We start from the raw sequence: 230138 nt of genomic DNA, 5'->3' as shown, positions 1-230138 counted from the left end.
CGCCGTAGCATACATGACCCCACTCTATCGAGGGAAACCCTGATTGCGCAGGCAGGGCCGTCTGTCGCAGCGCCAGACGTGCGCAGCCACGGGGACTACGCTGTTTATTGGGGAGCAAGTCTTTCTTCAATGAGGTGAGGGGATGGTTGAATCGCAGCGAATCGCAACGAAACCGGATATCTACGAAGGACTGATCGACCGATTGGGTCGTGCATTGGACGCAGCAAGAACCGCAGGCCGATTGCGTGATGAACGGCCTGTCGAGTTGGAACTGCGCGGCTTGAGCCGTGCGGAGCTGGAACTGATCAAGGCTTACCTGGAACGCAATGGGCGCGATGCGCCTCCCTGGGTGGCAACCCCGCCAGCCAAGGGGCCTACGCATTCCGCCAAAGTGGTGTGGCTCAAGGACTTGTCGGCCGGTCGTGGCCCGGAAAAGCTCCGGTCCGCCCGCTACACGTAATTCACTCCCCCAAAGCAACACCATGTCACCGTAGAGATTGTCGTTAAACCCCGTTACACCTTAGGCTTCGGGCATCTTTGGAGATGCCCGATGCCTATTCGTTACTTCCTCAAACAACTACTCCTGCCCCCGGGCGTGTTCCTGCTGCTGCTGGCACTTGCCTGGTGGTTGCGTCGACGCCACCCGCGCCTGGCGAGTGGCTGCTTTGTGCTGGGGTTTGGCGGCATGTGGCTGATCAGCCTGCCCGCCGTGGTTGCAGGGGGCGCGCAGTTGTTGCAGACCGAGCCGCCACTGGCGCTTGAGGAGTGGGCGACCCTGGCCCAGCGTGCCGATGCCATCGTGGTACTGGGCTCGGGACGCGAGCGCGCAGACCCGGCCTGGGGCAGCGACCAGCCCACCGGCGTAGGCCTGGAACGCCAGCGATATGCGGCGCGGCTGGCCAAGGCTTCCGGGCTGCCGGTACTCACCAGTGGCGGCTTGCATTACGGCACACCGCCGAGTGAGGCCGAGCTGATGGCGGTGTCGATGCGGGAGGATTTCGGCGTCGCCGTTCGTTGGAAGGAGGAGGGCAGCCGGACCACTTGGGAAAACGCGCAGATGAGCGCCGCCATTCTGCTGCCCCAAGGCATCAAGCGTGTGGCAGTGGTGACCCAGGCCTGGCATATGCCGCGAGCCGTGTGGAGCTTTGAGCAGGCGGGCTTTGAGGTGGTGCCTGCGCCGGTGGGCTTCCTGGTGGCGGACAATGCCCGACCACTGGGCGGTTGGATGCCGGAGTTCAAGTCAGTGTGGCAGAGCGGACAATTGATCAATGAAGCGGTGGGGCAGGTGGGGTATCGACTATTTTATAAATAGCATCGCAGGGCAAATGTGAGAGGGGGCAAGGCCCCTCCCACATTTGGTTTTGTGTTGGTCTGTTAGACAGTCTTGGACATGCGGGATGCGAGCAGCGCCCAGCCAAACAACAGCACACACACGATAATCAACGGCCACGACCGCCACTGCAGATACGGCGTGAGGTTGTGCATCGGCACTACTTCACCGTAAAGAATGCCGCGTTCGAACTGTGGGATCTGCGCGGTGATCTGCCCAAACGGGTTGATCAAGCCAGTGACGCCATTGTTGGTGGCCCGAATCATCCAGCGGCCGGCCTCCAATGCACGCATCTGCGCCATTTGCAGGTGTTGCAGCGGGCCGATGGAGCGGCCGAACCAGGTGTCGTTGCTGATGGTCAGCAGCAAGTCGCTCTGGGCTGACAGGCCGGCGGCGAATTCCGGGTAGACCACTTCGTAGCAGATGAACGGCGCAATCTGGTAACCCTTGGCCTGGAGCATGGCCTGGTCGGCGGGGCCGCGGGCGAAATCGGACATGGGCAGGTCGAAGAAGGCGATCAGCCCGCGCAGCATGTCCTGCAGCGGCACGTACTCGCCGAAGGGTACGAGTTTTTGCTTGAGGTAGGTGCCGTCGCCTTCGCCCACCACGGTGATACCGTTGAAGTAGCGTTTCTGGTGGTGCACTTCCTGACGGATCGGCACGCCGGTGATCAGCGCGGTGTGCCGGTCGGCGGCGAACTTGCCCATCATGCCCAGGTAGCCTTCCACCGACTCCTTGAGCACCGGCACGGCGGTTTCCGGCCATACCAGCAAATCGACGCGCTTGGAGGTGAAACTCATGTCGCGGTACAGCGCCAACTGGGCGTTGAGCTGCTCCGGGTCCCACTTCATGCTTTGTTCGATATTGCCCTGGATGGCGGCCACGCTCAGTGGGTCGCCGGACGGTGCGGTCCAGGCATGCTGCTTGAGCGCCAGGCCGATGGCCCATGGCGCTACCAGCAGCACCAGGCCGGCGCCGATAAAGGCGTTGCGTTTGCCGGCCAGCAGGCGCGGTACGTTGCACAGCAGGGCGGCGGTGAGGGCCAGGGCAAAGGAAATCAGCCACATGCCGCCCAATGGCGCGAGGCCGGAAAGTGGGCCGTCGAGTTGGCTGTAGCCAGAGTACAGCCATGGGAAACCGGTGAGGAACCAGCCGCGAAACGCTTCCTGGCCCACCCACAGCGCGGCAAACGTCAGCGCATCCGCCAGTGGTGCCTCATTGCGCCGCAGCCAGCGCGCCCACAACCACGCCGGCAGGGCGAAGAACCAGGCGATGGCGGCGGTAAACAGCAGCATCAGGAAACCCGCCAGCAGCACCGAAGCGCCGCCGAAGTGGTGGATGCTGTAGTAGATCCAACTGGTGCCGGCGCCGAACAGGCCGAAACCGAAACACCAGCCACGGCCCAAGGCCTGGCGTGGTGTCAGCTCCCGCAGCCCGACATAGAACAATCCTACCGCCAGCAGCGCAAACGGCCACAGGTCGAACGGCGCCAACGCCAGGGTGGTGATGGCGCCGGCCACCACGGCCAGCAAATTACCGGGCCAGCCGGGGCGGGTTAGGCGCTGCATGTCATTCCTTAGCGAGCAATAGGGGTCAGGCGGATCAGGTGGATACGACGGCTGTCCGCATTCAGGATGCGGAAACGGTAGGCGCCAATCTCGGTGGTTTCGTTACGCTTGGGCAGGTGCCCGAACGCACTCATCACCAGGCCGCCGACGGTGTCGAATTCGTCGTCGGAGAACTCGCTGTCGAAGAACTCGTTGAAGTTCTCGATCGGCGTCAGGGCCTTGACCAGGAAGTCACCGCTTGGCAGCGGCTTGATGTAGCTGTCTTCTTCGACGTCGTGCTCGTCTTCGATGTCGCCGACGATCTGTTCCAGTACGTCTTCGATGGTCACCAGGCCCGCCACGCCGCCGTATTCGTCGATCACGATGGCCATGTGATTGTGGTTGGCGCGGAATTCACGCAGCAGCACGTTCAGGCGCTTGGATTCGGGCACGAAGGTGGCCGGACGCAGCAGGTCCTTGATGTTGAAACTGTCGCCGTTCTCTTTAAGGATCAGCGGCAGCAGGTCCTTGGCCAGCAGGACGCCCATGACGTCGTCATGGCTTTCACCGATGACCGGGTAGCGCGAATGCGCCGAGTCGATCACGGCCGGGAGGAATTCCCGTGGGGTCTGGGTCGCCTTGATGCTGATCATCTGCGAGCGCGGGACCATGATATCGCGCACTTGCAGGTCAGCCACCTGGATGGCGCCTTCGACGATGGCCAGCGCTTCGCTGTCCAGCAACTTGTTCTGATGGGCCTCGCGCAGCAGCTCCAGCAGCTCCTGGCGGTTTTTCGGCTCGTGGGCAAAAGCCTGGGTCAATTTACCCAGCCATGACTTCTGCCCGTTGCTCGATCGGTCTTCGCTCATAGCGATTACTCTGAATCCTTTGTTGTTACAGTTGAGTGTTTTTAAGCTTCGTCGTCGGCGTAGGGGTCCGGATGACCCAATTCTGCAAGCAACGTTTGTTCCAGTGTTTCCATTTCCTCGGCTTCGTCATCGTCTATATGGTCGTAACCCAAGAGATGCAAGCAGCCGTGGATGACTAGATGGGCCCAGTGGGCTTCTAGTTCCTTGCCTTGTTCCTTCGCCTCGCGCTCGACCACCTCGACGCAGATGACCAGGTCACCCAGCAACGGGATATCCAGCAGCTCGTCCGGTACGTCGGCGGGGAAGGACAGCACATTGGTCGCGTAGTCTTTCTGGCGCCAGGTGTGGTTCAGTTCACGGCCTTCGGCTTCGTCCACCAGACGAATGGTCAGTTCCGAGTCGGCGGTGCGCTGGCGCAGGGCCAGGGCACACCATTGGCGGAACTGTTCTTCACTGGGGGCGGGCGCTTCGGTGGCCAGTTGCAGGTCAAGCTCAAGCATCGCGGCGAACGTCCTTGGAGAGGCCATCGTCGCGGTGTTCGAAACGCTCGTAGGCTTCGACAATGCGCTGCACCAGCGGGTGGCGCACCACGTCCTTGGGCGAGAAGTGCGTGAAGCTGATCCCCGGCACATCCTTGAGCACTTCAATCACATGGCCCAAGCCCGACTTGGTGCCCTTGGGCAGGTCAACCTGGGTAATGTCGCCGGTGATAATGGCCGTGGAGCCGAACCCGATGCGGGTCAGGAACATCTTCATCTGCTCGACCGTCGTGTTCTGGCTCTCGTCGAGGATGATGAAACTGTTGCTCAAGGTGCGGCCGCGCATGTAGGCCAGCGGGGCGATCTCGATCACTTGGCGCTCGATCAGCTTGGCCACGTATTCAAAGCCAAGCATCTCGTACAGTGCGTCGTAGAGCGGGCGCAGGTACGGGTCGATCTTCTGTGCCAGGTCGCCGGGCAGGAAGCCGAGCTTTTCGCCCGCTTCGACTGCCGGGCGGACCAGCAGGATGCGGCGCACTTGCTCGCGCTCAAGGGCATCCACTGCACAGGCCACGGCCAGGTAGGTCTTGCCGGTACCGGCGGGGCCGATGCCAAAATTGATATCGTTACCGAGGATGGCCTTGACGTACTTCTGCTGATTCAAGCCCTTTGGACGAATCATGCCTTTTTTGGTGCGCAGGGCCACGCTGGCTTCGGCGACAGGGTTGTTGGCCAAGTCTTCCACAGCCGATTCCTGCAAATACAGGTGCACGGTTTCTGGCGTCAGCTCGCTACCCTTGGTTTCGCGGTAGAGACGGCGCAGCAGGTTTTCTGCAGATTTTGTGTGCGGGGCCTCACCAATGAGCTCGAACTGATTGCCGCGGTTGCGAATCTCGATGCCCAGGCGTTGTTCGATCAGGCGCAAGTGCTCGTCGAACTGTCCGCACAGGTTGGCGAAACGGGGAGCCTCAAACGGCTCGAGGATAAAACGATGGGGTTCTACGATGGGTGCGTTCAAGGTCGCTTTTAGCCGCCCTTTGGCTGTTTAAGTGAAATAGAGAATAACGCCAGTGGCCGGTGTGCGAAAGCACTTAAATGGGCTGGCATCACTCTCCAGACCAATGAAGAACCCCTGTGGGAGCTGGCTTGCCTGCGATAGGGCCGGCACATCCTGAATAGATGCTGGCTGTTACACCGCTATCGCAGGCAAGCCAGCCCCACCTGTTGATCTTCATTTGTCCACAGGGATCAGTTGATCAACGAGCCCCGTAGCGAGTGCGGTTGCGCCGCGTCGATGTGCACCTCGGCAAACTGGCCGATCAGCGTCGGATTATCGCAACGGAAGTTGACGATTCTGTTGTTCTCGGTACGGCCTTGCAGTTCGCCGGGGTCTTTCTTCGAATAGTCGGTGACCAGGATGCGCTGGATCGACCCGACCATTTGTCGGCTGATCTCAAAACCTTGCTGGTTCAGGCGGTGCTGCAGCGCATTGAGGCGCTCTTTTTTCAGCGCTTCCGGGGTTTCGTCCAGCAGGTCGGCCGCCGGGGTGCCGGGGCGCTGGCTGTAGACGAACGAGTATGAGAAGTCGAAACCGACGTCTTCGATCAACTTCATGGTCTGCTGGAAGTCTTTCTCGGTCTCGCCGGGGAAACCGACGATAAAGTCCGAGCTGATGCAGATACCCGGCACTGCCGCGCGCAGTTTGCGCAGCTTGGACTTGTACTCCAGGGCCGTGTGATTGCGCTTCATCGCCGCGAGGATGCGGTCCGAACCCGACTGCACCGGCAAGTGCAGGTGCTTGACCAGCTCCGGCACGTCGGCGTGGGCCTGGATCAGGCTGTCGGAGAACTCCAGCGGGTGCGAGGTGGTGTAGCGAATGCGCTCGATACCGTCCACGGCCGCGACCACGCGGATCAGCTCCGCCAAATCGGCCAGGCGGCCGTCGTCGGTCAAGCCGCGATAGCCGTTGACGTTCTGGCCCAGCAGGGTGACTTCACGCACGCCGTTTTCGGCCAGGTGAATGATTTCCGCCAGCACGTCGTCAAACGGCCGGCTGACTTCTTCGCCGCGGGTGTAGGGCACCACGCAGAAGGTGCAGTATTTGCTGCAACCTTCCATCACCGACACATAGGCGCTCGGACCGTCGATGCGCGGCTCGGGCAAGTGGTCGAATTTTTCGATTTCGGGGAACGACACGTCCACCTGTGGCAACTTGGTGATGCGCGCGGCGTCGATCATCTCCGGCAGGCGGTGCAGGGTCTGCGGGCCGAAGACCACGTCGACATAGGGCGCGCGATCGCGGATCGCCGCGCCTTCCTGGCTGGCCACGCAACCCCCGACGGCGATGACCATGTCCGGGTTGGCCAGTTTCAATTCGCGCCAGCGGCCCAGCTGGGAGTACACACGGTCCTGGGCCCGCTCGCGGATCGAGCAGGTATTGAGCAGGATCACGTCGGCATCTTCGGCGCGGGCGGTGACTTCCAGGGCCTGGTGTTCGCCCAGCAGGTCGACCATGCGCGAGCTGTCGTACTCGTTCATCTGGCAACCGTGGGTTTCGATGTAAAGCTTCTTGGCCATGGGAATCGTCAACTGGTGGTAAAGAACCGCGCATTATAGGGGGCATGCCCATTGGTTCCTAGCGTTGTGCATCGGGTGCCATGCTATAGTTCGCGCCCTCTTTTATATCCCCAATGTGTTATTCGCCCACCATGACCAAACGTGAAGCTCCAATCTACAAGGTGATTTTCCTCAACCAGGGCCAGGTGTTCGAGATGTACGCCAAGCAGATCTATCAAAGTGATCTGTGGGGGTTTCTGGAAGTCGAGGAATTCGTCTTTGGCGAGCGCACCCAATTGGTCGTCGATCCGGGCGAAGAGAAACTCAAGGCCCAGTTCGAAGGCGTGGTGCGCAGCTTTGTGCCCATGCATTCGATTGTGCGCATCGACGAAGTCGAGCGTCTGGGGACGCCGAAGATCAGCGAGGCGCGGGGCACCAGCAATGTGATGCCATTCCCGATGCCGATGCCTGAGAAGTAGGGCTTCAGACCGCGTCGCGTCCATCGCAGGCAAGCCAGCTCCGACACCTGTATGTATTCACACATCAGATTGTAGGAGCTGGCATGCCTGCGATAACGAAAGAAGGGTTTAGATAAATTCAGGGCAGGGGTGAAAACGGCGAGCGCCCATCGGCACTCTGCAATTCCTGCAGGTAATTGCGGAAGATCTGGCCCAGTACCTGGGTCGCCACTTCCAATTCATCCCGCTGCATGTGTTCGGCGACTTCGTCGGCCGTGTCCAGCGCATCCTCGGCACCGTTGACCGCCGCCATTTTCAGCACGATGTAGGCCTGGACGTTATTGGCCGGTACGCCTTCACCCTGGAAGAACATGGTGCCCAGTTTGAATTGGGCTTCAGCGTGGCCCTGCAACGAGGCTTTCTCGAAGTAGCTCAAGGCTTTGTTGAGGTCGCGGGCGGGGTTCTTGCTGTCGTGGAAGTACTCGCCCAACTCGTATTGCGCCTGCGCATCCCCGCCGTCCGCCTGTTTCTGGCACGCGCTCAAGGCTTCGGCCTGACTGTCTGGCTGGGTATTGAGGGTGCAACGACCCATCGCTGGGATTAACAACGAGTTGCCGCCTGCTTGTGCATGTGCCAGCAGCGGCTGAAGGAGCAACAGGCAGCCCAGAACCAGGGTGCGGCCGGTGCGTTTCATGGGAATCGACTTACCTCTGACGGGGCACGCGGACCCTCGTGGGATCCAATAAGCGCGCATTATGAAATAAGCAGGCCTCTGCTTACAAAGTCTTTACTCGTTTTTCTGCTGGTTGGGCAAGTTATCTGCCCGATTGCAGGTAAATTCTCGAAAAAAGTCGGAAATCTCTGTAGGCAAAGTAGCAAAACAGACACCGCGGCGGCAGTGTCTGTTTTTTGCGACCGATTATTTCAGCGCGGCGAAAGCACGCTCGGCAGCGTCCAGGGTCAGTTTCAACTCGGCCTCGCCATGGGCGATCGAGGTGAAGCCGGCTTCGAATGCACTGGGCGCCAGGTACACGCCGCCTTCCAGCATCAAGTGGAAGAAGCGCTTGAACAGATCGGCATCGCTGCCCATCACGTCATCGAACGTCACGATGTCGTCGGCGCCGCTGAAGTACAGGCCGAACATGCCGCCCGCTTGCGTGGTCACAAACGGGATGCCGGCCGCATCGGCGCGCTCTTGCAGACCGTCCAGCAGGCGTGTGGTGTAGTCGGTCAGCTCGGCGTGGAAACCCGGGCGGCTGATCAGGCGCAGGGTCGTGAGGCCGGCGGCCATGGCCAGCGGGTTGCCGGACAAGGTGCCGGCCTGGTACACCGGGCCCAGTGGCGCGATGTGCTGCATGATTGCGCGCTTGCCGCCGAAGCAGCCCACCGGCATGCCGCCACCGATGATCTTGCCGAAGGTGCTCAGGTCCGGCGTGACGCCGTAGTACGCCTGGGCGCCGCCCAGGGCGACACGGAAACCGGTCATCACTTCGTCGAAAATCAGCACCACGCCGTGTTTGTCGCACTGTTCGCGCAGGCCTTCGAGGAAGCCTGGCGCCGGCGGTACGCAGTTCATGTTGCCAGCTACCGGCTCGACGATGATGCAGGCCACGTCCTGGCCCACTTCATTGAGCATCTGCTCGACGGCGGCAATGTCGTTGAACGGCAGGGTCAGGGTGTGCTTGGCGAACGCCGCCGGTACACCGGCCGAGCTTGGCACGCCTTGGGTCAGCAGGCCGGACCCCGCCTTCACCAACAGGCTGTCGGAGTGGCCGTGGTAGCAGCCTTCGAACTTGATGATGCTGTCGCGGCCGGTGAAACCACGGGCCAGGCGAATCGCGCTCATGGTGGCTTCGGTGCCGGAGCTGACCATGCGCACCATTTCCATCGACGGCACGATGCTGCACACCAGGTCAGCCATCTCGGTTTCCATGGCGGTCGGTGCGCCGTAGGACAGGCCGTGTTCCAACTGCTTGCGCACTGCGTCCAGCACGTCCGGGTGGCTGTGGCCGAGGATCATCGGACCCCAGGAGCCGACGTAGTCCACGTAGCGTTTGTCATCTTCGTCGGTGACGTAGGCGCCTTCGGCATGCTTGAAGAACAACGGCGTGCCACCGACGCTCTTGAACGCACGCACGGGGGAGTTCACACCGCCGGGGATGTGTTTCTGGGCATTGGCAAACAGCGTTTCGGAACGGGACATGTTGGGGCTCTCTGAAATCAAATTTTAAGAAGGTCGTTGAAGGCGCGGGCGCGGCGCGTCACTTCTTGCGTGGTGTCGGCACCAAACAGGCCGTGGACCACGGCCAGCAGGTCGGCGCCGTGGGCCACCAGCGGCTCGGCGTTTTCCAGGGTCACGCCGCCGATCACGCAGATGGGCAGGTGCAGGCGCGTGCGCGCCTCGGCCAGCATCTCGAGCGTGGCCGCCGGTGCGCCAGGCTTGGTGGTGGAGTTGAAGAAGCGGCCGAAGGCGACGTAGCTCGCGCCCTCACGCGCGGCCTGCTCAGCCAGTTCGATCTGGCTGTGGCAGGTGGCGCCGATGATCGCCTTCGAACCGAGCAGCGCACGGGCCGGGGTCAGCGGGCCGTCGGTCTGGCCCAGGTGGACGCCGACGCCCAGGCGCGCAGCCAATTCGGCGTCGTCGTTGATGATCAACTGGGTGGTGTAGCGCGAGCACAGCTCCCGCAGTTTTTCGGCTTCACGCAGGCGCCGGGCGTCGTCGCTGCTTTTGTCGCGGTACTGCAACAGGGTTACGCCACCGTCCAGCGCCGCTTCGACATAGGCGAGGAATTTGCCGGCCAACAGTTGGCTGTCGGTGATGGCGTAAAGGCCACGTAGTTTCATCGGGCAGGCCTCTTGGTCTTAAGAGCAGAAATCCAGCGGCAACCGGCGCGGCACGAACTGGCCCTGGCCGAGTTGTTCAGCGTCACGCAGGGTGCGCCAAGTGTAGTTGAGGGCCGATTGCACGGCGCTCACCAAGGCTTCGCCCTGGGCAATCCGACCGGACAACGCACTCGCCAGCGTACAGCCCGAACCGTGATAGCTGCCGGGCAGGCGCTGACAGGTAAAGGTCTGGCGCGTGCCGTTGCGGCTGTAGAAACGGTTGTGCACTTCATGCTCGTCGCCATGGCCGCCGGTGATCAGCAGGTGCTTGATAAACGGCAGCAGTTTGTCGGCGCATTCGTCTGCGGTGCCTTCGGGCAACTCTGCGAGAATGCGTGCTTCAGGCAGGTTCGGCGTGGCGATCAGCGACAGCGGGAACAAGCGTTCACGCATCGCAAAGCCGACTTCGTCCTTGCCCAGGCTACCGCCGCCGCCGGCGCGCAGTACCGGGTCGCACACCACTGGCAGGTGCGGGTGCGCCTGCAGCAGTTCGACCACAGTGTCCACCATGGCGGTGGAGCCGAGCATGCCCAGCTTGACCGCCGCCACCTCGGAGTCGCCGAGTACGGCATTGGCCTGGGCCAGTACCCACTCGCGGTCGAGCACGCGGAAATCGCTGACGTTGACGGTGTTCTGCACGGTCAGGGCGGTGACGGCGGGGGCCGCATGACAGCCTTGGGCGAGCAGGGCTTCGATATCTGCCTGCAGGCCGGCGCCACCACTGGGGTCGTGGCCGGAGAGACAGAGGACAACAGGGCGTGAGCTGTAGATATTCATGGTGCGCGAGCTTACCACCAAACGCTTTTGGCGTGGCTGTTGGGCGCAGCCGGATTTTGCTCGGTGCTTGAAGGTTTCAGCATTCCAAAAGAGCGCGTGGAAATCGCTGAAAACCGCGTTCTAGAGCCTTTCAAAAAATTATTTCAATGGTGTCCAATGGCCTTTACCGGCTATGCTAAAGTGGATCCAAACCACTTATGTATTGCCGGTGTACGTCTTCTCAAAAGGAATGGGGGGCTTTTTGACATTAACCGGGCAGGCGACGCTGGGGCTTTATGCGCTATTTGCTGATTTTATTGTTGTGCGGGCTACCGATGTTCGCCAGCGCCATCGAGTTCGACCAGGACACCCGCAGCTTGCCGCTGGGCCGAGCCATGCAGGTGCTCGAAGACCCGACCGACGCCCTGACCATCGCCGATGTCAGCGCGCCTTCCGCCGCCGTGCAGTTCAAGCCCCACGACAAAGACACCCTCAATGCCGGCTATTCACGCTCGGTATTCTGGCTCAAGGTCAACTTGCAGTACCTGCCCAGCAATGCCCAGGCCCAACGCACCTGGTTGCTGGAACTGGCGTATCCGCCCCTCGATCACCTTGACCTGTACCTGCCTGACAGCGCCGGCGTCTATCGCCTGGCCGGGCGCACCGGGGACGCCCTGCCGTTTTCCGCGCGTGAGATCCGACAGAACAACTATCTTTTCAAGGTCGATTTCTCCCCAGGCGAGGCGAAGACCGTCTACCTGCGCCTGCAAAGCGAGGGCTCGATCCAGGCCCCGCTGACGTTATGGTCCAGCACCGAATACCTTGAGCAACAGCCGTTGCGCCTCTATGTATTGGGCCTGATTTATGGCGTGCTGCTGGGGATGCTGGTCTACAACCTGTTCATCTACCTCAGCGTGCGCGACACCAGTTACCTCTATTACATCTTTTATATCGCCTCGTTCGGCATGTACCAGTTGTCGGTCAACGGCGCGGCGGTGGAGTATTTCTGGCCGGACAACCCGTGGTGGGCGAATGCCGCGACGCCGTTCCTGATCGGTGCGGCGGCGTTGTTCGGCAGCCTGTTTGCGCGCAGCTTCCTGAACACCGCCGAGCACAGCCGCTGGATCAATCGCCTGTTGCTGGCGCTGGTGGCGTGCGGCGGCGTGGTGATGCTTCTGTCGCTGATGACCAGCTACGCCCTGGCGCTGCGTCTGGCCACCGGCCTGGCGCTGGTGTTTACCGTGACCATCTTCGTCGCCGCTATCAAGGCCTGGTACTGCGGCCAGCGGGTGGCCCGCTATTTCATCATTGCCTGGTCGGCGTTCCTGCTGGGTGGGGTGGTGAACACGCTGATGGTGCTGGGTTACCTGCCCAACGTGTTCCTGACCATGTACGCCAGCCAGATCGGCTCGGCGATTGAGGTGGCGCTGCTGTCCCTGGCCCTGGCTGACCGTATCAATGCCATGCGCGAGCAACAGGCGCAGATCCTGTTCGACGCCAGCCAGAAACTCGAAGTGCTCAACCAGCAGCTGGCCCGCAGTAACCGGCTCAAGGATGAATTCCTCGCCACGCTGACCCATGAATTGCGCACCCCCATGAACGGCGTCATCGGTTCCCTGGAACTGATGCAGACCGTGCCCCTGAATGCCGACCTGGCGCATTACCAGCAAACGGCCGCCGGTTCGGCGCGGGACATGATGCGCATGGTCAACGGCATCCTCACCCTCACCGAACTGCAGGCCGGGCGCCTGAGTGCCCAGCCCCAGGCGTTCAGCCTGCGCGGTACCCTGGACGTGCTGCGCCAACAGTTCAGCGCCAGCGCCCAGGCCAAGGGCCTGGCGTTTTCCATGGACGTCGCGCACGAGTTGCCGGACCGCGTGGTGGGGGATGTCGACAAGTTGCTCCAATGCCTGGATTGCCTGCTGGACAACGCGCTGAAGTTCACCCATGAAGGCTCGGTGCGCCTGCGGGTGATGGGCGTGTCACGCAGTGACGGTCGCCTGCACCTGAGTTTTATCGTCGATGACACCGGCATTGGCTTCGCTTTCCTGGACGAGGCCACGCTCTACCAGCGTTTCTTCCAGCTCGACGGCTCGACGACCCGTGAATACGGCGGCCTGGGCATCGGCTTGGCAATCTGCCGGCAGTTGATCGAGTTGCTGGGGGGGCACCTCACCCATCATTCCGAGCCGCGCAAAGGCAGCCGTTTCCAATTGGACGTTGATGTCACTCCGGCCTTGCCTGAGCCGAACCCGGGCAGCGATCGGCATCGCACGCCCCGAGACTGCACGGTGTTGCTGGTGGAAAACAGTGGCCAGTTGGTGGTGCGCGGCATGTTGCTCAAGCTCGGTTACCGGGTGAGAGCCGTCGACAGCGCACCGAACGCCTTGGCGGCGCTGCAGGGCGAGCATTTCGATGCGGTAGTGCTGGATATTCTGGAAGGCGGTTTCTCGTTGTGCTGTCAGATGCGTGCGCTGCCGGACTGCGGCGAATTGCCGGTGATCGCCTTGAGTGCGTCGATGCATGTCTCGGATCGCGAGCACTGCCACGGTATCGGCGTCACGGATCGACTGGCCAAGCCTGTGCGGTTCGAGGCCTTGCAGGCGGTGCTCGAACGCCGTTTGCTGTGTCCGCTTGAGGGTGAAAGCGCCGGACATTAGGCGGGTATGTCGCTTTTTTAAGCGGTGAGGCGGTGCTTAACTGAAAAAACCGGCCTCAATGGATGTGGGCCTTTTTTCTGGAGGCCCGTCATGAACCTGCATCAGTTTGCCGAAACCCACGACGTCACCAACCAGCCTCCCTCCCTGGACGGCGTCAACTTGTACCGTGTCGACTTGCCCCTGCAAGACTGGTCGCGCCGCTTCGGCGCCGGCTGGGCCGAGGCGCGCATCGATGCCTACGGTGGACTGGCCGGGGGGCCGTTGATGGCGGCGGGGTTCCTGGCGAACCAGAACAAGCCGGTGTTCAACAGCCATGATCGCTACGGCCATCGCATCGACCTGGTGGAGTTTCATCCGGCCTATCACGAACTGATGCGCGCGGCGGTTGAACACGGCTTGCCGTCGCTGCCCTGGGCTCATCCGCAACCGGGCGCTCACGTGGCTCGCGCGGCCATGACCTATTTGCACAGCCAGGCCGAGGCCGGCACCGGTTGCCCGCTTACAATGACGTTCGCCTGTGTGCCGGCCCTGCGGTTGCAGCCGGATCTGGCCAAGACCTGGCTGCCGAAAATCCTCAGCACTGAATACGACCCACGCAACGTCGGCATCGCCCACAAGGCCGGGGCCACCATCGGCATGGCCATGACCGAAAAACAGGGCGGCACCGACGTGCGCGCCAACACCACCCGCGCCTACCCGGTGGGCGCCGGCGGCCCTGGCCAGGCGTATGAACTGGTGGGCCACAAATGGTTCTGCTCGGCGCCGATGTGCGACGCGTTCCTGACCCTGGCCCAGACCGACAAGGGCCTGAGCTGTTTCCTGCTGCCCCGGCATCGTCCGGATGACACGCGCAACGAGTTCTACATCCAGCGCCTGAAAAACAAACTCGGCAATTGCTCCAACGCCTCCAGCGAAGTCGAGTTCCGGGGCGCCCTGGCCTGGATGATCGGCGAGGAAGGCCGGGGCGTGCCGACCATCATCGAGATGGTCGCCATGACCCGTTTCGATTGCATGGTCGGCTCCAGCGCCCTGATGCGTCAGGCATTGACCCAGGCCAGCCATCATTGCGCCCACCGTACGGTCGGCGGCCGCGTTCTCAGCGAGCAACCGCTGATGCAAAACGTGCTCGCCGACCTGGCCCTGGAAAGCGAAGCCGCGCTGGCCTTGAGCATGCGCATGGGCCGCGCGCTGGACCACCTGGGCGATGAGCGTGAAGCCAAGTTCGCCCGGCTGGTGACGGCGGTGGGCAAGTATTGGATCTGCAAGCGCGCGCCGGCGATGATCAATGAAGCAGCCGAATGCATGGGCGGTGCGGGGTATGTCGAGGACAGCATCCTGCCGCGCCTGTACCGTGAGGCACCGGTGAATTCAACGTGGGAAGGTTCCGGCAACGTGCAGTGCCTGGATGTGCTGCGGGCCTTGTCGAAAGAGCCGGGGGTGCTGGAAGCGTTGTTCGTGGAGTTGGGGGATGGGCATGGGGACACACGACTGGCACGGCATATCGAGCAGTTGAAGTCGGCGTTCATGGACACTCAGGACATCCAGTACCGCGCGCGGCAGCTCACCGAAGACATTGCCGTGGCGTTGCAGGCCAAGCTGTTGCTGGAAGCCGGCCATGCGGCGGTCAGCGATGGGTTTATCGCCAGCCGGTTGGGCGAATCGTCTGGGCGGGTATATGGCACCTTGCCACGCGGGGTGGATGTGGAGGCTATCGTCGCTCGCTCCACCCCCACTGTGTCTATGTAAATGTGGTCCAACTGTGGGAGGGGGCTTGCATTCCAACTCGGGTGTTTATGTGAGCCCGGGATACAGGCAAGATAAAGGCCTGCACGTCAGAACACAGGATGCTTACCGTGACCGAAGCTTTTGTTGTCGTTCAAACCGCCGAGGAAGCCGTGGACCGGCTGGCGGCCCTGCATGAGCGGGCCACCGGCGCGCTCAATCAGGCCCTCAAGCAATACCTCAAGGACCGCGTCGAACCCGACGCCGAACAACGCGCGCTGTTTCGCTACCCGGAACTGCGCCTGACCTACCATTGCCACGGCGAAGTCCCACAGACGACCCGGGCGTATGCCAAGGTCCAGTTGCCGGGGACCTACAGCGTCACCGTCACCCATCCCGCCGCTTTCCGTAAGTACCTGCTGGAGCAACTGGTGCCGCTGATGCACGACTTCACCGTGACGGTGGAGGTCGGCGTCAGCCAGCAGAACATTCCCTACCCCTACGTGGTGGAGCAGGGCGACGAACTGGCCGGCTCCGGCGTGACCGCCGCGACCCTGGCCCGTGTGTTCCCGAGCACCGACCTGTCGGCTGCCACCGATGGCATTGCCGACGGCCTTTACGACTGGGAAAACACCGACCCGCTGCCTTTGGCGCTGTTCGATGCGGCGCGCGTGGACTTTTCCCTGCGGCGCCTGGTGCATTACACCGGCAGCGACTGGCGTCACGTGCAGCCGTGGATTCTGCTGACGAACTACCACCGCTATGTCGACCAGTTCATCCTGCACGGGCTGGAGCAACTGCGCAGCGACCCGCGCTTTATCCGCATGGTGCTGCCGGGCAACGTGGTGATCGACAAGAACATGGACCACGGCGAAGCCTCGGCCATCGCCGCCGGCGTGGTGTGGCATCGCTACCAGATGCCGGCCTATCACTTGCAGGCCACGGACGGCCACGGCGTGACCCTGGTGAACATCGGTGTCGGCCCGTCCAACGCCAAGAACATCACCGACCACCTCGCCGTGCTGCGTCCGCATTGCTGGCTGATGATCGGCCACTGCGGTGGCCTGCGCCAATCGCAGACCATCGGCGACTACGTGTTGGCCCACGCCTACATGCGCCGCGACGGGATTCTCGACCGCGTGGTGCCGCCGAACATTCCGATCCCGGCCTTGGCCGAAGTGCAGTTGGCGTTGCAGCAAGCGGCGGCCAATGTCACCGGCGAAAAAGGCGAAGAGCTGAAAAAGCGCCTGCGCACCGGCACCGTGCTGACCTACGACGACCGCAACTGGGAACTGCGCTGGGCCCAGGAACGGCCACTGATCAACTTGTCTCGCGCCGTGGCAGTGGACATGGAAAGCGGCACGATTGCCGCCCAGGGTTACCGCTTGCGGGTGCCTTACGGCACGTTGCTGTGTGTGTCGGACAAGCCGCTGCACAGTGAAATCAAGCTGCCAGGTTCCGCCAACGCGTTCTATGAGCGTGCGGTGAGCCAGCACTTGAAGATCGGCATCGAGGCGGTGGATTTACTGCGCACCGAACTCAACTCGCTGCATTCGCGCAAACTGCGCAGCTTCGACGAGCCGCCGTTCCGCTAAGCGGTTGGGATGGTCATTTAGCGGTCAGGCCACTAGCATTGTGGGTCCTGACCGTTAGATGTTTCTTAGCCATGTCCCGTCCCACTCGTCCCGATTCTCGCCGCCCTGGCGTGAAACCTCCGTATTCCGCTGCGCGCCGCGTTGCCAAGGCACCGCCGGCCGAGCCGAAGTTGATCCTGTTCAATAAGCCCTTCGATGTGCTGACCCAGTTCAGCGACGAAGGCGGGCGCGCGACCCTCAAGGATTTCATCGACATCCCCGGCATCTACCCGGCCGGCCGCCTGGACCGTGACAGTGAGGGCCTGCTGCTGCTGACCAACGATGGTCAACTGCAGGCGCGGATTGCCGACCCCAAGCACAAACTGGCGAAAACCTATTGGGTGCAGGTCGAGGGCGAACCCAGCGAAGAACAACTGCAACGCCTGCGTGACGGCGTTGAGCTCAATGACGGCATGACCTTGCCCGCCGAGGCCCGCCAATTGGACGAACCGGCGTTATGGCCGCGCAACCCGCCGGTGCGGTTTCGCAAGAGCGTGCCCACGTCCTGGCTGGAACTGGTGATTCGTGAAGGGCGAAATCGGCAGGTTCGGCGTATGACGGCGGCAGTGGGGTTGCCCACCTTGCGCCTGGTGCGTGTGCGAATTGGCGATTGGTCAATCGACGGCCTGGACCAGGGCCAGTGGCAGGAAGTGCCGGCGCGCCTATAGGGCGCCGGACTCGATCAGGCCGATCACCACGCTCTTGATGATGAACGCAGCCACGCCCAGGCCCAGCACGAAAAACAGGATCAACGAGCCAAAGCGCCCGGCCTTGGACTTCTTCGCCAGGTCCCAGACGATAAAGCCCATGAAAATGATCAGGATGCTGACCAGGCCGGTCATCATCCATTCTTCGAAGAGGGCGGGGTCGATGTTGTTCATGGGGGGCTTCCGACGGGGCAGGCGGGCAAGTATAAGGCAGCTTGGCAGGCACAACATTGACCTGAGTCGAAGTGCAGCCCCCTCCCACATTGGATGTTCATTGATTTCAAGTGCGCAGGTGGGTCAGGGGCAGTTCAGTGCTGTTCAATACTTGGTTGAGCACAAAACTCGACCGCACACTGGTCACGCCGTCGATGCGGGTCAAATGCCCCAGCAGCAATTTCTGGTAGTGATCCATGTCCGGCACCACCACTTTCAACTGGTAGTCGGCGTCCATCCCGGTCACCAGGCTGCATTCAAGCACCTGGGGCAGGGTGCGGATCGCCGCCTCGAAGTTCTCGAAACGCTCCGGTGTGTGCCGGTCCATGCCGATCAGCACATAGGCGGTCAGGCTCAGGCCGAGCATCTTGCGGTCGAGCAGGGCCACCTGACGGGAGATGTAGCCGTCGTCCTCCAATTGCTTGACCCGGCGCGAGCACGGCGAAGGCGACAGGCCGATGCGTTCGGCCAGCTCCTGGTTGGAGATCCTCGCGTCGCGCTGCAATTCCGCCAAAATACTCAGGTCGTATCGGTCAAGCTTGCTCATTGGGTTGGCCTTTGTCGTAACTATTGCGATGAATTATCCATGAAGGGTTAAAAATTGCGCAAGCACTGTTTATTGACGCAATCTTCGCAATCATCTGTCGGGCGTGGGCGGGTATCGTTATCAACAGAATCACCGCCTGGACAACAGTCCACAGCAGCGCGCCCAATCAGGCCCGTTGCGGCCGCCACCCCAGCAGGGTTGAGCCGGCCTCCAGGCTGCACACTGCCCAGAAGGCGGCGTGAGGTGAGCCAACGCCACAAGCGTTGAGCCAGGACGAAGTTCTCAAGGGGTGGCCGACGGGTCACCCCTTTTCTTTTGCCTGCGTTTTTCTGCTGCAAAAATTGTTCTCGTGACTGATAACCTGTCTCAGAACCGGGCGAGGCTTTTCCAGTCTCATTGATAAGCCCTAATCCGCAGTGAGGAATAGCATGAAGCGCATCTGGCGTTTGGCAGGTGTAGGTTTGCTGATGGTCACCGTTGGCGCCCAGGCAGTGGCCGACGAGCGTGATAACGCGCCGCGCCCTGAAGGCGGTGGTCAGCATGAGCGGGGGCAGGGCGGCGGGCGCCAGCCGGGCAATGAGGCGCCGCGCCAGCAGAATAATGCGCCGCGGCCGGACAACAATCAGCCTCGCCAGCAGAACCAGCACTTCGAGCAGCGCAGCGGCCAGAACGGCCAGTGGCAAGGCCGGCCGCTGGGCAATGAGCAAAACCGACCGGTGCAGCCGCTGCAGCCGTCGAACAACCTGCCGATCCAGGGCCGCCCCGATACCGTGCGCCAGACCCAGGAACCGCGCCAGGGCAACTACCGTGACATCCCGCGCCGTAACGACGGCAACCCGCATTGGGACGGCGGGTCTCGGCCCGGCAACAACGGCGGGGGCTTCAACACCAACCGTCCTGGCGACAACCGCTGGCCCGGTCGCCCCGACGGCCATGGCAACGGCTGGGGTCCTGGCCCGCAGCATCGCCCAGGTTATGTGATCGACCGTTTCCCCGACCGCAATTACCGCGTGCCCTACCGTGGCCAGGATTACTTCTATTCCGGCGGTTATTGGTATCGCCCGCAGGGTCCGCGCTATGTGGTGGTCAGGCCGCCTTACGGCATTCGTGTGCATTACCTGCCGGACTACGCGCGTGAAGTGTGGATCGGCAGCGCGCTGTTCTTCCTCGCGGCGGGCTCTTATTACACCTACGAAAGCAGTTCCCAGCAGTACGTGGTCGTGCAACCGCCAGCCGCCGTGCCTGCGCCGCAACCCGCGCCGCAGGGCAACGGCTATGACGTGGTGGCCTATCCCGCCAACGGCCAGTCACCGGCCCAGGTGCAGCAGGACGGCTATGACTGTTATCGCTGGGCGGTTCAGCAAAGCGGCTTCGACCCGCAGCAAGTCACCTACGCACCGGCCCCGGCGGTGGTGCAAACCTACCGCCAGGCCCAGGGCAACTGCTTGAGCAGTCGCGGGTATCAGGTGCAGTACTAGGCCTTGTTGCCCGTGACCACTTCCCGCGGGTCGGCGTGCACCAGCACTTCGGCACGCGGGTAGGCTTTATGGATGGCATCGGCGGCTTGATCGCTGATGCCGTGGGCCACCGATAAGGTCAACTCTCCCGGCAACTCCAGGTGCAGTTGCACAAACCAGTGGCTGCCGGAAATGCGCGTGCGCAAATCGTGCGCGCCCAACACCCCCGGCACGCTTCGAGCCAGTTCCAGCATGTGCTGGCTGACGTCTGGCGGCAGCTCTTCATCCATCAGTACCGCAAAGCTTTCCCGGGCGATCTGGACCGCGCTCCACAGGATGTAGGCCGCGATGCCCAGGCCGAACCATGCGTCCACCTGATGAAAGCCAAACCCCGCCACGACGAGCGCGACCAGAATGCTGCCATTGAGCATCAGGTCCGAGCGGTAGTGCAGTGAGTCGGCGCGCACGGCGTTGGAGCCGGTCTCGCGGATCACCCGGTGTTGCAGCACCAGCAACGCGACGGTCAGTGCCAGGGAAAAGATGATCACGCCGACGCTCAACCATGGCGCGCCTACCGGTTCAGGATGCTGAAGCCGTTCGTAAGCCTGGTACGCGATCAACACCGCACTGCCCCCGATAAACAATGCCTGGGCCATGCCCGCCAGGGATTCCGCCTTGCCATGGCCGTAACGGTGATCGTCATCGGCCGGACGCAGGGCGTAGTGCACCGCGAGCAAGTTGAGCAACGACGTGACGCCGTCGAGCAAGGAATCGGTCAACCCGGCAAGCATGCTCACCGAACCGCTGAACCACCAGGCGATGGCCTTGGTGACGATCAGCGCACAGGCCACGCCCACTGACGCGCGCGTGGCCAGGCGCAGGAGCCTGGCATGTTCGGGACTGCTGGTCATAAGCGGCTCAAATCCTTAAGCAGCGGGTTGCAGGCCCAAGGACGCCAATTGTTGCACGCTGCCCTTGAACTGGATCATGCGTGGGTCGTCCAGCGGCAAGGTGCGGCCGGTCTCTTTCTCGATGATCGATTGCAGTTTGGCATTGTCGACCTTGCCGTCGGCGCCGATGGCTTGCTGGAGTTTTTCTGGCGCGACCTGGGCAGTCTTGCCCGGCTCGAAGTAGATGGCACCGGTGGCGAAGTCCACCCCGAAGGCGATCAGGCCGGGAATGACATAGAACAGCAGGCCGATGGCATCGAGCACGGCGATGGTCGGGTCGATCTTGCCGTCGATCTGGCCACGGCGGTCCGGGTAGAAGATCGAACCGCAGGCGGTCAATTGGCTCAGCAGGGTGACGGCGAGGACACCGCCGATGACACGGGAAGCGATACGCATGGGGGGAATCTCCTGAACATATTTGGGGTGACTATAAGCCAGATCTACCAGGCGACACTGAACCAATGTGGGAAGGGGCAAGCCTCCTCCCACATTGAATAATGTTCACAGCCCGGCTCAGCGTTGTTTCTATGACCAGCGTCGGCACTCAGCCGTTCGCCGTTATACTCGCCGCTCTGCTTTGGAGCCAGTATGAATTCGTTGCCCATCGATGATGTTTTACCCGCCCTGCGTGACGCCTTGGCGACGCGCCATGAGGCCGTGCTGGAAGCCCCCCCCGGTGCCGGTAAAACCACCCGCGTGCCCTTGGCGTTGTTGAACGAGCCGTGGCTGGCCGGGCAAACCATCCTGATGCTCGAACCGCGCCGTCTCGCCGCGCGCGCAGCGGCTGAACGCCTGGCCAGCGAGCTGGGGGAAAAGGTCGGCGAAACCGTGGGCTACCGCATCCGACTTGAAAGCAAGGTAGGCCCGCGCACCCAGATTGAAGTGGTCACTGAAGGTATTCTGGCTCGTCGCCTTCAGGATGATCCTGCTTTAGACGGTGTGGGCGTGGTCATCTTCGATGAGTACCACCTGCGAAATCTGGACTCTGATCTTGCATTGGCCCTGTGCGTCAGTGCTCGTGAGCTACTGCGTGATGAGCCGCCACTTAAGTTGCTGCTGATGTCTGCAACTTTGGAGGGCGCTCGGCTTTCAAAACTGCTGAATGACGCACCGGTGATCACAAGTGAAGGGCGGATGTATCCGGTCTCAACAGTTTGGGGTAGCCCATTTCAGCCGGGCGAGCGAATCGATTCGCGAGTCACGGACACCTGCTTGGCCGCCATAAACGAACAGCCGGGAAGCGTTCTGGTTTTCCTCCCAGGGCAGGCAGAGATTCGGCGGGTAGCTGAGGTGCTCAAGGAGCAGTTGAGCAGTCGTCCAGAGGTGATCGTATGCCCGCTGTACGGCGACCTCGACCTGAATGCACAGCGAGCCGCGATAGACCCGGCACCCAAAGGCTCCCGGAAGATCGTACTGGCCACGAACATCGCCGAGACCAGCTTGACCATCGAAGGCGTCAGGGTGGTGGTGGACAGTGGGCTCGAGCGAGTGCCGAAGTTTGATCCTCGCAGCGGGATGACTCGGCTCGACACACAGCGTATCTCGAAGGCCAGCGCTACTCAGCGAGCGGGGCGAGCAGGTCGATTGGAGCCAGGTGTCTGCTATCGCCTTTGGTCTGAGTCGCAGCACGAGCAAATGGCCGGCTACAGCACCCCTGAAATCCTGCAGGCAGATCTTGCAGCTTTGGCACTCCAGTTGGCCCGGTGGGGAATGACACCAGAGGAGATGACCTGGCTCGACCACCCTCCCTCAGCTCCCTTCGCACAAGCCAGAGACCTGCTGAAGCGCCTAGACGCACTTGATGCTGCTGGGCAGCTCACACCGCACGGAGCGGCGATGAGCGCGCTTCCAGCGCATCCACGGATCGCTCACCTTCTCATCAAAGGTAACGCGATGGGGCTTGATGACTTGGCTTGCAATATCGCCGCGCTGCTGGGTGAAAAGGACATCCTGCGTGGAGCAGGTGCCGACCTTCACACCAGGCTGAGTGCATTGTCAGGAGAGCACCATTCACGCCGAGGTGGTAGCTCTTTTCAGCGAGTCAAGCAGTCTGCCCGGCAGTATCGATCCCTGCTGCGCGCAAGGGCCTCCAGTACCGTCAACGAGCCTGATCATCCACGATGGGTAGGTTGCCTACTGGCATTTGCCTACCCTGATCGAATCGGTCGCCAGAGGCGTGCGAGTGCATCTGAATACCGTCTCTCCAACGGGCGGGCTGCTGTGTTCTCAGAGCCCGATGCCCTCACCAAGCATGAGTGGCTGGTAGTGGCAGATCTGGGGAGCCGGCAAGGTCAGCGTGAGGAGCGAATTTACCTGGCGAGTGACCTGGATCAGGCCCTCTTCGATGATGTGCTGTACGACCATGTAAGGTCAGTCGATGAGGTTGAATGGGATGAGAAGGAGGGGGTGCTTAAGGCTGAGCGGCAGCTGAAGGTGGGGCAGTTGGTGTTGTCCACAGCGCCTTTGCCAGGTCTTGATGATCAAGCCCGTTCGCTCGCCTTGGTCAACCTGGTGAGGCGCAAGGGCATCGAACTCCTGCCTTGGAACCCTGAGTTGCGGCAGTGGCAAGCACGGGTCGATCTGCTCCGTCAGTTGGATATCCAGAGTGGCCAGTCCGCTAGCAAATGGCCTGATCTCAGTGATCCCAATCTCTTGGACACACTGGAAGAGTGGCTGACACCATACTTGGGCAAAGTCACCAGGCTCAGTCATTTCAGCCAGTTGGATCTGTCTTCGATAGTCAGAAATCTCCTGCCTTGGCCGCTTCCACAGGCGTTAGAGGTTCAAGCACCGCAGACGATTCAGGTGCCTTCTGGTTCGAACATCCGCATCGACTATTCAGAGTACCCGCCAATCCTTGCTGTGCGACTACAGGAGTTGTTCGGGCTGACCGAAACGCCTCGGATTGCTCAGGGGAAGCAGCCCCTGACACTGCATTTGTTGTCGCCGGCTCGGAGGCCTGTACAGGTCACCCAAGATCTTGCCAACTTCTGGCGCAGTACCTATGTGGAGGTCAAGAAAGACCTCAAAGGTAGGTATCCAAAGCATTTTTGGCCCGACAATCCTTTGATCGCAGAAGCGACAGCTAGAGCCAAGCCCAGAAAGCCATGAGTGTGCAAGTAATCCCCAGCCTTTTCGGCGGCTGGGGTAATTACCAGAAGGTTTAGAACCGCAGTAGGCTCATTCTCTGGGGCAGAGCTATCTCTACAGGCGCCTCACCGTCCTTGTACCCCATAAGGTAAAAGACTTATCCGACCGGTTGTGGCTGATGCTTCGGATCTGATTCATCTCTAGACACCCACATGCTACGGACAAGTGGCTTTGTCACCGAGTACGGCGACGGTTTTGCCGCCACTGCTGGTGGCGTCGCCTAAACAAATGGGTTGTTTCATTGCGTGACTCCCGGCGCACCAAAGAGGAAGGGATCGGCCCAGCGGGTTTTGGCGTTTTGGGCTTTGGTGGCTTCGTCCGGTGGGCGGACCATTTGTACGGTGGTGCTGCCATCGCTGCCGTTGTAGACCACGGCGCTGGTGCCGCCGTCGAGGTAGCTGGCCATGCTGGCGAGGTTGATGGCGACCAGTGCGCTGCTGACGCCGGTATTGCCCAGGCGACGGCCCAGGTCGTAGCCTTCTTCGACGTTGCCCAGTTCGATGCCGGTGCCGTCGGTGTTCAGGCCGTGCAGGGCGTTGTTGAGGGCGATCAGGCCGTCGATGTTGTCGGTGCTGTCGTAGAACACTCGCACTGGGGCGGCGCCTTCGGGCAAAGTGTTCATGGCTTTGAGCCAGGCGCCTTGCAGCGCTTTGACCTGGAGGGCGGGCTTGAGGATTTTGCCGCTTTCGTCGTTCATCGACACTTTTATCGGGCGGTGCAGGTAACCGAGCATGGGCGCGGCGTCGAATTCCTTGACCTGATGTTCGGCCCAGCGCACGGGTAGCCAAGGTGTGGGTTCGAAACGGCCGGGGCCGCGATTGCTGAGGGTTTGCCAGAGTTCGGGGAGTTGGGCGTGCCAGTAGGCGCTGGACATGGTGCCGGGGCCATTGGGGGCTTTGAATCCTTCGGCACGTTTTTCTGCTTCGTAGGCTTTGCGAAACAACGGGGAGTGTTTCCAGTAAAACGCCCATAACTTGCCCATGTCGGTGCGCTTGTTCTGGTTGTCCTCTTCCTCATTGGTGGCGAATGGGCGCAGGTATTGATCGACCCGATCCGAGCGCGAGACCAGTAAACCGGTCATGGCCTCATAGACTTTGGGTACCGCATAGCCATCCTGCATCCCTGGTGTTCCGGTAACCCGAAGACCGTTGCGCGTCGTATCGCCATCTTCGCTAACGATCTAAAAAATCCCGCGATCAACGCGGGATTTTCAAGTAGGCCATCAGTTCAGGTGAGCCTTCAATTCACCCGCCGCCTGGCGCATGGCTGCTTTGACTTCAGGAATATTGCTCAGTGGGTTGAGCAAGCCGTAGTCATGGATCATCCCGTTGTAGCGCACGGTCGTGACTTCCACACCGGCGGCATCCAGCTTGCGGGCGTAGGCCTCGCCTTCATCGCGCAGTACGTCCAGGCCAGCGGTTTGTACCAGGGCCGGTGGCAGGCCGGTCAGTTGGGCATTCGTGGCCCGCAGTGGCGACGCGTAGATCTCGGCGCGTTGCTTGGCGTCGGTGGTGTAGCTGTCCCAGAACCAATTCATCATGTTCTTGGTGAGGAAGTGGCCTTCGGCATATTGCTTGTAGGACGGGGTGTCGAAGTTAGCATCGGTCACTGGCCACAGCAGCAACTGGAAGCGCAGTTTCGGTGTGTTCTGTTCCTTGGCTTTCAGCGCCACCACTGCCGCCATGTTGCCGCCGACGCTGTTGCCGGCTACCGCCAGACGGGTGCTGTCGACGTTGATGTCCTTGCCATGTTCAGCCACCCAGCGGGTGGCGGCGTAGGCCTGGTTGATCGCGGTCGGGTAGTGCGCTTCTGGCGAGGGGGTGTAATCCACGTACACCGCGACGGCGCCGGAGCCTACCACCAGGTCACGGATCAGACGGGCGTGGGTCGGATAGTCGCCCAGTACCCAGCCGCCGCCGTGGAAGTACATGAACACCGGCAGCTCACCCTTGACGTTGGCGGGGCGCACGATGGTCAGCTTGAGGTTCTGGCCGTCGACCTTGATGGTCTTGTCGCTGACTTCAATACCGGACATGTCCACTTTCACCGAGTTCTGCGCACCGGTCAGCACTGCACGGGCGTCCTTGGGGCTCAGTTGCTCCAGTGGACGACCACCGCCGGCGGCCAAGGCGTTGAGAAACGCTTGAGTCTGATGCTCGGGCACGGCGTTGTCAGCGGCGTAGGCGCTGCCGATGGACAGGGCGAGGAGGGTAGTGGTCAGTGCTTTTTTGAAAGTGTTCATGTCGTTCGGGCTCACATTAAGTAGTGGAATGGGGGTGGCCGCTTCAGCGCCTCTGGCTGTCTGCGTGCTGGCTTGGGAGTGAATTTACGGCCTAATCGAGTGAGCGACAATTAGGCTGGATTGAGATTCATTGTCCCCTTTGCGGGGACAATTTTCAGCTACTGCGCGGCGGGCAAAAGGAAGCGCGCAGTCACCGGCAAATGGTTGGAGATGCGCAAGGTATCGTCCTGGCGAACCCTGGCGTCCACGCGCTTGATGCGCGGACTGTAGAACAGGTAGTCGAGGGTGCGGTCCGGGCCATCCGCGCGGGGGGCATTGGGGAAGTGGGTCAGCCATTTTTCACGGTCGATGCCGCTGGACTGGCTGTTGCTCGGGATCATCGGGTACTTGTCCCACAGCAGGTGCAGCTCGCTGTCCGGCGAATACTGCCCGCGCTTGCCCGCCTCCAGGCGCAGGTATTGGCCGAGGGGCAGCAGGTTGAAATCACCGCCGATCAACCAGGGCGTACCACGGCCCTCGAATTTATCCAGCAACCGCGCGGTGGTCTTGATCTGTTCTTGCACGGCGCCGCGTCCGGGGCCGTCGCCGTCCAGGCGGGTGTTGAGCACCGCCAGTTGGCCGCCGTCGCTCAGCGGCAGGTAGGTCAAGAGCAACGCCGGCTTGGGCTGGAACTGGCGGCTGAGGATATTGGCGGGCGGCACCGGCAGTTGCAGGCGCTCGGCGTGCTCGATCTGGTAGCGACTGAGGGTCACCAGCTTGCGCCCGACGCTGCCGAAGATGTGCAGGTCGGGCACGAAGTCGGCTTTCCAGTCGAAGGTCTGGACGCTGCACGGGTAAAGGTCGGCAACGCGCTCCTGCAACAGCGCGAACTGATCCTGGTAGTGGGACGGCTTGGCGTTTTCGTCGAGTTCCTGCAGCAGCAGGATGTCGGGTTGTTCGTCGCGGATCACCCGCGCCACTTCGTCGAGGCTGGCGGCCATGTCTTCCACGGTGGGGCGCTTGTCCGGGCCGCTGCCATCGGTGGTGTCGTACCAGAACACGTAGTTCTTGCCGGCCAGGTATTGCACGTTCCAGGTCATGACCTTGAGCGCCTGCCCCGGTAGCAGCGTGGGCGCACGGGGCGCGACACAGCGCACGGGCAGGATCTCTTTGGCGGCGGGGCGCCAGGTCAGGCTGTAGATCAGGGCGGCGAGCAGGCCTGCGACGATCAGCAGGCCCAGCAGGGTGATGCGCAATAAACGGGTCATCGGCTCGGCTTATGGCGTTTCGGGAGTGGCACGGAGCATATCACCGCGCGTCGGCGTCGCCACCGATCAGCATGAATAAACGGAACAGCACCACGCTGGTAAACAGCTGCAGGAAACTGTGGGCGCTGTCCATGATCAGCCCCAGGAGCGGCGCCGGCTCCGGGTAGGCCGCGACGCTGGCACCCTTGAGCAGCCACAGCGGCGTCATCACACACAGCAGGCACACCAGGATCCGCCAGAAATGCCCACGGCTCAGGCGCAGGCTTTCCTTCATCGCCTCTAGCGCCGTCATCCCGCGCAACACCAGCAGGTACTCGGCAAACGCCAGCACCACCATCAGGAACAGGCCGGGCAGGAAATACAGCGACAGCCCCAGCAGGATCAGCAGCGTACTCATTGCCGTCAGCAGTGCGAAGCGCGGCCACAGGGTCAGCGCCATGGCCCACACATCCTTGGTGCGCGGCGACTCGCCACGGGTGCGGGCGTCGAGGAACAGAATCAACGCGCCGGTGTACAGCGGGTACACCAGCAAGCCCACCACCACGCTGTAGCCGGGGAATGCATCCGGGCCGACGCTGTGGTTGAGCACTTGTTGCAGCAGGGCTTCAAGAATCACCAACGGCAAGCACAGCTGGACGATGGCGCCCAGGTTGTGGAGGGTGAAACGGAAGGAGTCGCGCAGTACGTCTAACGGATTCATCAAGTTCATCGCAGGCCTGGAAGCAAGGGCAACACTTTAACCGATCATGACCGTAGGTGAGCAAACGTAAACCTTGAGTAAAGACCATTGAAACAACTCGTAACACCCCAATAACTGTCGGTACCCAGACCTGCATCGCAGGCGGGCCCATGATTTTTACCGGCAATCTAACGAGGTCGCCATGAACAGCGAAGAGCAAACCCTGATCGATGGACTGTTTTCACGGTTGCAACAAGCCGAAACGGACTCAGCCCCCCGCGACGCTCAGGCCGAAGCGCGGATCAAGGACCACCTGACTCGCCAGCCGGCCGCCGGGTATTACATGACCCAATCGATCCTGGTGCAGGAACACGCGCTCCAGAGCCTCGACGCGCAGAACAAGCAGCAGGCGCAGCAGATCCAGCAGTTGCAGGATGAACTGCAGCGCGCCAAATCCGCCGCGCAACCTGCGCCCTCGAGCGGCGGTGGGTTTTTGTCGGGCCTCTTTGGCGGTGGCGGCTCCCGTGAGCAACCGCCCACCCAGAGTGCACCGCCGTCGTCTGGCGGTTGGCGCGAGCCGGCGCGGCCTTCGTTCGGCCAGCAGCCTGCGCCGCAACAGAATTATCAACAGCCCCCGGCGGCCCCGGCGGGCAGCGGCTTCCTTGGCGGCGCGATGAAAACCGCCGCTGGCGTGGCCGGTGGTGTGCTGCTGGCCGAAGGCATCAGCAGCCTGTTCCATCACAACCAGCAGCCGCAGGTCGTCGAAGAGATCATCGAGCAACCGGCACCGGCCAGCGATGCAGGCGGCTGGGGCAATGACGACCAGAAGTACGCCGGCAATGACAGCTGGGGCAGCAACAACGCCGACAGCTTTGCCGACAGCGATTATGCCGACGATACCTCTTCCTTCGGCGACGACGATTCCTTCGTCTGACACACCCTGGCCGGGGCGCTCAATCGCCCCGGTCTGATTTTTTCCGGAAACTTTCTCGCGGCTGGCATACTGGCACCCTTTCCGGGCGCTGGCGCCTGGCAGTCATGGGGAAATGCGGTGAAGAAAATTGCAGTGTTCGCCGATGTGCAAAACCTCTATTACACCGTCCGCCAGGCCTATGGTTGCCACTTCAACTACGCTGCGCTGTGGGCTGATATCAGCGCGCGCGGGCAGATCGTCGAGGCATACGCCTACGCCATCGACCGTGGCGACAGCAAGCAGCAGCAGTTCCAGCAGATCCTGCGCAACCTGGGCTTCACGGTAAAACTCAAGCCCTACATCCAGCGCAGCGACGGCTCGGCCAAGGGTGACTGGGACGTGGGCATCACCATCGACATCATGGACGCCGCCGACCACGTCGACGAAATCGTCCTGGCCTCCGGCGACGGTGATTTCGATATGTTGCTCGACCGCGTTATCCACAAGCATGGCGTTGAAGCCGTGGCCTACGGCGTGCCGGGGCTGACGGCCAACTCGTTGATACGCGCCGCCAGCCGCTACGTGCCGATCGAAGGCGCGCTGCTGCTCAAATAAATTGTTGGACGGAGTTGGAACAGGTTTGGAACGTATAGCGGTCATCGACTTTGAAACCACCGGCATCACCCCGAGCAGTCGCTGCCGGGCCACGGAAATCGCGGTGGTCATCCTCGAGCGCGGCCAGATCGTGGACCGCTACCAGAGCCTGATGAAAACCGGCGTGCACGTGCCCGCGTTCATCGAACAACTCACGGGCATCAGCAATGCCATGCTGCGCGCCGCGCCGCCGGCAGAGCGGGTGATGAACGAGGTTAACGAGTTCGTCGGCACCACGCCGCTGCTGGCGCATAACGCCGCGTTCGACCAGAAGTTCTGGGATTTCGAACTGGGCCTGATCCGCCGCACCCGCCTGCAGAAATTCGCCTGCTCGCTGCTGCTGGCGCGGCGCTTGATGCCGTCGGCGCCGAACCACAAGCTCGGCACCTTGAACACTTACGCCCAGCTGCCCCATACCGGCAAGGCTCACCGGGCGATGGCGGATGCGGAGATGGCCGCCAACCTGACGGCCCACCTGGCCCAGGAACTGCGCGGGACGCATGGCTTGCGCGAACTGTCCCACGACCTGCTGTGCACCTTGCAGAAAGTGCCGGCGGCGAAGATCAACGAGCACCTCAAGAAACATCGAGGGTTCTGAGCCCGAGCCCGATTTTCAAACTCAATGAAATTCAAATGTGGTGCTCATCGAGACTGTGTGCAATCCAACGCCTGATCCACCACCACCTTTGCCATCTCCACCAGATGCATCACTGCCCGTTGCTGCACATTCGGTGTTTCTCCCGATGAGTGCGCCGTCTCGATCGCGCAATGCAGCAAGTCCGCCGCACGGGCCAGGGCATCTTCGAAGCTCAGGTTGTCATTCAGGATCAAGGTGGGCGCATCCGGCGCGGATGCTTTGAGGTAGTAGTCGATGGCTCGGCGGTTGAGCAGGGCGTCTTCGCTGAGGAGCTCTTTGTTGGAACGGGGTCGATCGGGTGTGACTTTGACCCTGTTGTAACTTCTCCGTCAGGTTAAGAAGCTGCAACCGTTCGCTTGCCCGCGCTAGCGGAGGTTCAGCCGCCACTTTTCCCATTGCCCTCCAACTGCCCCAACGGCACCCGCCGCTCTATCGCACTCGACAAAATAATCGAGGTCTTGCTGAAGCCAAACTTGGCCACCCGGTTGATCAAGTCTTCCAACTGCGGCATCGACCCCACTGCCGCCTGCATGATCACGCACGGATCGCCCGTGACACGATGGCATTCGGTCAGTTCGGGGATTTTGCTCAGTTCGTCGTAGACCTTCTGGCTGCCATGGTTGGTCAGGCGCAGTTCGATCACGCACTGGATCGGCAAATCGACTTTGGACAAGTCAACCTTGGCTTGATACCCGGTGATCACCCCACTGGCCTCCAACTTCGCCACCCGCTCCGCCACAGCCGGGGCGGAGAGATTCACCTTGCGCGCCAATTGCGCGTAGGACGCGCGCCCGTCTTCGAGCAGGGCACTGAGGAGCATGCGGTCGTATTTGTCCATGATAAGGCTCCTGTTGCGTGTGGCTTTCGAAAGCATGGTTTATAGCCCTCACAACCATGCTTTGAAAAGTGTATGGGCGGTTTAAACAGGTTTTGTAACTTATGTTTAATGACCTGCCTTTTTAGAATAAGCATCCTTTCTCCTGCCATAGAGCCACCCAATGCCTGGCCCACGTCGTTTTCCCTTACCGTTGATCGCCGCTTTTTTTGCGTTGTATGTGATTTGGGGTTCCACCTACCTGGTAATCCGCATCGGCGTGGAGTACTGGCCGCCGCTGATGCTGGGCGGGATTCGCTTTCTGGCGGCGGGCGCGGTGATGTATGGCTTCCTGCGCTGGCGTGGGGCGCCGGCGCCGACGTGGGAGCAATGGAAGGCCGCCGCCAAGATCGGCATTTTGCTGCTGACCTTCGGCAATGGCGCAGTGAGCGTGGCCGAGCACACCGGTGTGTCTTCCGGCGTAGCTGCGTTGGCGGTGGCGACGGTGCCGTTGTTCACGTTGCTGTGCGGTTATTTCTGGGGCGCGCGCAATACGCGGCTGGAGTGGGCGGGCGTGATCCTCGGGATGATCGGCATCGCCATGCTCAACATGGGCAGCACCTTGCAGTCGAGCCCGATGGGTGCGGCGCTGTTGCTGTTTGCCGCGGCGTCGTGGGCGTTCGGTTCGGTGTGGAGCCGGCGCCTGCCGTTGCCGCCCGGCGCGATGGCCAGCGCAGCGGAAATGCTGGTGGCCGGCGTCACGCTGCTGATCGCCAGCGCACTCACCGGCGAGCACCTGCAGGCCATGCCTCCGGTTGAAGGCTGGCTGGCCCTGGCCTACCTGGCCGTGTTCGGTTCGATCATCGCCTTCAATGCCTACATGTACCTGCTCAAGCACGTGCGTCCGGCGGCGGCGACCAGTTATGCCTACGTCAACCCGGCGGTGGCGGTGTTGTTGGGGATTGTGTTCGTCGGCGAGACCATCGGCCTGGAGGAAGCCCTGGCGATGCTGGTGATCATCAGTGCCGTGCTGCTGATCAGCCTGCCCCAGTGGCGCAAGCCGAAGCCGGAAATAAGGTAAACTGCGGCCCATTGCGTTCCTTGCGCTGAATTTTCCTACGGTAAACACATGACTTTCGCCTCCCTTGGCCTGATCGAACCCTTGCAGCGCGCCCTTGAGACGCTTGGCTACCAGACCCCGACGCCGGTGCAGGCGCAAGCCATTCCGGCGGTGCTGGCCGGTCGTGACCTGATGGCTGCGGCCCAGACCGGCACCGGCAAGACTGCCGGTTTCGCATTGCCACTGCTGCAATTGCTGACGATGGAAGGGCCGAAAGTCGCCGCCAACTCGGCGCGCGCGCTGATCCTGTGCCCCACCCGTGAACTGGCCGAGCAGGTGCACGCCAGCGTTGCCGAGTACGCGCAAAACCTGCCGCTGACCACGTATGCGGTGTATGGCGGCGTGAGCATCAACCCGCAAATGATGAAGCTGCGCAAAGGTGTGGATATCCTGGTCGCCACGCCGGGCCGGCTGATCGACCTGTTCCGCCAGAACGCGCTGAAACTTAACCAGTTGCAAACCCTGGTGCTGGACGAAGCCGACCGCATGCTCGACCTGGGCTTTTCCGAAGAGCTGGCGAACATCTACCGCATGCTGCCGAAAAAGCGCCAGACCTTGTTGTTCTCCGCGACCTTCTCCGATGACATCCGCCTGCTGGCCGGGCAGATGCTCAACGACCCGCTGAGCATCGAAGTCAGCCCGCGCAACGTCGCTGCCAACACCGTCAAGCAGTGGATCGTGCCGGTGGACAAGAAGCGCAAGCCGGAACTGTTTGTGCACCTGATGCGCAAAGGCCGCTGGAAGCAGGTGCTGGTGTTCGCCAAGACCCGCAACGGCGTGGATGCGCTGGTGGACAAGCTGCAGGGCCTGGGCATCAATGCCGATGGTATTCACGGCGACAAACCTCAAGCCACGCGCCAACGCGCGCTGGACCGCTTCAAATCCAGCGATGTGCAAATTCTGGTCGCTACCGACGTGGCCGCCCGTGGCCTGGACATCGAGGACCTGCCGCTGGTGGTCAACTTCGACCTGCCGATCGTGGCCGAGGACTACATCCACCGTATCGGCCGGACCGGCCGTGCGGGCAACACCGGTGAGGCGATCTCCCTGGTGTGTGCCGATGAAGTGAACATGCTGTCGGCCATCGAGATGCTCACGCGTCAGACCTTGGCTCGCCATATGGAACAGGATTTCGAGCCGGAGCACCGTGTGCCGGACACCGATGCCAGCGGGCAGGTGGTGAAGAAGCCGAAAAAACCGAAAAAGCCTAAGGCGTCCGGCGGTGGCGGTAAGCGCAACCTGGGCAAGTGGGTGGACAGCGGGGACGTTGCACCGGCAGAGCCTTCGATCAAACCGGTGCGCAAGGTGCCGGTGTTTAATACCGGGCCGCGCAAGAAGAAGTGATTTTGTGGTGTGGCTGATGGCCTCATCGGGGGCTTGCCCCCGATGGCTGCCTTGAATCCAACAACGATCTCAGCCCTTAAGCCACTCCAACATCCCCCGCCCAGCCGCCCGTCCGCTGGCAAAACACCCGGTCAGCAGGTAGCCCCCCGTCGGCGCCTCCCAGTCCAACATCTCCCCCGCACAGAAAACGCCCGGCAGTTGCTTGAGCATCAAGCGCTCATCCAGCGCCTCGAACGGCACGCCGCCCGCGGTGCTGATTGCTTCGTCCATCGGTCGGGTCTTCACGAGTGTCAACGGCAGCGCCTTGATATCCACCGCCAACTGCGCCGGATCGTTGAAGTGATCCGCGGGTGCCAATTCGCGCAACAGCGCGGCCTTTACGCCGTCCAATCCCAATTGGCTGTGCAGATGTTTGCTCATCGAGCGCGAGCCACGTGGCTTGGCGAGGGCGGCGTGGACCTTGTCCACAGGCTTGCTCGGCAACAGGTCGATATGCACGGTGGCCGAACCGTCACGGTTGATCGTTTCGCGGATCGGCGCCGACAGGGCATAGATCAAACTGCCTTCGATACCGGTGGCGGTAATCACGCATTCGCCCAGGCGGGGTTTGTCATCGCCCAAACCGATGGCGACGTTTTTCAGCGGCGCGCCCGCGAATTTGCTGACCATCAATGCGCTCCAGGCTGACACCTCGAAACCGCAATTGCTCGGTTGCAGCGGGGCGTAAGGCACGCCTTGGTCTTCCAGCAGCTTGAGCCAGGCGCCGTCGGAACCCAGGCGCGACCAACTGCCGCCGCCGAGGGCCAGCAGCGTTGCATCGCTGTGCACGGATGTTTCGCCGTCCGGGCTGTGGATAAGTAAATCGCGTTGCGCATTCCAGCCGACCCAGCGATGGCGGGTGTGGATAACCACGCCCTGATCCCGCAAGCGCTTGAGCCAGGCGCGCAGCAACGGGGCGGCCTTCATGTCGGTAGGAAACACCCGGCCTGAGGTGCCGACAAAGGTTTCGATCCCCAGCCCGTGTATCCATTCGCACAAGGCTTCGGCGCCAAAACCGCGCAGCAGCGGCGCCAGGTGCGGTGCGCGTTCGGCGTAGCGCGAGAGGAACGCCGGGTACGCTTCGGAATGGGTGATGTTCATGCCGCCCACGCCCGCCAGCAGGAATTTGCGCCCCACTGAAGGCATCCCGTCGTACAGGTCCACGCGCACGCCCGCCTGGCTCAGGACTTCGGCGGCCATCAGCCCGGCTGGGCCGCCGCCGATGATGGTGACGTGTGGGGGAGTGGTCTGGGGCATGGCAAGGACTACGGTCGGTTAAACAGGTCGAGCATTCTACCCGACGATCGCGCAAACGCCTGATCAAAAACTGTACAGCTTCCTACAAGCCATGCAGATATTGGCTCTCCGACGCTTACGCTCAAGTTATCCACAGGCGGTTCCACAGGCATTGTGGGTAACGCCCAGCATTCAATGACAACCTGATGACGACCACACCCTTTGCGCACTGTGATGCAGGATGCCGTGGCGGCGGGCCAGGGCCGGGCGGTCTTTGCTGTAGCCGCCGCCGATCACGCCCATTACCGGGATATCGCGGCCCAGGCAGTGACGCATCACGCTTTCGTCGCGGGCAGCCACACCCTGGTCGGTCAGCTTGAGGTAACCGAGGGCGTCGTCCTTGTGCACATCGACGCCGGCGTCGTACAGCACCAAGTCCGGCTGATAGAGCGGCAACAGGTAGTTGAGCGCGTCGTCCACCACCTTGAGGTAGTCGGCGTCGCCCATGCCCATCGGTAGCGGAATGTCCCAATCGCTCTGGGCCTTGCGCGCGGGGAAGTTTTTTTCGCAGTGCAGCGACACGGTGATGGCATCCGGGGTGTCGTGGAGGATGCGCGCGGTGCCGTCACCTTGGTGCACGTCGCAGTCGAAGATCAGCACGCGGTTGACCCGGCCGCTGGCCAGCAGGTAATGGCTGATCACCGCCAGGTCGTTGAAGATGCAGAAGCCCGCCGGGTAATCGTAGTGGGCATGGTGGGTGCCGCCGGCCAGATGACAGGCCAGGCCGTGCTCGAGGGCCTGTTCGGCGGCGAGGATCGAGCCGCCCACCGCGCGCACGGTGCGTCGGGCCAGGGCTTCGTTCCACGGCAGGCCGAGGCGGCGCTGGTCTTCGCGGGACAATTCGCCGCCCATGTAGCGTTCGATGTAGCCGGGGTCGTGGGCTAGGGCCAGGATCTCCGGCGGGCACAGCTGCGGGCGCAGCAGTTGGCTGTCCTCGGTCAGCCCGCTGGACACCAAGTGGTCACGCAACAGGCGGAACTTGTCCATGGGAAACCGGTGCTCCGCCGGGAACGCCGGACTGTAGTCGTCGTGGTAGATCAGTGGCAAAGGCATGGGATTTTCTGACGGGAACCTGCGACGGATCTTACCAGCGCTGTACACTCACGCACATGCCAAGGGGAGGGGACCCATGGAGCCGATACTCGAACTGGAAAGTGCACGCCTGATACTGCGCCAATGGCGCGACACTGACCTGCCGGAATTTGCGCGCATGTGCGCGGATCCGCAGGTGATGCGCTATTTCCCGGCCAAATTGAGCCACCTGGAAAGCGCTGCCATGATTGGCCGCATTCGCGGGCACTTTGCCGAATACGGCTTTGGCCTGTGGGCGTTGCAACGCAAGGACAGCGGTGAGTTCATCGGCCTGACCGGGTTGCAGCATGTCAGCTTCGAGGCCGACTTCACCCCGGCGGTGGAAATCGGCTGGCGCCTGGCCCGTGAACATTGGGGCCTGGGGTACGCCAGTGAGGCGGCGTGGACCGCGCTTCGCTGCGGTTTCGACCGCGTGCAACGGGATGAAATCGTCGCCTTCACCACCGAAGCCAACATGCCCTCACAAAAAGTCATGCAGGCCATCGGCATGCATTACGATCCCCAGGCAGATTTTGCACGCCCCAAGGTCGCAGCCGATGACCCGCTGCGCCATCATGTGCTGTACCGCATCACCCGTGCCCAATGGTTGGACACGCTGCATGGATGAGCAGTCCGGAATGCCCCATAGATTGTAGGAGTTGCTCAATGAGCCAAGTTTTGGAAGATCTGGTGGACTTGCTGACCCTGGAGCCGATCGAGGAAAACCTCTTTCGCGGCCGCAGCCAGGACCTGGGTTTTCGCCAATTGTTCGGCGGCCAGGTGCTCGGCCAGTCGCTGTCGGCTGCCAGCCAGACCGTAGAAGACGCGCGCCACGTGCATTCGCTGCACGGGTACTTCCTGCGCCCCGGCGACGCGGCTTTGCCGGTGGTGTATTCGGTGGACCGCGTGCGCGACGGCGGCAGCTTCAGCACGCGCCGTGTCACTGCGATCCAGAAGGGCCACCCGATTTTTACCTGCACCACGTCGTTCCAGTACGACGAAGAGGGCTTCGATCACCAGAGCACCATGCCCGTGGTGGTCGGTCCGGAAAACCTGCCGTCGGAGCTGGAGCTGACCAAACAGCGCGCGCACCTGATCCCCGAGCACATGCGCGACAAGTTGCTGTGCCCCAAGCCCATCGAAGTGCGCCCGGTCACCGAAAAAGACCCGTTCAACCCGCAGCCGTCCGACCCGGTCAAGTACGTATGGTTTCGTGCCGACGGTGCCTTGGCCGACACGCCTGCGCTGCACAAATACCTGCTGGCCTACGCCTCTGACTTTGGCTTGCTGACCACCTCGCTGCTGCCCCATGGCAAGACGGTGTGGCAGAAAGACATGCAGGTCGCCAGCCTCGACCACGCGCTGTGGTTCCACGCCGACCTGCGTGCCGACGACTGGCTGCTGTACGCCATGGACAGCCCATGGGCCGGCAATTCCCGTGGGTTTTCCCGTGGCAGCGTGTACAACCGCGCCGGCCAACTGGTGGCCTCGGTGACCCAGGAAGGCTTGATCCGCCATCGCAAGGACTGGGCATGAGCCTGAACGAGGTCAAGCATTGGGTGTTCGACATGGACGGCACCCTCACGGTGGCTGTGCACGACTTTGCGGCGATTCGCGAGGCGCTGGAGATTCCGCCGGAGGATGACATCCTCACCCACCTGGCGGCGTTGCCGGCGCAGGTGGCGGCGGCCAAGCATGCGTGGTTGCTGGAACACGAGCGTGAGTTGGCGCTGGGGTCGGTCGCTGCTGAAGGCGCGGTGGAACTGGTGCGCGAACTGGCCGCCCGGGGTTATCGCCTGGGCATCCTGACCCGCAATGCGCGGGAGCTGGCGCACATCACCCTGCAGGCAATCGGCCTGGCGGACTGCTTTGCCGTCGAGGACGTATTGGGGCGTGATGATGCTCAACCCAAGCCGGATCCGGATGGGTTGTTGAAGCTCGCAGCGGCGTGGGCTGTGGCGCCGAGCGAGATGGTGATGGTGGGGGATTACCGCTTTGACCTGGACTGCGGACGTGCGGCCGGGACGCGCACGGTGTTGGTCAACCTGCCGGAGAACCCGTGGCCGGAGTTGGCGGATTGGCATGCAGCAGACTGCGCGGTTCTGCGCCGGATGATCTGACCTGAACAATGAAGATCAACAGTGGAAGCTGGCAAGCCAGCGCCCACATGTTGATTGGATTTCTTCATTCACTACTCTGGGAACAACACCTTCTGCCCCTGCGGCGACGTAAACATCCCATCCCCGTTATGCCCCACCCCCGGCACCTCCACCAACTGATGCCGCAACTGCGGATGGCGTTGCTTGAGGTAGTCAAAATAGTGGTGCCCGCGAATCAACCGATACGCGCCCTGGGTCTCGGCTTCACAGCCTTTATCCAGCGCGTGGTGGTTCGGGTCGATGTCTTGTTGGCCGAGCAGGTAAGTCACGTCGCGGGACACATAGGCCTGCTCCAGCTGCGCCGGGCTCCGGCCCTTGGCGTAGGCGGTCAGGTTGTCCAGGCCATATTTCCAGTCGTTGAAGCCAGGGCATGTGGCCGCGTCGAACTGCACCGGGCGTTGCGCGGTGAGGTACGCATAGGACGATGGATTAGCCACCACATAGCGCAGGGCGATGCCTTCGGTTTGCAGTTTCGGATGGTCGTGGCTCGTGAGGGCAAACCGCTGCACCACTTGGCCACCGCCGGAATGCCCGGCCACCACGATCTCTTTCAGCGCCGGGAATAACCGGCGGTTGCCCAAGTGCTTGATGATCTGGTCGAGCGCGCCGTAGGAGCTGACGTGGCCCGGGCCGGTGGAGGGCTCGCCGGCCATCCAGCCATTGTCGGTCCAGCGCAGCAACTGGTCGTCCACGTGCTCGTGGCGTGCATCCGCCTCGATCAGAAAGCGCGGCGCGATCACCAGGGTGCTGGCGCCTTGACCTGCATTTTCGGCAGCTTTTTCGCCGCTTTCCAAGTAGGTCTGCGCATCGCGCAGGCGGCCATGCACGATGATCAACGCGCGTGTGACCCGGGGCAGCGGCTGGCGCCAATCCTGGCTCAAACCGAGGCTGAGATCGCCGGCTGTCAGGGGGAACCGATCGAGGCCGGCGCCCCAGGTTGAACAACTGACCAACAGACCCAGCAGCACCCCCCATCGTTTAAACATTTACAGGCTCTTGGCGGCGAACGTATCGCATTGGGTGATCTGGCCCTGGGCGAAGCCGGTCTTGAACCAGCGCACGCGCTGTGCCGAGGTGCCGTGGGTGAACGAGTCCGGCACAACGCGGCCTTGGCCCTGTTGCTGCAAGCGGTCGTCGCCGATGGCGTTGGCGGCGTTGAGGGCTTCTTCGATATCCCCCGGTTCCAGCCAGTTCAGGCGTTTTTGCGCACGGTAGGCCCACACGCCGGCGAAGCAGTCGGCTTGCAGCTCCTGGCGCACCAGTAAACCGCCATCACCTTGCATCTGCCGGCCCTGCTGGCGCGCGGCCTGGATTTTGGAGGAGATGCCCAGCAGCGTCTGCACATGGTGGCCGACCTCATGGGCGATCACATAGGCCTGGGCGAAGTCGCCGGCCGCCTGGAAGCGTTGGGACATTTCGCGGAAGAAATCCAGGTCGAGGTAGACCTGTTGGTCCGCCGGGCAATAGAACGGGCCGCTCGCCGAGGTGGCGCCCCCGCAGGCAGAATTCACCCGGCCTCGGAACAGGATCAGCTTGGGGTTCTGATAGGCCAGGCCGTTTTCCTTGAACACCTGGGCCCAAGTGTCTTCAGTATCGCCGAGCACTGCGCGGACAAAATCTGCCTGCTCGTCGTTGGCCGGCGGCGCCTGGCGCGTCTGGGGGCTGACCGACGGTGCCTGTTCCATCTGGCCGGTGAGCTGGCCGAGGATCTGCAACGGGTCCTGGCCGGTGATCCAGCCGATGCCGACGATCAGCAAAATCGCTCCCAGGCTCAGGCCCTTGCCGCCACCAAAGCGCATGCCGCCGCCGCCACTGTTATCGCGGGCATCCACCACGTTGTCGCTGCGTCGGCCTTTTTTCCATAGCATGGGGGCAATCCTCTGTGTGCTAACCGTGGTTGATTATGGTCGTTATTTACGGCAATAGCCTTCGCCAGTCGCAACAATCAGGCAGTCGGTTTTGTCCGCCAGCCATTTCAACCCCGTGGCCGCACCGTCACCGGCGCGCAGCAATTGCGGGCCGTCCGGGCGGTTGAAGGCGATGCCGTCTTCGGCCGCCTCACCTTTGAAGGTGCCCGAGTCGTCGGCGTCGAGGCCGTATTGCATGGTGAGGATGTAATGCCCACGGCCCACGGCGTCGTCCTTGGCGATGGTCAGGTTCAGGCCCTCGACCCCAATCCACTTGCCGACCCACTGGTCGGTGGGCGGTGTTTCGGGTACCAGGGTCGCTTGCACGGAGGCGGGCGCTGGCTTGGGAGTGTCCTTGGCTTCCTGGTTGCAGGCAGTGAGCAGGGCAACGGCGGACAGGATAAACAGTATTTTCTTCATAGCGGCAGGCCTTGGTTGGCGGTTCAAACGTGGGAGGTTTGACCGGGTTCCCGTGATTTAGTGCGCTGTTCGCACGGTGTTTGGTTATGCTTTGAGGGCAGACGCAGGCCCGGCTGCTAGATTACCCGGTTGAATACCTTCTCGTTCAGCCCGCCCAGCAAGAGAACTCAATGACCGTCAGCACCCCCCTCTCCGGCGTCAACCATCCCTTCAAAGGCATACTGCTGATTGTCGTGGCGACGTTCCTGTTTTCCAGCCACGACGCCCTGTCCAAATACCTGGCCGGCTTCTACCCGATCGTGATGGTGGTGTGGGCGCGCTACCTGGTACACACCTTGTTGATGGCCGGGATTTTCCTGCCGCAGTCGGGCTTGCGCGTACTGCGCAGCAAGCGCCCGGGCATGCAGGTGGTGCGGGCCTTGTGCCTGTTGGGCACGAGTCTGTTCTTTACGGCGGCGCTGCATTACATCCCGCTGGCGGAAGCCACGGCGGTGAACTTCCTCGCGCCGATCCTGGTGACGGCACTGTCGGTGCCATTGCTGGGCGAGCACGTCACACGTGGCCAATGGCTGGCGGTGATCTGCGGGTTCGTCGGCGTGCTGATCATCATCCATCCCGGCGGCGAACTGTTCACCCCGGCGGTGCTGCTGCCGCTGTGCTCGGCGCTGTTCTTCTGCTTCTACCAACTGCTCACGCGCATCCTCAGTCAATACGACACACCCACCACCAGCAACTTCTTCGCGGGCCTGTGCAATACCCTGGTGATGAGCGCGATGGTGCCGTTCTTCTGGCAGGTCCCGACGCTGTGGCACGGCGTGCTGATGTTGGCGCTGGGCACATGTGGGATGACTGCGCACCTGCTGCTGACCCAGGCGTTCCGCTTCGCGGCGCCGGCCTTGCTGGCGCCGTTTGGCTATTGCCAGATCGTGTTTGCGGGGCTGTTGGGCTGGCTGGTGTTCAACCACACCCCCGACGTGACCACGGCGGTCGGCATCGGGGTGATCTGCATGAGCGGGCTGGCCGCTGCCTGGCAGCAGCGGCGCCGCTAGCTCAGACCTCTACGGTAGGAATCTTGCGCGGGGCCATGAAGTACATCCAGGTCAGCGCAATGAAGTACATCGCCGGGATCAGGGTGAACAGCACGGTGTAGTTGTTGTTGGTCACGGTGAGGATGTGGCCGACGATCTGGGTCATGAACATGCCACCGATGGCTGCGCACATGCCGCCGAAGCCGAACACCGTGCTCATCATGTGCTTGGGTGTGTAGTCCATCACCAGGCTCCAGATGTTGGCGGTCCAGGCCTGGTGTGCGCCAATCGCCAGGGAGATGGCAAACACCGCGACCCACAGCTGGCTGGAACCGGCCGCCATGACCACGCCGACGATGCAGCAGGCGAACAACAGCATCGACAGCAACCGCGCCTTGATCGAGTTCATGCCACGGCCGATCAGGAACGACGACAGGATCCCGCCCCCCACGCTGCCGAAGTCGGCCGTCAGGTAGATGATGATCAGCGGGATACCCATCTGCGTCACGTTGATGCCCAGGTTGTATTGCTGGTTCAGGAACGGCGGCAGCCAATACAGGTAAAACCAGAACACCGGCGCGGTCATCGAGTAGGCGAGGGCGAAGGCCCAAGTGCCGCGCATGCGCAGGATGCGGCTGAACGGTACGCGCGGTTGTTCCGGTTCGACTTCCTGTTGCACGTAGTCCAATTCGGATTGTTTGACGGTAGGGTGATCTTCCGGGTTGTAATACTTCAAACCCCAGAACACCAGCCAGATCAAACCCAGCGCCGCCATGCACAGGAACGCCGCTTGCCAGCCCCAGACGTGCAGGATCAACGGCAACAGCATTGGCGTCATCATCGCGCCGACGTTGGTGCCAGCGTTGAAGATACCGGTGGCGACCGCGCGTTCACCGGCGGGGAACCACAACCGCGTGGTCTTGACGCAAGCGGGGTAGTTGGCGGCTTCGGTGAGCCCGAGGATAAAGCGGCAGACCATAAAGCCCATTGCCGAGGTGGCCAGGCCGTGGGCGCCGGTGGCCAGGCTCCACAGCAGGACGGCGCAGAAGAACACGCGCTTCACGCCCACGCGGTCGATCAAGCGGCCTTGCAGCACAAAACCGATGGCGTAACCCACCTGGAACCAGAAGTTGATGTTGGCGTAGTCCATCGCCGTCCAGCTCATTTCCTTGGCCAGGATCGGTTGCATCACGCCCAGGGCGGCGCGGTCGATGTAGTTCAGGGTGGTGGCGAAAAACACCAGGGCCAGCATGCCCCAGCGGGTTTTGCCCACGGCCAGGGCACCACGGATCTTGTCGCCGATGCCGGCGTGCGGGGTGCCGGGGGGCGTGGCCAGGGCGGAGTTTTGCAGAGGCATGAGGTCGTACCCGTTTTTTGAAATTTTTATGGTGTGTTCTGGGTCTGTTACGGAATCGATGGTGCGCAGTGGCTAAAAAATCGTCAATTCGGTAAACGGGCATAGTGTTCGATAATCGCACCAAAAACTAACTGCTTCGTACATTTTAATTGCTGTGTGTAGGCGGGCGGCGAATAATTTGGTGCAAACAATAATTGCCGGGAGTCGCCCCATGCAACGTTCCATTGCCACCGTTTCCTTGAGCGGCACCCTGCCGGAAAAACTCGAAGCCATTGCGGCCGCCGGGTTTGATGGCGTAGAGATCTTCGAAAACGACCTGTTGTATTACGACGGCAGCCCCCGGGAAGTCAGGCAGATGTGCGCCGACCTCGGCATCGCCATCACCTTGTTCCAGCCGTTTCGCGACTTTGAAGGCTGCCGCCGCGATCGCCTGGCGCGCAACCTGGAGCGCGCCGAACGCAAGTTCGACCTGATGCAGGAGCTGGGCACCGACCTCGTATTGGTGTGCAGCAACGCAGCGGCCGACTCGGTCGGTGACGAGCGCATCCTGCTCGATGACCTCAGCCTGCTGGCCGAGCACGCCGGCCGCCGTGGCCTGCGCATCGGCTATGAAGCGCTGGCCTGGGGCAAGCACGTGAACACCTGGCAGCAGGTGTGGAACCTGGTTCGCCAGGTCGACCACCCGGCCCTCGGCGTGTTGCTCGACAGCTTCCACACCCTGTCCCTCAAAGGCGACCCGAGCGGCATCGCGCAGATCCCCGGCGACAAGATCTTCTTTGTGCAAATGGCCGACGCGCCGATCCTGGCCATGGACGTGCTGGAGTGGAGTCGGCATTTCCGCTGCTTCCCCGGCCAGGGCGAGTTCGACCTGGCGGGGTTCCTCGCGCCGATCATCCAGAGTGGCTACACCGGGCCATTGTCCCTGGAGATTTTCAACGATGGTTTCCGCGCCGCACCGACCCGCGCGAATGCGGCGGACGGTTTGCGCTCGTTGCTGTACCTGGAGGAGAAAACCCGCGAGCGCCTGCAACAGCAAGCACCGGCGCAACCGGTGGAGATCCTGTTCGATACACCGGCCGCCAGCGAATACGACGGCATCGAGTTCCTCGAGTTCGCCGTGGACGAAAGCCTCGGCGCCAAGCTGACCCTCTGGCTGGAACGCCTGGGGTTCGTCAAGGCCGGCCAGCACCGCTCCAAGAGCGTGAGCCTGTTGCGCCAGGGCGACATCAACCTGATCCTCAATTGCGAACCCTATTCCTTCGCACACAACTTCTTCGAAGCCCACGGGCCGTCGCTGTGTGCCACGGCTATTCGGGTGAAGGACAGCGCCAAGGCCCTGGAGCGGGCGGTGGCCTACAAGGGCCAGCCGTATCGCGGCCTGGTCGGGCCGAACGAGCTGGAGCTGGCGGCCGTGCGTGCGCCGGACGGCAGCCTGATTTACCTGGTGGACCCTAGCGAAGGCACGCTGTACGACACTGATTTCAACCTGCAACCGGGGTCTGCTTCCAGCGGCGGCCTGCTGCGCATCGATCACATGGCGATGGCCTTGCCTGCCGACAGCCTCGACAGTTGGGTGCTGTTCTACAAGAGCTTGCTGGACTTCGAAGCCGATGACGAAGTGGTCTTGCCCGACCCTTACGGCCTGGTGAAAAGCCGCGCGTTGCGCAGCCGCTGCAGCTCGATCCGCCTGCCGCTGAACATTTCCGAGAACCGCAACACCGCGATTTCCCACGCGCTGTCGAGCTATCGCGGCTCGGGCGTGCACCACATTGCCTTCGACTGCGCGGACATTTTCGCCGAGGTGCGTCGCGCCAAAGAGGCCGGCGTGCCGCTGCTGGATATCCCGCTCAACTATTACGACGACCTGGCGGCACGCTTCGATTTCGACGACGAATTCCTCAGCGAGCTCGCGTATTACAACGTGCTGTACGACCGTGATGCCCAGGGCGGCGAGCTGTTTCACGTGTACACCGAGCCGTTCGAAGGGCGGTTCTTCTTCGAGATCATCCAGCGCAAGAATGGCTATGCCGGCTACGGCGCGGCCAACGTGGCAGTGCGGTTGGCGGCGATGGCCAAGTCCCGCAGCGGTGCGGTGCGCCAGGCACGGTTATAAGCGTGGCCGGGGTGCTTCCTTCGGGAAGCATCGCGGCCCATAATCAGCGCCTGCACAACACTGGCCGTGAGCGCACCATGACCTCCGAGGCACCCCGCAAGAGTCGTAAGAACAATCCGGAAAAGACCCGCGAAAACATCCTCCAGGAAGCCGTGGTCGAGTTTGTCCAGCAGGGCCTGTCCGGCGCGCGCGTGGATGCGATCGCCGAGCGTATCCACACCTCCAAGCGCATGATCTATTACTACTTCGGCAGCAAGGAACAGCTGTACGTCGAGGTGCTGGAAAAGCTCTACGGTGACATCCGCAACACCGAAACCCGGATGAACCTCACCGCCCTGGAACCGCGTGAAGCGATCCGCCGGCTGGTGGAATTCACCTTTGATCACCACGACCAGAACGTGGACTTCGTGCGCATTGTCAGCATCGAAAATATTCACAATGCCGAATACGTGAAGCGCACTGAAACCATCAAGGCCATGAACAGCAAGATCCTTGAAGGGCTGGGGGAAACCCTGCGCCGTGGTGCTGAACTGGGCCAGTTCCGGGAAGGGCTGGAGCCCTTGGACGTGCACCTGCTGATCAACTCGTTCAGCTTTTACCGGGTGTCCAACCGCCATACCTTCAGTGAGATTTTTCAGATCGACCTGTCGGATGAGGTAGTCAAACAGCGGCATCGGGACATGATTTGTGAATCGGTGATGCGTTACCTGCAGGCCTGAAGTCTCAGGCTGGAATGCATTCAAAATGTGGGAGGTGGCTTGCCCGCTCCCACATTTGGATTTTTATTCCAACCTAGTCAGGTATTCATGCTTTGGAAATGCGCCAGCATCCTATTGGCATCCGGCACTTCCCCACTGAACAGCTCAAACGCCTTCACCGCCTGAAACACCGCCATGTTGCCGCCATCCAGGGTACGGCAACCCAGGGCGCGGGCGTTGCGCAGCAGTTCGGTTTCCAGTGGGAAGTAGACGATTTCCGCCACCCACAATTGAGGGCGCAGCAACGCGGGTGGAACGGGCGTGCCCGGCAACTTGGCCATGCCCATCGGCGTGGTGTTCACCAAGCCATCCGCCTCGGCCATGCCATTTTCCAGGTCGCCGCCCACCTGCGCACGACCGGTGCCGAAGCGCTGCGCCAAGTTATCCACAAGCTCGCGGGCGCGGCTTGGGTCTACGTCGAAAATACACAACTGTTCAACACCTTCGGCCAGCAGCGCATGGGCGACTGCCGCCCCGGCGCCGCCCGCGCCCATCTGCACGACGCGCTGGCGAGCCACATCATTGAGATTGCGCCGAAACCCTTCGGCAAAACCCAGGCAGTCGGTGTTGTGGCCGATACGTTTACCGTCCTTGAACACCACGGTATTGACGGCACCAATGCCCCGGGCCTCGTCGGATAATTCATCCAGCAACGGCAGGATGGCCTGCTTGCACGGGTAGGTAATGTTCAGCCCGGTGAAGTGCATCTGCTGCGCAGCCTGCAGCAGGTCGGGCAGGGCGTTGACGTCCAGGTGCAAGGGCTCCAGGTCGATCAGTCGATACAGGTAGCGCAGGCCTTGGGCGTCACCTTCCTGTTCATGCAGCGCCGGCGTGCGGGACGCCTGGATGCCGGCGCCGATCAGGCCGGCAAGGATGCGCGGTTTCATCGGGCCGTCCCTTTCAGCAGGTGGCTGAAATGTTCCAGTGCAAGGTGATAACCATGGCTGCCAAACCCGGCCAGCACGGCCTTGGCGATGGGCGACACGAACGAGTGGTGACGGAATGCTTCGCGGGCATGCACGTTAGATAAATGCACCTCGATCACCGGCACTTCACTGGCCACCAGTGCGTCGCGAATGGCCACCGAGGTATGGGTCCAGGCCGCCGGGTTGATCACGATGCCGGCGCAGCGCGCGCGGGCGGCGTGGATCCAGTCCAGCAGTTCACCTTCGTGGTTGGTCTGGCGAAATTCGATCTTCAGCCCCAGCTGTTCGGCACTGCGACCGCACAGGGCCGCGACGTCGGCCAGGGTTTCGTGACCGTAGGTGGCGGGCTCACGGGTGCCGAGCAGGTTGAGGTTGGGGCCGTTGAGCACCAGCACGATAGGCAGCATAGGAGGGTCTCCGCAATTCTTGTTAGTTGTGGGGCTAAAATGTACTGAACGGTTAATTTGGTCAATGGGCGGAAGAAGATGCGTTCGATTACCGAACGCTTCTCCAGAAGAGATCGGATTAGATATCAATTGAAAATCATTCTCGACAACGCTTAAGATGCCCGCCTGTTTCCATCACATTCCAGGGAGTCGGTTTGTCGGACGTGGATCTCAAAGGCCTGTTTCTCAAGCACGCCGATACCCTGCGCGGGTATCTGGCCCGCAAGGTACGGGACCCGCAGTTGGCCGCAGACCTGGTGCAGGAGAGCTTCTTGCGCCTGGCGGAAAAACCGGCCGGCGAACGCATCGACAACTCCCAGGGCTATCTGTATCGAACGGCAAGCAATCTGCTGATCGACCATATTCGCCAGGAAGCGCGGCGCAAGACAGACTCCGTGCCCCATGAGGCGCTGGCCGAGATCGAAGATGAAGTGGCCGGGTTGGAGGCTCAGGCAATGGCGCAGCAACAGCGACAGGCATTGAAGCAGGCACTGGCGGAATTGCCGGAACGCACCCAGCAGATTTTCCGTTTGAACCGTATCGAAGGCATGACCCACGCCCAGGTCGCCCGGCACCTGGACATTTCTGACAGTTCCGTGCAAAAGCATCTGGCCAAGGCGCTGGCGTATGTGATGCAACGCTTGCAGGAAGGCGAGGCGGAACCCGGCGACGAATGAATTACCGAAAATCGCCAGGTCAGACGTCACAGCGTTATATAACGAAAAATTCGAGATTCACACGTGAATAGCCAGGGTCCGCAACAGCACAGCATTACCGAGGCGGCCGCCGACTGGGCGGTGCGCCTGCACGCCGGTGCCCTGAGCGATCAGGAGCAGGCCGAGCTGCGGCATTGGATCGCCCGCGACAGCCGTCATGAAGGGGCTTTGCGCTTTGCCGAGCAGACCTGGGCGGCCTTGGGCGAGGTGCACCGGGATGAGCCGGCGCACCGCCAGCGCCCGGTGGCGGCTTCGTTGCCCGTGCGCCGGTCCGCGCGCAGACGGCGGTGGCAGCGCGTGGCCGCGGTGGCGTTGGTCGTGGTGGTGGCGGGGATTGGCTGGGTGCGTGGGCCGCAGGCGTTATTGCGCATGCAGGCTGACTATGTCACGGCGAAGGGCGAAATTCGTACCGTTGAACTGGCCGACGGCAGCAAGGTGGAGTTGGATTCCGCCAGTGCCATCCGCGTGGAGTACGACGGCGTGCAGCGGCGCATCAGCTTGCTGCAAGGCTCGGCGGTGTTTGACGTGGCGCCCAGGGTGGGCCAGGAAAGCCGGCCGTTCGTGGTGCAGAGCGCCGGCGGGCAGACCCGGGCGCTGGGTACGCGGTTTGTGGTGGAGCGCGAGGACGACAGCCAGGCCTGGGTCGGCGTGCTGGAGCATAGCGTCGCCGTTTCCCTGCAAGCACCGCCGAAAAGAGGTGCGGCCGACAGGGTGGTCAAGGAAGGCCAGGCGGCGCGCTACAGTGCCCACGACGGCGTGTTGCCGCTGGATCAGTTCGATGTGGACCGCGCCACCAGTTGGCGGCGTGGCGTGTTGATCTTTGATCGCCAGCCTCTGGCCAAAGTGATCGAGCAGCTCAACCGCTATCGTCCCGGGCGCGTGGTGTTGACCGATGCCGGGCTGGGCGAGCGTGAGGTCAGCGGCGTATTCCGCCTCGACATGCTCGACACCGCCCTCGGCACGCTGACTCAGGAACTCCAGGTGCAACGCCTGGACCTGGCGGGCCTCAGCCTGATCTATTGATGAGCCGGTGGGAGGCCTTCTCCCACCCGCAAAAACCCTTTTCCGAAAAAACTTTCAAAAAGTCTTACTGACTTCCTGCGCGTCGGGCGTCTTGCTAGGTGAGAAGCATTCGCATAAACAAAAACGACCAGCGCAGGGAAGCACGAGACATGTCAGCACTCACCAAGGGGCGTATCACCGGCAGCCGGTTGGCCCTGGCCATCCACCTGGGCCTGTTCGCCGCCACGGCTCCCGTGTATGCGGCACAACCCCAGGCCGGTACCGCCCAGCCCGCCGTGCTGACATTTGATATTCCTGCGCAAGCCCTGGGCAGCGCCGTGCTGGCGTTCGCCGACCAGGCCGGCCTGCAAGTGCTGTTCGACAGCCAGCGCCTGCAAGGCCTGAGCAGCACCGCGCTCAAGGGCAGCTTCAGTGTGCAGGAAGGCCTGGGGCGCTTGCTCGGTGCCGCGCCGGTGGAATACCGCTTCACCAGCGAGCGCCAGGTCACGCTCAACCGTGTCAGCGATGAACACGACGGCGCGATGACCGTGGGCACCACCACTATCACGGGCAATACCAACGGACAGGCCAGCGATTGGGTGTATCAGACCCCAAAGTCGGTGGCGGTGATCAGCCGTGACATGATCGACAAACGCCCGCCCCGTCACGCCGCCGACATGCTTGAAGAGACCGCTGGCGTCTACACCGCCGTCAACCAGCGCGACCCCGGGCTCTCGGTAAACATCCGCGGTGTGCAGGACTATGGGCGCGTCAACATGAACATCGACGGCATGCGCCAGAACTTCAACGTCAATGGTCACCAGCAGCGCAACGGCACCATGATGATCGACCCGGAGTTCATCTCCAGCATTCAGATCGACAAGGGCAGCCAGTCAGGGCAGGGCGGCGCGGCGGTGTTGGGCGGGATTGCCTCGTTCAAGACTCTGGAGGCCAGTGAGTTTCTCAAGGATGGCAAGCAATACGGCGGGCGCCTGCGCGCCGGCAGCGGCATTGGTGAGTTGGGCAACGGCACCAACTTCAATGGCAGCGGCGTGTTCGTCTTTGGCGATGAGCGTGGCGACGTGCTGCTGGGCTATAGCGAACGGCATTTTGGCGACTACCGCGCCGGTACCCACAATGACCATAAATTGGGCACCAACCTGCGCGCCCGCAAGTCCATGCCCGGCGCGTTCGATGATTGGTTGAACAGCGAAGTCGGTGACATGGGCAGCGTCACCCGCTCGCAGATCGTCAAGCTGGGCCTCAACCTGCCTGATGATCAGCGTGTGCAATTGAGCTACCTGGAAAGCGACAGCGACAGCAACGATGCCTGGGCCTATACCAGCGGCGATGAACAAAGCGTCTACTACCAGCGTGTCAGCAAGAACAACCTCAACGCCAAGAACGTTGCGTTGGACTACAGCTACACGCCGGATAACGCGCTGATCGACTTCAAGGCCAAGCTGTATTTCGTCACCACCCAACTGGACCGCAAGAACTCACCGAACGGTGCATCGCTCACCAGCGGCAACTACGTCGGCACCTACACCGACCACTTCCAGACCGATACCTGGGGCCTGCAGGGCGACAACACCTCGCGTTTTGATTTTGGCGAGTGGGGGCATGTGAGTTGGAACTATGGCCTGGAGATGTACCAGGACGAGTTCAAGCCACGCACCAACAAGGTCGAAGCCGTCAACAGCCTGGGCCTGTTGCCCTATGCCGAAGGTGGCACGCCGGGCGGCAAGCGCACCATCGCCAGCCTGTTCAACAACGTGCAATATGAATACGGCGACTGGCTGACCCTGGATGGCGGCCTGCGATACGACCGTTATCGCCTGGAAGGCGAAACCGGCATGACCCTCTACCGGCGTGATCGTTTCTACAGCAGCCTGGTGGGTGCCAAGCGCGTCTCCGAGGTGATCGACATCGACCGTGAGGAAGGCAAGTTTTCGCCTACCTTCGGCATCGCCATCAAGCCCGGCGTGGACTGGCTGCAACTGTACACGCGCTGGGGCAAGGGCTGGCGCCCGCCGGCCGTCACCGAAACGTTCATGACCGGTCGCCCCCATGGTGGCAACTCGGCAGAGCGCGTGTTCCCCAACCCTTACCTCAAGCCTGAGGAGTCCAAGGACTGGGAAATGGGTGTGAATGTGTTCAAGGAAGGGCTGGTGTTCGGTGGCGACCGCCTGGGTATGAAGGTGGCTTACTTTGATACCAGGATTGAAAACTTCTCGTTCCTCAACACCAGCGTCAGCCTGCCGGAAACCACCGCGGGTGGCTTTCTGGGCAACATGGCCTACGTCAACAACCTCAACACCACGCGTTTTCGCGGCCTGGAGTACCAGCTCAACTACGACATGGGGCGTGCTTACGCCAACCTCAGCTACACCCACATGATCGGTAGCAATGAGTTCTGTTCGAAGAACTATTACCTGGGCGGCGCCAAGAAAAACGGGCCGAGCACATCACGTATCGAGACCTTTACCCGGCCAGACGGCACCACCGGGATTCGGTTCGTGACGAGCTATGAAGTGCTGGACGATAACGTCGCCAACAACAAGGAAAGCTGTGGCCGGATCATGGGCAACGCCACGTACATGCCGGCCGACCGTGGCTCGCTGACCTTGGGCGCGCGCTTTCTCGACAAGCGCCTGGATACCGGTGTGCGAGTGCGCTACAGCGCGGGCAATGGCGAGAACCTCAACGAGCAGGGGTATGAATTCATCGACCAGGCGCTCTGGCCTCAATACACCCTCTATGACTTGTACGCCAGTTACTGGGTGACCGACCAGTTGAACATCGCGCTGGCGCTGGAAAACGCCACCGACGAAGCCTATTTCGTCGCCATGGGCGATGCCAACAACCTCAGCCTGGCCCGCGGCCGGACATTGAGCGGGATGTTGGAATACAAATTCTGATCCACGTACATCGGTACGCGATCAACGGTTTTACCCAAGGGTGGGTAAAAAAGTGCGCCACCTGTGCGTGCTCATCAATAGCGTTGTTTAACGAGGTTTAGTGATGACTATTTCTGTTAGCTACGATTCTGGCCTGGGCTCTTTCTCTGTCGCGCAGTACCTGAGCGCTTGGGCGACTGGCTTTGCCACCGCCGGCCACGGCTCCAGCAACACCGGCGGATTCAGCAATGGCTCGCTCAGCGGCGACCAGTACGCGACCCACGGCGCCAACGGTTCGGACTACGCATTCATCGCTGACAGTGACACCAGCAATGGCCTGCACTATGTGTTCAACCCTTTGCTGGCGGCCAGCGACAACAAGAACCACTTCCTGTGGGGCGAGCTGGATAACGTTGAACTGGGCACTGGCCTGGGCGGCGGTGGCGGCAGCGACTTCAGCCTCACCGACTTCAAGGTTGCCTTCAATGGCCTCGACCTGAGCGCTGCTTCGGATGCCGGCCGCGTCGGTAACGAAGTTCAGGGTGTGATCTACGGCCTGATGCAGGGCAACACCGCTGCGCTGGCGACCGTCCTCACTGAACTGCTGGGCGAAATCGGCGAAGACCTCAACAGCTCCTTCGACGACATCGCGGCTGCCGTCGCCAGCCACGCGGCGTCCACAGCCACCACCGACGTTGCACTGGTGGGTGTGCAAGACGTGTCGCAGGACTGGGCAATCGCTGCCTGACACCCTGGCTGCATGAAAAAAGCGAATGGAAGATCGCTCTCCCATTCGCCGTGTCACACCGCCGTCGCCCAAGCCTTCTAATTCTTCGGGCGGCGGCGGTGCCGAATTCTGCGCAGCGTCGTATCGCCTGTCAACGCGGCGACGCTGCGCGCTCAACCCTTCGAGATTCCCCGCATGCGCCACGCCGGCAACGAAACCCTGGCCGCCCTCACGGCCTATAAAAGTGGCTTCTTCAACATTGGCCTGTTCTCGGCAGTGATCAACCTGCTGATGCTGGCCCCGGCGCTTTACATGCTGCAGGTGTACGACCGAGTGCTCGCGTCGGGCAATCAGATGACCCTGCTGATGCTGACGCTGATGATCCTCGGCCTGTTCGGCCTGATGGGCGCATTGGAGTGGGTGCGCAGCCAGGTGGTGATCCGCCTCGGCACGCAAATGGACATGCGTTTGAACCAGCGGGTCTACGACGCCGCGTTCGAAGCGCAACTCAAGGGCGGCACCCAGACGGCCGGCCAGGCGCTGCATGACTTGACCACCTTGCGCCAGTTCGCAACGGGCCAGGCGTTATTCGCGTTTTTCGATGCGCCGTGGTTTCCGGTGTACCTGCTGGTGATCTTTCTGTTCCACCCGTGGCTGGGTCTGTTGGCGTTGAGCGGCGCGGTGATATTGATCGCGCTGGCGTGGATCAACCACCGCGTCAGCCAGGCGCCGATGGCGCTGGCCAGCCAGCTGTCCATCGCCGCCAGCCAGCAGGCCACCAGCCACCTGCGCAATGCCGACACCATCGAGGCCATGGGCATGCTCGCCACGCTGCGTGCGCGCTGGTTCGGCCAGCACCAGGCGTTCCTCGCCCAGCAAAACCTGGCCAGCGAAAAGACTGCCGCCGTGACCGCCTGGTCCAAGGGCGTTCGCCTGGCCTTGCAATCGTTGGTGCTGGGGCTCGGCGCCCTGCTGGCGGTGCAGGGAGATATCACCCCGGGGATGATGATTGCCGGTTCGATCTTGATGGGCCGGGTGCTGACGCCCATCGACCAACTGATCGGCGTGTGGAAACAGTGGGGCTCGGCGCGCCTGGCTTACGAGCGTTTGTCGCAATTGCTCGACGCGAACCCGGCCCGCGCGGCACACATGAGCCTGCCGGCGCCCAAGGGCCAATTAAGCATCGAGCACGTCAGCGCCTGCGCTCCCGGCAGTCGCCGGCCCGCGCTGGCCAACCTGGCATTTACGCTGCCAGCGGGGGACGTGCTGGGGGTGATCGGCCCGTCGGGCTGCGGTAAATCCACCCTGGCCCGGGTGCTGGTGGGTGCCTGGGCGCCGCTGACCGGCAAGGTGCGGCTGGACGGTGCCGACTTGGTCCAGTGGGACAAACGCCAACTGGGTCCGCACATCGGCTACCTGCCCCAGGACATTCAAATGTTCGCCGGCAGCATCGCCGAAAATATCGCGCGGTTTGCCGAGGTGGACGCTGACAAGGTCCTGGCGGCCGCACAAATGGCCGGTGTACATGACTTGATCCTGCAACTGCCCCACGGCTACGACACCCCGCTGGGCGAGGGCGGTGCCGGTTTGTCCGGGGGGCAAAAGCAGCGCGTCGCCCTGGCCCGTGCACTCTACGGCCTGCCGGCGCTGATCGTGCTTGACGAGCCCAATTCCAACCTCGACGAAGTGGGCGAGCAGGCCTTGCTCCAAGCCATCACTCAGCTCAAGCAGCAGCGCCGGACCGTGATCCTGATCACCCACAAAGCCAACGTGCTGAGCCTGACCGATCAACTGCTGATCCTCAAGGACGGCCAGTTGCAAGCCTTCGGCCCCACTGCGCGGGTGTTGGAGGCGCGGCAGAAGCCTGCCACCGCCAAACCCGTGTCGACCCTGAGCATGAGTTACCGCCTCGGTGAAGGAAAACAGGCATGAGCAAACCGGTACTGGTCAGCGACACGCCCAACAACGTGCTGGCGCTGGATGACAAGAAATATTCGCGCCTGGGGTGGCTGCTGGTGCTCGGCGGCTTTGCCGGGTTCCTCGGCTGGGCGGCGCTGGCGCCGTTGGACAAGGGCGTGGCGGTGTCGGGCAAAGTCATGGTCTCGGGCCATCGCAAGACCGTGCAGCACCCTGCCGGGGGCATTGTCGAGCGGATCGAGGTACGGGACGGTGAGGTGGTCAAGGCCGGTCAGATACTGCTGCGCTTGAAGGAAACGCCGTTGCGGGGCCAGATGCAGTCCCTGCGCAGCCAGTACCTCGCGTCCCTCGCCAGCGAAGCGCGCTTGCGTGCGGAAAGCGAAGGGCTGTCGGCTATCACTTTCGGGTCCGAACTGCTCGACGACCCGGAGGCGGCCGCCACCCTGAACCTGCAACGGCAGCTGTTCGCCAGCCGTGCACAGTCCCTGGCCACCGAGCAACAGGGCCTGCGCGAAACCATCGCCGGGGCGGAGGCGCAGGTGCGTGGCACGCGCGACTCCCAAGCCAGCAAGCTGCAGCAACGCGCTGCCCTGAACGAGCAATTGCAGGGCCTGCGGGAGCTGGCGCGTGACGGCTACATCCCGCGCAATCGCCTGCTCGACAGTGAGCGCCTGTATTCACAGATCAACGGCAGCATCGCCGAGGATTACGGCCGCATCGGCCAGTTGCAACGCCAGGTGCTGGAGCTGCGCCTGCGCATCCGTCAGCTCGGCGAGGATTTCCAGAAAGACCTGCGCGGCCAATTGGCCGAGACCCGCACTCGCAGCGATGACCTGCGTAATCGCCTGGCCTCGGCCGAGTTCGAGTTGGCCAACAGCCTCGTGCGTGCGCCGGCGTCCGGCGTCGTGGTGGGCTTGGAGGTGTACACCGAAGGCGGTGTGATCAAACCCGGCCAGGCGCTGATGGACATCGTGCCCCAAGGCGAGCCGCTGCTGGTGGAAGCACGGGTGCCGGTGCAGATGGTCGACAAGGTGCACCCAGGCCTGCCGGTGGAGCTGATTTTCTCGGCGTTCAACCAGGCCACCACCCCGAGGGTGGCCGGTGAGGTGTCACTGGTGTCCGCCGACCGGCAGGTCGATGAGCGTACCGACGAGCCGTATTACACCGTGCGTGCCCAGGTCAGCGAGGCCGGCATGCAACAACTGGACGGCGCACAGATCCGCCCGGGCATGCCGGTGGAAACCTTCATCAAGACTGGCGAGCGCTCGATGCTCAACTACCTGTTCAAACCCTTGCTGGATCGTACCCACATGGCCCTGGTGGAAGAATGAAGGCGCTGCTGCTGACCCTGTTGTTGAGCACCGTCCCGACGGCTCAAGCCCTGGGCTTGCTGGACGCCTACGACCTGGCCCTGCGCAATGATCCGACCTTTCAGGCAGCGATCCAGGAACGCGAGGCTGGCGAGGAAAATCGCGTGATCGGCCGCGCGGCGCTGCTGCCTACGCTGTCGTGGAACTACAACAATTCGCGCAACGAATCCGAAGTGACGGCGGGCGATGTCAGCACTGATCGCGACTACCGCAGTTACGCCTCGACCCTGACCTTGCAGCAGCCGCTGCTGGATTACGAAGCCTACGCACGCTTTCGCCAAGGCACGGCCCAGGCACTGATGGCCGATGAACGTTTTCGCGGCAAGAGCCAGGAACTGGCGGTGCGTGTACTCAGTGCCTACAGCCAGGCGTTGCTGGCCCAGGAGCGCATCGAACTGAGCCGCGCGCAGAAACGCGCTTTTGTCGAGCGCCTGCACCTCAATGACCGGCTGCTCAAAGGCGGCGAGGGCACACGCACCGATGTGCTGGAAACCCAGGCGCGCCTGAGCCTGGCCCAGGCCGAGGAAATCGAAGCGCTGGATGCCCAGGACAGCGCCTTGCGTGAACTGGAAGCCATTGTCGGTCAGCCGCTGCAGATCGAAGCGCTGGCGCCGCTGACCCGCGCGTTCACTATTGCGCCGTTGGAGCCCAGCCGCTTCGATACTTGGCGCGAAATGGCGATGGCCAACAACCCGGAGCTCAAGTCCCAGCACCACGCCCTGGACGTGGCGTCCTATGAAGTGGAACGCAAGCGCGCCGGGCATCTGCCCAAGGTCAGCCTGTACGCCAGCAGTCGCCAGACCCAATCGGAATCCGAAAGTACCTACAACCAGAAGTACGACACCAACAGCGTCGGCATCCAGGTCAGCCTGCCGCTGTTTGCAGGAGGGTCGGTGTCGGCGTCCACGCGCCAGGCGGCGAACCAACTGTCTCAGGCCCAATATGAACTGGATGCCCACACCTCCGCCACCCTGGTGGAGTTGCGCAAGCAGTTCAACCTCAACACCAGCGGTGCAGCGAAAGTGCGTGCCTATGAGATGGCCGTGAGCGCTGCCACGGCGCTGGTGGATGCGACCAAAAAGAGCGTCACGGGCGGTGAGCGGGTCAACCTCGATGTGCTCGACGCCGAACAACAACTCTTCACCGCCCGCCGCGACCTGGCAGGTGCTCGGCATGCTTACCTGCTGGCGAGGATTCAGCTGAAATATTACGCGGGGTTACTGAACGAACAGGACTTGCGGGCCTTGGCGGGGTATTTCCAACCCTCGGCATGAGCGGTTACAACCCGGCATTCGCCGGGTTTTTTATGCTTACTAATCTGTGAAACAGCTTCGAGGAAACGGAGCCGGTTGTCGGGTGACACGGAAAAATTGTTACCTGGCGGAAAATAACCTAACGGATGGGTTACGATGAGAGTAGGCGCTTACAAGGGATATGTGATTTCGGTGTTTATCAGGGATGAGCACTGCCCGCCCCACGTGCACGTGAGGGGAAAGGAGTGGGATGCGCGTTTTCGTTTCAGTTTCCTGGATGGGGAAGTTGAGCTGTGGGACGTGGAGCCTGAGCGGAGGCAGCCGCCCATGGCGGTATTGAAGGAAATACGCGGGGCGATCATGCAGCGGCATTACTTGGCGCGGGCTCGCAGGATCTGGTGGGAATACCTGCAAACGGTCTGCCTGGAGAATCATTCCTGGGATTGGGAGGCCGGTGAATTGGTGCCTGGGTTGGTTATTCGACGTGGAGTCCATGTTATCGCGAGCGCCCGGCACGATGTCGTGGCGCAACGGACAATTTTGACACTGGTGAGAGCACCAGACTTCGTGGGGATTGATTTATGAAAATCGTAAAAGCCAAAACGGGCCCCTATAAACCGCTCACTGAAGCCGACGTCGAAAAGGCGATCGCCCGCGGGCGCAAGACACGGCACCTGTATGCGCGCGCCAGCTCTGTGCGCTACGAGGACAACTGCATTTCCATCGGTTTCAGCGACGGCAGTCGCGTTGTACTGCCGGTGGCGGGCTTGCCCGAGTTCGAGGGGTTTTCCTTGAAGGACTTTGAGCAACTGGAAGTCGGCTTTGGCGGCAAGGCACTGTGCTGTGAGGCCCGGGACCTGGATGTTTCGGTCACGGGCCTGATCGCCACCAGCAAACCGCTGATGGACCTGGCCACCAGCCTGGTGGCCTCGCGCAATGGTCGCAAAAGCAGCGCCGCCAAGGCCGCCGCCGCCCGAGCCAATGGCAAGAAGGGTGGGAGGCCACGCAAGAAGCCTGCGGAGGACGTTGATTTACCGCCGAGTCAATAACACCCCGGATTCCATGTGGTGGGTCCACGGGAACTGGTCGAACATCGCGCACTGGGTAATCTTGTGCGTGTCGTGCAATTGCGCAATGTTCGCCGCCAGCGTCTCCGGGTTGCAGGAGATGTAGAGGATGTTGTCGAAGCGGCGGGTCAGCTCGCAGGTGTCCGGGTCCATGCCGGCGCGAGGCGGGTCGACGAAGACGCTGCCGAATTCGTAGCTTTTCAGGTCGATGCCTTGCAGGCGGCGGAACGGGCGCACGTCGTTGAGGGCTTCGGTAAGTTCTTCGGCAGAGAGGCGCACCAGGGTGACATTGTTCACCGCGTTTTCATCGAGGTTGCTCAGCGCCGCATTCACCGATGTCTTGCTGATTTCGGTGGCCAGTACGTTGCGCACGCGGGTCGCCAGCGGCAGGGTGAAGTTGCCGTTGCCGCAGTACAGCTCCAGCAGATCATCCGGGCGGTCGCCCAGCGCTTCATAGGCCCAGTTCAGCATCTTCTGGTTCACCGTGCCGTTGGGCTGGGTGAAGGCGCCTTCGGGTTGGCGGTAGCTGAAGGTGCGTCCGCCGACATCGAGTTTTTCCACCACGTAATCGTGGCCGATCACATCGCGTTTGCCCTTGGAGCGGCCGATGATGCTCACGTTCAAGTCAGCCGCCAGCTTGTTGGCGGCGGTGTGCCAATGCTCGTCCAGGGGGCGGTGATAACACAGGGTGATCATCGCATCGCCGGCCAGGGTGGTAAGGAACTCCACCTGGAACAGCTTGTGGCTCAGGGCAGCGCTGGCTTGCCAGGCGGCCTTGAGCTGGGGCATCAGTTGGTTGATGCGCAGGCTGGCGATGGGGAACGCTTCGATCAGGATCGGCGTGCGCTTGTCGTCCTGGGAGAACATCGCGTAGTGGCGCTCACCGCCTTCGCGCCACAGGCGGAACTCCGCCCGCAGGCGGAAGTTCTGCAGCGGCGAATCGAAGACCTGTGGCTGCGGTGCATCGAATGGTGCGAGCAGGTCACGCAAGCGCGTGACCTTGTCTTGCAGTTGAGCGGTGTAGCTTGCGGCGTCGAAAGTCATGCGTTGAACCAGCCCAGCTTGATCACGAACAGGATCGACAGGATCACCAGCGCCGGGTTCAGCTCACGGTAGCGGCCCGAAAGCAGCTTGATGGCGGTCCACGCGATGAAGCCGAAGGCGATGCCGTTGGCGATGGAGTAAGTGAAAGGCATCGCCAGGGCGGTGACCACCACCGGCGCTGCAACGGTAATGTCGTCCCAGTCGATTTCGGCCAGGCCCTGGGTCATCAGCACGGCCACGAACAGCAGCGCCGGCGCAGTGGCGAAGGCGGGTACGCTGGCGGCCAGCGGCGAGAAGAACAGGGCCAGCAGGAACAGGATCGCGACCACGATGGCCGTGAGGCCGGTACGGCCACCGGCGCTCACGCCTGCGGCCGATTCGATGTAGCTGGTGGTGGTCGAGGTGCCCAGCAGGGAACCGGCCATGGCGGCGGTGCTGTCGGCAATCAGCGCACGGCCCATTTTCGGCATGTGGCCATCCTTGCCCATCAGGCCGGCGCGCTTGGCGACGCCGATCAGGGTGCCGGAGTTGTCGAACAGGTCGACGAACAGGAAGGCGAAGATCACGCTGACCAGGCCGATGTCCAGTGCGCCCTTGATGTCCAACTGCAGGAAGGTCGGGGCCAGTGACGGAGGCATCGAGACCACGCCGCCGAACGGGGTGACGCTCAAGGCGATGGAGGCGATGGTGACTGCCAGAATGCCGATCAGCACCGCGCCGCGAACGGCCAGGGCTTCCAGCGCGACGATCAGCGCGAAACCGATGGTCGCCAGGATCGGCGCCGGTTTGGTCAGGTCGCCCAGGCCCACCATGGTCGCCGGGTTGCTCACCACGATCCCGGCGTTGTGCAGCGCGATCAACGCCAGGAACAGGCCGATACCGGCGGCAATCGCCGAGCGCAGGGGCAGGGGGATGGCGTTGATGATCCACTCACGAATGCGGAAGATCGACAGCAGGAAAAACAGCACTGCCGAAATGAATACCGCGCCCAGTGCCACCTGCCAGGTGTGGCCCATGTGCAGCACCACGGTGTAGGTAAAGAAGGCGTTGAGGCCCATGCCCGGCGCGAGCGCGATCGGGTAGTTGGCGATCAGGCCCATCACGGTCGAACCGATGGCCGCTGCCAGGCACGTCGCGACGAACACCGCGCCCTTGTCCATGCCCGTTTCGCCGAGAATGCTCGGGTTCACGAACAGGATGTAGGCCATGGCCAGGAATGTCGTGATGCCCGCGAGGATCTCGGTGCGCACGTTGGTGTTGTGTGCCTTGAGTTGAAACAGCTTTTCCAGCATGCCTGCTCCCTGTGACGCGCTCTTGCGTCGTGATTTGTTGACCTCTAAGTCAAAGCACAAACTGCGCCAAGCGCCTTTGGTTTCAGAGAGGATCGGAAAAAGCGGCGCATCATACCAGCAGCCGGGGCCTTGAGGCATACTGCGCCGACGTTTAAACAAAGGTCGCCCGCAGCATGAAAAACGCCCGCCCGTGGAGTCTAGCCCTGATCCCCTGTCTCAGCCTGTGGCTGGGCGCAGCACCGGCGTGGGGCGCGCCTGCACCGGCGTTGAGCGAGGTCCGGGTATTCAAGGTCGAGTCGGCGCGCTGCGTCGAAACCATCCCCGAGCGCGCGCAGAGCACACAGATGTGCACGCACCGAGGACCTACCCAGGTGTCGGTGATGGAAGTCGGGCTGGGCAACAACCCCGTTGGCCGCTTCGACGGCGCCGAATTGAACGGTAAACGTACACCGGTGTGCCAGGTCGGCAGCGTCAGTCAGGCGTGCAACGGCGCGGGCACACTGATGGGCTACATCTATGTGTTCGACCTGAACGTCGAAGCCTCCGGCTGGTTTCAATACAGCAACTCGTCGATCAACGGCCCGCAGAACACCCTGAAGACCCTGCTCAATATCCGCTGATCAATCATCTTGAACGCTCAAAACCCCGGGAAGTCGTACCCCTGAGACGGCGATTTTCCTGAACGCCGCGGACGTACACCAACCCGTGAGGTGTTTATGAGCGCAACTCCCCATGGCGCGACGGCCCAGCCGTTCGTCAGCCATTCGATCCGCCTGCGCCTCAATGGCCAGGAACGTCAGCTGGATGTGTTGCCTTGGAGCACCCTGCTTGATCTGCTGCGCGAGCAGCTTGACCTGGTCGGCAGCAAAAAAGGCTGTGACCATGGCCAATGTGGCGCCTGCACGGTGTTGCGCGATGGCAAGCGCGTCAACGCCTGCCTGACCCTGGCGGTGATGTGCGACGGCGCGGAGCTGACCACCATTGAAGGTCTGGCGAGCGGCGATGTGCTGCACCCGATGCAACAGGCGTTCATCAAGCATGACGCCTTCCAGTGTGGCTACTGCACCCCTGGCCAGATCTGCTCCGCCGTGGGCCTGATCAATGAAGGCCGCGCCCACGACAGCGCGCAGATTCAGGAGCTGATGAGCGGCAACCTGTGCCGCTGCGGGGCCTACAGCAATATTCGCGACGCCATTGAAGATGTCGTGGGAGGTGAGCGATGAACCCTTTCCACTACAGCAAACCTGCCGATGTCCGCGAAGCGGTGAACCTGAGCAGTGCCACCTCGCGTTTTATCGCCGGCGGCACCAACCTGCTTGACCTGATGAAAGAAAACATCAGCCGCCCCGAGCACCTCATCGATATCACCGGGCTTGCGTTGCGCGAGGTGGAAGAAACCGTCGCGGGCGGCGTGCGCATCGGCGCCCTGGTGAGCAATGCCGACCTGGCCTGGCACCCGCTGATCGAAGCGCGTTACCCGCTGCTGTCCCAGGCGATCCTGGCGGGCGCCTCGCCGCAGCTGCGCAATATGGCCAGTACCGGCGGCAATCTGCTGCAACGTACCCGCTGCTATTACTTTTATGACACCGGCGTGCCGTGCAATAAGCGTGAACCTGGCAGCGGCTGCCCGGCGCGCACCGGCCTGAACCGTATCCACGCGATCCTGGGCGCCAGCGATGCGTGCGTGGCCACTCACCCGTCGGACATGTGCGTCGCGCTGGCGGCACTGGCGGCGCGTGTGCATGTCGAAGGCCGCGGCGGCGCGCGGGTCATCGAGTTTGCCGACTTCCACCGCCTGCCCGGCGACACGCCGCAGCGTGACAACTTGTTGGCCGACGACGAGCTGATCACCGCCATCGAGCTGCCCGCCGATAATCTGGCCAGCCACAGCAACTACCTGAAAGTACGTGACCGTGCGTCCTACGCGTTTGCGCTGGTGTCCGTCGCCGCCGCATTGGAACTGGACGGTGACCAGATTATCGATGCGCGCCTGGCCCTGGGCGGCGTGGCCCACAAACCCTGGCGTGATCGCGCCGTGGAAGCGTTGCTGATCGGCCAGACAGTCAGCCGCGAGACGTTCAGCGCCGCGGCTGACGCGCTGTTGCTCAATGCCGAGCCGCTGGCGCACAACGGGTTCAAGATCAAGCTGGCGCGCCGCGCAATCATCCGTGCCCTGAGCGACGCCGCTGTCGCGGGAGAACCATCATGAGTGCTATCGGCAAGCCGCTGGACCGAGTTGACGGCCTGCTCAAGGTCACCGGTCAGGCGCGGTATGCGGGTGAGTTTCCCGAGGCCGGCCTGCTTCACGGCAGCGTTGTCTCCAGCACGGTCGCCAAGGGGCGAATCGTCAGGATCGATGCCTCCAAAGCCTTGGCGCTGCCGGGCGTGATCAGCGTGATCGACCACCTCAACCGTCCGAACATCGCCAGTTACGACGAGGCCTTTGCTGATGCCGATGCCGCGGATGGCTCGCCCTTCCGACCGCTGTACAACGACCGAGTGCTGTACAGCGGCCAGCCGCTGGCCCTGGTCATCGCCGACAACCTGGAGCTGGCGCGGCATGCCGGTTCGCTGGTGGAGATCGAGTACGCGAGCGAGGCCTTCGACACCGACCTGATCGCCCAGCAGCACCAGGTGCACGCATCGCCCCAGACTCCGCCCGCGCCGCGCGGTGACTTCCAGGCTCACTGGAGCACCGCCGCCGTGAGCCTGGACGTGCACTACAGCACCCCCGTCGAGCATCACAACCCCATGGAACCCCATGCCAGCACGGTGCTGTACCAGCCCGATGGCACCCTGCACATCCATGACAAGACCCAGGGGCCGCAGAACTGCCAGGCCTATGTACAGGCAGTATTTGGCCTGGATAAAAGCCAGGTGCGGATCTTCGCGGCGTTCGTCGGCGGCGCGTTCGGCTCCGGCTTGCGTCCGCAGTACCAACTGCCGCTGGCCGTGATGGCGTCCCTGGCGCTCAAGCGTTCAGTGCGTGTCACCCTCACGCGCCAGCAGATGTTTACCTTCGGCTATCGCCCGCGCACCTTGCAGCGCTTGCAGCTGGGCGCTGCGGCTGATGGCAGGCTGGTCGCCCTCGGTCATACCGCGACGGGCCAGACCTCTCGTTTCGAGGATTTCAGCGAGCACGTCGTGGAGTGGAGCGGCATGCTCTATCACTGCGACAACGTGCAATTGACCTACAACCTGGTGCCGCTGGATGTCTTCACCCCGCTGGACATGCGTGCGCCCGGCGCCGCTCTGGGGGTAATCGGCCTGGAGTGCGCGATGGACGAACTGGCGTGCGCGTTGGGTATCGACCCGGTGCAACTGCGCTTGATCAACTACGCCGAGCGCAACCAGAACGAGGACAAACCTTGGTCCAGCAAGGCCTTGCGCGAATGCTACAGCGAAGGCGCCGAGCGTTTTGGCTGGCACCAGCGCAACCCGGAACCGCGCAGTATGCGTGACGGGCGGCAGTTGATCGGCTGGGGCATGGCGGGCGGCGTGTGGGAAGCCATGCAAATGAAGGCCAGCGCCAAGGCGCGCATCGATGCGCAGGGCAAGTTGACCGTCAGCAGCGCCACCACCGATATCGGCACTGGCACCTATACGGTGATGACCCAAATTGCAGCGCAGGCCAGCGGTGTAGCGGTCGAAGACGTGGTGTTTCTGCTGGGCGATTCATCACTGCCCACTGCGCCGTTGCAGGGCGGTTCATTCACGGTGTCCTCCGTCGGCACCGCCGTGCAGCAAGCCTGCGAGGCCTTGAATGCCCAGTTGCTGGACATCGCCCGCCAGACTTACCCAGTGTTCAAGGACGCCGAGGCGGTGCGCTTTGACGACGGCCATTTGCATACCGGCGATGTGAGTGTGTCGCTGGCGCAGTTGGTCAAGGATGCTGGCAAAGACGCGCTGGAGGTGCAGGTCGACAGTGAACCGGACAAGCAGCGCGAAGGTTATGCCACGGCCACGCATTCGGCGGTGTTTGTGGAGGTTCGGGTCGATGAAGACCTGGGCACCGTCAAGGTCAGCCGGGTGGTCAGCGCGATTGCAGCAGGGCGTGTGGTCAATCCGAAAATGGCCCGCAGCCAGATCCTCGGCGGTGTGGTGTGGGGCATCGGCATGGCGCTGCATGAAGAAACCCAGACTGACCATCAGCTGGGGCGCTTCATGAACCACAGCCTGGCCGAGTATCACATCCCGGTGAATGCGGACATTGGCGAGGTCGACGTGGTGTTTGTCGAGGAACACGACGAGATCGTCAACGCGCTGGGGTCCAAGGGCGTGGGTGAAATCGGCATTGTCGGGGTGGCGGCGGCGGTGGCGAATGCGGTGTATCACGCGACCGGCAAGCGGGTGCGGGCGTTTCCGATCACCCTGGATAAGGTGCTGTAACGCCCATCTTCACGCCAGTGATGAGCCGCTGTGGGAGAGGGCAATCTCCCACAGTGGCCCTGTTTCAACACCAGGTCAGGTTGCAGGTTGGGCCGCGGGCTCTTCCACCGGCACATGCATGCGGTCGCGGTTGGCCAGGGTCGGGAACAGTTTTATCCACACCCCGGTCACCACCAGCGTACCGATTCCGCCCATGACCACGGCTGGCACCGTGCCAAACCAGTGCGCGGTAATCCCCGATTCAAACTCGCCCAACTGGTTGGACGCGCCGATAAACAGGCCGTTGACCGCACTCACGCGTCCGCGCATTTCATCCGGCGTTTCCAACTGCACGAACGAGGCGCGGATCACCATGCTGATCATGTCCGCCGCGCCCAGCACCACCAGCACCGCCAATGAGAACCAGAACGAGGTGGACAGGCCGAAGGCGATGGTCGCCACGCCGAACACGCCGACGGCGGTGAACATCACGCGGCCGACATGGCGGTCTACCGAGAAGCGCGCCAGCCACAATGACATCAACAGCGCGCCTACCGCCGGCGCCGAGCGCAGGAGGCCCAGGCCCCAGGCGCCGGTGAGCAGGATGTCCTTGGCGAACACTGGCAGCAGTGCAGTGGCACCGCCGAGCAGCACGGCGAACAGGTCCAGGGAAATCGCGCCGAGGATGTCCGGGCGGCTGCGGATGAAACGGATCCCGGCCAGCAGCGAATCCAGGGTGGCCTTGCCTTTGTTGAGCGGGGTCTGGCGGGCGGGCAGGTTGAGGGTCAGCACGCAGGCAATCAAGTACAGCACCACGGTGGGACCGTAGACCCACACGCTGCCGAACGCATAGAGCAAACCGCCGAGGGCCGGCGCGACAATGGTTGCCAGTTGCTGGGCCGACTGCGATGACGCCACGGCACGCGGGAACAGTGCGCTGGGCACGATGCTCGGCAACATCGCCTGGGTGGTGGGCATTTCGAAGGAGCGTGCGGCGCCCAGCAGGAAGGCAAGGATGAAGATCATCTCGCGGGTCACGTTGCCGGTCAGGCCGCCGATGGCCAGGGACAGCGCAATCAAAGCCTGCAAGGTCTGGCAGATGGCCGCCACCTTGCGTCGCTCGTAGCGGTCGGCCACATGCCCGGTGTGCAACATGAACAGGACGCGCGGCACGAACTCCACCAGGCCGACCAAACCCAGGTCCAGCACGTTGCCGGTCAACTGGTAGAGGTTCCAGCCAATGGCGACGGTGAGCATCTGGAAGCCGCTGGCGGTGAAAATCCGCGCCAGCCAGAACGCGATGAAAGGGCGGTGGTGACGCAACAGCAACACGGGTTCACTAGGCATCGGGAATTCAGGTCAGAGCCGGAGGAAGTGCCGAGATTATCACTAAGTTGTAACAGATAGTTGCAAGAACTGAGCTGAGGCAGTCTGTCACGCGGCAAAAGACCACGCCGTCCTACAGCCAAATCCGGACTACTCTTTCAGCAATGCTTGATCCAGATCAAAACCCGTTCGGGAATTGATCCGGTGGCCTTAGGGCCGGATTCCCGACGTGGTTGGTTAAAAAAGAAACGAATTGAAATTCGACACACTCCATATCCGTGGGGGCAGTGGGTGCAGGCTCCCGCCAGCAGCCGGTATTACCTGACAGAGGAAGACATATGTTCGGTTTGGAGGCGCTAGATCTCGCCCGAATTCAATTTGCATTCACCATCTCGTTCCACATCCTGTTCCCGGCGATCACCATCGGCCTGGCCAGTTACCTTGCGGTGCTGGAAGGCTTGTGGCTCAAGACCCATAACGACACCTACCGTGACCTCTACCATTTCTGGTCGAAGATCTTTGCCGTCAACTTCGGCATGGGCGTGGTCTCCGGGTTGGTCATGGCCTATCAGTTTGGCACCAACTGGAGCCGCTTCTCGGACTTCGCCGGCGCCGTCACCGGGCCGCTGCTGACATACGAAGTGCTCACGGCCTTCTTCCTCGAGGCCGGTTTCCTTGGTGTGATGCTGTTCGGCTGGAACAAGGTCGGGCGCAACCTGCACTTCTTCTCCACCGTGATGGTGGCCATCGGTACGTTGATCTCGACGTTCTGGATCCTCTCGTCCAACAGCTGGATGCAGACGCCCCAGGGCTTTGAAATCATCGACGGGCGTGTAATTCCCACCGATTGGTTTGCCGTGGTGTTCAACCCGTCGTTCCCGTATCGCCTGGCACACATGGCCACGGCGGCGTTCGTGGCCACGGCGTTCTTCGTCGGCTCCTCGGCGGCGTGGCACCTGCTGCGTGGCAAGGACAGCCCGGCGATCCGCAAGATGCTCTCGATGGCGATGTGGATGGCGTTGATCGTTGCGCCTATCCAGGCGGTGATCGGTGACTTCCATGGTCTCAACACCCTGAAGCACCAGCCGGCGAAAATCGCCGCGATCGAAGGCCACTGGGAGAATGTCGGCAACGAGCCGACCCCGTTGATCCTGTTCGGCTGGCCGGACATGAAGGCAGAAAAAACCAAGTACGCGGTGGAAATTCCGTACCTGGGCAGCCTGATTCTCACCCACTCCCTGGACAAACAGGTGCCGGCGCTCAAGGAGTTCCCGCCTGAGGACCGTCCCAACTCGACCATCGTGTTCTGGTCGTTCCGGGTCATGGTCGGGCTGGGTTTCCTGATGATCTTCACGGGTCTGTTCAGCCTCTGGCTGCGCAAGGGCGATCGGTTGTATACGTCCAAGCCGTTCCTGTACCTGGCGTTGTGGATGGGGCCATCCGGCCTGATCGCGATTCTTGCCGGCTGGTTCACCACCGAAATCGGCCGCCAGCCGTGGGTGGTCTACGGCTTGATGCGCACGGCGGATGCGTCCTCCGGGCATAGCCTGGCGCAGATGACTATCACCCTGGTGTTGTTCGTGGTGGTGTACTTCGCGCTGTTCGGCGCGGGCCTGGGCTACATGATGCGCCTGGTGCGCAAAGGCCCTGTGAGCCACGACACCACCGAGCCAACCCATGGCGGGCCTGGCCAGAAACGCACCCCAGCGCGTCCGTTGTCCGCTGCCGATGATGGCACCGACAACGACCATGACGACATCCAGCACAAGGGGCATTGAGATGGGTATTGATCTTCCGCTGATCTGGGCCGTGATCATCATCTTCGGCATCATGATGTACGTGGTGATGGACGGCTTCGACCTGGGTATCGGCATCCTCTTTCCGTTTATTCCCGGCAAAGTCGACCGTGACGTGATGATGAACACCGTCGCCCCCGTGTGGGACGGTAACGAGACCTGGCTGGTATTGGGGGGCGCGGCGTTGTTCGGCGCATTCCCGCTGGCTTATTCGGTGGTGTTGTCGGCGTTGTACCTGCCGCTGATCCTGATGCTGATCGGGCTGATCTTCCGCGGTGTGGCCTTCGAGTTCCGTTTCAAGGCCAAGGACCACAAGCGTCACCTGTGGGACAAGGCGTTCATCGGTGGCTCGCTGGCGGCGACGTTCTTCCAGGGCGTGGCGTTGGGGGCGTTCATTGATGGCATTCCGGTGGTGGATCGCCAGTTTGCCGGTGGTTCGCTGGATTGGGCCACGCCGTTCACGATGTTCTGCGGCGTGGCGCTGATCGTGGCATACGCCTTGCTGGGCTGCACCTGGCTGATCATGAAGACTGAAGGCCCGTTGCAGGAAAAGATGCACAACCTGGGGCGGCCATTGGCTTACGCGTTGCTGGCCGTGATAGGTATCGTCAGCATCTGGACCCCGCTGACTCACCCGGAAATCGCCTCGCGCTGGTTTACCTTGCCGAATCTGTTCTGGTTCCTGCCCGTGCCGATCCTGGTGCTGGTGACCTTGTACGGGCTGATCCGCGCCGTGGCGCGTAATGCGCACTACACGCCGTTCCTGCTGACGCTGGTGCTGATCTTCCTTGGCTACAGCGGGTTGGGCATCAGCTTGTGGCCGAACATCATTCCACCCTCCGTGTCGATCTGGGACGCTGCCGCACCGCCGCAGAGCCAGGGCTTCATGCTGGTGGGCACGTTGTTCATCATCCCGTTCATCCTGGGCTACACGTTCTGGAGCTACTACGTGTTCCGCGGCAAGGTCACCCACGAAGACGGTTATCACTAGGAGGGTCGCAGCATGTCCGGCAAACCTACGTTGCACGAAATTGAACAGGCCGAGAAACAGCCGTTGTGGCGGCGCCTGGGGTGGCTGGCGATGATCTGGACCGGCAGCGTGCTGGCCCTGTTTGTCGTGGCCAGCCTGATGCGCATGTTCATGAATGCGGCCGGCCTGACCACCCACTGACATCCCATCCGGGCTTTGCGGCCCGGCTTTTCAGCCCTGCTTTTCGCGAGAGAAGCAGGGTTTTTTTATTTGCGCGCCTTGAGGATGACGAATTTGGGCGTGGCGGCGACTTGCTCGACGCCTCTGAACAGGCGCGCCAATTTGGCGTGATAGCCCAAGTGACGGTTGCCGACTATATACAGTGCGCCGCCCACCACCAGGGCTTCGCGGGCCTGCTGGAACATACGCCAGGAGAGGAAATCGCCGACCACTTGCTGCTGATGGAACGGCGGGTTGCACAGCACCACATCGAGGGAGTCGGCTTCCTGGCCGGCCAAACCATCGGCAGCGCGGACCGTAACGTCGCGCTCGCCCACGGCCGCCTGCCAGTTCTCCTGCGCCGATTGAACGGCCATGTAGGACTCGTCCACCAAGGTGTAGTGGGCATCGGGGTTTTGCAGCGCGCTGGCGATCGCCAACACGCCGTTGCCGCATCCCAGGTCCGCCACGCGGGCGCTGCCCAGGTTTTTCGGCAGGTGCGGCAAGAAGGCGCGGGTGCCGATGTCCAGGCCTTCGCGGCAGAACACGTTGGCGTGGTTGAGCAATGCGATGGCCGGTGTGTCGAGGGTATAGCGGGTCGGGTAGGGCGACACGGCGGTCGGGCGGTCCTCGACGGTCGCGATCAGCAGGCGCGCCTTTTTCACCGCCAGCGAAGCCTGCATCGGCCCGATGTAGCGCTCCAGCAAGTCGCCCGCCGCCCGTGGCAGGTGCTTGATCATCGCGCCGGCGATCACTTCGGCGCCTGGAGCGAGTTGGCCTTGCAGGCGAATCAACTGCTCTTCCAGCAGGGCGAGGGTTTTGGGCACGCGGATCAGCACGCGGTCGAACGGCCCTTCCGGGTGTTGGCTGGCAGGAAGGAATGGCACAGCGTCAAAGGCCTTGCCGTTGCGCACCAGATTTTTCTCCAGCCCTTGGGCCGCCAGGAACGAGTCGCCGCTGGAAGTCACCTGCACCTGGCCTTGAAGACTGGCTGCCAGTGCGCCGAAGCTGTCATTGAGGACCAGCACGCGGGTGGCAGCGCTGGGCTGCTGTTGGGCCAGATGGCTGAGCAGGTACTCGTCGGCGGCGTCGAAGGCTTGCAGCGGATCGTTGTGCTGTTCAGGCTGGCGAATCAGATCGAGCTGGGCGAAGGGGCTTTCGAGCAGGGGCATGGCGGGGGAGGCTCTGGGTCATCGATGGGTGTTCGGCGGTTGCCGGGCAAACCGCCTGAGTGAACTGCGAAGCGACCCAGGGGGCGGCGACATCACTCAGAATTGGCCGTAAATGTTACGTTTTTTCCGGGGGGATTACATGCGGTGTTTGCACATCGGTCAAAACAGCCCCGCTTTGGAGGCGCACAGCACAGCGGCTATCTTGTTGTTGACTCCCAATTTGTTGAACGTACTTTTGATGTGAAACCCCACCGTGCGCTCTGACAAACACAGGATTGTCGCGATATCGCCGGCGGTCTTGCCCATGGCTGACCACTTGAGGATTTCGGTTTCCCGCGGCGTCAGTTTGCAGGCCGGCAGGGGCGCGCGCTCGCCTGCGTATTTCTGTGCCACTACCGCGTGCATCGCATGGCACAACCACAGCACCTGCCCGGCTTTTTCATACAACTCTTGCGGGCTGATCTCGCCGGTGCCACGCCCCAGGGTCAGCATGCTGTAGACCCCTTGAAAATCATGCACCGGTTGGGTCCATGCCAGGTGCACACCCTGCGATTCGGCCAGGGACCACAAACCCGGTGTGCCGGTGAATGCTTTTTCCGCCCAGAGAACAGGCAGTACAGAACGTTTGCATTGGGCAACAATGGGGTCTACATCGAAGAAGTGCGACTGCTGATAAGCGTTATTCCAATCATCGGGATAGTTGTTGATCTGGATCGGTTTGGTTGCATGGTTGGGTAATTGAGAACTCATTGTAAAGGAACAGTAGGGGAAGCCGAGTTCAAAGGTGTGATGGGTAACCATCTCGAATGCACTTGTGATCTCGTTTTTATCTTCCAGTTTGGGGAGCCGAGTATTACGCCAGTTCACCATCGGTCAATCTCCATGAATTTGTACGTGGCGTGGGTACGTCCTCATCCCTACGCTGCACGGAAACCAGTGTAGGACATTGCCCACATGGTGGAATAAAAAAAACGTTATAGGCCTCGCGCTTTTTCGGCTTATGTATGCTGTACATTTTTTTTCTTTTGCATAAGTTGTCAAAGGGCACGCAACTTTTAGAGCAGAAATAAGGGGTTGTAGCTGGTGTCAGATTGATATTGCATTCACCGCGTTACTTCGAGGGGTTAAGTGTGACCAATAAGCTAATAGCTAAATAGTTTGTCTGACGAGTGCCTGTGGGGTTTGGACTTATGTCTTGCCGCTGTAACACTTCATTGCACCCTGTGGCTGGCAATCGCGCGGGTCTTGGTCAATTCCAGTACAAATCAGCGGTGTTTGCGCGCCGCTCTTTGAGGGACACTAGGCGTCTGTGCAAAACGGAGTTCCCCATGACGGCCAGTGCTGAGAAATTTACCCGGCAGACCCTGCTCGATGTGCAATCGCTGACCCCCAGCCTCTTCACGCTGCGCACCACTCGCGATCCCGGCTTTCGGTTCACCGCCGGCCAATTCGTGCGCCTGGGTGTGACCAAGGCGGATGGCAGTACCGTGTGGCGCGCCTATTCCATCGTGTCATCACCGTTTGACGAGCACCTGGACTTTTTTTCCATCGTGGTTCCGGGTGGTGAGTTCACCAGCGAACTGAGCCGCTTGCAGGTGGGCGACACCTTGCTGGTGGAACGTCAGGCCACGGGGTACCTGACCTTGAACCGGTTTGTCGACGGGCGTGACTTGTGGCTGTTGGGCACGGGCACCGGGGTGGCGCCGTTCCTGTCGATCCTGCAGGACTTCGAGGTCTGGGAGAAATTCGAGCGCATCGTGCTGGTCTACAGCGCCCGGGAGGCCAAGGAACTGGCTTACCAATCGCTGATCACGGCGCTGGGCGAGCGAGAATACCTGGCCGAGTACGCCCATAAGCTCACGTACATCCCCATCGTGACCCGCGAGCAACAGCCGGGTGCGCTGAATGGGCGCATCACCACCCTGATTGAAAATGGCGAGCTGGAACGTGCGGCCGGCGTCGAACTCACCCCGGAACACTCCCGTGTGCTGATCTGCGGCAACCCGCAGATGGTCGATGACACACGGCAACTGCTCAAGCAGCGCGAGATGAACTTGAGCCTGAGCCGGCGTCCTGGACAGGTCGCGGTGGAGAATTACTGGTAATAAAAAAGGCGCCCCAACCGGGCGCCTTTGTCATGCCGGCCTTGGTTAAAGCGGCTTGTCGTTCTGTGCCTTGAGCAGATCGCGGATCTCACCCAGCAACACTTCTTCCTTGGTCGGTACCGGTGGCAGCTTCGGCGCGACAGCTTCTTCACGTTTCAGGCGGTTGATCGCCTTCACGCCCATGAAGATCGCAAACGCGACGATCAGGAAGTCCACCACGCTCTGGATGAACTTGCCGTACGCCAGCACCACGGCCGGCACATCGCCTTGCGCGGCCTTGAGGGTTACCGCCAGGTCACCGAAGTCCACACCGCCGATCAACAGACCGAGGGGTGGCATTACCACGTCGCCTACAAACGAGGAAACAATTTTGCCGAAGGCGGCGCCGATGATGATACCGACGGCCATGTCGACCACATTACCTTTGACCGCGAAGGCCTTGAACTCACTGATCACGCCCATAGGTTATTCCTTGTTACAGATGAGAAGGGTGGTGCTCAGTGTAAGTCAGTCGTAGCGGGCTTGCGCGACACAACCCCTTACACTGTTAGTTTTTATCGACACATTAAATCGCAAATAGTTTGCAAAGTGCCACCAATCGCGCGCGAAATACGCCTGATATCAGTGGCTTACAAGGTTATTTTATTAATCGAGTGGGTACTGCTTTTCTATTTATCTTCTACGTCCCGGGTCACTAGCCTCTGGCAAGCACAACTGAATGTGCATTGAAAAAACCAGAGGAAACCTCGATGAAGAACCCAATAAAACGCGGGTCTGCAGCGGCGCGATCTGCGCTGGTGCTGATGACCGTCAGCCTGCTTTCCCTGTCCGTTCACGCTGCCGACCTGACCCGCGACAACGGTGCCGCCGTTGGTGATAACCAGAACTCGCAAACCGCCGGTGCTACTGGCCCGGTGCTGCTGCAAGACGTGCAGTTGATCCAGAAGCTGCAACGTTTCGACCGTGAACGCATCCCGGAGCGCGTCGTCCATGCCCGCGGTACCGGCGCCCACGGCACGTTCACCGTGACCGACGGCCTCAGCGATTTGACCAAGGCCAAGGTGTTTGCTGCCGGTGAAGCCACTCCTGTATTCGTGCGTTTCTCCGCCGTGGTCCATGGCAACCACTCCCCGGAAACCCTGCGTGATCCGCGCGGTTTCGCGACCAAGTTCTACACCGCCGAGGGCAACTGGGACCTGGTAGGCAACAACTTCCCGACCTTCTTTATCCGCGACGCCATCAAGTTCCCGGACATGGTCCACGCCTTCAAGCCAGACCCACGCACCAACCTGGATGACGACTCGCGTCGCTTCGATTTCTTCTCCCATGTACCGGAAGCCACCCGCACGCTGACCGAGCTGTACTCCGACGCCGGCACCCCGGCCAGCTACCGCGAGATGGACGGCAACGGCGTACACGCCTACAAGCTGATCAACGCCAAGGGGCAGGTGCACTACGTCAAGTTCCACTGGAAGAGCCTGCAAGGCATCAAGAACCTCGATCCCAAGCAAGTCACCGAGGTTCAGGGGCGCGACTACAGCCACATGACCAGCGACTTGGTGGCCCACATTAACAAAGGCGATTTCCCCAAGTGGGACCTGTACGTGCAGGTGCTCAAGCCTGACGAGTTGGCCACGTTCGACTTCGACCCACTGGACGCCACCAAGATCTGGCCGAATGTGCCAGAGCGCAAGGTCGGGCAGATGGTGCTCAACCGCAACCCGGCGAATGTGTTCCAGGAGACCGAACAAGTCGCCATGGCCCCGGCCAACCTGGTGCCGGGTATCGAGCCGTCGGAAGACCGCCTGCTCCAGGGCCGGGTGTTCTCCTACGCCGATACACAGATGTACCGCCTCGGCGCCAATGCCTTGCAGCTGCCGATCAATGCTCCACGGGTGACCGTCAACAACGGTAACCAGGACGGTGCGATGAACCTCGGCAAGACCACCAGCGGCGTGAACTACCAGCCCAGCCGTCTTGAACCTCGCGAAGAACCGCAGGCCGCGCGCTACAGCCAGTCGGCGCTGAGCGGCAGCACCCAGCAGGCGAAGATCCAGCGTGAGCAGAACTTCAAGCAGGCCGGTGATCTGTACCGTTCCTACAGTCAGAAAGAACGTCAGGATTTGATCGAAAACTTCGGCGGCTCGCTGGCGACCACCGATGACGAGAGCAAGCACATCATCCTGTCGTTCCTCTACAAGGCGGACCCGGAATACGGCGCCGGCGTCGCCAACGTCGCCAAGGGCGACTTGACGCGCGTGAAGGCGCTGGCCGCGAAACTGACTGACTGATCCGTAAAGTGTGGTCGGCGTTCTTGAAAGGGCGTCGACCTTTGGCAGGAGAATACCCATGCGCATTTCGATCGGTTTACTGATGGCGATGCTGGCCTTTGTCGCCCATGCCGAGTCCCCTGGGCCGGTGGCGCTCAAGGCGCAGTTGCAGGACTACTACTTCGACGCCGCCCGCCGCGGCGACCTGAACATGCTCGACGCCTTCATCGACGCCGGCTACAGCCTCAACACCCAGGATGACAAAGGCTACACCGCATTGATCCTTGCGACTTATCACGGCCAAGCGCCGTTTGTGGACCGTCTGCTCGGCGCCGGGGCCGACGCCTGTGTGCAGGACAAACGCGGTAACACCGCGCTGATGGGCGCGATCTTCAAGGGCGAGCTGAAAATCGCCCAACGCCTGTTGGCGACCGGCTGCAACCCCGACCAGCGCAACGGCGCCGGGCAGACAGCCGCCATGTACGCCGGGCTGTTCAAGCGCGTCGAATTGCTGGACGCACTCAAGGCCAGAGGCGCTGACCTCAATGCCGAGGACCCTGTCGGCAACAGTGCTTCACGATTGGCCAGCGGTGAAATCCGGACCCCGGCGTCGCGCTGAGCTATCATCGCGGTTTTTCGGTTGGAGGTTCTCAAATGGCAAAGGCCAAGCGCATGTACGGCTGCACGGAGTGCGGCGCGACCTTTCCCAAGTGGGCCGGCCAGTGCGGCGAGTGCGGGGCGTGGAACACTCTCACCGAGACCATGATCGAAAGCGGCGGCGCCGCGGCCCCCACCGGCCGTGCCGGCTGGACCGGGCAGCAGGCGCAGATCAAGACCCTGGCCGAAGTCAGCGTCGAAGAAATTCCGCGTTTTTCCACCGCGTCCGGCGAGTTGGACCGCGTGCTGGGCGGTGGCTTGGTCGATGGCTCGGTGGTGCTCATCGGTGGCGACCCCGGCATTGGCAAATCCACCATCCTGCTGCAAACCCTGTGCAGCATCGCCAGCCGCATGCCGGCGCTGTATGTCACCGGCGAGGAGTCCCAGCAGCAAGTGGCCATGCGCGCCCGTCGCCTGGGTTTGCCCCAGGACCAACTGCGGGTCATGACCGAAACCTGCATCGAAAGCATCATCGCCACGGCGCGTATCGAAAAGCCGAAGGTGATGGTGATCGACTCGATCCAGACGATTTTCACCGAACAACTGCAATCGGCACCGGGCGGCGTGTCCCAGGTGCGCGAGAGTGCGGCGCTGCTGGTGCGTTACGCCAAGCAGAGCGGCACGGCGATTTTCCTGGTCGGCCATGTGACCAAGGAGGGCGCGCTGGCGGGGCCGCGGGTGTTGGAACACATGGTCGACACCGTGCTGTATTTCGAGGGCGAGTCCGATGGCCGCCTGCGTTTGCTGCGGGCGGTGAAGAACCGTTTCGGCGCAGTGAATGAACTGGGCGTGTTCGCCATGACCGACCGAGGGTTGAAAGAAGTCTCCAACCCATCGGCGATTTTTCTGACCCGTGCCCAGGAAGAAGTCCCAGGCAGTGTGGTGATGGCGACGTGGGAAGGCACCCGCCCGATGCTGGTGGAAGTGCAGGCGCTGGTGGATGACAGCCATCTGGCCAACCCGCGCCGGGTCACCCTGGGCCTGGACCAGAACCGGTTGGCCATGCTGCTGGCGGTATTGCACCGTCACGGCGGTATCCCCACTCATGACCAGGACGTGTTCCTCAACGTGGTGGGCGGGGTCAAGGTGCTGGAGACCGCGTCCGACCTGGCGCTGATGGCGGCGGTGATGTCCAGCCTGCGCAACCGGCCACTGCCCCATGACCTGCTGGTGTTTGGCGAGGTCGGCCTGTCCGGTGAAGTGCGCCCGGTGCCGAGCGGCCAGGAGCGTCTCAAGGAAGCCGCCAAGCACGGTTTCAAACGGGCAATCGTGCCCAAGGGCAACGCGCCGAAGGAATCGCCACCGGGGATAAAGATCATTGGCGTGACGCGGTTGGAACAGGCGCTGGATGCGTTGTTCGAGTAATCAGCACCACATGTGATGTGTGCTGCCCGCTATAGCGCCAGCAATGCTGCCAGCTCCCGGTGCAGTTCATCCTCGTCACCCAGGTTCAACTCGATCAGCCGTCGCAAATGGCTGATGGAGTCCAGGTCGATGTGCTGGCACACAAAGCCCAATTGGCCATGATCCTGATGCGTCAGCCGCACCTGCATTTTGATGTGAGCCTTCGGGTCCAGCCGGATATCCACGTCAAACGGCAGCGCCTTGTTTCCCTTCCAGTCCTCTGGCTGGTGCACCAGCAGGCCCTTCAACGACAAGTCCACCAGTTTTACTGGCCATTCCCGGCCGTTTTGCCGAAGTTCGGCCTTGGCGTCAAAAGCAATCCGGCGGAACCGGCGGCGGTCGGACGGTTGTTCGGTCATGGTGAAACCCTCTGTGGGATAAGGGGAGTGTAGCGCTGGGCCATCATTGGGCATTTATTTCGGTTTTTTTGCCCGCTAAAGGCTCTAGACCAACGTAGGGGGGTGGTCTTTAAGGCCAACAGCGCTAAACTCGGAGCGGCTGTCCTTTCTGTCCACCCTGGCTGGAATATAAAAATGAAAAATAATAATAGCCTGCTACGCCACCTACCCTGGCTGGTGCTGGCAATCGTAGGAGCGTGCGCCCTGGGCGTAGTGGCCTTGCGCCGAGGCGAGGCGATCAACGCCTTGTGGATTGTGGTCGCTGCGGTGGCCATCTATCTGGTCGCTTACCGCTACTACAGCCTGTTCATCGCTAACAATGTGATGCAACTCGATCCACGGCGGGCCACCCCCGCAGTGCTCAACAATGATGGTCTGGACTATGTGCCGACCAACAAACACATCCTGTTCGGTCACCACTTTGCGGCCATTGCCGGTGCAGGCCCGCTGGTCGGCCCGGTATTGGCAGCGCAAATGGGTTACTTGCCCGGCACGCTCTGGCTGATTGCCGGCGTGGTGCTGGCCGGTGCGGTGCAGGACTTCATGGTCCTGTTCCTGTCCACGCGTCGCAATGGCCGTTCCCTGGGGGATATGGTTCGCGAAGAAATGGGCCGTATTCCGGGGACCATCGCGCTGTTCGGCTGCTTCCTGATCATGATCATCATCCTCGCGGTGCTGTCGCTGATCGTGGTGAAGGCGCTGGCCGAAAGCCCATGGGGCATCTTCACGGTGATGGCGACCATCCCGATCGCGATGTTCATGGGCGTTTACATGCGCTACATCCGCCCGGGCCGTATCGGTGAAATTTCGATTATCGGCGTGCTGTTGCTGCTGGGCTCGATCTGGCTGGGCGGGCAGATTGCTGCGGATCCAGTCTGGGCCAAGGCGTTCACCTTCACGGGCATTCAAATTACCTGGATGCTGGTCGGCTACGGGTTTGTGGCGGCGGTGCTGCCGGTGTGGCTGATCCTGGCGCCGCGTGACTACCTGTCGACCTTCCTGAAAATCGGCACCATCATCGCCCTGGCGATCGGCATCCTGGTCACCATGCCTGACCTGAAAATGCCGGCCCTGACCCAGTTTGTCGATGGCACTGGCCCGGTGTGGAAGGGCGGCCTGTTCCCGTTCCTGTTCATCACCATCGCCTGTGGCGCGGTATCGGGTTTCCACGCGCTGATTTCCTCGGGCACCACGCCCAAGCTGCTGGATAACGAAACCAACGCCCGCTACATCGGCTACGGCGGCATGTTGATGGAATCCTTCGTCGCCATCATGGCCATGGTTGCCGCATCGGTGATTGAGCCAGGCGTGTACTTCGCCATGAACAGCCCGGCTGCAGTCGTGGGCAGTGACGTGGTAACCGTGGCCCAGACGGTCAGCAGCTGGGGCTTTGCGATTACGCCTGAGGCGCTGCAAGCCGTGGCCAACGACATCGGTGAAACCACCATCCTGGCGCGTGCCGGCGGTGCGCCGACGTTGGCGGTGGGTATCGCGCAGATCTTGCACAGTGTGCTGCCGGGTGAAAACACCATGGCGTTCTGGTACCACTTTGCAATCCTGTTCGAAGCGCTGTTCATCTTGACCGCAGTCGACGCCGGTACCCGTGCCGGCCGCTTCATGCTGCAAGACTTGCTGGGCTCTTTCGTGCCGGCGCTCAAGCGTACTGAATCCTGGACCGCCAACCTAATCGCAACCGCGGGCTGCGTGGCGATGTGGGGTTACCTGCTGTACCAAGGCGTGATCGACCCGTTGGGGGGTATCAACACCTTGTGGCCGCTGTTCGGTATTTCCAACCAGATGCTGGCCGGTATTGCGCTGATGCTGGCGACGGTCGTGCTGATCAAGATGAAGCGCCAGCGCTACATCTGGGTGACCATGCTGCCGGCGGTCTGGCTGCTGATCTGCACCACCACCGCAGGCTTCATCAAGCTGTTCGACGCCAACCCGGCGATCGGTTTCCTGTCGCTGGCGAAGAAGTACAGCGATGCGCTGGCCAACGGGCAGATCCTCGCCCCGGCCAAGAACATCGAGCAGATGCAGCACGTGATCTGGAACGCCTACACCAACGCAACGCTGACGGTGCTGTTCCTGTTCGTGGTGTTCAGTATCCTGTTCTATGCACTCAAGGTCGGCGTCGCCGCCTGGGGTACCAAAGAGCGCACGGATAAGGAAGCACCGTTCCAAGCCATGCCGGACGCGTGATAGAGGGTTGCAGCCATGTTCAATGACATCAGTCGCCTCGGTAAATACCTCGGTCAGGCCGCGCGCCTGATGGTCGGCATGCCCGACTACGACACGTACGTCGAGCATATGCAGACCAAGCACCCGGACAAGCCGATGATGGACTACAAGGCGTTCTTCCGGGAACGCCAAGAGGCCCGTTACGGCGGCAAGGGTGGGCCCAAGTGCTGTTGAGTTAACGCAATATCCCTGTGGGAGGGGGGTTGTGTGGGAGCTGGTTTGAACTGCGATAGCATCGCCTCGGTGTCACTGAAGCACCGAGTCGCCTGTATCGCGGGCAAGCCCGGCTCCCACACAAGCCCTCTCCCACATTTGTTTCTGTGTTCCTTCAGGAGAATTTATTTTGTCCTCTCCCATTCCGGTAACTATCCTCAGCGGCTTCCTCGGCGCCGGCAAAACCACCTTGCTGCGCCATTTGCTCAAGGCCGAGCACGGCTTGAAAATCGCCGTGATCGAAAACGAATTCAGTGACGCCGGTATCGACACCCAACTGCTGGGTGATGAGCCGGTGCAAGTCATGACCCTGTCCAACGGCTGTGTGTGCTGCACCATCCACACCGACCTGACCAAGGCCCTCTACCTGCTCCTTGAACGCCTGGACAACGGCGAAATTGCCTTCGACCGTCTGGTGATCGAGACCACCGGACTGGCCGACCCGGCGCCGGTGGCCCAGACCTTTTTCATCGACGAGGAACTGCGCGAGCGCTACATCCTCGACGGCATCATCACCCTGGTGGACGCCGCTCACGCCGAACACCACCTGACCCAGACCATCGCCCAGGCCCAGATCGGCTTTGCCGACCGCCTGCTGGTGAGCAAGCGCGACCTGGTGGACGACGCCACGTTCGAGGCACTCAGCGAGCGACTGACCCGTATCAACCGCCGCGCGCCGATCCGCGTGGTGGACCACGGCAACATCGACCTGGCCGAACTGCTGGATGTACGCGGCTTCAACCTCAACGCCGGCATGAGCCTGCGCCCGGTGAGCGCGGCGCCGTCCATCGACCGTATCTCCAGCCTGGTGCTGCGCACCGACCAGCCGCTGGATATCGACCGCCTCAGCGAGTTCATGAACGTGCTGCTGGAAGATCATGGCAAGCAGCTGCTGCGTTACAAGGGCGTGCTGAACATTGTCGGGGAAGACCGGCGCATGGTGTTTCAGGGCGTACTGAAACTCTATGGTTTTGATTGGGACACAGAGTGGGAAGAGGGCGAAGCGCGGGAGAGTGTGATCGTGTTTATTGCCGATGAGTTGCCGGAAGACAAGATTCGCGAAGGCTTCCAGCGCGTCTATCAATCCTGACTTGAAATGCAATAAAAAAGCAGTGTTTTCAGGCATAAAAAAGCCCGGCTCTTCAGCCGGGCTTTTCAGTCACGCTACTGCAATCAAGCGCCGTACACCGGCAACTTCTTGCAGATGGCCTTGACCTTCTCACGTACCGCGTCGATCACGGCTTCGTTGTTCAGGTCTGCCAGGATGTCGCAGATCCAGCCAGCCAGTTCCTTGCACTCTGCTTCCTTGAAGCCACGAGTGGTCACAGCCGGAGTGCCGAAGCGCAGGCCGGAGGTGACGAACGGCGAACGTGGGTCGTTCGGCACGGAGTTCTTGTTCACGGTGATGAAGGCTTTGCCCAAGGCAGCGTCAGCATCTTTACCGGAGATGTCCTGTTTGATCAGGGACAGCAGGAACAGGTGGTTCTCGGTACCGCCAGACACCACGTCAAAGCCGCGTTCGATGAACACGCTGGCCATGGTCTGGGCGTTCTTGACCACTTGTTGCTGGTAGGTCTTGAACTCAGGCTGCAGCGCTTCCTTGAAGCAGATCGCCTTGGCCGCGATCACGTGCTCCAGCGGGCCGCCCTGGGCGCCTGGGAATACCGCGGAGTTCAGCTTCTTCTCGATGTCGGCGTTGGCGCGAGCCAGGATCAGGCCGCCACGTGGACCGCGCAGGGTCTTGTGGGTAGTGGTGGTCACGACGTCAGCGAAAGGCACCGGGTTCGGGTAGACACCTGCGGCGACCAGACCGGCCACGTGGGCCATGTCGACGAACAGGTAGGCGCCAACCTTGTCAGCGATGGCGCGGAAGCGTGGGAAGTCCAGGATCTGCGAGTAGGCAGAGAAACCGGCCACGATCATTTTTGGCTTGTGCTCGACTGCCAGGCGCTCGACTTCGTCGTAGTCGATCAGGCCGTTGGCATCGATACCGTATTGAACGGCGTTGTACAGCTTGCCGGAGGACGAAACGCTGGCGCCGTGGGTCAGGTGACCGCCGTGGGCCAGGCTCATGCCCAGGATGGTGTCGCCGCCTTGCAGCAGGGCCAGGTACACGGCGCTGTTGGCTTGGGAGCCGGCGTGCGGCTGGACGTTGGCGTAATCGGCGCCGAACAGCTCTTTGGCGCGATCAATAGCCAGTTGCTCAACCACGTCGACATACTCGCAACCGCCGTAGTAGCGCTTGCCTGGGTAGCCTTCGGCGTACTTGTTGGTCAGAACCGAACCTTGAGCCTCCATGACGGCTGGGCTGGTGTAGTTTTCCGAAGCGATCAGTTCAATGTGCTCTTCCTGGCGCACGGCTTCTTGCTGCATGGCAGCGAAGAGATCGGCGTCGTACTTGGCAATAGTCAAATCACGGCTGAACATGGCGGTCCTCAAGGATCGGGGGCAGAAAAGGAGGGCATTCTAACCCAATGGGTTTTAGATGGCATATGAAAGGACATCATGTCGCGGACAAGTGGGATTCACTTGGGGATGAGCGGTGCCTGTGCAGGCCTCATCGGGGGCAAGCACCCTCCCACATTCGACCGCATTTCAAAGATGGACCTCGGTCAAGTGTGTGAGGGGGCTTGACCCCGATGAGGCCAGTAGCCTCACCACAAACTGTCAGTCGAACATGAACAGCGCATCGTTGCTGAATTGCCCTTCAAACCGGTTTGCCGGCATCGGCCGCCCGAACAGGTAGCCCTGCACCTCGTCACACCCATGCTCACGCAGGAAGTCGAGTTGCTCATGGGTCTCCACACCTTCGGCGATCACCGCCAGGTTCAGGCTGTGGGCCATGGCGATAATGGCGCGGGCGATCTGCGCATCCTGCTCGCCAGACGGCAGGCCGTCGACGAAGGTGCGGTCGATCTTCAGCACGTCGATGGGGAATTGCTTGAGGTAGTTGAGCGACGAATAACCGGTGCCGAAGTCGTCTACCGCAATACTCAGGCCGAGGTTTTTCAGGCTGTCGAGGATGTGCATGGCCTCGTTGACCTCGCGCATCAGGATACTTTCGGTCAACTCCAGCTCCAGGCACGCCGGTGGCAGCCCGGTGTCCTTGAGGATGGTGGCGATGCGCGTGCCCAGTTGACCGTCGGAGAACTGCCGCGCGGAGATGTTCACCGAGACCTTCGGCACACGCACCTTGTTCTGGTGCCAGGTCTTGAGCTGGCGGCAGGCTTCGCTGATCACCCAGTCGCCCACATCTACCACCAGGCCCAACTCTTCGAGCACCGGGATAAAGTCCCCCGGCGGCACCAGGCCGCGACGCGGGTGGCGCCAGCGCAGCAGGGCTTCGGCGCCGGTCAGGCGTTTGCCGTCGCCGCTGAACTGCGGTTGGTAATAGAGCACGAATTCGTTCTGGTCGAGGGCGTGGCGCAGGTCGCTTTCCAGCTCCAGGCGTTCCAGGGCGCTGGCGTTCATGTCCGACTGGTAGAACTGGAAGTTGTTCTTGCCGCGCTCCTTGGCGTGGTACATCGCGGTGTCGGCGTTTTTCATCAACTGGCTCAGCTCGTTGCCGTCCTGCGGGCTCAAGGCGATGCCGATACTGGCGGTCACGAAAAACTCTCGACCCTCCAGTACAAACGGCTTCACCAGGCTGGCGAGGATCTGCTCGGCCACGTGGATCGCGCGGTTCAGCGCCATTTCGCGACTGACCCGCGGTTGCAGGAGCAAGGTGAATTCGTCGCCACCCATGCGCGCCACGGTGTCGTCTTCGGCCACGCACCCCAGCAGGCGCGTGGCCATTTCCTTGAGCATGCGGTCGCCTGCGGCGTGGCCCAGGGAGTCGTTGATCGGCTTGAAGCGGTCGAGGTCGAGGAACATCAGCACCACCCACGACTTCTGCCGCTCGGCCGCCTGCAACGCGGTGTGCAGGCGATCCTGGAACAGCGTGCGGTTGGGCAGGTGGGTCAGGGCGTCGTAATAGGCCAGGCGGTGGATGCGTTGCTCGCTGGCCTTGCGCTCGCTGATATCGCTGAAGAAACACACGTAGCTGGCCAGGTCGCCTTCGTCGTCGAGCACGGCAGTAATGCCGACCCAGGCCGGGTAGTGCTCGCCGTTGCGGCGCTTGAGCCACACTTCGCCTTCCCAAGTGCTGTGCTGGTTCAGCTGCTTGAGCACGTAACGCAGGTGGGCTTCCTGCTGTTCGTCGACGGTGAGCATGTTCGGCAGTTGGTCCAGCACATCGCTCACGGCATAGCCGCTGACCCGGCTGAACGCTTCGTTGGCCTGCACGATGTAGCCCGCCGGGTCGGTGATCAGGATCGCGGAGGTGGAGTGCTCGAAAACCGTGGCCGCCATACGCAGGTCTTTCTCGGCGCGGCGTTGCTGGCTGATGTCGCGGCCCACGCCAAGGATGCCTTCAAAGGCGCCGTGCTCGTCCCACACCAATACCAGGCGCAACTCGATCGGCACCTTGCGGCCGTCGGCACGCAAGCAGTCGAACAGGAACAGTTGGGTCTGCACTTCGTCACGCAGCCGGTTCAGCGCCTCGGCGTCCCCGAGTGCGCGGCTGACCTGTTCCACCAGGCTATAAATGCCGCTCAATTGCTGCGGATTGGCGATGATCGACTGCCATCCGTTCTTGAACACCCAGTCCACGTCATAGCCCAGTACCGCGTTGACCGACGGGCTGATGTAGTTGAGGGCCAGTTGGCTGTCGGTGGAGCAGATCACGTCACTGATGCTTTCAGCGAGCATGCGGTAGCGTTGTTCGCTGTCTCGCAGCGATTCGCTGGCTTCGATCTGGTCGGTGATGTCCTTGGCCACACCGATGATGCGTGTGACCTGGGCGGTCTTGTCCCGGGCCAGGGCCTGTTCGCGGATATCGAAGCAGCGCCATTGGTTGTTGCGGTGACGGAAGCGCAACTGGCACTGCAACTGGGTGCTGTAGCCCACCTGGCGCTGCTGCTGGCGCAGGTCGTGGTAGTGCTCGGCGTCTTCGGGGTGCAGGAGGATTTCCCAGAAATACTCACCCATTTGCTGCAGTTCGGCCTTGTTGTAGCCGAGGGTGTGGCCCAGGTGATGGTTGCTGAAGATCATGCGCTGGCTGATCACGTCCTGCACGTACAGGTGGTCGGGCACGGTGCGCACCACGTCCGACCAGAAACTCTCGCGCTCCACCAGCGACAGCTCGATCAGCTTGCGGCTGGTGATGTCGCTGATGCTGAGGATCACGGCCTTGAAATCGTCCTGCTGTTCCGGCAGGCGCATGACCAGCCACAGGTATTGCTCGTTGCCGCTGGCGTCCTTGTGCTGGATCTCCAGTTCAAGTTGGCTCTGTTTGGTGAGGACGGCGTCAAGCACCTGGTAGCCAATGGCCGTGGCGTTGCGCGGGTCGTCATTGATCAAGCGCTCCCAGGCTTCCTCGCAGGAGCCCACGTTCAAGAGGCGCACTGCGACCTGGTTGACTTCGGTGATGCGCAGCTCCTTGAGCAGTTGCTGGCGTTCCATCGGATTTTCCGGCAGCCAGGCGCGCAATTGTTCGCGGGTCTGCAGGTGGGCCTTGGCAAAAAAGCCGTTGAGGCCCGACAGGTCGAGCACGCACAAGGCCACGCCGGTGCCTTCGAAAATATCCTGGTAGCGCCGGCGGCCTTCATGCACCTGGCGCTGACGGCGGCGCATGTTCAGCAGCACGATCACCGGGATCAGCGAAAACGCCAGGCCCAGCAGGCATTTGCCGATAAACGCCGGCAGCAGTTCTTCCAGCACGGCGGTGCGGTCGAACAGCCCGCGCAGTTGCCAGTCGCTCTTGCTCAGGGGCGTGACCAGCACGCTTTTGTTCATTTCGTCGGGGGTGAGGGCGCTGGCCCATTGTGCCGGCATGCCGCTGTCGCGACTGACGACGCGGTGGTTGAGACGGTTTTCGATCGCCCACATGGGGCGCTGGCCCTGGCCGTCCTGGCGGGTGAGGTTGGCCAGGTAGCCGGGAGCCAGGCGCAGGGCCCAGTACATTTTCGAGCCGCCGCTGGGCTGGTGCAGCAACAGATAGATGAGGGTGCCGTCAGCGTTATTGCTCAGGTAATAGGACTGGGAGTGGCTGCGTTGCACCAGCTCTTCAAGCCATGCGGCGTCCTGGCTGTCGCTGGCGCTGTCACTGATGATCGCGCCGCTGGGGGCGAGCAGGGCGATGCTGCGCAGTTCCGGCATCGAGCGCTGCAGGGTGCGGATCAAGGCTTGCTGTTGTTCGGCGTCGCGCGGGGGTTCGACCATCGGCAGCAGGTTCAGGGCGATTTTCGCGCTCAGGGCCATGTTCAGGCTGATCTGCTCGGCGAGGTCTGCACTGTAGTCGATGGTGTATTGCTGCTGGTTTTTCTGGTTTTGTTGCAATTGGTCCAGCAGTTGCCAGAACAAAATCGCGAGCAGCATGAGGACAAGCGTCGCCAATGCGCCTTTGAGGGTGCCGTGCAGGGGCGCTCCCGGCGCTATATGAGCGGCGCGCAGGGGAGTGGGCGGCGTGACTTTGGACAAGCTGTGATCCTGCGGTTTGGCTGGACTGGCGTGCGACACGCACTATAAGCCGGACGCCGAAGGGCGGCTAGCATGCCTTGAGTTGTGGCAAAGTGCCAGCCCCGCCTGGCTGGACTGACCAACAGCATTCAGGTAGCTTTGCCGGTTACGCGGGGCGTTCCAGCTCCAGACATTCAGGCTTTTTCCCCACGCAGGCATTGATGAGAGTCAACGGCCCGCGCGGCGCATGGCCTGGCACGGGCTTCGCCCGCTCAATTCATCAGTCACTGACGCTAGGTTCACCATGGCTCAATACGTCTTCACCATGCATCGGCTGGGAAAAGTTGTTCCACCGAAGCGGGAAATCCTGAAAAACATTTCGCTGTCCTTTTTCCCCGGCGCCAAGATCGGCGTGCTCGGCCTCAACGGTTCGGGTAAGTCCACGCTGCTGAAAATCATGGCCGGCGTCGACACCGAGTTCGAAGGCGAAGCCCGCCCGATGCCGGAGCTGAACATCGGCTACCTGCCGCAAGAGCCGCAGCTGGATCCGTCCAAGACCGTGCGCGAAGTGGTTGAAGAAGCCGTCGCCGTGATCAAGAACGCCCAGGCGCGCCTGGACGAGGTCTACGCGGCCTACGCCGAACCGGATGCCGACTTCGACAAGCTGGCCGCCGAGCAGGCCAAACTCGAAGCCATCCTGCAGGCTGGCGACGGTCACAACCTGGAGCGCCAGCTGGAAGTTGCCGCCGACGCGCTGCGCCTGCCGGCGTGGGACGCCAAGGTCGAACACCTGTCCGGTGGCGAGAAGCGTCGTGTGGCCCTGTGCCGCTTGCTGCTGTCGGCCCCCGACATGCTGCTGCTCGACGAACCGACCAACCACTTGGACGCCGATTCCGTCGCCTGGCTGGAGCATTTCCTACACGACTTCCCGGGCACCGTGGTTGCGATCACGCACGACCGTTACTTCCTGGACAACGTGGCCGGCTGGATCCTCGAGCTCGACCGTGGCGCCGGTATCCCTTACGAGGGCAACTATTCCGGTTGGCTGGAAGCCAAGTCCGACCGTCTGGCCGCCGAATCCAAGCAGCAATCGGCCCACGAAAAAGCCATGAAGGAAGAGCTGGAGTGGGTGCGCAAAGGCGCCAAGGCCCGCCAGTCCAAATCCAAGGCACGTCTGCAACGCTTCGAAGAAATGCAGTCGCAGGAATTCCAGAAGCGTTCGGAAACTAACGAGATCTACATCCCGGCCGGTCCGCGCCTGGGTGACAAGGTCATCGAGTTCAAGAACGTTTCCAAAGGCTATGGCGACCGCGTGTTGATCGACAACCTGTCGTTTGCCATGCCAAAAGGCGCAATCGTCGGCGTTATCGGTGGTAACGGTGCGGGTAAATCCACCCTGTTCCGCATGCTGATGGGCAAGGAAACCCCGGACTCCGGCAGCATCGAGATCGGCGAAACCGTGCAGTTGGCGTGCGTGGACCAGAGCCGCGACGACCTTGACGGCAGCAAGACCGTGTTCCAGCAGATTTCCGACGGTTCCGACCAGATCCGCATCGGCAACTATGAAATCCCGTCGCGCACCTATGTGGGCCGTTTCAACTTCAAGGGCGGCGACCAGCAGAAGTTCGTCAAGGACCTGTCCGGTGGTGAGCGCGGTCGCTTGCACCTGGCCCTGACCTTGAAAGAGGGCGGCAACGTCCTGCTGCTCGACGAACCGTCCAACGACCTCGACGTAGAAACCCTGCGTTCCCTGGAAGAAGCCCTGCTGGACTTCCCGGGCGCTGCCATTGTGATCTCTCACGATCGGTGGTTCCTTGACCGTGTCGCGACCCACATCCTGGCATACGAAGACGACTCGCAAGCGGTGTTCTTCGAAGGCAACTACACCGAATACGAAGCGGACCGCAAGAAGCGTCTGGGTGATGCTGCCGCCCAGCCGCACCGTGTGCGTCACAAGAAACTCGCCTGATTCGGGTGGGTGGTGTGAAAGAGCGGAGCCTTCGGGCTCCGTTTTTTTTTGCGTGTTTTCAGGGCGACCTGATCGTCACCGAAGACGGTCTACACGTTGGTGCATGCACAGGGTAGGGATTCCCTTTTCAGGTGCACAAAACCCCTGCTTTTTCGGTTTATTTATATCCAATGCACCATTTAAATTCACAAAGGCGACATTTTGCCCTGTCGCAGTGCGAAACGAATTGATAAAGTCCGGCTCAATCTCCGTTAAAAACTAAAAATCTGCCGAGACTTTTCCATGATCGAATCCGTCGAATCCTTCCTCGCTCGCCTCAAGAAACGCGACCCGGACCAGCCTGAATTCCACCAGGCTGTAGAAGAAGTCCTCCGCAGTCTGTGGCCGTTTCTGGAAGCCAATCCTCACTACCTGAACTCGGGGATTCTGGAGCGCATCTGTGAGCCGGAGCGTGCAATCACCTTCCGGGTGTCGTGGGTGGACGATCATGGCAAGGTCCAGGTCAATCGCGGCTTCCGCATCCAGATGAACAGCGCTATCGGCCCGTACAAGGGCGGCTTGCGTTTCCACCCGTCGGTGAACCTGGGCGTGTTGAAATTCCTCGCGTTCGAGCAGACCTTCAAGAACTCCCTGACGTCGTTGCCCATGGGCGGCGGCAAAGGCGGCTCGGATTTCGACCCCAAGGGCAAGAGCGACGCCGAGGTCATGCGCTTCTGCCAAGCCTTCATGAGCGAGCTCTACCGCCACATCGGCGCCGACGTGGACGTGCCGGCCGGTGATATCGGCGTGGGTGCCCGGGAAATCGGCTTTATGTTCGGCCAGTACAAGCGCCTGAGCAACCAGTTCACCTCCGTACTGACCGGCAAGGGCATGACCTACGGCGGCAGCCTCATCCGCCCGGAAGCCACCGGTTTCGGTTGCGTCTACTTTGCTGAAGAAATGCTCAAGCGTGGCGGCCAGCGGGTTGAAGGCAAGCGCGTAGCGGTGTCGGGTTCCGGCAACGTGGCGCAATACGCGGCGCGCAAGGTCATGGACCTGGGCGGCAAGGTGATCTCGCTGTCCGACTCCGAAGGCACCCTGTATGCCGAAAGCGGCTTGACCGAAGCGCAATGGGCGGCCCTGCTGGAGCTGAAAAACGTACAACGCGGCCGCATTAGCGAACTGGCCGAGCGTTTTGGCCTGGAGTTTCGCAAGGGCAAGACGCCGTGGGAGCTGGCCTGCGATATCGCGCTGCCATGCGCCACCCAGAACGAACTCGATGCCGATGCCGCCCGCACGCTGCTGCGCAACGGCTGTGTCTGTGTGGCCGAAGGCGCCAACATGCCGACCACCCTTGAGGCGGTGGATATCTTTATCGAGGCGGGTATCTTGTTCGCGCCGGGCAAGGCGTCCAATGCCGGCGGCGTGGCCGTGAGTGGCCTGGAAATGTCGCAGAACGCGATGCGCCTGCTGTGGACCGCCGGCGAAGTGGACAGCAAACTGCACAACATCATGCAGTCCATCCACCATGCCTGCGTGCACTACGGCGAAGAAAACGGCCGGATCAACTATGTGAAGGGCGCGAACATCGCCGGTTTCGTCAAGGTTGCCGACGCGATGCTGGCTCAAGGCATCGTTTAAACTTCAGGCTCGATGCGCAGCACCTCGATCAACTGATCGCCGGCGGGGCGTTTCCACAGCACCTCGTCACCCACCTGGGCGCCCAACAATGCGCGACCCAGCGGCGACGCCCAGTTGATCAGGCCCGCGCCGGCATCGGCCTGGTCTTCGCCCACCAGTTGAATGCGCTGCTGTTCATCCTGCTCATTGGCGAAGGTCACCCAGCTGCCGATCTGCACCTTGTCGGCGGACAAGGCCGGCGCCACCACCTGGGCGCTCTGCACCCGTTGATTGAAGTAGCGCAGGTCGCGCTCAATATCGGCCTGGCGCTGTTTATCGTCTCCGGCGGATGCGAGGCCATATGCCTGCTGCAACTGCGCAACCTTGGCCTGCAACTGCGCCAGCCCTTGGGCGGTGACCCGGTTGGGCTGCTCACTGACCTGACGCTCCACCGGCTGATCAGCCTGGGCGGCGGCGTTGTCCTCATTCACAAATGCTCGACTCATGACGTTCTCCCTCAATAGAGTTAGGGCCCTGTTCGCCGCGCATTAGTTTCGGTGGATATCTGAAAGCGAGCTACTGCGAACGATAGGCCCTGGCGGCATCGCGGGTTTTCTCCTGCTGCCAGTCGCGCTCGCGGTCATCCCAGTGGTTGTCCTTATAGTCACGCAACTCTTCGTTCTCACGCATGGCCTTGCATTGGCGAAAGCCATCCTCCCAGCCTTCGGCGTACTGCCGGTCTTTCAGATACCGCGGGACGTTCTTGCGAAACTCGCCGGTAATCACCCCCGCCGCCTGACGACCGCTGCTGCAGCCGTCATCAAAGCCATCGGCAAAGGCCGGAGGGTAGCCCTTGGCCAATAAATCCTGATGAGTGGATTGGCAACCCGCCAGCCACAACGCCGCATACAGCATTAACGCATACCGCCACATGGCGTACTCCCTGGCCGTTTCACGGCTGATGGGGAGAGTCTAGAAGGGGATTTGTCTGGGAGGTGTGAAAGGGAGGTGAGAAAGGTGTTGGGCGGCGATGAGTGTCTGGATACACGCAGACCCAATGTGGGAGGGGCAAGCCCCTCCCACCTGTTGATCCCGGCCAGGCTTTGGTCAGTAGTGATACCACTTCACTTCAAGCATCACTTCATTCACCGGCGTCGACAGGTGGCTGTACTCACGCTGGGCACTCAGGCGCAAGCCCAGGTTGCGCGACAGCTCCCATTGCTGGTTCAGGCTGATGCTGCGGCGCACTTCGCCATTGGTGAAGAAGTCGCCCTTGGCTTCCAGGCTCAGGTTGCCCAGCGGGTTTTTCCACAGCACGCCGGTGTTGAAGCCGGCAGCGGGGGAGATGGCTTCGCTGAAGTCGTTGTTGTGTTCCACGCGCACGGTGCCAAGGGCGAAGCCGAGCATGTCGTCGCGCAGTTGCCAGGTGCCGCCGGCGCCGCCGTTGACGTGGGCGACGAGGGTTTCATCGTCGTGTTTGCCCGGTACGCGTTCAAGGCCACCGGTGACTTGCCACGACCACGGCTGCAGCAATGCATTACGCGGGGTCAGGGAGCGGATGGTCGCCAGGTCCAGTTGCTGCAGTTGCCACTGGTTGCCTTCGTACTGGCGCAATTTCATTTGCAGGATTTCGATCTGCGCGCCGAGGGGGAAACCTTCGGCGTTGTCGTTAAGGTCGTGGTAGGCCATGCGCAGGCCGTACTCGCCAAACGCCTTGTCGCCACGGGTGCCGATGCCGGCTTGCCAGGTGCGTGATTCATGGCCGTTTTCCGGCAGGCCGGGCGGTGTGATCTTGAGGTCGGGCGCAGGGTTCTGGTTGATTGCACGCAGCAGTTCGAAGCTGCGTTGGGAGCGGGCAGTGTCGCGCTCCAGGCCATTGGCGCGGTAGCGGCCGAGGCGGTAGGCCGCGTCGATGATCAGGGCCTGGCGCTCGCGGGGCAGGGCTTTGAAGGCCGGCTCCTGCAATTGCTTCTGGTCGTCGCTGACCTTGAGTACCCACTGTTGTTCGTCACTGTCCAGGGGCTTGGCGCGTTCCAGCAACTCGCGTTCACGGGATGGCCTGTAGTCGATCTTCTCCACCAGGCCCGCGTCTTTCACCGCCTTGACGGTGTCGGTGGGAATGGCGGTCAGCGGGAACTGTTCGGTCAGGCGCAAGCCGGGACGCGCCACCTGGAGCAATTCCAGCAGGCGGTAGGAGCAGTTTTCGTCGAAGAAGAAATAGTCGAACTGGATCTGCTTGAGTTCCCACACGTGCTCGACCATGCGCTCGGTCTCGACCTGCGTGAGGTTGAGGCGGTATTCCCACAGGTCGCGGTTTTCGAGGCTGCGGTATTCCGAGAGCTTCTCCTGATAAGGCACCAGCGCAAACAGGCCGGGGTACCCGCCCATCAAACCTTTCCAGGCGTAGAGGATGCTGTTGTCCGAGCCCTCGATGTAGGCGCCGAAGTTGATCGCGTAGCTGAGCAGTGCGGTGTTGTTGCTTTGCACGTCGGCCTGATCGATGCGCAGCAGGGTGTGGCCGAACATCGACGACGGGCTGTTGAGGTAGGCCGCCGGGAAGATCATCACCGCGCTGTGGGGGGCGACGTCCTTGAACCATTGCTTGAATTCGGTGCAGTCCACAGCCGGCAGGTCAGTGAGGTGCAACTGATCCTTGAGCCAGCGGGTACGTGCGGGGTAGACGCATTGGGCGTGTTTCTCGCCAAGGCTGGCGTTCGCATAGAGGGCGTCAACGGTGGCCTTGAGTTCGGCATCCGGATGGTGAGCGCCTTCGGGTGCGAGGAAGAACTTCTGGTCGCTGACGTAACTGCGCCAGCCACTGATCTTGCCGGCTTCGTAATGGCCCAGGGACAGCCAGAACGGATCATTGGCCAATTGCTGCAAACGTTGATCATCAAGGTGCGGGGCCGCGTACAGCGGGGCGCAGGCGAAGAGTGCCATCCAGGCAAAGCGTTTGAGCATAGGGGCAACTTAAGTCGGAAAAAGTGAGACCCAAAGGGGAGGCGGGTCCAAAAAAAGAGCCCGCGCCTTGAGGGCGCGGGCGGGTCGAGCTTAAGCCTGGGTGACGTATTTCGCCAGACGGGCATCGCTTTTCAGTACAGCCACGGTGTTGTTGTGTACGTCGTCAGCGGTCACGTCAGCTTTGCTGAAGATCTGCTGGAAGTGTTCGTGGGTCACGGCCGCGAAGTGATCGCGATCTTCCGGAGCCACACCCAGTACCACCGCGTAGGTGGTCAGTGCTTCGCCATTACCCTTGGCCATGTCTTCGGAGAGCTCGTTCATCATGCCGTTCATGGCAATCCAGGACTTGCCGCCGTAAGTCAGGGCGCTGTTGGTGCTGCAACCGTTGGTGCCCGAGGTCATGCCGAAGGTGGCGTTGCCCGAAGTACCGTTGGTAGTGGAAGCCAGGAAGTGAGCCGGAGTACCGCGCTGGCCTTCGAACAACATGTTGCCCCAACCGCAGTTCGGGCCACCTGGTGCTTCTGCCATTGCATTGAGGGAGACGACGGTGAAGAGAGTACCGAGAAGGATCCGTTTCATAGCTTTGTTCTCTTTGTGTGCAAACCAATGGACAAGGGTTCAGGCGCATCGCAGCGCCCTGAGGGATCGGTTATTAGTCCAACCCGCGCAGTTTGGAGTTTAGGCACGTTCTCGGGGTTCCGTGTTTTTTTATAAAACAATCAGTGTTACCGCGATTTTTTTGTAGGACCTGTTGCGCGCTCGCGCTTTCCCCATTTCGCGCCTTGCCATTGCGCGCAAGGGGGAGCCAGAATGCCGACATCTGCCCCGCCTGATGTAAGGAAGCCCGATGCCTGATCCTGTAGCTGCCAGCTTGCGTCTAGCGCCCGAAGCGCTGACTCGCCCTTTCTCCGCTGAACAGTTCAGCTTCTCGACCACCAATGATTTGGAGCCCTTTCGCGGTGTGCTTGGCCAGGAACGCGCAGTAGAAGCGTTGCAGTTCGGGGTGGCGATGCCACGTCCCGGTTACAACGTGTTTGTCATGGGCGAGCCGGGTACCGGCCGCTTTTCGTTCGTCAAACGCTACCTGAAAGCTGAAGGCAAACGTCTGCAGACCCCGGCGGACTGGGTCTATGTGAACAATTTCGATGACCCGCGTGAGCCCCGTGCCCTGGAATTGCCAGGCGGTGCTGCGGCGGCGTTCATTGCCGATATCAATGGGTTGGTCGATAACTTGGTGGCCACCTTTCCGGCGGTCTTCGAGCACCCGACGTATCAACAGCGCAAAAGCGCCATCGACCGCGCTTTCAACCAGCGCTACGACAAGGCCCTGGACGTGATCGAACGCCTGGCCCTGGAAAAGGACGTGGCGCTGTACCGCGACAGTACCAACATCGCCTTTACCCCGATGCTCGACGGCAAGGCGCTGGACGAGGCTGAGTTCTCGCAGCTGCCGGAAGCCGATCGCGAACGCTTCCATACGGACATTTCCGAGCTGGAAGAACGCCTCAACGAAGAACTGGCCAGCCTGCCGCAGTGGAAGCGCGAGTCCAACAACCAACTGCGTCAGTTCAACGAAGAAACCATCACCCTGGCCCTGCAGCCTTTGCTCGCACCGCTGTCGGAAAAGTACGCCGAGAACGCCGCCGTGTGCGGTTACCTGCAAGCCATGCAGGTGTACTTGCTCAAGACCGTGGTCGAGCAGTTGGTGGACGACGCCAAGACCGACGCCCAGGCGCGCAAGCTGCTTGAGGAGCAGTACTGCCCGAGCCTGGTGGTGGGCCATGCGGTCAACGGTGGCGCACCGGTGGTGTTCGAACCGCACCCGACCTACGACAATCTGTTCGGCCGTATCGAATACAGCACCGACCAAGGCGCGCTCTACACCACTTATCGCCAGTTGCGCCCGGGTGCCTTGCACCGCGCCAATGGCGGCTTCCTGATCCTGGAAGCCGAAAAAATGCTCGGCGAGCCGTTCGTGTGGGACGCTCTCAAGCGTTCCCTGCAATCGCGCAAGCTGAAGATGGAATCACCTTTGGGCGAGCTGGGCCGCCTGGCCACCGTGACCCTCAACCCGCAGATGATCCCGTTGCAGGTCAAGGTGATCATCATCGGTTCGCGCCAGCTGTACTACGCGTTGCAGGACGCCGATCCGGACTTCCAGGAGATGTTCCGCGTGCTGGTGGACTTCGACGAAGACATCCCGATGGTGGACGAGAGCCTGGAGCAGTTCGCCCAGTTGCTCAAGACCCGTACTTCGGAAGAAGGCATGGCGCCGCTGACCTCGGATGCGGTGGCGCGGTTGGCCACGTACAGCGCACGGTTGGCGGAGCACCAGGGGCGCTTGTCGGCGCGTATTGGTGACTTGTTCCAGCTGGTCAGCGAGGCGGATTTCATCCGTCACCTGGCAGGCGACGAGATGACCGACGCCGGGCACATCGAGCGCGCGCTCAAGGCCAAGGCCACGCGCACCGGGCGCGTGTCGGCGCGGATTCTCGACGACATGCTCGCCGGGGTCATTCTGATCGACACCGCCGGTGCGGCGGTGGGCAAGTGCAACGGCCTGACGGTGCTGGAAGTCGGGGACTCGGCCTTCGGCGTGCCGGCGCGGATTTCTGCCACGGTGTACCCGGGCGGCAGCGGCATTGTCGACATCGAACGTGAGGTCAACCTCGGCCAGCCGATCCACTCCAAGGGCGTGATGATTCTGACCGGTTACCTAGGCAGCCGTTATGCCCAGGAATTCCCGTTGGCGATCTCGGCCAGTATCGCGCTGGAACAGTCCTACGGTTACGTGGACGGCGACAGCGCGTCGCTGGGCGAGGCGTGCACCTTGATCTCGGCCCTGTCGAAGACGCCGCTCAAGCAGTGCTTTGCAATCACCGGCTCGATCAACCAGTTTGGTGAAGTGCAGGCGGTGGGTGGGGTCAACGAGAAGATCGAAGGTTTCTTCCGCCTCTGCGAAGCCCGCGGTTTGACCGGCGAGCAAGGGGCAATCATTCCCCAGGCCAACGTCGCCACGCTGATGCTCGACGAGAAAGTGCTGCAGGCCGTGCGCGCCGGGCAGTTCCACGTTTACGCTGTGCGCCAGGCAGACGAAGCGCTGAGCCTGCTGGTGGGCGAAGACGCCGGTGAGCCGGACGCGGAAGGGCAGTTCCGGGAAGGTACGGTCAATGCGCGGGTGGTCGAGCGGTTGCGCGCGATTGCCGAGATGATCAGCGAGGAGGACCTCAAGGAAGCGGAGAAGGAGTTGGCGCAGCAGGCGCTGGCCGAAGCCAAGCCCACCTGATTCCCATCACGTTGCGGTCAGTGTGGGAAGGGAGCAAGCCCCCTTCCTGCATCAGCCCAGCGCTGAGGTTTGATGTGTTGGGATGCATGTCATGAAATTGACTGAGGGTTGAGAGGCCAACGCCCGTTGGTCTCTACAACCTTGGTTTGTCGCGGTTTTCTTCTATTCTCTGCTCAAGGGATATCCATACCAGTCGCTGGATAGAAACAGCCTACGCCCCGAGCGGAGGTTGAACGCCGATCTACCGAGGGTCGCCGCCATGTCGCGCAACCTCTGCCTCACCCGCCAGTGCTTTGGCCTGGTCACCCGTATCGAATGCTCCATTCGGCCTCTCGCCGGGGATAACGGGATGTGGACCTTGTTGTTTGCCGCCGGCATGACCGGTGAACAGCCCTCCACCATCAAGTCCCAGGGGCCGTTCCCTGGGCCTTTCGTGGCACAAACCATTCTGGAATCCATCGTCGACAGCCTGACCCTGCACGGGTATGAACTGGCGGGCGACCCGCAGATCTGGTGCCTGCACATGCAGGCCCATCTGCGTCAGCTCAACGGCGGGCGAGGCCAAAGTGTCAGTGACACCCACCACTGACGGTTATTTGGCCTCGGGCTTGTCCAGTTTGACCTCGAAACCGTATTGCACGGTACTCAGGTCGGTGCGTTGGTAGCTTTCCAGAGCGCTCGGCTGTCCGTAAAAATAATGCACATCAAACATCGCCGTGCCATATTCCTCGGCCCGGTGACTCACACCCAGAATCTCCTTGAGATACTTGCCGCTGGCGTCCTTGGCGAAGAAGCGCCAGCTGTCGGCGGGGAATGCCTGCTGGTCGACGATCAGCGCGTTGTCCTTGAGCGACAAGCCCTTGGGCAGCTTGGCCACGTCGATCTCACCTTTATCGATAGTCGCCAGGAACAGCGGGATCGACCCCACCACGAAGGCCGGGGTTTCCGGAAACAGGTTGAGGTCGTAGGTGAGAGTACCGCGCGTCGGGTTCAGCTCAAACGCCTCGGTGGGCAACTCGATGGGCTCGCCGCGTTCACCCTTGTCGTTGGCGGTGAAGAAGGTCACGGGAGATTCGCTGCTGTTGCGCTCGCTGCCGACGAGGTCGTCGTTGAAGGTGAAGGGGTGGTCGAACAGGATATGCGCCGCGCTGGCGTCTTCGACGGACTGGCTGAGGGTGACGCTGTTTTTCAGTTGATCCTCGGTCAATGTCGCGCCCTTGAGCCAGTTGGCGGCGCTGTCGTCGTACACGGTGACTGGCATTGGCAGGGCCTGCACGGTCTGTTGCAGGCTGTTCTTGTCGAAGCGCAGCACCGGTAAGTCAAGGTCCTTGCGGGTCAGTGAGGCTGTGGAAAAGTCCAGCACGTTGACCTGCAGCGTGTCGATCATCCCATTGAAATACACCTTGGCGTAATGGCTGGCCTGTTGGTGCTCGAAGGCTTTCTGTTGGTCGGAGAGCTTCTTTTCGAACGCCTCGGACCAGGCGTCCTGCTTTTGCATCTCGGCCAGTTGTTTCTCGTAGAACGCCACTTGCGCCGTGCTTTCATTGATCGACCCGGCACGCGTGAGAAATTGCCCGGTGCTGTCGCGGGCCTGCAACAGCAGCGGATTGGGGGCGTCGTCACCGACCTCCGGGGCCAGGGGCGCGGTGTTGGTCAGCTCGATCTCGGCGTAGTTTTTTTCCAGGAGCAGCAGGTGGACGGTGATATTGCCTTCGGTGCGTTTATGGCCCACGTCCTGTTTCGATAAATCAAAGGTCAGCACGTTGCCCGGCGCGATCACTTCCACCGCGCCCTTGAGGCTGACGGGCTGGGGCTGGCTTTTGTTTTCCGTTTCGATGCCGTCGAAGAACGGGTAGGTCACCGTCAGGTCATCGGGGTTGGTCAGGTTGGAACTGCTGGGGCTGAGCTGGATACCGGGATCGGTTTCCGACCATTCCGGCTGGAAGGGCACCACTTTGTTGTTGCTCAGGGTGACTGACTGCCATTCCACGCCGTGGGGAAACGGGAAGGTGTCGAATGGAAAAACCGGCTGCAAATCGGTGAGGTAGTCGGAGTGCGAGGTCTTGCGCAGCACGAACAGGCCATTGATGTAGGTGTCCACCAGCGCCTGGGGCGTGGGGTAGTGCTTGATCAGGGCGACATTGTCTTCGCCATACTCGGCTTCGATGGGCTTGGTGGCGAGCTTGAACCGTGCCCGTTCGAGCAACAGCAGCGAACCGCCAAGGTCGGCGATGGCATCGCGAAGTTTTGGATCCCGGATGCTGTCGAGGGATTGTTCGAACGTGTCGGCTTTCTCTTCGAGGGAGGCCTGCTTCTGCTCATCGCCGGGGGAGCAACCACCCACCAGCAGCAACACCGCGCACAGGCCAATGCTGGCCACAGTGGATCGCATTTCCATCATCTGAGTTTTCCTGTCCGACGTCATCGAGCCGTGTGTATGGGCTCGACACTATCAGAAAAATTCTCTTACAGATGCTGCCCGGGTCAGTTTTGTCGTGGTGACAGGTGACTTGTAGCGGCTGGTATACTCGCCGCCATTTCTAGCCAAGCTGTGTGAGATCCCATGGAACGCTTTATCGAAAATACTATGTACGCTTCACGCTGGCTGTTGGCGCCAATCTACCTGGGCCTGTCCCTGGGCCTGCTGATCCTGGCGCTGAAGTTCTTCCAGGAAATCATCCACGTGATTCCCAACATCTTCACCATGCTGGAAGCAGAAGTGATCCTGCTGCTGCTGTCGCTGATCGACATGGCACTGGTGGGCGGTTTGCTGGTGATGGTGATGATTTCGGGCTACGAGAACTTCGTCTCGCAGCTGGATATCGATGAAAACAAAGAAAAGCTCAACTGGCTCGGCACCATGGACTCTTCATCGCTGAAGATGAAAGTGGCCGCCTCCATCGTGGCGATCTCGTCGATCCACTTGCTGCGCATTTTCATGGATGCCAAGAACGTCGATCCCGATCACTTGATGTGGTACGTGATTATCCACATGACCTTTGTGGTTTCGGCGTTTGCGATGGGTTACCTCGACAAGCTGACCAAACACTGATGCCCTGCGCCTGATCACCTTCACGGTGCCTTCAGGCTCGGCAGCGCCGCTTTGCCCTCGGCCGTCAACACGGGCTCCAACTGCTCCCAGGTAAAGCTCAGCTCGTTATCGCAACCGTCGCCCTGGGCGGGCGTTGATAGCTGCATGCCTTGGGTGTTGAAGCTCAGGTCAAACGACGAATAGCTGGTCACGGCCGGGCAGCCTTCATCGACGCTGGTCTGCTTGGCCAGCCAAGCGCTGAACGTGGCGGGCAACTTGACTTGCCCCGCGTAGGGATTGTCCCATTCCTGCTGGCCACCGAGCCAGGTCCACGGATCAACGCTTTGGCCAGTCTGCAGGTTCCAACTGTGCAGGCCCCAGCTGATCCCGCCACGACCGTAGCCCGCCGTCCACTGATAGAAGCGCACCGTAATCCACTGCGACGACCAGTAAAACGGCTCCACCGAAATCTCGCTGGTGGTGGTGCCGCCACTCTGGTCCAGCGCATTGCGACGCTCGCGGTAGAAGTCGGCCTGGCCTTGCGTGCCGACGGCCATGCGCGCGAGGTCACGGTTGATCATGTCGATGCCAGGCGCGTTGCCTTCGAGTCTCAGGCTGACGTGCCCGCCCTGGGTTTTCACCTGATAGGCATGCGCGTTGAAGGTTCTTTTCTCGACAGTGACTGGCGGTGCAGCGGCTTCAAGAGCGTTGTTATAGGCATCGCTGGCACAACTGTCCGTGTCCACCCGTTTCAGGCTAAGCGCCAGATTTTTCCCACCCAAGGCTTTGCTCCAGATACCCGTCAGCGTATCGCCTTGCGGTTCGTCCAACTGCCAAAACCCGGTGTGCCCTTCCTCCGCCCACGGCTCGCTGGTGTTGGCCTGCGTCAACTGAATGGGAGTGAGAAAGCGTTGGTAGTAATAACTGCCATTCGCACCGTGGGCACCGTTGAAACAGACTGTGATGGCGGACTTGCCCAGCGTGCCCGTCCACACACCGGCCAGCTCGGAGGCAGATGAAAGCAAGGGGAGACAGGCGAGGGTGAGGGCTGCGAGGGGCTTGAGCACGGGTATCGGACTTCCGGGTGTCTGATAGAAGGGGGCGCGCAATGTGATGTGTCCACGCGCTGGAGTTTCTAAGGCGCAGGGTAGTGAAAGGCTGAGCCGCTGGAAAGCGTCTCGACCTTTTTTGTTAGCGGGTGGTTTGGGTGAGCGTTAGCACCCGTTCGACCAGCAGGGTTTCGGGGGAGATGTCAGGGGCGATGGTAAAGAGGGGAGTTGAGGGCGGATTAGGGGTGATTTTTTCATGGCTGAAACTCCTTGATTGATGGCGTCGCCACACATCGCTGCTAAACGTATAGCGTGGCGACTGTGCGCGGGTTAGCAGACCAGGAATCACGGAGCCCGGCGCCACACGAAAGTGCCCCACGCCCAGCCACCATCATACGAACCAGCAGATGCTTGAAGCGTCGCTCGAACGGAGGGTGGCTCTGCAAGCCTTGAGAGTAAACGCGCTGCTAAACCCGTTCGCTGATTTTGTAGCGACTGGGGAAGGCTATCTGTGTAGGAGGCGTTGCACCCGTTCACCGATGGCGCGACATCTTGAGGGAAAATTCCGAAAGCCCTTGGGCGGGGCTTTTCCAAACGCTAGAAACAGCAAAACCCGCACTAGGCGGGTTTTGCTGATGCTTTGAATTGGTGGGCCGGGGTAATTTGAACAGGTGTCATAATTTGTTGATTTTAAAGCAAAAAAACAAATTGATATTCTTTGTGGAATACTATTTGGAATACCGCTCTTAAGGACATTGATAACCCAGGGCGGCTGTGAAAGGTGACTTAGGCGCGGCCCCACCGACAAGCTCCTCTCAGCTAACAGCTGTTTCTTTTCCACAGGGCTCGAACACCGGCGAGGTCCGTTGAACAAATTTTAACCTGAGCCTTGGGGAAGGTTGTCAGCGCCACCTCCAGTCCAGAGGTCGGCTCCCCAGGTCAGTACCGGGTGTCTGCGAATCAGTTGTTCAGAATCGCTGTGCGCAGTAGTGCGATTTTAAGTACGCCTTAATTGATAGTGCTGAGGCACTTAGGCTTGTGAATTACATATCGAAGTGGATCTTCATCTAACAGTAATGATGAGTCGTTCACGCTCTAGAATACAGCGCTCAAACTGCCAGATACAGATGATCTAGAAACTTTGAAGTATTGCGAAGCATTGGTTTTTCAAGGACGCTCCTCATGCGGTAGGTACGATCTTACTTAGCACACCTACGAATAGCTTTTCGCAGTTGCCGGGCTGGTCACTTCGATACTCAAAAAATACTCTTCAAGCCTGCAGAGTCCAAGAAGGATTTAGTCCTCATTTACCGTTATCTGGAATTGTTCCTGCCGGTACAAGCGACCAAGGGTGGGTACCCCACTAGACCTAACCAGCCTGTATGAAAAGCAGGTTCGGAAATTATGATCGAAACTCAGTTGTACATGATTCTTATGGTGAATAATATATAAATTGCCCTTGAGTTCATGGAGCTCATCCGCAAGTGGATCGCATAAGTAGCCCCGTACTGAAGGAGTTTCCTGCAGCAGCATCTGAAGTTGGCGCAAATCGACGCACCGATGAACTTGACTACCTATTCCAGGGCAGTAGGGTTAAGGCAGAAATGCTGCCCCTTCATGGGTATCAAGTTGTAATCAATGGTCAGCCTTAGGAGTGGCGTCTGGAGGTGCTGGGTGACGTAATAAATCTTGGCCTTAGTGTATCCCAGTTCTCCGAGTCCTATCGTCAGGAGTGGGGTGCTGGCTAGCACGATAGACTGTTGAAAATGGCCAACATGATTTCGATATTTTTCCGAAAAACTAAACGCTCACCGGTGTACTACAGACGGAAGTTCGAGAGCGGGGAGTTGAACTGTTCCTATCCTCACGATCAGCACTATGGGACCTGTCTGAACTACCAGCCTTTCACTTTTCCTCGTGCCTTAGATCAAATACCAAATCTCGCCATGATCCTGGTATTTTGAAGGTTGCTATGATCTAAATCTCCGCAGTACTTCGTTTAACTTTCGCGCCATGGACTGCTTCATTTTGAGTGCAAAATTGTTAGCTCGGCTAGTTGTCCGGTTGCTGTTTAATGCTTTTCAGGTTTGCTTCTAGTATGTAATCATGCATCTGCATCTATAGTTCTATCTCTTGCAGCTTTATATAGCCATTCCTGGAGTTGGATTCATAATGATCGCGAAGTTATTCAGGTTGCTATGGAGGTTGTGATATTTCTCTGAAAGGGGATTTTATATTTTTTCTGAATGATCTTCTGGTTTGGTGTGGGGCGGCTGATGAGATGTCGTCGCGGATTCTTGTTGGCGTTTTTTTGTTAATTCAGGTATTGAGGAGATGATGTCTATAATCTCTTCATCACTCTTGTCCTTGTCCTTGTCCTTGTCCTTGTCCTTGTCCTGTATCTGGCTCTGGATTTTTGGTTTTATTAGTTTTCTATATTTTCTTATGTCTTCGGCGTCAAAAATGGAGTTTGTGCTTAGTAATGTTGTTTTTCTTATATTAAAAAGTTCTTCTATTTTTTCTTTTGGTGGGGTTGGAAGTGTGTGATGGTCAGGCGCCAAGGTTTCAATCTGAAGTTTTAGTTTGCAAATTTCGGTTAGGGTTTCGCTTAGTTTTGAAGCGAGTATGGATGCTGCGTTCCGCTCATTTCTTAGACTTTTAAGGTTGTCCTCGTTCAGAGTCCTTGCTTGACTCTTGTATTGCTCTTTTAGTTCGAATTCGCTCTGAATTAACCATTCCAGGGTTTCAGTAATAGTGGCTTTTCTTGATGATGCCAAGCTTTTCAGCTTTCGCTTTGCTAGAAGTGAAATTATAAAATTGTTCGCTTGTCGCCCGTCTTTGCTTTCTCGGAGTTTTTTCTGGCGCCAAGCACCTTTCATGTTCTTTAGAAGCTCTCGTTTTTCGCTATTCTCAGGCCAGTTCTCAGACCATCTTACAAGTTCGTCGTAGGTGGTTTGTTTGGATATGTCTGCCCCCTTACCATTCAAGTATCGAATGGCCCATTGCTGCATGTCTGGGTTGTTCCTTTCAATCCATTCAAGTCTTTTTTTTGGCTTTTCCAAGGCATTCCCCGCTAATGAGTTTATTACAGTAAAAGTTATTTTTATATAGGTCGTTACGGAGTGACGTTACGGAGTAGCATACGCTTCTCTGATTGTGCTTGAAATAGGGTGTTTTTCTGCGATTTAATGGCTGCTTTTCTAGAGGGGTGGAGGGTAGTGGTGCACTGCGTTCTGTTGGGTCTTGGATTGGCTGGGATTAGCCCAGAAGCGAAGTTTGTCCTCGTAAGGCTCGTGCAGCTGTACGGGGTGGGCGAGTCGATCACGATCGGGGTTAAGGAGTTAGCCAAGGTTTCAGGTGCCACGGATCGTGTGGTATCTAGCGCTCTGTCTGAATTAGTGGCGGAAGATCTTTTGATCTGCACCCCTATCTTCATCGGGCGGGGACGTCCTAAGAGCGAGTATCGAGCTTCGAGTAAGTTAGCCAGATTGCTGGAAAACTGGAACGAAACGTCTAATGTGATAAATCGATCGAGAATCGATCATTTGCTGCATGCTGCGGAAGAGCGTAAGGGCAGTCTTAGTGTTTGTAATCGATTGCTACTATCCACCCTGCTTCTTTACGCCGATCAATTTGGGATTGTACGAGAAGTCGGAGTATCCAAGCTATCCAAGGTAACCGGCCTAAATCGAGAGAGAATAAAGGCACAGGTTCACAAGCTTATCGCTTTGAGGGTAATGAGAGGGGTGATTCCTGGGGTTACAATGTCTGTTGTATTGGGTGTTTCAAAGTCGGTTTATTTTATTGATTTTAATCATGAAGTTTTCCCAGAAGGCAGTTCGGGAACGGTTGTGCTGACTGCCATTTCGAACGCCAGTGTGGGTGTCGGGGAGTGTAATGAGGTCGGAGCTCTCATTGAGTCGGCTAAAATAGGTAAGTGGCTTAGGTTTGAGAGGTACAAGAAATTTTTTGGAATGCTGCCGGATAGCGATCGATTTAATGCTTTGGCAAGATTGTTTTCTTCTTTCGCCAAGAATGGCGAATCCCCAAGAGTGCTCCAAGTTAGATTGGAGGAATACGCGTCGATGCTGCTGTCCAAGCATTGGAAAGCTTTTGAGGTAGGTGAGTTTAGGTCTGATGATGAATTGCTGATGCGTATTAAGAAGGGTTTCAGTCAGGGGGTGGGGTCAGGGCAAGATCCGGAAATTGACAACCTGCTAGGTGAGCTGTTTTTTGAGTTCATTTATGAAATTGTTGTTCTGATGGCTCGTCGCGTCCAAGGTGTGATATTAAGTGCTAAGGGATTTCCGTACGAAATTGCTGGGCTGCAGATTCTGCCGAGTTTTGACCTCGGTGGATATTTTGGTCTGTTCTCTTTTGGTCGGTCGTTGTTAATTGTTCCCCATCAAGAGTTTCTAGCGGGGGAGTGTTATGTCATGAATAGGAACATCCATGGCGAGCCTGTGTGTGAGAGATTTTCTGACGAGGTGGAACTCTCCGAAGAAGATCGTTATCGTTTTGGTCTGCTTACTAAGGTTCATACTCCAACACGCTATCGATATCGAGGGTAAGACATTAGGAAGATTGGTGGTGGGCAGTAAAACTTTATCGGCTTCCCAGATCCTGTGTACGGATTTGAGGAGTTGGTCATGCGCATACTACGAATGAAAATGGTTGTTGAGATAACAGGTCTGGCCCGGTCGACGGTGTATAAGTACATTGCTGAAGGGATATTCCCTAAGCCCATTACGCTGGGTGGGCGAAGTGTCGGATGGGTAGAGTCTGAAGTTTTTGCGTGGATTCAGGCTAGGTTAGCAGAACGCAATTAGGGTTGACTAGCATGCTTGCGATATCTGGTCTTGCTTTTTAGATTTCATTTGCTTTCAATGAAAACATCGTGCTCGGTTGATTTCCGGGCATGATGTTTTTTTGCCGGACCTTTTTGGTTGTGTTGGTTTCCTTGGTCCTGAACAGGAATGTTTAACTTCCCCTTGTGTTTCAAGTGATGAGTTTTTCGGTGCGGGTAATATGCTTTAGTGTTTGCATTGTTACCTTCTAATAACGCAAGTCTATCATGTATGTAGAGTATTAAGCATATTGAGTCGTTAGGTTAAGGGCATAGATACCCCTTCAAAGGGTATCTGTGATGGTTGTCTCATCAATGCCTAGTAAATGGCAGTATGGCATAGGTAAACGTCATTGGTGTTGTTAGATGTATGAGCGACTCATTGAAGTCTGGCTCAATGGGCTATGTTGAACGTGTAAATAACTACCGAGCTGACTGAAGATATGATCTTCAGTAAAGTAGGTAGTAACCATGCTTCGTTTCTCCGAAAATCGTAATCTTCGTTTGTACTCAGCAGCTACGTTTCAAGGCCTGCCGATAATGGTTGAAAAAGGACCTTTTATACTTGGGTACCTTGAAGCGCTGAATCGCACCATTAACCTTGCCCTTGATCAGTATCCTAGGGTGATTGCATTCAGGGTGGACCTTCGTCTTTCGCGTCTGATGGGGTTTCCAGATGACGCTTTGTCAAATCGTGTGATCAGTAGGTTCATCGAGTCGTTCAAAGCAAAAATTGAGCATAACCGTGATAAGGCGCGTGAGCAGAACAAGTACGCCCATGACTGCAGGGTGCGTTACGTCTGGGCGAGGGAGGTGGGCTGTGGAGGGCGACCGCATTACCACCTGTTGATTCTGCTGAACAGAGACGCCTACTACACAGTAGGGCGATTGCAGCCACAGAGGCCCAACATGATCAGCCGTATGCAAGAAGCTTGGGCCAGTGCACTGAAGTGCGAGGTTGAGCAAGTGCGGGGCTTGGTACATATCCCGCCTAACGCAGAATTCCGAGTAGATCGGAATGTCCGGCCAGGGAATGTGGATCAGTTGCCTGAACTGTTTCGACGCGCGAGCTACCTCTGCAAAGCTGCGACAAAGCGTTATGGCGATGGATCCCATGGCTTCGGATGCAGCCGGGGGTAAGCTAATGGTTTAGCTGATCATCACCATGGTGGCGTTCGATCCAGTGTTGTTTGTTTTCCTCACGGCCCCGGCGTCAGTGAAAGCAGGCGCGCGTTGTTAGTGTGTCCAGAATGGCGACATATCCTGAAGATATATCCACTTGATGTGGTCAGGCGCGGAGCCAGCCGGTCACGGATGACCAACCTGACGGGCCTCGGATCGACGTCGGACAAAGGAGCATCGAAATGGAACTCACCGGCACACGCAGTGCAGCGTCGCATCCGTATGCAGCAGATCGAATGGCTGATCGCCTATGGGGGCCACACTTATAGCCAAGGCGCGGGGGTGTACTTCTTCGACTGGGGGCATTTCCAGCAGATGCTGCTCGACCTGACGGCCATGGAGCAGCAATTGGTCGACTAGGAACGGAATAGCTACGTGGTGGTGAAGGATAATCAAAATCTTCACCGTAAGGTATCGCTAGGGGGCGATACCACCATTTCAGTTAGGGAACCATCCTAATTGGTGATGTGGTTGAAACCCTCAGCCAACATTACATCAAATCTGTGGCCAGGCAATTAATCGCTAGCGTATACACTCGCTGCGCGACGAAGAGTATCGCGCACGTGCGCTCGGATTAACGGGGGCTTGAGCACTTCAATATCCCCAGCATTGCTGAGCAGGAACAGGCGTAGGCCTTGGGTGTCGTGGAGAGTGCAACTCAAGTCCCACTTGTCATCGGCGTATTGCACTACGACCTGGTCTTCAGCCAACGGGTTCTCGGTAAGCCGATTTTGCAGGTTGGGGCCAAGACGTAGTTTGAGTTGTACGGGGTCATCGCCGTGTATTGTCATGAGGTGCTTTTGGGCTTCAAGCGAATTGACGTCGTAGTTTTCCGGGTCAGCTATTTTTAGCCAACTCGCTTTGACCTCTACCATTCGATGCAGCATGAGGGCGCACATCGTCTTGGGACCGTTGCTGCTGTACTTGCCGCGGCGGGTGTTTGGTGAAGGCGTATGCCCCTCCGGCCATTGCTCCTCGAGCACGTATGCCGACAGATAGACGTTTGAATCCTGATATGAGAGGGCCAAGGGTTTGAGTAAGTAGATGCATTCGACGCCGCTGGCGTCTCTTGGCAGGTAGGTCACCTCAAGCGAAGCATCGTCCAGAATGGCCTGTTGGATGCTGGTTAGGTGTGCAGGATCATATTTACCTGGCCTGAGCAGCGTAAATCGGGTCCCAGTAGTGATTCGCTTTGTCCACACATGTGTTCGCGTGGAGCGCTTCGTCATTTCCGTGGTTGCGTATTCGCGTAAATCGACAAGTTGTTCTGTGTGGGCCTTGAAGCCGAAGCGCTCTGCGTGGTCGAAAATAGCTGCCAACGTCATTGCCTCTGTGGGGGAAAGCGTCAAGTCGAAGCCGCCACGACCGGATTTCCAGTATTTTGATTTTTTATCCGAGCCAGCGTCTCCTTTGGCTACAAACTCGGCTGCGGTCAGAGCCTGGAGGTCACGCAGTGTGGTTTTTATATGGAGACTGGAGTCATCGAACCACCGACATAGTTCACTGTGGATATCCGCCGTCGACATAGACTTGCCATAGCGTTGGAGGATTTTGCGCAAAGTGGTGCGGCGTCGGTGATGATTGATCATGGCAGAAGCTCAGGGACAAAAAGTGGGTTTATCTGCTGGGACTATGTTCTGGCTGGCAAGCAATCCTGCGACTACAAGCGCCAGCCCACAGGAGCATTTCATGAACAGCCAAACCTATCTAGCCCTTCCCCACGTTTCTGGATTCATCCGCTGGCTGGCCTCTGAGCTCACTTCTGAGTCGTGTTTCAAGCACCAGTACGTCAATCGTCGTAGCGGTGAGAAATGGACATGCAGCAGCCTGTATAACGCCTTTGAAAACTACCGTTGGAATCACCCGGGTAATGCCCGCTTGGGATTCAATCCAGGCGTATGTTCCAGCAGCAACGGGATCGCTTTGTCCGCCTTGCGTCAGGATCTGGTAAGCGCTACCGGGAGCGACTCACACACTCTTGAGGCAGCCGTCGACGTCATGCGCTGGGGCGGCGTTATGGCCCGCAATGCGGACTGGCTGAAGGCGAATAATGTGGGGCTTGGCCGAATGCTGCAAGGCGTACAAGCTGCGATAGTTGCCGGCGACGATCAGGCACCTGTCTTGCGTTCGAAAAGCCTTCGCTTCAATTCTGGGATGACCAAAGTTTACTCCTTGCTCTGCAAGGACTTCATCATCTACGACAGCCGTGTTGCGGCAGGTCTGGGCTGGTTGGTCGTGAAGCATTGCCAAGCGCATGGGCTGTCCAAGGTACCTGAAGCGCTGTGCTTCCCTTGGGCAGCTGCCAAGGAAGGAGAAAATACGCTTGCTCCCAAGCGCCGCGACCCTGGTATCGGCGGGCTTAAGTTCAAGGGCTTGCGCTCAGGCCACCATCACGCAATGTGGAATATGCGCGCCAGTTGGGTACTGAGTGCGGTCCTGGCGCATCCAGACGCCGCCGGCAGCCGTTTCCATGTGGTTCCCTCTCCGAATGACCCGCTGCGCGCACTGGAGGCGGCACTCTTCATGATTGGCTACGACTTGGGCGATCAGCGTCCAGCTTTTGTGGCTTAAAACCTGGTCGACAACTTCCTCCCCTTTGCTTGGCGGGGAGGTCATTCTGAATGAGTGAGGTACAGGATGCGTGACATGAATCCGTTGCAGGCTTTGATTATGCAGCTCGCCGCTGACGGAATCAGCGCTGGTGACTTGAGAAAGGCCGTGATGCAGGCATACCCAAATCTTTGTGATGCGAAGTATCAATCCACGCTATTTGGCCTGCAGGAGGCCGATAGCCTTATGGGCCAGGAAGTGGGCGGCGAGTGGTGCTTCACAGCAATCGATAAAACTGACCCGGACTACCCTCACCCGGAGTACAGCGCTGAATTCGCCGAGAAGATCTTGGCCGCATCATGCGGGGAATTTGTAGAGATCAGCGCAGATGATTTGCTGGCTCAACTGGACGAGATGCTGGCAAAGGCACGCGCCAAGAAACCGGACACAGGACCGTAAAACACCCCGCAGCCCAGTATTCAATACGGATGCGGTGTTTAACGAGCATCAACTGTGTATCAGTCTGCAAGGGGTGTCTTGATGGACATCAAGTCCGATTTTGTGTCCGTCGAACGTGATGAGTTCGATGGTCTCACCACGATTCAGCACCTGCGTCACTGCCGGTATCGTTCTGGCAAGAATGAAATCACCTTCTCGTGGCGCCGCAATATTCGTCCTGCTTCAGACCGCATGATTCTTGATGTTGAGATAAAGACCTCGCGCCCGGGCGGCTGGCTGCCCTCTCAATTGACCTTGTTAGTCGATGGTCGGCGGATCGAGTTGAAGTACCTGACAGGCAAAAGCAGCGAATTTCGAGGGGGGAGCTTCTTCGAAATCGGTATGTTTTTCATCGAGCCATCTGAAAAGGTTCTTCGCTGCCTGTGTGATGCCAAAGTACTGAAGCTCAAGCTTCAATCTGACGAGAAAAATGAGCACACGGTTCTTCCGGACGAGTTTTGTGCCCAACTACAGTTGCAGGCTCAGCAGTTCTATAACAACGCTTTCGATGGTGACGAGTATTTGTCAGCCGTCAGTGGCGTAGCCGTACGGACAGAAGACACAACGTTCGCTGAACAGAATGCCAGCCGCGAGTCGCGCTATCGGCAATTGTGCAAATATCGACTGCTCTGGGCTGTACTCTGGGGCAGTTTTTTTGGTGGGCTGTGCGTGCTTGGCGCGTTCGAGATCATCACGTTCTCGGTCAAGTCGACGGACCAGTTGATCATCGCTGGAGTGCTCAGCGCCTCAAGCTGGCTAATTCCCCATCTTCAGATCCTTTGGATCGAACACCAGAAAAACAAAGAGTGTCCCAGTTGTCACCGTAGAGCGATAAAGATGGTTCGCTATCATGAGGCGGTTTATCAAGTCCGATCCGTGGAGCATCTTGTCATCGACAGATTGACAGGGCAGCGCAAGTCACGGCAGGTGACCGTGACTGACCATGAGGTGACGCAGGATTTCGAGTGCAAGGACTGTCGGCATCTATGGACGCGAAGCCATATTGCTCGAGGTTTCTAAGACATTCTGTCAATGAACGGCATCGCTAGGCTCGGATCTGATTTCGGCTAACGACTCATCTTGTCGCTCCCTGCTGTAGTCTGGAGTAAGTGCCCACAGATTGAGGAGTTTCTATGGTCAGGCCAGTGCGTCCTTTCACCATGCGTTGCAAAGATTGTGGTTGGAACCAAACGGTTGTCCCGCTCAGTGATGTCTTGCGATTCGAAGACTGTCCTGAGGTTTGCCCGCGTTGTAAAAGTCGGGATGTAAAGATGGAACAAGCCACGGCCCTAGAAGTGGCCGTGGCAAAAGTAAAGCGATTATTTGGTTAGTCCTGAGCCTGAAACTTTGCCTAGCAGCTATAGCGCACCATTCAGTTCTTTTACTTTGTATACGCCAGGCTTGACTCGCAGGTACTTTGCTTCGGCACCCTGTTCGACATTGTAGCCGCCGACTCCCGTCTGCTCGTCCTGCGCGTAGTTGGCGATGGTCGTCCCGATCGTCGATTCCATAAAGAACTCGAATCCGATCCGATATTTCTCAACCAGCTTCTGCTCTACAGAGCACATGACCCGACGACGTTCGCTAGTCAGTTCCTGCACTTCAAAGGGTTCGCTCAGCGCACCGTTGTGCACTTCCAGCAGGATTGATTCATACAGCGTCATGTTTTTTTTCCTAGTGATGTCAGCGGCCGAGATCAACCCGACCGCCGTGATTGGTCGTTTACGCGAATGTGGAATCACGCCGGCGGTTAAAAAACCTGAATCGCTCCCGCGGCCACCGGCAGAAAGAGCCATGCGGCGATGACAGGCCGCCCCGATGCCGCCTCAATCGCTTGGGCGTAAGCATCAAGCTGACCCGCATGTTCCTCGGCCAATCGCCTCCACTGGGCTTCGGGCGCCGGGTTGGATTTGTGGTCAATGAGCACCCAGCCATCTTTTGTGTCCAACAGAAGATCGATCCGACCATTGAGTACCTGACCCGAGCGCAGCAACTGTTGCACTGGGTATTCAGCCATGGCTTTGGCCGCTGGCCAGTGGGATTCGATCCAGGCGTGCAAGGCCAATTGCTGTGCGATGACCTGACTGGCATTTACGTGCTCGTGCACTGCGTGGCTCTGCAACAGGTCCTGCACTTCGTCTAAGGTGAGGGGGCAGTTGGGGTCAGTGAATGAAAGGCACAAACTGGCATGAATGGCCGTTCCCAATGCACTCATTTCAGGGCTACCTTGGAATGCGATCCGAGTGCCGATCCGGCATGTATTGCGACCTGCGGTGCTGGCGCGAGCGCCACCGTTGGACGGTTGAAAGCCCAGTGGCAAACGAGACTGGATCACTTGTACCGGGGCAAACCAGTGCAGATTCTGTTCAATTACCGCCACTGGCACAGGTGAATCACTGGCAGTGAGCGTTTGGCAATCGGCGCGCAGTTCTTTTCCATTCGGCAGTTTCAAAGTCGACAGCCCGGGAGGTGTCATCAACCAGGGTGCCTGGACAGTGTCGAGCCACTCTCCTGTGATTTTTCTACTCGAACGGGCAATGACCAGCAGGTCTCGGGCGCGGGTCATGCTCACATAGAGCAGGCGTTTTGCTTCTTCAACGGCTTCAGCCCGGCACGCCAGGCCTATGGCGGTTTGTTCGAACGTTTCGCTCAACGGAACCGTTTTCTGTTTGCCCAGCGGCCATGGCCAGTAGCGGATAAAGCGGTCATGCAACGGTTTATGTGGATCGAATGCGCTATTGGACTGAGCCGAGACTGACCATAACCGGTCGCTGATATCGCGTGCCAGATCCATCAAAATCACGACCGGCCATTCCAGACCTTTACTGGCGTGATGAGTCATCACTTGAACGGCATCCAGCGCAGGAGTGGCCAGTGCATCGTTTTTGGCGTTGGCGATTTCGTCCAGCCACAACAACAGCCCGGAGATGGATGCCGCCCCTAATCCATTTCGGCAGAGATCCTCATATTGCTGCGCGAGATCGATCAATGCATCCAGGTTGGCCAAGCGCTTTTGCGCCAGCGCTGTCGAGGTTGACCAGACGCTGACACGTGTTGGTAAATCGCACTCGGCGATCAGCCGTTGTAATGCCTCTACCGGTGTTAGCACTGGCAGATCTGTGCGCAGTTGTGCAACGGCCGCCACAAGTGGGTGTTGCGAATACTCGCCGAGGCTCAGTTCACGCCACTGCGCTTTGGGGTGTCCGGCATTGAGGTAGCGCAGGCGCTCGGCAACCCAGCTTTCCGGTCCTTCGGTTTCGGTTAACGAGATGATCTGTGCTGTTGCCAGGGTATCGGCCGGGTCGTTCAATCGGCGCAAACACGCCAGTGCCAGAGTTGCCTCTGCGGTTGCCAGCAGTCCTGGTTGTGCTGTGGAACAGGGGATGCCCAGAGTAGCGAGGGCTGCTGTTACTTTCGCGACGTTACTGTGGGAGTAGCAAAGCACAGTGATATCGCCCAAACGCACCGCTCGGGCTTCCTGGCAGGTTTTATCGAATACCTGATAACGGCTAGCCAGCAGTTGGCCAATCCCCTCGGCCAATGCGTTGACTTGCAATTCGGCATTTTTGCCGTCCAGTACCCAATTGGCGAAGGCAGGGCCGGGTAGTTGATCCGTACGGGTTGGTATCAGCTCAACGTCCTTTGTTTCCAGGCTATTGGCGAAGGCCTTGTTGAATACATCATTCGCCAGTTCGACCAGTTCGGTACGTGAGCGCCAAGAGTGAGGCAATACCTCTTTTTTGCCACCCATATCGGGCAATGCCTTGAGGATGGCTTGCATCAGCGCACAGTCGCTGCCCCGAAAACCATAAATCGCCTGCTTGATATCCCCGACCCAGTAAACCTTTTTGGCAAAGCGTGAAAGCTTGAGAAAAATCGCCAGCTGCATCGGGCTGGTGTCCTGGAATTCGTCGACCATGATTAAATCGAGCTCATCCTCGAGCACCTGCGCAACGGCTGGGTTGTCCAGCAACTTGAGCAAGGCGTGTTCCTGGTCGGCAAAGTCCAGTACGCCAAACTCACGTTTGCTGTGTTCGTACACTTTCAATACATCAATGGCCAGGCCGAAAACCTGTTCGAGGTAGGCGCGGATATCGCGATGCAGATCCGGGTGTTCGGCATAGCGGCCAATGGTTTCAGAGAGGGTTGTTACCAATGGTTTGAGCTTGGCCTCAGGGGCTTCCTTCGCCAGTTTCGCCCAATCACTCCAGCGGGCGTTGTCATGCTGCAGTTCATACTGGAAGCGGGTGAGCAACGCTATGTAGCCTTCAGTGTTCTTTTTGTCGCTGTTAGCTGCCTGTAACAGAGCCAGCACCTCGGGAATGCTGTGCAGCAACTCTCCACTCAAGTCGGTTTTGGTCGGTTTGGGGAAATGCTTCAGCATGTCGTCGGCATTTTGGGTAGCAAAACCACGAGACAGTTCGAGATCAATGTCATTGGTACGCAACTGATTCAGAAGCTTGCGCAGCTCATCGCGCCAATTGGTATTGGCAAAGTCGCCCTGTTGATAAGTGTCTTCAAGGCCCAGGCGTCGGGCGACAGCGAGTAGATTATCCAGGCGCTCACCATCAAGGACCCGGTCAACCGCCTTGTTCAGCAGCAGGGCTGCCTGGTTTTCTTCCAGCACACGTTGCTCGGGTGGCATGCCGGCTTCGAATGCAAAGCGTTCAAGCAACTGCCCGCAAATACTGTTGACGGTACCGATACGGGCCTGGCCCATGGCGGTGGCCAGGTTGATTTGACCCTGCTTTAGAAGGTGACTACGGACCCGCTCGCGCAGCTCGGCAGCTGCTTTTCGGGTAAAGGTCGTGGCGATCACCCCCGAAGGCTGGACCTGCTGATCGAGCAACTCCTGGTGCAGTATTTCAGTAAGCCGGTGGGTTTTGCCGCTGCCGGCGCCAGCACTGATAAAAGTGATGTGTGCGGTGGTCTGCATTGTCATTGCTCCCAACCGGCCAAGGCCAGGTAGTCGTTGTAGGCTTCATTAAGGTATTCCATCGGCATCGCCTGATCGGGAGGGATCGAGTCCTCATCCTCTTCAATACTTTGCAGGGCAACCTCAAACAGCCCCTCTGCCTGTTGCGCCTGCCGCCACTTCCAGGCCTCGGTAAAGCTGAGCCACAGTTTTGGCGTTGAGCTTGGCGGATTGGCAGGCACCTGCTCCGAATCTCTGAAGGTTTGGTCATCCGGGGTTAGCAGGCGCGCGGACTCAAGGATGAAATAGGCTACGGAAGGCCATGAACCGCTGTCCTGACGAAGCAACTCGGCATAAATCGCCAACTGCAGATGGCGGTTTGCCTTGAGCTGCTCCGGGTATTTCTTGCCCCCCGACCACTTCATGTCGACGATGGCTCGATGTCCTAGCGCAGTGGTCAATACCAGGTCAGCAGAGCCGCCCAATGCGCCACCCTCGAAACGACCGGCTAGCGCCTGCTCAGACGTTACGACCGTGATGCCAGCATTGAGAAAGTGCGTTCGCAGTCGATTCAAAGCACGCAGCGCACGATGCCGCAGTGTTGCCAGGTCGGCACCGCGTCCCTCCATCAACAACACCGCCCCTTCTTCACGTACCACACGGGGGAAATGGGTCGAGAACCAGCTGTTGAAATCTGTGGTGCTCATGCTCAGCGCGTCCGGCCGAGTGAAAAAGTGTTCAGCCAGGCGATGGGTCAACGAACCATTGAGCAAAAAGCCGTCGCTCAGGCTCTGACTTTTGGACGCCTGAATCTTGGCTCCGTATTGCAGCAACCATTGATAAGGGTTGAACAGCAACAGGTTGAGGCTCGAGAAAGAAGCCTTCTCAGGCTGCTCGAACGGGGTGTCGGATGGAAGGCGCCACCAGCGTTTGCGCAGTGGCAGTGGCGCCGATGCTTGGGCTTGGCAAAGCGGGCCGGGGGTATGCAGAAGCTCCTCAAGAATATGCACCTTCGGTTGCTGCGAAACGGCTTCGATCATTTGCCAGAGCGGGTGGCTTTCCTCCTGTGGTGGCGCTAGTACCAGTATCAGCCGGCAGTTGGCTGCCAGGATTGGTCGCAGCCAGTCACAGGCTGCTTGAGTCAGCAGTGTGGCTCCGTCCGGTAGCGCCACCCCGGCATCGGCCAATTGCATGCACTCGGCCTTGGACCACGGCGACAGGGGCGGTAACACTGGCATGCTCAGGTGCCACCAGATCACCGTGTCGGCTTCCTCAATGGCCGCGCCTGGACGCGAGACGCTCAAGTGGGCACCGACTTGTGCGGCCAGCAATGGATTATCCACGCCGCTGGCGGTGGCTTGTTCGATCACCTGCTGCAACTGCCGCGGTTTTAACCGCTCCACACCTTGATGATGCAAGGTCTTGAGGGAGTCTTGTGCTGCTTCACACTGGGCATAACCGGCCTGAGCCGCGAGCCTGTGCGCGGGCTCCTGGTGCCCCAGGCGTGCTTTAAAAAAGTTCAGCAACCGTTCGACACGTACCAGCACCTCACTGGGCGGCACACCGTCGTCAGCCGTAAAGGTGGTCATATTGAGCCACTCGTCAATCGAGGCAAGTACGTTGGGCGCCTCTGCAGCGTAATGCGCTGCGATATCTGCCAGTGCGTCTTCCCACTTGCTCCCGACGAGGCCGGGTGCGCTTGCTATTTTGGTTGCCAAATGCCGACGCGCAAACAGACGAATCGGGCATATCGAGTGGGTCAGAAACTGCAGGAGTGCCGGGTAGTCGGTAGGTGCCCAAAGCAGCTCCATGGCCAATGGTAATACCTGCAGCGCAGGGCGCAGATTGCTGCTGCCATTGAGGCCATGGCGAGCTTGGCTGGCACCGATCAGATGACCATCAAGACAACCACCTTCGCCACCCGTCACCAGCAAGGTGGGGGTGTCCTGGCTCAGTGAGCGGCTCAGCCAGCTGGCGGCCAATGCTCGAGTTTGCGCTTGAACAACTTGCACTGTGCCGTCTTCTTGCCATTGAATGGGCGTGACATCTACACCGGCAATGCTCTGGCGCAGTTTCATTTGCAACTGCCCTAGAAAACCTTGCGCCGTACCCTCCGGTATCTCCAAGCGCTCGTTAGGCAGGAGATTCAGCACTATTTGCCAGGCCAGTGGATAAAGCTCGAAAGCGTCAGCCAACAGCACGGTCTTGATCGGGGGGCGACGAGAGCCCAGCGCCTTGGCAACATTTTGCAAGCGCTGTCCCATGGAAGGGGCGACCTGCACGCGAGCTTGAGTCTCGATCTCGGCAAGGTCTTTCAGGCGTTGGCTGACGTCGGCACCGACACGCCCATCCCAGCCGTGCAAATACAAATCATCCCGCCAAGCCAGCAATGCAGCAGCCACCCCCAATTCATCGGCGGAAAAACTGGCATGATAGAAGCGCAGTGGGTTATTGCAGTGCGCCAGGCAATCGCGGTACGTGGCTGTACGTTGTGCCGCACAAGGCTGACGTGCCACTAGGCCCAGCTGGGTCTCCAGAATATCCAGCAGTCCCTGTGGCCCGACGGTCAACGCCCCTAATCGATTACTGGCTCGGGTTGCCCGCTGACCATCGAGTTGCATGCCGAACGTGATAAGCATTTCTGACACGTTGACGCTCCTTGTGAACGCTGGTGGTTCAACGCACCTTGATTGGCACGTTGTTGCAATAAGGAAAAATAGACTGCTGATCAGCGACGTGGCACTACCCTACGAACCTGGTGCGACGGTTTGTGTCGCGCCTGCCAGGTTTTGTAGCGAAACCACGGTACCTATTGCATCCGCCACTGAATCCAGTGGCCGGTAGGCTGCCGCCGCACGATGCAGTGTTTTACCAATCTGAGCCCGCAGCTCGGGCGGCTGCTCCACCACCATTGAGTCGCCCAGGGACAAAATCCACCAGTGCAACTGCCAGGTGTTGCTCAGTGTCGAGCGTACTCGAAAGCCATCCTCCAAGGGCTCCAGCGTCATATCCGCACTCAATGGTGTCTCACGAATCAGCCGCGTCTGACGCTCACTAACCCAAGCTTGAAACTGAATCTTTTCGGGGGTGCCGAACTGCAAGGCGTCACTGGCCAGGTACGCACACAAGTCAAATGCCTGTAATCCCTCTGCGGGTTTATCGAGCTGATCGACATTGCGAAAACGATGCACTGCAAACTGGCGCACATCGGTATACGGATGTGCTGTGGCGATCAAATAGGTCACCAACCCACGCTGCACCATGGCTAATGGATTGAGTGTCAGTTCACTGAGTTTGTCGGTGTGTGCCGAGTAATACTGACATTGCACTTGACGCTCATTAATCAGCGCCCTCTGCAATGTTTCCAGCAACAGTGGGTCGATATCCGGCGCCTGCAGGTTTAGGTCCGGTCGCACACTAGCGACCTTCTCCAGCCAACGGGCAGCCGGGTTATCGTCCTCCAATCCCTTGAGCTTCTGCCGCGCATGCACGAAGCGCGGCTCCAGCACACTGAGCATGCTAGAGGGCAACAACGGGCGGATCGCGTCTGCAACCAGTGTCAGGCTCAAGGCTTCGGTCAGCGTTATGCCTTGCAATTCCACATTTACGCCAGGAGTCCAGTACCAGGCTTGTGGCGTGATGTTTTCGCTGCACTGCAACGGGAAAACCAGCGACAGATCAATCAAGTCACGTTCAACGGTGCGCCGGCTAATCTTGAAGCCGGAAGACTCCAGTCGTGCCAGCAACTCGGTGACTGTAATACCTGATTCACGTTTGGGCAGGTGTCTGAGCAGTTCCCACTGGCGGCTGACAGTGGAGTGCGATTTGGCTGACGGCACGCGATTTTCCTTGTGCAGGCGAGTTATGACTTGATCACCGGATAACAGGCATCGCCCCAAAGTGTTTTCGGGTTGTCGAGCATAAGCAGAATCACCAGGGGCACAAGCTTTGCCAACAGGTTGGAGCAATCACGCAATTGTGTGCGATTGACGCTGCCGTCCCAGGTGGCTCCGCCATGAATCATTTGGTTGCGAAGGGTATAGATGCGGTTAAACATCACTCCTAGCACCTTTGCTGTATCGCGGCCGGCCAATGCTGCATGTGCGCTACGTTTGCCGTTGCGCAAGCGCTCCTCCCACATGGCTTCAGTGATCTTGCCGTTCTGGAAGTCCCAGAAGCTTTGAAAAACGTAAGGGTTGTCTAGCAGTGCACGTATGCTCCCGGAGAACTCTGACCAAACCATTTTTTCGATTAGATGCTCGGTGTCCAGCGTACAAAGTTTTTGCAGGAAAGCCTTGAATGCCTCCTGTTCGGACAATCGATGCTGCTCATCAATATCGGTGGCATAGGCAGCGTTGAAAGCGATCCAGAGGAAGATGAAGCGCCCGTCAACGTCCTCTGCCTGTTCCGCACGATTGAGCCAGCTCAGGGCTCGGTGAACCCGTAGCGCAAGGTTGGGGTGGTGCGCGTCGCGTTCGTTACGGTGGCGTGTCTTGAGTGACTGGTAATCCATTCCAGGTGCTTCCTTTGGCTGAGGGGATCCGCGGGACCTTGAGAATCATGATTTTATCGGCGGATGAGGGGCGGGATTGAGCATTCAATGAGTCCCAGCGACACATTATGACGCGATATGGCGTTAAGCTATCACGTAATAAAGTTCTGTCTCTATTCACTGATACGTTATAGGGCAGGTGTTTTGGATGATGCATTGCGTGTCCATCCAGCGCGGTCTCATATCTAGGCCCCAGAAAAAAAATTGAGGCGAATGGTCGCGGAAGCGGGTGACGAAGACCTCCATTGCTTACTTACATTTAAGGTTTTTTGATGTTGAAACTCGATTCGCCGTTGGCGCGGATGAAGGCAATAGCGTCTGGGTTGTTCTTGTTGGCGGCAGCGCTCTATGTCGCAGCCTTGATGTTGATCCACTCCCATCCCGTGTTGGGGGGGTATATGAAAGCCTTCTCCGAGGCTGCGATGGTTGGCGCCATCGCCGACTGGTTTGCCGTTACTGCCCTGTTCCGACGCCCCTTGGGATTGCCTATTCCTCACACGGCCATCATCCCGCGCAACAAGGCGCGTATTGGCGCCAACCTGGGGGACTTTATTTGTACTCACTTTCTTTCACGCGAGCAGGTACTTCAGAAGGTCAGCGAATTTGATACTGCCAGGCGGTTGGCGCAATGGCTGTCGAAGGAAGACAACGCCGCAGTCTTGTCGGGTTTAGCCGTCAAGCTGGCTGGGCATGGTATTGGCGCCCTGCGTGACGAGCGTGTGCGCCAGTTTGTACGCAGCACTGCTCTGGCGCGCCTGGAAGAAGTTGATTTGGCAAAAATGAGTGGTCAGTTGCTGGAGGTGCTCACCGATGATGGGAGGGCACAGGAGGTACTCGACGCCGTATTGAATCAAGTCGATATTTCACTGCAAGGCGAAGCGACAAAAAAACGCATCGCCGACGTTTTGGCCACGGAGTTCGAGTTCTTGCGGTTCAACGTTTTCGGCAAGGAACTGCCTCTGCACAACGTTGCTGGCAACTGGTCATCGGCAAAGTTGGTCGAGCGAATCTCTGACGTGATCAGCGAGGTCAACCACGACACTGAACACCCGCTGCGCAAACATTTCGACCAGCAGTTGGGAACCCTGGTGCAAAAGCTCAAGGAGGAACCGGCTTTTCGATGGCGTGCGGCACAACTGCGCGCTCAACTCGTTCAGCACCCGGCACTGCACAGCTACCTGACTGACCTGGTCGACGATGTAGTGAACTGGTTCGAGGAAGACATTGCTCGAAGCGATTCCACAACGCGCCAGCGCTTGGAGGAGGGTACTCGCAAGGTTGGTGAAGCATTGAGCGAAGACGCTTTGATGCAGGGCTGGATAAACGACCAGATTCTGGCAATGGCGGGCCCATTGGTTGAGCGCTATCGCTCAGAGATCGGCCGCTACATTGCTGAACGCATCGAAGCCTGGAACGAGAAGGAACTGGTGGAGCAACTGGAGTCACACGTGGGCAAAGACCTTCAGTTTATTCGTATCAACGGAACATTGGTGGGAGGGCTGGTGGGGGTGATCATTCATCTTGGGACTGAGTTTGCATTACAGATGTGAGAAGCACTTTGAATCGTGGTCCTCAGGAGAGTGTAAATCCCCAGTGAGCTTGCCGCTTAAAGATTTCCAGGCGAAGGCCGACAAAACAAAAGGCTGAGGCGACCAACGACTGAACCTTCAATGGAGTTATCAGCCTGTCCGTCACAGCGGGTTCGGCGATTTAAACTGGATTTTCTCGGGGCGACGCAATTTGTCGCGAGGTATGGTCATGCTCAAACCAGCCAATAAACAGGAGTATGGATCATGCTGAAAAACTTTCTCGCCGCAGTTGGCCTCGTCGTTATCGCCAAGAAAGGGTACGAGGTGTATCGGTCTTACAAGTCAATGGAGGCGGAAAACGAGTTTTTGCGAAAGGGGCAGGGGCCGGTTTAGTGTCCATCCCATCGCCTTATTGCTGCTTGTAGATCTGCGTTTGATTGACAGTTTACCAAGGCATGGCAAAGTGATATCGCTTGAAGGATGATCCGGGTTGCAGGTGTTCAGGCGCCAGGGTGCGCGCTGAACGTTATGACTTGGGGCAACTTGTGTTTTATCCCGGATGCGCCAGCGCTTCCGACACTGCAATAAGGACATTTCATGCCAGCTGAAAATTGGCTGATTCAGCTCCATCGCGAGTCAGCTGAATTCGCGCGTTTGTATCAGGAGCGTCAAGAGGGAAAGACCGTCGACCGGACTTTGCGTATAGCGGTCTGTGGTCTGATGAACGCTGGCAAGAGCGCACTGCTCAATGCATTGACCGGCCATCTTGAAAACGAATTCTTCGAAACCAAAGCAGTGCGCTCGACTAAGACGGTGCAAACCTTAACCCATGGAGGGATTACTTACGTAGACACTCCGGGCATTGACGCCAATAACGAGGATGACCAGCACGCGTGGCGTGGCTTGGCGACTGCCGACATTATTCTATTCGCCCACAACCTGGGCACGGGTACTCTGGAAACCGTAGAAATCAACTTCCTTAAGGAGTTGAAACATCGGCGTCCTGATATCGAAGACAGCTTACTGGTCGTTCTGACCCATGCCGAAAGTGCGTCGCAGCAAAGGCAGGATCGCCTCGACGCAATCAGCGCCATCCTCGCGGCGTTGTTCAAGGCACCTCGTACGCTGATCCCGACGTCGTTCACTACCTACCGCAAAGGCGTCTTGGAGCAAAAGCCCGCCCTCATGGAGCATAGCGGCATCAACGTGCTGCACCACCATTTGAAGACACTTATCGAGCACGCCGAAAGCGAGTTGCATGCCGTGCGCCGTGCGCGAGATAAGCAGCGTCTGAGTAAGTTGGAGGCCATTGTCGATAAGGCCATCGCCAAACGGGAACGCGCACTGGCTGCCGTCGAAGCCAAACAATCACAGGTGTTTCTGGTGCTTAGCCAGAGTGTGAACCAGTTGGTCAGCACGACCCGAGAACGCATCCGCCGCTGCGAAACCCTTGAATCCGATTGAGAGGACATTGCTATGTGGTGGTTATTGGTACCCGTAATCGGCGCTTTGGTTGCCGCCGTCGCCAGCTCCGACGATGAAGAAAAAGAAGCGGCCGAACGCAGGGCGCGCATTCAGGCCCGTGAGGCCGAGTCAAAGGCCATTGCTCGTCGCAAACAAGCAAACCTCGAGAAGCGTAAGGCTCAACTGGTTGCCGACGTTGATTGCCAACTGAAAGATTTATTTGCGACGCACCCAGCGGTGCTCGATCGAACTGACCAGGGCGCGCCGCACGTCAGCTTTGACAGCCTTCGTGTCTTTGCAATCAAAAAGGTGCCGAGCAAACCAAAAGCTATGTTGAAGCACCTGGATACGATTGCCCCCGGTGCAGCCTTCAGCCCGATCTGGGTCAAGCAAGCTGTCCAGGCGCACGCACTTCAGAAAGAAATCACGGGCCTTCAGCGCCTGAAAGAAGAATTGCTGGGATAAGTCACGATGACAGACCGCCACGCCAACAGAAATGATTTGTTAAATGTCTTCGCCGGGATTGCCGGTGAGTTCGATCAGGTCAAACGCCAGATCGATCGCCGGGAAAATGTCCTCAAGGCTCAGCTGACGAAGCTTGACGACGCGCGCAAGACTTCGCCTTGGCGTGAAAGCCCGCTTGAGCAGCGTCACCCGTTGCAGGATATGGCTGAACGCTGTCAGCAGGGGCTCGACAGTCAGCTTGATGCCTGGATCAGGAATGTCGAAAACTATGAGCGCAATACTTCGTTTCGCAAGGACTTCGATGACTCGCTACTGATCTTTGTCTACGGCAAGGTCAAAGCTGGAAAATCCTCCCTGGGGAATTATCTCGCCTATGGGAACTCTGCTCCGGACGCGGCCTTGATCGACAGCGCTTCCCCTCGCCCCGAGTTTTTCTGGCGCGAAAGTACCGGGACTGCAGAAACCATGTCCGCAGAGTTGATGAGCAAGCAGCGATGCTTTGGCGTCGACGTGGTGGAAGCGACCAGCTCTATCCAGGGTTTCAGGTTGCCGGGCATGACCTGGGTCGATTCCCCGGGGGTTCACTCGGTCAACAGCGTCAACGGCCGGTTGGCCGACGACTATGTCGCGTGTGCCGACCTGATCGTATTCCTGAGCAACTCCAGCAGTCCTGGCCGGCACTCCGATATGAATGAGGTCGTCGGGCTGCTCCAGAAAAAGAAAAACCTCATGGTGCTTCTCACTGGCAGCGATGTGATTGAGGAGGATGTTGATGACTTGGGTAACTTGGTTAACCAACGGGTAATGAAGGCGCGATCCGATCGTGATGACCAGATTGGTTACGTCGGGTCGGAGCTGGCCAAGATTGACCCATCAGCACAATCGCTCCTGAATCAAATCAATATTCACTCGATTTCGGTGCGTTATGCCGAGGAAGGTGGCCCCCAGGAGCAGGCGCAACGCTGGCAGGACAGTGGGCTGGCCGACTTCGCCGCAGATATTGGCAACATAGCCCGTTCCAGTGGGCTCGCCCTCAAGCGCCAGACACCCTTGAAGAATCTGCAGGCGTTCTGCATCAAGCTGGCCGAATCGACGGATCAGCTGGAAAAAGAGCTGGTTGATATCAGAACAGGGCTGAGCGCCGCGCGTAAGGACCTGAAGCTGAGCGTCGATCATATTCTGAGCCAGCTCAGAAAAGAATTACCGGGTCAGATCGAAAAGTATGCCGATCAATATGCGATGAACGACCAGGCTTTTTCTGAAGCCTGCCGTAAATTGCTCGATCATGCTTTCCAGCATTACGCCAGCGAACTGTGTGATTCGATTGGCCAGAAATTCGAAAACATTGAAGTTCACGACCAGGCGGTTGGACCTGTCGCCCGAGAGGCCCCTCAGTTTTCAGAGCGCGTTGAAAAGATCAAATTCGACTCCCGCCGCAATGAGTCATTCGGCAGGGCCGGCGGGGCAGGATTCGGTGCCTGGGGGGGCGCTGAAGGTGGGGCAGCTCTAGGCACTTTGATTATGCCAGGTGTGGGGACGGTCATCGGTGGCCTGATCGGTGGCGCACTTGGAGCCTGGGCGGGAAACAAGGCTGGGGGCGCAGCGGGCGAATACTTCAATACCACTGAAGAAATCGAAGTGGCTGTGGGCGACAACCGCGACGAAGTTTCACTGGGGACCCGCGAACAGTTGCTTGAGCTTGCCGAGAACCGGCTGAATGTCCTGTATGAGCAACTGGACCAATTGTGCTTTATCGACATTGCCGACTGGTTGAAAAACTTCCACACCGCATTAAAAGAAATGCGCCAGCACACGCTTACTCAAATTCAGGAAATCGAAAAGGAGCTGTCCCATGGCATTGCCTGACTTCGCACGGGTTATCCACACCTATGAACGGGTCAGCACCCCGCTGGGCCGTTGGCTGTCCGAACAACAACGTGATGAGCTGGGAGCCCGGTTGCAGACCAAGGCTGAGCAGTTACACCCTCGAATCATGGTCTACGGCAACTACAACGCTGGCAAAAGTACCCTGCTCAATGCCTTGATGGGGCGGGCAGATGCGAAGATGGCGGATCGACCGGAAACGGCCGCGGTAACTGAGTACCGCTGGGGCAATTACACGCTCCTCGACACACCTGGCATCGACGCACCGATTGAGCATGAAGAGGTGGCTGAGAACCAACTGCACAATAGCGAAGTTGTGTTGTTCGTGGTCGCTGCAGGCGGTGCCACCGACGAAGCGAAAACCTGGGAGCGGTTGGTCGATATCGTCGCCTCAGAGCGCCGGGTAATGCTCATCGTCAACAACAAGGCAGGCATTACGGTCGGCGATCGCGATTATGTCGGCATCACCGATCGCCTGCGCATTCATCTGCAACGTGCGGCGAGTGAGCGCGGTATTGAAAACATTCTGGACAAGGTCCCGGTGCAATGGGTCAATGCCAGAAGCGCCCTCAAAGGACGACTCGAGGACAAGGCGCCGCTGATAGGCGCCAGCGGCATTCTTGACTTGGAGGAGGCGCTGGGCGACTTCCTGGAGCAAAGCGACACCGGGACAATCTTCGCGGCTTGTCGCAAAGACCTGGTGGTTGCGATCGAACAAGCCAATTTGCGGTTGGTGCAGGCCGGCAATGACCGTCAGGCTGAAGCGCTGACGAAAGCCAAACTGCAGATTGAAAACGAGCGCAGCCGTCTGACTGCATGCCTGAACGATCACCTGGATCGCGATTGTCGTAGTGCAAAGCAGGCAATTGTCAGTCTGATTACTTCAGTAGCAGAAGGACAAGTCAGGGGGGACACCAACCAGGCGATGGAAGTGGGGGCGGCAGACGTTGTCCAGTCTCTGGGCGACAAACTGATGCGCACGCTGGAGTACGAGCTGCCCAAGACTCAGCAGAGCCTGGGTGAAATCGGTGAGAAACTGGCCGAGTCCACTCTCCGACACGCTGACGCCATGCTGAATGCAGATCTGGATGCGCCGCAGGATGCTGGTGAAAGCATACTGTCGCCAGCCATCAAGGATGCCTTGAAGAAAGTCCCCATGGGTAATGTCAAGGACATGACTGAACAGGGAGTGAAAGCGGCACTGGAGCTAGGAAAAGAGTTTCTGCCCAAACTGTTCAAAGGTATTGGCCCCAAGACCATGGGACGCTGGGCCAGTACAGCGGGTCGCTGGGCGGGGCCTTTGGTACAGGTCGGCGTGGCGTTGTACGACATCTACCAGGCTATTCGTACAGAGAATGCGGAGAAGGCAGCGCAAGCTCGTCGTACCAAAGCCATCGACGACTCTGCCAGTTCGTTTGTCCACGATTTGCGTCAGGCCTATCAGTTCCAAATAACTCTGGTGGTTGAGCAGGTGTTCAAACCTATGGATGAGTGGATCGACGCGCAAAGCCAGGCACTGGTGCAACAAGACAAGGCCGCAGAGAACGATAGAATTCTGTTCGAACAGGCACTGATTGAACTGCGCCCGCAAGACTGATCTGGTCATTAACGCATCTCATCTCAACATTCGCTCCGGACATAGGACGGGGCGAATGCTTCCAGAGAGCCCAGAGTCACGCCTATTATTCTTCCATCTCGGAGGTTCAATTAATTCGTGATGCAGTGCGTCACGAATTAAAATGCCGGGTTGAGTCACTCATAAAGCCAGGGCTTCAACTCATCCAGATTCCTCACCACGATCTGCTGCGCCGCCGCTTTGGGGTCGAGCTTTTTCGGATCGATTTGAAAACGCTGCAACACATACTTGACCAAGGCGCGGCGTGTCGGAATGACCAGCACACCATCCTCCATGCCGAAATCGGCTTCGATGATTGCCTTCTGTTCTGGCTTGAGCCTTGAGTCGGGTTCGATGATCACGGCTACCTTGGTGTTCCAGTCTTCATCCTCGTCGATGAGGTTCTCGGTCTTGCGTTCGAACTCCGGTTGGCCGCGCAGACGACTCAGCACAAAGTCCCGATATTCACGATTCTTCTCGCAATACGCCCGCACATGCCAACGCATACCGGTGTAAATCAGTGTGTGTGGTGCAATCAAGCGAGTTTCTGGAGCCGGGTTAGCGAGTGAAACGTACTCGACTTCAATAACCTCGCTGTCGCGGCATGCCTTAAGCAATGGGCGCAACACTTCAGGTCGAATCGTCCGGTCCGGCACCTCCAGAACCATGGTGTGGGCATACGCCAAGGCCAAACCTTCCACATGCGGCGCACGGGAATGGGTCTGGTTCAGCAGGTGCAGATAAGCGCTGGCGCTGTCGTCGATGAACAATGGCTTGAACTGTTTGCTGGGGACGTAGCCCTTCAGCTGCTTGTCATATGTAAGGTTTTTAGGCGCATGTTCGGTGATGTAAGTGTTGATGTCCTTGGACGCCTGCTGACGACTGATCCCGAAGCTTTGGATCAGGTGCACTGTGGTCAGCCGGCCTTCCCACCAGGCGACAGTCTCGATCAGACGATAGCGAAGTGCCAGATCCCAGCGAACTTGCTTGATGTCTTGTTTGCGTTTCATGACCGCTCCATGTGCGTGAATACTTTACCTGTATAAGTCTACATTCTAGACCTGTCGCTTAACACTACATATCTTGTGTCTGTCTTCGAGATTTATCGAACTCACGGAAGGAAGTGGACATGAGTATGTCGGAAGCGGTTTCGACAGGTGCTTTGCTGATGATGGGGGCAATCCTGCTGGTGCTTCTGCTGCAGTACATGAGGTTGCGTGAACTCTGGCAAATGGCTCTTGGCTATCAAAAGAGCGCGCGTTGGGCACGGATCTGGGAAATGGAGAACCGGGAACTGCGCTCGGCGCTGCGCGCTGAGAGAGCGCACATCGAGCAGTTGCAAAGAAAGCTCGTGATTTTGCAAGAATTGATACCAGCTGTGTGAAGGAGAAGGATATGAACAGACTTGAAAGGATCAAAGGCTGCCTTCTGGGTGGTGCGGTCGGCGATGCGTTGGGCGCCGCGGTAGAGTTCCTCGATTGGCCTTCAATCGAAGCTAAATTCGGTCCAAAGGGAATCGTTGATTTTTCTCCAGCTTTCGGTATCACCGGTGCCATCACCGACGACACGCAGATGATGCTCTTCACGGCCGAAGGCTTGCTGCGGGCTTATGTGTGCGGCAGTTCGCGAGGGGTTTGCCACGTTCCCAGCATTATCCATCATGCTTTGCTGCGCTGGTTGATTACTCAGGATTACCCTACGGCGATTCCGATCAGCACGGACGGGTGGCTGATCGAGCAGCCAGGACTTTGGTCTCGGCGTGCCCCTGGCACTACCTGCCTCAATGCACTCAAAGTCAGTCCACGTCTAGGCGCTGTCGCCGAAAACAACAGTAAAGGCTGTGGCGCCGTGACGCGCGTAGCGCCCTGTGCATTCTTTGCCAACGCCTTCGACTACGCAGCCCAGTCCGGGCGCCTGACTCACGGGCACCCCAGCGGTTACCTTGCGGCAGGGCTATTCGCTGACATCCTGCAGCGGATAGTTGACCGGCAAGACAGCCTCGAACACGCAATCACCGAAAGCCTGGCCAAATACGGGCAAGAGCCCGGTATGGAAGAAACCCGCAGCCTTATCGAACGTGTGCTCTTCTTCTTCTATGAAGGCTACCAGCCCACCCCGCAACGTATCGACGAACTCGGTGGCGGTTGGGGCGCTGAAGAGTCGCTGGCGATTGGTCTTTGGTGCGCCCTGATGGCGAGCTCGTTTGAGGAGGGCGTGATCACGGCAGTGAATCACGGTGGCGATAGCGACAGCACCGGGCTGATAGCCGGGCACCTGTTGGGTGCTCAGTATGGCGCAGCGGCGATTCCAGTTCGATGGTTTGGACAGTTGGAATTGCGTGAGGTGATCGAGCAAATGGCCGAGGATATCGAACGCGTTCCGCGTGAGTACTGTGGGTATGGCGGAGAGTTCGATCAGCAGATCGAGCAGATGTATCCCGGCGGGTGAGCGAACTGATGAGGCGCATTTTCATTTCGCCACTGAGCTAATCGCTGTTTAGGATTACCAAAGCAAACTCGCTAGGCTGCCCTTTGACGCCATCTTGAAGTGGCACAGGCATTTGTCAGGTATTAATCATGAGAAGCAGCTTTAACCTTATTAAACCCGACAAAAACGGCTAATATCAGCACGTTTTTTTATCGGCAGATTTGGCTATGACTGATCGTTGGCACAGTGTTGATGAAATTGCCGAACACCTCGGCGTCAGCAAGGACACCGTTTATGCATGGATTGCCAAACGCAGCATGCCAGCCCACAAGGTCGGTCGGTTGTGGAAGTTCCAGAAGGTTGAGGTGGATACCTGGGTCAAAGCTGGCGGAGCCAGTGACGAATCGCAGCAGGCGCGAAGTGATGGCTGAGCGTTATCGTCTTTCTTTCACCACGGGTGGCCTGTTTTTGCAGGAAGCACCGCTGGTTGTGGAGCGCTATCTAACGCTGCGTGATTGGAAGCAAACACGGGAGCAGGTGCGTGGTGAGAACCTGTTGCAAGTTCGTACAGCAGCTGCTGCGACACGTATCAGTAAGGAGTTGATCGCGCGTCTGGAGCTTTTGGATCCAGAGGAGCTGGAGTTTTTGGTGGATGGCAGCCTGCGGGAGCAAGGCTACCTTCTGTGGGTTGCAACTTGCCGGCGCTATGCCTTCATCCGCGACTTCGCCCGCGAAGTTCTGCGCGAGCATTACCTGCTTATGCGCCGCCAACTCACGACAAGCGATTACGATGCCTTCTGCAATGCCAAAGCTTTGTGGCATGCCGAGCTGGATGATCTGGCCGCGTCCACGCATAGCAAATTGCGACAAAACCTGTTCCGCATGTTGCGGGATGCCGACTTGATCAGCGCACAGCACCAGATTCAGCCTGTGTTGATAACTCCAGCGCTGGCCCATTTACTGGCTCGCCACGATAACGAGCAATTGCTGATATTTCCGGCAACTGACCATGAACTTAAAAGGTGGCTGCAATGAGCCAAAAAATCAGTCAGCAGCCGCTGGCAGTCCGCTTTGAACACCTAATGAACGTCATGAGCGGTCAGCGCTTTCTGGAAATGAAGGGGCTGAATAATGATCTGCCGTTCTACATCTGCGAATTCAAGGCGGCTGAAGCCTTTGAGATACAACGCATGCAGCGGCAACTGGTCAACACGTTGGCCGGTCTGCGTGTCGATTGTTTGCAGGGGCGTGGTGTAAAGGTATTGGAAGTCAGCCTGTACGACCTGACCATCGACTTGCTAAAGGCTCGCGAGGGCAGTGACGAAGGTGTCAGCTTGTGGGAGCAGATCCGGGCGGTTGAGCCCGATGTGGAAAAAGAAGGTCTGCTGGAGCTTTTGCAGGGTGTATTGGACATCAAGGAACACCTGGTCCCGGCTATTGGCGAACGTATTGCCCAGGCGGATTACGACGTGCTTTTCCTTTCCGGCATCGGTGAAGTATTCCCCTATATTCGCTCGCACAACGTACTCAACAATTTACAAAGCACGGCCAAGGACAAACCTACGGTGATGTTCTTCCCCGGTGAGTATCGGCATTCGCTGGAGCAGGGCGCGTCTCTGGAGCTGTTTGGCTTGCTGCACGATGACAAGTACTACCGCGCATTCAATATTTTCGAGTCTCAGGTGTAAGGAAGCAGTCGATGAAACTCAACGGAATTTTCAAGAGCCCAGTCAGTCGCCCGATTGAGGGCGTCATCAAGGCCGACGACGAAGCTAGCTTGTTCAACGAGCTCAGTGAATACGTCCTGACTGACGAAGTCGCCAAGCGTCTGGAGCACTTCCTCGATGCCTATACCGACTACCACCATGCCAATGGCGTCTGGGTCTCCGGCTTCTTCGGCTCGGGTAAGTCGCATCTGCTGAAAATGCTTGCCCTGCTGCTGGAAAATCGCCAGGTCGACGGCAGTACTGCACTGGACATCTTCCTACCCAAGATCAAGGACGACGACGAGCTGTTGCGCGCCCAGCTCAAGAAAGCTGTCGCCATCCCCTCGAAAAGCATCCTGTTCAACATCGACCAAAAGGCCGACATCATCAGCAAGACTCAGGTCGACGCCTTGCTCTCGGTGTTCGTCAAAGTCTTCAACGAGATGTGTGGTTATTACGGCAAGCAGGGCTACATTGCCCAGTTTGAGCGCGACCTGGACAGTCGCGAACTGTTCCAACCGTTCAAGGAAGCCTATCAGAGCATCGCCAATAAGCCCTGGGAGCGTGGTCGTGAGCAGGCGCTGCTGGAGACAGGCAATATCGCCAAGGCCTACGCCCAGATCACCGACGAAGACTTGGCGCTGGCCAAGGGCATCCTCGATAAATACCGCGCTCAACACAGCGTTTCCATTGAAGACTTCGGCAATCAGGTCAAGGAATGGCTGGACAAACAGCCGTCCAACTTCCGCCTAAATTTCTTTGTCGATGAGGTCGGCCAGTACATTGCCGACAACACAAAACTCATGACCAACCTGCAAACCGTGGCTGAAAGTCTGGCCACCAAGTGCGAAGGTAGGGCGTGGGTCTTCGTCACCGCACAGGAGGATATGGACTCCGTGATGGGCGATATGAGCAAGCAGCAAAGCAACGACTTCACCAAGATCCAGGCCCGCTTTGCCAACCGTCTCAAGCTCACCAGTGCCGACGTGGCTGAGGTAATCCAGAAGCGCCTGCTGACCAAAAACGATATAGGTGCCGACCTGCTGAAAACTGTCTACGACCAGCAGTTCAACAACTTTAAAACCCTGTTCGAGTTTACTGATGGCGGCCAGCACTACCAGAACTTCCGCGATCTGGAGCACTTCACCTACTGCTACCCCTTCGTGCCTTACCAGTTCCCGTTGTTTCAGTCGGCTATTCGTGGCATATCCATGCACAACGGCTTTGAGGGTAAGGCCAACTCGGTGGGCGAGCGCTCCATGCTCGGCGTATTCCGCGAAGTGGCCATGGCCATCGACAACGAGCCAGTCGGCCAGCTGGCTACCTTCGAACGCATGTTCGAAGGCATTCGCGGCGCGCTGAAAAGCGCTATTCAAAGCGCCATCAACAATGCCGAGCGGCACCTTGGTGACCCATACGCGGTGCGCGTGCTCAAAGCATTGTTCTTGGTCAAATACGTCAAGGAGTTCAAGGCTACTCTACGCAATCTCAATGTGCTAATGCTGGAGCGTTTTGGCGAAGACATTCCAGCCCAACGCAAGAAGCTGGAAGCGGCACTTAACTTGCTGGAGCAGCAAACCTACATCCAACGCAATGGCGAGCTCTACGAGTACCTGACAGACGAAGAGAAGGACATCGAAGAAGAGATCAAAAACACGGAGATCGAAACTGCCGATGTCATCAAGGAGCTGGAAACCCTGCTGTTTGATGGTGTGATTAAGCAGCGCAAGGTCCGCTATGAAAACGGCCAGGACTACGCCTATACGCGCAAAATGGACGACCGTTCGCTCAGTCGCGAGTTTGAGTTGGCCATCCACATTGTCACTCCGCTTAGTGACAACTTCGATAACCTCACGGTGCAGCGCATGCAGAGCATGGGACGTGATGAGCTGCGCGTGGTGCTGCCGGCTGATGCCCGGTTCATGCAGGATCTCACCCTGCACAAGCGCACTGAGAAATACATCCGACAGAACAGCAGCACCCAGCAGGAAGCCGTCAAACGCATCATCGACGCCAAGGGTTTCCAGAACAACGAACGTCTGGCCGAGCTGCAGGATCGTGCCAAGGAGCTGCTCGGCAAAGCGCACTTGATAATTAACGCCGCCGACGTGGAGGCCACCAGCAGCGACGGTCAGGTCCGTATGCTCAAAGGCTTCTACCAGCTGATCGAAACTACTTATCCGAACCTGCGCATGCTGCGCGATGTGCCGTTCAACGAGAATGACATCGGCAAATACTTGCGCCAGGCCCAGGACGGTCTACTCGGCAACGACGCTACTAGCCTGACCGAACCCGAGCAGGAACTACTGGCCTATATCCAGAGCAATGCTCGCAGCGGTGTGCGCACCACGGTCAAAACCCTATTGGAGCGCTTCGAGCGCAAGAACTACGGTTGGTACTACGCGGCCATCCTCTGCAACCTCGCGCTGCTTTGCGCACGTGGCAAGGCGGAGGTGCGGCAAGACAGCAACCTGCTGGAAGGCGACAACCTAGAGCGCAGCTTGCGCAACACCAACACTCACACCACCTTGGTGCTGGAGCCGCAAATCGAGTTCAGCGCCTCCCAGGTTCGCCATCTCAAAGAGTTCTTTGCCGACTTTTTCGACCGTCCCGCCAGCTGCAACGAAGCCCGCGCTCTGGCGCGTGAAACCATCGACGCCTTCAAAGAACTGGAGATTGATTTAGCCGAACTGCATGGGCAAAAAGCCTTGTATGGCTTCCTCAGCGTGCTGGATGGCGTGATGGCTACCCTCAAGGAAATCGCCGGCAAAAACGCCAGCTGGTTCCTTACCGAACTGTCCCGCGCCTCCGATGCCTTGCTCGACACCAAAGAGCAGATCATTGAGCCGCTACGTCGCTTCATGGGTAGTCCGCAAAAAGCTATTTACGATCAGGCTCGCCAACTGGTGCAGGAGCAGGAAGACAATTTCGCCTATGTCGCCACGGGGGAGGTTGAAGCCATCAAGGCATTACTCACCGAGAATAAACCCTGGCAAGGCAATCGTCTGCAGCAGGCCAAACCGCAACTGGAGGCCCTGCAGCAAACCATTGTTAACCAGCTAACCAGCGAAAAGGCTACCGCAGTCAGCCGGCTTGTCGAGTTGGAGCAGCGTCTGCAGGGGAGCAACGAGTACGGCAGTCTTAAGCCTGAGCAGCAGGCTCAGCTGGCTGTGCCGTTTGTTGAAGCTCAGCAGTCAATGCAAGGGCAGAAGCGTATTGCCATGATCCGCGATCAGTTGCGTGCCTTCGAGGACAACCAATACGCACAGTTACTGCTTAAATTAGAGCGACTGGCTCGTCCGCAACCGGTACCAGATCCAATCCCACCCTTTTCTCCGCCACCAGCGGGAAATCAGGACATCGATTATTCGCCGCCACCAAGCGCAGAACCACCCAAAGAGGCCGAACCGCGCTTGGTGCCCGCACGATCTATTACGGTGGGTTACAGCAAGCCTTGGCTGGCCAGTGAATCCGAGCTGGATGATTACCTACGACAGCAGCGCGAAGCTTGGCTGAAGGAAATCCAAGCAGGCAACCGCGTACAGATTTGAAACGGACAAGTGCCCCGATCATTTTCGTGAAACCACAAAAATGATCGAGCAGGCCCATAAAGAGAAGAATGATGGAAACCACCAAACTCAAGAAGTTCGCCCAGCACGCACGTCGCCTTCTCTTGGAGCAAGTGGGCGCCAAGCTCTCCCTGGTGCTATATGCCAGCAGTGCTGCCCGCCGTGAGAATCCGCAAGCCGTTGCCCGGCTGGAAAAAAAGATCGCCGCGAACGGCCGCGAGCAGCTCATCGACAAGGTCGCCTACACCTGGTTCAACCGCTTCTGCGCCCTTCGCTTTATGGATGTTAACGGCTACACCCGTATCCGCGTGGTATCGCCCGCTGATGAAGGCCAGTTCCAGCCTGAAATACTGGCTGAAGCCAAAGCCGGACATATCGACGACGAGCGCGTGCCCGAGCGAGTCCGCCAGCAGATCCAGGCTCTGCTTAGCGGTAACACCCCTAGCCACGATCCGCAGCAGGAAGCCTACCGTCTGCTGGTAGTGGCCGAGTGCAACGCCTTCCACAGCGCCATGCCTTACCTGTTCGAGCGCATCGCAGACTACACCGAGTTGCTGATGCCCGACGACTTGCTCTCGGGTAACTCTATATTGGCTTACACACGCGAAGCCATGACTCTCGGCGCCTGTCAAGACGTGGAAGTCATCGGCTGGCTGTACCAGTTCTACATCTCCGAGAAAAAGGACGCGGTGTTTGACGGACTGAAAAAGAACCAGAAGATCAACCCTGAAAATATCCCCGCCGCTACCCAGCTATTCACCCCGCACTGGATAGTGCGCTACCTGGTGGAAAACTCTCTGGGCCGGTTGTGGTTGCTCAACAATCCCAACTCGGCACTCGCTGGGCAGATGGACTATTACATCAAGCCCGAAGCAGCGGAAACAGACTTCCTCAAGATTGCTCGCCCGGAAAATATCAAGGTCTGCGACCCTGCTTGTGGCTCCGGTCACATGCTTACCTATGCCTTCGACCTTCTCTATGCGATTTACGAAGAGGTGGGTACCGACCCCAGTGAAATCCCGGAAAAAATCCTCACGCACAACCTTTACGGGATCGAACTTGACGAGCGCGCAGGGGAGCTGGCGGCTTTTGCTCTGACCATGAAAGCCCGTGCCAAACAGCGCCGCTTTTTCAACAAAGCCATCAAGCCAAACATCTGTGTGCTGGAAAAAGTGGAGTTCAGCCACGACGAGTTGGATGAATACATTTCGTCCGTGGGGAGCGACCTGTTTACCCTCGACTTGCGTGAGACCCTCAAGCAATTTGAGGAGGCTGACAACTTTGGCTCGCTGATCCGCCCCAAGCTCACCGGCGTGCAAAACGTGTTGCCCGTGTTGGAGGCCAAGGACATGGTGGGCAACCTGTTCCTCGCTAGCACCCACGCCAAGGTGCTGCAGGTGCTGCGAATGACCGAGTACCTGAGCCCGCACTACGCGGTGGTGGTTGCCAACCCACCGTATATGGGCGGCAAGGGTATGAATGGCCGTCTGGGTGCCTGGGCCAAGGAAAATTATCCAAATAGCAAGTCCGACTTGTTTGCCATGTTCATAGAGCGCGGTTTTGATCTAACACCGAAGCACGGTTACAGCGCCATGGTCACCATGCAGAGCTGGATGTTCCTGTCCTCCTACGAATCGCTTCGCGAACGAATCTTGCGTGAAACGTCAATCGATTGCATGGCGCATATGGCCAACATGGTGATGGGCATTGCCTTTGGCACGGCGGCAACCGTCTGCAAGAAGGGCGGAAGCCCGAAAGCGCGAGGGGCTTACTGCTATGTCGATTACGAAGACATCGGTGAAGACAATAAGCCTATGGAGTTTCCACCGCGGAATGAAAGAAATAGGAAGGCTGTTAATCAGCGGGAGGCCATCCAATGATTACCCGTCTCGAGCTTAAAAACTTCACGGCGTTCAGTGAGCTGGCCATTGATTTCTCCCCCAAGATCAACGTGATCATTGGCGAGAACGGCAACGGTAAAACCCAGCTGCTCAAAAGTGCTTATGCTCTGTGCGCGGGTGGGGCCTTGCAGCATAAGTCAGGCGCTGCTGGTAATGAGTTGGAACAAACCCTTGCCCGTAAGCTGGTTCGGGTACTCATGCCGCTGGATGAAAAACTAGGGAACATGCGTAGATCCGGCGCCCGTGGCAATGCGCAACTGAAAGCAGCGTTTGTGCTGGGTGAAGAAATTGACCTGACTTTCAATGGCACGGCAGAAGTAGCCACTGTTAATGCCAATGCTGCGTACGCCAATTATCGGGCTGAGCCGATATTTGTGCCTACCAAAGAAGTGTTGTCACTGGTGCGCGGTATGGCCGATGCCAATCATGACCAACGCACAGTAGAGTTGATCTTCGATGATGGTTATCTGGATCTGGCGCAGATGATGTTGCGCGAGGGCGTGGAAGATCCAGAGTCCAAGGTCAATTTAGGTCCACGTTTTGACAGCATTGTGCCCATGTTGACCAACCTTATTGGTGGTCGCTATCAACTGGAAAACGGGGAGTTTTGTTTCCAGTCAGGAACGTATATTGAAAAGCTGGGGAAAAGTAGCTCTGAAACAAAAGCCCCACAAACATTTCAAAAAGCCTCTACACGATTTGTGCCTGCAAAGTCCGCAATGCTTTCAAGCGGCATGACCGCCGAAGGCTTCCGTAAGGTCGGAGTGCTCCAGCGCCTGCTGACCAACGGTACTCTTAACCCCGGTGTCAGTGGCCCCCTGCTGTGGGATGAGCCCGAATCCAATCTCAACCCCAAGCTTATGAGGCAGCTGGTTGAAGTCCTCCTGGAATTGTCACGCAACGGTCAGCAGGTCATTCTGGCTACGCATGACTATGTATTGCTCAAGTGGTTTGACCTGCTAATGGATAAAGACCAGGACGATCATGTGAGATTCCATGCGCTCTATCGAGACGAGGACAGCGGTAATGTGCAGGTAGATAGTGTGGATGACTACCGAGCCCTTAAGGCCAATGCGATTTCGGAAGCATTCAACGACTTGACGATTGCTCATGCACAATCTCGTCTCAAAGGTGCATGACATGACGATACTTACTGAGGATGGACTTCAGATAAATTTCAATGGCGCTCAGCGCGCCATGAAGTTTGATCAAAAGGACCCAAGTCTTCCGGATTTTCATGATTTGCAAAATATGCCGAGAGTTGATTTTATTGTTGAGACGGATGAGTCGATCTATTTTATTGAGATTAAAGACCCAGGAAGGCCTGATGCAGTTGATGTGGGTGGAACGAAGCTACTCAAGAAAATTGTGAACGGAACGCTTGAGGCTTCTCTAATAGAAAAATATATTTTTACGTTTTTCTATCGATGGGCTGAATGTGATCTTGATAAAACTGTTCACTACGTCTCGCTGATTACTTTGGAGTCGGCATTATTACAGCCGATTGTAGATGGAATGGAAAGGCTGATGATTAATTTTTCGAAAAAATCTAATCGATGGAGTCGTGAGCCCTTGGCTAGCTGCCAGATTCACAATATAGAAACTTGGCAGGCTGTTTTTCCTCATTGGCCAGTAACGCGCTTGGCGCCTGTTATGCAGGAGGCATGATTGACATGCAGAATTATTTAAGTAGCAGCATTGCCGACTATTGTGTTACCGGCGAAATTGACGTCCGAGCACTGCGCCAGTTCCAGTCGAGTCACTGCCCGTCGAGCCGCCCATTTAAGCCTGTGCCGGAAGGCTTTTCGCCCGCCCATGCGAGAAATACCCTGTCCAAAGGGAAAGAACAATGAATCAGGAAAATCAAAAAAGCATGGAGCAGTATTTTTTTCGGGCTTCGGTGGAGGATTTTAAGAAAATTTCAGGGAGTCCGATTGCGTATTGGATGAGTGCGCAAATGCGCAACGTTTTCGATTCGTGTGTTGTGTTGAAAGAAATCGGAGACACACGTCAAGGCATGGCAACCAGCGACAATAACCGCTTTTTAAGAGCTTGGTTTGAAGTCAGTTTTGAAAAATCGTGCCTTAATGCAAGAACTCGAGATGAAGCCGCCAAGTCTTCCAAAAAATGGTTCCCTTACAATAAAGGAGGTGAGTTTAGAAAGTGGTTTGGGAATTCGGATTTTTTCGTAAATTGGGAGCATGATGGGAAGGAGCTGCTTGATTATGCGGCTTCGCTATATGGAAGCCCAACTCGAACTATCAAAAGCATCTCTGAATATTTTAAGCCTTGTATAAGTTGGTCAAAAATATCTAGTGGTAATTTGGCGATGAGGTACTATCCGGAAGGCTACCTGTTTGACGTTGCAGGATGTTGCATTTTTTCACCTGAGCAAAGTGATCTAATGTTCCTGCTTGGGTATTCCAACACAATTATGGTTAGAGAGTTGCTGGCAAGTATTTCGCCAACTCTTAACTTTGAGGCAGGTCAAATAGCTTCACTGCCAATTCTGGCGTTAGATAGAAGTACTTTTGCCCATACGCCAGAAAAATTGATACAACATGCAAAAAATGATTGGGACTCCTACGAAACTTCCTGGGATTTCACCAGCCTTCCACTGCTGAACGCCGACTATCGCCAGCCTACACTGCAAGGGACCTACCAGCAGCTCCGCACCTACTGGCGCAGCATGACGCAGGAAATGCAGCGCCTTGAAGAAGAAAACAACCACGTTTTCATTGACTCCTACGGCCTACAAGGAGAGCTGAAACCAGAGGTTCCGTTGAAGGAAATCACGCTCACCTGCAACCCACATTACCGTTATGGTGGAGCCAAGAATCACAATGAGCTTGAGGCGCAGTTGCAAGCCGACACTATGGCTGAGCTCCTCAGCTACGCCGTAGCTTGCATGTTTGGCCGCTACAGTTTGGACAAGCCGGGCTTAGTACTGGCCAATCAGGGAGCGACTCTGAATGATTACCTGCGCCAGGTGCCCGCGCCGAGCTTTATGCCGGATGAGGACAACGTGATCCCGCTGCTGGATGGCGAGTGGTTTGCAGACGATGTGACCGAGCGCTTCCGCACCTTTTTGCGCGGGGCCTTTGGTGAGGAAAACTACGAAGAAAACATGGCTTTTCTTGAGCAGTCCTTGGGCAAGGACGTACGCAAGTACTTCATCAAGGACTTCTACTCCGACCATGTGAAGCGCTACAAAAAACGGCCAATCTACTGGCTATTCGCCAGTCCAAAGGGTACGTTCAGCGCGCTGATTTACCTGCACCGCTACCGCCCGGATACTGTGAGTGTGGTGTTGAAGTATCTGCGCGACTTCCGCAAAAAACTGGCCGCACGCCTGGACTACCTGCAGCAGGTCGGCATCAGCACCAGCGTCAGCCAAGGTGAAAAGACCCGCGCCCTCAAGGAAATTGAAACGCTCAAAAAGCAACTCCTGGAGCTGGACGACTACGAGCGCGACACACTCTATCCGCTAGCTACTGAGCAGGTGGCGTTGGATCTGGATGACGGCGTCAAAGTGAACTATCTCAAGCTTGGCTCGGCGCTGAAAAAGATCGTCGGGCTAGATGCCAAGGGGGATGAGTGAAATCTAACAAAGAGCAGAAGCACTGCAGGTTTGGATGGGGAATGCATAAACATGAGTAACCCCAAAATCACCCAAGCTCTGAGCAACCTGTTCGACAAGCAGCGCATAGTGTTCTGGTATGACACGCGCCTGGAGTTTCGCGCTGATTTTGAGACGCTGGAGCTGCCGGATGTCGAGAAGATCGAGCTAGCTAACAATGAGTTCGGCGTGAAATACCGCCTGCTGCGCGAGCTACCCGAACAAAAGTTCCTGCTCTACCGAGAAGGTGCCGAACCGCCTCATTTACAGAATTGGCTGCTGGATGTTCAGCTCGCCAGCGGCAATTGCTTCCGCACAGATCAGGTCGCCTTATGGCTGGCAGAACTGGAGCTTGGGCCAGACAGCTATCCGCTTCTCGAAGCGCATGTGGCGTTTTTCGAGTCCGCCAAGCGCCGCGAGGCACTCGGTAAGTTGCTGGAGGCGGGTGATTCGCAGAACCTGCTGCAACGCAAAATGCTTGCCGTATGCGCCGGCAACGAACCGCGCCTGGATGTGATCCTGGAAAATCTGCTGGGTGATTTGGCCGCTAGCAAAGATGTACGGATCAACTTAATCGAAAGCAGCGGCTTAAATGCTTATCTGTGGGAGCAGTTGAAGCGCGCCTATGGCTATAGCTCCGAGCAACCAGGGTTGCACGATTTCGTTATCGAGCTGTTTAAGGCTTGTTTCATGCTTGGGATCGACCCGGCTTATAAGGCGCGACTGTCCGCTGAGGCGCTGGTGTTTCTTAAACGCTGGAAGGACAGTCGTTCGCATGAGCAGAGTTTCGAGACACTGTCTCAGCAGTGCGCGGTGGTGCTGCAGATCGACGACAAGTTGCAAACCCTCGACTGGCGTAGCCTGCTGGAGCTGGATTATTTCGAGCTGATCGACCGAAAAATCCTCAGTGAGCTGGTACGTGCCGTGGTGGCCCGTACAGTGACCGCTCAGGAGGTGGAACAGTGGGTGCGCCAGCGCCGTCAGAGCCACTGGTTTGAGCGCTTCAAGGATATGTACCTGGCGTTGGAGCATGCGGCTCAGTTCATTCAGGTGCTGGACATAACGCAGCTACAAATGGAATCGTTGACTGATGGCGTGCAAAAATACGCCAGCCAGTGGTTCCGGCTGGATCAGCGTTACCGCAAGTTCGTCTATCACTTGCGTGAATCCGGTCAGGCTTCGCTGCTGGGTGAGTTGGCTAAGCAGGTCGAGAACCTGTACACCAACAACTACCTGAGCCGTCTTAACGACCGCTGGCAGCACCACGTGGATACGGCACAGTATTGGGAGGCCGCACCCGTTGTGCTGCAGCGCAATTTCTTCAGCCGCTATGTGCAGCCCTTTGTGGAGCGCAAAACTAAGGTGTGCGTGCTGATTTCCGATGCGTTCCGCTATGAGGTAGGCGAGGAGCTGCAAAGCCTGATTCGTCAGGAAGATCGTTTCGAGGCTGATCTGGAGCCGATGCTGTCGATGCTGCCGAGTTACACCCAGCTCGGCATGGCGGCGCTACTACCCAACAGCAGCTTGCAACTGGCCGACAACGACAGTGGCGATGCCACAGTGGACGGTCAGAGCGCTCAAGGCTCGGTCAACCGGGGCAAGATACTGGCGACCAGGGTGCCAGCATCCCAGGTGGTACGAGCCAAGGATTTACTGGCGATGAACCAGGCCGATTCTCGGGCCTTACTGCGCGACAACGAGGTGGTTTACGTTTATCACAACCTGATCGATAAGACCGGCGACACTCGTGATACCGAGGAACGGGTATTTGCGGCGGCTGAGGAAACGCTTAGTGAGTTGATCCGTCTGGTCAAGAAGCTAACCAACGCCAATGCCAGTAACCTCCTTATTACAGCCGACCATGGCTTCATCTACCAGAATCATCCGCTGCAGGAGAGCGATTTCCTCAGCAGTGAGCCGGAGGGTGATGAGGTCCTCTACCGTGACCGGCGTTTTGTGCTGGGTCGTGGTTTGCGCGAAGGAGCCAGCTTTAAAACCTTCAACCCGGTGCAACTAGGCCTGACGGGTGCGCTCATGGTGCAGATTCCCAAGTCCATCAACCGTCTGCGGCTGAAGGGCTCTGGAAGCCGCTTTGTGCATGGCGGTGCCACGCTGCAGGAGGTTGTGATCCCGGTCATCCGCATTAACAAGAAGCGCCAGAGCGATGTGGGTCGGGTAGAGGTGGAGTTCATCGGTGGCGGTGGCAAGACCATCACTACCGGGCAGTTGGCCGTGGTGCTCTATCAAACCGAGGCAGTGACCGAGAAACTGCAGTCGCGCCGGTTGCGTGCAGGTCTGTTCACGCTGGACGGAGAGCTGGTATCCGATCAGCATGAGCTGTTGTTCGACTTTAGCTCTGCCAACCCGCGTGAACGGGAGTTGCCGGTGCGTTTCATTCTCAGCCGTAAGGCCGATGAGGCGAACAATCAACAGGTGGAGCTGGTCCTTGAAGAGACCGTGGAAGGCACTTCACACTTCACACGGTACAAAGCTGCGCGTTACTCCATTCGCCGCTCGTTTAGCAGCGAATTTGATTTTTAAGCAGGAGCTCCAATGAGTCAGCTCGACGACAAGATCAACCAGCACTTTGCCGGCTTAGTGGTGCGCAAAGACTTGGTCAAAGCTGTGAAGGGCAACGCCATTGTGCCGTCGTATGTACTGGAGTACTTGTTGGGTCAGTACTGCGCGACCAATGATGAAGCGACGATCCAGACCGGTATTGAGACCGTCAAGGAGATCCTGCGTAAGCACTATGTCCACCGCAACGAAGCTGGGCTGGTGCGCTCGACCATCAAGGAGAAGGGGCGGCACAAGGTTATTGACCGTATTAGCGTCTCATTAAACGACAAGGATGACGTGTACGAGGCTGAGTTCGCCAACCTAGGCATCAAGAAAGTGCTGATCGACTCCAACACCGTCAAGGCTCACCAGAAGCTGCTGGTAGGTGGTGTTTGGAGTATTGCGGATGTGGAGTATGAATACACCGAGGACAAGTCTGCTTCACCTTGGATTCTGGCCTCGCTAAAGCCAATTCAGATTTCCCGCTTTGATTTCGAGGGCTATCTGGAGGCACGTAAGCAGTTCACCACTGATGAGTGGATTGACCTGCTGATCCAGAGCGTAGGTTTCAATCCGCAGATGTTCGGCAAGCGCAATAAGCTTGCTCAGCTTATCCGCCTTATCCCGTTCTGCGAGCGCAATTACAACCTGATCGAGCTGGGGCCGAAGGGCACCGGCAAGTCGCACGTTTATTCGGAGTTCTCGCCCCACGGCATTCTTATATCCGGTGGCGAAGTTACAGTTCCCAAGCTGTTCGTCCATAACGGCACGGGTAAACTCGGTCTGGTGGGTTACTGGGATGTAGTGGCATTCGATGAGTTCGCCGGCAAGCAAAAGCGAGTGGATAAGGCGCTGGTGGACATCATGAAGAACTACATGGCCAACAAGTCGTTCTCGCGGGGTGTGGAAACCCTCGGAGCTGAGGCCAGCATGGTGTTTGTGGGTAATACCGATCACACCGTACCGTACATGCTTAAGCACACGGACCTGTTCGACCCACTGCCGGAAAAGTTTCACGATTCAGCCTTTCTCGACCGCATTCACAGCTACATCCCCGGATGGGAAGTGGATGTCATCCGTGGCGAGATGTTCTCCAGTGGATACGGCTTTGTGGTGGACTACCTGGCCGAGATCCTGCGCTCGCTTCGTAGTCATGACTACTCAGATCGCTACAAGGGACAGTTCACGCTATCCGACGATATTTCGACGCGTGACCGCGATGGCATCAACAAAACCTTTTCTGGTTTGATGAAGATCCTGTACCCGCATGGCGAGGCGACAGACGCCGAAGTGGAAGACGTATTGCGCACCGCTATTGAAGGGCGCAAGCGGGTGAAGGATCAGTTGCTACGCATTGACGCGACCTATCCGGCAGTTCGTTTTGCCTACCAGGGGGCGGATGCTCAGGAGCGTTTGGTGCGCACTCTGGAAGAGGATGAGTATCCTAATCAATACCATCGTAGGGGAGCGACTGAAGTTTCTACTGCAGACTTACCCCAAGTCGGCACTGACCCTTTGGCGCTTATCGAGGCAGCGCCAGCCATGCAAGGGCCAGCTTCACGCCCAAGCAATCCTGTGCCGATGGAACCAGTGCTGAAAGAGCAGCATTTGGTCTTCCACGAAAATCAGCGAGGACTGAGTTTTGACAAGTTGTTCAGTCCCTATCTGGTAGGTGCCAAGCGCATCATCATCACAGACCCCTATCTTCGTATGTTCCACCAGTTGCGCAACTTGATGGAACTGATGGAGACCATTAGCAAGCTACAAGGCCCGGAAGATGAGGTGGTTGTTCATGTGGTGACTGTTGAGGATGATTCCAATGGTGATCGTCAGACCGACAGCCTGCAGAAGATCGCTGATGCTTGCACCGGTGTTGGCATCCAGTTCAGTTGGGCCTACGACACCAGCGGCACCAAGCATGACCGAGACATTACAACCGACACGGGTTGGAAGATATTGCTTGGCCGTGGCTTGGATGTTTTTCAGCGCTTTGAGCTGAATGATGCCTTCAGCTTTGCGAATCGGCTCCAGCAGCATCGGCAGTGCAAAGAATTTAGTGTGACCTTTGTGCGAATTGGCCCGGCAGCTTGTTCGTAGGTTTACGACTATTAGGCAGAGGCAGAGGCAGAGGCAGAGGCAGAGGCAGAGGCACTCTGATTTGTGTTCGCAGCACGACTAAAGCAAAAAAGTTAGGCCGACTGCGGATGCCCTTAGGCGTCGGGAAGTCATAGTTTCGGCTGCAGCAGGAGCTGAGTACAACCGCTGGATCACGACAAAAAATAAGTGAGGGGAGTTTCCCTGCCGATGACTGCCCTAGCATCAGCCAAGGGCAGTCTATCGGGCGGTGTGAGCCTAGGCGTTATAGGTAACCTCGTTCAGCCAGCGATACGCAGCCTTCGTGGCCTACAACGATATGATCCAGCGTCTGTGTGCCAATCATGTTGAGGGCGTTCTTGAGGGTGGTGGTCAGCGTGCGATCGGCCTGGCTGGGTTCGGGATCTCCAGAAGGATGGTTATGCACCAGTATCACGGCTGCTGCGTTGTGCTCTAGGGCGATCTTGACCACTTCCCTTGGGTAAACGCTGGCCCCGTCCAGCGTGCCGCGAAACAGCTCCTGAAATCCGATAATCCGGTGCTTGGTGTCGAGCAGCAGAAGAGCAAAGACTTCGTGCTCATGGTACTGCAGCAGTGTTTGCAGGTGGCTGAAGACCTGCTTCGGCTCAGTCAATGCCCGGCCTTTAGACAGACGACTCATTGCCAGTTGTTGAGCCATACGCAGGATGTCAGCTTCGGTGACCGGGGCTTCCATAACATAGGTACCGGTATCTTCACCGGCTCTGAGCTTGTGATATTTCATGTGGGTCTTCCTGTACGAATGCGTGAGAAAACGGAGGGATCTGAGAAACCCTGTTACTGGACGGTGGGCTTGCCGTTGTGCCGCGTGGCTTGCGACTCCAACTTTTGACCGAGTGAGGGTTTGCCAGGCGCTGCCGGTTGGGCTTTTGGCTCTACATCGCTGGGCAGATCTTCAATGGCGGGGAAGAACTCTTCGACGATGGCGCCGGTGTCCTCCTCGCTGTCTTCAAATGCCCCATTGTTAAAGCCTTGCCGGGCCGCGTGATCCAAGGCGCTCTGGTCAAAGCCCGCGGCTTGCCGGGTTTCCTCCAATTGCTTGGCTGCCAGTAAGGCGTCTTTTAGGGTCAGTCCATTGCGTACCGTAATGTCCACGTAGAAGATCGGCGTGCCATGGCTTTGCCGGGTGGATTTACCGCGTAAACGCAACTCCAGCGGCAGGCAGGCGAGGCGATCGCCGGAGATGGCTTGCAGGTAATGCAGACGCGCTGCCAGAGTGCGGATGCTGTTGTAGCCTGTGGTGCGAAAGACAAAACTGCCCAGCGGATCGTCATCGCCAATCACTACGTTGAGCCGGCCGTAAGGCTTGCAGGCTCCGCCTTGCGCCAGTGAGCAGCCATCCGGAGAAGGGCAGGGCAATGCCTGAATGCCGTCCTCGGTCAAACGCTTGCAGGTCAGGCCGTTGCCGACGCATAAAGGTCGGCCAGTGGTGCGGTCGAACAGGCTGTAGTCAGCCCGAAAGTTCAGGTCAGGCTCGTTGAACAGCAGCCGGATTGGAATGCTGCGCAGTTTGCCGTCCTGGCCATTACGCAGCTCCTCATTGAGGGGGTGCAGCAGCCAGCCGTCACGGCTCTGTACTTGGGAGGTAAGGGTGAATTGATCGTCCTTTTCCGGTAGACGCTTTCCGTTCTTTTCGACGAGCTTGCCAATGGATATTCGGCCCAAAATCGGCGGAGTGATGGCTAAACCTTTGAGCATGGGAGTTCTCCTGTGTCTGAAATAAAAACGCCACCGAGACCGCGTAGACGGCCAGGGTGGCGTTGGAGAGAAAGGGCATGGGAATAAGGGAAGCGCGAACGAGCGTTCAGGCCAGTAGAAAACGCCGACAGCCGGTTTTTGTGGTCGAGTAGCGCACTTGCAGGTAGGGCTTTTCTTTCAGCAGGCGGGGGATATCCAGTGCCACGCTGTCTTTGGCTTTCCTCCACGTGATGCTGCCGGTTGCGAAGGTCGCCCGACTGGCATCACCCATGGCCTGTTGCAACGTTTGCTTGAGCTGAGCTTCCTGCTTCTCCTGCAGAGCAATCGATCCTCGCACTCTCTGCAGTTCGGTAAAGGTCGTACAGAGCAGCGCGTCCTGGCTGAAGTCCAGGCTTTGCCCACTGTCCTGTGGATACAGGCAGCGCAACGCCTGCTCCGCCGAGGCCGATCCGTCGGCCGGAGGTGGGGTATCACTGACCACGTAATCCCAGAACAACCGCTCCAGGTCGATCAGCCGAGCAATCAGCGACTCGTCCCGTTCGATGCGATGGATCTCCAGGTGCTGGCCACCCAGCAGCACTGCCACATCGGCTGCCTGCTTGCCAGTCACGGCCAGTTGGTGCATCACTTGCAACTGAACATACTCCGGCACGCCCTCTTTCCAGAGGCGTGCGCCGTTTATGCCAGCAGTTTTACATTCAAGGATCTGTACCTCTGGCGCACCGATGACCTCGCGGTCGATGTTGGCCAGCATCCAGGCCAGTTTGGAATCAGGATGCTGCAGCACCGCATTGACCCGGCGGACCCGATGACCACTGCGCCGGGTGTAATGTGTTGCGACAATCGGCTCCAGGATATTGCCCCAATAAGCCGGACTTTCCTCATCCTGCGGATCGAGCTTGGGCAGTGAGGTGTCACGGCCGGTTTTCTCCAGCCACAGCTCCAGCTGGGATTTGTACGGGTTCAGGCCCACGGCTGCGGCGGCATCCGAACTGCCGATGCCTTGTTTGCGTACGGCCAACCATTCCTCTCGTGGCAATTGTTTGGTGCCCACTAGGCGCAGCGCAGGCCGTAGTTTGCTCCTGGTTTGTTGCAGAGTTTGCGTGCCCATGATGTTTTCCTGTGCGGCATAAAAACGCCCGGCCAGCAGAAGCTGACCAGGCGTTTTAATAGTTGAGTAAGTGAGTGGAGCTAGGCGGCGAGCTCCAGTGCGGCCTGCAAGGCGCGTTGTTTGATCACAGCGCCTTGGCCAAACCAGGCCGAGTCCATGCGGTATTCAGCACTCCTGGCGCGTCGCTCGTGATCGACATACTCGGTCACGGCGTTGAGCAAGCCCCACGCAGTTCCTTGGGCTGATTCAAGCGTTGCTCCCCGACCCTCGCCTTCGTACAGCCCTTGGACTTTGCGCAGTGCGCGCTCGTTCGGCAGGACTTCGGGTAGTTTGCTGTTGGGGGTTACGTCACACAGCACGTTCATGAAAAAGCCCATCGCTTCATGCCAATGCACCTTGCGTTCAGCCAGTGCTCGCATGCGGTACATAAACTCGTCCCACTGGGAGACGGCGATGCCCAACTGCTTTTTCACTGCCTGCGGATCGAAGCGGGTGTTATGTGGCACCTTGATCACGCGGGTGGTGCCATCCAGGGCGATGGTCAGCGTGTTATTGCAGACCACACGTACGGTGGTGGGGGTTGCGGTGGTGGCCAAGGTGCCATCACAGGAGGTGGCCAGCAGCAGGTAGCCATTCACCTGGTCGTTGCCCTTCAACGCCGTGCCTTGCCCAGTACGGGCCAGAGCCCAGAACTTGCGACCGCCTTTGAGCACTCCGGCGGTTTCCAGCTCGTAGCCCGAGACCTCAGTCAGATCGCGATAGAACTCCAACACTTCACGGGGCTGCACCACCTGGTAGCGGTTGGAGACCACTGACAAGGGGGCCTTGGTGTCGGAGCGATACAGCACCTTCTGTTCAGGGAAAGAGTGAATTGAGCCCAGAACACCGATGCTGTCGGACTTGAAATGCACCGGGCTGTCCTGGATCTTCCAGTCCATGCCCGCTTCGCGCTGCCAGACTTCGAGCGGTTGTTGGGGCGATAGGCGACTGCCCAGGCCATGCCAGGGAGTTTCACCAACGTAAGCCATTTGTTCGATGAGGTGTGCCATGGGAATGACTCCTGCGAAATGAATGGAAAAGAGCGTGGCTTCAACAAACAACGAACTAACGGTTGATGCTGAAGCTGTAGCCGCATTCCAGGCACTGATAGCTATCCAGCACCTTCTCATCAATCTGTTCACCCAGTGTGGCCCCAGCGATCCCGCCGGCAGCACCACCAAACAACCCTCCGAGTATGGCGCCAGCGATACTACCCACAGCAATCCCAACAGGCCCGCCGACTATGCCGAGTACTGCACCGGCCTCCGCTCCCGACAGGGCTCCGGCGGCCCCACTGACTGCACCTCCTGCAGCGCCAATCAACCCACCCGTTTGCTTACCGATATTTTTCTTTGCGACACGTCCAGAATTGCAGCTAGGGCAAGGGGCATACATACGTAAATCCTCTCAAGTGATGAGCGTACTAGCCAAAAAGCAGGCACGCCAAATCCCTACCGCAGTTACTACGGTGGGCGTTCACAGAGGTGATATAGGTCTGAGTTTTTTTTGATTGGTATTCCAAGCCGCAATTAGTTGAAAACACGCGTCAGATCGACGAGGGTAGCCAGATCCAAATGAGTGTTTGGTCTTAGGTGAGCATGTGACAACCGATTCAATGCAACAGGATGGTGTCAGCGCTGCGAGCGGGGAAGGTTATGCCGAGGAGTTACCATCGCTCGGGTGGTCGGAGGAGGACCTACGGTACTATCTTGCTCAAGTATGGGGCCAGCGTGATCCCTTACACTTAAGAGTCATTGGCCGGTTACAGCTGGCCGAAGGGAAAACCTTCGGGTTTCTCGTAGATCTGCATCATGCCGAAACAGGCATCAGGCTGCCCCCACCACTAAAAAACGCCAGCGTGCGCCAATCAGTATTTGTGCCGCCCTCCGAACTCAGCAGAATCCAGAAACTTGGGCGAATTGAGAGCTTCGCGTCCGCGGAGTTGGATCTGTCACCCTTGGATGAACGAAAAAAACGCGGCGACCCGTTTGGCTGCATGGTTCATCCTGAAACGCTAGAACCACTAAGCCACATCCCTGAAAGTTGGTGGAGTATCAAAAACATCCAATCAGAAGCGATGCCGCTAGTAGTGACAAAGGTGCGTGAGGCTATAGAGGACCGGTTGCAACGTGAGACTTCTGAAGCTGGAGATAAATTGCTCGCTGCACAATTAGCTCTCGAAGTCGCTGCTCAGAATAAGAAATTGCTCGACGATGAGTATGGGCGAATCGGGCTGGAAGTCGATCAGCGAATGGATCGTATCGCGGCTCTCGACACAGAGTTCGTGCAGAGGAAAAATACATTGGAAACTAGGTTTCGAGAGCTGGAAGCTTTTCTCCAGGATAGGAGTGAGCGCATGGTCGCGCTCAATCTCATCGACAGGGCTGATCTGGAGAAAGTTTTTCCCCTTATAGGGGCGCCTGATACCCGAGAAGGGCATCGCCTTCGGGAGGCGCTTGCCGGAAACCTCCAACGACTGGCTTCGTACATCCAGGCGTTTCTTTGGCGTAAGGGTATCCTCTACACCCGCGCGCAATTGCTCGACTTCATCACCCTGTTACGCACCAACGACTTGATCGTGCTCGCCGGGGATTCGGGATCCGGCAAGACCAACTTGGTGAAGTCTGTGGCCTCCGCTGTCGGGGGGCGCTGCACAATTGTGCCGGTAAAACCCAACTGGACCGGCTCGGACGACCTGCTGGGTTACTACAACCCAATTGAGCGGCGCTACCACCCGACGCAATTTCTGCTGGCACTGCTGGATGCCGCGCGCGAGCCAGAAATTCCGCACTTCATCTGCCTCGACGAAATGAACCTCGCCCGCGTGGAGTACTACTTTGCCGACTTCCTGAGTTTGCTTGAAACTCGAGGCGAGGCTCCCTGGATCCACCTGTACTCATCGGCGGAGGAGCGTCAGGCCGTAATCGATAACAAAATTTTCTTAGCGCTTGAGGAAGAGGCCAGGAAGCGTGCTGGCCTGCCGGGCGACGCCTCGTTCAGCGATATTCTAATGAATGATCAGGCCAACCTCGAGCTTCGCAGGCTAGCGGGCTTCCAAGACGCTGACACTTTACTCAATCACCATGCGAAGATCAGGCGTTCGCTCTCGGGACTGATCGACGTTCCCGCCGGATTCCGGTTTCCACCTAACGTCTGGATCATCGGGGCGATCAACGTGGACGAGACCACGCACTATCTCTCACCAAAAATTCTTGACCGTGCGCACGTCATGCGGTTCCGCAATCCCGTGTTAATGGACTGGGATGAGGTTGAGGGCGAGCTGGAGAAGTTCGACCTAGACTTGGATCTACCGATGAACATTCTGGCCGCTGATATCGGTTTCCGCGCCGAGTATCCGACCTTCGATCAGACCGACCCGAAGGTTAAGCTGTTGGTAGGTCTGGCGCGGGACTATCTCGATCCGCTGGGCATTGAGTTCGGCCTGCGGGCAATCCGGCAATCGCTCAACTACATCCGTAGGGGGGAGGAAGCCGAGATTGGAGATTTAGCTGCTTTGAATAACGTCGCGGTACACAAGATTCTTCCCAAAATCATCCTCGATTTAGAGAAGGTTTCGAACAATGGGCAGAAGCGACGGGATGTGCTGATCGGCCTCAGGGATTCACTGGCACAAGCCTTAATTGGTCTTGACCTGAGCCAGGTGACCGAGTCTGCTGTTGAGTCTTTGGATGAGTTGATCGCTCGCGCAGAAGGCAATAACGGCATCGCCAACTTCTGGACTCGGTAATGCCTCCGGAAATCGAAGCCCGCTATCTGACGATTGACTGGCAGTCGGAAGGTGTCGCCCGGGCAATAGAGGTTGCGCCGGTTTCGCTGGAGATAGAGCCTCGCACTGATGGTGAGTTTGTTGTTGAGAGCGTGATCTTCAACGATTTTCAACCGTGGCTCGGTATTCGCGTCGGGCCCGGGTTTGAAGACGTGATGCCTGTTTTCGTGACGGCGCTGGGGCAGGAAACTCCTATGTTGCAGGTTGCAGATCCACGGGGCGGTGGATTCTGGTGGTTGCGAAATGATGGTTGGGATCATGCCGGCAAGCGTCATCTGAGCGAGCTTCAACGGAGTGCAGGCGTCTACAACATCCGGATAGACGACTTAACGCTACGGGTTGAAAATCGTCTTTCGACCTTCGGTCGCGCCGACATCCAGGCGTATATAGATGACTTTCGGGGCGATCTTCTCTGGATGATCATGAACGATTCCGCCGGAGCCACAGCAACGGGCAAAGGTGCCGGAGCTGGGACCGAGTTCGCTGATGCGCTAAAAGAGTTACATACTGCGTCGCACAGGGTGCTGGCATCTCCAGCTGTCAATATCCGGGAGGGACAGGCGCAGCAGCCTCTTGCGAAGTTGCGTCCAAACACGGTGACCTTTCGCGAGTATGCGCGTAATCCAACAGCCCGCCAGCTCACGGGTCGGGTCTTCAATGAGTCGGCGGACACCGCCGAGAACCGCTATCTACGACATGTATTGGCGGTTTCCCTCAAAGTGGCTGATGCCTATGTTTCGGCAGCCTCGCTGCAGTCTAGCTTTCTTGACAGGCTAGCTTCACAGGAGAGTGAGCGCGCCCGTCGCGATCGTGAAATGGAGATGCGTCCTGTTGAGCCCGAGGTGTTCGATCAGCAGACGGAAGAGATCAAGCGCAAGCTGGATGCGCTTGCGGACTTCAAGAGCCGGTCGGGACATGAGGCGGATCTAGTTGGTCGATTTCCGATTCGTTTGGGCAAAAGGTATTTTGATCACTTTGCTTTTTATTACACGCCACAGGATGCCATGGCGAGCAATGTAGCCAGCCCTGTCGACTACAGAGTGGTTGTGCTGCCTAAGGATTTGTTTGAGCTAATTCTCGGAGCACATCACTTCTGCAAAAACTTTACGCTCACAGGGAGCGTGGACTCCCGCGTGAGGGATACGTCCAAAGGGCAACAATTTCGCGAGATCACCTTCACCTCGGTGCAAGAGGTTTTGCCGCAAACGGACGTCCTTGAGAAAAGGGCTGGAAAGAGACGAGGCTTGGAAAAAAACAACTGGCTTGTTCGTCTTTCTCGTAATGAGCTGCGTGAGCTTAATCGCGAGGCGGGTATAGGCGAGCGACGCGCAGAAAAATCTCTGGAAAAGAAGAGAGTTATTTCTTTGTCAGTTGAGGAAATAGGGCGGTGGGCGCGAAAGTTGACGGAAACTGACGCAGGCTTTGACTGCCTCGGAATTTCACGCAGTTCGAATTTCCCGTTGGGAATGCGGTTCGTCTCCAACCCGGATTATGCTACCTGTGTGGCGGCATTTAATAAGGTTCGCGAACTCTTCAATCGCGGCGGCCTAGATCTGTCGAAACTGGAAGAGATCAGCAGCATAGGGATCCTTCATACCAGTGACATCTATGAAAAATGGTGCCTGCTTAAGATCTTCATGCTGCTGATGCATGACTTCCGGTTCGAGCCGGAACGTGGCTGGGAAGAGAAGCTGGTTGCGACCTCGCTCGAGCGCGCAAGTAACGTCAGGTTCGAGTTTTCGCGCGACGACCTGGAAATGAAGGTCACCCTCAACTGCCAGGCAGAAATGTCCACGGGTCGACGGCCTGATTTTATTCTAGAGGTTATCTATACGGGCAAGGAACAATCTAGGCGTTTCGATCGCGAAAGTGGGCGGCGCGGCGGCATAGTGATGGACGCCAAGTTCAGGAGCAACTGGAAGAGAGATGGGCTGAACCGTATGCTTGACGAGCTGGTCCTGGCGAAAGGCTATGACAAGGCGGTGGAAAGCGGAAGGGTTTTCATCCTGCAGCCCTGCGAGTTCACCGCACGTCCCGCGGCGTCACCCCTCGAATGGGGGGCGCATTGTGATTACGGCAGGACGCAATCCCATCGTCAGGGCTGGATACAGACGGGAGTATCGTCTTCCGGGGCGCGCTCGACCCAGCACCTCAAACGCCTGCTGGCGATGGTATTCCAGAGTTCATTTCCTGAGCCGCAGGAAGAACACGATGATTATGGCAACAAAACATGGACATCCCGCAGCTTCTGTCTTGGCTGCGGCGAACGCCATGTAGCGATCGAGGCAAAGAGTACTCAAAGCGGGGCGACGAGATGGCTTCTTGACTGCAAACGCTGCGGGGTGTGGAGTGTCAGAACCCATTGCTACGACTGCGCCGCTCCGCTGTTCAAGAACGGCACGATTTGGACGTACCACAACACTGTCGCCGATCAGGTGACCAATGTGATCTGTCCTAGCTGTGGCTCTTATTTTGATAGGGAGTTCAGTTAGTCATCAACCTCAAGAAGCGGCCGCCAATTGCGCATGGATCGTGTCCAGCTTCTCACGTTCGGCCCTCCATCACCTGCTGGAGGGCGGATGGGCTTAGTTCGGATGTTGGGGAGGCATATGTAATCATGGCCGCTCTTGGCCGAATCTTCATTTGATCATGGCCAGCGCCATTACGCCGACCACAGGCCGCTCTTGGCCGGTAGATCAGCGTATCGGAACAACTTTTCTGTCCCTACTCTCGTGTACTGCCGACACGGAAAGGTTTCCAGTCGCTGCCGCCTGAATATGCTCGCTCCACCAGATCATCATGGGGCGTCTGCGTTCGATATAGTCCGCGCGATTGTAGGCGCTGCGAACCTCGTCCTTGTCCACATGGGCAAGCGCCACCTCGATCAACTCAGGATCCCAGCCGTGCTCGTTGAGGATGGTGCTAGCCATTGAGCGCATGCCATGGCTTACCAGGCGCCCTTCGAAGCCCATGCGCTTCAGCGCCATGTTGGCTGTCTGGCTGTTGCAGTGGGTGCGAGGGTTCCGGTCTGCGGGGAAGACATACTCCCGGTGTCCACTGTAGGGTTTAATCGCTTCCAAGAGCGACAGAGCCTGCTCCGTGAGAGGAATGATGTGTATCCGACGTTTCTTCATGCGCTCCGCCGGTATAGTCCAGATCTTCTTTTCGAAGTCGATATCAGCCCAGCGGGAAGTGGCAGCCTCGGCTGGCCGAGTCATGGTGTGAAGTTGCCACTCAATTAGGCAGCGTGTAGTTCTTTTTATGCTGGCATTGGCAATTTCCACCATGAGCTCTTTCAGCTCATCGGGCGCAAGGGCCGCCATGTTTTTCTTTTTGGGCTTTTTGAAGACGGAGCGAATTCCACTGAGCGGATTCGCGTGAATCAATCCCGAATTGACACCATAGGTCATGATCTCATTGAGGCGTTGGGTTAGACGTTTAACGGTTTCGAGACTGCCCTTCGTCTCGAGGGGGCGCAGCAAATTTATGACTTTCGGGGCAGTGATAGCAGAGATTGGGGTGGTGGCCAGATCAGGGAAGACATGCAGCGTGAGGGAGCGCCAAATATCCTCGGCGTATGCAGGGGTAACTGAATCCTTTTTGAGCTCGAACCATGCTGCCGAGATATTTTCGAAAGTGTGTTCCGTGGCTGCTTTTTTCGCGTGCCGCTCGGCGTCGCGTTTCTCTTTAGGGTCCAGCCCCTGGGCGACGAGCTCTCTCGCTTCCACGGTTCTCTTGCGTGCTTGAGCCAGACTTACCTCAGGGAAGGTGCCCAATCCCATATTTATCCGCTTTTTCGTCACGGGTTGGATGTAGTTGAAATTCCATAGCTTTGAGCCATTGATTCTCACTCGCATCTGAAGGCCGTTGCCGTCGGTGAGTATGTAGTCCTTTTCCTTTGGCTTCGCGGCTTTGACTTTTAGGTCTGAAAGGCGCGTGGCTTGGGCCCCCATGGTGTATTCCAGTGCTGTTTATGTATTCCAAAAAATAGCAGGTGAGGGCTTGGAATACCACTTGGAATACACGAAATCGTAGATAGTCACGGATGCTGGTGGACGCTCGTAGACTCTAAACCCCTGTATTTACTAGATTTCAGGCACAAAAAAAGACGTCCGTGGACGTCTTTAGATGAAAACTTGGTGGAGCCGGGGGGATTTGAACCCCCGTCCGCCAGTACTCCGCTGTCGGTACTACATGCGTAGCCGTTTCTATTAAGTTAACCCTCAGCGACCCGAAGGGCAGGGTGCTTTGGGCGAGTTGTGTAAGTTTTAGCCGCTTCGTCCACAACGTACTGCACGGCGATTCTGTTCTATATGACAATCACTTTGGGTTTACAGACATCCCCTGGTGATTGCTGGACCCGAAGGTACCAGAAGCTCAGGGCTAAGGCTGCTTACGCAGCGAGAGCGAATTCCTGGCCGTAGTTTTCGTCATTGGCAACTATAAGAAGTTGCAACAGTGGATTTACGAGTTCTGTTACCAACTCGGCATGCACCTAAAGTTTCGCAACCGGCGTCGAATCCTAAACGGCCCCGTGCTTGTAACTCGTTGTTTCTTAGTGAGTGACAAGCCTGTGCAGTGTACGCCAAACCGTCACGGAAGGCCAACCCGAAGCTTGGCCTTGCGTGACTGGCGCGGTTATTGGCCGCCTTTGTCGCTGTTCTGCAGGTCTTGCAGGGCCTTGGAGGTGATCTCGATGCACTTCTTGTCATCACCTGCGGCGTGGGCTGCTTTGGCCGAGGACACCGCGGTGTCTATTTCGCCGCTTTTACCGGTGGTATCGGTGGCGAGCAACGCTTTGCCGTTGTTGATTTTGTCCAGGTTGATCTGGCACAGGTCTTTGTCGCCCGCAGCAAAGGCAGGGGAAGCCAGCATCGCAGCGGTAATGAACAAGCCAGCAAGAGCGGAACGCTTCATAGGGTATCTCCTTGCAAAAAGGGCTCGACGCTGCTGGCGTTCAAAGGCAGCCAGCGACATCACTGATGAGCCTCGTTCGCCGAGGCCTATGCAGATGACTGCGCCAGCGCGCAGGGGTTCGGTTTTTTTGCCGGATTAATGCGCGCGGGCCTGGGTGACGCGGTCCACGAGGTAGACCAACCCGTGGTAATCAATGCCGCCATGCTGGCTCAAGCCGATCTCGCAGGTGCGGCTGGTGGAGATGCCTTCGCTGCAATGTTGCACCGCATTCTTTAGGGAGCGCAGTGAGTGGGCGTTAAGCTCCGGCGTGGTGAAGCCTTTGTCGCCGGCGAAGCCGCAGCAGTGGATACCTTCCGGGATGACCACGTTGTTCGAACAGCGTCGGGCGAGGTCGATCAATGCCTGGCTTTCACCGAGGTGCTGGGTGCTACAGGTGACGTGTACGGCGATGGGCGCGTCCTGGGGCGTGAAGTCGAGGCGGTCCATCAGGTGAGTGCGGATGAAGCGAACCGGGTCGTAGAAGTCCAGGCGCGTTTCGCCGAGGTCCTGCACCAGGCGCAGGGTGCACGGGCTGGTGTCGCAGTAGATCGGGTCGAGGCCGCCACGGCTGGCGTGGAGCAAGGCGCCGATGAGTTCCTGGCGCTTGTGCTCGGCCTGTTCGGCGTAGCCCTTTGAGGCAAATGGCTGGCCACAGCACAGGCTGTCCTGATTGTCCGGGAACACCACCTGATAGCCGGCTTTTTTCAGCAGGCCACGGGTTTTATCGTACAGCGACATTTGCTCCTTATCGCCGGCCGCGGGGCCCATGGCGCGTGAGACGCAGGCTGCGAGGTACACCACGCGAGGTCGTTCATCGGTCACGGGCGGGCTGAAGCGGATGGCTTTTTCCGGCTGGGGCATCGCGTTGCTCCACTGCGGGATCTGCCCCTTGGACAACCGGGTCACGGTGGCCGACAGCTTCGCCAGTCGCGGTGCGCCCAGCAGCATGCGGGCACCGTTGGCAACATGCAGGGTGAAACGAGCGCCTTGCAGTGCCGTGGAGAAATGGGAGGCAAGCCAGTCGGCGGTTTTCGGACGGTCGGCTTCACGGCTTCGCAGCTTTTTCACCAGGTCGCCGGTGTTGATTCCTACAGGGCAGCGCTGTGCGCACAGGCCGGTGGCGGCGCAGGTGTCGATACCTTGATAGTGGTAGGCGGCTTCCAGTTCGGTCGTGTCGACACCCGCGCGCTGTTTGGCCTGGATATCGCGCCAGATCACGATGCGCTGGCGGGGGCTCAATGTGAGGCCTTTCGATGGGCACACTGGTTCGCAGAACCCGCACTCGATGCACTTGTCCACAATCTCATCGGCGGCGGGCAACGGCTTGAGGTGCTTGAGGTGGATCTGCGGGTCGCGGCTGAGCACCACATCCGGGTTAAGAATGCCGTTGGGGTCGAGCAGGTGCTTGAGTTGCCACATGAGCTGATAGGCATCGCTGCCCCATTCCAGCTCAACGAAGGGTGCCATGTTGCGGCCAGTACCGTGTTCGGCCTTGAGTGAGCCGCCGAACTCCACGGCGACCAACTGCGCCACGTCGTCCATGAACGCCTGGTAGCGTGCGACTTCTTCCGCGCTGTTGAAGCCTTGGGTGAACACGAAGTGCAGATTGCCTTCCAGCGCGTGTCCGAAAAGGATCGCCTCGTCGTAGTGATGTTTGTCGAATAGCGCGATCAGCCGGTTGACGCCGATTGCCAGTTGTTCCACCGGGAACGTCACGTCTTCGATGATTACCGTGGTGCCGGTTTGACGCACCGCGCCAACGGCGGGGAAGGTGTCTTTGCGGATCGCCCACAGGCGGGCGTTCTCCACCGGGTCCTCGGTAAAATCGACTTGTTTTTCCACCGGAAATTGCGCGAGAGACGCCATGATCAGCGCCAGTTGCTCATGCAGCAAGGAGGTCGATGCTGCGCGGGATTCGATCAACAGTGCGCAGGCATTTTCCGACAGATGTTGTACGAATGCGGGCATGCCTGGTTTGTCCTGTACCGAGCGCATGCTGCGTCGGTCCAGCAACTCAACGGCCGAGACCGGTTGGGTTTTCAATACGGTGACGGCGGTGCAGCAGGTCTCTACGTCTGGAAATACGATCAGCGCAGACGCCTTGTTGGGATGGTCGACCACCGTGTCGTAAGTGACCGCACTGATGAACCCCAGGGTGCCCTCCGAGCCCACGAGCAAGTGGCTGAGGATGTCCAGCGGCTCATCGAAATCCACCAGGGCATTGAGTGACAGGCCGGTGGTATTTTTCAGACGGTATTTATGCCGGATCTTTGCTGCCAGTTCGGAATTTGCCCGCGTCTCTCGTCCCAGTTCTGCCAGGCGTTCGAGCAGTGCGCCGTGTTGCTGACGAAACGCCGCGACGCTCGCCGCCTCTTCGGTGTCCACGCGGCTGCCGTCGGCAAGCACCAGGCGGATGCCTGCCAGGGTGTGATAGGTGTTTTGTGCGGTGCCGCAGCACATGCCGCTGGCGTTGTTGGCGACGATGCCGCCGATCTTGCAGGCATTGATCGATGCCGGGTCGGGACCGATCTTGCGCCCAAATGGCGCCAGCCAGGCATTGGCCTGGGCACCGATCACGCCAGGCTGCAGGCGGATTTGCGTGCCTTGGCCACGAATCTCTCGACCGTTCCAATTATCCCCCAGCACGATCAGGACCGAATCGCTGATGGCTTGTCCGGACAGGCTGGTACCCGCCGCACGAAAGGTCACGGGGACCCGGTCGCGCTGGGCCAGTTGCAGCAGGGACACCACCTCGTCTTCCGACTCCACGCGGATCACCCACTGTGGGATCAGTCGGTAAAAGCTGGCGTCAGTGCCGAATGCGAGGGTGGAAAGAGGATCGTCGAACCGCCGATCTTTCGGAATCAGTTGTGCGACGTCACGTAGGAAAGCAGCAGGCAGGCTCATCGGTCCTCCAGAAATAGCTGACGCCGGACGCATTGTCCGGCGTCGATTCTTACTTTGTGGCGAGCACGTCTCAGTGCACCAGCATACCGGTGAACCAGTAGGCCTGGGCCAGGGTAATCAGGCCCACGATGGTGGCGAAGAACAGGCTGTGCTTGAGGGTGAAGCGGAACAGGTCGGACTCCTTGCCCACCAGGCCCGTGGCCGCGCAAGCCACGGCGATCGATTGGGGCGAGATCATCTTGCCGGTGACGCCGCCGCTGGTGTTCGCAGCCACCAGCAAGGTGTCATTCACACCGATCTGATGCGCGGTGGTGGCCTGCAGCGAGCTGAACAAGGCGTTGGAAGACGTATCGGAACCTGTCAGGAAAACCCCCAGCCAACCGAGGAATGGTGAGAAGAACGGGAACGCTGCACCCGTGCCCGCCAATACCAGGGCCATGGTCGACGACATGCCGGAGTAGTTGGTGACAAAGGCGAACGCCAGCACCATACCGATGGACAAGATCGGCCAGCGCAACTCATAAAAGGTCTCTTTCAAAGTGGTAAGACCTGTTTTGATATCGATCTTCAGCACCAGCATGGATATCAGCGCCGAGAAGAAAATCGCGGTACCCGTTGCTGAAATCGGGTCCAGCTTGAACACGGCCGGGATCGCGGTAGGGTTGGTGACAATTGGCGCCACCTTGACCACCAGTTGGTCCAGGTGTGGAATCGCGAAGTTGAATACCCAGCTGTACATCGAGCCGCCGGCGGCGAACATTGCCTTGAACGGCTTGAGGGTCCAGATCGTGACCAGCACAGTGAGGATCAGGAACGGGGACCAGGCTTTGAAAATCTGACCCAGGCTGTACGGCGATACGACGGTGTTGCGCGGCAAGCCGAAGCCACCGGCGCTGCCAGTAATCGCCACGCCGGAGGTGGCGCCTGCAATCTGGGCGCCTGCGGTGCGCCTGGGTTGCCAGACCTTCAGGAACAGGGTCAGGGAAATCAGGCTGGCCAGAGCCGAGGTGATGTCCGGCAGCTCCGGGCCGATGAAGTTGGACGTGAAGTATTGGGTAACGGCAAAGCTCAGTCCCGCCACCAGCGCGGCCGGCCAGGTTTCGCGCACGCCGCGCAGGCCGTCCATCATGAACACCAGCCAGAACGGGACGAACAGCGAAAGCAGCGGCAATTGGCGGCCTGTCATGGCGCCGATCTTGAACGCGTCGATGCCGGTCACCTGTCCCGCCACGATGATCGGAATGCCCAGCGCGCCGAAAGCCACTGGTGCGGTATTGGCGATCAGGCACAAGCCAGCGGCGTACAGCGGGTTGAAACCCAGGCCTACGAGCAAGGCGGCAGTGATCGCAACCGGCGCACCGAAGCCAGCAGCGCCTTCCAGGAAGGCGCCGAAGCAGAAGCCGATCAGCAGCACTTGCAGGCGTTGGTCGTCGGTGATCGACAGCACCGAGCTGCGAATGACTTCGAACTGGCCGCTCTTGACGGTCAGTTTGTAGAGGAACACTGCCGCGACGATGATCCACGCAATCGGCCAGAGGCCATAGGCAAAGCCGTAGCCTGCGGCGGCGAATGCCATGTCTACCGGCATCTGGAAGGCAAAGATCGCCACCAGGATAGACAGTGCCAATGTAATGCTGCCTGCCACGTGGCCTTTGAGGCGGAACACGGCCAGGGCCAGGAAGAAGAATACGATCGGGATAACGGCGGCCAGTGCGGACAGGCCGAGGCTGCCGAGCGGGCTGTAGAGCTGTTGCCAGGTTTGCATGTGGGGTGGCCCCTAATTGTTGTTGGTCAGGCAGTGCTAAGTCGACTTGGATAATTGGTATTACCAATTTACAGTCGCTGGTGGCTAGGTTAAAAGCCTTCATAGGGGTGTGTCAATTTGCCGCCCGCAAAACGTTGGTCGTAGGCGGGCGAGGTGCTCGTGCTGAACGGATAAAACGAAGACGTTCTGATAGGTGTCGTGCGAGCCGTGATCGGCGAGAATAGAGGGCCCGGCGGGTGGTCGGGATGGTGGAGAGTGAGCTATGGGGTTTGATCAGGTGCGTCAGCGCCGTTTGTCTGACGATATCGTCGAGCAGCTCGAGGGCATGATTCTCGAGGGCACGTTGAAGTCAGGCGAACGTTTGCCGGCCGAACGCGCATTGGCTGAGCAATTTGGCGTGTCGCGCCCCTCGTTGCGGGAAGCGATCCAGAAGCTGGCGGCCAAAGGCTTGCTGGTCAGTCGCCAGGGGGGAGGCAATTATGTGGCCGAATCTCTGGGCTCGACATTCAGCGATCCGCTGCTGCATTTGCTGGAAAACAACCCGGAAGCCCAGCGCGATTTGCTGGAGTTCCGTCAGACCCTTGAGGCGTCCTGCGCGTATTACGCCGCTTTGCGTGCAACTGAGGTTGATCGCGAACGGCTGACCGCTGCATTCGAAGCGCTGCAAGATTGTTACACCCGGTCTGATGAGGTGAGCCGGGCGGAGGAGGGCGCTGCGGATGCGCGTTTCCACTTGGCTATCGCTGAAGCCAGTCATAACGCAGTGTTGCTGCATACCATTCGTGGCCTGTTCGACCTGCTCAAGCGCAACGTGGTGACTAACATCGGTGGCATGTACCAGCAACGCACGGAAACCCGCGACATGCTGATCAACCAGCATCGGGATCTGTACCTGGCGATTATCGAGGGGAGGGCCGAGCAGGCTCGGGAGGTTTCAACACGTCACCTGCTGTATGTGCAGGAAGTGTTGGAGGAAGTGCGTCAGGAGGTTCAGCGCGTGGCGCGTGCGGAGCGGCGCAAGGGGACGTAGCCGAGGGTGTGTTCCCAGGGCTACATCGCAGCAGGAGTTAGTCTTCCTTGCCCTTGTTGCGGACGGCGCGGTGCAGTTCACGGTTGGAATCGCGCTCGCGCTCGGTATCACGCTTGTCGTATTCCTTCTTGCCCTTGCCCAAGGCGATCTCGCATTTGACCAGGTGCTTGCTCCAATACCAGGACAGGCAGACGCAGGCATAGCCCTTCTGCTGTACGGCCGCGGCAAGCTTGTCGATTTCGCGGGCATTGAGCAGCAGCTTGCGCGTGCGCACCGGGTCGGCAATCACGTGGGTGCTCGCGGTGGTCAGCGGGGTGATATGACTGCCGAGCAGCCAGGCCTCGCCATCCTTGAGCAGCACATAGCTGTCGACCAGCTGCAGCTTGCTGGCGCGCAGACTCTTTACTTCCCAGCCGGCCAGGACCAGACCAGCCTCGAAACGATGCTCGATGAAGTAATCGTGTCGCGCCTTTTTATTTTGCGCGATGGTCCCTGTAGGGTGTTTCTTTTGTTTAGCCATAGGGGCGGCATTATAGGGAGTTGCGAGCGTGTCGGCTACGGTCAACCTGCGTGCTTGAGCGTGTTGGATGAATCCCGGACAATACGGGCTGTTCTTTGCTTTTTTTCTTTCGCGGATTGGGCTGTTTTTCCGCGATGTTTGCCTCAGCAGTGGAAATAACGCACACATGACGACGCATATTCAACGTTCAGCGCTGCTGCCTTACCCGGCACAGGCGCTCTATGATCTGGTCAACGACGTGGCGCGTTATCCGGAATTCCTGCCTTGGTGCTCAACGTCCGACGTTCTGGAAAGCAGTGACGAGCATATGGTTGCCAGTGTGGGTGTGGCAAAGGGTGGCTTGAGCCAGCACTTTGTAACGCGAAATGTGCTGGTGCCAGGGAAGTCCATTGAAATGAATCTTCAGGAAGGGCCGTTCACCCAACTGCATGGCGTATGGGTGTTCAAGGCGCTGACGGATAAAGCCTGCAAGATCAGCCTGGACCTGTCCTTTGATTACGCCGGGCCCATCGTGCGCGCCACCTTGGGGCCTTTGTTCAATCAGGCGGCCAATACGCTGGTGGATGCATTCTGCCAGCGTGCCAAACAATTGCATGGTTGAGATTGAAGTGGTGTATGCGGCCGTCGATCGCCAGTTGTTGCTGACGGTGAAGGTGCCTGCGGGTACCAGCCTGCGTGCTGCGGTGCAGGCATCAGGCATGGCAACGCAATTTCCGGAGCTCGATGTGGCTAGCTGCCCTTTGGGGATATTCGGCAAGGTCGTCGCGGATCCTGAAGAGCGGACTGTACAGGCAGGTGATCGCATTGAGATTTACCGCCCATTGCTGGCCGACCCCAAAGAAGTGCGCAGGCTGCGTGCGGCAAAGGCCGCGTTGGCCAAGCAGCAGCGTCACTAAGGTTGCCAAATGGCAGGCAACAAAAAGCCCGGCATGCCGGGCTTTTTGTTGAGCGACGCAATGTTACTGCGGGCTGGTGTCCAGAGGCTCTGGTGTCGGGACCGGCACTGTTTCCACGCCGTCGACGTCTTTCTGGATCCTGTCGAGCAAAGAGCCGGGCTTGGCCGGCACTTCGGATTTCGGCTGCTCGCTGTCCTGCGCTGGCGCAGTCACGTTGGTGCCGTTGTCCTTGCCGAGGAGGGCCTCATCACGGCTGACGCCGGGCATGAAGTCGCCAGACAAGCTCACAAGCTGGTCATTGCCATTGAAAATGACGCTGACGCGTTCCTGCTGGCGTTCACCGCCACCAGGCTGGATGCTGTAGAGATAATCCCAGCGATCAGCATGGAAAGTGTCGGTCAGCAGGGGGTTACCCATGATAAACCGTACTTGCCGTCGGGTCATTCCGGGGCGTAACTGGTCTATCATGTCCTGCGTGACGACATTGCCCTGCTGGATGTCGATTTTGTAAACCCCGGGGAATGAACAACCGGCGAGTGCGAGCAGTCCCACAAAGGTGAAACTGGTTAGCAAGAGCTTGGTGTTTTGCATCGGTGGGCGACTTCCACTATCTTGGCTGGGACAACGTAAACGCCGATCATACCCGTATTAAGAGAAGCTGCGAAGCAGCATCCGCGAGAAAGCTAACCATGGTTGAAAATAGCGAACTACGCAAAGCCGGTCTTAAAGTGACTCTGCCACGAGTCAAGATTCTACAAATGCTCGATTCTGCCGAGCAGCGCCACATGAGTGCCGAGGATGTCTACAAGGCACTGATGGAGGCGAGTGAAGATGTCGGCCTGGCTACTGTTTATCGAGTGCTGACCCAGTTTGAAGCCGCAGGGCTGGTGGTTCGTCATAATTTCGACGGCGGTCACGCGGTGTTTGAATTGGCTGATGGCGGCCACCACGACCACATGGTTGATGTGGAAACGGGTCAGGTTATCGAGTTCACCAACCCGGAAATCGAACGTCTCCAAAAGACGATCGCCGAGGAGCACGGTTACGAGTTGGCGGATCACAACCTGGTTCTTTACGTGCGTAAGAAAAAGTAAAATCGACACAGATTTGCTTTGCAAAACCAACGAAGGCGGCCCTAGGGCCGCCTTCGTGTTTTTCAAAACCGGCTGAATTACCGGTTAAGCCTTCGCCGCCACGACCATTTTCTTGGCGTGTGCCAACGACTCCTTGGTCAAATCGATACCCCCCAGCATCCGCGCCACTTCTTCAACGCGTTCCGACTTGTTCAGCTTGGAGACGGCCGTGTGGGTTGCATCACTGCCGCGTACCTTGTGTACAAACAAGTGTTGATGCCCTTGAGCTGCGACTTGTGGCAAGTGCGTGACCGTAAGCACCTGGCCTCTGTCCCCCAGGCGTCGCAACAATTGGCCAACAATTTCTGCCGTCGGCCCACCGATCCCCACGTCAACTTCGTCGAACACCAGCGTGGGTACGCGAGAGGTCTGTGCGGTGATCACCTGGATCGCCAGGCTGATACGTGACAGCTCGCCGCCCGACGCCACTTTCGCCAGCGCCTTGAGCGGTTGCCCGGGGTTGGCGCTGACCAATAGTTCTACCTGTTCCAGGCCGTGAGGCTGCAGTTCGTTGCTCGCATTGGGGCGCAGTTCAATGGTGAAGCGACCGCCAGGCATGCCCAGCCGCTGAATCTCCAACTCGACGGCGCAGGCCAGTCCGGTTGCAGCGTGCTGGCGGAGGTCACTCAGCTCGCGGGCTTTCTCCTGGTAATGGCGGGCGAAAGAAGCCAGCTCCTCACCCAGGCGCTCGATGGATTCGTCGTTGGCGTTCAGCGTCTCGATCTCATCCAGCAGTTTTTGCTGCATCGTGGCGACTTCGGTGGGCTGGATGCGGTGCTTGCGCGCCAAGGTATAGATAGTGTCCAGGCGTTCTTCTATTTCCTGCAGGCGTGCCGGATCGGCATCAAAGTGATCCAGGAACCGATTCAGTTCGCCAACGGCTTCTTCCACCTGGATCTGCGCGCTGGTCAGCAGCGTGGTGGCTTCACTCAGGGAGCCCGAGGCGGTGGTGACGCTGGACAGGCGATTGAGGCTGGCAGTCAGTGCGTTGAGCACGTTGCCGGAATCGCTCTCGCTGCATTGCTCGACGACTTGCCGGCAGATACCCAGAAGGGTTTCGGCATTGGTGAGATTCTTGTGTTCCTGTTCAAGCTGTTCCAGCTCGGTTTCGCCCAGGCCCAGGCTTTCCAGTTCTTCCAACTGGTAGCTGAGCAGTTGGTGACGGGCGCGCTGCTCGTCACCCGAGTTGGACAGGCGTTCCAGCTCCTGGCGGGTCTGGCGCCAGCGTTGGGCGGCAAGCTGTACCTGGCGAGCCAGGTCGGTGGCCCCGGCGTATTCATCGAGCAGGCGGCGGTGAGTATCGGTTTTCAGCAGGGACTGGTGTTCATGCTGGCTGTGGATGTCGATCAGCAATTCACCCAGGGCCTTGAGGTCGCCAAGGGGGCAAGGCGTTCCATTGATATAGCCGCGGGAGCGCCCTTCGGCAGTGATGACCCGGCGGAGGATGCAGGGGCCTTCATTATTAAGGTCGCGTTCAGCCAGCCAGGCTTCAGCCTCGGGGATGTCTGCCAGGTCGAAGGTGGCCAGGATGTCAGCCTTGTCCGCGCCGGGGCGCACGACGCCGCTGTCGGCGCGATCGCCCAGGGTCAGGCCCAAAGCGTCAAGCATGATCGACTTGCCGGCGCCGGTTTCGCCTGTGATTACGCTCATCCCGCGATCCAGTTCGAGATCCAGATGTTCAACGATGGCGTAATTGTGTACGGACAGGTGCACGAGCATGACGGGCGCTCCCAGGCTTTAGGTCTGGTTATTTATACAGTGTTTTGTTTGTGGCTGACAATCCTGGCGCTTAGGTCGATTTGCTTGCATTCCGATTTTTTTTAGCGCGGCCGGGTATGAATGCGAAGGAAATGATGAACCCCAGTCGAATGACTTATGGTCTTGCCTGCGCCCTTGAACCTGGAAATTGTGGCCCCATATACCGGAACAGAAGCGCGAGTTGAGTTCGCGCATGATTTTGAAAGGAGAAAACCATGGCTGACGAACAGACGCAGGATACGCAAACTCCAGACGCCCATTCGGCTGTCGGTGACGAACTGGCAACTCGTGTGCAAGTGCTCGAAGAGCAGTTGGCTGCTGCGCAGGATCAGTCTTTGCGTGTTGCCGCCGATCTGCAGAACGTCCGCCGCCGTGCCGAGCAGGACGTAGAAAAGGCGCATAAATTCGCGTTGGAAAAATTCGCCAATGACCTGCTGCCGATCATCGACAGCCTCGAGCGTGGCCTTGAATTGTCCAACCCGGAGGATGAAAACATCCGCCCAATGCGCGAAGGGATCGAGCTGACCCTGAAAATGTTCCAGGACACCCTGAAGCGTTATCAGTTGGAAGCGATCGATCCACAAGGCGGCGAACCGTTCAACGCTGAGCATCACCAGGCCATGGCGATGCAGGAAAGCGCTGACCTGGAACCCAACAGCGTGTTGAAGACGTTCCAGAAAGGTTACCTGCTCAACGGTCGCTTGCTGCGCCCTGCGATGGTCGTGGTGAGCAAGGTGCCTGCACCGGTTTCGCCTTCTATTGATGAGCAGGCTTGAAATCCGCCGCAAGGCCCCCATCTATAAGTCAAGCGTTTAAGTGCTACCGCAGTTAGCCACCACTGCTGCGGCAACCAAATTCAAGTTTCGGGAGAGTAAATCATGGGCAAAATTATCGGTATCGACCTGGGGACCACCAACTCCTGTGTCTCCATTCTGGAAAACGGCAAAGCTAAAGTTATCGAGAACGCCGAAGGCGCGCGTACTACGCCGTCGATCATCGCTTACGCCAACGACGGTGAAATCCTCGTCGGTCAGTCGGCCAAGCGCCAGGCTGTAACCAACCCGCACAACACCCTGTACGCGGTAAAGCGTCTGATCGGTCGTAAGTTCGACGAAGAAGTCGTACAAAAAGACATCAAGATGGTCCCGTACAAGATCGCCAAGGCTGACAACGGTGACGCTTGGGTCGAAGTGAACGGCCAGAAAATGTCCGCTCCACAGATCTCGGCTGAAGTCTTGAAAAAGATGAAGAAGACTGCCGAAGACTACCTGGGCGAAGCAGTGACTGAAGCGGTCATCACCGTTCCGGCTTACTTCAACGACAGCCAGCGTCAGGCGACCAAAGACGCCGGCCGCATCGCGGGCCTGGACGTAAAACGTATCATCAACGAGCCTACCGCCGCCGCTCTGGCTTACGGTATGGACAAGGCCAAAGGCGACCACACCGTGATCGTTTATGACCTGGGTGGCGGTACGTTCGACGTTTCCGTGATCGAGATCGCTGAAGTTGACGGCGAGCACCAGTTCGAAGTGTTGGCCACCAACGGTGACACGTTCCTGGGCGGTGAAGACTTTGACATTCGTCTGATCGACTACCTCGTCGACGAATTCAAGAAAGAAAGCGGCATGAACCTCAAGGGTGACCCGCTGGCGATGCAGCGCCTGAAAGAAGCCGCTGAAAAAGCCAAGATCGAACTGTCGTCCAGCAATTCGACCGACGTGAACCTGCCGTACATCACTGCAGACGCCACCGGTCCTAAGCACTTGAACGTGAAAGTTTCTCGCGCCAAGTTGGAATCGCTGGTTGAAGACCTGGTTCAGCGCACCATCGAGCCTTGCCGCATTGCATTGAAAGACGCCGGTATCGACATCAGCGCCATCAATGACGTGATCCTGGTCGGCGGCCAGACCCGTATGCCGCTGGTACAGCAGAAAGTCACCGAGTTCTTCGGCAAGGAAGCACGTAAAGACGTGAACCCGGACGAAGCGGTCGCCATGGGTGCTGCCATCCAGGGCGCGGTATTGGCCGGTGACGTGAAGGACGTGTTGCTGCTGGACGTAAGCCCGCTGACCCTGGGTATCGAAACCATGGGCGGTGTGATGACTGCGCTGATCGAGAAAAACACCACGATTCCTACCAAGAAATCGCAAGTGTTCTCGACTGCCGACGACAACCAGGGCGCTGTGACTATTCACGTGCTGCAAGGTGAGCGTAAGCAGGCTGCTCAGAACAAGTCCCTGGGCAAGTTCGACCTGGCCGAGATTCCACCAGCACCTCGTGGCGTGCCACAAATCGAAGTGACCTTCGACATCGACGCCAACGGCATCCTGCACGTAGGTGCGAAGGACAAGGCCACTGGCAAAGAGCAGAAGATCACGATCAAGGCCAACTCCGGTCTGTCTGATGAAGAAATTCAACAGATGATTCGTGATGCTGAAGCCAACGCCGATGCAGACGCGAAGTTTGCCGAGCTGGCGGGTGCGCGTAACCAAGGCGACGCCCTGGTTCACTCGACACGCAAAATGGTCGCGGACGCTGGCGACAAAGTGACTGAGGAAGAGAAGACCGCAATCGAAGCTGCCGTGGTCGCCCTGGAAGCCGCCATCAAAGGCGACGACAAGGCCGCCATCGACGCCAAGGTTGAGGAGCTGTCGAAAGTGTCCGCGCCAGTTGCTCAGAAAATGTACGCCGAGCAAGGTCAGCCAGCTGAGGGTGCAGCGCAACAGGCAGAGCCTGAAGCCAAGCACGACGACGTTGTCGATGCCGAGTTCGAAGAAGTCAAAGACCAGAAGTAAGTTGGTCGCCCGGTTGACCGCTATCAAGCGGTGACTGGTAGGATGTCGCCGCGCGGGAGCTTGCTCCCGCGTTGGCGTGTCTGGGGTATGCGAATTTTTACAGCATGCGACAAGGTTCGGATGCTGGCGGTGTGATCGGGAATGCTCCTGCTTTCCGAGCAGTAAATACCGCATTTTTGGCCGGGTACCTGGCTAAAAGTAGTAATGACCAGGATCGTTGAATTGACGTGAGTTGGGTCCGGGCCTGTATTGGGGCTCAACGAGTTTGGCGGGGCTCAGGAGGGTCTGGCTGAACGTCCTTAAGAGTGCAAAGACTTATGGCAAAGCGTGACTATTACGAAGTGTTGGGTGTGGAGCGCGGCTCCAGTGAGGCGGACCTGAAAAAGGCCTACCGTCGCCTGGCAATGAAGCACCACCCGGACCGTAATCCGGATAGCAAAGAATCCGAAGAATTGTTCAAAGAGGCCAATGAGGCCTACGAATGCCTGTCTGATCCCAATAAGCGTGCGGCCTACGACCAGTATGGCCATGCCGGTGTCGACCCGAGCATGGGTGGCGGCGGTGCAGGTTTTGGCGGTCAGAATTTCTCCGATATTTTCGGCGACGTGTTCAGCGACTTTTTCGGCGGTGGTCGGGGTGGTCAGCGTGGTGGTGCCCAGCGTGGCAGTGACCTGCGCTACACCCTTGAGCTGAACCTGGAAGAGGCGGTGCGCGGTACCAGTGTCAACATTCGTGTGCCGACGTTGGTCAATTGCAAGCCGTGCGACGGCTCGGGTGCCAAGAAGGGCTCCTCGCCGATCACCTGCCCGACGTGTGGCGGTATCGGTCAGGTCCGGATGCAGCAGGGTTTCTTCTCGGTGCAGCAGACCTGCCCGCGCTGTCATGGCCAGGGCAAGATCATTTCCGACCCGTGCGATTCCTGCCACGGCGAAGGCCGTGTCGAAGAGTACAAGACGCTGTCGGTGAAAGTGCCGGCGGGCGTTGATACCGGTGACCGCATTCGTCTGTCGGGCGAGGGCGAGGCGGGTACTCAGGGTGGTCCTACGGGCGACCTGTACGTGGTGATCAATGTGCGCGAGCACTCGATCTTCCAGCGCGACGGCAAGCACCTGTTCTGTGAAGTGCCGATCAGTTTTGTTGATGCGGCGCTGGGCGGCGAGATTGAGATTCCGACCCTCGATGGTCGAGTCAAACTCAAGATCCCTGAAGGCACGCAGACCGGCAAGCAGTTCCGTATCCGTGGCAAGGGCGTCGCGCCAGTGCGCGGTGGCGGAGCCGGCGACCTGATGTGTCGCGTGGCGGTTGAGACGCCGGTCAATCTGGACCGTCGTCAGCGCGAGTTGCTTGAAGAGTTCCGTAATTCATTGGAGGGTGACAACTCTCACTCGCCAAAGACCACGGGCTTTTTCGATGGCGTGAAGCGTTTCTTCGGCGATCTGTAAGGAATGAGTATGCGACGTATAGCCGTGATGGGCGCTGCCGGGCGCATGGGCAAGACGCTGGTCGAAGCGGTGCAGCAGCGCTCGCCGGCCTCCGGGCTGACGGCGGCGATCGTTCGTCCGGGCAGCACGTTGATCGGCGCGGATGCCGGTGAGTTGGCTTCGCTGGGGCGTATCGGTGTCTCATTGACGGGCAGCCTGGAAAAGGTCGCTGACGAGTTCGATGTGTTGATCGATTTCACCCTGCCGGACGTGATGCTCAAGAATCTGGCCTTTTGCCGCAAGGCGGGCAAGGCCATGGTGATCGGCACCACGGGCTTGAGTGCAGAACAGAAGCAGTTGCTGGTGGAGGCGGGCAAGGACATTCCTGTGGTCTTCGCCGCCAACTTCAGCGTCGGGGTCAACCTCTCGCTCAAGTTGCTGGATCTGGCGGCGCGTGTGCTGGGCGATGAGGCCGATATCGAAATCATCGAGACGCATCACCGCCACAAAATCGATGCGCCGTCAGGCACTGCACTGCGTATGGGTGAGGCGATTGCCGATGCGCTGGGTCGAGACCTGTCGAAGGTGGCCGTGTACGGTCGTGAAGGTCATACCGGTGAGCGTGCGCGTGACACCATTGGCTTTGCGACCGTGCGCGGTGGTGATGTCGTGGGTGATCACACTGTGTTGTTCGCCACCGAAGGCGAGCGGCTGGAAATCACGCACAAGGCTTCCAGTCGCATGACATTTGCCAAGGGCGCGGTACGTGCCGCGCTCTGGTTGGAAGGTCGCGAGCCGGGCCTGTATGACATGCGCGATGTGCTTGATCTGCACTGACATGTAGATAAAACCGGGCCTCAAGCCTATGCTTAGGCCCCGTTTTTAGCCGCTAAGCGACGCCCTGTCGCATTCCCATGCCTTTAAGGCTCATTAGCGGTGGACCAAAAAAGCCTTTTTCTGTAAGCTACAGCTTTAGTGTGTTCACTAAAAGCGCGCAGAATAATTCAGTGAATAAGCGGAGTGACGTGTCCATACGTCACTCCGCTTTTTTACACCTGCGATCGCCCTTTCAGGCTTTATTTACGGGAGGTCTTCTTGACTAAGCCAGCCATACTCGCCCTTGCTGATGGCAGCATTTTTCGCGGCGAAGCCATTGGAGCCGACGGTCAGACCGTTGGAGAGGTAGTGTTTAACACTGCCATGACCGGCTATCAGGAAATCCTTACCGATCCTTCCTACGCCCAACAGATCGTTACCCTGACGTATCCACACATCGGCAACACCGGTACTACACCGGAAGACGTCGAGTCGGATCGTGTCTGGTCGGCCGGTCTGGTGATTCGTGACCTGCCACTGGTTGCGAGCAACTGGCGTAACACGATGTCGCTGTCCGATTACCTGAAAGCCAACAATGTTGTGGCAATCGCCGGTATCGATACGCGCCGTCTCACGCGCATCCTGCGTGAAAAAGGCTCGCAGAACGGTTGCATCATGGTCGGTGACAATATTTCCGAAGAGGCGGCGATTGCCGCAGCGCAAGGTTTCCCTGGCCTGAAAGGCATGGACCTGGCGAAAGTTGTCAGCGTCAAAGAGAAGTACGAGTGGCGCTCCACTGTCTGGGACCTCAAGACCGACAGCCATGCGACCCTCGAGGTAGCTGACCTGCCGTACCACGTCGTGGCCTACGACTACGGCGTCAAGTACAACATCCTGCGCATGCTGGTAGAGCGCGGCTGCCGCGTCACCGTGGTGCCGGCACAAACCCCTGCCAGCGACGTGCTCGCCCTGCAACCGGACGGCGTGTTCCTGTCCAACGGCCCGGGCGACCCTGAGCCGTGCGACTACGCCATCCAGGCGATCAAGGATGTGCTGGAAACCGAGATCCCGGTCTTCGGTATCTGCCTCGGTCACCAGCTGCTGGCCCTGGCCTCCGGCGCCAAGACCCTGAAAATGGGTCACGGCCATCACGGTGCCAACCACCCTGTGCAGGACCTGGACACCGGCGTCGTCATGATCACGAGCCAGAACCACGGTTTTGCGGTGGATGAAGCGACGTTGCCGAGCAACGTGCGCGCTATCCACAAGTCGCTGTTCGACGGTTCCCTGCAAGGCATCGAGCGCACCGACAAGAGCGCGTTCAGCTTCCAGGGCCACCCTGAAGCGAGCCCGGGCCCGAACGACGTAGCGCCGCTGTTCGACCGTTTCATCAATGAGATGGCCAAGCGACGCTGACTGAGCGGCCTGCGGGCGGCCCCGAGTGTCGGTGGCCCCCGCAGGCTCATCAAAGATTGTTCAAGACGGCTTGCCGACTGACCTGCGGATTTGAGTGACAAACCCATGCCAAAACGTACAGACATAAAAAGCATCCTGATTCTCGGCGCTGGCCCGATCGTGATCGGCCAGGCCTGCGAATTCGACTACTCCGGCGCCCAGGCCTGCAAGGCCCTGCGCGAAGAGGGTTACCGCGTCATTCTGGTGAACTCCAACCCGGCCACCATCATGACCGACCCGGCCATGGCCGACGCCACCTACATCGAGCCGATCAAGTGGCAGACCGTTGCCAAGATCATCGAGAAAGAGCGTCCGGACGCGCTGTTGCCGACCATGGGTGGCCAGACCGCCCTGAACTGCGCCCTCGACCTGGAGCGCGAAGGCGTCCTGGAAAAGTTCGGCGTAGAGATGATCGGTGCCAACGCCGACACCATCGACAAGGCTGAAGACCGTTCGCGTTTCGACAAGGCCATGAAGTCCATCGGCCTGGCGTGCCCGCGTTCCGGTATCGCCCACACCATGGAAGAAGCCAACGCGGTCCTCGAGACCCTGGGCTTCCCATGCATCATCCGTCCGTCCTTCACCATGGGCGGCACCGGTGGCGGTATTGCGTACAACCGTGAAGAGTTCGAAGAAATCTGCGCCCGTGGTCTCGACTTGTCGCCGACCAAAGAGCTGCTGATCGACGAATCCCTGATCGGCTGGAAAGAATACGAGATGGAGGTTGTCCGCGATAAGAAGGACAACTGCATCATCGTCTGCTCCATCGAAAACTTTGACCCGATGGGCGTGCACACCGGTGACTCGATCACCGTGGCTCCAGCACAGACTCTGACCGACAAGGAATACCAGATCCTGCGTAACGCCTCCCTGGCGGTACTGCGCGAGATCGGCGTGGAAACCGGCGGTTCCAACGTTCAGTTCGGTATCTGCCCGAACACCGGCCGCATGGTCGTGATCGAGATGAACCCGCGTGTTTCCCGTTCGTCGGCCCTGGCCTCGAAAGCCACCGGTTTCCCGATCGCCAAGGTCGCGGCCAAACTGGCTGTGGGTTACACCCTGGACGAACTGTCGAACGACATCACTGGCGGCAAGACCCCGGCGTCGTTCGAGCCGTCCATCGACTACGTCGTTACCAAGCTGCCACGTTTTGCCTTCGAGAAGTTCGCCAAGGCTGACGCGCGCCTGACCACCCAGATGAAATCCGTGGGTGAAGTCATGGCCATCGGCCGTACCTTCCAGGAATCCCTGCAGAAAGCCCTGCGCGGCCTGGAAGTCGGTGTGTGCGGCCTGGACGAGAAGCTCGACCTGAGCAACCCGGAAAGCATGAGCGTGCTCAAGCGCGAGCTGACCGTGCCGGGCGCCGAGCGCATCTGGTACGTGGCTGACGCCTTCCGCGCCGGTTTGAGCGTCGAAGACATCTTCGGCATGAACATGATCGACCCGTGGTTCCTGGTACAGATCGAAGATCTGATCAAGGAAGAAGAGAAGGTCAAGACCCTGGGTCTGGCCAGCATCGACCGCGACATGATGTTCCGTCTCAAGCGCAAAGGCTTCTCCGACCAGCGCCTGGCCAAGTTGCTGGGTGTGACCGAGAAGAACCTGCGTACCCATCGCCACAAGCTGGATATTTTCCCGGTCTACAAGCGTGTTGACACCTGCGCGGCCGAGTTTTCCACCGACACCGCCTACCTGTACTCCACCTATGAGGAAGAGTGCGAAGCGGCGCCGTCGGGTCGCGACAAGATCATGATCCTGGGCGGCGGTCCAAACCGTATCGGCCAGGGCATCGAGTTTGACTACTGCTGCGTACACGCCGCTCTCGCCCTGCGCGAAGACGGGTACGAGACCATCATGGTCAACTGCAACCCGGAAACGGTTTCCACTGACTACGACACCTCCGATCGCCTGTACTTCGAACCAGTAACCCTGGAAGACGTGCTGGAAATCGTGCGCGTCGAGAAGCCAAAAGGCGTGATCGTCCAGTACGGCGGCCAAACTCCGTTGAAACTGGCGCGTGCCCTTGAAGCCGCCGGCGTGCCGATCATCGGCACCAGCCCGGACGCCATCGACCGTGCCGAAGACCGTGAGCGCTTCCAGCAAATGGTTGAGCGCCTGAACCTGCGTCAGCCGCCAAACGCCACCGTGCGCAGCGAAGACGAAGCCATCCGTGCAGCCAGCAAGATTGGCTACCCGCTGGTGGTGCGTCCGTCCTACGTATTGGGCGGCCGTGCGATGGAAATCGTCTACGAAGAAGAAGAGCTCAAGCGTTACCTGCGTGACGCGGTGAAAGTGTCCAACGACAGCCCGGTGCTGCTGGACCACTTCCTCAACTGCGCCATTGAAATGGACGTGGACGCTGTCTGCGACGGCACCGACGTGGTGATCGGCGCGATCATGCAGCACATCGAACAGGCGGGCGTTCACTCCGGTGACTCCGCGTGCTCGCTGCCACCGTACTCGCTGCCGGCGCACATCCAGGACGAGATGCGCGAACAGGTCAAGAAAATGGCCCTGGAGCTGGGCGTGGTTGGCCTGATGAACGTTCAGTTGGCGCTGCAAGGCGAAGACATCTACGTCATCGAAGTCAACCCGCGTGCTTCGCGTACCGTGCCATTTGTATCCAAGTGCATCGGTGTTTCCCTGGCCATGATCGCTGCCCGCGTGATGGCCGGTAAAACCCTGAAGGAAATCGGTTTCACCAAGGAAATCATTCCAAACTTCTACAGCGTGAAAGAGGCGGTGTTCCCATTCGCCAAATTCCCTGGTGTGGACCCGATCCTGGGCCCAGAGATGAAGTCCACCGGTGAAGTGATGGGCGTGGGCGATACCTTCGGCGAAGCGTTTGCCAAAGCCCAGATGGGTGCCAGCGAAGTGCTGCCGACCGGTGGTACTGCGTTCATCAGCGTGCGTGATGACGACAAGCCACTGGTTGCAGGCGTTGCCCGTGATCTGATCAACTTGGGCTTCGAAGTCGTGGCGACTGCCGGGACCGCCAAGCTGATCGAGGCTGCCGGCCTGAAAGTGCGTCGCGTGAACAAGGTGACGGAAGGCCGTCCGCACGTGGTCGACATGATCAAGAATGACGAAGTCACCTTGATCATCAACACCACCGAAGGTCGCCAGTCGATTGCGGACTCCTACTCCATCCGTCGTAACGCCCTGCAGCACAAGATCTATTGCACCACCACCATTGCTGCAGGCGAAGCCATCTGCGAAGCGCTCAAGTTCGGTCCGGAAAAGACCGTGCGTCGCTTGCAGGATCTACACGCAGGATTGAAGGCATGATCAAGTACCCCATGACCGTCCAGGGCGCCAAAGCCCTGGAAGAGGAGCACGCCCACCTGACCAAGGTCGTCCGTCCGAAGCTGAGCCAGGACATCGGTACGGCCCGTGAGTTGGGTGACTTGAAGGAAAACGCCGAATACCACGCTGCGCGTGAGCAGCAGGGTATGGTTGAGGCGCGCATTCGTGACATTGAGGGCCGGATCCAGAATCAGGTCATCATTGATGTCACGACCATTCCTCATACCGGAAAAGTGATCTTCGGCACTACCGTTGAAATCGCCAATGTCGAGACTGATGAAAGCGTGACTTACCACATCGTGGGTGAGGATGAAGCTGACTTCAAACTTGGCAAGATTTCGGTCGGCTCGCCCCTGGCACGCGCCTTGATCGGGAAGGAAGAGGGTGACGTAGTCGCCGTTAAAACCCCGAGCGGTGTAATCGAGTACGAGATTGTTGAAGTTCGTCACGTCTGAACGGCGGCGCCCGCTTTATGCGGGCGCCATGCTGTGGCAGCTTGCCCAGATGTTTTGGGTGGGCGGCCTGTGGTTGCTGCACCTAGGTGTATTGCCGGCGCTGGGCCTGATTGGTCTCGCGCCGTTGTTGATCGACGAGATCGATGGATTACTGAGTGCATTGCTGGTGGGTTTTGCAGCGGTGTGCGTGACGCTTCAGGCGCTGGTGCTGATCAAGGCTGAAGGCCTGGGGAGTCTATGGCGGGATATTCGCGGCCAACTGCTGTTGATGGCGCTGTATGCGTGTGCAATGTTTTGCATCGTGCATGTCTGGCTGCCGGAAGCGTTGCGCTGGCAGCTATTCAGCTATCTTGTGCTAGGGTTTTCTGGCCTGGTGCTGGTGGTACAACCGACGCCGGGGTGGAGTGGCAGGGCGCGCGAAGCACGCCCGTGACCCTTTGAATCATTTGAAACGATGAACGTTCGACAGCTGCTTGTTGACGCTGAAGTTCTTGCGATACAGCAGCGCCATCTTGCCGATGACCTGAACCAGGTCCGCTTTGCCTACCTTGCACAGTTCTGCAATGGCGGCCAAGCGCGCTTCGCGATCAAGGATGTTGACCTTGATCTTGATCAGTTCATGATCGTTCAGTGCGCGTTCGAATTCGGCTAACACACCTTCAGTCAAACCGTTGTCTGCCACAATCAGAACTGGTTTCAGATGGTGGCCAATGGATTTGTACTGTTTCTTCTGCTCTTGAGTGAGCGGCATAATCTGACCCCTGCGTCTGATCTTGTAAAAAGCGGCGGCCAGTTTACCCGAGCGAGTCCGGGACCGCCCAGTTAATCACGACCCGTTTTATTTTCGAGGTGGCCCGTGGCCCGTTCCAAAACCAGCCTTAAGTGGCTACAAGAGCATTTCAACGATCCTTACGTCAAAAAGGCGCAGAAGGACGGCTACCGTTCCCGGGCCAGCTACAAGCTGCTGGAGATCCAGGACAAGGACAAATTGATCCGTCCAGGCATGAGCGTGATCGATCTGGGTGCCGCTCCGGGCGGTTGGTCCCAGGTGACCAGTCGTCTGATTGGTGGGCAGGGGCGCTTGATCGCTTCCGATATCCTGGAAATGGACAGCATCCCGGATGTGACCTTTGTTCACGGCGACTTCACCCAGGATACCGTGCTCGCCCAGATCCTCGAGGCTGTGGGAAATTCGCAGGTAGACCTTGTGATTTCCGACATGGCCCCCAATATGAGTGGATTACCGGCCGTTGATATGCCGCGCGCCATGTTCCTGTGTGAGCTGGCGCTGGATTTAGCGGGTCGGGTGCTGCGCCCGGGGGGTGATTTCCTGGTGAAAGTCTTCCAGGGCGAGGGTTTCGACGAGTACCACAAGAACATTCGCAAGTTGTTCGACAAGGTGCAGACGCGTAAACCCGACTCTTCCCGTGACAGGTCTCGGGAGCAGTATCTGCTGTGCCGTGGCTTCCGCGGTGTGGAAGGCGCTGAGAGTGAAGAGCGTTTTTGAGGAATTCGAGGAGGGCGATAGGTTTTTTTATATCGCTTTCGTCACGAAGCTTTACGAATATTGTGTAGTCAAAGTTTCACAAAGGGTTACAGACGGCGCCTGCCAGAGTTGTAGGTAATGTAGTAAGTTAGGCCGGTGAATATCATGCGAAGCGCGCGCCAGTAGCGGAGCTTGCTTCAGAGGGTAGTTAATTGAACGATATGGCAAAGAATCTGATCCTGTGGTTGATCATCGCAGCTGTCCTGGTGACGGTGATGAACAACTTCTCCAGCCCTAACGAGCCGCAGACCCTCAACTATTCCGACTTCATCCAGCAAGTCAAGGATGGCAAGGTCGAGCGCGTCACGGTTGATGGCGCCGTCATCACCGGCAAACGCAACGATGGCGATAGCTTCAAGACCATTCGTCCGAACATTCCGGACAACGGCCTGATTGGCGACCTGGTGGATAACAAGGTCGTTGTCGAAGGCAAGCAGCCTGAACAGCAGAGCATCTGGACCCAGTTGCTGGTTGCCAGCTTCCCGATCCTGGTGATCATCGCCGTGTTCATGTTCTTCATGCGCCAGATGCAAGGGGGTGCGGGAGGCAAGGGCGGTCCGATGAGCTTCGGCAAGAGCAAGGCACGCCTGCTGTCCGAAGACCAGGTGAAAACCACCCTGGCTGACGTTGCTGGTTGCGACGAAGCCAAGGAGGAAGTCGGCGAGCTTGTGGAGTTCCTGCGCGATCCGGGTAAATTCCAGCGTCTGGGCGGCCGTATTCCTCGCGGCGTACTGATGGTCGGCCCTCCGGGTACTGGTAAAACCTTGCTGGCCAAGGCGATTGCCGGTGAAGCCAAGGTGCCGTTCTTCACTATTTCCGGTTCTGACTTCGTCGAAATGTTCGTCGGCGTGGGTGCCAGCCGTGTTCGCGATATGTTCGAACAAGCCAAGAAGCACGCGCCCTGCATTATCTTCATCGATGAAATCGACGCTGTTGGTCGCCATCGTGGTGCTGGCATGGGCGGCGGTCACGATGAGCGTGAGCAGACCCTCAACCAGTTGCTGGTGGAGATGGACGGCTTCGAAATGAATGACGGCATCATCGTGATCGCCGCGACCAACCGTCCTGACGTGCTCGACCCGGCGCTGCTGCGTCCAGGTCGTTTCGACCGCCAGGTCGTGGTTGGCCTGCCGGACATCCGTGGGCGTGAGCAGATCTTGAAAGTACACATGCGCAAAGTGCCAATGGGTGACGACGTGGCTCCGGCCGTGATCGCCCGTGGTACTCCAGGCTTCTCCGGTGCTGACTTGGCCAACCTGGTCAACGAGGCGTCGTTGTTCGCTGCCCGTACCGGCAAGCGCATCGTCGAGATGAAAGAGTTCGAACTCGCGAAAGACAAGATCATGATGGGTGCCGAGCGCAAATCCATGGTCATGTCCGAGAAAGAGAAGCAGAACACCGCTTATCACGAAGCGGGCCACGCCATTGTGGGCCGCGTTGTACCTGAGCATGACCCGGTCTACAAGGTCTCGATCATTCCTCGGGGCCGTGCGTTGGGCGTCACCATGTTCCTGCCGGAAGAGGATCGTTACAGCCTCTCCAAGCGTGCCTTGATCAGCCAGATCTGCTCGTTGTACGGCGGTCGTATTGCCGAAGAGATGACCCTGGGCTTTGACGGTGTCACCACCGGTGCCTCCAACGACATCATGCGTGCGAGCCAGATTGCGCGGAACATGGTGACCAAATGGGGCTTGTCGGAAAAACTCGGCCCACTGATGTATGCCGAGGAAGAAGGCGAAGTGTTCCTGGGTCGTGGCGGTGGTGGTCAAGCTGCCAGCTTCTCCGGTGAGACAGCCAAGCTGATCGACTCGGAAGTGCGCAGCATCATTGACCAGTGCTACGGCACGGCCAAGCAGATCCTGACCGACAACCGCGACAAGCTGGATGCGATGGCGGATGCGCTGATGAAGTACGAGACGATTGATGCCGATCAGATTGACGACATCATGGCGGGGCGCGAGCCGCGTGAGCCTCGGGATTGGGAAGGTGGTTCGGGCACTTCTGGCACCCCGCCAGTTGTTCAGAACGAGCGTCCTGAGAACCCGATCGGCGGCCCTGCAGCAGACCTCTAAGGCTCGAAATGACTTCTGAGTTGTCCTCCACCCGGTTGCCTTGCGGCAACCGGGTTCTTGATTTGGCCCATACGCATGTCATGGGCATTCTGAATGTAACCCCCGACTCCTTTTCCGATGGCGGCCGCTTCAGCCAGCTGGATGCTGCGCTGCGGCATGCAGAGGCAATGGTGGTGGCGGGCGCGACCTTGATTGATGTGGGAGGGGAATCCACTCGTCCCGGTGCCCGCATCGTCTCTCCCCTGGAAGAGTTGGAGAGGGTGGCACCAATTGTCGAGCGCATCGCTCGCGAGTTGGATGTGATCATCTCGGTGGATACTTCCACGCCAGCGGTGATGCGCGAAACCGCACGCCTGGGGGCGGGGCTGATCAATGACGTGCGCTCGCTGCAGCGTGATGGTGCTTTGGATGCAGCGGCAGCGACGGGTTTGCCGGTCTGTCTGATGCATATGCTGGGCGAGCCCGGCAATATGCAGGACAGTCCGAGCTATGATGATCTTGTCGGTGAAGTGAGTGGTTTTCTCGCTGAGCGAATGGCACAGTGCGCGGCAGCGGGGATAGCGTCGGAAAAGATCATCCTTGACCCGGGATTTGGCTTCGCTAAAACCCTGCAACACAATTTAAGCTTGTTCAAACACATGGACGCGCTGCATGCCCTTGGCCGGCCTCTGTTGGTGGGGGTTTCACGCAAGAGCATGATCGGCCTGGCCTTGAATCGTCCAGTGGGTGAGCGGCTGTATGGTGGTCTGGCGCTGGCAGCCCTTGCGGTGACCAAGGGCGCGCGTATCTTGCGCGTGCATGATGTCGCCGAGACCGTGGATGTGGTGCGCATGATTGCCGCCGTTGAATCAGCCCAATAAGAATGATGGAGCGCGTATGACTAAAAAGTATTTTGGCACTGACGGTATTCGTGGTCGCGTCGGCGAATATCCGATTACTCCTGATTTCATGCTCAAGTTGGGTTGGGCGGCAGGCATGGCGTTCCGCAGCATGGGCGCTTGTCGCATTCTGGTCGGCAAGGACACGCGGATTTCGGGCTACATGTTCGAGTCAGCACTTGAGGCCGGTTTGTCCGCTGCCGGTGCGGATGTGATGCTGCTGGGGCCTATGCCGACGCCGGCTATCGCGTACTTGACGCGCACCTTTCACGCGCAAGCCGGTATCGTGATCAGCGCCTCCCACAACCCTCATGACGACAATGGCATCAAGTTCTTCTCGGGCCAGGGCACGAAGCTGCCGGACGAGATCGAATTGATGATCGAAGAGCTGCTGGACGCGCCGATGACGGTGGTCGAGTCGAGCAAGCTAGGCAAGGTTTCGCGGATCAACGATGCGTCCGGTCGCTACATCGAATTCTGCAAGAGCAGCGTGCCCAGTAGCACCAATTTTGCCGGTCTGAAGATTGTTGTCGATTGCGCCCACGGGGCTACCTACAAGGTTGCGCCCAGTGTGTTCCAGGAATTGGGCGCAGACGTTACTGTCCTGTCGGCCCAGCCTAATGGGCTGAATATCAACGACAACTGCGGCTCTACACACATGGAGCAGTTGCAGGCGGCAGTTCTCGCCGGGCATGCCGACCTGGGCATTGCCTTTGACGGTGACGGCGATCGCGTGCTGATGGTGGATCACACCGGCACCGTCGTGGACGGTGATGATCTGTTGTTCATCATTGCGCGTGACCTGTACGAGCGCAATAAGCTGCAAGGCGGGGGTGTGGTCGGTACGCTGATGAGCAATCTGGGTCTGGAGTTGGCTTTGGCCGATCTGGGTATCCCGTTCGTTCGTGCCAACGTAGGTGACCGCTACGTAATCGCTGAGCTGCTGGAGCGCAACTGGCAAATAGGTGGCGAGAATTCCGGGCATGTCGTCTGCTTCCAGCACACCACCACAGGTGATGCGATTATTGCAGCGCTTCAGGTGCTTATGGCGATGAAGCGGCGTGAAGAGAGTCTTGCCCAGGCGCGCCAGGCGATGCGCAAGTGCCCGCAAGTACTGCTCAACGTGCGTTTTGGTGGTGGTGAAAACCCCATCGAGCACCCGGCTGTCAAAGAAGCCTGTGAGCGCGTAACCCTCGCAATGGCGGGCCGTGGGCGAGTGCTGTTGCGCAAGTCCGGTACAGAGCCGCTGGTGCGCGTCATGGTTGAAGGTGACGACGAATCGCAGGTTCGTGGCCATGCCGAAGCACTGGCAAAACTGGTAAGTGAAGTTTGCGCCTGAATTCGGCTTGCCAGTACTGATGTGGTTGGGTAACATCTGCGCCCACTTTGACCGACGGGGTACAGCATGCGTCGCACTATGGTAGCTGGTAACTGGAAGATGCACGGTACCCGCGCCAGTGTCGCTGAGCTGATCAATGGCCTTCGTCACTTGGCCTTGCCTAGCGGTGTCGATATCGCGGTTTTCCCGCCTTGCTTGCATATCACCCAAGTGGTTGATGGCTTGAAAGGCAAGTCGATTCAGGTCGGCGCGCAGAACTCTGCGGTTGAAGCGATGCAAGGTGCGTTGACGGGTGAAGTTGCACCCAGCCAGTTGGTTGATGCGGGTTGTTCCTATGTGCTTGTTGGGCACTCCGAGCGCCGTCAGATGATGGGCGAGCGTGATGGGACACTCAATCGCAAGTTCGCAGCGGCACAGGCTTGTGGCTTGATTCCAGTGTTGTGCGTAGGGGAGACCCTGGCAGAGCGTGAATCGGGCAAAACTCTTGAAGTTGTCTCGCGTCAGCTGGGCAGCATCATCGAGGAGCTGGGTGTTGGTGCGTTTGCAAAGGCAGTCATTGCTTACGAGCCGGTCTGGGCCATTGGTACCGGGCTGACTGCAACGCCTCAACAGGCGCAGGATGTGCACGCAGCCATCCGCGCTCAGTTGGCGGCAGAGAATTCTGAAGTCGCACAAGGTGTGCGTCTTCTATACGGCGGCAGCGTGAAGGCGGCCAATGCGGTCGAACTGTTCGGCATGCCGGATATCGATGGGGGGCTCATTGGTGGAGCTTCCCTGAATGCAGATGAGTTCGGTGCGATCTGTCGCGCCGCGGGAAACTGAAAAAATGCTGGAAACAGTCGTAGTCGTTTTTCATCTGTTGGCTGCCCTGGGCGTAGTTGCCCTGGTTTTGTTGCAACAGGGTAAAGGTGCGGATGCTGGTGCGTCTTTCGGTGCAGGTGCTTCAAATACTGTGTTCGGAAGCCAAGGTTCCTCTACCTTTCTTAGTAAGTTTACTGCTATACTTGCCGCAGGTTTCTTCATAACCAGCTTGGGGTTAGGTTACTTTGCTAAAGAGAAAGCTCATGTGCTTACTCAAGTAGGTCTCCCAAATCCAGCAGTGTTGGAAGTACCAAAAGCAAAACCGGCTTCTGATGATGTCCCGGTGCTTCAAGAGCAAAAGTCGGCTACTCCAGCGACTGACGTACCTCCAGCTCAAGAGCAGAAGTAAGAAGGGTTTTAAACGCTGTATTGCCGAGGTGGTGGAATTGGTAGACACGCAACCTTGAGGTGGTTGTGCCCATAGGGTGTAGGGGTTCGAGTCCCCTTCTCGGTACCAATTATCAGGAGAGCCCGCTGTTGCGGGCTTTCTTGTAGGTGGAAGGTTACATTGACCCTGCAAGGGATCGGTCGTATACTTCCGCCCCAGCTTTGTCGCGGGGTGGAGCAGTCTGGTAGCTCGTCGGGCTCATAACCCGAAGGTCGTCGGTTCAAATCCGGCCCCCGCAACCAGTTTTAGCGGAGCCCCTTTTAAGGGGCTTTTTGTTAGCTGGACACTTTCAACGCCGCTGTTCGACGGCGTTTCAAGGATGGGCGTTTCGCCCATTTTTTTATTTTGCACAGCATGCACATACATGCACGAGGGGGTTCAGGTGTCGAGCAAGCTAGAAGAGTTGCAGGCCTTGCTGGCCCCGGTGGTCGTGGCCCTAGGCTATGAATGCTGGGGTATTGAGTTTTCGGCTCAAGGTCGCCACTCAATGTTGCGCGTTTATATCGATAAAGAGGGCGGCGTGCTGGTGGACGATTGTGCCATTGTCAGCCGTCAGATCAGCGGTGTCCTGGATGTTGAAGATCCTATCTCCGTTGAGTACACCCTCGAAGTTTCCTCGCCAGGCATGGAGCGCCCACTGTTCACTATCGAGCAGTTTGCCAAATATGCCGGTGAACAAGTGAAGATCAAGCTGCGATCCCCCTTCGAAGGGCGACGCAACTTTCAGGGCCTTCTGCGCGGTGTAGAAGAACAGGATGTCGTGGTGCAGGTAGAAGACCATGAGTTCCTGTTGCCGATCGATATGATCGACAAGGCCAACATTATTCCCAGTTTTGACTGAGACGCGGATCCCGCGGATCCAATGGCTTGCGAAAGGCGAGGCGTACGATGAGCAAAGAAGTACTGCTGGTTGTTGAGTCGGTATCCAATGAAAAGGGCGTACCGGCAAACGTGATTTTTGAAGCGCTGGAGCTGGCCCTGGCCACTGCTACCAAGAAGCGTTTTGAAGACGAAGTTGATCTGCGTGTGGAAATCAACCGCCACACCGGTGCCTATGAGACGTTCCGTCGTTGGACGGTCGTCGAAGAGGCCGATCTTGATGATCCGGCCATCGAAACCTGGCCGAGCAAGGCTGCCGAAACGCATCCTGATGCCAAGGTCGGTGATGTCGTCGAAGAAAAGATCGAGTCGATCGAATTCGGCCGTATTGCTGCACAGACCGCCAAGCAGGTCATCGTGCAGAAGGTTCGCGAAGCCGAGCGCGCTCAAGTCGTTGACGCCTATCGCGAGCGCCTGGGTGAAATCATCTCCGGCACCGTGAAGAAAGTCACCCGCGACAACGTGATCGTCGACCTGGGTAACAACGCTGAAGCGTTGCTGGCCCGTGAAGACATCATTTCTCGCGAAACCTTCCGTGTTGGCGTGCGTCTGCGTGCGCTGCTCAAGGAAATCCGCACCGAGAACCGCGGCCCTCAGTTGATTCTGTCGCGTACTGCACCGGAAATGCTGATCGAGCTGTTCCGTATCGAAGTGCCGGAAATCGCCGAAGGCCTGATCGAAGTCATGGCTGCGTCCCGCGACCCGGGTTCGCGCGCCAAGATCGCGGTCCGCTCCAAGGACAAACGCATCGACCCGCAAGGCGCTTGCATCGGTATGCGCGGTTCGCGCGTCCAGGCAGTGTCGGGCGAATTGGGCGGTGAGCGTGTTGACATCGTGCTGTGGGACGATAACCCGGCGCAGTTCGTGATCAACGCCATGTCGCCGGCTGAAGTGGCGGCAATTATCGTTGACGAGGATGCCCATGCAATGGACATCGCCGTTGGCGCAGACAATCTGGCTCAGGCCATTGGTCGTGGTGGGCAGAACGTGCGTCTGGCCAGCCAACTGACCGGTTGGACCCTGAACGTGATGACCGAATCGGACATCCAGGCTAAGCAGCAAGCTGAAACCGGTGACATCCTGCGCAACTTCATCGACGAGCTGGAAGTCGACGAAGAGCTGGCACAGGTGCTGGTAGATGAAGGCTTCACCAGCCTGGAAGAGATTGCCTACGTACCGTTGGAAGAAATGCTCAACATCGACGGCTTTGACGAAGACATCGTCAACGAGCTTCGCGCTCGGGCCAAGGATCGTTTGTTGACTAAAGCCATCGCTACTGAGGAAAAGCTGGCAGACGCCCATCCGGCCGAAGACCTGCTCTCGCTTGAGGGTATGGACAAGGATTTGGCGATGGAACTGGCGGTGCGCGGCGTAATTACCCGCGAAGACCTGGCCGAGCAGTCTATTGACGACCTGCTCGACATCGACGGCATTGACGATGATCGTGCCGGCAAGTTGATCATGGCCGCCCGAGCCCATTGGTTCGAGTAATTAGGCGCGGCCTGAGGAGAGAAGTGCATGACGCAAGTCACGGTGAAACAACTGGCCGATGAGGTCAAAACACCGGTAGAGCGCCTGTTGCAGCAGATGCGTGAGGCAGGTCTGCCGCACACCGCCGCCGATGAAGGTGTGAGCGATAGTGAGAAGCAGTCTTTGCTGACTCACTTGAAGAGCAGCCACAAGGCGAAAGTGGAAGAACCGCGCAAGATTACATTGCAGCGCAAAACTACCAGCACCCTGCGTGTTGCTGGTAGCAAGAGCATCAGCGTTGAAGTACGCAAGAAGAAAGTCTTCGTACAGCGCAGCCCGGAAGAAATCGAAGCCGAGCGCAAACGTGAGCTGGACGAACGTCGCGCAGTAGAAAATGCTGCTCGTCAGAAGGCTGAAGAAGAAGCCAAGCGTCGCGCCGAAGAAGAAGCGCGTCGCCAGCCTGCTGCTGCGCAACCTGCTGCCGCTGACGCAGTTGCCGCGCCTAGCGCGCCGGTTGAAGCTGTGCGTGAGGCCGCTCCGGTTGCCGCAGCGCCAGCACCTGCTGCCGATGCACGCAAGCGTGACGAACCTCGTCGTCCGGACAAGCCCCGTGCCGACGATAACAATCGTCGTGGCGGCGGTGGCGATGGCGAGCGTAAAAACGCTCCGCATCGTGCTTCGGTCAAAGAGAAAGCACCTGCTCCACGCGTTGCTCCACGTACTACCGACGAAGAAAGCGATGGCTTCCGTCGTGGTGGTCGCGGCAAGGCCAAGCTGAAAAAACGCAACGCCCACGGTTTCCAGAGCCCAACCGGCCCTGTCGTGCGTGAAGTGAAGATCGGCGAGACCATCACTGTGGGCGACCTCGCCCAGCAGATGTCGGTCAAGGCAGCTGAAATCATCAAGTTCATGTTCAAGCTGGGCACCCCGGCCACCATCAACCAGGTACTGGATCAGGAAACTGCCCAGCTTGTGGCTGAGGAACTGGGCCACAAAGTGACCCTGGTCAGCGACACCGCCCTGGAAGATTCCCTGGCCGAGTCCCTGAAGTTTGAAGGTGAAGCGGTTTCCCGTGCGCCGGTTGTGACCGTAATGGGCCACGTTGACCACGGTAAGACTTCCCTGCTCGACTACATCCGTCGTGCCAAGGTGGCGGCTGGCGAAGCCGGCGGCATTACCCAGCACATCGGTGCTTACCACGTTGAAACCGAACGTGGCATGGTGACGTTCCTCGACACTCCTGGTCACGCCGCGTTTACCGCAATGCGTGCCCGTGGTGCCAAGGCGACCGACATCGTGATCCTGGTGGTTGCAGCCGACGACGGCGTGATGCCACAAACCATCGAAGCCGTTCAGCATGCCAAGGCAGCTGGCGTTCCGTTGGTGGTAGCGGTGAACAAAATCGACAAGCCGGGCGCCGATCTCGATCGCATCCGTAGCGAACTGTCGGTTCACGGCGTGACATCCGAAGAGTGGGGTGGCGACACACCATTCGTACCAGTCTCCGCGAAGATGGGTACTGGCGTTGACGAACTGCTCGAAGCCGTTCTGTTGCAAGCCGAAGTGTTGGAACTGACCGCAACGCCATCGGCTCCTGGCCGTGGTGTCGTGGTTGAGTCCCGCCTCGACAAGGGCCGTGGCCCGGTTGCGACCGTCCTGGTTCAAGACGGTACCCTGCGCCAAGGCGACATGGTGCTGGTCGGTTCGAACTATGGCCGTGTACGTGCCATGCTCGACGAGAACGGCAAGCCAATCAAGGAAGCAGGTCCTGCTATCCCGGTCGAGATCCTCGGCCTGGACGGTACCCCGGACGCTGGCGACGAGATGAGCGTGGTTGCCGACGAGAAGAAAGCCCGTGAAGTGGCTCTGTTCCGTCAAGGCAAGTTCCGCGAAGTCAAACTGGCCCGTGCTCACGCAGGCAAGCTGGAAAACATCTTCGAGAACATGGGCCAGGAAGAGAAGAAGACGCTCAACATCGTCCTCAAATCTGACGTACGTGGTTCCCTCGAAGCGTTGAACGGCGCCTTGAATGGCCTGGGTAACGACGAAGTGCAAGTGCGTGTTGTCGGTGGCGGTGTCGGTGGTATCACCGAATCCGACGCCAACCTGGCACTGGCTTCCAACGCTGTACTGTTCGGTTTCAACGTGCGTGCCGATGCTGGCGCTCGCAAGATCGTCGAGCAGGAAGGCCTGGACATGCGTTACTACAACGTCATCTACGACATCATCGAAGACGTCAAGAAAGCCCTCACCGGCATGCTTGGCAGCGACGTCCGGGAGAACATCCTGGGTGTGGCCGAGGTGCGTGACGTGTTCCGCTCGCCGAAATTCGGCGCGATCGCCGGTTGCATGGTTATCGAAGGCACTGTGTACCGTAACCGTCCAATCCGTGTACTGCGTGAAGACATCGTTATCTTCGAAGGCGAGCTGGAATCCCTGCGCCGCTTCAAGGATGACGCTTCCGAAGTGCGTGCCGGCATGGAATGCGGTATCGGCGTCAAGAGCTACAACGACGTCAAGGTTGGCGACAAGATCGAAGTCTTCGAGAAGGTTCAGGTTGCTCGCAGCCTCTAACTCGCGCACTTCCGGAGCCACGCGGCGGGTGGGCATGCAAATGCTCCGCGCAGTGTACGGACTCTAAACGCAACGCCCGGTCTGGCTTTTGTCAGGCCGGGCGTTTGCCGCTTTCAGACCCCACGGGTTTCACCGTGTGGCAGTAACAGGTAACAAGACATGGCAAAAGAATACAGCCGTACCCAGCGTATCGGCGATCAGATGCAGCGCGAGCTGGCCCAACTGATCCGTCGCGAAGTCAAAGACCCACGCGTGGGCCTGGTCACCATCACCGCCGTTGAAGTGAGCCGTGACGTGGGTCACGCCAAGATCTTCATCACCGTGATGGGGCAGGACAGCAGCGAAGAAATCGCCCAAAGCATCAAGGTGCTCAACTCCGCCGCAGGTTTCCTGCGCATGCAGTTGGCCCGTGAAATGAAGCTGCGCAGCGTGCCTCAGTTGCACTTCCACTACGACGAAAGCGTCGTGCGTGGCGCGCACCTGTCGGCATTGATCGAGCGTGCCGTGGCGGAAGACAGCCAGCACCCGTCCACACCTGAAGACGCCAAGGAGTAAGCGGTGGCTCAGGTCAAACGTATCCGTCGCAACGTCAGCGGCATCATTCTGCTCGACAAGCCCATTGGCTTTACCTCCAATGCGGCGTTGCAGAAGGTTCGCTGGCTGCTCAATGCCGAAAAGGCCGGGCATACCGGCAGTCTCGATCCGCTGGCAACTGGCGTACTGCCATTGTGCTTTGGCGAAGCGACCAAGTTTTCGCAATACCTGCTCGACTCCGACAAGGGTTACGAAACCCTGATGCAACTGGGCAAGACCACCACCACCGGGGATGCCGAAGGTGATGTTCTGCAGGTTCGCGACGTGACCGTTGGTCGTACCGATATCGAAGCTGCATTACCCGGTTTTCGTGGGCAAATCAGTCAGATACCTCCGATGTACTCGGCGCTCAAGCGTGATGGGCAGCCTCTTTACAAGCTGGCACGTGCGGGCGAAGTAGTGGAGCGCGACCCGCGTTCTGTTACTATTGCGCGCTTGGAATTGCTTGCCTGTGAAGGCGACACCGCCCGTTTGGCCGTGGACTGCAGCAAAGGCACCTATATCCGTACCCTCGTGGAAGATATTGGTGAACAGCTCGGTTGCGGCGCTTACGTTGCAGAGCTGCGACGCACCCAGGCCGGCCCTTTCAACCTGACCCAGACGGTCACGCTGGAAGAGCTTGAAGCGGTACATGCCGAAGGTGGCAACGAAGCCGTTGATCGCTTCCTGATGCCATCGGACAGCGGTTTGCTCGATTGGCCATTGCTGCACTTCTCGGAGCACAGCGCGTTCTATTGGCTCAACGGCCAGCCCGTACGCGCCCCGGATGCCCCGAAGTTCGGCATGGTGCGGGTACAAGATCATAACGGTCGCTTCATCGGTATCGGTGAAGTGAGCGAAGACGGGCGCATCGCGCCGCGTCGACTGATTCGGTCAGAATGACCGGACGAGTGTGGCTGTTAACAGGCACGGTCAACACTCATTTTTAGATACAGGGATTTGTCCCTGGCCTGTTGAAGCTGTTTTTCTGAAACAGTTTCCTGATAAAAGGATTGCCTCATGGCTCTCGACGTTCAAGAAAAAGCACAAATCGTTGCTGACTATCAGCAAGCTGTTGGTGACACTGGTTCGCCAGAAGTGCAAGTTGCACTGCTGACCCACAACATCAACAAGCTGCAAGGTCACTTCAAGGCCAACGGTAAAGATCACCACTCCCGTCGTGGTCTGATCCGCATGGTAAACCAGCGCCGTAAGCTGCTGGACTACCTGAAAGGCAAGGATCTGGGTCGTTATCAGACTCTGATCGGTCGCCTGGGTCTGCGTCGCTAATAAGCGATTGCGCTAGAGGTTGGTTGTCTGCCGTGTGTCAGTGGGATTCCCGCTGGCCCATGGCAGGCTCCCAGCCTCAAGTTTTATCTGGATACACGTTTTACCCTGGACGAGCCTCGGGCCGATTCCCGAGATTGCCCAAGAATTTCGCAAGAAGACAAGTTCCCCAAGAGCCACAAAGAAGGTAGGACACCGTGAACCCGGTTATCAAAAAATTCCAGTTCGGTCAGTCGACCGTTACCCTCGAGACAGGCCGCATTGCCCGTCAAGCCTCCGGCGCAGTGCTGGTTACCGTTGATGACGACGTTACCGTGCTGGTGACCGTTGTTGGCGCCAAGACCGCTGACCCGAGCAAAGGCTTCTTCCCTCTTTCCGTTCATTACCAGGAAAAAACTTACGCTGCCGGTAAGATCCCTGGCGGTTTCTTCAAGCGCGAAGGCCGTCCTTCCGAGAAAGAAACCCTGACTTCCCGACTGATCGACCGTCCGATCCGTCCGCTGTTCCCAGAAGGCTTCATGAACGAAGTGCAGGTTGTCTGCACCGTCGTTTCCACCAGCAAGAAAACCGATCCGGACATCGCTGCGATGATCGGTACATCGGCTGCTCTGGCGATCTCCGGCATTCCTTTCGATGGCCCGATCGGCGCAGCGCGCGTTGCTTTCCACGAAAGCACCGGCTACCTGCTGAACCCGACTTACGAGCAGTTGAAAGCATCAAGCCTGGACATGGTCGTTGCCGGTACCTCGGAAGCTGTATTGATGGTTGAATCGGAAGCCAAAGAGCTGACCGAAGACCAGATGCTGGGCGCGGTACTGTTTGCTCACGACGAGTTCCAGTCGGTGATCAACGCTGTTAAAGAACTGGCCGCCGAAGCTGCCAAGCCTACCTGGGCGTGGGCTCCACAAGCTGAAGCCACTGAACTGCTGGGTGCCATCCGTGCCGAGTTCGGCGAAGCGATCTCCCAGGCCTACACCATCACCGTCAAGGCCGACCGTTACGCTCGCCTGGGCGAGCTGAAGGACCAGGTCGTTGCCAAGCTGTCCGGTGAAGAAGGCCAGCCTTCTTCCAGCGAAGTCAAAGCAGCCTTCGGTGAAATCGAATACCGCACCGTTCGCGAAAACATCGTTAACGGCAAACCACGTATCGACGGTCGCGACACCAAGACCGTACGTCCGCTGAACATCGAAGTCGGCGTTCTGCCCAAGACTCACGGTTCGGCCCTGTTCACCCGTGGTGAAACCCAGGCCCTGGTTGTTGCAACGCTGGGCACCGCCCGTGACGCACAGCTGCTGGACACCCTGGAAGGCGAGAAAAAAGACCCGTTCATGCTGCACTACAACTTCCCTCCGTTCTCGGTGGGCGAGTGTGGTCGCATGGGTGGCGCTGGTCGTCGCGAAATCGGTCACGGCCGTCTGGCACGCCGTTCGGTTCAGGCCATGCTGCCTGCTGCTGACGTGTTCCCGTACACCATCCGTGTTGTGTCGGAAATCACCGAATCCAACGGCTCCAGCTCCATGGCGTCCGTTTGCGGTGCTTCCCTGGCGCTGATGGATGCTGGTGTGCCGATGAAGGCACCGGTTGCCGGTATCGCGATGGGCCTGGTTAAAGAAGGCGAGAAGTTCGCCATCCTGACCGACATCCTGGGCGACGAAGATCACCTGGGCGACATGGACTTCAAAGTAGCCGGTACCGCCAAAGGTGTGACCGCGCTGCAGATGGACATCAAGATCAAGGGCATCACCGAAGAAATCATGGAAATCGCCCTGGGCCAAGCCCTGGACGCGCGCCTGAACATCCTCGGCCAGATGAACCAGATCATTGGTCAGTCCCGCACCGAGCTGTCGGAAAACGCTCCGACCATGATCGCGATGAAAATCGACACCGACAAAATCCGTGATGTTATCGGTAAAGGCGGCGCGACCATCCGTGCGATCTGCGAAGAAACCAAAGCTTCGATCGACATCGAAGACGACGGTTCGATCAAGATCTTCGGCGAAACCAAGGAAGCAGCTGAAGCCGCACGTCAGCGCGTCCTGGGCATCACCGCTGAAGCCGAGATCGGCAAGATCTATGTTGGTAAGGTTGAACGCATCGTCGACTTCGGCGCATTCGTCAACATCCTGCCGGGCAAGGACGGTCTGGTTCACATCTCCATGCTGAGCGACGCTCGTGTTGAGAAAGTGACCGACATCCTGAAAGAAGGCCAGGAAGTGGAAGTGCTGGTACTGGACGTGGACAACCGCGGCCGTATCAAGCTGTCCATCAAGGACGTAGCAGCAGCCAAGGCTTCGGGCGTTTAATCCCCCGTAAGCTTTACGCTGAAAAAAGGACTCTTCGGAGTCCTTTTTTTATGCGCGTGGGAAAGTGAAGAGAAATCAGCCCTTTAGCGCAGTGATAAAACCGCAACTTGCATGCAGGCACGATGAGGTTCATGCAAGTTGCACGATTTCGAAAATCGCGCTGTTTTTTAAGTTGTTGATTTATAAGGGTTTTGTTGGTTTCTAAAACTTGGCACAGCGCCTGCAATATCCCTGTTAACGCTGCAGCATCAAGGTACACACGCTGCAGACTTTTATTAAAACAGGAGTTACTCGTATGAAGAAGTTCGCTCTCGCTACTGCTACCGCTCTGACCCTGGCTATGGGTGCTAACGTTGCCTTTGCTCAAACTTCTCAAGCGCCGATGACCCTGGCTGCTGGTGAAGTGACCAAAGCCAAGGAGTCCACCTCGGACACTTGGATCACCACCAAAGTCAAAGCTGACCTGCTGACCGAGAAAGGCATTCCAGGTTCGGACATCAAGGTTGAGACCAACAAAGGTGTGGTTACCCTGTCGTCTGACGTAGAAATTTCCGAATCGCAGAAAGCTACTGCTGTAGCCATCACCAAGAAAATCAAAGGTGTGACCGCAGTTTCTGCTGACAGCCTGCATGCAGGTGGCGCTTACAAAGCTGACAACGTAGACAAAACCAAGGCTGCTGCCTCTGACGCAAAAGGCGCTACCTCGGATACCTGGATCACCACCAAAGTGAAAGCTGATCTGGTAACCGAAAAAGGCATTCCTGGTACCGACATCAAAGTCGAAACCAACAAAGGCGTAGTTTCCCTGTCGTCCACCGCTGCGGTGACTGATGCACAGAAAACTACCGCGGTGAATATCGCCAAGAAAATCAAAGGCGTTAAAGCTGTATCGGCCGATGGCCTGAAAGCAGAGTAACGCTTCACTAATCGCTTTGAACTAAGCGTCGGCGGCAACGAGTGAGCCTGTTATCCACTCAATGCACCTCACGTGTTCATGCGACCGACCACAGGGATGTGGTCATTACAGGCCCCGGCATTCGTGTCGGGGCCTGTTCTATTGTGGGGTAGGATTACTCGGCATCCAGATGCATCGGTGTCACAACCCGACCATCCTTCTCAGCCTGGCCCAGCTTGGCGTCAATGAAATACGCCCGATCATCTTCCAACTGGCCCTTATCCACCAGATAGTCCTTGATGGTGCTGGCACGGTCCTGGCCCAGTTGGCGCAGCAAGACATCACTGGCGCTCCAGAACTGGATGACGCCGTCACGCAGCTTCGCAGTGCGGTCGTCGTCTCCCAAGTCTTTCCACTCAGCCGGCGGTTGCTGTTTCAAGCGCGTGCGGTAGATGCCTTCCAGCAACGGCGCCTTTTCCTTCTCTGGTACGACAAGCAATGATGCTTGGGCAGGGACTTTGTCCCCCCGGCGCTGAAGAATCTTGTAGTAGTTGTACTGGTATTCGCGCTCCAGGCGCTCGGCGGCGAGGAAGGGGCCATCGCTGTTGGCGGCGGCTGTGCCTTCAATTTCCAGGCGCAAGGTCGGACGTTCCTTGAGTGCCTTGGCGAGTTTGTCCAAAGCCACCTGGGCATCCTTGCTCAACTCACTGGAGCCGGCCGCAAACGACACATTGCCCAAGTCCTCAGAGCCACCGCCGGATACCAGACCGCCGAGCATCCGGAAGGGCGCCGTGGCAGCACGCACCACCAGGTTGCGCAGGGTTTGCCACACGATCGGCATCACGCTGAATTGTGGGTTGTTCAAGTCACCCGTCACCGGCAGTTCGATGGAAATCTTGCCATCCACGTCTTTGAGCAGCGCAATGGCCAGGCGAATCGGCAAGTCGACAGCATCGGCACTGTCTACCTTTTCCCCCAATTGCAATTGCTCGACCACCACCTTGTTCTCGGCCTTCAATTGCCCTTTGGTAATCACGTAATGCAGGTCGAGGTTCAGGCGGCCCTTGCGGATGCGGAAACCGGCGAACTTGCCGGAGTAGGGGGTGAGGGTGGTCAGCTCGACGCGTTTGAAGCTGGTGGCGATATCCAGCGCAGCCATCGGGTCGAACGGGTTCACGCTGCCCTTGATGGTGACCGGCGCATACCGGTCCACCTTGCCCTTGATATCGACGGTGGCCGGTTTGGCCTGGCGGCTGTCGATGGTGCCGATCTGGCCGTTGAGCTGTTGAATCGCTGTGGCGAAGTTGGGTGTCAGGCTGAAATCGGCAAAGTTGGCCGACCCGTCGTTGATCGCAATCTGGCCGATACGAATACCCAGCGGCTTTTCCTTGCTGGCGGGCTTGGGACTTTTGTCGGCCGGTTGTGGAATCAGCAAGTCATCGATGTTGGTGGTGCGGTCATCGTTGATCATGAAACGTGCATACGGCTGCAGCAGGTTGACCTTGTCGATGGTCAGGCTGTCGCCATGCTGGTAGTTCACGCCTTCAAGCACCAAGCGCTGCCATTTGAGAAAGTCGCGGGTCTTGAGCGTGTCGAGGGTATGCAACTGGTCGACCTGGGCCCGACCGGTCACCTGCAGGGCCAGGGGATCGGTGCTCTTGAGGTTCACGTCGAGGTTGCTGCCGAGCATCCCGCTGCGCAATTCGAGGCGAATAAACGGGCTGATGTAAGCCTGTGCGACACGCAGGTCGATATCCTGCGTGTTGACTTTCAACTTGGCGCTGACCGGGTTGAGGTTAACCTCGCCGCTCGCCTGGAGCTTGCCTTGCTTGCCCAGCCCGCTGTCGATTTTCAGGGTGAAAGGGCTCTGGTTGAGGCTGTCGAAGTTCTGCACATCAACGTTCAGCGGACCCAGTTCCAGCGCCACGGCAGGTTTGACCTGACGATCCGCCAAGTGCACTTGGTAGTTGCGCAGTTGCACGTCCTTGAGCAGTACTTGCCAAGGCTTGCTCGGCGCAACCGGCTCGGCTTTGGGCGAATCGGCGGTTGCCGGCGCAGTGGCGGGCTCTGCTTTCTGGGTGGGTTTGCTCGGCTGGCTGGCGAACAGTTTTTGCCAATCCAGTTGGCCGTCGGCCTCGCGGGCTGCCCAGGTTTCCAGCTTGTTGCTGCGGATCTTGCCGATGACGACCTGCTGCTTGGCCAGGTCCACCGTGGTTTCGCTGACGTCCAGCCGCTCCAGCCGCGCCAGCGGTCGGCCGTCCGGCGCCTTGATGGCAAACGGGGCGATGCTGGCGGCGGTGTTGGTCAGGTTCAGCTCCGTCTCTTTGGCCAGGCTGAACCTGTACTCGGTGCTGAAGTTGAGCACGCCGTCTTCAAGTACCAGAGGCAATGCGTCACGCACATAGGGCCACCAGGCTTTCATCTTGCCGTCGGTGACTTTCAGCGTACCTTCGGAGGTGATGGGCACCAGGCTGAAATTGCCTTTCCAGTCGATCTGCCCACCTTCGGGGCCTGCCGCGACCAGCGTCATGTCGGCATTGTCTTCGGGCAGGGTGCTGAGGTTCTTCAGTTCGAAGTCGAGTTTGTCGTAGAGAAATTCGATGGGTTCGCTGGGGCGCAAATCCTCGAAGTGCACATAACCGCCGGCCAGCTTGATGCTGTCGATGCGCAGCGGGAAGGGCTTGGCGTCAGGATCGGCCGGGGCGGGCTCGCTGGGCGGCAGTTTGAACAGCTGCGCCAGGTTCAGTTGGCCGGACTTGTCGAACAGCACTTCAGTCTTGGGCTGGTCCAACTGGACATCGGCCAAATGCAGTGCGCGGGTCCACAGGCTGTCGATCTGCAGGTTGGCATACAGGCGCTCGAAACCGACGTGCTCCTTGCCCGGTTCGCCGATCTTGAGGCCCCAGACAGTCAGTTCGAGGCTGAACGGATTGAGCTCTATCCGTTCGATCCGTGCCGGTACCGTGGCGTACTCGGCCAACTGCTGGTTCGCAATGCGAAGGGCAATGCCCGGCAGAATCAAGAAACCCAGCAAACTGTATAAAGCGAGGGCGGTCAACAAGGCGCCAGCGGCGCGGATCAATCCTTTGGGCATGGGGCGGCGCCATCTATGTCAAACAGGAGTGCCTTTGAGTATGGCACGGGTTTTCGGTTCCGAAGATCCAGGCTCTTGGGAAACGTCCTACAGCTGAAGTATCAGGGTTTTCAGAGGAGGCTGCTGATCCTGCGACGGGAAATCCGCGCCGGGTGTCATGATCTGCCAGTCGCGCACTGGGCGTCCGGCTTTTTCCGCGCACCGCAATACCTGCTCGCGCCAGTCGTCCATGCTGACCTTCGCGAGGTTGTTGCAGCAGATCAGCACGCCGTTCTCGGCGGTGGTCAGCAGTGCAGGTTTGAGCAGGCTCTGGTAGTCGCGCAACAGGTCGACGGTGCCGAAGGCGCTCTTGGCCCATGCGGGAGGGTCCAGCAATACCAGGTCGTACTGGCGCTGCTCCAAGCGTGGATAACTCGGCAGTTTCTGCCCGCGACGCTGGGTGATCGGCAGGCCGGCCAATTGGCGAATGGCCGGAAAGTAGTCGGACTGCACGAATTGCATGGTGGGCAATTGCGGGTTGAGCAAGCCGTTCTCACGTCCCACCGCCAGGTTGCCCTCGGCGAAGTCCAGGTTGCACACCTCACGGGCACCCCCGGCTGCGGCGCTCAAACCTACGCCGCAGGTGTAGGCGAACAGGTTCAGCACACTTTTACCGGCGCTATTGGCCTTGACCCAACCGCGGGTATTGCGCAGGTCGAGGAACAACAGCGGGTCTTGTCCGGCGTGGCGGCCACGCACGCGGTAATTGAGGTCCCATTCGTGGCCGACAAGGTCTTCCAGCGCCTGCGGGGCGGCGCGGTAGACACTGTCTTCGCGGTCCACGCGAGAGTTGCCACGGGAACGGTCGTTGTACACCAGCAGCAATTCCAGGCCCATGTACTGGTTGATCAACTGGTGCAGCTCCAGCAACTCGTCGGTCTGCAGCGACTGATGGAAACTCTGCACCAGCAATTGCGGGCCGTAGCGGTCGATGGTCAGGCCACCCGCGCCTTCCTGGCTGCCATGGAACAGTCGGTAGCAGTCGGTGCCCTGGCCGTGCAGCTCGTTGATCAGGTCTTGACGATGATCGAGGGCGGCGCGCAGCGCCTGATTCAAGGGAGACATGGAGCGCGCCTTGCTGAGTCGATGGGGTAGTGAGGGCGCGGAGTTTAACAGTTATGGGCGCGCAGCTACATCAGCCCCATCCGCCGATGAGCGCGTTGCACCGAACCATTGCGCATGGCCCATCGCAATAATGGCGCACTGCGCTTGACCCCGGCGCGGATCATTTGACGTTGCAGAGGACTCTGGTGTTGCTCAAGCATGGCGCTGGCCCAATCCGGCAGCAGGTCAATGCCCGCCTGCATCATCAAGGCGCTAAAGGGTTTGGCCATCGTGCTGGGGGAGGGCGCGTCAAGCAGCAGGCGCACGACTTCGCGGCTGCGCTCATCGCAGAGCAATTGCGGGCGGATGCGCTCGAGGTAGTCCGAAACTTCCTGCCGTGAACGCGGAACATGCCGCGCCCCCAAACATTCGGCCACCAAGGCGATTTCACTGTAATAGCGATCTTGATCCCGACCGCTAAGGTGCGGGTTGCGATAGCGCAGGTGCGCCGCGAGAAAGTTGCTGACCTCCGCCACATGCACCCAGGTCAATAACGCCGGATCGCTGGCAGCATAAGGCCGCCCATCCGGCGCATGGCCGACCACTTGCAGGTGGATAGTGCGCACTTTTTCGATCAGCCACTCGGCGTCACGTCGCGAGCCAAACGTGGTGCCGGAAATAAACTGCGAGGTGCGGCGCAGGCGCCCGAGCATATCCTGGCGAAAGTTCGAATGGTCCCACACGCCCGCCAGGGCCAGTGGGTGCAAGGCTTGGAGCATCAGCGCACTGATGCCGCCGATCAGCATGCTGCTGAAATCGCCATGGACCTGCCAGCTCACCGAACCCGGCCCAAACAGGCCGGGATCGCCCTTGGGGTTTTCCAGGTCCAGTTGGCCCAGCGATAGGCCGGTCAGGCTCATCAACTGGGTTTCGATACGGCTGCGGATGAATTCCATGGCGACTCAGGGGTTCCTAACGGTTCAGGCGTTTGTCGATCAGGCCGTCCACGACGCTTGGGTCGGCCAGGGTCGAGGTATCACCCAGACTGTCCAGTTCGTTGCAGGCGATCTTGCGCAAAATCCTGCGCATGATCTTGCCAGAGCGGGTTTTCGGCAAGGCCGGCGCCCATTGGATCAGTTCCGGCTTGGCAAAGCTGCCGATTTCCTTGCTGACCAACTCCAGCAGGTGTTTTTTTAGCGCATCACTGGGCTCGACGCCGTTCATCGGCGTGACGAATGCGTAGATACCCTGACCTTTGACATCATGGGGGTAACCCACCACGGCGGCCTCGGCGACCTGGTCGTGCAGCACCAGCGCGCTTTCCACTTCGGCGGTGCCGATGCGATGGCCTGAGACGTTGATGACATCGTCGATACGCCCGGTGATCCAGTAGTCACCGTCTTCATCGCGCCGCGCACCATCACCGGTGAAGTAGTAGCCGGGGTAGGGTTTGAAATAGGTGTCGATCATGCGCTGCGGGTCGCCATACACGCTGCGAATCTGCCCAGGCCAACTGGCTTTGATCGCCAGCACGCCGCTGCCCGCGCCGTGCAATACCTTGCCTTGTTCATCCAGCAACACCGGCTGCACGCCAAACATCGGCTGGGTCGCGCAGCCCGGTTTGATCTGCTGGGCGCTGACCAACGGGCTGAGCATGATGCCGCCGGTCTCGGTCTGCCACCAGGTATCGACAATCGGGCAGCGTTGCCCGCCCACGGCGTTGAAGTACCAATCCCAGGCTTCCGGGTTGATCGGCTCGCCGACGCTGCCCAACAGGCGCAGGCTGGCGCGTGATGTGTTTTCCAGGGGGCCGTGGCCTTCGCGCATCAGCGCACGCAGGGCGGTGGGCGCGGTGTAGAAGATGTTCACCTGGTGTTTGTCGATTACCTGCCAGAAGCGCGAGCTGTCCGGGTAGCTCGGCACGCCTTCGAACATCAGCGATGTCGCACCATTGGCCAACGGCCCGTACACGATGTAACTGTGGCCGGTCACCCAGCCCACATCGGCGGTGCACCAGAACACCTCGCCGTCGCGGTAGTCGAGCACGTATTTGAAGGTCATCGCCGCCTGCAGCAGGTAGCCGCCGGTGGTGTGCAACACGCCCTTGGGTTTGCCGGTGCTGCCGGAGGTGTAGAGGATGAACAGCGGGTCTTCGGCATCCATCGGTTCGGGCGGGCAGTCGTCGCTGGCCGCATCGACAGCCTGTTGGTACCTGAGGTCGCGATGTTCACTCCAGTTCACGTTAGCACCGGTGCGCTCTACTACCAGCACCGTGCTGACATTCGGGCAGTTGGCCAGCGCTTTGTCGACATTCTGTTTGAGCGCCACCGGCTTGCCACCGCGCACGCCTTCATCGGCGGTGATCACGGTGCGGCAGTCCGCATCGAGGATACGGTCACGCAAGGCATCCGGCGAAAAACCACCAAACACCACCGAGTGCACCGCGCCAATACGCGTGCAAGCCAGCATGGCGTAGGCCGCTTCCGGGATCATCGGCATATAGATGCACACGCGGTCGCCTTTATTCACGCCACGGCTCTTCAGCACATTGGCCAGGCGGCTGACGTTTTGGTGAAGCTGGCGGTAGGTGATTTTGTCGGACTGTGTCGGATCATCGCCCTCCCAGATGAAGGCCGGCTGATCGGCACGTGTGGCCAGGTGGCGGTCGATGCAGTTGTAGCTGACGTTGAGCTGGCCGCCGGCAAACCACTGGGCGGCGCCGGTATGGATGTCTGAGTGGTGGACCGTGTGCCAGGGTTTGATCCAGTCGAGAAAACCCTTGGCCTGTTCGGCCCAAAAGGTATCGGGTTGCTCGATGGATTGGCGATAGAGGCGCTGATAGTCCTCTTGACTGAGTTGCGCAGCCCGACGTACGGCATCGGCGGCAGGAAATGTGCTGATATCGAACATGTGCGGTCCTTATTCTTGTTTTAGGGACAAGTCATAAAGATGCACGCAGTGAGGGGAGGGTTCAAGGCCAACGTCCAAACGGACGTTGGCCTCGAGCGACCGGCTTAACCGCGGTGACGGCCGCGGAAGTAGTTGATCAGGCCCTGTGTCGACGCATCGTCGGCCAAGGTCTCTTCGGCGCCGGTCAGGCGGTTATAGACGCCTTTGCCCAGCTCTTTACCCAGTTCCACGCCCCATTGGTCGAAGGCGTTGATGCCCCAGATCACGCTTTGCACGAACACTTTGTGCTCATACATTGCCACCAGCGCGCCCAGGCGGCGTGGGCTGATGCGTTCCACCACGAGGGTGTTGCTCGGACGGTTACCCGGGATGACCTTGTGCGGCGCCAGCTTCTGTATTTCGTCTTCGGCGATGCCCTTGTCGCGCAGCTCGGCTTCAGCCTCGGCGCGGGTCTTGCCGAGCATCAGTGCCTGGCTCTGGGACAGGCAGTTGGCGTACAGCCACTGGTGGTGGTCGGACACCGGGTTGAAGCTGACGATCGGCACAATGAAGTCGGCCGGGATCAGTTGGGTCCCTTGGTGCAGCAACTGGTGATAAGCATGCTGACCGTTGCAGCCCACGCCACCCCAGATGACCGGACCGGTGTCGGTCGCGACCGGGGTGCCATCCTGGCGCACGCTCTTGCCATTGGATTCCATGTCCAATTGTTGCAAGTGCTTGGTGATGTTACGCAGGTAGTGGTCGTATGGCAGGATCGCATGGCTCTGCGCGCCCCAGAAATTGCCGTACCACACGCCCAGCAAGCCCAGCAGGACCGGCATGTTCTGTTCGAAGGGTGCGTTCTGGAAATGCTGGTCCATGGTGTAGGCGCCGGACAGCAGTTCCTTGAAGTTGGACATGCCGATGGCCAGTGCAATCGGCAAGCCAATGGCCGACCACAGCGAATATCGGCCGCCGACCCAATCCCACATCGGGAAGATGTTTTCTTCGCGGATGCCGAAGGCCACGGCCGCCGCATTGTTGCTCGACACGGCGATGAAGTGGCGGTACAGCTCGGCTTCCGAGCCACCCTGGGCCAGGTACCAGGCGCGAGCGGCCTGGGCGTTCTTCAGGGTTTCCAGGGTGTTGAAGGATTTGGACGAAACGATGAACAGCGTGGTCTCGGCACGCAGCTTCATGGTCAGCTCGTGGAACTCGCTGCCATCGATGTTCGCCAGGTAGTGGCAGCGCACGCCTTTGTGGGCGTAGGACAAGAGCGCTTCGGACACCAGCTCCGGGCCGAGGAACGAGCCACCGATGCCGATGTTCACCACGTCGGTGATCGGCTTCTCGGTGTAGCCACGCCACAGGCCGTCGTGGATGCGACCGACCAGGTCCGTGATCTGGTTCAACACCTTGTGTACGTCCGGCATGATGTTCACGCCGTTCACCGACAGCTTGTCACCCACTGGGCGGCGCAGGGCAGTGTGCAGCGCAGGACGGCCTTCGGACGAGTTGACGGGCTCACCGGCGTACAGCGCATCGATTGCGTCTTTCAGGCCGACTTCTTTTGCCAGGCCCACCAACAGGTCACGGGTCTCGCTGGTGATCAGGTTTTTCGAGTAATCGAGGAAAAGTCCGCAGCTGCTCAAAGTGAATTGGGAAAAACGCTGGGGATCGGCATTGAACGCTTCGCGCATGCTGAAATCCTGCATGGCTTGGCGGTGTTGATTGAGCGCTTGCCAGGCGGGCAGAGCGGTAACGTCATGAGGAGTGCGGTAGTACGCCATCGCTGCGGGTTTCCTTTTATTGCGGGGACTGCCTTTAGGACACTTCTAGGCCCGGAACATCCAGTCTTTCATCAAGGAATGGGTTCCAGACAGCGCTAACCATAGCGCAGGGCGATTACATTAAACCTAGCGTGCGAATATGTCTTGGCTTTGTCTGCGCTGTCGCCGGTACTTTTTTATACCGGCGCAGCGGGGAGGGCGTTGGGAGGGGCTCAGCCGAGGTTCAGATGCAGGTTGTCGATGAGTCGAGTAGCGCCCAAATAAGCGGCTACCAGGATCACGATATCCGTGTCTTCGGGGGTGGCGGGGCCCAAGTGCAGGCCTTGGCGCACGTCGAGGTAATCCATGCGCAGCCCGGCCGCTTCTATCGCGCGCACCTGTTCGGCGCGCAGTTTGGCGAAGTCGTGGTCACCGCTCTTGATCGCCGTGGCAATCTCGCTGAGGCAGCGGTACAGCACCGGCGCGATGGCGCGTTGCTCTTCGCTGAGGTAGCCGTTGCGCGATGACAGCGCCAGGCCATCGTCGGCGCGCACGGTGGGCTCGCCAATGATCTGGATCGGCATGTTCAGGTCATGGACCATCGCGCGGATCACCGCCAGTTGCTGATAGTCCTTCTGGCCAAACACGGCCATGTCCGGCTGGACCATGTTGAACAGCTTGCTGACCACCGTGGCCACGCCTTCGAAGTGCCCCGGACGGCTGGCGCCGCACAGGCCCTCGGACAGTTGCGGGACGCTGACACGGGTCTGGCCTGTCATGCCGCCGGGGTACATTTCCTCGACGGTAGGCGCGAACAGCAGGTTGCAACCCGCTTGCAGCAGTTTTTCCTGGTCGGCCGCCAGGGTGCGGGGGTACTTGTCGAGGTCTTCGCCGGCGCCAAATTGCAGTGGGTTGACGAAGATGCTGGCGACCACAAAGTCGGCCTGTTGCGCGGCCTTGGTCACCAGCGTGGCATGGCCGCTGTGCAGGTTGCCCATGGTCGGTACGAAGCCGATGCGCTTGCCGGCATTGCGGGCGTGGGTGACGGCGGCCCGCAGTTCACGTACGGTTTTTACGGTGTTCATGCAGAAAATCCGTGTTCGGCGCCCGGGAAGGTTACGCCTTTGACGTCGGCGACGTAAGCGCTCAAGGCCGCGTGGATGCTGGGTTGGCCGGTCATGAAGTTCTTCACGAACTTAGGAACGCGGCCAGTGATCGACAAGCCCAGCATGTCGTGCAGCACCAGCACCTGGCCATCGGTGGCCGAGCCGGCGCCAATGCCGATGACGGGCACTTTCACGGCCTGGGTGATTTCTGCCGCCAATTCACTCGGTACGCACTCGAGCAGGATCATCGCCACACCGGCTTGTTCCAGGGCGATGGCATCGGCACGCATCTGGCGCGCCTGGGCTTCGTTGCGGCCCTGGACCTTGTAGCCGCCGAGGATATTCACCGACTGCGGCGTGAGGCCCATGTGCGCGCATACCGGCACGCCACGTTCTGCCAGCAAGCGGATCGATTCGGCCAGCCAGACTGCGCCTTCCACTTTGATCATGTGCGCACCGGCTTGCATCAGCTTGCCGGCATTCTGGAACGTCTGTTCGAGCGTCGCGTAACCCATGAACGGCAGGTCGGCGATGATGAACGCGCCATCGTTGCCACGCTTGACGCTGGCGGTGTGGTACGCGAGTTCATCGGTGGTTACAGGCAGGGTGCTGTCATTCCCTTGGAGAACCATGCCCAGGGAGTCGCCGACGAGCAACACTTCAACCCCGGCCTGGCAGCAGGCATGGGCAAAGGTGGCGTCGTAGCAGGTCAGCATGGTGATTTTTTCACCTTTGAGCTTGAGGCTCTGCAAGGTGGTCAGGGTAATGTCTGGCATGAAAAGGGTCCTCGTTCAGGCGCTTGGAAACAGCGAGTAACGCGCGTGAGTCTTCGTTTATACAGGCGCACCGTCTTGAGAGCAGTGCTTATAAGGCCTGGATTGCGCCCTTCAGTGCCGGGTTGGCGGCAGCGGGACGCCTATAGTCGTGAGGAGGGAACGGGAAGTCAATTGGATGTGTTACCGCATTGTTACGCGTGGGGTGTTACCGCTGTTACTGATGCGATTCAGCAGGAAGGACGCGCGTATGACAGCGCTGCGGGCAACGGTGGGAGCTGGCAAACCTGCTCCCTCAGTGACCGCGTCAGTTTTGGGGGATGCGTTCCAGGCCGACAAACGGGCAGGCTGCCAGCAGGTCGCTGAGGCGTTGGCCGTCCGGCAGTTGGAGGTTCCCGGGCGCCAACTCGGCCAGCGGATACAGCACAAACGCGCGCAGATGTATCTGGTAGTGCGGCACCTTCAGGCGCGGCTCGTCGATCAAGTGATCGCCAAACAGCAGGATATCCAGGTCCAGGGTACGTGGGCCCCAGCGCTCAAGGCGCTCGCGGCCCTGGTCGTTCTCGATGGCTTGCAGCGCATCCAGCAGCTCAAGCGGCGCAAGGCTGCTGTCCAGGGCCGCCACCGCATTGGTGTAGCGCGGCTGGCCCGGGAGCAGGGAATCACTTTGATAAAAGGCAGACACGCCGGCGACAGAGGTGCCGGGCAAGTGCGCCAGCGCCTCGATGGCGCTGCGCAATTGCTGGTCGGGGGCCGACAGGTTGCTGCCCATGCCGATGTAGATGCGTTCCACGCTTATTCGCCCGAAGCGTCGGCCGAGCTGCGTTTACGCTTGCTGCCGCTGCGGCGACGCTTCTTCGGGCCTTCGCCATCGCCTTTGCTGCCAAGGTCGCGAATCATGTCGCGGCGTTGGCTTTCATTGGCATCCTGATAGTCGGTCCACCATTCGCCCAGGCCATCGGTCTGCTCGCCGGCGCTTTCGCGCAGCAGCAGGAAGTCGTAGCCAGCGCGGAAGCGCGGGTTGTCGAGCAGCAGGTCGGCGCGTTTGCCGCTGCGGCGCGGCAGGCGTTCCTGCATGTCCCAGATCTCGCGGATCGGCATGGTGAAACGTTTTGGAATAGCGATGCGTTGGCACTGCTCGGCGATCAGCTCGTGCGCAGCCTCCTGCATGGCCGGGATCGGCGGCATGCCACGGTCCTGCAGGCGCAGCACGCGCTTGGGCAGGGCTGGCCACAACAAGGCCGCAAACAGGAACGCCGGGGTCACCGGTTTACCCTGCTTGATGCGCAGGTCGGTGTTGATCAGGGCTTCACTGATCAGCGTGTGGGTATAGGTCGGGTTGTGTTCCAGTGCTTCGGCGCTGGCCGGGAACAGTGGATCGAACAGTTGCAGGTCCACCAGCATTTCGAAAGTGTCGGCGGCATAGCCCGAGAGGAACAGCTTGAGCACTTCTTCGAACAGGCGCGCCGACGGGATTTCCCGCAGCATCGGTGCCAGTTCGCGAATTGGCGCGGCGGTGTGTTTCTCGATACCGAAGTTCAGCTTGGCCGCGAACCGCACGGCGCGCAGCATGCGCACCGGGTCTTCCTGGTAACGCTGGACCGGGTCGCCGATCAGGCGGATCAGGTTGTTGCGAATATCGTGTACGCCATTGGCGTAATCGAGGATGCGCTCGCTGACCGGGTCGTAATACAGCGCATTAATGGTGAAGTCGCGGCGCTGCGCGTCTTCTTCCAAGGTGCCGTAGACGTTGTCACGCAGGATGCGTCCGCTCTCGTTGCGGGAAGATTGGTTGGTGTCCTCCTCTTCATCGTTTTGCGGATGGCCTGCGCGGAAGGTTGCGACCTCGATGATTTCACGACCGAAGTGGATATGCACCAGCTTGAAGCGGCGGCCGATGATGCGCGCATTGCGAAACTCGGCGCGTACCTGCTCGGGCGTGGCGCTGGTGGCGACGTCGAAATCCTTGGGCGTGATATTGAGCAGCATGTCGCGCACGCAACCGCCGACCAGATAAGCCTGGTAGCCAGCGTTCTGCAGGCGTTCAACGATGTTCACCGCATAACGGCTGAATTGAGCGCGCTGCAGCGAATGCTGGCTGCTGTTGAGCACTTCAGGCGTGCTGCGTTTGTGTTGCGTACGACGCAAGGGGGAACGGAATGACTGGAACAACTTCTTCAGCATGGGATGCACTGTTTGAAGGAATGTTCGGCCATAACGAAGAATGACCGCATGATGGGCGGGGATTCTAGCATTTAGTCAGGGGATGGTGTAGGAACAAGCTACAGGCATTGCGCCATAAGCGTTTGAAGGTCAAATCCCGGAAACTACAAGGGGAGCCGAAGCTCCCCCAGAAGTAGTTGCGTGCTCTATTTTTATTATGGTTTCGGGCTTTTTGTTTTTGTTGATCGCCCTCGTCATGAAGCTTCACCTTCATGACACTCCCAATCGGGAGCCAAGAGCAAACGGATTGCTTTGGTCGCTGTGTTGCTGATCTACGATCCAACCAGTTCAGGCTCTGCCTTAGGGCAGTTTTTGTTGTTCTCGGCCTGGTTGCGGGGCAAGCCCCAAATGCAACGCCTCTCCAAAAGAATCAGTTAGCTGCGCCTCCGCCGTGTTGTTCTTGTTATGCGTGAGTCGATTCGTCTTATTTTTATTGTCTTGTACAAAGCTTGTTATTGTTTTTGTACTAAGCATATAGCAGGGTGCGTGCCAACTTTTGCGCCGACCAGCAAATCCGGGGGGTTGGGGTGATTTCGGGTTTTTGACGGGCCAAAAAAAGCCGGGGCTTCGTTACCGTAAGCCCCGGCTTTTGTTACGCAAAAAATCAGCGGTAACAGTTTTTTCACGTCTGAGGGTGTTACTTGTGGGGGAGCACCCTCAGCTTTCGCTGGCCACCCCGGTCTTGCGCCGTGGAATGCCCAGGCGCTGGCGGCGCTCCCACAGGCACTTGCGGCTCACGCCCAGTTTGCGGGCCAGTTCGGTCTCGGTCATGTGGTCCTGATGTTCCAGGACAAAATGCTGGAAGTAGTCTTCCAGCGACAGGTCTTCCGTCGGTTCATGGCTGGTGTTACTGGCGCCGCCTTGCTGCGGGGCCAGGCCGATGAAATCGTCGTCCTCCAGGTCGCTGAGTTCGATGTCGATCCCCAGCAGCTCGGCAGAAATCTCCGGGCTCTCCGACAGGATCACCGCGCGTTCCACCGCATTCTCCAGCTCCCGCACGTTACCCGGCCACGAATAGTGCCGAATGGCCTGCTCGGCATCCGGGGCGAATTTCAGGTCGGTACGGTTGATGCGCGCACTCTGGCGCAGCAGGAACGCGTTGGCGATCTCGTTGACGTCGGCGCCACGTTCACGCAGGGCCGGCAGCTTGAGCGCGATCACGTGCAGGCGGTAATACAAGTCTTCACGGAACTGGCCGATCTTGGCCAGGCTCTTCAGGTCGCGGTGAGTCGCAGCAATCAGGCGCACATCGACTTTCTGCGACTGTACCGACCCCACACGACGAATCTCGCCTTCCTGCAACACGCGCAGCAAGCGCGCTTGTGCTTCCAGCGGCAATTCGCCGATTTCATCGAGGAACAAGGTGCCGCCGTCTGCCGCTTCCACCAGGCCTGCGCGCCCGGCGCTGGCCCCTGTGAACGCGCCTTTCTCGTGACCAAACAGTTCGGACTCGATCAGGGATTCCGGAATGGCCGCGCAGTTCACCGAGATCATCGGCGCCTTGGCGCGCTTGGACAGGTTGTGCAGCGCACGTGCCACCAGCTCTTTGCCGGTGCCCGACTCGCCCTGGATCAGTACATTGGAATCGGTGGGCGCCACCTTGCGGATCTTGCCGTAAAGATCCTGCATCGGTGGGCAGGAACCGATAATGCCGATCTCGCCATTGCTGTTGTCCACACCCGGTTTGTCGGTGGTCTTGCCAGCCGGGCGCGCCTCTACCGGCGCAGTGCTGGCCGACTGGCGATCACGCAGGATGCGGGCCACGGCCTGGAGCATCTCGTCATGGTCGAAAGGCTTGGCGATGTAGTCGACCGCGCCCATCTTCATGGAGTCGACCGCCGAGCGCAGGCTGGCGTAACTGGTCATGATCAGCACCGGGGTGCCTTGGCCCAGCTTGATCAACTCGGTGCCAGGCGCACCGGGAAGGCGCAGGTCACTGACAATCAGGTCGAACGTGGGGATGCTGAAACGCTCCTGGGCTTCCTGCACCGAGCCGGCTTCGCTGACCTGGTACTGATTACGTTCAAGCAGGCGACGCAAGGCAGAGCGGATGATTGTTTCGTCTTCGACGATCAAAATGTGCGGCATTGATTCAATTCTCTCGACGGTCTCAGTTCACAGCGGACGTCGCTTCGACATGACGCGGCAAGGTCACCCGAATACGGGTGCCGCGTTGGCTTTCGGTGTCAGCCGGGCTGTCGATGGTGATTTGTCCATAATGCTCTTCAACGATGGAATAGACCAGTGCAAGGCCCAGACCGGTACCTTCACCTGGGTCCTTGGTGGTGAAGAAGGGTTCGAACAATCGGTCCATGATGTTCTGTGGAATACCGCTGCCCTCATCTTCGACGATCAAATCGACGGTATGTTCGAAAGCCTCGGTCTTGACACGTACTGCGCCGCCCGCAGGGGTTGCGTCGCGGGCGTTGGACAGCAGGTTGATCAGCACCTGGGCCAGGCGTTGCGAGTCACCGTCGACCCAATGTTCGGGGTCGCACAGGTTGAAGAACTGTACTTCGAAATTGCGTCGGTTCAAGGCCAGCAGCCCGATGGCATCCTGCGCCACCTCGGCCAGGCACACCGCTTCGTCCTGGTTCTGATGGGCGCCAGCATGGGCGAAGCTCATCAACGACTGCACGATGCGAGAGACGCGCTTGGTCTGCTCGAGGATCTGCCCGCTGATCTCAGTGATCTCGCCATCTTCCTCGCGCTCTTCGCGCAGGTTCTGCGCCAGGCAGGCGATACCGGTAATCGGGTTGCCAATTTCATGGGCGACGCCCGCCGCCAGTCGGCCAATGCTGGCCAGACGCTCGGAGTGCACCAGCTTGTCTTCGAGCATCTGGGTTTCGGTGAGGTCTTCCACCAGCAATACCAGGCCACTGTTGCCCGGTGCCAAGGGTTCGTCGATAGCGGCTTTGTGCAGGTTGAGCCAGCGGGTCTGGCCGTCGAGCGCCAGGTGTTGTTTGTGCAAGTGCTCGTCGGGGAGGTTGATAAAACCTTGCAACAATTCTTTCCACGGTTCGCCCAGCGTGTTCAGGCGCGAGCCGACCACCCGTTGCGCGGCAATGCCAGTGAGCTCTTCCATGGCCTTGTTCCACATCAGGATTTCTTGATCCTTGGCCAGGGAGCACACGCCCATCGGCAGCTCCTGCAGGGTCTGGCGATGGTAGCGGCGCAGGGCGTCGAGTTCAGCGGCGAGACCGGTGAGGCGTGAGTGGTAATCCTCCAGCCGGCTTTCGATAAAGTGGATGTCTTCGGTCACATAGTTTTCGCCGCCGGCCTTGTACGGCAGGAAGGTTTCCACCATGTCCTGGGACACGCTCGGCCCCATCAGCCCGGACAGGTTGGCTTCAATGCGATCACGCAGACGGCGTAGCGCGTAGGGGCGGCGCTCGTCGAATGGCAGATAGAGATCACGCAGCGCCTGCTCGACTTCCTTCTGCGCCGCCTTGGCGCCCAGGGGCTTGGCCAGTTGCGTGGCGAATTCCTGGGGCGAGGCCGCATGCAATTCACGGCGTTGCGGACGGCGCACGTTATCCACCGCGCAGGCTTCGGCGGCGCTGGTTTCTTCCGGGCTGGCGTTGGTGAACAGCGAGATCAGCGTGAACATCAAGACGTTGGCGGCGAGCGAAGCAATGGCGGCCATGTGCCAACTGGTGTCATCCAGCACATAGATCATGTTCAACAACGGGATATAGAAACCCTGCAGATTGCCGACCAGCGGCAACAGCATGGTGACGATCCACACCAGGATGCCCGCCAGCAAGCCGGCGATGAAGCCCCGGCGATTGGCGGTTGGCCAGTACAGCACTGACAACACGCCCGGCAGGAATTGCAAGGTGGCGACAAATGCGACGATGCCCAGGTTGGCCAGGTCTTGCCCGGCGCCCAGCAACAGGTAGAAGCCGTAGCCGGCCATGATGATCGCGACGATCAGCGCGCGGCGTGTCCATTTCAACCAGCGATAGATATTGCCCTCCGCCGGGGGCTGGTACAGCGGCAGCACCAGGTGGTTGAGCGCCATGCCTGACAGTGCCAGCGTGGTGACGATGATCAGGCCGCTGGCCGCGGAGAGCCCACCGACATACGCCAGCAGCGCCAAGGCCGGGCGGTTGGCAGCAATGCCAATCCCGAGGGTGAAGTACTCAGGGTTGGTGGTGGCGCCCAGTTTCAGGCCGGCCCACAGGATCAGTGGCACCGCCAGGCTCATCAGCAGCAGGAACAACGGCAAGCCCCAGCTGGCGCTGACCAACGAGCGCGGGTTGAGGTTCTCGGTGAAGGTCATGTGGTACATGTGCGGCATCACGATCGCCGAGGCGAAAAACACCAGCAGCAAGGTGCGCCATGGGCCTTCCTGCAGCGGGGTGTGCAGGGCGGCGAGGGCCGTCTGGTTCTGCAGCAGCCACAGCTCCAACTGTTGCGGGCCGTCGAACACGCCATACAACGCATACAGGCCGACGCCGCCGATGGCGATCAGCTTGATCACCGACTCGAAGGCAATCGCAAACACCAGGCCTTCGTGCTTTTCGCGGGTGGCGATATGGCGCGAACCGAAGAAAATCGTGAACAGGGTGATCAGCGCACAGAACGCCAGGGCGACCCGATGCTGCACGGGCTCGCGGGTCAGGATGCTGATCGAATCGGCCACCGCCTGGATCTGCAGGGCCAGCAACGGCAATACGCCGATCAGCATGAACACCGTGGTCAGTGCCCCGGCCCAGGTGCTGCGAAAGCGGAAGGCAAACAGGTCGGCCAGGGATGACAATTGGTAGGTGCGGGTAATCTTCAGGATCGGGTACAGCAGCACTGGCGCCAGCAGAAACGCGCCGGACACGCCGAGGTAGCTGGACAGAAAGCCATACCCGTACTGATAGGCCAAGCCCACGGTGCCATAGAACGCCCAGGCACTGGCGTAGACGCCGAGGGACAAGGTGTAGGTCAACGGATGGCGAATGATCGCCCGCGGAATCATTCCGCGCTCACTGATCCAGGCCACCCCGAACAACGCGGCCAGGTAGGCGGCGCTGATCAGCAGCATCTGGGTGAGGCTAAAGCTCATCGGCATCTTTTTGGCTCTGCAGGATGAAAGTCACGACGATCAGGATCAGCCACAGCAGATACGGGCGATACCAGGCGCCCGTGGCGTCGATCCACCAATCCATGATGGCGGGGGAGAACAGGTAGATCCCGACGACCAGCAGCAGGACCAATCGATAGATGTACATATTGGCCTCTGAGTTAAAAACTGCGGCGATGGTAACGGATGGCTGGCAACCTGCAAGCGCCTTCAGCTCAATTGCGCTTCGGCCAGCGTGAGTGTGCGCGGGATCCGAGTCGCATCCCACTGCTGGATGCCCCAATCCAGCAGTTCCCGTGGGCTGGCGTGGAGCAGTTCGATGCCTGGCTGCTGGCCGAGCGCGCGCAGTGCTCTCAATAGCAAAGGCGTCGCCTGATCGGGCGTCAACGGCGGTGATCGATAAGATTTTCCCAGTTTGTTTCCGTCCGGCTGGACGATCAGCGGTACGTGCAGGTAACGCGGTTGGCGCAGGCCCAGCAGTTCCTGCAGGTACAACTGGCGCGGCGTGGAGTCCAGCAGGTCGGCGCCACGCACGATATCGGTAACACCTTGCCACGCATCGTCCAACACCACGGCCAACTGATAGGCATACAGGCCATCGCGGCGACGGATGACGAAATCGCCTACGTCGCGGCCCAGATGCTGTCGGAATTCGCCCTGTACACGGTCGGTAAAGTGGTACTCGAGCTCCGGCACCCGCAAGCGGATCGCTGCATCCTGCTGGTCGTGCCCCGCATTGCGACACAGGCCCGGGTAAATCCCGTTGTAGGGCTCCAGTTGTTTGCGTGAGCAGGTACAGGCGTAAGCCAGGCCGTGGTTGAACATGTCGTTCAGGACCTTGGCGTAAGCATCATGCCGATCGCTTTGTCGGACAAGTTCCCCGTCCCACTCAAAGCCGTAGCTTTCCAGCGCGTGGAGGATCGCCGCCTGGGCGCCGGGCTCTTCACGGGGCGGGTCGAGGTCTTCCATGCGCATCAGCCAGCGGCCGTGGTGGGCGCGGGCGTCGAGGTAGGAAGCGAGGGCGGCGACCAGGGAGCCAAAGTGCAAATGGCCGCTGGGTGTGGGGGCGAAACGCCCAATATAGATAGAGGCTGTCATGCGCCGGATACTACTGGAAAATCGCTAAACGCCAGAAACAAAAATGGGGCGTTCGCACGCCCCATTCGTTCAGTTCGGCAGGATTACTTGCCGACCTGTTTTTCCTTGATTTCAGCCAAGGTCTTGCAGTCTACGCAGAGGTCCGCGGTTGGGCGGGCTTCCAGGCGGCGGATACCGATCTCGACACCGCAGGATTCGCACCAGCCGTATTCTTCGTCCTTGATCAGTTGCAGCGTCTTGTCGATCTTTTTGATCAGCTTGCGCTCGCGATCACGGGCGCGCAGTTCAAGGGCGAACTCTTCTTCCTGGCTCGCACGGTCGGCCGGATCAGGGAAGTTGGCTGCTTCGTCCTTCATATGGTCAACCGTACGGTCAACCTCCTGCATCAAGTCCTGTTTCCACTTGTTCAGGATCTTGGTGAAGTGCTCGCGCATGGGCTCGCCCATGTACTCCTCACCTTTCTTCTCTACGTAAGGTTCGAAGCCATTGAGGCCTTGAGTCTGCTGTTGCTTTGCTTGGGTGGACATGAATAGACCGCCTCTCACTCTTCTAATCCATTGCGCAGGATTGCAACGTCACCGACACCTGCCGGCCCTGCGGCTGCAAGCGGGCGAACTTACCAGATAGATTCGGGGTGCGCCACTCCCGGTTGTCGAGGCCCATCACGTCTGTGTCGCAAACGGCGACAGCCCGTCGTGAGTGGGTATGTATCGTCTCGAATAATGATTTTAGTCGTTTTGCTGGCGCTTGCCCGAACCGCAGAGGCGGCCGGGCAGGCAATAGAACATGTTTTAACGCGCGGGTTCGGTAGAATCCGGATTTTGTCCTCACCGTTAAGGAAGGCTAATGGCTCAGCCCTACAGTGCGCGTAGTCGCGCCATCGAACCTTTTCATGTCATGGCATTGCTGGCGCGTGCCAATGAACTGCAGGCCGCCGGTCATGATGTGATCCACCTGGAGATTGGCGAGCCGGACTTCACCACCGCCGAACCGATCATCCAGGCTGGCCAGGCAGCGCTGGCCAATGGCAAGACGCGCTACACCGCAGCCCGTGGCCTGCCGGAACTGCGCGACGCCATCAGCGGTTTCTACCAGCAGCGCTACGGCTTGAACGTCGACCCCGAACGCATCCTGATCACGCCCGGTGGTTCCGGTGCTTTGTTGCTCGCCAGCAGCCTGTTGGTGGACCCGGGCAAGCACTGGCTGCTGGCCGATCCGGGTTACCCGTGCAACAGACACTTCCTACGCTTGGTTGAAGGCGCGGCGCAACTGGTGCCCGTCGGTCCTGACGTGCGTTACCAATTGACTGCCGATCTTGTGGCCAAACATTGGAACGAAGACAGTGTTGGTGCGCTGGTGGCATCCCCGGCCAACCCGACCGGCACGATTCTCACGCGGGACGAATTGGCCGCGTTATCGGGCGCAATCAAGGCGCGCAACGGTCACTTGGTGGTGGACGAGATCTATCACGGCCTCACCTACGGCACCGAGGCCGCCAGCGTGTTGGAAGTGGATGACGATGCCTTTGTGTTGAATAGTTTTTCGAAGTATTTCGGCATGACCGGCTGGCGCCTGGGTTGGCTGGTGGCGCCGTCCGCCGCCGTGGGCGAGTTGGAGAAGCTCGCGCAAAACCTTTACATCAGTGCGCCAAGCATGGCCCAGCATGCTGCACTGGCCTGTTTCACCCCGCAAACCCTGAGCATTCTGGAAGCGCGCCGCGCCGAATTCGGCCGCCGTCGCGATTTCTTGCTGCCGGCGTTGCGTGAGTTGGGTTTTGGTATCGCGGTAGAACCGGAAGGCGCGTTCTATTTGTACGCTGATATCAGCGCGTTCGGCGGCGATGCCTTCGCGTTCTGTCGACACTTCCTGGAAACCGAACATGTGGCGTTTACGCCTGGCCTGGACTTCGGCCGCTATCAAGCCGGTCACCATGTGCGTTTTGCCTACACGCAAAACCTGGATCGGCTACAGGAAGCGGTGGACCGAATTGCCCGTGGCTTGCAGAGTTGGCAAGGCTGATGCGCTTCAATCCTCCCCTCGAAGAGGGTCGGCTGATTCGCCGATACAAGCGCTTCCTCACCGATATCGAAACCCTTGACGGCGAGTTGCTCACCATTCACTGCCCTAACACCGGCTCTATGCTCAATTGCATGGTGGAGGGCGGGCAGGTCTGGTTCAGCCGTTCCAACGATCCCAAGCGCAAGTTGCCCGGTACCTGGGAAATTGCAGAAACGCCACAAGGCCGTCTGGCGTGTGTTAACACAGCGCGCGCCAATCAGTTGGTCGAGGAGGCATTGCGTGCCGGAGTGATCACCGAGCTCAATGGCTTTACGGCCTTGAAGCGCGAAGTGCCTTACGGCCAGGAAAACAGCCGCATCGACTTTCGCTTGGATTACCCGGACGGCGCGGCTTATGTTGAAGTCAAAAGTGTGACCCTGGGCTTTGACGGCTCCACGGTGGCGGCTTTCCCCGATGCGGTGACCCAGCGTGGCGCCAAGCACCTGCGTGAACTGGCTCATCTGGCGCGGGACGGTGTGCGTGCGGTGCAATTGTATTGCGTCAATCTCTCGGGAATCGAGGCCGTGCGCCCGGCGGTAGAGATAGATGCCGGTTACGCGGCTGCATTGCGTGAAGCCAAGGGTGCCGGGGTGGAAGTGTTGGCTTACGGTGTGCGCATAACGCCCGACGAAGTTTTTGTCGACCGACGGTTGGATGTGCTGGCCGACTAGATGTCCACCCACAGGCCCTGTGCGTCTTCACGGCCGAGCAAGGTGGTGAGGCTCTGACCCGCGCAAGGGCCGGAGATGCACTCGCCGCTTTCGATCAGGAAGAGTGCGCCGTGGGTGGCGCACTGGATCAGGCTGGCGCTGGTGTCCAGGAACTGGTCCGGTTGCCACTCCAGCGGAATGCCGCGATGGGGGCAGCGGTTGAGATAGAAGTAGGCAACCCCGTCCCTGCGCACGCCCAACAACCTGCAGCCATCGATGTCAAAACCGCGGCTGCTGTCGGGCGCGAGGATGTCGGAGGGGCCGAGAAACTTCATTTCAGTCCTTAAGTACCTTGACGGTCAAATGCAAACAATTATCAAATGCGGGCTTCGCCCGTCAGCTGACCGGGTGCTCAATACGATGCCGGGCAGGAGAGTTCTGTCACATCCACGAGTGCCTGGCCGGCCCTGCCACTGGAAGGAAACCCTGTTATGCGCCTGAGTACCAGCGCTATTGCGCTTGTTGTCGGACTGCTGGTCAATCACGAAGCGCATGCTTCTGAACAGCCTCAACGCTGGGTGAGTGCCGGAGGTGCGCTGTCTGAGTGGGTGGTGGCACTGGGCGGCGAGTCGAAGCTGGTGGGGGTGGACACCACCAGCCAGCATCCCGAATCCCTCAAGGCGTTGCCAAGCATCGGTTATCAGCGGCAGCTGTCGGCCGAAGGCATTTTGAGCCTGCGCCCGCAGGTGCTGGTGGGAACCGAGGAAATGGGGCCGCCGCCAGTGTTGGCGCAGGTTCGCAGCGCGGGCGTGCAGGTGGATCTGTTCTCGGCGCAGCCGGATCTGCCGACCTTGAAAGGGAACCTTGAGCATTTGGGCGCGTTGCTGGGCAATGAGGCCAAGGCCGACCAATTGTTTGCTGGATACGAACAGGCGCTGGCGCAGCAAAAGGCCTGGGTTATCCAGGCGCAGGCCAGGCAAAAGGCGCCGGGTGTGTTGCTGTTGCTGGGGCATGCAGGGGGCAAGCCGCTGATCGCAGGCAAGGACACGGCGGCCGACTGGATGCTGCAGCAGGCCGGCGGGCATAACCTGGCAACCCACAGCGGTTACAAGCCGTTTTCGGTGGAGTCGTTGGCAGGCTTGAGCCCGGAGGTGCTGGTGTTTGCCGACCGTGCCCTGACCGGCGACGCGGCGCGCGTGGCGTTGTTCAAGGAAAATCCGATCCTTGCCGCGACCCCGGCCGCCAAGGCCAACCGCGTGTTCGAGCTGGACCCGACGCTGTTGGTGGGCGGGCTTGGGCCGCGTATTCCGCAAAGCCTGGTGGCATTGTCCGCCGGGTTTTATCCGTCCCAGCCCAAGCCTGCCCCATGACCCAGTTGGTTAAGCCGCGAACGCTGTTTATCGGCTTGGCGATGTTGTGTGTGCTGGCGACCTGGCTGTCGCTGGCGCTGGGGCCTGTGAGCCTGCCGTTGCTGGATACGCTCAAGGCGGCGCTGCGCATGCTGGGCGCTCCCATCGAAGCCCAAGGCCTGGAGCAGGCGGAGCTGATCCTGGGGCAGATTCGATTGCCGCGCACTTTGCTCGGGCTGGCGGTGGGCGGCGTGCTGGCGTTGTCGGGTGTGGCGATGCAGGGGCTGTTTCGCAACCCGCTGGCTGATCCCGGCCTGGTTGGCGTCTCCAGTGGGGCCGCGCTGGGGGCGGCGATGGCGATTGTCGGCGGTACGTACGTTGGCGGTTTGTCGGATGCGTTCGGGCCGTATTTTTTGTCGTTGTGTGCATTCCTTGGGGGGTTGGGTGTGACTGCGCTGGTCTATCGGCTTGGACGGCGCAACGGCCAGACCAACGTCGCGACGATGCTGCTCGCGGGAATCGCATTGACGGCTCTGGCGGGTTCGGTGGTGGGTCTGTTGACCTATGTGGCGGACGACGCCACGTTGCGCACCCTGACGTTCTGGAACCTGGGCAGTCTCAACGGCGCCAGTTATTCACGGCTGTGGCCGCTGCTACTGGTAAGCGTCGGTGTGGCGGTGTGGCTGCCGCGTCGAGCCAAGGCGCTGAATGCGCTGCTGCTGGGCGAGTCCGAGGCCAATCATCTTGGGATCGACGTTGAAGGCCTCAAGCGTGAGTTGGTGTTCTGTACGGCGCTGGGCGTCGGGGCGGCGGTGGCCGCGGCGGGAATGATTGGGTTTGTGGGGTTGGTGGTACCGCATCTGATGCGCTTGCTGGCGGGCCCGGATCATCGGGTGTTGTTGCCTTCGTCGGTACTCGCGGGCGCTTCCCTGCTGCTCTTGGCTGACCTGGTTGCACGCCTGGCCCTGGCTCCGGCGGAGTTGCCGATCGGGATTGTCACCGCGTTTATCGGTGCACCACTGTTCCTTTATTTATTGCTGTACAGGAGAGTCTGATGCTTCGGGTGGAAGGGCTGAAGATCCGGCGCAATCACAAGATTGTACTGGCCGATGTCACTCTGGACCTGCTGCCGGGCGAAATCCTCGGTGTGCTCGGCCCCAATGGTGCTGGCAAGAGCACATTGCTCGGGGCGCTGTGCGGTGAACTGCATCCGGACGCGGGCCAGGTCTGGCTGGATCAACGCCCACTGAGCGAATGGGGCGGGGCGCACCGGGCGCAACGCCTCGCGGTGCTGCCGCAGACGTCGACGCTGGACTTTGCGTTCCGAGTCGAAGAAGTGGTCGGCATGGGCCGCTTGCCCCACCAGACTGGGCGGGCACGCGATGACGAAATTATCGAGGCGGCCCTGCACGCTGCTGATGTCGGCCACCTGAGCGGTCGCAGCTATCTGGCTTTGTCGGGCGGCGAGCGCCAGCGCGTGCACCTCGCACGGGTGCTGGCACAGCTGTGGCCCGGCGAGACGGGGCAGACACTGTTGCTGGATGAGCCGACCTCGATGCTGGACCCCTTGCACCAACACACGACGTTGCAGGCGGTGCGGACGTTTGCCGATCGCGGCGCCGCTGTGCTGGTGATCCTGCATGACCTGAACCTGGCTGCGCGTTACTGCGATCGGATCCTGCTGCTGGAGGAGGGGCGTCCCCATGCACTGGATACCCCGGCGCAGGTCATGCGCCCTGAGCCACTCAAAGCCGTGTTCGGTTTGGACGTGCTGGTCCAGGCCCATCCTGAACGGGGTCACCCGTTGATCATTGCGCGCTGAGCGCCCTTTATGGCGGGCAAAAAAAGACCCGGCAAGAGCCGGGTCAAATAACCGTGATTAGCCTGATGAGGAGATAATCTGAGAGTCCGAACCAAGGGGCTTTCAGTTATCGGCTGATCTCGCGACCAGTTGTGATAATCATAACGATTCTCATTTGAGAGTCAACCCTTGTTTTGACGCCTCTCTGTGCTTTTCTCAAACGCCTGTTCGGAATGCCTGCAAATACGGGAGTTGGACGTCGATCTAGTTTTTCTGGCGCGTTGAAATGGCATCCAGCTGACGGTTCAGCGCCTCCTTGCGTTCGGCCGGAACATCATTCCAGTGCACATCCATCAACGCGCCCTCGATGGCGTACAACAGCACTTTCGATGCGCGAAAGCCGCGCGTGCGCACGGCCCGGTAGGCATCGACCGCGCCCAGCCGGCGCAAATCGGACGCACTGTGGATGCCCACCGCATGCAGCCACTGCGCCGACGTCTTGCCGAGGTTTTTCAGGTGTTGCAGCTCATCGTTCATCAAGCCTCCTTGCGACGGCCGAATGGTGCGGTGGGTATCGTGACCAGGCAACCTGAACAGGAGTGTAGCGCTCAGTAGGAAAAACGTAGTTCTTTAGTCTGAAACGGCCTAAACACTTATAAGAATCGCGGGAGGATTTAACCCATGCAGGCGGGAGCACCCCGGTTCGGCAGCGCGTCACCGGGGGACAGGGCAGGGGAGATTAACGGGTGCGATAGCGCAGGCGGGTGCCGAAGTTGACGGACATGAGGATCTCGTCAGCCGTCAATTCGGGGGGGAAATAGGTACCGGAGATCTGCGCATGGGCCAGGCTTGCGCCTTCCAATGAGCAGCCACGCAGATCCAGCCCACGCAGATCGGCTGAGCGGAAATACGCATCGGTGAAGTCAACGCCAGCCGCGTTCAGCTCGCGCAGGTCCAGCCCGCGGAAGTCGCCGCCGCGCATATCAATGGCGCCTTCTTTCGGACGCTCCTGATTGAAGCCGCGGACATCGTCTTTGTGCAGGAGCGAATAGAGCGGGGTATCAAGAAGCTTGGGCTGACTCATGATGGCGTCTCCTGTTGGATTTATGACGCCATTATAGTGCCACTATTCAAGGGGCGCGCGCTCGTGTGTGCGACGCGCCCCTTAAATATTTATTACAGTCCCGGCAGGCGCTGGCGGATTTGCGCGACGACAGCGTCCAGGGTACCGCTCTGATTGGTTTCGACACGCTTGCTCAGCAGCAGCTCCTCGGCGCTCAGCGGCTCGCGGTTAGCCTGTTGTTGTTCGATGACCGCCAACGTTGCGTCGGACGGGTCGCTTTTCTCTGCCTGACGCTGCTCCAGCCAGCTGGCAATGACGGCCTGCGGCGCGTTGCAATCGAGGATCAGGAAAGGCGCACCGGTGGCCTCGGCGACCTTGGCTGCAGCATCGCGCTGCTCGCGCTTGAGGAACGTGGCGTCAATCACGACCGGGAAACCGGCGCGCAGCACGGTGCTGGCGATGTCATTCAGGCGTGCATAAGTCGCGGCACTGGCGTCGGCTGCGTAGATATCCCCCTGCTGCTCACCGAACAAACGCTTGCGCTCCACGTCCGAACGCAGGCGCACGGCACCCAAGGCTTCTACCAGGCGCATGGCGACATGGCTTTTTCCGACCGCTGAAACGCCGTGGGTAATCGCCAGGAAGCGCGATGGAATGGTGCTGTAGCTCTCGGCCAGGTTGGCGTAGTTGCGATACTGGCGAAGCGTGGTGGCGCGTTGTACCGGGCTCGCATCCGCCTGCAGGCTGAACAGCGCAACCTTGGCGCGAACCAGGGCGCGATAGGCCTTGTAGAAATTCAGCAGTTCAAGGCCTTGGTAGTCGCCGGTCAGCTCCAGGTATTGGCTGATAAAGCGACGAGCGAGGGATTTGAGGCCCCGGTCTTCCAGGTCCATGGCCAGGAAACCGGTATCGGCGTACACGTCGGTGAAGCGGAAGGGTTCGTTGAACTCGATGCAGTCGAAGATCACCACCTGGCCATCGATCAGCGTCGCGTTGCCCAAGTGGATGTCACCGTGGCATTCGCGGGTGAAGCCCTCCAGCTTGCGTTGTGCCAGCAGCGGCTTGAGACGTTCGAAGCTGCTCTCGGCCCAGGCTTGCAGGGCGTCAAGTTGAACCAGATCGACTTTGTCGCTGAGAAATGGGCGAATTTGCTCGAAGTTCTGCCGTACCGGCGCCATCACTTCGTCTGGGGTGCCCGCCGGGTGATCTTGCGGCACTTCCGGGGCGCTGAGATGGAAGTGCGCGATCTGTTGGGCCATCTCGTCGATGTGCGTGCTGGTCAGTTCGCCATTGGCTTGCAGGGTGCTGAGCAGTTGGCTTTGCGGGAATTGGCGCATTTTCAGCGCGTATTCGATCGCCGGGCCTTCGCCGCCCAACTGCGGGGCTTCGGCTGTACCGGTAACCGGCAACACTTCGAGATACAAATCGTGGGTCAGGCGTTGGTTGAGGCGCAGTTCTTCATTGCAGAAGTGACCGCGTTTTTCCAGGTCAGTGAAGTCCAGGAAGCCGAAGTTCATCGGTTTCTTCAGTTTGTACGCATAGGGGCCGGTCAGTATGACCCAGGAAATGTGCGTCTCGATGATTTGGAACGCTTCAACCGGATGGGGATACAAGGCCGGGTTTTGCAGGGCGGCGATCAGGGACTGGCTCACGGGCGATCCTTCAAAGACTGGGGGAAATCATGGCGGGCATTATGGCTGCTGGCGCCGGTCATGCAAACCGCTGTCCGGCTCATGTTGATCATCAATAAAGTGCGTATAATCCGCCGCCATGACTCGAACCCGATCTCCCCGTTCCCGTAAAAAACCTCCTTCCCGCAGCCTGCGCCCATGGCTGGGCTGGGCGCTCAAGCTCGGCCTGGTGGGGCTTGTAGCCCTTGCCGGGCTGGCGGTGTACCTCGACGCCGTGGTGCAGGAGAAGTTCTCCGGCAAGCGCTGGACCATTCCGGCGAAGGTCTACGCGCGCCCGCTGGAACTGTTCACCGGCCAGAAGCTGAGCAAGGACGACTTCCTCACCGAACTCGATGCCCTAGGCTATCGCCGCGAACCCGTGAGCAATGGCCCCGGCGCCGCAGCCGTCAGCGGCAACACCGTCGACCTGAATACCCGTGGCTTCCAGTTTTACGAAGGCCTCGAAAAAGCCCAGCCCGTGCGCGTGCGCTTCTCCGGCGACTATGTCGCCGAGCTGTCGTCGCTCAATGGCTCCAAGCTGCCGGTGGTGCGCCTGGAACCGCTGATGATCGGCGGTATTTACCCGAAGAACCTTGAAGACCGCATCCTGATCAAGCTCGATCAGGTGCCGCCGTACCTGCTCGAAACCCTGGTGGCGGTAGAAGACCGTGATTTTTACAGCCATTGGGGCGTTTCGCCGAAGTCGATTGCCCGCGCCGTTTGGGTCAACACCTCCGGCGGCAAGATGACTCAAGGCGGCAGTACGCTCACGCAACAATTGGTCAAGAACTTCTACCTGACCAGCGAGCGCAGCCTGACTCGTAAGCTCACCGAAGCCATGATGGCGATGCTGCTGGAGATGCACTACAGCAAGCAGGAAATCCTCGAGGCGTACCTCAATGAGGTTTTCGTCGGCCAGGATGGCCAGCGTGCCGTGCACGGTTTCGGCCTGGCCAGTCAATTCTTCTTTGGCCAGCCGCTGTCTGAGCTGAAGCTGCATCAGGTCGCGTTGCTGGTGGGTATGGTCAAGGGGCCGTCCTACTACAACCCGCGCCGTAACCCTGAGCGTGCGCTCGAGCGCCGTAACCTGGTACTCGACGTACTTGAGCAGCAGGGTGTGGCCACGGCTGAACAAGTGGCGGCGGCGAAGAAGATGCCATTGGGCGTCACGACGCGTGGCAAGCTCGCGGACAGTTCCTTCCCAGGCTTTATCGATTTGGTCAAACGCCAGCTGCGTGAAGACTATCGCGACGAAGACTTGACCGAAGAAGGCCTGCGCATCTTCACCAGTTTCGATCCGATCCTGCAGATGAAAGCTGAAGCGTCTGTGACTGACACCTTCAAGCGCATGACGGGTCGCAAAGGCTCCGATGAGGTTGAGGCCGCCATGGTTGTGACCAATCCGGAGACGGGTGAGGTTCAGGCTTTGGTCGGCAGTCGCCTGGCCAGCTTCGCCGGTTTCAACCGCGCGCTGGATGCGGTGCGGCCTATTGGTTCGCTGGTCAAGCCGGCCGTGTACCTCACGGCGTTGGAGAAACCGAGCAAATACACGTTGACCAGTTGGCTGTCCGATCACCCGTTGTCGGTCAAGGGCGGCGACGGCCAGGTGTGGACGCCGCAGAACTTTGATCGTCGTTCCCACGGTACGGTGTTCCTGTATCAGGGGCTGGCGCATTCCTACAACATTTCCACGTCGCGCCTCGGGCTTGAAGTGGGCGTGCCGAATGTCCTCAAGACGATGGCCCGCCTGGGTATCACCCGCGAATTCCCGGCCTTCCCATCGATCCTGCTGGGTGCGGGTGCAATGACGCCGATGGAAGTGGCGACCATGTACCAGACCTTGGCCAACGGTGGCTTCAATACGCCCATGCGCGGGATCCGCAGCGTACTGACCGCCGAGGGCGAGCCGCTCAAGCGTTATCCGTTCCAGATCCAGCAGCGCTTCGATGCCGGCTCCATCTACCTGATCCAGAACGCCATGCAGCGTGTGATGCGTGAAGGTACCGGTGCCTCGGTCTACAAGGTGCTGCCGTCGAACCTGACGCTGGCGGGCAAGACCGGTACCAGTAACGATTCGCGTGACAGTTGGTTCGCGGGCTTCGGCCAGGACGTGCTGGCCGTGGTCTGGATGGGCCGCGATGACAATGGCAAGACCCCGTTCACCGGCGCGACCGGTGCACTGCAGGTCTGGACCAGTTTCATGCGCAAGGCTGACCCGCTGCCGCTGAACATGCCGCAGCCGGACAACATCGTGCAGGCCTGGATTGATCCGCACACCGGGCAAGGCTCCGATGCCAACTGTCCGGGCGCGGTGCAGATGCCGTATATTCGCGGCAGCGAGCCACCACCCGGTGCCGCGTGCGGGGGCAGCGTCCCGGCTGACGCGGAATCGGTGATGGATTGGGTCAAGGGCTGGATGAATTAAGCAAAGAGGGTTTGAAGTGAACAAGTGGTTGATTCCGGCTATTACCGCCCTGGCTTTGCTCAGTGGCTGCTCCAGCGTGCAGCGTGGTTCGATTCCCGTGGTGGATTCGAGCACGACTGTTTCCAACAACGACCGGATTTCGGCCAATGGTGGTTTCCGCCAGACCGTGACCAATCGTCCTGCTCAAGCCAGTCCCCAGGCCGTACCGCAGGAATCGGGCGTGGTGGTGATGGTGCCAGGCGCAGGCGCCGCAACCGCCGCACCGATCAGCGCCGAGCCATGGACGCCGGGCCCAAGCACGTCGGGGCCGGTCGATTCCACGCCGATCCAGACGGCGCCTATCAACCAGGGCACCTACAGCATGCCGTCGACGCCCAGTGGGATTCCGTCGTCGTCCAATGCCGGTGGTCTCTCGGCTGACGAACAGCTGGACGGCCCGGTATTGGCGCTGCTGACCACCGCTCAACAGCAACAGGCCGGTGGCGACTTGAACGGCGCATCGTCGAGCCTTGAACGTGCCCAGCGCGTTGCGCCACGTGAGCCGCAGGTGTTGTATCGCCTGGCCCAGGTGCGCATGGCCCAGGGCGATGCGCCCCAAGCCGAGCAGTTTGCGCGCCGCGGGCTGACGCTGGCCAATGGTCGTCCCGACCTGCAAGCCAACCTGTGGGCCTTGATCGGTGATGCGCGTGCGGCACAAGGCGACGCCGCCGGTGCTGCCCAGGCGCGGCAGAAAGGCAAGGTTACCTACTGATGGATGTGCGCTTTCCTGCGATTGCCGAACAGTTGTTGCTGATCGAGCGCGAATTGCGCGTGCAAGGCTGGTGGGACGAGGTGTCCCCCAGCGCTGACGCGCTCAGCAGCGTCGAGCCGTTTTCAGTCGACACCCTGGACTTCCACCAGTGGCTGCAATGGATCTTCCTGACGCGCATGAAGCAGATCCTCGAGCAGGACCTGCCGCTGCCCAATGCATCGGGAATCCTCGAAATGGCGGAAATGGTCTACGCCGATCGTCCGCGAGAGAGTCTCGGTTTGCGTAACGCGCTGAAAAAGTTCGACCAATTGATCGTCGACGCTCGTTAATTGCCTGACTGTCGGGTTTTCCGGCAGTCTTGCGCACATTTCTACCGCTTGACGACATTCAGGCGAGTTTTATCCCTCCTTGAAGCCCTTTCTTATACGTTCTGATGCGCTTAGTTGGAAAAAAGCGCAATTATTGCTTGACTTGAACGGCCTGAAACAGAAGAATCCAAAGTCCGCTGTATCGGGACTGCCAGAAGCAGGCCCGCTCAGCAGATCATGAGGCGCACATCCGCGCCGACCTGTTACACCCGCAACGCGTTACCTCGCGCTGGGTGGGAAAAGCCCGCAACACTTGGGACGATCCCAATACTTGCTCAGTCAGTGCTGACGTAGTCGGCGACCACCGTCGCTCATGCTCTGTTGAGAAGTAAACCTATTAAGACCCGTCGGTTTTCAACGGACGGTATTCTGGCGTTTTAGAGGTGAACAACGTGGAGCTTTTATCTGGCGGTGAGATGCTCGTCCGCTTTTTGCGTGACGAAGGCGTCGACTATATCTACGGGTACCCAGGTGGTGCTCTGCTGCATGTCTACGACGCACTGTTCAAGGAACCGGCTGTTACCCACATCCTGGTTCGCCACGAACAAGCTGCAACCCATATGGCTGACGGTTATGCCCGTGCCACCGGTAAAGCCGGCGTGGTACTGGTAACTTCCGGCCCAGGCGCAACGAATGCCATTACCGGCATCGCGACTGCGTATATGGACTCCATCCCGATGGTGATCATCTCTGGCCAGGTGGCAAGCACCATGGTCGGTACCGATGCATTCCAGGAAACCGACATGATCGGTATCTCCCGGCCGATCGTGAAACACAGCTTCATGATCAAGCATGCGTCGGAAATCCCGGAAGTCATGAAAAAGGCGTTCTACCTCGCGCAGTCCGGTCGCCCGGGTCCTGTGGTGGTCGATATCCCGAAAGACATGACCAACCCGGCTGAAAAATTCGAATACGTCTTCCCGAAAAAAGCCAAGCTGCGTTCCTACAGCCCGGCCGTTCGTGGGCACTCGGGGCAAATTCGCAAGGCGGCAGAAATGCTGCTGGCGGCCAAGCGCCCTGTGCTGTACTCGGGCGGTGGTGTGATTCTGGGCGGCGGTTCGGCGCCGTTGACCGAACTGGCCAAGCTGCTCAACCTGCCGGTGACCAACACCCTGATGGGCCTCGGCGCCTTCCCGGGTTCGGATCGTCAGTTCGTCGGCATGCTTGGCATGCACGGCAGCTACACCGCCAACCTGACCATGCACCACGCCGACGTGATCCTGGCCGTGGGTGCGCGATTCGATGACCGTGTGATCAATGGCGCGAGCAAGTTCTGCCCGAATGCCAAGATCATTCACATCGACATCGATCCGGCGTCCATCTCCAAGACCATCAAGGCCGACGTGCCGATCGTGGGGCCTGTTGAAAGCGTATTGACCGAAATGGTCGCCGCGCTCAAGGACATCGGCGAAACGCCGAACAAGGAATCCGTTGCCAGCTGGTGGAAGCAGATTGACGAGTGGCGCGGCGATCGTGGCCTGTTCCCTTACGACAAGGGCGACGGCAGCATCATCAAGCCACAAACCGTGATCGAGACCCTGTGCGAAGTGACCAAGGGCGACGCCTTTGTGACCTCCGACGTGGGTCAGCACCAGATGTTCGCCGCGCAGTACTACAAGTTCGACAAGCCTAACCGCTGGATCAACTCCGGTGGCCTGGGCACGATGGGCTTTGGTTTTCCTGCGGCCATGGGCGTGAAGCTGAGTTTCCCCGACACCGACGTGGCGTGCGTCACCGGTGAAGGCAGCATCCAGATGAACATCCAGGAACTGTCGACGTGCCTGCAGTACGGCCTTCCGGTGAAGATCGTCTGCTTGAACAACGGCGTGCTCGGCATGGTTCGTCAGTGGCAGGACATGAGCTACGGTAGCCGTCACTCCCACTCCTACATGGAGTCGCTGCCAGATTTCGTCAAATTGGTTGAAGCCTATGGCCATGTCGGCATTCGCATCACCGATCTGAAAGATCTGAAGCCGAAGATGGAAGAGGCGTTCGCCATGAAGGATCGCCTGGTGTTCATCGATATTCAGGTGGATACCAGCGAGCACGTCTACCCGATGCAGATCAAAGACGGCTCTATGCGCGACATGTGGCTGAACAAGACGGAGCGTACTTAATCATGCGGCACATTATCTCCCTGCTTCTGGAGAACGAACCCGGCGCTCTGTCCCGTGTTGTCGGCCTGTTTTCGCAACGCAACTACAACATCGAAAGCCTGACCGTGGCCCCGACCGAAGACCCGACCCTGTCGCGCCTGACGTTGACCACTGTTGGCCACGATGAGGTGATCGAGCAGATCACCAAGAACCTCAACAAGCTGATCGAAGTGGTCAAGCTGGTCGACCTGTCGGAAAGTGCCCACATCGAGCGCGAGCTGATGTTGGTTAAGGTCAAGGCCACGGGTGCCCAACGTGCCGAGATCAAGCGCACCACCGATATTTATCGCGGGCAGATCGTCGATGTGAGCGCCAGCGTTTATACCGTTCAACTGACCGGTACAAGCGACAAGCTGGACAGCTTCATCCAGTCGATCGGGACGGCCTCGATTCTGGAAACGGTACGCAGTGGTGTCACCGGGATTGCCCGTGGCGACAAAGTACTCAGCATCTAACCCAAATTAGCGAATGGCCTTACGGCCTGGATATATAGAGGAACCTCATGAAAGTTTATTACGATAAAGATTGTGACCTGTCGATCATCCAGGGCAAGAAAGTCGCCATCATCGGCTACGGCTCCCAGGGTCACGCTCAAGCTTGCAACCTGAAAGATTCCGGCGTTGACGTGACTGTTGGCCTGCGTAAAGGCTCGGCCACCGTTGCCAAGGCTGAAGCCCACGGCCTGAAAGTGACTGACGTTGCTTCCGCCGTTGCAGCTGCCGACCTGGTCATGATCCTGACCCCGGACGAGTTCCAGTCCGCGCTGTACAAGAACGAAATCGAGCCGAACATCAAGAAGGGCGCCACCCTGGCCTTCTCCCACGGCTTCGCGATCCACTACAACCAGGTTCAGCCGCGTGCCGACCTCGACGTGATCATGATCGCGCCGAAAGCACCGGGTCACACCGTGCGTTCCGAATTCGTTCGTGGCGGCGGCATCCCTGACCTGATCGCGATCTACCAGGACGCTTCGGGCAACGCCAAGAATGTTGCGCTGTCCTACGCTGCTGGCGTGGGTGGTGGTCGTACCGGCATCATCGAAACCACCTTCAAGGACGAGACCGAAACCGATCTGTTCGGCGAACAAGCCGTTCTGTGCGGCGGTACCGTTGAGCTGGTCAAAGCCGGTTTCGAAACCCTGGTTGAAGCGGGCTACGCGCCAGAAATGGCCTACTTCGAATGCCTGCACGAACTGAAGCTGATCGTTGACCTCATGTACGAAGGCGGTATCGCCAACATGAACTACTCGATCTCCAACAACGCCGAGTACGGCGAGTACGTAACGGGCCCGGAAGTGATCAACGCCGAATCCCGTCAGGCCATGCGCAACGCCCTGAAACGTATTCAGGACGGCGAGTACGCCAAAATGTTCATCACCGAAGGCGCTACCGGCTACCCTTCGATGACCGCCAAGCGTCGTAACAACGCCGCTCACGGTATCGAAAAAATCGGCGCGGAGCTGCGCTCCATGATGCCGTGGATCGGTGCCAACAAGATCGTCGACAAAGACAAGAACTAAGTCGCACGTATCAAGGAAAAACGCGGCTTAGGCCGCGTTTTTTCGTTTGAGGGGCTGGTTCTGGTATAAAGCTGCATCGTTTGTTGGCGAACACTCGCCGCAAGTTTCTGTCGAATTTTTTCACACCGTTGCAAGGTAAAGTCCATGAGCGAACGTCCCGAAGAGCCAAACCAGGCTTCTGACGCCGAAAGCATGCTGCCGATCGATGAGCATGTCGAAGAAGGTCATGACGCGGAAGGCCGCAAGGTCCGGCATCGTGGCATCTATCTTCTGCCCAACCTGTTCACCACGGCGAACCTGTTTGCCGGCTTCTATTCGATTATCAACTCCATGAGTGCCCAGAGCGCACTGGCGGCAGGTGATGCGGCGAGTGCTAGCAAGTATTTCGGCTTTGCGGCCATTGCCATCTTCGTGGCCATGGTGCTCGACGGCCTCGATGGTCGGGTGGCGCGCATGACCAATACCCAAAGTGCCTTCGGTGCCGAGTACGACTCGCTGTCCGACATGGTTGCTTTTGGCGTCGCCCCCGCACTGCTGGCGTTTGCCTGGGCACTGGGTGACATGGGCAAGGTCGGTTGGATGGTTGCCTTCATCTATGTGGCTGGCGCTGCGCTGCGTCTGGCGCGCTTCAATACCCAGGTGGGCACTGCCGACAAGCGTTACTTCATTGGCCTGGCCAGCCCAGCGGCTGCGGGAGTGGTAGCGGGTATTGTCTGGGCGTTCAGTGACTACGGGATCCAGGGTTCGAAAATGTCGTTCCTGGTTGCCCTGATGGTGGCGGCGGCCGGCATGCTGATGGTCAGCAATATCAAATACAACAGCTTCAAGGAATTGGACCTCAAGGGGCGCGTACCCTTTGTAGCGATCCTTGTCGTGGTGCTGGTGTTTGCTGTCGTATTCAGTGACCCGCCGCGAATCCTGCTGCTGGCATTCCTGGTTTACGCCGCTTCCGGCCCGGTGCAATATTTGCTGCATCTGCGCCGGGACAAAACGTTGCCTTAATGTAATTTCCCCCATACTCCGCAGTCTATTGGTGCATCAGTCCTCCAATACTGCGGAGTTGCCATGTTAATCAAATTGCCTAAAGCGTCTGATTGCCACGAATCGGATGTCACCCCTGAATCGTTCTACCTCTCTCGTCGCAGTTTGCTCGGCGGCGCGCTCGCCGGTATGGCTGCCAGCAGCTTGCCGCGCTGGGCTGGGGCGGATGAAGCCACTCGTTATGCCGACGTCGAGCCAGGCAAGGCGCCGAGTTGGTTTGCCGAGAAGCTGCCTGACACTCAGTGGCAAGCGGTCACGGTGAAAGGCGAGGCCATCACGCCGTTCAAGGACGCTACCCACTACAACAACTTCTATGAGTTCGGTACTGACAAGGGCGACCCGGCGGCAAATGCGGGCTCACTCAAGACCGAGCCGTGGAGTGTTGTGATCGATGGCGAAGTGGCGAAGCCTGGGCGTTATGCCCTGGAAGATTTCATGAAGCCCTATCAGCTGGAAGAGCGGATCTACCGATTGCGCTGTGTCGAGGCCTGGTCGATGGTTATTCCGTGGATGGGCTTTCCTATCTCGGCCTTGCTCAAGCAGGTGGAGCCGACCTCCAAGGCCAAATACATCCGGTTTGAAACGCTTCAGGATCCCAAGACCATGCCGGGGCAGCGCTCCAATTTCGGTTTGATTGATTGGCCGTATGTTGAAGGCTTGCGTCTGGACGAGGCGATGAATCCTTTGGCGATTCTTGCCGTGGGTATGTATGGGCGGGAACTGCCCAATCAGAATGGCGCGCCACTGCGTCTGGTGGTGCCCTGGAAGTATGGTTTCAAGAGTGTGAAGTCCATCGTGCGGATCAGTCTTGTAAGCGAGCAACCGAAAACTACCTGGCAGAGCATTGCTGCGAATGAGTACGGGTTTTATGCCAACGTGAACCCTACGGTCGATCACCCGCGCTGGACGCAGGCGCGGGAGCGGCGTCTACCGAGTGGCCTGTTCAGCCCGAATGTGCGCGAGACGCAGATGTTCAATGGCTACTCGGACGAGGTGGCGTCTCTTTATACCGGCCTGGACCTGCGGAAGAACTATTGATGCGTTATCCGATGTGGCGCATTGGCGTCTTTATAGCGGCAGCGATCTGGCCGTTGCTCTGGCTATATGAAGCCTGGAGCTCCGCGCTGGGGCCAGATCCGGGCAAGGTGCTGGTGGATCGACAGGGCTTGGGCACCTTGATCCTGTTGCTGATTACCCTGTGCATGACACCGCTGCAGAAACTGAGCGGTTGGGCGGGGTGGATAGCCGTGCGCCGGCAACTGGGGCTATGGTGCTTTGCCTATGTAGTGCTGCACCTGGCGGCTTATTGCGTGTTTGTCCTCGGTTTGGACTGGTCGCAACTGGGCGTCGAGCTGGTCAAGCGTCCTTATATCATTGTGGGGGCCTTGGGGTTCCTGTCGTTGCTGGCATTGGCCGTGACGTCTAATCGCTACAGTCAGCAGCGACTTGGTAAACGTTGGAAGAAGCTGCACCGGTTGGTGTATGTGATTCTTGGGCTGGGTTTGTTGCATATGCTGTGGATCGTTCGGGCGGACCTGAAGGAGTGGGCGATCTATGCATCTATAGGCGCACTGCTTTTGGTGCTGCGGATTCCTGCGGTAATGCGTCGAATCCCTCGTCTTATGGCGAAAAGCTAAGCTTTTGAAACAAAAGTGTAATTAAGGCTTGACCACAGATTCCAGATGTCTATAATTCGCCCCACTTCCGGCGCAGTCGAAACGGAAAACTCCTTGGTAAACAATGAGTTATGTAGGTTTCGGCAGTAGGTTGCTTCAGTTCATCGAAGTGATCAGGAAGTTGAAAAAGAGGTGTTGACAGCAGCGTGTAACGCTGTAGAATTCGCCTCCCGCTAACGAGTGATCGGAAGCGCAAGTGGTTGAAGTTGTTGAAGAATTCTTCGAAAACTTCTGAAAATAATCACTTGACAGCAAATGAGGCTG

General features: G+C 59.1%; 196 protein-coding genes, 2 tRNA genes, 1 other RNA gene and 2 pseudogenes. 118 read left to right on the top strand and 83 right to left on the bottom strand.

Features of this window, described 5'->3' with window-relative positions; genetic code table 11:
* Window positions 1-142: 142 nt before the first annotated feature.
* A complete protein-coding gene (locus CQ041_RS16100) occupies window positions 143-460 on the top strand; it encodes a hypothetical protein (protein WP_105523420.1) in 318 nt (105 codons plus the stop codon).
* A gap of 90 nt (window positions 461-550) precedes the next feature.
* Entirely contained in the window at window positions 551-1312 is a 762-nt protein-coding gene (locus CQ041_RS16095; protein ID WP_105523419.1) for a YdcF family protein, read from the top strand.
* A gap of 62 nt (window positions 1313-1374) precedes the next feature.
* On the opposite strand, the gene lnt is transcribed toward CQ041_RS16095, so the two are convergent.
* The 5 genes from lnt to miaB form a co-directional block, all read right to left on the bottom strand.
* Window positions 1375-2898 carry an apolipoprotein N-acyltransferase gene (lnt, locus tag CQ041_RS16090; RefSeq protein WP_105523418.1) on the bottom strand — a complete coding sequence of 508 codons (1524 nt, stop codon included), beginning with the start codon at window positions 2896-2898 and terminating at the stop codon, window positions 1375-1377.
* 8 nt (window positions 2899-2906) lie between these two features.
* Complete coding sequence (locus CQ041_RS16085; RefSeq protein ID WP_005791724.1) at window positions 2907-3746, bottom strand: HlyC/CorC family transporter; 840 nt, start codon at window positions 3744-3746, stop codon at window positions 2907-2909.
* Window positions 3747-3787: 41 nt separating this feature from the next.
* Window positions 3788-4246: an rRNA maturation RNase YbeY gene (gene ybeY, locus CQ041_RS16080; protein WP_105523417.1), complete on the bottom strand. Its 459-nt coding sequence runs from the start codon at window positions 4244-4246 to the stop codon at window positions 3788-3790.
* On the bottom strand, window positions 4239-5243 hold the full coding sequence (locus CQ041_RS16075; RefSeq protein ID WP_105523416.1) for a PhoH family protein: 1005 nt from the start codon (window positions 5241-5243) through the stop codon (window positions 4239-4241). The genes ybeY and CQ041_RS16075 overlap by 8 nt, the downstream gene beginning before the upstream one ends.
* A 230-nt stretch (window positions 5244-5473) precedes the next feature.
* Window positions 5474-6802: a tRNA (N6-isopentenyl adenosine(37)-C2)-methylthiotransferase MiaB gene (gene miaB / locus CQ041_RS16070; RefSeq protein ID WP_105523415.1), complete on the bottom strand. Its 1329-nt coding sequence runs from the start codon at window positions 6800-6802 to the stop codon at window positions 5474-5476.
* Window positions 6803-6933: 131 nt separating this feature from the next.
* Here miaB and CQ041_RS16065 point away from each other — a divergent pair, with 131 nt between their 5' ends.
* Complete coding sequence (locus CQ041_RS16065; RefSeq protein ID WP_003194436.1) at window positions 6934-7260, top strand: DUF1820 family protein; 327 nt, start codon at window positions 6934-6936, stop codon at window positions 7258-7260.
* Between the two features lie 118 nt (window positions 7261-7378).
* Here the strand turns inward: CQ041_RS16065 and CQ041_RS16060 are convergent, their stop codons facing one another.
* From CQ041_RS16060 to CQ041_RS16045, 4 genes are all read right to left on the bottom strand, one after another.
* Window positions 7379-7933, bottom strand: coding sequence for a tetratricopeptide repeat protein (locus CQ041_RS16060; RefSeq protein ID WP_105523414.1), 555 nt, complete (start codon window positions 7931-7933; stop codon window positions 7379-7381).
* Window positions 7934-8158: 225 nt separating this feature from the next.
* Window positions 8159-9442: a glutamate-1-semialdehyde 2,1-aminomutase gene (gene hemL, locus CQ041_RS16055; protein ID WP_105523413.1), complete on the bottom strand. Its 1284-nt coding sequence runs from the start codon at window positions 9440-9442 to the stop codon at window positions 8159-8161.
* Between the two features lie 17 nt (window positions 9443-9459).
* Window positions 9460-10083, bottom strand: a complete 624-nt coding sequence (gene thiE / locus CQ041_RS16050; RefSeq protein WP_105523412.1) for a thiamine phosphate synthase — start codon at window positions 10081-10083, stop codon at window positions 9460-9462.
* 18 nt (window positions 10084-10101) lie between these two features.
* The gene (locus CQ041_RS16045) at window positions 10102-10899 is read right to left on the bottom strand and encodes a hydroxymethylpyrimidine/phosphomethylpyrimidine kinase (protein ID WP_105523411.1); all 798 of its coding nucleotides are present in this window, start codon (window positions 10897-10899) and stop codon (window positions 10102-10104) included.
* A 63-nt stretch (window positions 10900-10962) separates the two neighbouring features.
* Here CQ041_RS16045 and CQ041_RS26200 point away from each other — a divergent pair, with 63 nt between their 5' ends.
* The 5 genes from CQ041_RS26200 to CQ041_RS16025 all read left to right on the top strand — a co-directional run bounded on the left by CQ041_RS26200 (window position 10963) and on the right by CQ041_RS16025 (window position 17562).
* Complete coding sequence (locus CQ041_RS26200) at window positions 10963-11190, top strand: hypothetical protein (protein ID WP_146116068.1); 228 nt, start codon at window positions 10963-10965, stop codon at window positions 11188-11190.
* On the top strand, window positions 11175-13538 hold the full coding sequence (locus tag CQ041_RS16040; protein ID WP_105523410.1) for a hybrid sensor histidine kinase/response regulator: 2364 nt from the start codon (window positions 11175-11177) through the stop codon (window positions 13536-13538). Before CQ041_RS26200 ends, CQ041_RS16040 begins: the two co-directional genes overlap by 16 nt.
* 90 nt (window positions 13539-13628) lie before the next feature.
* Window positions 13629-15284, top strand: coding sequence for an acyl-CoA dehydrogenase family protein (locus CQ041_RS16035; RefSeq protein WP_105523409.1), 1656 nt, complete (start codon window positions 13629-13631; stop codon window positions 15282-15284).
* Window positions 15285-15382: 98 nt separating this feature from the next.
* Window positions 15383-16855 (top strand): AMP nucleosidase, encoded by a 1473-nt coding sequence (gene amn, locus CQ041_RS16030; RefSeq protein WP_163002655.1) that lies wholly within the window; start codon window positions 15383-15385, stop codon window positions 16853-16855.
* Between the two features lie 71 nt (window positions 16856-16926).
* Complete coding sequence (locus CQ041_RS16025; protein ID WP_105523407.1) at window positions 16927-17562, top strand: pseudouridine synthase; 636 nt, start codon at window positions 16927-16929, stop codon at window positions 17560-17562.
* Here the strand turns inward: CQ041_RS16025 and CQ041_RS16020 are convergent.
* Both CQ041_RS16020 and CQ041_RS16015 read right to left on the bottom strand, forming a co-directional pair.
* Entirely contained in the window at window positions 17557-17766 is a 210-nt protein-coding gene (locus tag CQ041_RS16020; RefSeq protein WP_105523508.1) for a DUF2788 domain-containing protein, read from the bottom strand. The genes CQ041_RS16025 and CQ041_RS16020 overlap by 6 nt on opposite strands.
* 115 nt (window positions 17767-17881) lie before the next feature.
* Window positions 17882-18361: an Lrp/AsnC family transcriptional regulator gene (locus CQ041_RS16015; protein ID WP_105523406.1), complete on the bottom strand. Its 480-nt coding sequence runs from the start codon at window positions 18359-18361 to the stop codon at window positions 17882-17884.
* Window positions 18362-18789: 428 nt separating this feature from the next.
* On the opposite strand from CQ041_RS16015, the gene CQ041_RS16010 reads away from it, so the two are divergent.
* A complete protein-coding gene (locus tag CQ041_RS16010) occupies window positions 18790-19839 on the top strand; it encodes a DUF6515 family protein (protein WP_105523405.1) in 1050 nt (349 codons plus the stop codon).
* On the opposite strand, the gene CQ041_RS16005 is transcribed toward CQ041_RS16010, so the two are convergent.
* Both CQ041_RS16005 and CQ041_RS16000 read right to left on the bottom strand, forming a co-directional pair.
* Window positions 19836-20729, bottom strand: coding sequence for a cation diffusion facilitator family transporter (locus tag CQ041_RS16005; protein ID WP_105523404.1), 894 nt, complete (start codon window positions 20727-20729; stop codon window positions 19836-19838). The genes CQ041_RS16010 and CQ041_RS16005 overlap by 4 nt on opposite strands.
* A 15-nt stretch (window positions 20730-20744) precedes the next feature.
* Entirely contained in the window at window positions 20745-21164 is a 420-nt protein-coding gene (locus CQ041_RS16000; protein WP_105523403.1) for a polyribonucleotide nucleotidyltransferase, read from the bottom strand.
* A gap of 192 nt (window positions 21165-21356) precedes the next feature.
* Here CQ041_RS16000 and hrpB point away from each other — a divergent pair, with 192 nt between their 5' ends.
* The gene (hrpB, locus tag CQ041_RS15995) at window positions 21357-23879 is read left to right on the top strand and encodes an ATP-dependent helicase HrpB (protein WP_105523402.1); all 2523 of its coding nucleotides are present in this window, start codon (window positions 21357-21359) and stop codon (window positions 23877-23879) included.
* A 197-nt stretch (window positions 23880-24076) separates the two neighbouring features.
* On the opposite strand, the pseudogene CQ041_RS26840 reads toward hrpB, so the two are convergent.
* The 5 genes and pseudogenes from CQ041_RS26840 to CQ041_RS15975 form a co-directional block, all read right to left on the bottom strand.
* Window positions 24077-24160 (bottom strand): annotated as a pseudogene (locus CQ041_RS26840) (PAAR domain-containing protein); the annotation flags it as partial.
* Window positions 24157-25098, bottom strand: a pseudogene (locus CQ041_RS15990) (hypothetical protein); the annotation flags it as partial. The pseudogenes CQ041_RS26840 and CQ041_RS15990, both read right to left, overlap by 4 nt.
* A gap of 42 nt (window positions 25099-25140) precedes the next feature.
* Window positions 25141-26160 carry an alpha/beta hydrolase gene (locus tag CQ041_RS15985; RefSeq protein WP_105523400.1) on the bottom strand — a complete coding sequence of 340 codons (1020 nt, stop codon included), beginning with the start codon at window positions 26158-26160 and terminating at the stop codon, window positions 25141-25143.
* Window positions 26161-26318: 158 nt separating this feature from the next.
* Complete coding sequence (locus tag CQ041_RS15980) at window positions 26319-27407, bottom strand: endonuclease/exonuclease/phosphatase family protein (RefSeq protein WP_105523399.1); 1089 nt, start codon at window positions 27405-27407, stop codon at window positions 26319-26321.
* A 40-nt stretch (window positions 27408-27447) separates the two neighbouring features.
* Window positions 27448-28107 carry a YciC family protein gene (locus tag CQ041_RS15975; RefSeq protein WP_105523507.1) on the bottom strand — a complete coding sequence of 220 codons (660 nt, stop codon included), beginning with the start codon at window positions 28105-28107 and terminating at the stop codon, window positions 27448-27450.
* A 181-nt stretch (window positions 28108-28288) separates the two neighbouring features.
* Here CQ041_RS15975 and CQ041_RS15970 point away from each other — a divergent pair, with 181 nt between their 5' ends.
* From CQ041_RS15970 to CQ041_RS15960, 3 genes are all read left to right on the top strand, one after another.
* Complete coding sequence (locus CQ041_RS15970) at window positions 28289-29020, top strand: DUF2076 domain-containing protein (RefSeq protein ID WP_105523398.1); 732 nt, start codon at window positions 28289-28291, stop codon at window positions 29018-29020.
* A 117-nt stretch (window positions 29021-29137) separates the two neighbouring features.
* Window positions 29138-29614 (top strand): NYN domain-containing protein, encoded by a 477-nt coding sequence (locus CQ041_RS15965; RefSeq protein ID WP_057024475.1) that lies wholly within the window; start codon window positions 29138-29140, stop codon window positions 29612-29614.
* 25 nt (window positions 29615-29639) lie between these two features.
* Window positions 29640-30251, top strand: a complete 612-nt coding sequence (locus CQ041_RS15960) for a PolC-type DNA polymerase III (protein ID WP_105523397.1) — start codon at window positions 29640-29642, stop codon at window positions 30249-30251.
* 44 nt (window positions 30252-30295) lie between these two features.
* On the opposite strand, the gene CQ041_RS15955 is transcribed toward CQ041_RS15960, so the two are convergent.
* Together CQ041_RS15955 and CQ041_RS15950 are read right to left on the bottom strand one after the other, a co-directional pair.
* Entirely contained in the window at window positions 30296-30544 is a 249-nt protein-coding gene (locus CQ041_RS15955; protein WP_105523396.1) for a DUF3077 domain-containing protein, read from the bottom strand.
* Between the two features lie 122 nt (window positions 30545-30666).
* On the bottom strand, window positions 30667-31128 hold the full coding sequence (locus tag CQ041_RS15950; RefSeq protein WP_105523395.1) for an Lrp/AsnC family transcriptional regulator: 462 nt from the start codon (window positions 31126-31128) through the stop codon (window positions 30667-30669).
* 160 nt (window positions 31129-31288) lie between these two features.
* Between CQ041_RS15950 and yedA the strand changes: the two genes are divergently transcribed.
* On the top strand, window positions 31289-32185 hold the full coding sequence (gene yedA, locus CQ041_RS15945) for a drug/metabolite exporter YedA (protein ID WP_105523394.1): 897 nt from the start codon (window positions 31289-31291) through the stop codon (window positions 32183-32185).
* Window positions 32186-32233: 48 nt separating this feature from the next.
* Window positions 32234-33568, top strand: coding sequence for a DEAD/DEAH box helicase (locus tag CQ041_RS15940; RefSeq protein ID WP_105523393.1), 1335 nt, complete (start codon window positions 32234-32236; stop codon window positions 33566-33568).
* A 69-nt stretch (window positions 33569-33637) separates the two neighbouring features.
* Here CQ041_RS15940 and CQ041_RS15935 read toward each other — a convergent pair whose 3' ends face one another.
* Together CQ041_RS15935 and CQ041_RS15930 are read right to left on the bottom strand one after the other, a co-directional pair.
* The gene (locus CQ041_RS15935; RefSeq protein WP_105523392.1) at window positions 33638-34864 is read right to left on the bottom strand and encodes a TIGR03862 family flavoprotein; all 1227 of its coding nucleotides are present in this window, start codon (window positions 34862-34864) and stop codon (window positions 33638-33640) included.
* 171 nt (window positions 34865-35035) lie between these two features.
* Window positions 35036-35956 (bottom strand): histone deacetylase, encoded by a 921-nt coding sequence (locus tag CQ041_RS15930; protein ID WP_105523391.1) that lies wholly within the window; start codon window positions 35954-35956, stop codon window positions 35036-35038.
* 76 nt (window positions 35957-36032) lie between these two features.
* Between CQ041_RS15930 and CQ041_RS15925 the strand changes: the two genes are divergently transcribed.
* Genes CQ041_RS15925 through CQ041_RS15915 form a run of 3 tightly spaced genes read left to right on the top strand, consistent with a single transcriptional unit; the run spans window position 36033 to window position 38094 of the window.
* On the top strand, window positions 36033-36602 hold the full coding sequence (locus tag CQ041_RS15925) for a GNAT family N-acetyltransferase (protein WP_105523390.1): 570 nt from the start codon (window positions 36033-36035) through the stop codon (window positions 36600-36602).
* Window positions 36603-36640: 38 nt separating this feature from the next.
* Window positions 36641-37510, top strand: coding sequence for an acyl-CoA thioesterase II (tesB, locus tag CQ041_RS15920; RefSeq protein ID WP_105523389.1), 870 nt, complete (start codon window positions 36641-36643; stop codon window positions 37508-37510).
* Window positions 37507-38094, top strand: a complete 588-nt coding sequence (locus CQ041_RS15915; RefSeq protein WP_105523388.1) for an HAD family hydrolase — start codon at window positions 37507-37509, stop codon at window positions 38092-38094. The genes tesB and CQ041_RS15915 overlap by 4 nt, the downstream gene beginning before the upstream one ends.
* A 71-nt stretch (window positions 38095-38165) precedes the next feature.
* On the opposite strand, the gene CQ041_RS15910 is transcribed toward CQ041_RS15915, so the two are convergent.
* From CQ041_RS15910 to CQ041_RS15900, 3 genes are read right to left on the bottom strand one after another with little or no spacing between them, the layout of a single operon-like run.
* Window positions 38166-39119 (bottom strand): hypothetical protein, encoded by a 954-nt coding sequence (locus CQ041_RS15910; protein WP_105523387.1) that lies wholly within the window; start codon window positions 39117-39119, stop codon window positions 38166-38168.
* The gene (locus CQ041_RS15905; protein ID WP_105523386.1) at window positions 39120-40001 is read right to left on the bottom strand and encodes a neutral zinc metallopeptidase; all 882 of its coding nucleotides are present in this window, start codon (window positions 39999-40001) and stop codon (window positions 39120-39122) included.
* Window positions 40002-40043: 42 nt separating this feature from the next.
* Entirely contained in the window at window positions 40044-40460 is a 417-nt protein-coding gene (locus CQ041_RS15900) for a membrane lipoprotein lipid attachment site-containing protein (RefSeq protein ID WP_105523385.1), read from the bottom strand.
* Between the two features lie 170 nt (window positions 40461-40630).
* Between CQ041_RS15900 and CQ041_RS15895 the strand changes: the two genes are divergently transcribed.
* A complete protein-coding gene (locus tag CQ041_RS15895) occupies window positions 40631-41509 on the top strand; it encodes a DMT family transporter (RefSeq protein ID WP_105523384.1) in 879 nt (292 codons plus the stop codon).
* Window position 41510: 1 nt separating this feature from the next.
* Here CQ041_RS15895 and CQ041_RS15890 read toward each other — a convergent pair whose 3' ends face one another.
* A complete protein-coding gene (locus tag CQ041_RS15890; RefSeq protein ID WP_105523383.1) occupies window positions 41511-42845 on the bottom strand; it encodes an MFS transporter in 1335 nt (444 codons plus the stop codon).
* Window positions 42846-43056: 211 nt separating this feature from the next.
* Here CQ041_RS15890 and quiC point away from each other — a divergent pair, with 211 nt between their 5' ends.
* Window positions 43057-44958 (top strand): 3-dehydroshikimate dehydratase QuiC, encoded by a 1902-nt coding sequence (quiC, locus tag CQ041_RS15885; RefSeq protein WP_105523382.1) that lies wholly within the window; start codon window positions 43057-43059, stop codon window positions 44956-44958.
* A 77-nt stretch (window positions 44959-45035) separates the two neighbouring features.
* Complete coding sequence (locus CQ041_RS15880; RefSeq protein ID WP_105523506.1) at window positions 45036-45677, top strand: TetR/AcrR family transcriptional regulator; 642 nt, start codon at window positions 45036-45038, stop codon at window positions 45675-45677.
* Window positions 45678-45754: 77 nt separating this feature from the next.
* Here CQ041_RS15880 and CQ041_RS15875 read toward each other — a convergent pair whose 3' ends face one another.
* Window positions 45755-46603, bottom strand: a complete 849-nt coding sequence (locus CQ041_RS15875) for a shikimate dehydrogenase (RefSeq protein ID WP_105523381.1) — start codon at window positions 46601-46603, stop codon at window positions 45755-45757.
* Window positions 46600-47049, bottom strand: coding sequence for a type II 3-dehydroquinate dehydratase (aroQ, locus tag CQ041_RS15870; RefSeq protein ID WP_105523380.1), 450 nt, complete (start codon window positions 47047-47049; stop codon window positions 46600-46602). Before aroQ ends, CQ041_RS15875 begins: the two co-directional genes overlap by 4 nt.
* Before the next feature lie 194 nt (window positions 47050-47243).
* Between aroQ and CQ041_RS15865 the strand changes: the two genes are divergently transcribed.
* The 9 genes from CQ041_RS15865 (at window position 47244) to CQ041_RS15825 (ending at window position 58022) form a co-directional block, all read left to right on the top strand.
* Window positions 47244-47765, top strand: coding sequence for an RNA polymerase sigma factor (locus CQ041_RS15865; protein ID WP_105523379.1), 522 nt, complete (start codon window positions 47244-47246; stop codon window positions 47763-47765).
* Window positions 47766-47828: 63 nt separating this feature from the next.
* A complete protein-coding gene (locus tag CQ041_RS15860; RefSeq protein ID WP_105523378.1) occupies window positions 47829-48827 on the top strand; it encodes a FecR family protein in 999 nt (332 codons plus the stop codon).
* A gap of 149 nt (window positions 48828-48976) precedes the next feature.
* Window positions 48977-51727 carry a TonB-dependent receptor gene (locus tag CQ041_RS15855; RefSeq protein WP_105523377.1) on the top strand — a complete coding sequence of 917 codons (2751 nt, stop codon included), beginning with the start codon at window positions 48977-48979 and terminating at the stop codon, window positions 51725-51727.
* Between the two features lie 103 nt (window positions 51728-51830).
* Entirely contained in the window at window positions 51831-52454 is a 624-nt protein-coding gene (locus CQ041_RS15850) for a heme acquisition protein HasA (RefSeq protein ID WP_105523376.1), read from the top strand.
* A 174-nt stretch (window positions 52455-52628) separates the two neighbouring features.
* The gene (locus CQ041_RS15845) at window positions 52629-54365 is read left to right on the top strand and encodes a type I secretion system permease/ATPase (RefSeq protein WP_105523375.1); all 1737 of its coding nucleotides are present in this window, start codon (window positions 52629-52631) and stop codon (window positions 54363-54365) included.
* Window positions 54362-55681 (top strand): HlyD family type I secretion periplasmic adaptor subunit, encoded by a 1320-nt coding sequence (locus CQ041_RS15840; RefSeq protein ID WP_105523374.1) that lies wholly within the window; start codon window positions 54362-54364, stop codon window positions 55679-55681. The genes CQ041_RS15845 and CQ041_RS15840 overlap by 4 nt, the downstream gene beginning before the upstream one ends.
* The gene (locus CQ041_RS15835) at window positions 55678-56994 is read left to right on the top strand and encodes a TolC family outer membrane protein (RefSeq protein WP_105523373.1); all 1317 of its coding nucleotides are present in this window, start codon (window positions 55678-55680) and stop codon (window positions 56992-56994) included. Before CQ041_RS15840 ends, CQ041_RS15835 begins: the two co-directional genes overlap by 4 nt.
* Before the next feature lie 135 nt (window positions 56995-57129).
* The gene (locus CQ041_RS15830) at window positions 57130-57558 is read left to right on the top strand and encodes a DUF4160 domain-containing protein (RefSeq protein ID WP_105523372.1); all 429 of its coding nucleotides are present in this window, start codon (window positions 57130-57132) and stop codon (window positions 57556-57558) included.
* Window positions 57555-58022 (top strand): DUF2442 domain-containing protein, encoded by a 468-nt coding sequence (locus CQ041_RS15825; RefSeq protein WP_105523371.1) that lies wholly within the window; start codon window positions 57555-57557, stop codon window positions 58020-58022. The genes CQ041_RS15830 and CQ041_RS15825 overlap by 4 nt, the downstream gene beginning before the upstream one ends.
* Here the strand turns inward: CQ041_RS15825 and trmA are convergent.
* A complete protein-coding gene (gene trmA / locus CQ041_RS15820) occupies window positions 58005-59084 on the bottom strand; it encodes a tRNA (uridine(54)-C5)-methyltransferase TrmA (protein WP_105523370.1) in 1080 nt (359 codons plus the stop codon). The genes CQ041_RS15825 and trmA overlap by 18 nt on opposite strands.
* Entirely contained in the window at window positions 59081-60376 is a 1296-nt protein-coding gene (locus CQ041_RS15815; protein WP_105523369.1) for an NCS2 family permease, read from the bottom strand. Before CQ041_RS15815 ends, trmA begins: the two co-directional genes overlap by 4 nt.
* A 173-nt stretch (window positions 60377-60549) precedes the next feature.
* Here CQ041_RS15815 and CQ041_RS15810 point away from each other — a divergent pair, with 173 nt between their 5' ends.
* The 4 genes from CQ041_RS15810 (at window position 60550) to CQ041_RS15795 (ending at window position 64765) form a co-directional block, all read left to right on the top strand.
* Complete coding sequence (locus CQ041_RS15810) at window positions 60550-60996, top strand: DUF4879 domain-containing protein (RefSeq protein ID WP_105523368.1); 447 nt, start codon at window positions 60550-60552, stop codon at window positions 60994-60996.
* A 96-nt stretch (window positions 60997-61092) separates the two neighbouring features.
* A complete protein-coding gene (locus CQ041_RS15805) occupies window positions 61093-61599 on the top strand; it encodes a (2Fe-2S)-binding protein (protein ID WP_105523367.1) in 507 nt (168 codons plus the stop codon).
* Complete coding sequence (locus tag CQ041_RS15800) at window positions 61596-62585, top strand: xanthine dehydrogenase family protein subunit M (RefSeq protein WP_105523366.1); 990 nt, start codon at window positions 61596-61598, stop codon at window positions 62583-62585. The genes CQ041_RS15805 and CQ041_RS15800 overlap by 4 nt, the downstream gene beginning before the upstream one ends.
* Window positions 62582-64765, top strand: a complete 2184-nt coding sequence (locus CQ041_RS15795) for a xanthine dehydrogenase family protein molybdopterin-binding subunit (RefSeq protein ID WP_105523365.1) — start codon at window positions 62582-62584, stop codon at window positions 64763-64765. The genes CQ041_RS15800 and CQ041_RS15795 overlap by 4 nt, the downstream gene beginning before the upstream one ends.
* Before the next feature lie 75 nt (window positions 64766-64840).
* Here CQ041_RS15795 and CQ041_RS15790 read toward each other — a convergent pair whose 3' ends face one another.
* On the bottom strand, window positions 64841-66091 hold the full coding sequence (locus CQ041_RS15790; protein WP_105523364.1) for an MFS transporter: 1251 nt from the start codon (window positions 66089-66091) through the stop codon (window positions 64841-64843).
* 317 nt (window positions 66092-66408) lie between these two features.
* Between CQ041_RS15790 and CQ041_RS15785 the strand changes: the two genes are divergently transcribed.
* The 3 genes from CQ041_RS15785 to CQ041_RS15775 are packed head-to-tail and all read left to right on the top strand — an operon-like array spanning window position 66409 to window position 69037.
* On the top strand, window positions 66409-67848 hold the full coding sequence (locus CQ041_RS15785; RefSeq protein ID WP_105523363.1) for a cytochrome ubiquinol oxidase subunit I: 1440 nt from the start codon (window positions 66409-66411) through the stop codon (window positions 67846-67848).
* 1 nt (window position 67849) lies between these two features.
* Complete coding sequence (cydB, locus tag CQ041_RS15780; protein WP_105523362.1) at window positions 67850-68857, top strand: cytochrome d ubiquinol oxidase subunit II; 1008 nt, start codon at window positions 67850-67852, stop codon at window positions 68855-68857.
* 12 nt (window positions 68858-68869) lie between these two features.
* Window positions 68870-69037, top strand: a complete 168-nt coding sequence (locus CQ041_RS15775; protein WP_010562540.1) for a DUF2474 domain-containing protein — start codon at window positions 68870-68872, stop codon at window positions 69035-69037.
* Window positions 69038-69102: 65 nt separating this feature from the next.
* On the opposite strand, the gene CQ041_RS15770 is transcribed toward CQ041_RS15775, so the two are convergent.
* Window positions 69103-70227: a class I SAM-dependent methyltransferase gene (locus CQ041_RS15770; protein ID WP_105523361.1), complete on the bottom strand. Its 1125-nt coding sequence runs from the start codon at window positions 70225-70227 to the stop codon at window positions 69103-69105.
* Window positions 70228-70386: 159 nt separating this feature from the next.
* A complete protein-coding gene (locus CQ041_RS15765) occupies window positions 70387-71097 on the bottom strand; it encodes a LuxR family transcriptional regulator (protein WP_105523360.1) in 711 nt (236 codons plus the stop codon).
* 458 nt (window positions 71098-71555) lie between these two features.
* Here CQ041_RS15765 and CQ041_RS15760 point away from each other — a divergent pair, with 458 nt between their 5' ends.
* Window positions 71556-72332, top strand: coding sequence for a ferredoxin--NADP reductase (locus tag CQ041_RS15760; RefSeq protein WP_105523359.1), 777 nt, complete (start codon window positions 71556-71558; stop codon window positions 72330-72332).
* Between the two features lie 45 nt (window positions 72333-72377).
* Here CQ041_RS15760 and mscL read toward each other — a convergent pair whose 3' ends face one another.
* The gene (mscL, locus tag CQ041_RS15755) at window positions 72378-72794 is read right to left on the bottom strand and encodes a large-conductance mechanosensitive channel protein MscL (protein WP_105523358.1); all 417 of its coding nucleotides are present in this window, start codon (window positions 72792-72794) and stop codon (window positions 72378-72380) included.
* A gap of 341 nt (window positions 72795-73135) precedes the next feature.
* Between mscL and katB the strand changes: the two genes are divergently transcribed.
* The 3 genes from katB to radA are packed head-to-tail and all read left to right on the top strand — an operon-like array spanning window position 73136 to window position 76624.
* On the top strand, window positions 73136-74623 hold the full coding sequence (gene katB / locus CQ041_RS15750; protein WP_218276518.1) for a catalase: 1488 nt from the start codon (window positions 73136-73138) through the stop codon (window positions 74621-74623).
* 58 nt (window positions 74624-74681) lie between these two features.
* Window positions 74682-75221 carry an ankyrin repeat domain-containing protein gene (locus CQ041_RS15745; RefSeq protein WP_105523356.1) on the top strand — a complete coding sequence of 180 codons (540 nt, stop codon included), beginning with the start codon at window positions 74682-74684 and terminating at the stop codon, window positions 75219-75221.
* Window positions 75222-75256: 35 nt separating this feature from the next.
* Window positions 75257-76624, top strand: a complete 1368-nt coding sequence (gene radA / locus CQ041_RS15740; RefSeq protein ID WP_105523355.1) for a DNA repair protein RadA — start codon at window positions 75257-75259, stop codon at window positions 76622-76624.
* Window positions 76625-76653: 29 nt separating this feature from the next.
* Here the strand turns inward: radA and CQ041_RS15735 are convergent, their stop codons facing one another.
* Window positions 76654-77022, bottom strand: coding sequence for a PilZ domain-containing protein (locus CQ041_RS15735; protein WP_105523354.1), 369 nt, complete (start codon window positions 77020-77022; stop codon window positions 76654-76656).
* A 174-nt stretch (window positions 77023-77196) separates the two neighbouring features.
* On the opposite strand from CQ041_RS15735, the gene CQ041_RS15730 reads away from it, so the two are divergent.
* From CQ041_RS15730 to yjiA, 3 genes are all read left to right on the top strand, one after another.
* Window positions 77197-79263, top strand: coding sequence for a carbon starvation CstA family protein (locus CQ041_RS15730; RefSeq protein WP_105523353.1), 2067 nt, complete (start codon window positions 77197-77199; stop codon window positions 79261-79263).
* 15 nt (window positions 79264-79278) lie between these two features.
* Window positions 79279-79476, top strand: coding sequence for a YbdD/YjiX family protein (locus CQ041_RS15725; protein ID WP_003176208.1), 198 nt, complete (start codon window positions 79279-79281; stop codon window positions 79474-79476).
* Window positions 79477-79645: 169 nt separating this feature from the next.
* Window positions 79646-80605, top strand: coding sequence for a GTPase (yjiA, locus tag CQ041_RS15720; RefSeq protein WP_105523352.1), 960 nt, complete (start codon window positions 79646-79648; stop codon window positions 80603-80605).
* Between the two features lie 83 nt (window positions 80606-80688).
* Here yjiA and glyA read toward each other — a convergent pair whose 3' ends face one another.
* Window positions 80689-81942: a serine hydroxymethyltransferase gene (gene glyA, locus CQ041_RS15715; protein ID WP_105523351.1), complete on the bottom strand. Its 1254-nt coding sequence runs from the start codon at window positions 81940-81942 to the stop codon at window positions 80689-80691.
* A 240-nt stretch (window positions 81943-82182) separates the two neighbouring features.
* Window positions 82183-86034, bottom strand: a complete 3852-nt coding sequence (locus CQ041_RS15710) for a bifunctional diguanylate cyclase/phosphodiesterase (RefSeq protein WP_105523350.1) — start codon at window positions 86032-86034, stop codon at window positions 82183-82185.
* A 283-nt stretch (window positions 86035-86317) separates the two neighbouring features.
* Between CQ041_RS15710 and ettA the strand changes: the two genes are divergently transcribed.
* Both ettA and gdhA read left to right on the top strand, forming a co-directional pair.
* Window positions 86318-87982 (top strand): energy-dependent translational throttle protein EttA, encoded by a 1665-nt coding sequence (ettA, locus tag CQ041_RS15705; RefSeq protein ID WP_105523349.1) that lies wholly within the window; start codon window positions 86318-86320, stop codon window positions 87980-87982.
* A 282-nt stretch (window positions 87983-88264) separates the two neighbouring features.
* The gene (gdhA, locus tag CQ041_RS15700; RefSeq protein WP_105523348.1) at window positions 88265-89602 is read left to right on the top strand and encodes an NADP-specific glutamate dehydrogenase; all 1338 of its coding nucleotides are present in this window, start codon (window positions 88265-88267) and stop codon (window positions 89600-89602) included.
* Here gdhA and CQ041_RS15695 read toward each other — a convergent pair.
* From CQ041_RS15695 to CQ041_RS15680, 4 genes are all read right to left on the bottom strand, one after another.
* Entirely contained in the window at window positions 89599-90087 is a 489-nt protein-coding gene (locus CQ041_RS15695; protein WP_105523347.1) for a GreA/GreB family elongation factor, read from the bottom strand. The genes gdhA and CQ041_RS15695 overlap by 4 nt on opposite strands.
* Before the next feature lie 70 nt (window positions 90088-90157).
* Window positions 90158-90514: a hypothetical protein gene (locus CQ041_RS15690; protein WP_105523346.1), complete on the bottom strand. Its 357-nt coding sequence runs from the start codon at window positions 90512-90514 to the stop codon at window positions 90158-90160.
* A 174-nt stretch (window positions 90515-90688) separates the two neighbouring features.
* A complete protein-coding gene (locus tag CQ041_RS15685; RefSeq protein ID WP_105523345.1) occupies window positions 90689-92542 on the bottom strand; it encodes a DUF4105 domain-containing protein in 1854 nt (617 codons plus the stop codon).
* Between the two features lie 90 nt (window positions 92543-92632).
* Window positions 92633-93121, bottom strand: coding sequence for a DUF3015 domain-containing protein (locus CQ041_RS15680; RefSeq protein ID WP_105523344.1), 489 nt, complete (start codon window positions 93119-93121; stop codon window positions 92633-92635).
* Between the two features lie 268 nt (window positions 93122-93389).
* On the opposite strand from CQ041_RS15680, the gene CQ041_RS15675 reads away from it, so the two are divergent.
* Both CQ041_RS15675 and CQ041_RS15670 read left to right on the top strand, forming a co-directional pair.
* The gene (locus CQ041_RS15675; protein WP_105523343.1) at window positions 93390-95828 is read left to right on the top strand and encodes a Lon protease family protein; all 2439 of its coding nucleotides are present in this window, start codon (window positions 93390-93392) and stop codon (window positions 95826-95828) included.
* A gap of 259 nt (window positions 95829-96087) precedes the next feature.
* Entirely contained in the window at window positions 96088-96417 is a 330-nt protein-coding gene (locus CQ041_RS15670; RefSeq protein WP_105523342.1) for a hypothetical protein, read from the top strand.
* A 3-nt stretch (window positions 96418-96420) separates the two neighbouring features.
* Here the strand turns inward: CQ041_RS15670 and CQ041_RS15665 are convergent, their stop codons facing one another.
* A complete protein-coding gene (locus tag CQ041_RS15665) occupies window positions 96421-98229 on the bottom strand; it encodes a hypothetical protein (protein WP_105523341.1) in 1809 nt (602 codons plus the stop codon).
* Between the two features lie 162 nt (window positions 98230-98391).
* On the opposite strand from CQ041_RS15665, the gene CQ041_RS15660 reads away from it, so the two are divergent.
* Window positions 98392-98880 carry a TIGR00645 family protein gene (locus CQ041_RS15660; protein WP_105523340.1) on the top strand — a complete coding sequence of 163 codons (489 nt, stop codon included), beginning with the start codon at window positions 98392-98394 and terminating at the stop codon, window positions 98878-98880.
* Between the two features lie 20 nt (window positions 98881-98900).
* Here the strand turns inward: CQ041_RS15660 and CQ041_RS15655 are convergent, their stop codons facing one another.
* Together CQ041_RS15655 and CQ041_RS15645 are read right to left on the bottom strand one after the other, a co-directional pair.
* Complete coding sequence (locus tag CQ041_RS15655) at window positions 98901-99926, bottom strand: hypothetical protein (RefSeq protein WP_105523339.1); 1026 nt, start codon at window positions 99924-99926, stop codon at window positions 98901-98903.
* A gap of 2213 nt (window positions 99927-102139) precedes the next feature.
* Complete coding sequence (locus CQ041_RS15645) at window positions 102140-102919, bottom strand: hypothetical protein (protein WP_105523337.1); 780 nt, start codon at window positions 102917-102919, stop codon at window positions 102140-102142.
* Window positions 102920-103129: 210 nt separating this feature from the next.
* Between CQ041_RS15645 and CQ041_RS15640 the strand changes: the two genes are divergently transcribed.
* The 4 genes from CQ041_RS15640 (at window position 103130) to CQ041_RS26300 (ending at window position 106296) form a co-directional block, all read left to right on the top strand.
* Entirely contained in the window at window positions 103130-104479 is a 1350-nt protein-coding gene (locus tag CQ041_RS15640) for a hypothetical protein (RefSeq protein ID WP_146116066.1), read from the top strand.
* Between the two features lie 78 nt (window positions 104480-104557).
* Window positions 104558-104737, top strand: a complete 180-nt coding sequence (locus tag CQ041_RS15635; RefSeq protein WP_105523335.1) for an AlpA family transcriptional regulator — start codon at window positions 104558-104560, stop codon at window positions 104735-104737.
* Window positions 104738-105225: 488 nt separating this feature from the next.
* Window positions 105226-105894: an inovirus Gp2 family protein gene (locus CQ041_RS15630; RefSeq protein WP_010463639.1), complete on the top strand. Its 669-nt coding sequence runs from the start codon at window positions 105226-105228 to the stop codon at window positions 105892-105894.
* A 246-nt stretch (window positions 105895-106140) separates the two neighbouring features.
* Window positions 106141-106296 carry a hypothetical protein gene (locus tag CQ041_RS26300; RefSeq protein ID WP_156088629.1) on the top strand — a complete coding sequence of 52 codons (156 nt, stop codon included), beginning with the start codon at window positions 106141-106143 and terminating at the stop codon, window positions 106294-106296.
* 155 nt (window positions 106297-106451) lie between these two features.
* Here the strand turns inward: CQ041_RS26300 and CQ041_RS15625 are convergent, their stop codons facing one another.
* Window positions 106452-107525 carry a YafY family protein gene (locus CQ041_RS15625; RefSeq protein WP_105523334.1) on the bottom strand — a complete coding sequence of 358 codons (1074 nt, stop codon included), beginning with the start codon at window positions 107523-107525 and terminating at the stop codon, window positions 106452-106454.
* 100 nt (window positions 107526-107625) lie between these two features.
* On the opposite strand from CQ041_RS15625, the gene CQ041_RS15620 reads away from it, so the two are divergent.
* The 3 genes from CQ041_RS15620 to CQ041_RS15610 all read left to right on the top strand — a co-directional run bounded on the left by CQ041_RS15620 (window position 107626) and on the right by CQ041_RS15610 (window position 110004).
* Window positions 107626-108507 (top strand): hypothetical protein, encoded by an 882-nt coding sequence (locus CQ041_RS15620; protein WP_105523333.1) that lies wholly within the window; start codon window positions 107626-107628, stop codon window positions 108505-108507.
* A gap of 75 nt (window positions 108508-108582) precedes the next feature.
* A complete protein-coding gene (locus tag CQ041_RS15615; protein WP_230682624.1) occupies window positions 108583-108945 on the top strand; it encodes a hypothetical protein in 363 nt (120 codons plus the stop codon).
* 81 nt (window positions 108946-109026) lie between these two features.
* The gene (locus tag CQ041_RS15610) at window positions 109027-110004 is read left to right on the top strand and encodes a hypothetical protein (RefSeq protein WP_105523332.1); all 978 of its coding nucleotides are present in this window, start codon (window positions 109027-109029) and stop codon (window positions 110002-110004) included.
* Between the two features lie 338 nt (window positions 110005-110342).
* Here CQ041_RS15610 and CQ041_RS15600 read toward each other — a convergent pair whose 3' ends face one another.
* The 5 genes from CQ041_RS15600 to CQ041_RS15580 all read right to left on the bottom strand — a co-directional run bounded on the left by CQ041_RS15600 (window position 110343) and on the right by CQ041_RS15580 (window position 118412).
* Window positions 110343-110648 (bottom strand): hypothetical protein, encoded by a 306-nt coding sequence (locus CQ041_RS15600; RefSeq protein ID WP_010463627.1) that lies wholly within the window; start codon window positions 110646-110648, stop codon window positions 110343-110345.
* 86 nt (window positions 110649-110734) lie between these two features.
* Complete coding sequence (locus CQ041_RS15595; RefSeq protein WP_010463625.1) at window positions 110735-113920, bottom strand: exodeoxyribonuclease V subunit beta; 3186 nt, start codon at window positions 113918-113920, stop codon at window positions 110735-110737.
* Window positions 113921-113922: 2 nt separating this feature from the next.
* Window positions 113923-116538, bottom strand: a complete 2616-nt coding sequence (locus CQ041_RS15590; protein ID WP_105523330.1) for a PD-(D/E)XK nuclease family protein — start codon at window positions 116536-116538, stop codon at window positions 113923-113925.
* A gap of 108 nt (window positions 116539-116646) precedes the next feature.
* A complete protein-coding gene (locus CQ041_RS15585; protein WP_105523329.1) occupies window positions 116647-117738 on the bottom strand; it encodes a YafY family protein in 1092 nt (363 codons plus the stop codon).
* A 23-nt stretch (window positions 117739-117761) separates the two neighbouring features.
* Window positions 117762-118412, bottom strand: coding sequence for a HEPN domain-containing protein (locus tag CQ041_RS15580; RefSeq protein ID WP_048385736.1), 651 nt, complete (start codon window positions 118410-118412; stop codon window positions 117762-117764).
* Between the two features lie 311 nt (window positions 118413-118723).
* On the opposite strand from CQ041_RS15580, the gene CQ041_RS15575 reads away from it, so the two are divergent.
* From CQ041_RS15575 to CQ041_RS15555, 5 genes are all read left to right on the top strand, one after another.
* Entirely contained in the window at window positions 118724-120001 is a 1278-nt protein-coding gene (locus CQ041_RS15575) for a DUF445 domain-containing protein (RefSeq protein WP_105523328.1), read from the top strand.
* A 576-nt stretch (window positions 120002-120577) separates the two neighbouring features.
* Entirely contained in the window at window positions 120578-121444 is an 867-nt protein-coding gene (locus tag CQ041_RS15570) for a GTPase (protein ID WP_105523327.1), read from the top strand.
* 12 nt (window positions 121445-121456) lie between these two features.
* Window positions 121457-121909, top strand: a complete 453-nt coding sequence (locus CQ041_RS15565; protein WP_105523326.1) for a hypothetical protein — start codon at window positions 121457-121459, stop codon at window positions 121907-121909.
* Between the two features lie 6 nt (window positions 121910-121915).
* Window positions 121916-123775 carry a hypothetical protein gene (locus CQ041_RS15560; RefSeq protein WP_105523325.1) on the top strand — a complete coding sequence of 620 codons (1860 nt, stop codon included), beginning with the start codon at window positions 121916-121918 and terminating at the stop codon, window positions 123773-123775.
* Entirely contained in the window at window positions 123762-125390 is a 1629-nt protein-coding gene (locus CQ041_RS15555) for a GTPase (RefSeq protein ID WP_105523324.1), read from the top strand. The genes CQ041_RS15560 and CQ041_RS15555 overlap by 14 nt, the downstream gene beginning before the upstream one ends.
* Before the next feature lie 155 nt (window positions 125391-125545).
* Here the strand turns inward: CQ041_RS15555 and CQ041_RS15550 are convergent, their stop codons facing one another.
* Window positions 125546-126418 (bottom strand): WYL domain-containing protein, encoded by an 873-nt coding sequence (locus CQ041_RS15550; RefSeq protein ID WP_105523323.1) that lies wholly within the window; start codon window positions 126416-126418, stop codon window positions 125546-125548.
* 119 nt (window positions 126419-126537) lie between these two features.
* Here CQ041_RS15550 and CQ041_RS15545 point away from each other — a divergent pair, with 119 nt between their 5' ends.
* The 13 genes from CQ041_RS15545 to brxL all read left to right on the top strand — a co-directional run bounded on the left by CQ041_RS15545 (window position 126538) and on the right by brxL (window position 143286).
* The gene (locus tag CQ041_RS15545; RefSeq protein ID WP_105523322.1) at window positions 126538-126792 is read left to right on the top strand and encodes a hypothetical protein; all 255 of its coding nucleotides are present in this window, start codon (window positions 126538-126540) and stop codon (window positions 126790-126792) included.
* 11 nt (window positions 126793-126803) lie between these two features.
* Window positions 126804-127856 (top strand): ADP-ribosylglycohydrolase family protein, encoded by a 1053-nt coding sequence (locus CQ041_RS15540; RefSeq protein WP_105523321.1) that lies wholly within the window; start codon window positions 126804-126806, stop codon window positions 127854-127856.
* Window positions 127857-128062: 206 nt separating this feature from the next.
* Window positions 128063-128266, top strand: a complete 204-nt coding sequence (locus tag CQ041_RS15535) for a helix-turn-helix domain-containing protein (protein WP_010463602.1) — start codon at window positions 128063-128065, stop codon at window positions 128264-128266.
* Window positions 128259-128870 carry a DUF1819 family protein gene (locus CQ041_RS15530; RefSeq protein WP_105523320.1) on the top strand — a complete coding sequence of 204 codons (612 nt, stop codon included), beginning with the start codon at window positions 128259-128261 and terminating at the stop codon, window positions 128868-128870. Before CQ041_RS15535 ends, CQ041_RS15530 begins: the two co-directional genes overlap by 8 nt.
* A complete protein-coding gene (locus CQ041_RS15525; protein WP_105523319.1) occupies window positions 128867-129523 on the top strand; it encodes a DUF1788 domain-containing protein in 657 nt (218 codons plus the stop codon). The genes CQ041_RS15530 and CQ041_RS15525 overlap by 4 nt, the downstream gene beginning before the upstream one ends.
* Window positions 129524-129534: 11 nt before the next feature.
* Window positions 129535-133092, top strand: coding sequence for a BREX system P-loop protein BrxC (brxC, locus tag CQ041_RS15520; RefSeq protein WP_105523318.1), 3558 nt, complete (start codon window positions 129535-129537; stop codon window positions 133090-133092).
* 71 nt (window positions 133093-133163) lie between these two features.
* Window positions 133164-134990: a BREX-1 system adenine-specific DNA-methyltransferase PglX gene (gene pglX / locus CQ041_RS15515; protein WP_105523317.1), complete on the top strand. Its 1827-nt coding sequence runs from the start codon at window positions 133164-133166 to the stop codon at window positions 134988-134990.
* Entirely contained in the window at window positions 134987-136150 is a 1164-nt protein-coding gene (locus CQ041_RS15510) for an ATP/GTP-binding protein (RefSeq protein ID WP_105523316.1), read from the top strand. Before pglX (CQ041_RS15515) ends, CQ041_RS15510 begins: the two co-directional genes overlap by 4 nt.
* A gap of 1 nt (window position 136151) precedes the next feature.
* Window positions 136152-136679 carry a hypothetical protein gene (locus tag CQ041_RS15505; RefSeq protein WP_105523315.1) on the top strand — a complete coding sequence of 176 codons (528 nt, stop codon included), beginning with the start codon at window positions 136152-136154 and terminating at the stop codon, window positions 136677-136679.
* A 5-nt stretch (window positions 136680-136684) separates the two neighbouring features.
* On the top strand, window positions 136685-136864 hold the full coding sequence (locus CQ041_RS15500) for a hypothetical protein (RefSeq protein WP_146116065.1): 180 nt from the start codon (window positions 136685-136687) through the stop codon (window positions 136862-136864).
* Window positions 136861-138612 (top strand): BREX-1 system adenine-specific DNA-methyltransferase PglX, encoded by a 1752-nt coding sequence (gene pglX / locus CQ041_RS15495; protein WP_105523313.1) that lies wholly within the window; start codon window positions 136861-136863, stop codon window positions 138610-138612. The genes CQ041_RS15500 and pglX (CQ041_RS15495) overlap by 4 nt, the downstream gene beginning before the upstream one ends.
* A gap of 51 nt (window positions 138613-138663) precedes the next feature.
* Entirely contained in the window at window positions 138664-141171 is a 2508-nt protein-coding gene (gene pglZ / locus CQ041_RS15490; RefSeq protein WP_105523312.1) for a BREX-1 system phosphatase PglZ type A, read from the top strand.
* 12 nt (window positions 141172-141183) lie between these two features.
* On the top strand, window positions 141184-143286 hold the full coding sequence (brxL, locus tag CQ041_RS15485; protein WP_105523311.1) for a BREX system Lon protease-like protein BrxL: 2103 nt from the start codon (window positions 141184-141186) through the stop codon (window positions 143284-143286).
* Between the two features lie 262 nt (window positions 143287-143548).
* Here the strand turns inward: brxL and radC are convergent, their stop codons facing one another.
* From radC to CQ041_RS26590, 5 genes are all read right to left on the bottom strand, one after another.
* The gene (gene radC, locus CQ041_RS15475; RefSeq protein ID WP_105523309.1) at window positions 143549-144046 is read right to left on the bottom strand and encodes a DNA repair protein RadC; all 498 of its coding nucleotides are present in this window, start codon (window positions 144044-144046) and stop codon (window positions 143549-143551) included.
* A 53-nt stretch (window positions 144047-144099) separates the two neighbouring features.
* Window positions 144100-145020 (bottom strand): hydrolase or metal-binding protein, encoded by a 921-nt coding sequence (locus CQ041_RS15470; RefSeq protein ID WP_105523308.1) that lies wholly within the window; start codon window positions 145018-145020, stop codon window positions 144100-144102.
* A 106-nt stretch (window positions 145021-145126) separates the two neighbouring features.
* Complete coding sequence (locus tag CQ041_RS15465; protein WP_105523307.1) at window positions 145127-146131, bottom strand: YqaJ viral recombinase family protein; 1005 nt, start codon at window positions 146129-146131, stop codon at window positions 145127-145129.
* 80 nt (window positions 146132-146211) lie between these two features.
* Window positions 146212-147180: a DUF932 domain-containing protein gene (locus tag CQ041_RS15460; RefSeq protein ID WP_105523306.1), complete on the bottom strand. Its 969-nt coding sequence runs from the start codon at window positions 147178-147180 to the stop codon at window positions 146212-146214.
* Between the two features lie 55 nt (window positions 147181-147235).
* Window positions 147236-147565, bottom strand: a complete 330-nt coding sequence (locus CQ041_RS26590) for a hypothetical protein (RefSeq protein WP_105523305.1) — start codon at window positions 147563-147565, stop codon at window positions 147236-147238.
* Window positions 147566-147770: 205 nt separating this feature from the next.
* On the opposite strand from CQ041_RS26590, the gene CQ041_RS15450 reads away from it, so the two are divergent.
* Entirely contained in the window at window positions 147771-149918 is a 2148-nt protein-coding gene (locus CQ041_RS15450; protein WP_256586799.1) for an McrB family protein, read from the top strand.
* Window positions 149918-152449, top strand: coding sequence for a hypothetical protein (locus tag CQ041_RS15445; protein ID WP_105523303.1), 2532 nt, complete (start codon window positions 149918-149920; stop codon window positions 152447-152449). The genes CQ041_RS15450 and CQ041_RS15445 overlap by 1 nt, the downstream gene beginning before the upstream one ends.
* 204 nt (window positions 152450-152653) lie before the next feature.
* Here the strand turns inward: CQ041_RS15445 and CQ041_RS15440 are convergent, their stop codons facing one another.
* The 5 genes from CQ041_RS15440 to CQ041_RS15420 form a co-directional block, all read right to left on the bottom strand.
* Window positions 152654-153910 (bottom strand): integrase domain-containing protein, encoded by a 1257-nt coding sequence (locus tag CQ041_RS15440; protein WP_105523302.1) that lies wholly within the window; start codon window positions 153908-153910, stop codon window positions 152654-152656.
* Window positions 153911-154094: 184 nt separating this feature from the next.
* Window positions 154095-154491: a transfer-messenger RNA gene (gene ssrA / locus CQ041_RS15435) on the bottom strand.
* Between the two features lie 104 nt (window positions 154492-154595).
* Window positions 154596-154874: a hypothetical protein gene (locus CQ041_RS15430; RefSeq protein WP_105523301.1), complete on the bottom strand. Its 279-nt coding sequence runs from the start codon at window positions 154872-154874 to the stop codon at window positions 154596-154598.
* 135 nt (window positions 154875-155009) lie between these two features.
* Window positions 155010-157820 carry an FAD-binding and (Fe-S)-binding domain-containing protein gene (locus CQ041_RS15425; RefSeq protein ID WP_105523300.1) on the bottom strand — a complete coding sequence of 937 codons (2811 nt, stop codon included), beginning with the start codon at window positions 157818-157820 and terminating at the stop codon, window positions 155010-155012.
* Window positions 157821-157890: 70 nt separating this feature from the next.
* Entirely contained in the window at window positions 157891-159585 is a 1695-nt protein-coding gene (locus tag CQ041_RS15420; RefSeq protein ID WP_105523299.1) for a lactate permease LctP family transporter, read from the bottom strand.
* A 262-nt stretch (window positions 159586-159847) separates the two neighbouring features.
* Between CQ041_RS15420 and CQ041_RS15415 the strand changes: the two genes are divergently transcribed.
* On the top strand, window positions 159848-160615 hold the full coding sequence (locus tag CQ041_RS15415) for a GntR family transcriptional regulator (protein WP_105523298.1): 768 nt from the start codon (window positions 159848-159850) through the stop codon (window positions 160613-160615).
* Window positions 160616-160652: 37 nt separating this feature from the next.
* Here the strand turns inward: CQ041_RS15415 and smpB are convergent, their stop codons facing one another.
* Entirely contained in the window at window positions 160653-161135 is a 483-nt protein-coding gene (gene smpB / locus CQ041_RS15410; RefSeq protein ID WP_025857098.1) for an SsrA-binding protein SmpB, read from the bottom strand.
* Window positions 161136-161301: 166 nt separating this feature from the next.
* On the opposite strand from smpB, the gene CQ041_RS15405 reads away from it, so the two are divergent.
* Together CQ041_RS15405 and CQ041_RS15400 are read left to right on the top strand one after the other, a co-directional pair.
* The gene (locus CQ041_RS15405; RefSeq protein WP_105523297.1) at window positions 161302-161736 is read left to right on the top strand and encodes a type II toxin-antitoxin system RatA family toxin; all 435 of its coding nucleotides are present in this window, start codon (window positions 161302-161304) and stop codon (window positions 161734-161736) included.
* Window positions 161729-162031 carry an RnfH family protein gene (locus tag CQ041_RS15400; RefSeq protein ID WP_105523296.1) on the top strand — a complete coding sequence of 101 codons (303 nt, stop codon included), beginning with the start codon at window positions 161729-161731 and terminating at the stop codon, window positions 162029-162031. Before CQ041_RS15405 ends, CQ041_RS15400 begins: the two co-directional genes overlap by 8 nt.
* Before the next feature lie 63 nt (window positions 162032-162094).
* On the opposite strand, the gene CQ041_RS15395 is transcribed toward CQ041_RS15400, so the two are convergent.
* On the bottom strand, window positions 162095-162622 hold the full coding sequence (locus CQ041_RS15395) for an outer membrane protein assembly factor BamE (RefSeq protein WP_105523295.1): 528 nt from the start codon (window positions 162620-162622) through the stop codon (window positions 162095-162097).
* A 98-nt stretch (window positions 162623-162720) separates the two neighbouring features.
* Between CQ041_RS15395 and fur the strand changes: the two genes are divergently transcribed.
* Entirely contained in the window at window positions 162721-163125 is a 405-nt protein-coding gene (gene fur / locus CQ041_RS15390) for a ferric iron uptake transcriptional regulator (protein ID WP_105523505.1), read from the top strand.
* An 84-nt stretch (window positions 163126-163209) separates the two neighbouring features.
* Here fur and recN read toward each other — a convergent pair whose 3' ends face one another.
* Entirely contained in the window at window positions 163210-164883 is a 1674-nt protein-coding gene (gene recN, locus CQ041_RS15385; protein WP_105523294.1) for a DNA repair protein RecN, read from the bottom strand.
* Between the two features lie 254 nt (window positions 164884-165137).
* Between recN and grpE the strand changes: the two genes are divergently transcribed.
* The 8 genes from grpE (at window position 165138) to CQ041_RS15345 (ending at window position 175603) form a co-directional block, all read left to right on the top strand.
* Window positions 165138-165698 carry a nucleotide exchange factor GrpE gene (gene grpE / locus CQ041_RS15380; protein ID WP_105523293.1) on the top strand — a complete coding sequence of 187 codons (561 nt, stop codon included), beginning with the start codon at window positions 165138-165140 and terminating at the stop codon, window positions 165696-165698.
* A gap of 102 nt (window positions 165699-165800) precedes the next feature.
* The gene (gene dnaK / locus CQ041_RS15375) at window positions 165801-167717 is read left to right on the top strand and encodes a molecular chaperone DnaK (RefSeq protein WP_105523292.1); all 1917 of its coding nucleotides are present in this window, start codon (window positions 165801-165803) and stop codon (window positions 167715-167717) included.
* Between the two features lie 317 nt (window positions 167718-168034).
* Complete coding sequence (dnaJ, locus tag CQ041_RS15370; RefSeq protein ID WP_105523291.1) at window positions 168035-169159, top strand: molecular chaperone DnaJ; 1125 nt, start codon at window positions 168035-168037, stop codon at window positions 169157-169159.
* 9 nt (window positions 169160-169168) lie between these two features.
* Window positions 169169-169975 carry a 4-hydroxy-tetrahydrodipicolinate reductase gene (gene dapB / locus CQ041_RS15365; RefSeq protein ID WP_105523290.1) on the top strand — a complete coding sequence of 269 codons (807 nt, stop codon included), beginning with the start codon at window positions 169169-169171 and terminating at the stop codon, window positions 169973-169975.
* A 258-nt stretch (window positions 169976-170233) separates the two neighbouring features.
* The gene (gene carA, locus CQ041_RS15360) at window positions 170234-171370 is read left to right on the top strand and encodes a glutamine-hydrolyzing carbamoyl-phosphate synthase small subunit (RefSeq protein WP_105523289.1); all 1137 of its coding nucleotides are present in this window, start codon (window positions 170234-170236) and stop codon (window positions 171368-171370) included.
* A 105-nt stretch (window positions 171371-171475) separates the two neighbouring features.
* A complete protein-coding gene (gene carB / locus CQ041_RS15355; protein WP_105523288.1) occupies window positions 171476-174697 on the top strand; it encodes a carbamoyl-phosphate synthase large subunit in 3222 nt (1073 codons plus the stop codon).
* Window positions 174694-175170 (top strand): transcription elongation factor GreA, encoded by a 477-nt coding sequence (gene greA, locus CQ041_RS15350; RefSeq protein ID WP_105523287.1) that lies wholly within the window; start codon window positions 174694-174696, stop codon window positions 175168-175170. The genes carB and greA overlap by 4 nt, the downstream gene beginning before the upstream one ends.
* 28 nt (window positions 175171-175198) lie before the next feature.
* Entirely contained in the window at window positions 175199-175603 is a 405-nt protein-coding gene (locus tag CQ041_RS15345) for an MFS transporter (RefSeq protein WP_105523286.1), read from the top strand.
* A 9-nt stretch (window positions 175604-175612) separates the two neighbouring features.
* Here CQ041_RS15345 and CQ041_RS15340 read toward each other — a convergent pair whose 3' ends face one another.
* Complete coding sequence (locus CQ041_RS15340; RefSeq protein ID WP_010206607.1) at window positions 175613-175921, bottom strand: YhbY family RNA-binding protein; 309 nt, start codon at window positions 175919-175921, stop codon at window positions 175613-175615.
* Window positions 175922-176026: 105 nt separating this feature from the next.
* Between CQ041_RS15340 and rlmE the strand changes: the two genes are divergently transcribed.
* The 16 genes from rlmE (at window position 176027) to CQ041_RS15260 (ending at window position 192256) form a co-directional block, all read left to right on the top strand.
* Window positions 176027-176677: a 23S rRNA (uridine(2552)-2'-O)-methyltransferase RlmE gene (gene rlmE, locus CQ041_RS15335; RefSeq protein WP_105523285.1), complete on the top strand. Its 651-nt coding sequence runs from the start codon at window positions 176027-176029 to the stop codon at window positions 176675-176677.
* Window positions 176678-176877: 200 nt separating this feature from the next.
* A complete protein-coding gene (gene ftsH / locus CQ041_RS15330) occupies window positions 176878-178788 on the top strand; it encodes an ATP-dependent zinc metalloprotease FtsH (protein ID WP_105523284.1) in 1911 nt (636 codons plus the stop codon).
* 8 nt (window positions 178789-178796) lie between these two features.
* Complete coding sequence (gene folP, locus CQ041_RS15325; protein ID WP_105523283.1) at window positions 178797-179648, top strand: dihydropteroate synthase; 852 nt, start codon at window positions 178797-178799, stop codon at window positions 179646-179648.
* 16 nt (window positions 179649-179664) lie between these two features.
* A complete protein-coding gene (gene glmM / locus CQ041_RS15320) occupies window positions 179665-181005 on the top strand; it encodes a phosphoglucosamine mutase (protein ID WP_105523282.1) in 1341 nt (446 codons plus the stop codon).
* Window positions 181006-181071: 66 nt separating this feature from the next.
* Window positions 181072-181827: a triose-phosphate isomerase gene (gene tpiA, locus CQ041_RS15315; protein ID WP_105523281.1), complete on the top strand. Its 756-nt coding sequence runs from the start codon at window positions 181072-181074 to the stop codon at window positions 181825-181827.
* A 4-nt stretch (window positions 181828-181831) separates the two neighbouring features.
* On the top strand, window positions 181832-182215 hold the full coding sequence (gene secG, locus CQ041_RS15310; protein WP_010206600.1) for a preprotein translocase subunit SecG: 384 nt from the start codon (window positions 181832-181834) through the stop codon (window positions 182213-182215).
* A 22-nt stretch (window positions 182216-182237) separates the two neighbouring features.
* Window positions 182238-182323: transfer RNA gene (locus CQ041_RS15305), tRNA-Leu, on the top strand.
* A gap of 96 nt (window positions 182324-182419) precedes the next feature.
* Window positions 182420-182496: transfer RNA gene (locus CQ041_RS15300), tRNA-Met, on the top strand.
* A gap of 140 nt (window positions 182497-182636) precedes the next feature.
* Complete coding sequence (rimP, locus tag CQ041_RS15295; RefSeq protein ID WP_032873230.1) at window positions 182637-183095, top strand: ribosome maturation factor RimP; 459 nt, start codon at window positions 182637-182639, stop codon at window positions 183093-183095.
* Between the two features lie 47 nt (window positions 183096-183142).
* Complete coding sequence (nusA, locus tag CQ041_RS15290) at window positions 183143-184624, top strand: transcription termination factor NusA (RefSeq protein ID WP_105523280.1); 1482 nt, start codon at window positions 183143-183145, stop codon at window positions 184622-184624.
* A gap of 27 nt (window positions 184625-184651) precedes the next feature.
* Window positions 184652-187177 carry a translation initiation factor IF-2 gene (infB, locus tag CQ041_RS15285; RefSeq protein ID WP_105523279.1) on the top strand — a complete coding sequence of 842 codons (2526 nt, stop codon included), beginning with the start codon at window positions 184652-184654 and terminating at the stop codon, window positions 187175-187177.
* Window positions 187178-187336: 159 nt separating this feature from the next.
* On the top strand, window positions 187337-187732 hold the full coding sequence (rbfA, locus tag CQ041_RS15280; RefSeq protein ID WP_016973761.1) for a 30S ribosome-binding factor RbfA: 396 nt from the start codon (window positions 187337-187339) through the stop codon (window positions 187730-187732).
* Between the two features lie 3 nt (window positions 187733-187735).
* Entirely contained in the window at window positions 187736-188653 is a 918-nt protein-coding gene (gene truB, locus CQ041_RS15275) for a tRNA pseudouridine(55) synthase TruB (RefSeq protein WP_105523278.1), read from the top strand.
* A 117-nt stretch (window positions 188654-188770) separates the two neighbouring features.
* Entirely contained in the window at window positions 188771-189040 is a 270-nt protein-coding gene (rpsO, locus tag CQ041_RS15270; protein ID WP_003177875.1) for a 30S ribosomal protein S15, read from the top strand.
* A gap of 194 nt (window positions 189041-189234) precedes the next feature.
* Window positions 189235-191340, top strand: a complete 2106-nt coding sequence (gene pnp / locus CQ041_RS15265; RefSeq protein WP_105523277.1) for a polyribonucleotide nucleotidyltransferase — start codon at window positions 189235-189237, stop codon at window positions 191338-191340.
* Between the two features lie 295 nt (window positions 191341-191635).
* On the top strand, window positions 191636-192256 hold the full coding sequence (locus tag CQ041_RS15260; RefSeq protein WP_105523276.1) for a BON domain-containing protein: 621 nt from the start codon (window positions 191636-191638) through the stop codon (window positions 192254-192256).
* 154 nt (window positions 192257-192410) lie between these two features.
* On the opposite strand, the gene CQ041_RS15255 is transcribed toward CQ041_RS15260, so the two are convergent.
* The 14 genes from CQ041_RS15255 to dksA all read right to left on the bottom strand — a co-directional run bounded on the left by CQ041_RS15255 (window position 192411) and on the right by dksA (window position 211874).
* The gene (locus tag CQ041_RS15255; RefSeq protein ID WP_105523275.1) at window positions 192411-195329 is read right to left on the bottom strand and encodes a DUF748 domain-containing protein; all 2919 of its coding nucleotides are present in this window, start codon (window positions 195327-195329) and stop codon (window positions 192411-192413) included.
* An 87-nt stretch (window positions 195330-195416) separates the two neighbouring features.
* On the bottom strand, window positions 195417-196433 hold the full coding sequence (locus tag CQ041_RS15250) for a class I SAM-dependent rRNA methyltransferase (RefSeq protein WP_105523274.1): 1017 nt from the start codon (window positions 196431-196433) through the stop codon (window positions 195417-195419).
* Window positions 196434-196498: 65 nt separating this feature from the next.
* Window positions 196499-197368: an oxygenase MpaB family protein gene (locus tag CQ041_RS15245; protein ID WP_105523273.1), complete on the bottom strand. Its 870-nt coding sequence runs from the start codon at window positions 197366-197368 to the stop codon at window positions 196499-196501.
* 16 nt (window positions 197369-197384) lie between these two features.
* Window positions 197385-199322, bottom strand: coding sequence for an acetate--CoA ligase (gene acs, locus CQ041_RS15240; RefSeq protein ID WP_105523272.1), 1938 nt, complete (start codon window positions 199320-199322; stop codon window positions 197385-197387).
* Between the two features lie 104 nt (window positions 199323-199426).
* Window positions 199427-201091: a glucose-6-phosphate isomerase gene (pgi, locus tag CQ041_RS15235; RefSeq protein WP_105523271.1), complete on the bottom strand. Its 1665-nt coding sequence runs from the start codon at window positions 201089-201091 to the stop codon at window positions 199427-199429.
* 212 nt (window positions 201092-201303) lie between these two features.
* Complete coding sequence (gene panC / locus CQ041_RS15230) at window positions 201304-202155, bottom strand: pantoate--beta-alanine ligase (protein ID WP_105523270.1); 852 nt, start codon at window positions 202153-202155, stop codon at window positions 201304-201306.
* Window positions 202152-202952, bottom strand: coding sequence for a 3-methyl-2-oxobutanoate hydroxymethyltransferase (panB, locus tag CQ041_RS15225; protein WP_105523269.1), 801 nt, complete (start codon window positions 202950-202952; stop codon window positions 202152-202154). Before panB ends, panC begins: the two co-directional genes overlap by 4 nt.
* A 304-nt stretch (window positions 202953-203256) precedes the next feature.
* A complete protein-coding gene (gene folK, locus CQ041_RS15220) occupies window positions 203257-203742 on the bottom strand; it encodes a 2-amino-4-hydroxy-6-hydroxymethyldihydropteridine diphosphokinase (RefSeq protein WP_105523268.1) in 486 nt (161 codons plus the stop codon).
* 2 nt (window positions 203743-203744) lie between these two features.
* Window positions 203745-205133, bottom strand: coding sequence for a polynucleotide adenylyltransferase PcnB (locus CQ041_RS15215; protein WP_105523267.1), 1389 nt, complete (start codon window positions 205131-205133; stop codon window positions 203745-203747).
* A gap of 696 nt (window positions 205134-205829) precedes the next feature.
* A complete protein-coding gene (locus CQ041_RS15210; protein ID WP_105523266.1) occupies window positions 205830-207260 on the bottom strand; it encodes a sigma-54 dependent transcriptional regulator in 1431 nt (476 codons plus the stop codon).
* Window positions 207261-207282: 22 nt separating this feature from the next.
* Entirely contained in the window at window positions 207283-210237 is a 2955-nt protein-coding gene (locus CQ041_RS15205) for a sensor histidine kinase (RefSeq protein ID WP_163001977.1), read from the bottom strand.
* Window positions 210221-210397 (bottom strand): hypothetical protein, encoded by a 177-nt coding sequence (locus CQ041_RS15200; protein WP_003176118.1) that lies wholly within the window; start codon window positions 210395-210397, stop codon window positions 210221-210223. Before CQ041_RS15200 ends, CQ041_RS15205 begins: the two co-directional genes overlap by 17 nt.
* Window positions 210398-210459: 62 nt before the next feature.
* Window positions 210460-211347, bottom strand: a complete 888-nt coding sequence (gene gluQRS / locus CQ041_RS15195) for a tRNA glutamyl-Q(34) synthetase GluQRS (RefSeq protein ID WP_105523264.1) — start codon at window positions 211345-211347, stop codon at window positions 210460-210462.
* An 83-nt stretch (window positions 211348-211430) separates the two neighbouring features.
* On the bottom strand, window positions 211431-211874 hold the full coding sequence (dksA, locus tag CQ041_RS15190) for an RNA polymerase-binding protein DksA (protein WP_025857127.1): 444 nt from the start codon (window positions 211872-211874) through the stop codon (window positions 211431-211433).
* 319 nt (window positions 211875-212193) lie between these two features.
* Here dksA and CQ041_RS15185 point away from each other — a divergent pair, with 319 nt between their 5' ends.
* Together CQ041_RS15185 and sfsA are read left to right on the top strand one after the other, a co-directional pair.
* Window positions 212194-213366, top strand: coding sequence for a pyridoxal phosphate-dependent aminotransferase (locus tag CQ041_RS15185; protein WP_105523263.1), 1173 nt, complete (start codon window positions 212194-212196; stop codon window positions 213364-213366).
* Window positions 213366-214076, top strand: a complete 711-nt coding sequence (gene sfsA / locus CQ041_RS15180; RefSeq protein ID WP_105523262.1) for a DNA/RNA nuclease SfsA — start codon at window positions 213366-213368, stop codon at window positions 214074-214076. The genes CQ041_RS15185 and sfsA overlap by 1 nt, the downstream gene beginning before the upstream one ends.
* On the opposite strand, the gene CQ041_RS15175 is transcribed toward sfsA, so the two are convergent.
* Window positions 214073-214390, bottom strand: coding sequence for a Rieske 2Fe-2S domain-containing protein (locus CQ041_RS15175; protein ID WP_105523261.1), 318 nt, complete (start codon window positions 214388-214390; stop codon window positions 214073-214075). The two genes, sfsA and CQ041_RS15175, sit on opposite strands and share 4 nt — an antisense overlap.
* A gap of 156 nt (window positions 214391-214546) precedes the next feature.
* On the opposite strand from CQ041_RS15175, the gene CQ041_RS15170 reads away from it, so the two are divergent.
* Genes CQ041_RS15170 through CQ041_RS15160 form a run of 3 tightly spaced genes read left to right on the top strand, consistent with a single transcriptional unit; the run spans window position 214547 to window position 217226 of the window.
* Window positions 214547-215425, top strand: a complete 879-nt coding sequence (locus CQ041_RS15170) for a hemin ABC transporter substrate-binding protein (protein ID WP_105523260.1) — start codon at window positions 214547-214549, stop codon at window positions 215423-215425.
* Between the two features lie 50 nt (window positions 215426-215475).
* Window positions 215476-216459 (top strand): iron ABC transporter permease, encoded by a 984-nt coding sequence (locus CQ041_RS15165; protein WP_163002656.1) that lies wholly within the window; start codon window positions 215476-215478, stop codon window positions 216457-216459.
* Window positions 216459-217226, top strand: coding sequence for a heme ABC transporter ATP-binding protein (locus CQ041_RS15160; RefSeq protein ID WP_105523258.1), 768 nt, complete (start codon window positions 216459-216461; stop codon window positions 217224-217226). Before CQ041_RS15165 ends, CQ041_RS15160 begins: the two co-directional genes overlap by 1 nt.
* Before the next feature lie 243 nt (window positions 217227-217469).
* On the opposite strand, the gene CQ041_RS15155 is transcribed toward CQ041_RS15160, so the two are convergent.
* The 3 genes from CQ041_RS15155 to CQ041_RS15145 all read right to left on the bottom strand — a co-directional run bounded on the left by CQ041_RS15155 (window position 217470) and on the right by CQ041_RS15145 (window position 219920).
* The gene (locus CQ041_RS15155) at window positions 217470-217742 is read right to left on the bottom strand and encodes a TfoX/Sxy family protein (RefSeq protein ID WP_105523257.1); all 273 of its coding nucleotides are present in this window, start codon (window positions 217740-217742) and stop codon (window positions 217470-217472) included.
* A 202-nt stretch (window positions 217743-217944) separates the two neighbouring features.
* A complete protein-coding gene (locus CQ041_RS15150; protein WP_105523256.1) occupies window positions 217945-218289 on the bottom strand; it encodes a pentapeptide repeat-containing protein in 345 nt (114 codons plus the stop codon).
* A 92-nt stretch (window positions 218290-218381) separates the two neighbouring features.
* Window positions 218382-219920, bottom strand: a complete 1539-nt coding sequence (locus CQ041_RS15145; RefSeq protein WP_105523255.1) for a bifunctional aminoglycoside phosphotransferase/ATP-binding protein — start codon at window positions 219918-219920, stop codon at window positions 218382-218384.
* Between the two features lie 118 nt (window positions 219921-220038).
* Here CQ041_RS15145 and mrcB point away from each other — a divergent pair, with 118 nt between their 5' ends.
* The 9 genes from mrcB to msrQ all read left to right on the top strand — a co-directional run bounded on the left by mrcB (window position 220039) and on the right by msrQ (window position 229835).
* Complete coding sequence (gene mrcB / locus CQ041_RS15140) at window positions 220039-222363, top strand: penicillin-binding protein 1B (RefSeq protein ID WP_105523254.1); 2325 nt, start codon at window positions 220039-220041, stop codon at window positions 222361-222363.
* Between the two features lie 16 nt (window positions 222364-222379).
* Window positions 222380-223114, top strand: coding sequence for a tetratricopeptide repeat protein (locus CQ041_RS15135; RefSeq protein ID WP_105523253.1), 735 nt, complete (start codon window positions 222380-222382; stop codon window positions 223112-223114).
* Window positions 223114-223443: a YqcC family protein gene (locus tag CQ041_RS15130; RefSeq protein WP_105523252.1), complete on the top strand. Its 330-nt coding sequence runs from the start codon at window positions 223114-223116 to the stop codon at window positions 223441-223443. The genes CQ041_RS15135 and CQ041_RS15130 overlap by 1 nt, the downstream gene beginning before the upstream one ends.
* Window positions 223444-223874: 431 nt before the next feature.
* Complete coding sequence (locus tag CQ041_RS15125) at window positions 223875-225599, top strand: acetolactate synthase 3 large subunit (protein WP_105523504.1); 1725 nt, start codon at window positions 223875-223877, stop codon at window positions 225597-225599.
* Between the two features lie 2 nt (window positions 225600-225601).
* Entirely contained in the window at window positions 225602-226093 is a 492-nt protein-coding gene (ilvN, locus tag CQ041_RS15120) for an acetolactate synthase small subunit (RefSeq protein ID WP_003176102.1), read from the top strand.
* Between the two features lie 47 nt (window positions 226094-226140).
* A complete protein-coding gene (ilvC, locus tag CQ041_RS15115; RefSeq protein WP_105523251.1) occupies window positions 226141-227157 on the top strand; it encodes a ketol-acid reductoisomerase in 1017 nt (338 codons plus the stop codon).
* A gap of 144 nt (window positions 227158-227301) precedes the next feature.
* Entirely contained in the window at window positions 227302-228159 is an 858-nt protein-coding gene (gene pssA / locus CQ041_RS15110; RefSeq protein ID WP_105523250.1) for a CDP-diacylglycerol--serine O-phosphatidyltransferase, read from the top strand.
* Between the two features lie 63 nt (window positions 228160-228222).
* Entirely contained in the window at window positions 228223-229236 is a 1014-nt protein-coding gene (msrP, locus tag CQ041_RS15105; RefSeq protein WP_105523249.1) for a protein-methionine-sulfoxide reductase catalytic subunit MsrP, read from the top strand.
* Entirely contained in the window at window positions 229236-229835 is a 600-nt protein-coding gene (gene msrQ, locus CQ041_RS15100) for a protein-methionine-sulfoxide reductase heme-binding subunit MsrQ (protein WP_105523248.1), read from the top strand. Before msrP ends, msrQ begins: the two co-directional genes overlap by 1 nt.
* The last annotated feature ends 303 nt before the right edge of the window (window positions 229836-230138 follow it).

Origin of the sequence: Pseudomonas sp. MYb60 (assembly GCF_002979555.1) — a bacterium.
In the GTDB taxonomy this organism is placed as follows: domain Bacteria; phylum Pseudomonadota; class Gammaproteobacteria; order Pseudomonadales; family Pseudomonadaceae; genus Aquipseudomonas.
The sequence above is the reverse complement of the archived record's forward strand: the minus strand, read 5'-3'. Positions and strand labels throughout refer to the sequence as shown.

What these genes read in the sequence shown, in the direction of transcription:
- CQ041_RS15745 (WP_105523356.1), top strand. Translation starts at nt 74,682, where the DNA reads ATGCGCATTTCGATCGGTTTACTGATGGCGATGCTGGCCTTTGTCGCC.
- CQ041_RS15730 (WP_105523353.1), top strand. Translation starts at nt 77,197, where the DNA reads ATGAAAAATAATAATAGCCTGCTACGCCACCTACCCTGGCTGGTGCTG.
- dnaK (WP_105523292.1), top strand. Translation starts at nt 165,801, where the DNA reads ATGGGCAAAATTATCGGTATCGACCTGGGGACCACCAACTCCTGTGTC.
- CQ041_RS15845 (WP_105523375.1), top strand. Translation starts at nt 52,629, where the DNA reads ATGCGCCACGCCGGCAACGAAACCCTGGCCGCCCTCACGGCCTATAAA.
- CQ041_RS16100 (WP_105523420.1), top strand. Translation starts at nt 143, where the DNA reads ATGGTTGAATCGCAGCGAATCGCAACGAAACCGGATATCTACGAAGGA.
- CQ041_RS15915 (WP_105523388.1), top strand. Translation starts at nt 37,507, where the DNA reads ATGAGCCTGAACGAGGTCAAGCATTGGGTGTTCGACATGGACGGCACC.
- CQ041_RS15765 (WP_105523360.1), bottom strand. Translation starts at nt 71,097, where the DNA reads ATGGTGAACTGGCGTAATACTCGGCTCCCCAAACTGGAAGATAAAAAC.
- trmA (WP_105523370.1), bottom strand. Translation starts at nt 59,084, where the DNA reads ATGACTTTCGACGCCGCAAGCTACACCGCTCAACTGCAAGACAAGGTC.
- panC (WP_105523270.1), bottom strand. Translation starts at nt 202,155, where the DNA reads ATGAACACCGTAAAAACCGTACGTGAACTGCGGGCCGCCGTCACCCAC.
- CQ041_RS15615 (WP_230682624.1), top strand. Translation starts at nt 108,583, where the DNA reads ATGAATCCGTTGCAGGCTTTGATTATGCAGCTCGCCGCTGACGGAATC.
- msrQ (WP_105523248.1), top strand. Translation starts at nt 229,236, where the DNA reads ATGCGTTATCCGATGTGGCGCATTGGCGTCTTTATAGCGGCAGCGATC.
- CQ041_RS15260 (WP_105523276.1), top strand. Translation starts at nt 191,636, where the DNA reads ATGAAGAAGTTCGCTCTCGCTACTGCTACCGCTCTGACCCTGGCTATG.
- dnaJ (WP_105523291.1), top strand. Translation starts at nt 168,035, where the DNA reads ATGGCAAAGCGTGACTATTACGAAGTGTTGGGTGTGGAGCGCGGCTCC.
- CQ041_RS15940 (WP_105523393.1), top strand. Translation starts at nt 32,234, where the DNA reads ATGACTTTCGCCTCCCTTGGCCTGATCGAACCCTTGCAGCGCGCCCTT.
- CQ041_RS15665 (WP_105523341.1), bottom strand. Translation starts at nt 98,229, where the DNA reads ATGATGGAAATGCGATCCACTGTGGCCAGCATTGGCCTGTGCGCGGTG.
- CQ041_RS15670 (WP_105523342.1), top strand. Translation starts at nt 96,088, where the DNA reads ATGTCGCGCAACCTCTGCCTCACCCGCCAGTGCTTTGGCCTGGTCACC.
- CQ041_RS15255 (WP_105523275.1), bottom strand. Translation starts at nt 195,329, where the DNA reads ATGCCCAAAGGATTGATCCGCGCCGCTGGCGCCTTGTTGACCGCCCTC.
- CQ041_RS15440 (WP_105523302.1), bottom strand. Translation starts at nt 153,910, where the DNA reads ATGGGGGCCCAAGCCACGCGCCTTTCAGACCTAAAAGTCAAAGCCGCG.
- CQ041_RS15465 (WP_105523307.1), bottom strand. Translation starts at nt 146,131, where the DNA reads ATGGGCACGCAAACTCTGCAACAAACCAGGAGCAAACTACGGCCTGCG.
- CQ041_RS15970 (WP_105523398.1), top strand. Translation starts at nt 28,289, where the DNA reads ATGAACAGCGAAGAGCAAACCCTGATCGATGGACTGTTTTCACGGTTG.
- tpiA (WP_105523281.1), top strand. Translation starts at nt 181,072, where the DNA reads ATGCGTCGCACTATGGTAGCTGGTAACTGGAAGATGCACGGTACCCGC.
- CQ041_RS15660 (WP_105523340.1), top strand. Translation starts at nt 98,392, where the DNA reads ATGGAACGCTTTATCGAAAATACTATGTACGCTTCACGCTGGCTGTTG.
- pgi (WP_105523271.1), bottom strand. Translation starts at nt 201,091, where the DNA reads ATGGCGTACTACCGCACTCCTCATGACGTTACCGCTCTGCCCGCCTGG.
- CQ041_RS15890 (WP_105523383.1), bottom strand. Translation starts at nt 42,845, where the DNA reads ATGCCTCTGCAAAACTCCGCCCTGGCCACGCCCCCCGGCACCCCGCAC.
- carB (WP_105523288.1), top strand. Translation starts at nt 171,476, where the DNA reads ATGCCAAAACGTACAGACATAAAAAGCATCCTGATTCTCGGCGCTGGC.
- hrpB (WP_105523402.1), top strand. Translation starts at nt 21,357, where the DNA reads ATGAATTCGTTGCCCATCGATGATGTTTTACCCGCCCTGCGTGACGCC.
- pglX (WP_105523313.1), top strand. Translation starts at nt 136,861, where the DNA reads ATGAATCAGGAAAATCAAAAAAGCATGGAGCAGTATTTTTTTCGGGCT.
- CQ041_RS15400 (WP_105523296.1), top strand. Translation starts at nt 161,729, where the DNA reads ATGGTTGAGATTGAAGTGGTGTATGCGGCCGTCGATCGCCAGTTGTTG.
- dksA (WP_025857127.1), bottom strand. Translation starts at nt 211,874, where the DNA reads ATGTCCACCCAAGCAAAGCAACAGCAGACTCAAGGCCTCAATGGCTTC.
- CQ041_RS15215 (WP_105523267.1), bottom strand. Translation starts at nt 205,133, where the DNA reads ATGCTGAAGAAGTTGTTCCAGTCATTCCGTTCCCCCTTGCGTCGTACG.
- CQ041_RS15935 (WP_105523392.1), bottom strand. Translation starts at nt 34,864, where the DNA reads ATGCCCCAGACCACTCCCCCACACGTCACCATCATCGGCGGCGGCCCA.
- CQ041_RS15560 (WP_105523325.1), top strand. Translation starts at nt 121,916, where the DNA reads ATGACAGACCGCCACGCCAACAGAAATGATTTGTTAAATGTCTTCGCC.
- gdhA (WP_105523348.1), top strand. Translation starts at nt 88,265, where the DNA reads ATGATCGAATCCGTCGAATCCTTCCTCGCTCGCCTCAAGAAACGCGAC.
- CQ041_RS15565 (WP_105523326.1), top strand. Translation starts at nt 121,457, where the DNA reads ATGTGGTGGTTATTGGTACCCGTAATCGGCGCTTTGGTTGCCGCCGTC.
- CQ041_RS16060 (WP_105523414.1), bottom strand. Translation starts at nt 7,933, where the DNA reads ATGAAACGCACCGGCCGCACCCTGGTTCTGGGCTGCCTGTTGCTCCTT.
- quiC (WP_105523382.1), top strand. Translation starts at nt 43,057, where the DNA reads ATGCAACGTTCCATTGCCACCGTTTCCTTGAGCGGCACCCTGCCGGAA.
- CQ041_RS15430 (WP_105523301.1), bottom strand. Translation starts at nt 154,874, where the DNA reads ATGAAGCGTTCCGCTCTTGCTGGCTTGTTCATTACCGCTGCGATGCTG.
- CQ041_RS15825 (WP_105523371.1), top strand. Translation starts at nt 57,555, where the DNA reads ATGAAAATCGTAAAAGCCAAAACGGGCCCCTATAAACCGCTCACTGAA.
- CQ041_RS15735 (WP_105523354.1), bottom strand. Translation starts at nt 77,022, where the DNA reads ATGACCGAACAACCGTCCGACCGCCGCCGGTTCCGCCGGATTGCTTTT.
- CQ041_RS15415 (WP_105523298.1), top strand. Translation starts at nt 159,848, where the DNA reads ATGGGGTTTGATCAGGTGCGTCAGCGCCGTTTGTCTGACGATATCGTC.
- CQ041_RS15805 (WP_105523367.1), top strand. Translation starts at nt 61,093, where the DNA reads ATGAGCGCAACTCCCCATGGCGCGACGGCCCAGCCGTTCGTCAGCCAT.
- CQ041_RS15855 (WP_105523377.1), top strand. Translation starts at nt 48,977, where the DNA reads ATGTCAGCACTCACCAAGGGGCGTATCACCGGCAGCCGGTTGGCCCTG.
- CQ041_RS15510 (WP_105523316.1), top strand. Translation starts at nt 134,987, where the DNA reads ATGATTACCCGTCTCGAGCTTAAAAACTTCACGGCGTTCAGTGAGCTG.
- CQ041_RS15160 (WP_105523258.1), top strand. Translation starts at nt 216,459, where the DNA reads ATGCTTCGGGTGGAAGGGCTGAAGATCCGGCGCAATCACAAGATTGTA.
- CQ041_RS15130 (WP_105523252.1), top strand. Translation starts at nt 223,114, where the DNA reads ATGGATGTGCGCTTTCCTGCGATTGCCGAACAGTTGTTGCTGATCGAG.
- CQ041_RS26590 (WP_105523305.1), bottom strand. Translation starts at nt 147,565, where the DNA reads ATGTATGCCCCTTGCCCTAGCTGCAATTCTGGACGTGTCGCAAAGAAA.
- CQ041_RS15785 (WP_105523363.1), top strand. Translation starts at nt 66,409, where the DNA reads ATGTTCGGTTTGGAGGCGCTAGATCTCGCCCGAATTCAATTTGCATTC.
- gluQRS (WP_105523264.1), bottom strand. Translation starts at nt 211,347, where the DNA reads ATGACAGCCTCTATCTATATTGGGCGTTTCGCCCCCACACCCAGCGGC.
- ilvN (WP_003176102.1), top strand. Translation starts at nt 225,602, where the DNA reads ATGCGGCACATTATCTCCCTGCTTCTGGAGAACGAACCCGGCGCTCTG.
- CQ041_RS15690 (WP_105523346.1), bottom strand. Translation starts at nt 90,514, where the DNA reads ATGTGGCGGTATGCGTTAATGCTGTATGCGGCGTTGTGGCTGGCGGGT.
- CQ041_RS15175 (WP_105523261.1), bottom strand. Translation starts at nt 214,390, where the DNA reads ATGAAGTTTCTCGGCCCCTCCGACATCCTCGCGCCCGACAGCAGCCGC.
- CQ041_RS15460 (WP_105523306.1), bottom strand. Translation starts at nt 147,180, where the DNA reads ATGGCACACCTCATCGAACAAATGGCTTACGTTGGTGAAACTCCCTGG.
- CQ041_RS15530 (WP_105523320.1), top strand. Translation starts at nt 128,259, where the DNA reads ATGGCTGAGCGTTATCGTCTTTCTTTCACCACGGGTGGCCTGTTTTTG.
- CQ041_RS15610 (WP_105523332.1), top strand. Translation starts at nt 109,027, where the DNA reads ATGGACATCAAGTCCGATTTTGTGTCCGTCGAACGTGATGAGTTCGAT.
- CQ041_RS16005 (WP_105523404.1), bottom strand. Translation starts at nt 20,729, where the DNA reads ATGACCAGCAGTCCCGAACATGCCAGGCTCCTGCGCCTGGCCACGCGC.
- CQ041_RS15500 (WP_146116065.1), top strand. Translation starts at nt 136,685, where the DNA reads ATGCAGAATTATTTAAGTAGCAGCATTGCCGACTATTGTGTTACCGGC.
- CQ041_RS16085 (WP_005791724.1), bottom strand. Translation starts at nt 3,746, where the DNA reads ATGAGCGAAGACCGATCGAGCAACGGGCAGAAGTCATGGCTGGGTAAA.
- CQ041_RS15775 (WP_010562540.1), top strand. Translation starts at nt 68,870, where the DNA reads ATGTCCGGCAAACCTACGTTGCACGAAATTGAACAGGCCGAGAAACAG.
- dapB (WP_105523290.1), top strand. Translation starts at nt 169,169, where the DNA reads ATGCGACGTATAGCCGTGATGGGCGCTGCCGGGCGCATGGGCAAGACG.
- CQ041_RS15595 (WP_010463625.1), bottom strand. Translation starts at nt 113,920, where the DNA reads ATGCAGACCACCGCACACATCACTTTTATCAGTGCTGGCGCCGGCAGC.
- CQ041_RS15800 (WP_105523366.1), top strand. Translation starts at nt 61,596, where the DNA reads ATGAACCCTTTCCACTACAGCAAACCTGCCGATGTCCGCGAAGCGGTG.
- rpsO (WP_003177875.1), top strand. Translation starts at nt 188,771, where the DNA reads ATGGCTCTCGACGTTCAAGAAAAAGCACAAATCGTTGCTGACTATCAG.
- CQ041_RS15905 (WP_105523386.1), bottom strand. Translation starts at nt 40,001, where the DNA reads ATGCTATGGAAAAAAGGCCGACGCAGCGACAACGTGGTGGATGCCCGC.
- CQ041_RS15425 (WP_105523300.1), bottom strand. Translation starts at nt 157,820, where the DNA reads ATGAGCCTGCCTGCTGCTTTCCTACGTGACGTCGCACAACTGATTCCG.
- CQ041_RS15525 (WP_105523319.1), top strand. Translation starts at nt 128,867, where the DNA reads ATGAGCCAAAAAATCAGTCAGCAGCCGCTGGCAGTCCGCTTTGAACAC.
- CQ041_RS15550 (WP_105523323.1), bottom strand. Translation starts at nt 126,418, where the DNA reads ATGAAACGCAAACAAGACATCAAGCAAGTTCGCTGGGATCTGGCACTT.
- CQ041_RS15975 (WP_105523507.1), bottom strand. Translation starts at nt 28,107, where the DNA reads ATGAATCCGTTAGACGTACTGCGCGACTCCTTCCGTTTCACCCTCCAC.
- CQ041_RS16000 (WP_105523403.1), bottom strand. Translation starts at nt 21,164, where the DNA reads ATGCGTATCGCTTCCCGTGTCATCGGCGGTGTCCTCGCCGTCACCCTG.
- CQ041_RS15600 (WP_010463627.1), bottom strand. Translation starts at nt 110,648, where the DNA reads ATGACGCTGTATGAATCAATCCTGCTGGAAGTGCACAACGGTGCGCTG.
- CQ041_RS16095 (WP_105523419.1), top strand. Translation starts at nt 551, where the DNA reads ATGCCTATTCGTTACTTCCTCAAACAACTACTCCTGCCCCCGGGCGTG.
- greA (WP_105523287.1), top strand. Translation starts at nt 174,694, where the DNA reads ATGATCAAGTACCCCATGACCGTCCAGGGCGCCAAAGCCCTGGAAGAG.
- CQ041_RS15575 (WP_105523328.1), top strand. Translation starts at nt 118,724, where the DNA reads ATGTTGAAACTCGATTCGCCGTTGGCGCGGATGAAGGCAATAGCGTCT.
- CQ041_RS15345 (WP_105523286.1), top strand. Translation starts at nt 175,199, where the DNA reads ATGCTGTGGCAGCTTGCCCAGATGTTTTGGGTGGGCGGCCTGTGGTTG.
- CQ041_RS15505 (WP_105523315.1), top strand. Translation starts at nt 136,152, where the DNA reads ATGACGATACTTACTGAGGATGGACTTCAGATAAATTTCAATGGCGCT.
- CQ041_RS15620 (WP_105523333.1), top strand. Translation starts at nt 107,626, where the DNA reads ATGAACAGCCAAACCTATCTAGCCCTTCCCCACGTTTCTGGATTCATC.
- rbfA (WP_016973761.1), top strand. Translation starts at nt 187,337, where the DNA reads ATGGCAAAAGAATACAGCCGTACCCAGCGTATCGGCGATCAGATGCAG.
- CQ041_RS15685 (WP_105523345.1), bottom strand. Translation starts at nt 92,542, where the DNA reads ATGCTCAAACGCTTTGCCTGGATGGCACTCTTCGCCTGCGCCCCGCTG.
- CQ041_RS15950 (WP_105523395.1), bottom strand. Translation starts at nt 31,128, where the DNA reads ATGGACAAATACGACCGCATGCTCCTCAGTGCCCTGCTCGAAGACGGG.
- CQ041_RS15880 (WP_105523506.1), top strand. Translation starts at nt 45,036, where the DNA reads ATGACCTCCGAGGCACCCCGCAAGAGTCGTAAGAACAATCCGGAAAAG.
- ettA (WP_105523349.1), top strand. Translation starts at nt 86,318, where the DNA reads ATGGCTCAATACGTCTTCACCATGCATCGGCTGGGAAAAGTTGTTCCA.
- CQ041_RS15770 (WP_105523361.1), bottom strand. Translation starts at nt 70,227, where the DNA reads ATGCCCCTGCTCGAAAGCCCCTTCGCCCAGCTCGATCTGATTCGCCAG.
- CQ041_RS15980 (WP_105523399.1), bottom strand. Translation starts at nt 27,407, where the DNA reads ATGACCCGTTTATTGCGCATCACCCTGCTGGGCCTGCTGATCGTCGCA.
- CQ041_RS15420 (WP_105523299.1), bottom strand. Translation starts at nt 159,585, where the DNA reads ATGCAAACCTGGCAACAGCTCTACAGCCCGCTCGGCAGCCTCGGCCTG.
- ybeY (WP_105523417.1), bottom strand. Translation starts at nt 4,246, where the DNA reads ATGCTTGAGCTTGACCTGCAACTGGCCACCGAAGCGCCCGCCCCCAGT.
- CQ041_RS15910 (WP_105523387.1), bottom strand. Translation starts at nt 39,119, where the DNA reads ATGTTTAAACGATGGGGGGTGCTGCTGGGTCTGTTGGTCAGTTGTTCA.
- CQ041_RS15445 (WP_105523303.1), top strand. Translation starts at nt 149,918, where the DNA reads ATGCCTCCGGAAATCGAAGCCCGCTATCTGACGATTGACTGGCAGTCG.
- mscL (WP_105523358.1), bottom strand. Translation starts at nt 72,794, where the DNA reads ATGGGCGTGATCAGTGAGTTCAAGGCCTTCGCGGTCAAAGGTAATGTG.
- CQ041_RS15405 (WP_105523297.1), top strand. Translation starts at nt 161,302, where the DNA reads ATGACGACGCATATTCAACGTTCAGCGCTGCTGCCTTACCCGGCACAG.
- CQ041_RS15985 (WP_105523400.1), bottom strand. Translation starts at nt 26,160, where the DNA reads ATGAACACTTTCAAAAAAGCACTGACCACTACCCTCCTCGCCCTGTCC.
- ilvC (WP_105523251.1), top strand. Translation starts at nt 226,141, where the DNA reads ATGAAAGTTTATTACGATAAAGATTGTGACCTGTCGATCATCCAGGGC.
- thiE (WP_105523412.1), bottom strand. Translation starts at nt 10,083, where the DNA reads ATGAAACTACGTGGCCTTTACGCCATCACCGACAGCCAACTGTTGGCC.
- CQ041_RS15930 (WP_105523391.1), bottom strand. Translation starts at nt 35,956, where the DNA reads ATGCCTTTGCCACTGATCTACCACGACGACTACAGTCCGGCGTTCCCG.
- CQ041_RS15250 (WP_105523274.1), bottom strand. Translation starts at nt 196,433, where the DNA reads ATGTCTCCCTTGAATCAGGCGCTGCGCGCCGCCCTCGATCATCGTCAA.
- CQ041_RS16010 (WP_105523405.1), top strand. Translation starts at nt 18,790, where the DNA reads ATGAAGCGCATCTGGCGTTTGGCAGGTGTAGGTTTGCTGATGGTCACC.
- CQ041_RS15840 (WP_105523374.1), top strand. Translation starts at nt 54,362, where the DNA reads ATGAGCAAACCGGTACTGGTCAGCGACACGCCCAACAACGTGCTGGCG.
- CQ041_RS15395 (WP_105523295.1), bottom strand. Translation starts at nt 162,622, where the DNA reads ATGCAAAACACCAAGCTCTTGCTAACCAGTTTCACCTTTGTGGGACTG.
- CQ041_RS15925 (WP_105523390.1), top strand. Translation starts at nt 36,033, where the DNA reads ATGGAGCCGATACTCGAACTGGAAAGTGCACGCCTGATACTGCGCCAA.
- CQ041_RS15185 (WP_105523263.1), top strand. Translation starts at nt 212,194, where the DNA reads ATGGCTCAGCCCTACAGTGCGCGTAGTCGCGCCATCGAACCTTTTCAT.
- CQ041_RS15590 (WP_105523330.1), bottom strand. Translation starts at nt 116,538, where the DNA reads ATGCTTATCACGTTCGGCATGCAACTCGATGGTCAGCGGGCAACCCGA.
- CQ041_RS15760 (WP_105523359.1), top strand. Translation starts at nt 71,556, where the DNA reads ATGACGGCCAGTGCTGAGAAATTTACCCGGCAGACCCTGCTCGATGTG.
- CQ041_RS15580 (WP_048385736.1), bottom strand. Translation starts at nt 118,412, where the DNA reads ATGGATTACCAGTCACTCAAGACACGCCACCGTAACGAACGCGACGCG.
- grpE (WP_105523293.1), top strand. Translation starts at nt 165,138, where the DNA reads ATGGCTGACGAACAGACGCAGGATACGCAAACTCCAGACGCCCATTCG.
- CQ041_RS15875 (WP_105523381.1), bottom strand. Translation starts at nt 46,603, where the DNA reads ATGAAACCGCGCATCCTTGCCGGCCTGATCGGCGCCGGCATCCAGGCG.
- radC (WP_105523309.1), bottom strand. Translation starts at nt 144,046, where the DNA reads ATGAAATATCACAAGCTCAGAGCCGGTGAAGATACCGGTACCTATGTT.
- CQ041_RS15205 (WP_163001977.1), bottom strand. Translation starts at nt 210,237, where the DNA reads ATGCCGATGAGCTTTAGCCTCACCCAGATGCTGCTGATCAGCGCCGCC.
- hemL (WP_105523413.1), bottom strand. Translation starts at nt 9,442, where the DNA reads ATGTCCCGTTCCGAAACGCTGTTTGCCAATGCCCAGAAACACATCCCC.
- CQ041_RS15630 (WP_010463639.1), top strand. Translation starts at nt 105,226, where the DNA reads ATGCTTCGTTTCTCCGAAAATCGTAATCTTCGTTTGTACTCAGCAGCT.
- CQ041_RS15895 (WP_105523384.1), top strand. Translation starts at nt 40,631, where the DNA reads ATGACCGTCAGCACCCCCCTCTCCGGCGTCAACCATCCCTTCAAAGGC.
- CQ041_RS15680 (WP_105523344.1), bottom strand. Translation starts at nt 93,121, where the DNA reads ATGAAACGGATCCTTCTCGGTACTCTCTTCACCGTCGTCTCCCTCAAT.
- CQ041_RS15200 (WP_003176118.1), bottom strand. Translation starts at nt 210,397, where the DNA reads ATGTACATCTATCGATTGGTCCTGCTGCTGGTCGTCGGGATCTACCTG.
- CQ041_RS15835 (WP_105523373.1), top strand. Translation starts at nt 55,678, where the DNA reads ATGAAGGCGCTGCTGCTGACCCTGTTGTTGAGCACCGTCCCGACGGCT.
- CQ041_RS15625 (WP_105523334.1), bottom strand. Translation starts at nt 107,525, where the DNA reads ATGATCAATCATCACCGACGCCGCACCACTTTGCGCAAAATCCTCCAA.
- glmM (WP_105523282.1), top strand. Translation starts at nt 179,665, where the DNA reads ATGACTAAAAAGTATTTTGGCACTGACGGTATTCGTGGTCGCGTCGGC.
- CQ041_RS15470 (WP_105523308.1), bottom strand. Translation starts at nt 145,020, where the DNA reads ATGCTCAAAGGTTTAGCCATCACTCCGCCGATTTTGGGCCGAATATCC.
- CQ041_RS16025 (WP_105523407.1), top strand. Translation starts at nt 16,927, where the DNA reads ATGTCCCGTCCCACTCGTCCCGATTCTCGCCGCCCTGGCGTGAAACCT.
- brxL (WP_105523311.1), top strand. Translation starts at nt 141,184, where the DNA reads ATGAGTCAGCTCGACGACAAGATCAACCAGCACTTTGCCGGCTTAGTG.
- CQ041_RS15555 (WP_105523324.1), top strand. Translation starts at nt 123,762, where the DNA reads ATGGCATTGCCTGACTTCGCACGGGTTATCCACACCTATGAACGGGTC.
- tesB (WP_105523389.1), top strand. Translation starts at nt 36,641, where the DNA reads ATGAGCCAAGTTTTGGAAGATCTGGTGGACTTGCTGACCCTGGAGCCG.
- CQ041_RS16065 (WP_003194436.1), top strand. Translation starts at nt 6,934, where the DNA reads ATGACCAAACGTGAAGCTCCAATCTACAAGGTGATTTTCCTCAACCAG.
- brxC (WP_105523318.1), top strand. Translation starts at nt 129,535, where the DNA reads ATGAAACTCAACGGAATTTTCAAGAGCCCAGTCAGTCGCCCGATTGAG.
- pglX (WP_105523317.1), top strand. Translation starts at nt 133,164, where the DNA reads ATGGAAACCACCAAACTCAAGAAGTTCGCCCAGCACGCACGTCGCCTT.
- CQ041_RS15540 (WP_105523321.1), top strand. Translation starts at nt 126,804, where the DNA reads ATGAACAGACTTGAAAGGATCAAAGGCTGCCTTCTGGGTGGTGCGGTC.
- CQ041_RS15210 (WP_105523266.1), bottom strand. Translation starts at nt 207,260, where the DNA reads ATGCCGCACATTTTGATCGTCGAAGACGAAACAATCATCCGCTCTGCC.
- CQ041_RS15645 (WP_105523337.1), bottom strand. Translation starts at nt 102,919, where the DNA reads ATGCAGCAATGGGCCATTCGATACTTGAATGGTAAGGGGGCAGACATA.
- acs (WP_105523272.1), bottom strand. Translation starts at nt 199,322, where the DNA reads ATGTTCGATATCAGCACATTTCCTGCCGCCGATGCCGTACGTCGGGCT.
- radA (WP_105523355.1), top strand. Translation starts at nt 75,257, where the DNA reads ATGGCAAAGGCCAAGCGCATGTACGGCTGCACGGAGTGCGGCGCGACC.
- smpB (WP_025857098.1), bottom strand. Translation starts at nt 161,135, where the DNA reads ATGGCTAAACAAAAGAAACACCCTACAGGGACCATCGCGCAAAATAAA.
- CQ041_RS15725 (WP_003176208.1), top strand. Translation starts at nt 79,279, where the DNA reads ATGTTCAATGACATCAGTCGCCTCGGTAAATACCTCGGTCAGGCCGCG.
- CQ041_RS16015 (WP_105523406.1), bottom strand. Translation starts at nt 18,361, where the DNA reads ATGAGCAAGCTTGACCGATACGACCTGAGTATTTTGGCGGAATTGCAG.
- pglZ (WP_105523312.1), top strand. Translation starts at nt 138,664, where the DNA reads ATGAGTAACCCCAAAATCACCCAAGCTCTGAGCAACCTGTTCGACAAG.
- CQ041_RS15155 (WP_105523257.1), bottom strand. Translation starts at nt 217,742, where the DNA reads ATGAACGATGAGCTGCAACACCTGAAAAACCTCGGCAAGACGTCGGCG.
- katB (WP_218276518.1), top strand. Translation starts at nt 73,136, where the DNA reads ATGACCGTCAGCCTGCTTTCCCTGTCCGTTCACGCTGCCGACCTGACC.
- CQ041_RS15850 (WP_105523376.1), top strand. Translation starts at nt 51,831, where the DNA reads ATGACTATTTCTGTTAGCTACGATTCTGGCCTGGGCTCTTTCTCTGTC.
- CQ041_RS16035 (WP_105523409.1), top strand. Translation starts at nt 13,629, where the DNA reads ATGAACCTGCATCAGTTTGCCGAAACCCACGACGTCACCAACCAGCCT.
- amn (WP_163002655.1), top strand. Translation starts at nt 15,383, where the DNA reads ATGCTTACCGTGACCGAAGCTTTTGTTGTCGTTCAAACCGCCGAGGAA.
- ftsH (WP_105523284.1), top strand. Translation starts at nt 176,878, where the DNA reads ATGGCAAAGAATCTGATCCTGTGGTTGATCATCGCAGCTGTCCTGGTG.
- glyA (WP_105523351.1), bottom strand. Translation starts at nt 81,942, where the DNA reads ATGTTCAGCCGTGATTTGACTATTGCCAAGTACGACGCCGATCTCTTC.
- CQ041_RS15795 (WP_105523365.1), top strand. Translation starts at nt 62,582, where the DNA reads ATGAGTGCTATCGGCAAGCCGCTGGACCGAGTTGACGGCCTGCTCAAG.
- miaB (WP_105523415.1), bottom strand. Translation starts at nt 6,802, where the DNA reads ATGGCCAAGAAGCTTTACATCGAAACCCACGGTTGCCAGATGAACGAG.
- CQ041_RS15695 (WP_105523347.1), bottom strand. Translation starts at nt 90,087, where the DNA reads ATGAGTCGAGCATTTGTGAATGAGGACAACGCCGCCGCCCAGGCTGAT.
- lnt (WP_105523418.1), bottom strand. Translation starts at nt 2,898, where the DNA reads ATGCAGCGCCTAACCCGCCCCGGCTGGCCCGGTAATTTGCTGGCCGTG.
- CQ041_RS15815 (WP_105523369.1), bottom strand. Translation starts at nt 60,376, where the DNA reads ATGCTGGAAAAGCTGTTTCAACTCAAGGCACACAACACCAACGTGCGC.
- CQ041_RS16040 (WP_105523410.1), top strand. Translation starts at nt 11,175, where the DNA reads ATGCGCTATTTGCTGATTTTATTGTTGTGCGGGCTACCGATGTTCGCC.
- mrcB (WP_105523254.1), top strand. Translation starts at nt 220,039, where the DNA reads ATGACTCGAACCCGATCTCCCCGTTCCCGTAAAAAACCTCCTTCCCGC.
- CQ041_RS15170 (WP_105523260.1), top strand. Translation starts at nt 214,547, where the DNA reads ATGCGCCTGAGTACCAGCGCTATTGCGCTTGTTGTCGGACTGCTGGTC.
- CQ041_RS15245 (WP_105523273.1), bottom strand. Translation starts at nt 197,368, where the DNA reads ATGGAATTCATCCGCAGCCGTATCGAAACCCAGTTGATGAGCCTGACC.
- aroQ (WP_105523380.1), bottom strand. Translation starts at nt 47,049, where the DNA reads ATGCTGCCTATCGTGCTGGTGCTCAACGGCCCCAACCTCAACCTGCTC.
- nusA (WP_105523280.1), top strand. Translation starts at nt 183,143, where the DNA reads ATGAGCAAAGAAGTACTGCTGGTTGTTGAGTCGGTATCCAATGAAAAG.
- CQ041_RS16045 (WP_105523411.1), bottom strand. Translation starts at nt 10,899, where the DNA reads ATGAATATCTACAGCTCACGCCCTGTTGTCCTCTGTCTCTCCGGCCAC.
- CQ041_RS15545 (WP_105523322.1), top strand. Translation starts at nt 126,538, where the DNA reads ATGAGTATGTCGGAAGCGGTTTCGACAGGTGCTTTGCTGATGATGGGG.
- secG (WP_010206600.1), top strand. Translation starts at nt 181,832, where the DNA reads ATGCTGGAAACAGTCGTAGTCGTTTTTCATCTGTTGGCTGCCCTGGGC.
- pssA (WP_105523250.1), top strand. Translation starts at nt 227,302, where the DNA reads ATGAGCGAACGTCCCGAAGAGCCAAACCAGGCTTCTGACGCCGAAAGC.
- fur (WP_105523505.1), top strand. Translation starts at nt 162,721, where the DNA reads ATGGTTGAAAATAGCGAACTACGCAAAGCCGGTCTTAAAGTGACTCTG.
- recN (WP_105523294.1), bottom strand. Translation starts at nt 164,883, where the DNA reads ATGCTCGTGCACCTGTCCGTACACAATTACGCCATCGTTGAACATCTG.
- yedA (WP_105523394.1), top strand. Translation starts at nt 31,289, where the DNA reads ATGCCTGGCCCACGTCGTTTTCCCTTACCGTTGATCGCCGCTTTTTTT.
- CQ041_RS15635 (WP_105523335.1), top strand. Translation starts at nt 104,558, where the DNA reads ATGCGCATACTACGAATGAAAATGGTTGTTGAGATAACAGGTCTGGCC.
- CQ041_RS15790 (WP_105523364.1), bottom strand. Translation starts at nt 66,091, where the DNA reads ATGCCTAGTGAACCCGTGTTGCTGTTGCGTCACCACCGCCCTTTCATC.
- folP (WP_105523283.1), top strand. Translation starts at nt 178,797, where the DNA reads ATGACTTCTGAGTTGTCCTCCACCCGGTTGCCTTGCGGCAACCGGGTT.
- msrP (WP_105523249.1), top strand. Translation starts at nt 228,223, where the DNA reads ATGTTAATCAAATTGCCTAAAGCGTCTGATTGCCACGAATCGGATGTC.
- CQ041_RS15900 (WP_105523385.1), bottom strand. Translation starts at nt 40,460, where the DNA reads ATGAAGAAAATACTGTTTATCCTGTCCGCCGTTGCCCTGCTCACTGCC.
- sfsA (WP_105523262.1), top strand. Translation starts at nt 213,366, where the DNA reads ATGCGCTTCAATCCTCCCCTCGAAGAGGGTCGGCTGATTCGCCGATAC.
- CQ041_RS15570 (WP_105523327.1), top strand. Translation starts at nt 120,578, where the DNA reads ATGCCAGCTGAAAATTGGCTGATTCAGCTCCATCGCGAGTCAGCTGAA.
- cydB (WP_105523362.1), top strand. Translation starts at nt 67,850, where the DNA reads ATGGGTATTGATCTTCCGCTGATCTGGGCCGTGATCATCATCTTCGGC.
- panB (WP_105523269.1), bottom strand. Translation starts at nt 202,952, where the DNA reads ATGCCAGACATTACCCTGACCACCTTGCAGAGCCTCAAGCTCAAAGGT.
- CQ041_RS15150 (WP_105523256.1), bottom strand. Translation starts at nt 218,289, where the DNA reads ATGAGTCAGCCCAAGCTTCTTGATACCCCGCTCTATTCGCTCCTGCAC.
- CQ041_RS15830 (WP_105523372.1), top strand. Translation starts at nt 57,130, where the DNA reads ATGAGAGTAGGCGCTTACAAGGGATATGTGATTTCGGTGTTTATCAGG.
- CQ041_RS15340 (WP_010206607.1), bottom strand. Translation starts at nt 175,921, where the DNA reads ATGCCGCTCACTCAAGAGCAGAAGAAACAGTACAAATCCATTGGCCAC.
- CQ041_RS15675 (WP_105523343.1), top strand. Translation starts at nt 93,390, where the DNA reads ATGCCTGATCCTGTAGCTGCCAGCTTGCGTCTAGCGCCCGAAGCGCTG.
- CQ041_RS15810 (WP_105523368.1), top strand. Translation starts at nt 60,550, where the DNA reads ATGAAAAACGCCCGCCCGTGGAGTCTAGCCCTGATCCCCTGTCTCAGC.
- CQ041_RS15535 (WP_010463602.1), top strand. Translation starts at nt 128,063, where the DNA reads ATGACTGATCGTTGGCACAGTGTTGATGAAATTGCCGAACACCTCGGC.
- infB (WP_105523279.1), top strand. Translation starts at nt 184,652, where the DNA reads ATGACGCAAGTCACGGTGAAACAACTGGCCGATGAGGTCAAAACACCG.